The sequence below is a fragment of the Stenotrophomonas sp. FW305-3-2-15-E-LB1 genome, assembly GCF_058787375.1.
The window spans coordinates 29973-260658 of sequence record NZ_JBYSZR010000002.1 but is presented as its reverse complement, the minus strand read 5'-3'; the positions used below and the strand labels follow the sequence as shown (position 1 = coordinate 260658).

Here is a 230686-nt window from a genome sequence, read left to right as displayed (position 1 = left end):
CAGTCCGCGCGCCGCTTTCCAGGCGCGCCGCGGGCTGGCGCATCTACCGCATGTGCAGGTGCATTGCGCGCAGCATCCGCAGCAGTGGCCGGCCGGTCGATTCGATCTCATCGTCTGCGGCGAGATGGGTTACTACCTCGGCCCAGATGCGCTGGTCGAACTGCGCGATGGGCTGCACGCCGCGATGAAGGACGACGGCCTGCTGGTAGCCTGCCATTGGCTGCCGTCGTTCCCGGGCCGGGCCACCCGCAGCGCGCTGGTGCATGAGCGATTGGGGCATGGCCTGCAGGAGGCCTTCTGCTACCGCGACAGCGACTTCATCCTGCAGGGCTGGACCCGAGCACCGCTTTCGCTGGCCAGCAACGAGGGGCTGAGATGATCGGCGTGCTGGTGCCGGCACACAACGAAGCCGAGCACCTTCCGGCGTGCCTGCGCTCGCTGGCCATTGCCGCAGCGCATCCCGGGTTGGCTGGCGAGCCGGTGCAGATCATCGTTGCCCTGGATGCCTGCACGGATGGCAGCGCTGAGGTCTGTGCAGGGATGGCCGCGGAAATCCTCAGCCTGCAGGCACGCTGCGTCGGCGCTGCGCGCGCGGCCGCGGCGGGTGTGCTTATCGAGCGCGGCGCCACATGGCTGGCCAGCACCGATGCAGACAGCGAAGTCCCGGCCGATTGGCTGGTGGCCCAGCGCGCCGCAGGCACCGACGTGTTCTGTGGCGTCGTCGATCTTGGCGAGCTGGCGCCGCAGCAGGCGTGGTTGCGCAGCTGCTTCCAGCGCAGCGAGCGCTGGGATGAGGGGCATGGTCGCGTGCACGGGGCCAACCTCGGGGTCTCGGCCTCTGCCTACCGGCGGGCGGGCGGATTCGCGGCGAAGCGATGCTCCGAAGATGTGGACCTGGTGCGTCGATTGGAGGCGGCTGGCGCGTCGATCCGTTGGGCCAGCGCGCCTGTGGTGACCACCAGTAGCCGGTTGTCAGGCCGCGCCGTCGGTGGCTTTGCGGATCATCTGGCAAGCCTGGCTGCCGTTGAGGCGTTGCCGACTCCTCAGCTGGCCTTGGCCAGCTGAGGAGTCCTTCAGCGCAGATCTAGTGGCCGTCCACCGCAAACGCGGCATGGATCAGCGCCAGATGACTCAGGCCCTGCGGTGTGTTGCCCAGACCCTGTCCAGTGAGCGGGTCCCACATTTCCGGCATCAGCCCGACATCGTTGCGCACCCGCCCCAGTAGTGAATGGAACAGGCGCTCGGCCTCGTCCCGCTCGCCGAGCAAGCCATACGCCTCCACCATCCAGAACGCGCAGCTGATGAAGGTGCCTTCGCAATCCTGCATGCCGCTGTAGCGCCACAACAGATCGCCGCTGGCATCGCACAGCTCGCGTCGCATGGCGTCACGGGTAGCGATGAAGCGCTCCCGCCGTACCTCGGCGAGGCCGAATCGCGAGGCCAGCATCAGGCTGGCATCCAGCCGGTCACTGCCGGCGTGCATCACGTATGCCTGCTTGCTCTCATCCCAGCAGTGCGTATCGATCCAGTCCAGGATGCGCTCTTTCTCGCGCTGCCAGCGTGGCAGACGCGCGCGGGTGATGTGGCCCTTTTCAGCGAGATCGCAAGCGCGTCGAAGGGCCATCCAGCATTCCACTTTGGACATGGTGTAGTGCTGCAGCTCCTCCAGTTCCCAGAATCCGCAGTCCTTGCGCATCCATTGGTCGGCGCATTCGTCTGCCAGCTCGAACAGCAGGCGCGCGGTGGCGGGATCCAGGATGTGTCCGGCCTCGATCATCCGGCTGGCCATCTCCAGCACATCGCCGTAGACACAGGTCTGCAGCTGGTCGGTTGCGGTGTTGCCGACCCGCACCGGTTGGCTGCCCTGGTAGCCCGGGATGTCGATGTAACGCTCCTGCTCCACACGCTCTCCGCGCAGGGTGTAGCACGGTGGAATGCCTGGACGGTGGCGGCCGATGGTGGTCATCAGCCAGCTGAAACCCGCCTTCGCGTCGGGCAGGGCGCCTACGCGCAGGAACGCCTTGATCACATAGGCGGCATCGCGCACCCAGGCATATCGGTAGTCCCAGTTCTTGTCGCCCCCCAGGCGTTCGGGCAGAGAGGCACTCACCGCTGCGGCGATCGCCCCGGTGGGAGCAAACCAGAGGAACTTCAGCGCCAGCGCCGAACACAAGACCTCGCTGCGCTGGCGGCTCTCACAATGCAGATCGGCAACCCATTGCCGCCATTCACGGTCGGAACGGTCGATGCGGGTATCGATGTCCTGCAAGGGCGGTACCGGCAGCACTTCGTCCTGCGAGGCCAGCAGGGCAATGATCGCCCGCTCGCCCGGTGCAACCTGGATGCTGCCCCTCACCTCGCGGTCATCACACTGCTCGATGCGGGTCTGCTCGGGATAGCGCAGCATGGTCATCACCGGGCCGACATGGTGCACGCAGCCGTTGGGCGTGTCGCTCATCCAGGGCGTGCAGCTGCCGGCGCGGGTACCCGGAAGATAGTGCAGATCGAAGGTCACCTCTCCGTCGAGTCCTTCGATGCGGCGCGCCAGTTCTGACCACGGCAGGCGTCCGGCCGGCCCGCTGTTCAGCGATTCGGTCACCAGGGCACGGCCCGACACGGTGCGCACCTCGGTTTCCAGTACATTGCTGTCCGGCCGGTAGCGGCGGGAGACGTTCTCGATGTTGCGCGCCTGCAGCACGAAACGCCCGCCGTCAGCCGCATCCAGCAAGCGATCAAACAGGGGCGGCGCATCCAGGCAGGGTGCGCACCACCAGTCGATGCTGCCATCGGGCGCGATCAGTGCGGCAGACCGCCCGTCACCGATGGCCGCGTAGGCGTTGATCAGCGCGTGACCTTGAGGGTCACGCGCGATGCTCACTCCTTCCACTGCGTCCTGGCTCACGGCAGCAGCATGCCGCCAGTGGCGCCGATCACCTCACCGGTGATGTAGCTGGATTCCTGGGTGGCCAGCAGAACGTAGGCGGATGCCATCTCTACCGGCTGGCCCGCGCGCTTCAACGGTGTCTGCGAACCGAAATCGGGGATCGCCTCCGGCGGCTGGCCACCTGCGGGCTGCAGCGGTGTCCAGATCGGGCCCGGCGCAACCGCATTGACGCGGATGCCACGCTCGGCCACCTGCCGCGCCAGCGACTTGGTGAAGTTGACGATGGCGGCCTTGGTGGGCGCGTAGTCGAGCAGGTTCGGCGAGGGCTGGTAGGCCTGGATGGAAGCGGTGTTGATGATCGTCGCGCCGGCGGGTAAATGGGGCAGGGCGGCCTTGCACACCCAGAACAGCGCGTGCACGTTGGTGCGGAATGTCGCCTCGAACTGCTCGGTGTCCAGATCCTCTATCTTCTCGACGGCCAGCTGCTTGCCAGCGATGTTCGCCAGCACATCCAGTCCGCCCAGCCCGTCCACGGCCTGCTTCACCAGGTCCCGGCAGAACGCCTCGTCCTGCAGATCGCCGGGCAGGGCAATGGCCTTGAGGCCTTCCGCGTTGATCAGGGCGACGACTTCCGCCGCGTCCTTCTCTTCCTCGGGCAGATAGTTGAGCGCGACATCCGCACCTTCCCGCGCGAAGGCGATGGCCACCGCGCGGCCGATCCCGGAGTCAGCGCCGGTGATCAGCGCTTTGCGCCCTTTCATCCGCCCCAGGCCGACGTAGCTCTTCTCGCCGTGATCTGCCTTGGGATTCAATTCGTGCACCGTACCCGGTGGCGTCTGCACCTGGGCCGGGTAGGTCGGTTGCGGGAATTGGGTGAGGGGGTTCTGCATGTCGTACTGGTTGCGGGTCATGGGGTTTCCTTGGGGGAGGTAGATAGCGGGTTACAGGGTGACGGCGCCACCGGAGATGGTGAGCAGCGCGCCCGACGTATAGCTGGCACTGTCCGCGGCCAGCATCACGTAGGCGGACGCAAGCTCGGCGGGCTGGCCAGGGCGACCGAACGGGGTCTGGCTGCCGAAGTTTTCGACCTTGTCCGCGGCCATGCCGGCGGGAATGAACGGCGTCCAGATCGGGCCCGGCAGGACCGCGTTGACCCGGATGCCCTTCTCGGCCAGCAGTCCTGCCAAGCCGATGGTGAGGTTGGCGACCGCACCCTTGGTGGTGGAGTACGGCAGGATGTTCGGCGTCGGCTTCTTCGAGTTCACCGATGCGGTGTTGATGACCGAGCCGCCGCCCTTCAGGTGCGGAACGCTGAGGCGGGTCAGGTTGAACAGCGCATGGACATTGGTATCGAACGTCTTGCGCCAGTCGTCCATGGTGATCTCGTCAAACGACTCGTAGTAGCGCTGGTAGGCGGCGTTGTTGACCAGGATGTCCAGGCCGCCCAGCTCATGCACGACGCGCTGGATCAACTGTTCGGCCTGCGCCTCGTCGCTGATATCGCAGGGGATCAGTACCGCCTTCTGGCCGGCCTCCTGGATGAGCTTGCCGATGGCGGCAGCATCGTCCTTTTCGCTTTCCAGGAAGGCGATCGCCACATCCGCACCTTCGCGTGCATAGGCAATGGCCACGGCTGCGCCGATGCCGCTGTCGCCACCGGTGATGAGTGCCTTCTTGCCCTCAAGCTGGCGGTGACCCTTGTAGCTCTGTTCACCGTGGTCCGGTTTCGGGTCAAGTTTGCTGGTCTTGCCAGGGAAGGACTGTTGCTGCGCCTTGAATGGCGGCTTCGGGTAGTTGGGGACTGGCATGCGTGCGTCGTCTATGGAGGAAGGGAGCGGCCAGTGTGGGCACCCCGCAGTAAACGCCGTGGCCCAGCAATGTCGGCACGGCGTGCACGGCGTGGGTCACAGCGGGTGCGCGATGGTGGTCATGATGCTGTTCGCGGCCTGGCGCGAATCCAGGCGCGTTCGCAAGGGGCTGTCGTTGGGCCAATGGGCCCTGCACCCGCTATAGCAGGTCGCGTAGACAGAGTCACGCAGCGTGGACGACCTGTTCTGTATCCCTCCGGGCAGGCCATGCAGGGAGAAGACCGTGACCGATCTGTTCGAGCTGGGCATGCCGTGGTTTGAGTTCGTACTACGGGCCACCGCCGTTTACGTGGTGGTGCTGCTGTTGACGCGGCTCAGTGGCAAACGATCGATCGGGCAGTCCGCACCGTTCGATATGCTGGTGATCGTCCTGCTGGGTACGGCGGTGCAGAACTCGCTGATCGGTGAGGACACCTCGCTGCTTGGCGGACTCATCCTTGCCGCCACGTTGCTGGGTCTGAACTGGCTGGTCGGTTTCGTGACCGCGCGCAGCCGGCGCCTGCATCGCTGGGTCGAGGGCGCGCCGGTGGTGCTGGTGCGCAACGGCAAGGTGTTCTGGGAGCAATTGCGCCGTTGCAATGTGGCGCCGGAGGACCTGGACGTGGCCATGCGCAAGGCAGGCTGCGATGGCCATCACCAGATCGAACTGGCCATGCTGGAAACCTCGGGAGAGATCACCGTGGATGCCGAAGGCCGATGAAGCTGCAACAGTGGAATCCACACGCCGCACACGACAAGGTCACCGTGGGCACAGCCGTGCCCATGCAACCCTGCAGTCCCCAACGGCAGGAGAACGACGATGCAGGCGCTGACCTATCACGGCCGTAAGGATGTCCGCGTTGAGACCGTCCCCGACCCGGTACTTGCCGCAGAAGACGACATCATCCTGCGTGTCACCGCCACCGCCATCTGTGGCTCGGACCTGCACCTGTACCGGGGGAAGATCCCGGATCTGCACACCGGCGATGTGCTGGGCCACGAGTTCATGGGCATTGTGGAAGAGGTTGGCAGGGGCGTAACCCAGGTGCGCCCCGGCGACCGGGTGGTCATACCGTTCGTGATTGCCTGTGGCGAGTGTTTCCACTGCCAGTTGGCGGAGTATGCCGCGTGCGAAACCACCAACCCAGGCAAAGGCGCGGCGCTCAATGCGAAGGGATTGATGCCACCAGCCGCATTGTTCGGATACAGCCACCTCTACGGCGGGGTCGCTGGCGGCCAGGCAGAATTCGTGCGTGTGCCCAAGGCCAATGTCGGTCCCCTGCGGATTCCGGATGGGGTGGCCGACGAGCAGGTGCTGTTCCTGTCCGATATTCTGCCGACGGGCTATCAGGCCGCGCTGAATGCAGGGGTGAAGGCGGGCTCGACGGTTGCGATCTTCGGTGCCGGACCGGTCGGTTTGATGAGCGCCGCGTGCTGCCGCCTGCTGGGTGCGGAAACCATCTTCATGGTGGACCATCTGCCGTATCGCCTGGACTTCGCGCAACGCACCTATGGCGTCACGCCCATCGATTTCGGCAAGGTGGACGATCCGGCGGATTACATCATCAGCCAGACCAGCGGCCGGGGCGTGGATGCCTGCATTGAAGCCGTCGGCTTTGAGGCCGAGGGTAGTTCGCTTGAGACCGCACTGACAGCGGTCAAGCTCGAAGGCAGCAGTGGCGTGGCGATCCGCCAATGCATCGCCGCCGCCCGGCGCGGCGGGGTGGTCAGCATTCCCGGGGTCTACGCCGGTTTCATCCATGGCTTCCTGCTGGGGGATGCATTCGACAAGGGGCTGACCTTCAAGATGGGGCAGACCCATGTGCAGGGCCTCATGCCCGAGCTGCTGACCGCCATCCTGGAGGGCAAGCTGGACCCCGGCAACATCATTTCGCACCGGATGAGCTTGGCCGAAGCCGCGCAGGGCTATGCCATGTTCGATGCGAAGGACGATGACTGCCGGAAGATCGTGCTGACCCCGTGACAAGCGACCCAGCGAGCGGTACGCCGCTGACCCCTGACAGGCGCTACATCGTGGTGCGCGGGCGGCTCTGGCGCGCGACCAATCCGAATCTCACCGCCATCGAACGTGCGCGGTGGGTGGCGGCGCTCATGGACGCGCGGCGCGCGGTGCAGGCCGCGATGAGGAGCGGAGAAGCGGCGGCGCTGCGGAATGCACGCCGTGCGGTGGATGCGGCTAAACGAGGTCTCGGCGAGCGTGGCCCGGTGTGGTGGACAGATGGTGGCAAGGACTACAACCGCTACCTGGTAAAGAATACGCCGTACGCGAGCTGGTTCGACGGTCTTTGAAGGGGAGGGAGGCAGCTCAGTCTTTCGACCCTCGACGACCTCCCGTCGGATCGACCTCAGGTCGCTCGTAGTCGTCGGGATGTGCCGTCTCGTTCTGTTCCGGCATGTCCTTGCCTTTCTTCCAGCTCTGGTCGGTACGGACCTTGTCCGGCGTATGCGCCTTGTCCTGGTCGCTGGCGTCGCCCGTGGGGTTGAACGGTAGCTTGCTCATCGGAGGAATTCCTTGCGGTGGGTGCAGTTTCAGCGCTGTAACGGTTGTCTGCCACGGCTCTGGGCCAGCGTCTGGTTCACTGCTTCCTGAAGTTGCGGGATGTGGAACGGCTTGGCGACGAAGCGTGCTTTCTGGTGTCGGGCTGGCACGACCTGATCGTAGACGGCGGAGGCGAACAGGAAGGGCACGCCCAGCTCCGCCAGCCGGTCAGCGACCGGGAACACCACGCCGTCGCCGAGCTCGATATCAAGGATGGCGGCATCGAACTGCTCGTTGCGCAGCAGGCTGAGTGCCTCGAATACGCTTTCAGCGTGCGTGATGGTGTTCCCCTCGTTGGACAGCGCATCCTCAACCAGTTCAGCCAGATCCAGCTGATCCTCTACCAATAACAGGCAGTGCTCCTGCGTCTGTTCATTTTCATACTTCTGCATACGCAGGTCGTGCTCGTATTGTCATGTTGCCCCTATGTTCCGCTTCCGGGCATCAAGCCAGCGGCTGGCTGCCGTGTGCGCGGCGCGAAGGTCGCATGACCCGATGGATGCGGGTCGCAGTCGGCGGGCGGACGTGAACCGCCCTGGTAGATGCCCACCTTGGTGGGCCGTAGGGCCAGGGCGCCAGTCAAGGTTGGCACCTACCGAAGCGCGTCCAGCCACCGGGAGCCGCCTTGGTAGATGCGCACCTTGGTGGGCCGTAGGGCCGGGGGCCAACCAAGGTTGGCATCTACCGAAGCCCGTCCAGTCACCGGAAACCGCCTTGGTAGATGCCCACCTTGGTGGGCCGTAGGGCCAGGGGCCAACCAAGGTTGGCATCTACCGGAGCCATCGCGGGCGATCACGCTGTGTTGGTTTTCTGCGCGCCACACTGGACCACCCCCTTCACAGGATCCAGCATGAGCCAGGTATTCATCGTCGGCGCAGCCGGCAAGGTCGGCCGTTCCCTTGTCGAGCAGGCCAGCGCACGTGGCCATCGCGTACTGGCCCTGCATCGCGGTCAGGACCAGGCCGCCGAACTCACCGCCCTCGGCGCCGGCCCGGTGCAGGGCGATCTGCTGCAGCTGGATGTCGCCGCGCTGGCGGCGCTGATGAAAGGCTGCGACGTGGTGGTGTTCTCGGCCGGTGCCGGTGGCAAGGGCGGCGCGTCGATGACCGACGCCATCGATGGGCGCGGACTGGAACTGGCCGTGGCCGCGGCACAGGCCGCGGCCGTGCCGCGCTTCCTGCTGGTGTCGGCCTTCCCGGAAGCCGGTCGTGGCAAGCACCTGTCGGATACGTTCGAGAACTACATGGTGGTGAAGAAGCGTGCCGACGTGCACCTGGCCGAAAGCCCGCTGGACTGGGTGATCCTGCGCCCGGGCACGCTCACCGACGAACCGGGCACGGGCCGGGTGCGTGCCGGCCTCGCCATTCCCTACGGCAACATCGCCCGCGCCGACGTCGCTGCCACGCTATTGGCATTGATCGAACACCCGCAGCTGCGCCGCTGCATCATCGAACTCACCGAGGGCGAAACCCCGGTGTTCGATGCACTGCAGGCGCTGTCGCCGGCATGAGGGCTTGACCACGACAACGCGCTGACGCAGCATCGGGCGCATGGTCCTCCGCGCCGCCGCCGTCACTACCACCACGACTGCCCCTGGCAGGTCGTGAGGTCGTTACGTGACGTGATGTAGCGCCGCCCCTCAGGACCCCGCCAGTCATGGACGGGGTCTTCTGTTTCTCCGTCCGTGCCCACCCCACAGGAGAAACACCATGAGCCCATCCCGAATCCCCCGCCGCGGCCTGCTGGTCATCGACATGCAGCACGGCCTGTTCAACGGCGCGCATCGCCCTTACCGCGCTGACGAAGTCCTGGTCAACATCAATGCGCTGATCGACCGCGCACATGCCGCCGATGCCCCGGTGTTTGCCGCACGCCACGTCGGCCCCGCAGGCTCGCCGCTTGCCAGCGACAGCCCGCTGTCGCAGCTGCTGGCTGGCCTCGCCATCGATCCGGCGCGCGACACCGTGTTCGAGAAGACGCGGCCCAGCTGCTTCTTCGAGACCGGCCTGGTCGAGCGACTGGCCGCGGCCGGCGTCGAAGAACTGGTCATCGTCGGCATGAAGACCGACTACTGCGTGGATACCACCTGCCGCGCCGCGCGTGACCTCGGCGTTGCGGCCGTGCTGGTGGCCGACGCGCACACCACCACCGATTCGGCCGTGCTTGAGGCGCAGACCATCGTCGAGCATCACAACGCCACGCTGCGCGGGGCGTTTGTCAGCCTCGTCGCCAGCGCAGACTGCACGTTCGCGGCAGGGTAAGCTCCAGTCAACGAAGTCAGCCAGGAGGGCAGATGGGACCGATGACCCAGACACGGACACTCCGCAACAGCCTTGTGCTGATGCTGCTGTCCGCAGTGGCAGGCTGCAGCACAACGGGGGGCGGTGATCGCCATCCTGCGCCACAGCTGCGGGCGGTAACGCTGACGCCTGAAGCGTCGACGGTCTGGTTGACCGCTGCTTCCATCGGCACCATCGAGCCCATCGGCTCGTGCGTCTACTTCGTTACTGGATCGGGTCAGCGCCTTCTGGCGCTGTGGCCGGACGGCTTCGAGCTGGAAAGAAAGGACGGCGTGGCCGTGGGCGTGCGCTACACCCGAACCGGCAAGGGTGTGGCCTTCGGCACGACGCATACTTTTGGCAGCGGCGCACTGTCCGCATTGCCGGGCAGCCTGGCCGACCCCCTGCCTGCAGACTGCAGCGGGCCGGCCACGATGCTCTGGTTCGACTGAGACCTGCGCAGCCTCAGCGCTGCTCGTCCTTGCGCGCGCTCAGCTCACGGTCGGCGCGCAGGAACACCGCACTGGTGCTTTCCTCGCCGGTGCCACCGGCGGCGCCCAGCAGCAGCGGCCGGGCCAGCCGCGAGGAGGCATCGTCGGCCACCGCCTGCAGCGCCGCGAGGGTGTCGCTGGCCTGGTCGCTGCCCAGCACTGCGATGAACTCGCCGCTGCCGGTGACCCGGTTGATGCTGTCGCCGCGCGTGGCATCCAGGCACTGTTCCAGCGCCACGTCCAGCTGCTGCAGCTGGCGCTCCAGGCTGCGCTCGCCCATCTGCTCGGCCAGGGCCGCCAGGTCCTGCAGCTCGAGGATGACCACGGTGCAGGCGGTGCCGGTGGTGGCGTGCGCGGCGTCCACCAGCGGGCTCTGTTCGAGGATGGTCGCCACTTCCTGCTCGCGTTCGCGGCTGCGCGCTTCCATCAGGGTCATGGTCAGCCGGGCCAGGGCCTGCAGGGCGTCGCGCTGCTCGGCGCTGAGCGAACGCGGCGTCAGGTCCACCACGCAGACGCTGCCCACCGCCGCGCCCTCGCGGGTGACCAGCGGCATGCCCGCATAGAAGCGCGCGCCCATCTCGTTCAGCACCGGGTTGTCGACGAAGCGGCTGTCCTGCTTCAGGTCGCCCACTTCCAGCAACTGATCGGGCTGGCGGATCGCGTGGTCGCAGACCGCCACGTCGCGGTCGGTTTCGCTGCCCTCCACGCCGATGCGCGCCTTGAACCATTGGCGGTCACGATCGATCAGGGTCACCAGCGCCATCGGCGTGCCGCAGACGGCGGCTGCCACCTTCACGATGTCATCGTAGGCCGGCTCGGGCAGGCTGCCGACCACGTGCAGCGCATCCAGCGCGTGCTGGCGTTCGGTTTCAGTGAATGCGGCAGAAGAATGATCCGTCATGGTGATCCTGGGCAGTCAAAGGACGTGGTCCATGCTAGAACAGGCCGGCGTGCAATGGATGAACCACCCCCGCAGCGGCCCGGGTTTCGGGCAGAATCGTCGGCATGGACCGGCCGGAAGCGTGATGCGTCACGCCGCAGGGCCTTCGCACTGCCCACTCATGGAACGAGGACACGCCATGGTTGTTCGCACCTTGCTGCTGTCGGGTTGGCTGCTGGCTGCAGCGTTGCCTGCGGCTGCACAGCAGATCCGCTCGGCCACAGGGCCTGCGCCCAGGCCGCTGCCCGCGGCACCCCGGCCGGCGCACAACTCGATGGCCAAGAGCACGACGCCGTTCAACTGCGAGCAGTACGCCTGGCCGAACCACCCGCATCCCGGCATGAAGGCGTACTGCGCCAGCGTTGAAGCCGGCATCCTGCAGAACGAAGCGCGCCAGGCCGGTCGTCCCGGTCCGTCCGCCGAGGTGGGTGTGCTGCCTGCGCTCGGTTCGGCCGAGTCCAAGCGCACCGGCACGGCCTGCATTGGCGGGCAGGCCTTCCGCCGGCTGCCCAACGGGTGGGAACAGATCTCGGCCCCTGCGGGCGGCTGGCTGCGCTGCCGCGAGCGCTAGCCGCTCTTTGCCGCGGGCGGCGGCAGCGACAGCGATTGCAGGTCCACGCCGCTGCGCAGGATCTGCAGCGCCCCCAGCGCCAACGCATGCATGCCCTGGGCGAACTCGCGGTCGACCTCGCTGGCGTCGCGCGCGCGCGTTCCTTCGGGCACCGCGTCCTTGCCCGCGCCGGCATACAGCGTGTCGGCCACGGCGATGCAATGGAACGCCACGGTCGACATCAGCCAGCGTGCCTGCTCCACCGGCAGGGCATACGCCGCTGCAACTTCGCTCTGGTGCCCGGCGATGCGCGCACTCATCGTGGGTGACGCCACCGAGCGGCGCAGCAGGTAAGGGGTCAGCCCGGGGTGTGCGATCACCAGATCGCGCAGCGAAGCGATGAAGGCGATCAGGTAGTCCGGCAGCGCCTGCCCATCGCCCCGCTCGACAGGTGGCATCTGCCAGCGCTCGAAGATGGCTTCGGCCACCGCGACTTTCAGCGCCTCCAGGCTGGCGATGTGGTTGTAGAGCGTCATGTGGGTCACCCCGAGTGCCCCCGCAAGCCCGACGAAGGTCAGGTCGCGCAGCCCCATGGCCATGCCGGCCTCGACGATGCGTGCATGACTGAGCTTCTTCGGGCGTCCGCGCGTCGGCGCCTGTTCGCTGTCTTTCATAGGCCGCTTGACCATTTATTTTATAGTAATGATAATTAATCGCACCACGCCGCGCACCACCTGCGCGCGGCGTGATCGTAGCAATTGCGCCTCACCGCTCCCAGCCAGGCATCGGCCCAGCCAGCAACCCCGCCTGCACCCGCCCATCCCGCATCCGCCGGGCCCATTGCCAGGGCGCAGGCCTCGTCATACCCAGGTACACCCATGACGTCCGATGTCCGTTGCCATGCTCCCTTGTCCTGCCTGCGTGCAGGCCGAGCCACCCCGCTGCTGCTTGCGCTGGGCGGCGTTCTCATCCTTCCCGCGCCTTCGGCGCTGGCCCAGGCCCTCACCGCCGCTACCGACCGCGCGCCGCAGGTGTCCACCCTCGATTCAGTGAACGTGCACGAGCGCCGCACCGTCACCGCCCCCTATGCCGGCGGGCAAGTGGCGTCGGGCGGGCGCGTGGGCCTGCTCGGCAACCGCGATTTCATGGATACGCCGTTCAATACCATCAGCTACACCGAGGCCTACATCGCCGATCGGCAGGCACGTGACATCACCTCGGTCATCGCGGCGGCAGATCCGACGGTGTTCACCAACAATGCCTCCGGCGCGTGGAGCGAGAACTACGCCATCCGCGGGTTTGCTTCCAGCACCACCGACATGACCGTGGACGGCCTGTTCGGCATGGCACCGTTCTATCGCACGTCGCCGGAAATGTTCGAGCGGATCGACGTGCTGAAGGGACCGTCGGCGCTGCTCAACGGCATGCCACCGGGCGGCTCGGTAGGCGGCACCATCAACCTGATTCCCAAGCGTGCGGCAGACGCGCCGCTGACCCGGCTGAGCGTGGACCATGGCGCCGACGCGCAGTTCGGCGGCCATGTGGATGTCGGCCGCCGCTTCGGCAACCGCAATCAGTGGGGCGTGCGCGTCAACGCCGTGCACCGCGAAGGCGAGGGCGCCATCCGCCACCAGGACAAGGCCTACCAGCTGGGCTCGCTGGCCCTGGACTGGCGCGGCGAGCGCAGCCGCGCATCGCTGGACCTCTACACTGCCGAGGATCTCATCCATGGCCCAACCCGCGGCGTCAGCCTGGATGTTGGCGTGGCGGTACCAAAGCCGCCGCGCGCCGATGTGCTCATCAACCCCGAATGGGGCAGGGTGGAGAGCCGTGACAAGGGCGCGATCCTGCGCGGTGAAGTCGACTTCAACGATCACCTGATGGGCTACGCGGCCTTCGGTGCCAGCGAGACCAACTACAGTTACAACGGCGCCATCAGTGCGTTGGTGCTCAACAACGCCGGTGACTTCCGCACAACGGTGGCCCAGCTGGCCTTCCACACCCGCAAGCAGTCGGCTGATGTGGGCGTGCGTGGCAGCTTCCGCACTGGGCCGGTCAGCCACCAGCTGGCCGCCAATGCCACGGCCTACCAGCACAAACAGGATGACTACGGCCGCCGCAGCGTGCCCGAGGCCAGCTGGGTGACCAACCTCTACGCGCCCACCTGGAACGAAGCGCCCGCGTTCATCACCCCGCACATCATGCATACCGAGGTGAAGCTGCGCAGCGTGGGCGTGGCCGATACCCTGGGGTTTGCCGACGATCGCGTGCAGGTCACGCTGGGCGTGCGTCGCCAGCAGGTGCAGAGTGATGCGTTCGACATCAACACCGGTGCACTGTCTTCGCGCTACAAGCAGAGCGCCACGACCCCCGCCGCCGCGGTGCTGTTCAAGCTGGGCGGCAAGGTATCGCTGTATGCCAACAGCATCGAGGGCCTCAGCCAGGGCGCGACCGCGCCGACCACGGCCGCCAATGCCGGCGAAGTGTTCCCGCCGTTCAAGACCCGGCAGAAAGAAGTCGGCCTGAAGCTCGATGCGGGCCGCTTCGCGCATTCCTTCAGCCTGTTCGAGATCAAGCGGCCCAGCGGCTACACCGATCCGGTCTCGAACATCTATTCGTTCGGCGGCGAACAGCGCAACCGCGGCGCGGACTGGAGCTTCTTCGGTTCACCGCTGGACGGTGTCCGCCTGATGGGCGGCGTGGCCTACGTGCAGCCCAAGCTCACGCGCACCCAGAGTGGCATCAACGAAGGAAAGCTGGCCACCGGGCTGCCGAAGGTGCAGGGCAAGATCACCGGTGAATGGGATCTGCCGATGCTGGAAGGCTTCAGCCTCAATGCGGGCATCACCTCCATGTCCCGGCAGTTCATCAGTGCCGACAACACGCAGTGGGTGGCCGGGCACACCGTGTACGACCTGGGGGCGCGCTACGCGACCCGTCTCTCCGGCCGCCCGCTGACCCTGCGCGGCACGATCAACAACCTGGCCAACACGGCCTACTGGGGCCAGCCCTTGCTGTCCAGCCTGGCGCTGGGTGCACCGCGGACCTTCACGCTGTCGGCCACCGTCGATTTCTGATGGGAGGGAGCGCAGGCTTCAGAGCCTGCCTTCGGCCATGTAACGCGCGGCGCCCTGGTCGACCAGCGCCTGCAGCTGTTGCAGCAACGGGGCGTCCCAGTGCTCGAAGTTGAAGCAGGATTTGCCCTGCATGTGTTGCTTCAGCGCGGGGCTGATGCCTGCCAGCAGCTCGGGAAAGTCGTAGACGGGCATCAGGTGGAAGGCGTGCCTGCGCCCGGACACCTTCACTGCAGCGAAGAACTGTGCCTTGCCGTTGGCGCCCGGCCTGCGGCAATTGGCGTAGAAATGCTGGTCTGTATCGTGGACGACGAGCAGGCCGTCGCCATGGCGCAGCAGCATCTGCCGCAGGGCGCCGAAAAGGTCGGGCGGGACCGTGCCGGTGGCCGCCGTGGGTGTCGCCTGGGTGCGCGTCATGGGAACCTCCCGGCCTGGGACTCTGCGGGTTGCCGTTGCGCGCACCGTAGCATGGGGGAGGGATGCGATCCGGACAGGCCTGCCGGATCGCCCCTTCGTGGGGTTCAGGCCTTGGCCACAGCCTGGATCAGCACTGCAGCCGCTTCGGCCGACGAGCCCGGGTTCTGGCCGGTGACCAGCAGGCCATCGCGCAGCACATACGAGCCCCAGTCAGGGCCCTTGCTGTAGTCACCGCCCAGGTCCTTCAGCATGTCCTCCACCAGGAAGGGCACGACGTTGGTCAGGCCGACGGCGTCCTCTTCGGTGTTGGCGAAGCCGGTGACGTGCTTGCCGGCGACCAGCGGCGTGCCATCGGGTGCCTTGACCTGGCGCAGCACGCCCGGCGCATGGCAGACCAGGCCGACCGGCTTGCCGCTGGCAACGAACGCTTCGATCAGTGCGATGGAATGGGTGTCGTTGGCCAGATCCCACAGCGGACCGTGGCCGCCCGGGTAGAACACCGTGTCGAAGTCGGCGGCATTGACGCTGTCCAGGCGGACGGTGGCGGCCAGCTGCGCCTTGGCGGCGGCGTCGGCTTCAAAGCGATGGGTCAGCTCGGTCTGGAACGCCGGCTCGTTGCTCTTCGGGTCCAGCGGCGGCTGGCCACCCTTGGGCGAGGCCAGCACGATCTCCGCACCCGCATCCTTGAAGGCGTAGTAGGGCGCAGCCAGTTCTTCCAGCCAGAACCCGGTCTTGTGCCCGTTATCACCCAGCTGGTCGTGCGAGGTCAGAACGATGAGGACTTTCATGGTGGTGCTCCTGTTGGGAGAGTGGTGCAGTAGACCGGTCGTCTAGTATCCGGTCGCAAAAAAACACTTCGTTGGAAGTGTGGCGTACGCACCCCTCGCTCAGCGTGAGGGATGCAGGATCTGTCGGGTGGCGCGCTGCGCGTTGTCGAAGGGCTGCGGCCCGCGCACGATCTTGACCATGATGCTGGCGCCCAGCCACAGCTGGTAGAGGCTCTGCGCCAGCGCGGACGCATCGCCGCTGCAGGCCAGCGAGCCATCGGCCTGGCCGCCCTCGATCGCCCGTGCCAGCCGCTGGATGATGCCGGCGGTGCCGCTGCGCAGCGCCGCACGCATCGCCGGCGACAGGTCCGCAACTTCCGCACCCAGCTTCACCGCAAGGCACTTGCCCTGGCAGTCCTCGAAGGACTGGCTGGCCATCCACGCGGCGAAGTAGCTGTCCAGCTGCTGGGCCCTGGTCTGGCCACCGGCGCGGAAGATCTGGTCCATTTCGGCCAGGTACTCGTCGAAGTAGTCCTGCAGCAGGGCCTCGCCGAAGGCTTCCTTGGAGCCGAAGTAGTGGTAGAACGAGCCCTTGGGCACGCCGGCAGCGGTCAGCACCTCGTTCAGGCCGACCGCCGAGAAGCCCTTGCCGCCCATGGTGCGGCGGCCGCTGGCCAGGATCTTCCGGCGGACGTCGGTGCCTGCGGTGTCGGTGGCGGAGTTCATGGGAGCGACGATACGCGCGATTAGACCGGTCGTCTAGTGAGTTGTGCGGTACGCGCATTTTCCGTTCAGCATCGCCAGACCCTACTTTCGCGGCATGGCCCGGGCACCGGTGCCGGTGCTAGGTTCCAGCAACGCAGGCAGCCGCTACGGAACACGATGACCCTCGCTGGAAGTGCGCCCCATGACACGCCGCACCGGGTGATATTTGCTGGCATCTGCGCACTCGTCCTCACCGTGGGCCTCGCCCGTTTCGCCTATACGCCCATGCTGCCGATCATGAAGGCGCAGGCGGGGCTGGGGTATGTCGCCGCGGGTTGGCTGGCCGCCATCAACTACGCCGGCTACATGTCCGGCACCGTGCTGGCCGCGATGGCCCACACGCCTTATCTGGTGCCCAGCAGTTTCGCGCCACGGGCGGGGCAGACGATTGCCATGGACGCCTCGTTTGCCGAGACCTTCTTCATTCCGGAAACTGCGTTCGATGACAGCCAGTTCACGGTGACCGGCCCGGACGGCACGCAGGCGCCGCTGGCCTCGCAGGTGATGAAAACCCGCACCGTGGCCGAGTACACGCTGCCGGCGGGCACGGGCACCTACCGCCTCAGTACCGGCCCGCGCCTGGGTGCGCTGTTCCGTACCTGGGAACACAACGGCAAGCGCGAGAGCTCGCGCGACCCGGCAGTGAAGATTCCGGCCGGGGCGAAGGTGATCTCCGATTTCCAGTCGCTTACCCAGGCCGACAGCTACATCACCGTGGGCAACCCGGACCGCGCCGCGCTGGCGCCGCGCAACAAGGGCGTGGAGCTGGTGCCGGTCACCCATCCCAGCGATCTGTACGTGGGCGAAGCCTTCGAGTTCGTCGTGCAATACGACGGCACGCCCCTGGCCAACCAGGCCGTGGAAATCACCGAGGCGGTGTGGAGTTCGGATCGCACGCCGCAGGTGGTCAACCTGAAAAGCGATGCTGCCGGGCACGTGCGCTTCCCGCTGTCCGCCGCCGGCACCTGGGTCGCGCTGACCCGCCACCGCACGGCTGCCCCGGCCGGTGCGCCGGTGGCTGAGTACAGCAACAGCGTGACGCTCACGTTCCGCGTGCTCAATCCCTGATTTCCCCGTAACACCGCCTTCGAGGTCGACATGAAAACCACCGTGCTTGCCAGTGCGTGCGTTGCCGCGCTGTTGCTTTCTTCTGCTGTATCCGCACAGACCGCGCCCGGCCCGCGCCCGCTGGTGGGCGGCCACGGCAACAACGTGCTGGCCTTCATCGCCGAGCATGACGACAACGCCGATGGCCGCGTGACCTGGCAGGAGTTCGAGACGTTCCGCCGCACCCGCTTCGACGCCACCGATACCGACCGCAACGGCACCGTGGAGGAGGCCGAGTACGTGGCTGAGTTCGACGCCCGCGTGGCGGCCGAGATCGAGCGCGAGCGTGCCGCCCAGGTTGAACAGACCAAGGCCCGCTTTGCCGCGCTGGACACCGACAAGAGTGGGCAGGTGTCGCGCGCCGAGTTCGATGCTGCCGGCGAAAAGACCTGGCAGGGCGGCCAGAAGGCGCTGGCCAGCAGAACGAGTGAAAGCAAGGCCGCACCGGAGCGGGAAGCAAAGACCGCCGCCGGTGCCCAGCGCTTCGACAACCAGCGCCGCAGCCGCATCGGCATGCCCACCAGCCATACCGCGGCCGGCTTCCTGGAGCTGTACGACGAGAACGGCGACGGCAAGGTCGAGCGTGCCGAGTACGAGCGCGTACGCGATGCACAGTTCGCCCGTACCGACAGCAACGGCGATGGCCAGTTGGCCCTGGATGAGTACCTGGCCGAGTTCGAGACGCGCGTGGATCGTCGCATCGATGCACTGGGCCAGGGCGGCGATCGCCAGGTCCACGTGCGTTTTGGCGTGCTCGACGCAGACAAGGATGGCCATATGACCTTCGCCGAGTACCAGGTGTCGGGCAAGCGCCTGTTCGAAACCGCGGATCGCAACAAGGACGGCGTGGTCGACGCTGTCGACGCCCGGCTGCCCGCGCCCGAACCGCGCCGCTGATGGTCCGGGCCACCCGAACGGGGTGGCCCGCTGTCTTCCCCTTCGTTGCGTTCATCCACCGGTCCGCCCTGGACCGGCTGGGCAACGCTGTGCCTGATCGAGCCTTCGATGAAGCGATGTTCCCTCTTTCTGCTGGCGATCTGCATGGCGCTCGGCGGCCTGCCTTCCGTCGCCGCAGGTGCGGCCGAGCCGCATCGTGATGATGTGCTCGGCACCTCGCTCGACCTGCGCATCGACGCGCCTGCAGCCCAGGCGGCGGCCGCCGGCCGTGCGGCGCTGGCCGAGATCGAGCGGCTGGACGCGCTGCTCAGCCGCTGGCGTGCGGACAGCGAGCTGAGTCGCTTCAATGCCACGACCGCGCCGCAGGATCTGTCCCACGACATGCGCGCCGTGCTGCGCCTGTGCGAGGAATGGCGGGCGCGCACCGAAGGACTCTTCAGCTGTCGCCTGGGTGGGCTTGCCCAGCGTTGGCAGCAGGCCCAGGAAAGCGGCGTCCTGCCGACGCGCGAAGCACTGCGGGCCCTGGCCTCGGACGCGAACGCCGCTGAGGTCCGCCTGGACGATCGACATCCGGTGGCGCGCCCACCGGCGGTGATCTTCGACGTGGACGCGCTGGCCAAGGGCTACATCATCGATCGCGCCCTGGCCGCGGCCCGCGCTGCCGCACCTGCGGCCACCGCCATCGGGCTGGATATCGGCGGCGATGCCCGCTACTGGCAGGCCGATGGGGCAGGGCAGGCCTGGCCGGTGGGCGTGGCCGATGCGCGTGAGCCACGTGACAATAGCGCCGCACTGGCCACCGTGGGCCTGCGCTCGCAGGCCATCGCCGCCAGCGGCCATGCCACCCGCGGCTATACGGTGGGCCGCCGGCACTACAGCCACATCCTTGATCCCTGGTCGGGCTGGCCGATGCAGTTCGCACCGTCTGCGACCGTCGTGGCGCCCGATGCCAGCAGTGCCGATGCGCTGGCCACCGCACTGTCGGTGATGCCGATCCGCTCCGGCCTGGAGCTGGCCGATGCGCTGCCGGATGTCGCCGCGCTGATCCTCAGCGATACCGGCACGGCCTTCGCCTCGCAGCGCTGGCCCGGCCTGCTGTTGCCGGCAAGCGGCACGACCATCGCTCCCGAATGGCTGGTCATTGATTACCAGGTGCCCTCGCTGGCCAGCGAGCGCTACCACGCACCGTACCTGGCACTGTGGATCGCCCGCGACGACGGCAGCCCGGTGCGCCAGTTGCTGGTCCTCGGCGAGCGCTCGCGTTACCTGCAGGACCTGCCGCAATGGTGGCGCCGCTATGGCCGCGACGATCTACCGGCGATCCAGGGCATCGCGCGGCCCACGCGCCTGCCGGGCCACTACTCGGTGGCGTGGGATGGGCGCGATGACCGCGGCCAGGCCATGCCGCCGGGCGCGTACCGCCTGCAGGTCGAGGCGGCGCGCCAAGGCGGTGGCCACGAATTCCTCTCCGTGCCCATCGATACCGGCCAGGGCAGAGACCTGCCCACGCAGGCGCACGGCAGCAGCGAGATCGGCACCGTGCAGGTCTCAAGGCCCTAGCCACCGTTCTTTCCCGATTACTCCCAGCAACGCAGACCGCGCCGCACTCTGGCGCTCCGCAGCCAGGAACGCCTGGGCGCCACCCGCCCGCGGCACCACTACCTTCCACAACTGCGGAGTCTTTGATGAACATGAATCCCTCGCTGCTGGCCCTGGCCGTCGCCACCAGCCTTGCCATGCCCACGCTCACCCGCGCGGCCGCGCTTGAAGCCGACAGCACCCTCGACACCATCCAGGTGACCGAGACGCGCAAGAAGTCCGACAACCAGAACGTCACCACGCTTTCGGCGAAAAACCTGCGGCAGCAGGGCGCGCAAAGCATGGAAGATGCCATCCGCTACGTGCCCGGCGTGGAAATGGTCGACCTGGGGCGCGCCGGTTTCAACGGCTTCAACATCCGGGGCCTGGAAGCCGACCGCGTGTCGATCACGCTGGATGGCCTCAGCTTCCCGCAGAGCATGGATCCGGGCAGCTACCAGCCGTACGAATTCTTCCGTTCCGGTCGCGGCAGCGTCGATCTGGAGGCCGTCAAGACGGTAGAGATCATCAAGGGGGCCGACGCCATCACCGCTGGCAGCGGCGCACTCAGCGGCGCGGTGATGTTCACCACCAAGGATCCGGCCGACTTCCTCAAGGCCAATGGCAACGACAGCTTCGGCTCGGTGAAGTATGGCTACACCGGGTCCAGCGACGAGAACATGGGCTCGCTGACCCTGGCCAACCGCACCGGCAGGTTCGAATCGCTGCTGGTCTACACCAAGCGTGATGGCCACGAAACTGAATCCTGGTACGACACCACCCTCGACCGGCTGGGCCCGGGGCGCCGCACGCCGGATCCGGTGGACCGCGAAAGCGACAACCTGCTGTTCAAGGTCAACTTCCTGGCCACCGACACCCAGACCCTGGGCGTGGTGTATGAGCGGGCCCGCGCCACCAATGATGTCGACAACTGGACCCGCAGCGACGGCACCGGCTCGTACTTCTTCCGCAGCGCTGAAGACCGCAGCGACCGTGACCGCTATGGCCTGAAGTACACCTGGCGGGCAGGCAACGCGCTGTTTGACAGCATGGAAGCCACCGCCGACCACCAGAAGAACTACATCCAGGGCCAGACCAACGTGCTGGTCGCCAACGGCACCGCCGCGACCTATGGCACCCGCTGCTCGATCACCGACCCGTGCTCGCGCCAGGAAGACCGCTGGGATACCCAGAAGCGCAACCGGGTCGCCCTGGATTTCGACAAGAGCGTGGAGGCTGGCGGCCTGCGCCATGACATCGTGTACGGCGCAGCCTGGCAGCAGGCGAAGATCCACTGGAACTCGGTGGATTCGCGCTGGGGCAACGATGGCAGCCTGTTCACCCGTGACACCGATCCGTCGCTGTGGCCGGACACCCGCGAGACCGACCTGACCGCCTATGTGCGTGATCGCGTGCGCCTGCTCGACGACCGCCTCAGCCTGACCGGCGGCCTGCGCTACGACAGTTACAAGTACACCCCGGAAACCTCGGCCGGCGGCAACGGCCAGTCCGGCTACGAAGATGGCGGCGGCAGTGTCGGCGTCTCGAAGTTCTCCTCGCCCACCTGGAACCTCGGCGCCGAGTTCAAGTTCACCGACACCCAGTCGCTGTGGGTGCAGGGCGGCCGTGGCTTCCGCGCGCCGGGCGTGAATGACATGTACGGCACCTCGTCCACCACCGAAGTGACCCGCGTGTCCGACGGCGCGACCGTCACCGTGCCCGATGGCAAGAGCAACCCGGACCTGGATGCCGAGCGCAGCCTGAACCTGGAACTGGGCTGGCGCTACCAGAGCGACCGCCTGCGCCTGGGCGTCTCGGTGTTCCGTGACAAGTACAGCAACTTCATCGACACCGCGCAGTTCGTCGCCGATGCGGGCACCCAGTACAGCACCACCACCCGTGGCGTCACCACGGTCACCAACGGCTACACCTACACCATGCCGATCAACCGCGGCAACGTGGAAGTGAAGGGCGTGGAAGCAGAGGGCATGTGGCTGCTGGCCGATGACTGGCTGGCCCGCGTGGCCTATTCGTACAACGAAGGCACCGACAACGACGGCGAACCGCTGGCCAGCATCATCCCGGCCAAGGCGGTGGGTGGCCTGACCTACAACGCACCGTCGCGGCGCTGGAGCGTCACCGCCAACGTCACCCACCAGCAGCGCAAGGATCCCTCGGATTACGGCAGAAGCATCACCAACGGCAGTTACGGCGTGGAAGTGGTGCCGGTCTACGCCTACAAGGCCCGCGAGTACACGCTGCTGGATGTGTTCGGCAGCTACGCGATCACCCCGAAGATCAACCTGACCGCCGGTGTCTACAACGTCTTCAACAAGGAGTACTACCTGTGGAACCGCGTGCGTACCGCCGGCGCCGGCACGGCCATCTTCCAGGGGGCAACCAGCCCTGATGGCATCGGCCGCTGGTCGCAGCCGGGCCGCAACGTGCGCTTCACCCTCAGCTACGACTTCCTGTAAGCCGAGCAGGGGTCGGAAGCCATCCACGCACGGCGTGGATCTACTTGGCATGGCACCTTGGTAGATCCACGCCACGCGTGGATGAGCCGCCGGAGACCATCCACGCACGGCGTGGATCTACAGCTGCCGCTCGTACTGCAGCTTGATTCCCATCGCGGTGTCGCTGCCGTAGTAGCGCGACACCGCGCCATCAGCATCCCGATACAACGTGCGCGAGCCCTGCCGCTGCTGCAGCACATTGGACAGCGACAGATTCAACCGGCTGGCGTCGTCCAGCCTCCAGTCGGCAGCAACATCCAGCGTGCGCTCGGGCGTCGATGCCCGCGTCCACTCGGCGCTGAGACGGTTCGTGCCGCCGCCACTGTAGCTGTAGTCCACGTTGCGCAGGGTGGGGTCGTCGCGGCGCAGGTCCGCCGCAGAGGGGCCGGTGACCTTGACCGCCTGCAGGTCGGTCGCGCGGGGATCCCGTGCAGGCGGTGCAGCAGGCTGGGTTTGCACGCTTCCATTCCTTCAAGGGTCGAGGGGCGTCCTGCCCGAGCAACTCTATCGACCCCGGCCCGCGCGCAGCAGCGGAATGTTGTTGCAGCAGCCATGAGCAGGATTCATGGCGGGATCACCTGTGCTTGCCAACCAGGGTTGGCGCCTACCACAGCATCAAACGATGCTCGGGTCATGCATGCCCCGCAGCTTTTTCTTGTTGATCTTGCCCACGCTGGTACGCTCCAGCGAATCCACGAACGCGACCCGTTCGGGAATCGCATAGCGCGACAGGTCCCCGGCACGGCTGCGCGCAGCGATCAGCTCGATGATCTCCGCTTCGTTCACTTCACTGCCTGCATGGCGCACCACCAGTGGCAGGGGACGCTCGCCCCATTTCGTGTCGGCGATCCCGATCACCGCCACCTCGTTCACTGCCGGGTGCAGGGCGATGATGTCTTCCAGCGCGAGCGAAGAGATCCATTCACCGCCGGTCTTGATCACATCCTTGATGCGGTCGGTCACCCGCAGGTAACCGCCCGCATCGATGTTGCCGATGTCGCCGGTGTGCAGGTAGCCGCCCGCCCACAGTGCCGCCGATGCATCGGGGTTGTGCAGGTAGCCCTGGGTCAGCCAGGGCGCACGCACCACCACCTCGCCGGTGGCGACGCCGTCGTGGGCCACGTCCTGCAGGTCCGGATCGACGATGCGCAGGTCGACCAGTGGCACCGGAATGCCCGCCTTGGTGCGCAGCGACAGCGCCTCGCCAGCATCGTCCAGCGCGTCAACGTTGATCTGCGCCAGGGTCAACAACGGGCAGGTCTCGGACATGCCGTAACCGCCGAAGATATCGACGCCCAGCGCCAGCGCACGCTGTGCCAGTGCCCGCGGCAGTGCCGCGCCACCGATGATGACTTTCCAGTGGCTGAGATCGGTCTGCGCCGCGCTGGGATGTTCCAGCAGCATGTGCAGGATGGTCGGCACGCAGTGCGAGAAGGTGACCTTCTCGCGGGCGATCAGTGCCAGCAGGTTGCCGGGCAGGTAGCGGCCGGGATAGACCTGCTTGATGCCCATCAGCGTCGCCACGTAGGGCACGCCCCAGGCATGCACATGGAACATCGGGGTGATCGGCATGTAGACATCGCCCCGGTGCATCCGTCCCTGGCTGGCGGCACTGCCCAGCGCGGCCATCGCGGCCAGCGAGTGCAGCACCAGCTGGCGGTGGCTGAAGTACACGCCCTTGGGCAGGCCGGTGGTGCCGGTGGTGTAGAACATCGTCGCACGCGTGTTTTCGTCGAAATCCGGGAACGCGGTGACAGCAGTGGCGTCGCGCAGGCCAGCCTCGTACTCGGTCACGAAACCCGCCGGCAGCTCGCCGCCGGCATCATCCAGCAGGATGCGCGTGCGCAGGTCGGGCAGGTGTTCCTCGATGCCGTCCAGCACCGGCAGGAACTCGCGGTTGGCCAGGATCACCCGCGCACCGCTGTGGTTGAGGGTATAGGCGATCTGCTCCGGCGCCAGGCGGATGTTCACCATCATCAGCACCGCGCCGATCATCGGCACCGCGAAGTAGGCCTCCAGGTAGCGGTTGCTGTCCCAGTCCATCACCGCCACGGTGTCACCGGGCTTCACTCCGAGCGAAGTCAACAGACCCGCCAGCTGGCCGATGCGCGACTGCAGGGTGCGGTAGTCGAAGCGCACGTTGTCGCCGTAGACGATTTCCTGCCCCGGGTTCACCGCCAAGGGGGTGAGCAGCAGCTGCTTGATCAACAGCGGGTAGGCATGGGCTTCGGGTGCGGCGGTGGCGGAGGGCATGGACGGTCCTTGTGGGCGGCGCATCGGCGGCCGCTCTTCATGCAGCCACACTAGCAACCCGGCACGCACGCACCAGCGTACCTAGGTACCCGTGCCCGGCTGCGGATGTTTTGCTAATCTCGCTTGAACATGCCAACCCTGCTGATCGCCGACGACCATCCCTTGTTCCGCGCCGCACTGCATCGCGCGGCGGAAGAGGCCGTCGCCGATCTGCAGATCAGCGAGGCAGACTCGCTGGACAGCGTGCTGGAGACCCTCGAACGCCAGTCGATCGACCTGATGCTGCTGGACCTGCACATGCCGGGCAACCACGGCCTGGCCGGGCTGGCCACCATCCGCGCCCTGCAACCGGGGCTGGCCATCATCATCGTCTCGGCCAACGAAGAACCGCAGGTGATCCGCCGTGCCATCGATCTGGGTGCGGCCGGTTACCTGCCCAAGAGTTCGGGGTTGAGCGAGCTGCAGCTGGCCCTGCAATCCGTGCTGGAAGGCGAACGCTGGATCCCCGCGATCCTGCGCGAGCCGGTCTCGCGGGTCGCGCCCTTCAGCAAGGATGCGGACCTGGCCGCGCGCCTGGCCAGCCTGTCCGCGCACCAGTACAAGGTGCTGGGGCTGGTGGCGGAGGGGCTGCTCAACAAGCAGATCGCCGACCGGCTGGGCGTGCAGCTGCGCACGGTGAAGGCGCACATGACCCGCATCATGGAACGGCTGGGCGTGCGCAACCGCGCCCAGGCCATCCGTGTACTCCACGAGATGGGCCTGAGCGACCCCTCACGGCAGATCGAAGGCGCGCAGGACGCCTGATTCCTCAGGCGGGCAGGGTGCCCGGAGCTGCCAGCAGGTGGTTGATCGCCCAGCGCAGCGCCAATGGCTTGAACGGCTTGTTCAACAGCGATAGCCCGGCGCCGCGCACGGCGTCGCGCGTGTCGCCGCCGGTGTCGGCACTGAGAATCACCGTCGGTCGTGGCCCATGACGCGCCACCAGACGGTGCCAGAGCGCTACGCCGGTGTCGCCGTCATCGAGGTGGTAGTCGAACAGCCACAGCGCAGCGTCCTCCGCAGATGTACCCACCGAACCGGCGTCGGCCACCGCAACCACGTCACAGCCCCAGGCCAGCAGCATCTGCCGCATCGCTTCCAGCGCGTCGGCATCGTTGTCGACCACCAGCACGCGCAGGCCCTTGATGGTGCTGCTGCCGCCGGCCGCCGGCAGGGTGCGTGGCGCCACCGGCGGCGCTGCCCGCACCACGCTGATCGAGAACGCCGAGCCTCGTCCCGGCACGCTGCGCAACTGCAGTGGCGCATGCAGCAGGCCGGCAATGCGATGGGCGATGGTCAGGCCCAGGCCGAGGCCTTGGCCGTTGCTGCGGTCGAGGCGGTGGAATTCTTCGAACACCACGGCCTGCTGCTCGGGCGCGATGCCTGGGCCACTGTCGTGCACGCCGATCAACAGCCGGTCGCCCTGACGGCGCACGCCCAGCAGCACGCCGCCATTGCGCGTGTAGCGGATGGCATTGGCCAGGAAATTCTGCAGCACCCGGCGCAGCAGCAGCGGATCGCTGTGCACCCAGGCACGGGTGCCGACGTAACCGAAGTGCAGGCCGCGCGCCGCCGCCAGTACCGCAAACTCCTGCGCCAGCGGATCGAGCACGCTGGACAGCGCGAAGGGCCGCGGGTCGGCCACCAGGCCGCCGGCTTCCAGCCGCGAAATATCCAGCAGCCCCGAGAGCAGGTCGTCGGTGGAATCCAGCGCGCCACGGATCTGGCGCAGGAAGCTGTCGAGGAACTCCGATTCGATGTGCTGTGACATCGCATCGGTCAGCAGCTGGGCCGCATGCAGTGGTTGGATCAGGTCGTGGCCGACCGCTGTCAGGAAGCGGGTCTTGGCCACGTTGGCCCGCTCGGCCTGGTGTACCGCCTGTTCCAGGCGCGCGGTGCGGTCCTGCACGCGCCGCTCCAGCGTTTCATTGCTGCGCTTCAGTGCATCTTCGGCGCGGCGGAACGCGGTGACATCGGTGAAGGTGGCCACGTAGCCACCGCCGGGCATCGGGTTGCCACGGATTTCGACGATGGTGTTGTCCGGGAAAATGCGTTCGGACAGATGCGGGGTGCCTCGGCGCATATGCACCACGCGGCGCTGCAGGGCCTTGTCCGGGCTGTCGCCGGGTACATGGCCGATGCGCAGCTGGCCCAGCGCCCACGCAGTGAGGTTGGCCACCGGCTGGCCAACCTGCAGCAGCTCGGGCGGGAACTTGAAGAGCGCGGCGTAACGGCTGTTCCAGGCCACCAGCTGCAGCTGTGCATCCACCACGCTGATGCCCTGGCTCATGTTCTCCAGCGCCGCTTCCAGCAGGCGCTGGTTGAAGCGCAGCACCTGGGTGGCTTCGCCCACGGCGCGGGTAACCGCATCCAGCGGGGCCGCGCCGCCGTCACGTGCGGCCTCCACCAGCAGGCGCGCCATGCCCGCACCGACCACGGCCGTCAGTTCACGCTCGATGGCGGTGACCCGTTCGTCATCCAGCACCTGCCCGGCGTGGCCATCCATCAGCTGCCGTGCGCGCTCCGGGCCGAGGAAGCGCACCGCGGTCTTGCGCAGGGAGACGGCGGCCACCGCATCGCGCTGGCGTGGCAGCGGCGGGCGCACCGCGCGTGCCACCAGCAGCACCGCCAGCAGGTTGGCCGCCAGGCTGGCACCCATGCTGATTGCGATATGCCCCGGCTGCAGCCGCATCGACAGCAATGCCAGCCAATGCACGCCGTCCGTGCCCGCACCGTGCGGCACGGCCGGGACGATCATCGGCAACAGCACCAGCCACAGCCACACCAGCGAACCCACCACGATGCCGGCAATGATCGCCGGTGAAGGCGTGCGTGGCCGGTACACCGCCAGCAGCACCGCCGGTGCCAGCTGCGAGAGCGCAGTGAAGGACATCAGGCCGAAGTCGCTGAGCGCCTCGGTATCGCTCATCGCGCGGCTGTACAGCCAGGCCATCAGGAATACTGCGATGATGCCGGCGCGACGGAAGGCCAGCACGCGGGGGCGCAGGTCACCCGCGGACAGGCCACCATCGATGCCGCCCAGCAGGCGCGTACCCACGCCATGGTTGCCCAGCATGATTGACAGGGTCAGGCCGGACAGGATCATCATGCCGGTGGCCGCGCTCAGGCTGCCCAGGTAGGCCACCAGGCCCAGCAGGTGGTGGCCGCCGGCCAGCGGCAGGGCCAGCACGTACAGGTCCGGCGACACGGAAGCCGGCAGCTGCGAGGCACCGTACAGCGCCATCGGCACCGACGGCAGGCCGATCAGCAGCAGGTACACCGGGAACAGCCAGCGCGCTGTCTTCAGGTCCGATGGCTGGCGCAGCTCGACCACGCCCACATGGAACTGATGGGGCAGGGTGAAGGCGGAAATCGCGCCCAGCGCCACCATGGTCAGGTAGTCAGGCACCACCGCCGGCGGTGGCAGCGTGGCCATCTCTTCCAACAGCGGCGCGCCGGCCTGCTGCACCGACAGCCCGGCATACAGGCCGATGGCCAGCAGGGCCACCAGCTTCAACACCGATTCCAGGCCCAGCGCCACCACGATGCCGCGATTGTGTTCGGTGGCCGATGCCTTGCGCGCACCGAACAGCAGGGTGAACGCTGCCATCGTCAGTGCGAACCAGAACGACATGTCCAGCTGCCAGCCGGCCGGGGTGAAGCGGTCGCCGAGCAGCGCGCCCAGGCCTTGGCTGACGGCCTTCAACTGCAGGGCGATGTAGGGAATGATGCCGAACAGCGCAACCACGGTAATGGTGATGCCCAGGCCCTGGTCGGCCCGCAGGCGTGCCACCACAAGGTCGGCAATGGTGGCGCTGTTGTGCTGCTTGGCCAGGCGCCCCAGCCGGCCCAGGAAAGGCAGGCCGAAGGCGAAGATCAGTGCCATGCCCACCAGCGTCGGTGGAATCGGGAAGCCCCATTGCACGCCCTGCGAGGCCGCACCGTAATAGGTCCAGGCCGTGCAGTGCACCGCCAGCGACAGCGCGTAGATGGCCGGCCACACGCGCGCAAGCCGGTGCCCCTGGCGTTCGCCCCAGAGGGCCACGCCAAACAGCAGAACGGTCCACGCAATACAGGCGAACAGGACGATGGAAGGCGTCAACATCGCTCCAGTGTAGAGAGAACCGCCGTCAGCGTGCAGCGGGGCAGGGTCCGGTCAGCCGGCCAGCACCACCAGCGCGAGCTGCTCGGCCACCAGTGCCACCTCGCCATCGGGCAGTCGTTCAACGGTCTTGCGCTGGGTCAGCAGCCACTGCCCGGGTCCGCGCGGTTCCAGCGTAACGAGCTGCGATCGCACCCGCACCTCGCTGCCACTGGGCACCGGCGCCAGGAAGCGCACCTTGTTCAAGCCGTAATTCAGCACGTGGGCGATGCCTGCAAAGCCGGTCAGCGCGGCCACATCGTCGTCCACGGTCATCGATAACAGCAGGAAGCCGTGGGCGATGGTCTGCCCGCCCGGTAACTGCGCCTGTGCCCGCGCCGGATCGACATGGATCCAGTTGTGGTCGCCCGTGGCCTCAGCGAAGGCATCGATGCGTGCCTGCGAGATGCGCGTGGGCGCACCCAGTCGCTCGCCGGCCGCCCAGTGCTGGAGAGGGCGCAGGGCGGCCGGCAGCGCTTCAGCGGCGTCCGTCATGCTCACCGCACGGCCGCCAGCAGGCCGAGGATCGCGCCGCGCGCCTCCGGCTCGGACAGCATGGGTGCGTGGCCCACATCGGGCACTTCCACCAGGCGGGCGCTGGGCGAGGTCGCAGCCATCTGCCGCGCCACGTCGGCCGGCAGGATGTCCGAAAGCGCACCACGCACCACCAGCACAGGTGCCCGTGCGGTCAGCTTGCGCACCGCACGCCACAGCACCGGGCGCAGCAGCCACAGCACCCACGGCCGCGTGGTGCGGATGATCGCCGGGTCGTAGTCCAGCTCCATCAGTCCATCGCTGCGGTGGCGGAAAGTGCGCAGCGCCATCGCCCGCCAGTCTTCCTGGGTGTAGCGCGGGAATGCGGCCTGGCCGATGCTGCCCATATAGGCCGCCGCCTGCTGCAGGTCCATCGGCGGCACCGGCTTGCCCGCGTACTTGCCGATGCGCGCCAGCGCTTCGCGCGGTACCCGCGGGCCGGCATCGTTGAGGACCGCGGCGGCCACCAGATCCGGCGCGCGCGAGGCTACGGTAAGGGTGACCAGCACGCCCAGCGACGTGCCCACGAACACCGCCCTGGCGATGCTCTGCGAGCGCAGCAGCGCGACCATGTCATCGGCGTAGGTGCGAGCGTTGTAGCTGGTCGGGTCATGCGCGCGTTCCGAACCGGCACGTCCACGCAGGTCGACCGCGATCACCCGCCAGCCCTCATCGGTCAGCGTCTGGGCGAGGGCATCGAAATCGGCGGCATTGCGGGTCAGGCCCGGGATGCAGACCACCGTACCGCGAGGCGCGAGTCCCACGGCCGGTGCATGGTCGCGCGCGTGCAGGCGCAGGCCGTCATCGCTGTTCCAGTAGAGATCGTCGTAAGACTGCGTCATGCAGAAGCTTCCTAGAAATCGTAACGGGCGCTGAGACTATACTGGCGTGGCGCACCGTAGAACCCGATCAGCGTGCCCACCGCTGGGATGTTGTAGCCGGTGGTGCGGTATTCCTTGTCGGCCAGGTTGGTGCCCTGCAGCGAGAGCGTCCAGGTGTCATCCACGCGCCAGACCACGCCGGCATTCACCAGCCCGTAGCCGCCCTGGCGGATCACCGGGCTCAGGTCGGTGGTCGGCCACACTTCGCTCTGGTAGCTGTAGCTCACCCGCGCGGACAGGTTGCCGCCGTTGGCCAGGTCGGTGCGGTACTCCACGTTCAATGCACCCGAATATTCCGGCGCATTGGTGAACTTCATCTGTTTGGCCACGTTGACGCCGCGGTCCATGTACTCGTCGTACTTCGCGTCCAGCCAGGCCAGGTTGCCCGAGATCAGCCAGTGCTGGGTCGGCAGGTACTGGTACTCGATCTCCAGGCCGTTCACCGTGCCCTTGCCGGCATTGGTGAAGTCACCGAAGAAGGAATCGTCGATGCCGTCGCCGTTGGTGTCGATGCCGGTGAACACCGAGAGCTGGATGTCCTTGTATTTGTTGTGGAACGCCGACAGGTTCAGGAACAGGCGCTGGTCGAGGAAGGCCATCTTGCTGCCGATTTCGAAGCTGTCGACGGTCTCGTCATCGAACGGTTCGGCCGAGCGCGGCACCGCCACCGCATTGGCGCGGATGTTGTAGCCGCCCGATTTGAAGCCGCGCGTGGCCAGCCCGTACACCATGATGTCCGGGGTGATCTGGTAATCCAGCGAGACCTTGGGCGAGACGTTGCTGAAATTGGTCTTCTTGTCGAAGTCCGCAGTCACCGCCACCGGCCGGACAAAGCCGGGATCGGCGTACAGGCGGTTCAGCACGATCGCGCGCTTGTCCTCATCGGTGTAGCGGGCGCCGACGTCCAGCTTCAGCTTGCTGGTGAGGTCGAAGGTCCAATCCGCATAGAGCGCGATGCTGTCGGTGAGCACCTTGCCCTGGTTGTCGGCGAACTGCGCACTGAAGTAGTTGTTCTGGATCTGGCCGCCGGCCTCGCCCTTGAACTGGTACAGGCCCACCACGCCACGCACGCGGCCGCCGGCATCGTAGTTCAGTTGCAGCTCGTTGCTCACCTGGTTGTCGTCGTAGGTGCCACTGACGTCGGCCAGCTTCACCGGGGTGGTATCGAAATCGACGTTGCCCTGGCTGTCCGATTCGCGCTTTGCGATCACGTACTTCAGCGCGACGTCCTCGTTCGGCCGCCAGTTCACCGTGGCCGAAGCGCCCTTGCTCTCCACGTTGTTGAGATTGCGCATGCCCGAGCGGATGTCATAGCGGCTGCCCATCGGCGGGTAACCGGGCAGGAACGGGTTCGGCGCCAGCATCTTCGAACCACGCATGCCCGAGGTATCGTCGGTGTAGTCCAGCGCGAACTGCACGTCGAAGTCATCACCGGCATAGGCGCCCAGGTTGAAGCGCGCCGCCTTGATCTGCTTGTCGCTTACCGGCTGGCCGTTGAGCGTGTTCTCGCCGAAGCCATCGTTGTTCAGGCTGGCCACCGCCACGCGGGCGCGCAGGCCGCTGTCGGCGCCACCGATCGGGCCGCCGATGGCGGCCTTGGCATCCAGCTGGCTGTAGTTGCCCACTGTGATCTGCGCAAAGCCCTCGGTTTCGGTAGGCAGGCCGCGCGAGATGTACTTGATGGCACCGCCGATGGTGTTCTTGCCGTACAGCGTGCCCTGCGGGCCGCGCAGCACTTCGATGCGGGAGACATCGAACACGTCCAGCAGGGCACCCTGCGGTCGCGCGATGTAGACGTCATCCAGGTAGATGCCCACGCCCGGGTCGGAACCCCAGGTGGGATCGGACTGGCCGACGCCGCGGATATACGCGGTGACCGTGCTGCTGGCGCCGCGCGCCGCATAGATCGTCATGTTCGGCACCTGGGGGCCGAGCGCGCTGATGTCCTGCACGTTCAACTTGTCCAGCGCCTCGGAGGTGAACGCCGTGACGGCCACCGGCACTTCCTGCAGGGTTTCCTCACGCTTGCGCGCGGTCACCATGATGCTGTCCAGGTTGGTGGCCGAGGCGGCCTTGCCGGCCGTCGATGCGGGCTGCGGCGCGTCCTGTGCCAGCACCGGCCCGGAGGCCAGCAGCACGCCGATCATCAGGCTCAAGCAATTCCGTTTCATTCATTCCCCCCCAGAGGGCATGTCCATTGCAGATGGCCCATTGCCACCCATGGCCCCAAGGCTAGCCGCGCCCCGGTGCCGGGCGCGAGTGGACCTAGGTCCAGTCGGCACGGCCGTGCAGATGCGGATACTGGCCCCATCCCCACACGACGGTGCCGTATGGCACCGCCTCCCGGTACCACTTCATCCACGACTCACGCATGAGGATCTGGGCATGAACTCTGGAATCGATTCGATCAGGACGTTGCTGCTGGGGGTGTGCACCTGGCTGGCGATGAGCGCCACGGCGTCCGCGGCAGACACCCCGGGGCATTGGGATTTCGGCCTGTACGGCAACGCGTATGGTGCCCGCGAGTACCAGGTCTGGGTGCCCGCCAACTACCAGCCCAGCCAGCCGTTGCCCTTGCTGCTGGTGCTGCACGGCTGCGTGACCGGCCCGAACCTGATGGGTGAGGCGTCCGGCTTCAACGATGTGGCCGACACCGAGGGTTTCATCGTGGTGTACCCGCGGCAGAACGTCACCGCCAACCCCACGCGTTGCTGGAACTGGCAGCTGCCGGTGAACCAGGCGCGCGGCAGCGGTGAAGCCTCCATCCTGGCCGGCATCGTGGATGAAGTGAAAGCGGACTATGCGGTCGATCCGCACCGGGTCTACGTCACCGGCATTTCTGCCGGCGGGGCGATGACCTCGATCATGCTGGCGTGCTACTCGGATGTGTTCGCCGCCGGCGCCATCCATTCCGGGGGCATGTACAAGGGCGCCACCACGATTTCCGGCAGTGCGTATGCGCTGCTGGCCGGCAGCATCTATTCGCCGGACAGCAACGGCCGACTGGCGTGGCAGTGCTCGGGTTCGGCGAAGCCCCGGCCGCTGCCGGTGCTGGTGTTCCATGGCACGGCCGATTCCACGGTCAACCCGATCAATGGCCAGCAGGCCGTGCGCCAGTTCCTGCAGACCAACGACCTGGCCGACGACGGCGTGGACAACGACTCGGTGAAGTACGTGCCGACCAGCACCTACCACGGCCAGGTGCCGGGCGGCCGCGCGTACACGGTGGACACCTACGCCTACAACGGCAGGATCCTGGCCCAGCATTACGTGGTGCAGGGCATGGGCCACGCCTGGAGCGGCAGCCAATCCGGCCTGCCGTTCACCGACCCGCAGGGGCCGGACGCCACCCTGATCACCTGGCTGTTCCTCAAGGACAACCAGCGCTGACCAGTCGGCTTGGGGGACCATCGCCAGTGCGGCGGCAACATGTTTCCGCACTGGCGCATGGTTTTGGTAGCGGTCGAGCTTGCTCGACCAGGGCCTCCGAACCGGCATCTCCGTGCTAGCCTCCGCGTCGGGAACGCACGCCTGACAGGGGGAGGGCATGGATATCCGTACCGCGCATCTGGCAGTCGCGCTCATCGCCTTGGCGGTCCCGCTGACATCCTCCGCCCACAGCGGCGGACTGGACAAGAACGGCTGCCACACCAATCGCAAGACCGGTGACTACCACTGCCATCGCGGCGCACCCATCGCGCCGCGCAGCATCGAGCCACCCCGCAACAATCTGGCCCCTGGGCCTGCAGGCACAAACCGCCCGTTTGCCAACTGTGCCGAAGCGCGCGCCGCAGGCGCCGCCCCCGTGCGCCGGGGCGAACCGGGCTACGGCCCACACCTGGACCGCGACAACGATGGGGTAGGGTGCGAGCCCTATCGGGGCCGCAGATAGGGCCCGCTCAGCGCGCCCGCTCCAGTTCCTTCATCCTCGCCTTGCTGCGGTCCAGCCACAGCGCGTTGTGGCTGCGGGCATGGCGCGACCAGTGCCGGGCATCGTCCAGGATGCTGGCGAACAGGCCGTGGCTCCGCTCGCGGTCCGCAGCATCAGGCTGGGTCAGCAGCCACTCCGCGTACACACAGCGTGCTTCGGCATCGTTGCCGCACTCCACGGCGCGCTCGAAGGCGGCCCGGGCGCCAGGCGAACGGGCACCAGCCAGCGCCTGCGCATACAGCAGGGTCTGCTCGGGCTTGCGGCGAACGTCCGGATGGCGGGCAAACAGACCTTCCAGCGTCTCCACCGCAAGCGCGGCCTGCCCGGATTCAAAACGCGCGCGGGCAAGGCCCGTCAGGATGTACGGGTCATCCCCCAGCGGCGAGCTGGCGGCCAGTTCAAGCAGTTCCCGGGCCTCCTCGGCCTGGCCCGCGCCCAGCAGCTGCATGCCCAGGCGCACGCGATTCTGCACAGTCGGCGTGCGGGAGAGTTCGGCCCGCGCATTGCGCAGGTCCTTGCCTGGGTCGATGAACTGCTTCGCAGAACTGACCACCTGGCGCGCGCCGCGCGAATGGCGGATTTCCGGCAGGTAGATCGCCAGGCCGTAGACCACGCTGCCCAGCAGCGGGAAGGAGAACAGCAGCAGGAGCCAGTACAGGCTCTGGCCTGAGCGGATGGCGTGTACCGCGAAATAGATCGCGGCGATGAAGTGGAGTCCTATTCCAAGGTAGGGCATGGTGCGCCAGCAGTTCCGTCTGAGGGAGGGAACTATACGGGATCGCACCGTCCGCCTTCTCTCGATGACATGGATCAGGCTATCCCTACATTACGGCAAGCGCTTTTCCTATGCCGCGGCACGTAGCGATCTGCTCAACAGGGCGGCAGCACAGTCACTCATCAACCCCCAGAAAAACACTCTCCTCCAGCGGTATACGCACCTCCACGCACGCCCCACCCTCCGGCGCCTCCCCCAGCACCAGCACGCCCCGCAGCAACCGCGTCCGCTCCTCCATCGTGATCACCCCCAGGCCGGGCCCGCGCGAGCGCCGTGCCTGCCGGGGCAACCCAACGCCGTCATCGCAGATGCGCAGTACCGCCAGATGCGCGTCGGTGCTGAATGAAATCGTGGCCGACTCCGCCTGGGCATGACGCACCACGTTATGCAGCGCTTCCTGGGCGATGCGGAACAGATTGATCTTCTGCTCCCGCGTCAGGTCGTCCTCGGTTTCGGCACAGCCGACAAAGGTCACCCGTGGCGGCCCGGAGTGCGATTGGCACAGGCTCTCCAATGCAGAGGCGAGGGTGCTGAAATGCAGGATGCTGGGATGCAGATCGTGCGAGATCTGCCGCACGCGCTCGGAAACATCGGTCAGTTTCCACTGCAACACCGAAAGGCTGTCCTGGTACGGCCCCGGCAACTGCCGCCTGACGCTGCTCAGCTGGATGGACACGGCAGCGATGGACTGGTTGATGTCATCGTGCAGATCGCGGGCAATGCGCGTGCGTTCTTCCTCCTGCACCTTGATGAGTTGCCCGGCCATCACCGCCATGCGCGCATCGGCCTCTTCCAGCGTGGCGCGCAGATGCCGCCATTGCTCGGAAATCACCACCATCATCAGCAGGCCCATCACCGCCACCAGTGCGCCGATCTGGATGACGGTCACTGCCGTGCTGCCTTCCCATGGCGTGGTGGTCTCACCTTCTGCGAAATTCACCTGCAGGCAGCCCAGCGTGAGCATCAGCAGCGACAGGAACGCGGTGCCCGCACCGCACAGGAACAGCACCACCAGCAAGGTGCACAGCAGGCTGACCACCAGCAGCGTGTGCGCAAGGGCGGCACTGGAACTGAGATTGGCCCACGCGGTGGCCGCCAGCGCGATGAAGATGGCCAGCGGCGCAACCTGGCTCAGCGACAGCCGGGGGCCGGCACCCGCGCCGCGATGCGTGAGGCCGACGTGGATTGGAACGAACAGCAGGAAGCCCAGCGCCTGCGCGAGGAAGTTGGAATGCCAGTAGGTCTGCCATGGCGGCAGGCCCAGCGCGCCGCCCACCATCCAGTACAGCGTGGCGATCAGCAGCGGCAGCACCAGCCCGCAACACACCACGAAGCGCAGCACCCATGCCGAGCTCTGCAGTGGGTTGGCGCCGCGTGCGGGCAGGGCAAGGTAGCGGGCAGCGGGGAGCAGCAGCAGGCAGTAGGCGATGTGCAGCGGCAGGTACGCGGGAAACGCGACGTCCGTCGCAATCTGCGCCGATATGCCACCGACCCAGACGGCACTGGACCAGACGATGGCGCGCGTGCCATGGGTGGACAGCAGGACGCACAGGAACATTGCACCCAGCAGGCAGAGGCCTTGCGGGCTGGAGGAGGCATGCCAGACGTCCATCGTGGCCAGCTGCCCAAGCGCGGCGGACACGGCAATCAGCACGGCCGGCAGCAGCACGGCCGACCCGGGGTCTGCCTTGCCTTGGGTCAGCGCACCAGCGTCCAGGCGTGGGGGAGCGGGGGAGGCCGGACGCACAGGGTCGATGAACTCGCTCATGGAGTCCGGTTGTGTTGGACCGCCGATGATGTTAAGACACCATTCAAGCTGCGCTATCCATTTCCCGACATCTACAGGTGTTGCAGATGGAAACCTGTGCCTCAGTCTCACGTTTCAGCGCCTTTACGCTGAGTGGTTTTGATCCAGAGATATTGCGGGGCGTGGTCCAGCACAGCTGTTTCGACCAGCGCCTGCTGGCCGGCGGCGGTTTCACCGCGCGGGTGGAGCGGTTGAGCCTGCAGCGGTGCAGCCTGGATTGCGGCGTGTACTCGCTGCCGGTCCTTGCGCGTGGGGAATTCGATCGCGATGTGATGACGATCGCGATGGCCGTCAGTTGCGATCAGCCACTCTGGGCCAGCGGCCACGTGGTCGAGCGCGGCCGCCTGATGGTGTTTGCCGAGCAGTACGCCGTGGATGTCTCCATTCCTGCGCACTGGCGCTGGTGCGTGCTGCGCATCGAGCGCGAACTGCTGATGCGCACGGCCCAGCAACGCCTGGGCGTCGAACCACGGTTGCCACGGATCGGCTGGCAGTTGCTGGCACCGCCAACCCAGCGCTGCCTGATGCTGTGCGAGCGCATTCTTTCCGTCCTCGACAGTGCATCCCGCTGGGACGAAACGGCGCAGCAGTCCGCCTTTGCCACGGTCGAACAGTACCTGATCGATGCCTTCGTCGACGCCGTGGTGGAGTGCACGGCCGAGCCCTTCCACGTCAACGAGCTGTTGCAGCGCCGCCTGCGTGCGCTGGCCCAGGCCGAGCGGATGATGGAGGAGGGCCTGGCCGAGGGCATGAAACTGGAGGCGCTGTGCAGTGGACTGGATACACAACCCCGGCAGCTTGAGCGGCTGTTCAAGCAGGTCCATGGCATGGGCCCGTGCCGCTGGTACAAGCTGGCGCGGTTGAATGAAGCGCGCCGCCGGCTGGCCACTGGCGCGCCTGCCGACGGTGTCACCGGCGTGGCCATGGAGCTGGGCTTCAGCCACCTGGGGCGCTTCTCCGCTGACTACCGGCATCTGTTCGAGGAGTCGCCCGTGGAGACGCTGGCCGCGGCCAGGGCACGCCGGGCAGGGGCTAAGTAAATCTACCGAAGCAGGCGCCTGCAGCCGGCGAACTGACACCTCCTTCACGAGTTGGCACCAATGATCGAGCACGAATGGCGCGCCCGCGTAACGCGGAACGGAAGCTCTGTGCGGAGCCACGATGTCCAGCCCCCAAGCGCAAACGCGGATACTTGTTGCGGACGACCACGTGCTCGTCGCCGAAGGAGTGGAGAGCCTGTTGCGTACAGCAGGCCACCCGGTGGTGCGCGTCGATTCCGCTGAGCGGTTGCTGCAGCAGGTGCAGTCCGGCAGCTTCGCACTGGTCATCTCCGATATCAGCATGCAGCACGCGAACGGCCTGGATGCGATGCGCCAGTTGTACGCCACGGGCCTGCAGGTGCCTTTCATCTTCCTCACCATGCACGCCGATCCGTGGCTGGCCAGGGATGCGCTGCGCGCAGGTGCGATGGGCTACGTGCTGAAATCCGCGGCCGGCGAAGAACTGCTGCGCGCGGTGGAGGACGTGATCAACGGCCGCCATTACGTGAGCCCGGCGCTGGCGGCACCGGTGATCGCAGGCGGGTCGTGCCGCACGCCACCGCTCACCGACAAGCAGCGGCAGATTCTCGGCCAGGTCGCGCTGGGCCTGCGCTCAAAGCAGATCGCCTATTCGCTGGGCATCTCGGTGCGCACGGTGGAATCGCACAAGTATGCGTTGATGCAGGCCTTCGGCGTGCACGGCACCATCGAGCTGGTGCGCCGCGCACACGAGCTTGGGCTGGTGGAAAGCGCGACGCGTCACTTTTAGTGATGGCCAGCGCAGAAGACGCGGCATAACCGGTAGAAGTACTGAGGCGCAGCGAAGGGGAATGGGCCACTATGCGCCCACTGACCTTGCCAGCCGGTGGAGCGTTTGCCATGTCTTCCTCCCACCTGATCAAGATGACACGCACCCAGCTCACCGCCATGGTGGTCGGCGGAATGATCGGTGCGGGCATCTTCTCCCTTCCACGCACGTTTGCCGGCGCCACCGGGCCACTGGGTGCGGTGGTGGCCTGGCTTATCGCCGGCCTCGGCATGTACACGCTGGCGCGCGTGTTCCAGCTGCTGGCCGAACGCAAGCCCGACCTCGATGCGGGCGTGTTTGCCTACGCCAAGGAAGGGTTCGGCGACTATCCCGGCTTCCTCTCGGCGTTTGGCTACTGGATCGGCAGCTGCATCGGCAACGTGTCCTACTGGGTGCTGATCAAGTCCACGCTCGGTGCCTTCTTCCCGGTGTTCGGCGATGGCAATACCGTGGTGGCCATCCTGGTCGCGTCGATCGGCATCTGGCTGTTCCATTTCATGATCCTGCGCGGCGTGCAGCAGGCAGCGGCCATCAACAAGATCGTGACCATTGCCAAGGTCATTCCTATCCTGGTCTTCCTGGCCATCATGGTCTTCGCGTTCCGTACGGAGATGTTCACTCTCAACTTCTACGGCGGTGACCTGGAGGGCGGCATCTTCGCCCAGGTCCGCGCGACCATGCTGGTGACCGTGTTCGTGTTCCTCGGCATCGAGGGGGCCAGCGTCTATTCGCGCTATGCCAAGGACCGACGCGATGTCGGCTCGGCGACCATCACGGGCTTCCTGGTGGTGACCACGCTGATGGTGCTGGTGACCCTGCTGCCGTATGCGGTGGTGCCCCGTGCAGACATCGCCGCGATGCGCCAGCCGTCGATGGCCGCGCTGCTGGAGGCGGTGGTCGGGCAATGGGGCGCGATCTTCGTCAGCGTCGGCCTGCTGGTATCGGTACTGGGCGCCTATCTCACCTGGTCACTGATCTGCGCCGAAGTGCTGTCCGCGGCCGCGCGCACCCGGGACATGCCCAAGGTGTTCGCCCGCGAGAACGCCAACGGCGTGCCCTCGGCGGCCCTGTGGGCCACCAACATCATCATCCAGCTGATCGTCATCAGCACCTACTGGTCGCGCGATGCCTTCAGCCTGATGCTGAACCTGACCAGCGCGATGTCGCTGATTCCGTTCTTCCTGGTGGCCGCCTACGGGCTGCAGCTGACGCGCAAAGGGGAAACCTATGACGTCTGGCCGCAGGACAGGGGGCGCGACCTGTTCCTCTGCGTGGCTGCCACCATCTACACCGCCTTCCTGCTCTGGGCCGGCGGCATCAAGTACATCGTGCTTTCGGCCGTGCTGTATGCGCCGGGCAGCCTGCTGTATCTGTGGGCGCGGCGCGAGCAGGGGCAGAAATTCATCGCCCGGCCCTCCGACGCCGCGATCCTGGTGCTTGCCATCATCGCCGCCCTCGTGGGCGTCTACTGGATCGCGACCGGGTACATCGAGATCTGAGCGCAGCCGGAGAGGGGTGCACGATGAACCCGGCGCAGACACGGCAGCTTTCCCGGCTGGAGCTGACCGCCCTGGTGGTCGGCTCGATGATCGGCTCAGGCATGTTCGCGCTGCCTGCGGCCTTTGCGCTGCGCACCGGCGGCCAGGGGGCGATGATCGCCTGGGCCATCGCCGGCAGCGGCATGCTGATGCTCGCGCTGGTGTTCCAATCGCTGTCGCGGCTGAAGCCGGAGCTGGATTCGGGCATCTACGCCTATGCGCGGGCCGGCTTCGGGCCCTATGCCGGCTTTCTCTCGGCGGTGGGCTACTGGCTGGGCTGCTGCCTGGCCGACGTGGCCTGCCTCATCCTCATCAAGGCCACCCTCGGTCACTTCTTTCCGGCGTTTGGGGATGGCACCACCGTGCTGGCGATTGCGTCCGCCTCGCTGCTGCTGTGGGGTTTCCACTTCCTCATCCTGCGCGGCATCAAGGAAGCGGCGCTGATCAATACCGTCGCCACCGTGGCCAAGCTGGTGCCGCTGGGGGTGTTCGTCTTCTTCCTGCTGCTGCACTTCCAGCCGGATGTCTTCATCGCCAACCTGGCCGGCGGCAGTGACGGTGCTCCCGAGCCGCTGTGGCAGCAGGTGCGCGGCACGCTGCTGGTGACCGTGTTCGTGTTCGTTGGCATCGAAGGGGCAAGTGTCTATTCGCGCCATGCGCGCCGCCGCGAGGACGTGGGCATTGCCACGGTCGCTGGGTTCCTGGGTGTGCTGAGCCTGCTGGTGATGGTCACGTTGCTGTCCTACGGCATCCTGCCGCGTGCCGAACTGGCGGCGCTGCGCACCCCGTCCGTTGCCGGCGTGATGGAAGCCATGGTCGGGCGCTGGGGCGTGCTGTTCATCAGCGTGGGGCTGCTGGTGTCGGTGCTGGGCAACTACCTGTCGTGGTCGCTGCTGGCGGCCGAGGTGCTGCATTCGGCCGCGAGCCACGATGCGATGCCGGGGCAGCTGGCGGGCGAGAACGCACGCGGCGTGCCCTCCGCCGCCCTGTGGCTGACCAATGGCGTGATCCAGCTGTTCCTGCTGGTCAGCTGGTTCGCCGAGTACGCCTTTACCCTGGCCCTGATGATGACCAGCGCCATGACCCTGGTGCCGTACCTGCTGGTGGGCGCCTACCAGTTGAAGCTGTCGCTGGGCGGCGAGGGTGCCTCCATGCGCTGGGTGGCGGCGCTGGCCACGCTGTACGCCGCGGCGATGCTGCTGGCCGGTGGCACCCGCTACCTGCTGCTGTCCAGCCTGCTGTACGTGCCCGGCTCGCTGATGTACTGGGCGTGGCAGCGTGGCCGCGGCGCAAGGCTGCAGCGCGGCGAACGGTTCACCCTGGCCCTGCTCACGGTGATGGCGCTGATCGGCCTGGCCGCGCTGGCAAGCGGGCACCTGCGGCTGTGAAGGCACGTTCCCTGAAAAAGGGAGCCGTCCGGCACGCGGGGAGGGGAGGTCCGGGCCGGACGGCCTGATCGATTGCCACACCAAAGCAGACCCTAGGGGGGAGGGGCCTTCGAAGTACGCGCCAGGCGCTCGGTGATGGCCAGCACCAGGGCAGACACCAGCAGCAGGCCGTGGATGACCGCCATCATCCGCAGCAGTTCCGGCTCGACGTGCTTGCCTTCTTCCAGCTTCATGAAGGTACGCAGCAGGGCAATGGCCGAAATCGCGATGATCGAGCCCATCAGCTTCATCTTCATCGCCGCGAAATCGACCGTGCCCATCCACGACGGGCGCCGCTCCTCGCCCGAATCGATGCGCGCGACGAAGTTCTCGTAGCCGGCCAGGGTGACGATCAGCAGCAGGTTTGCCACCAGTGACAGGTCGATCAGGCTGAGGGTGAGCAGCACCGCGTCAACCGGCGAGAGCTGGGGCAGGGCCAGCAGACCCTCCGCCAGCTCGCGCAGGAACACCACCAGCAGCAGCACCAGGGCCACCACCAGGCCGAAGTAGAACGGCGCCATGATCCAGCGCGCATCGAACAGGCTGCGCGATACGCCGCGGGCCAGCAGGCTGCGCAGGCGGGACATCAGCTGGCCGGCTCGCCGATGTAGTCCGCCGGCCGATCACTGACGTCCGGCCCGTTGTCCTGGCTCACATCGGTCGCACGATCACTGCGGGTGGTACTGCGCATCTCGCGCCGCGCGTCACGCAGGCCGGTGGCATCCAGCGGGCGGATGCGCATGATGCGGCACTGCTGCGCCATGGGCATGCTGGCCGTGCGTGGGATGACGCTGTCCCAGCGGGCGCTGACGATGCCGAACGAGTTGGTCATCTGCACGGTGTGGGCAAAGGACAGGCCCGTACAGCGCCCGCGCAGCTGCAGCAGGTAGCCGCGGCTCTGTGTGGTCCACACTGCAAGCGCGCGGTCACCGAGCGGCGTCCACTGGGTCTGGCGCACGAAGCGGGTGAGCCGGAACGAGGGCACTGGGTCGCCCGCATGCTCGAAGTAGAGCGCGATGCGCTCGTTGGTGGTCATCGTGGGGGTGGTGCTGCAGCTGGATGCCAGCGCCAGAGCTAGGGCGGACAACAGGACGGTACGCATGGCGACCTCTCCTTTCAGGCGGGCTTATCGGCTGACGCGGGTGGTTACGCCATCGCTGGAGACGCGGACGCGATCACCGACCCGGTAGTCGGCGGCATTGCCATCCTGCGCGACGGCAACGGTGCGACCGTTTTCCAGCTGTACGGTGATTTCCACGCCATTGCGCGCGCCGCGCGCCAGTGCATTGCCGGCCGCACCGCCCGCAGCGGCACCGACGATCGCACCGACGGCATTCGCGCGCCGGCCACCGCCGATGGTGCTGCCGGCAATGCCGCCCACGGCGGCGCCGGTGACGGTCGCCACACCACGTGAATCGTTCTGGATCTGCACGTCACGGATGGACTGGATCGTGCCCCATTCGACGGTCTGCGCGCGGCCCACCTCGGACCGGTTGAACGTGCTGGGGGTGGTGTGGGTGGCACAGGCGCCAATCAGCAGGGACGACGCCAGCAGCGCCGATGCGGCGCTCACGTTTCGCAAGCTCATGATGCTTCTCCAGCAGGGAGTGAGGGAACTATCGATTGCCAGCCGAGCATCCCTGGCATGCAGGGAGCCTTCCTCGCTGCGTGCGATTGGCGCAGCGCTACCTCAGGTCCAACGATACTGAAATACGCGCACGAACGCGCCGCCAGCGGGGTAGGTATTTCTACTGTTTTCTACCTAAAACAAGCCATTTCCCGCATTCCGGCGACTAGGATGCGATCACCCCTTTCGTTGATGCGGAGTCTTCCATGTCCAGCGCACCGGTGTATGGCGTCCACTCTGAAGTGGGTGTTCTCAGGAAGGTGATGGTGTGTTCACCGGGCCTGGCACACATGCGGCTGACGCCGCGCAACAAAGACGACCTGTTGTTCGATGACGTGATCTGGGTGGACAACGCCAAGCGCGACCATTTCGATTTCATGTCCAAGATGCGCGACCGCGGCGTGGACGTGGTCGAGATGCACAACCTGCTGGCCGAGACCCTGGAGATCGACGAGGCACGCAACTGGATCCTCGACCACCAGATCAATGCCAACGAGGTGGGCCTGGAGTTCATGGCCGAGGTGCGCGCCTACCTGCAGGAGCTGCCGCCACGGCGCCTGGCCGAGACGCTGATCGGCGGCCTGAGCGTGCTCGACCTGCCCGAGGACTTCGCCGGCCCGACCCTGCAGGCCATGCGCGCCATGCCCGAGCTGGTGGGCTACCTGCTGCCACCATTGCCCAACACCCTGTACACCCGGGATACCACCTGCTGGATCTACCAGGGCGTGACCCTCAATCCGCTGTACTGGCCGGCACGCCACGAGGAAACCATCCTGACCACGGCGATCTACCGGTTCCATCCGGATTTCGCCAAGGCGGACTTCCCCATATGGTTCGGCGACCCCACCGTCGACCATGGCAATGCCACCCTGGAAGGGGGCGACGTACTCATCGCCGGCAACGGCATCGTCCTGATCGGCATGAGCGAGCGAACCTCGCGCACCGCCATCACCCAGCTGGCACAGTCGCTGTTCCGCAACGGCGCGGCCACCCGGATCATCGTCGCAGTGATGCCCAAGCTGCGCTCGGCCATGCACCTGGATACGGTGTTCACCTTCGCCGACCGCGACGTGGTGACCGTGTTCCCCGGCATCGTCGACCAGATCCATCCGGTTTCGCTGTACCCCAGCGACAAGGAACCCGGCTTCGAGATCGTGTTCGAGAAGCGCCACTTCAATGACGTGGTGGCCGAGGCGCTGGGCTTCCAGAAGCTGCGGATCGTCGAGTCCGGCGGCGACCGCTACGCCGCCGAACGCTCGCAGTGGGACAGCGGCAACAACCTGGTGGCGGTCTCGCCCGGCGTGGTGGTGGCCTACGACCGCAGCACCGCTACCAATACGGGCCTGCGCAAGGAAGGCATCGAGGTGATCAGCATCGTCGGCGCCGAGCTCGGCCGTGGCCGCGGTGGTGGGCACTGCATGACCTGCCCGCTGATCCGCGACCCGGTGCAGTTCTAGGCCGGCCGGGCCCTGCCTGGCTTTCCTGCGCGGCCGGGCAGCCCGGCGCGCCACGGTGCGGAGGTCACGATGATGCCTACCCTGCGATGTGTGGCCTGGCTGGTGCTGACCGCGCCGCTGCTGGCTGCGTGCGACCGCAGCGGCAACGCCCCCGGTGGCGCGCGGCCGCCGACGCTGGTGGATGTGGAAGTCGTGCAGGCGCAGGTGGTACCGAACCTGGTGGAGCTGCCGGGCCGGGTCGAGGCAGGGCGCTCGGTCGAGGTGCGCGCACGCGCCGACGGCATCATCGAGCAGCAGTTGTACGTGGATGGCACCACGGTTGCCGCGAATGCGCCCCTGTTCCAGATCGACCCCCGCGATCTGCGCGCGCGGCTGCAGCAGGCCAACGCCTCGCTGGCCTCGGCCCAGGCTGCACGCGCACAGACCTCCGCACTGCGGGCCCGGCTGGCCCAGCTGGTGCAGCGCAAGGCCGTGAGCGTGCAGGAGTTCGAGTCCGCGCAGGCCGGCTTCCGCCAGGCCGATGCCGCGCTGCAGGAGGCGCAGGCCGCCGTTGCGCGGGCCAGGTTGCAGCTCGACCATGCACTGGTGCGCGCGCCGATTGCCGGCCGCGCCGGGCGCGCCCAGCTCAGTGAGGGCGCGTTGGCCAGCGCCGCCACGGCAACGCTGCTCACCCGCATCGACCAGCTCGACCCCGCGTTCGTGATCTTCAATCCCTCGCACGTGGCGATGGACGCGATGGAGCGCGATGTCAGCGAGGGCAGGGTGGTGCTCGGGCCAAACCAGCGGGTGGACGTCACCCTGCTGCTGGAGGGCGATGCCCGCCCGCCCATGGTCGGCACGCTGGACTTCAGCGAAACCGCCATCGATCCCTCCACCGGCAGCCGGGTGCTGCGGGCCCGGCTGAAGAACCCGGAGGGCCGGCTGCTGCCCGGCCAGTTCGTGCGCGGCCAGCTGGCGGTCGGCACCCTGCGCAATGGCATGAGCGTGCCCGAGCGCGCCGTGCAGATCGGCGAGGACGAATCCTCGGTGATGGTGGTGACGGCGGAGGGCATTGCGCAGCGTCGGCCGGTCACGCTGGCCGGCCAGGCCGGTGGCCGCTGGATCGTCAGTGCCGGGCTGGAAGCGGGTGACCGCGTGGTCGTGGACGGCTGGCACAAGGTGCAACCCGGCCAACCGGTGGCCATCAACACGGCGCCGCCGGGCAAAGGCACGGCGCCGTGAACAGCGTCTTCGTCTACCGGCCGGTGCTGGCATGGGTGATCGCCCTGTTCGCGATCCTGTTTGGCGGCATTGCCTTCCAGCAGCTGGCGGTGGAGCAGTACCCGGACGTAGCTCCCCCTTCGCTGAGCATTTCGGCCACGTTCGTGGGTGCCGATGCACAGACGCTCGACCGCACGGTGACTTCGGTGATCGAGAACGAGCTGAGCGGGGTCGATGACTTCCTGTTCATGAGCTCGACCAGCCGTGCCAATGGCACCGCGCAGATCCGCGTCACCTTCCGCAGTGGCACCGACCTGGATATCGCCCGGTCGCAGATCCAGGACCGGCTGGCGCGGGTCGAGCCCCGCCTGCCCGATGAAGTGCGGCAGATGGGCGTGCGGGTGACCCAGGCCAACAGCGGTTTCCTGATGCTGGTCGCGCTCACCTCGGACCAGAACCGCTTTTCGGCGCTGGAGCTGGGCGACTTTGCCGCCAACAACGTGGCCGACGAACTGCGGCGCGTGCCTGGCGTCGGTGATGTCTCCCTGTTTGGCTCCAGCTACGCCATGCGCATCTGGCTGGACCGCGAGAAGCTGCTGAGCTATGGGCTGGCCCCGGGCGAAGTGATTGCCGCCATCCGCGAACAGAACGCGCAGACCGCCGGCGGTGGCCTGGGCCTGCAGCCCATCGCGCCAGGCACCGAAACCACCGCACAGATCGTGCTGCGTGGGCGCTTCAGCACGCCCGAGCAGTTCCGCCAGATCATCCTGCGGGCCACCCCCGGCGCTGCCACGGTGCGCCTGTCCGATGTCGCCAGGGTCGAGCTGGGGCGCGACAACTATGCCTTCTCGCTCAGCCTCAATGGCCGCGAAACGGCCGGCCTGGCGGTCTCGCTCGCCAGCGGTGCCAACGCACTGGCCACCGCCAACGCCGTGCGTGCGCGCATGAACGACCTGCAGGCCAGCTTCCCCGGTGGCATGTCCTGGGTGACCCCGTTCGACACCACGCCGTTCATCACCGAATCGGTGCGTGGGGTGACCACGACCATGGTGCAGGCACTGGTGCTGGTGTCGGTGGTCGTGCTGCTGTTCCTGCAGAGCTGGCGCGCGGTGTTCCTGCCCACCATCGTGGTGCCGGTCTCGCTGCTGGGTGCCTGCATGGGGCTGCTGGCCTTCGGCGTCTCCATCAACCTGCTGTCCCTGTTCGCCATGGTGGTGGCCATCGGCATCCTCAACGACGACGCGATCGTGATCGTGGAGAACGTCGAGCGCATCATGCGCGAGGAAGATCTGCCGCCGCATGAGGCAACCGTCAAGGCAATGGGCCAGCTGACCGGCGCGATCATCGCCACCACGCTGGTGCTGCTGGCGGTGTTCATTCCGATGGGCTTCTTTCCCGGATCGGCAGGCGGCATCTACCGGCAGTTCGCGGTGACGCTGAGCATCTCGCTGGTGGTTTCGACCATCCTCTCGCTCACCCTGGCCCCAGCCATCTGCGCGGCGGTGCTGCGCCCCAGGGACGAAACAAAAGGCCGTGGCGGCCCGCTGCGCCGCCTGTACACGGCGGTCAACAGCGGCCTGGAGCGGAGCAGCCGGACCTATACCGACTGGGTGGGCCGCATGCTGGTGCGACCCTGGCTGTGGATCGGCATCTTCCTGGGCGTGGTGCTGCTGACGGCGGCGATGTACGTCCGCCTGCCCAGCGGCTTCCTGCCCACCGAAGACCAGGGTTACCTGTTCGTGGCCTACAACGCGGCACCGGGCTCGACGATGGAGCGCACCCGCGCGGCAGCGGCGCAGGCCGAGGCGATCCTGCACCAGCAGCCCGAGGTGCGGAACGTGGTGACCGTGGTGGGCTTCAGCTTCTTTGGCCAGGGGCAGTCGGTGGGCATGTCCTTCGTCGATCTGCATCCGTGGGCGGAGCGGCGTGGCGCGGCACACAGCGCGATGACGCTGGCCAACCGCATGAACATGGCGTTCTCGCGCACTCCGCAGGCACAGGTGTTTGCGATCAATCCACCAGCCATCCAGGCGCTGGGCAACGCCTCCGGCTTCACCATGAAGATCGAGGACCGTGGCGGCGCCGGTGCACAGGCGCTTGCGGCGGCGGCGATGGGCATCACCGCCCGCGCCGCCGCCAGCCCCAGACTGACCGGCGTGCGCCCGGAAGGCATGCCACGCGCGCCCCAACTGTTCGTGGACATCGACCGTACGCAGGCGCGTTCGCTGGGCGTGCCGCTGTCGCAGGCCAACCAGGCGCTGGGCATCCTGTTCGGCTCGGCCTACGTGAATGATTTCGTGCGCCAGGGAAACGTGCTGCGGGTGTTCGTGCAGGCCGATGCTGAGCAGCGCATGCGTGCCGAGGATGTGAGCGATCTGCGCGTGGTCGGCAGTGGCGGGCAGTCGGTACCGCTTTCGGCATTCGCACGCACGCGCTGGACCACCGGCGAGCAGCAGGTGGAACGGTACAACGGCTTCCTTTCGGCAACGGTCTCCGGCGAAGGCGCGGCGGGCGTCTCCAGTGGTGCAGCCCTGGAGGAGATGGAACGTATCGCCGCCGAGGTGCTGCCCTCGGGCATGCGCTTTGAATGGACCGGGACGGCGCGCGAGGAGCGCGAGGCAGCCGGGCAGGTGGGCCTGCTGCTCGGCCTGGCGTTCGTGGTCGCCTTCCTGCTGCTGGCCGCGTTGTACGAAAGCTGGCTGACCCCGGTGATCGTGCTGCTGGTGGTGCCGCTGGGCATTCTCGGCGCGGTGCTGTTCACCGCCCTGCGCGGCATGTCCGCCGATGTGTACTTCACCGTGGGCCTGGTGACGATCATCGGCCTGGCTGCCAAGAACGCGATCCTGATCGTGCAGTTTGGTCTGGACGAGGAGGCGCGCGGGGTTCCCGTGCGCGAGGCGATCCTGCAGGCCGCGTACCAGCGCCTGCGGCCGATCCTGATGACCAGCCTGACCTTCATCGTCGGCATGGTGCCGCTGGTGATCGCCAGCGGCGCCGGTGCGGCCAGCCGCCAGGCGGTGGGCACCGGCGTGCTGGGCAGCATGCTCAGCGCCACCGTGCTCGGCATCTTCTTCACCCCGTTGTTCTACTACCTGCTGCGCCGTTGGCGCGGGCAGCGCCGGCGGGGGCAGGAGCAGGGAGCCGACGATGCGGCCTGACCGTCTCTTCGTGCTGGCGATCAGCGCGACACTCGTGGTGCTGCTGGGCGCCTGCAACCTCGCCCCGGCCTACCTGCGCCCTGACGGCAGCGTGCCGGAGCACTATCCGCAGGCCGACGCGGCCGCCACGGCCGTGGCTCCGCCCCCGTGGCAGGCGTACTTCAAGGATCCCGTACTGGTCGGGCTGATCGGCCAGGCGCTGCAGCAGAACCGCGACCTGGGCGCTGCCGCGGCCCGCATCGAACAAGCCCGCGCGCAGTACCGCATCCAGGACAGCCAACGCCTGCCATCACTGGATGCGCAGGGCTCGGCCCAGCGCGTGCGCACCCCGCTCAGTGCGGCGGACGACGCGCCGCGGGTAACCGTGGACAGCTACGCGGTGCAGGTGGCCGTGCCCAGCTTCGAACTGGATTTCTGGGGCCGTGTCGCCAACCTCAGTGAGGCTGCCCGGCGCCAGTACCTGGCCACGGTGGAAGCGCGCAACATCGGCGAACTGAGCCTGGTGGCGAACGTGGCCGCCAGCTACTACGCGCTGCGGGCAAGCGAGCAGGGCATCGACCTGGCCGAACGCTCGCTGGACAGCCGCCGGCAGACGCTGGAACTGGCCCAGCTGCGCATGGACGCGGGACTGACCTCGTCCATCGATTTCAACCAGTCGCAGGCCCTGGTGCTGCAGGCTGAACTGCAGTTGGCACAGTTGCGCCGCAGTCGTGCGCTGGCCGAACAGCTGCTGCAGTTCCTGGTGGGTGCGCCGCTGCCATCGCCGCTGCCCGAGGGCCTGCCATTGCAACCCGACGCCCAGTTGGCCCGGCTGGCCGCGGGAACGCCCTCGGCACTGCTGGAGGCGCGGCCGGACATCCGCATGGCCGAACAGCAGCTGCGTGCGGCCAATGCCAACATCGGCGCGGCGCGTGCGCTGTACTTCCCCACGATTGCTCTGACCGGCGCAGGCGGCTATGCCTCCAATGAGCTGTCCGGCCTGGTGTCCGACAGCAATCGGGTCTGGTCCTTCGGCGCGGGTGCACTGCTGCCCTTGTTTGACTGGGGCGCGCGCCGTGCGCGTGTCGACGCCGCGCACGCAGCACGAAAAGAACGCGAACTGAGCTACCAGTCGACGGTGCAGAACGCATTCCGTGAAGTGGCGGGTGGCCTGCAGGCCACCGAGCAGAACGATGTGCAGATTGCCGCCCAGGTGCAGGCCGTAGCCGTGCAGGCCGCGCTGGTGGCCACCGCGCAGGACCGCTATGGCGTCGGCCTGACGCCGTACCTGGAGGTGCTTGATGCCGAGCGCAACCACTTCAGTGCCGAACAGAACCTGCTGCAGCTGCGGGCCAATGCCCTGCAGGACGCGGTGAACCTGTACGCCGCCCTCGGAGGCGGCCAGGCCAGCCCAACCGATGCGCCACGCTGACCGATCGACCTTCCATCCCCCGGAGGCTGCTGCCATGCACGTGCTTCTTCGCGCCATCTGCCTTGCTTCTTCGCTGACACCCGCATACGCACTGGCCCAGAGCCGCGATGCCGGCCAGGACGCGGAGCTGAAACAGCTGCGCGAAACCGTCGAGGTTCTTACCGCACGCATCCAGGCGCTGGAAGCCAGCCAGGCCGCCACGCCACCGGGCGCGGCAACGCCTGCACTGGCTGGCGCCACCGCCCAGGCGGCCGGCACTTCCGCTGCGCCCGCGCTGACGATGCCGACGGCACTGAAGCTGATCATCTCCCCGTTGCCGGCGCGGGAATCGTTCGACGAGGACGATCAGGCCTCGGCCCGTGCCGACAACGAAGTGCCGGCGGGCTCGGACCTGGACGGCTTCTTCCAGGTGCCCGGCACGGCGACGTGGATCCGCCTGGGGGGCTACGCCAAGCTGGATGCGATGTGGGACAACGGCGATGCCGGCGACAGCGACCAGTTCATCACCTCGGACATTCCCGTCGATGGCGGCCGCGACAGCAGTCGCTTCAACATGCATGCACGGCAGACCCGCTTCACCTTCGAGGCGCGCCGCGATACCGACCGCGGCCAGCTGCGCATGCTGCTGCAGAACGATTTCTTCGGTTCCGGGGGAAGTTACGGCTACCGCCTGCGCCACGCCTGGGGCCAGCTCGGCAATACCTATGCGGGCTTCGGCTGGTCGGCCTTCATGGACCTCGATTCGGGCCCGGACCTGATTGATTTCGCCGGCCCGGGCGCCTCGCCATCGGCGCGCGTGGCCAGCATCCGCCAGTACTTCCCGCTGGGCAAGGGCAACCAGTTGCTGGTGGCGGCCGAGCACCGCTCGCCCGAACTGCAGCTGCCCGGCGCGACCCAGCAATCACGCAATGCCGCGCCCAGCCTCGTCGCCGCTGCAAGGCATGAGGCCGACTGGGGCCACCTGCAGCTGTCCGGGGTGATGCGCTACCTCGCCTACGATTCGGCCCGCGACAGTGGCGAGGGCAGGGATGGCGCCTATGCCGGCGGCCTGGCCCTGAGTGGCTCGTGGAATATCGACAGCGGCGACTACTTCGTGTTTGGCGCCGTGGGCGGCGAGGGCATTGCCTCCTACCTGGGTGATCTGGGAGGCCTGGACCTGGATGGCGTGGTCGATGCACGCGGTGACCTGCAGACCCTGCAGCAGTACGGTGGCTGGGTCGGCTACACGCACCTGTGGTCCGGCCGCTTGCGTTCGACCCTGACCTACAGCCAGCTGCGCCTGGAGCGCGACAGCCTGCTTGCACCGAGCATCTTCCGGCGCAGCGACTACGCGGCCGTCAACCTGATCTGGCAACCGGCCCCGAGCTGGAGCTGGGGTGCCGAAGTGCTGTATGGAAAGCTGGAGCAGCAGGATGGTGCGAGCGGCGATGTGTTCCGCGTGCAGACCGCGCTGAAGTACGACTTCATCCGGTGACCGACCATGAATCCGGTGCTCCGTCCGTGCTTTCTGCGCCCTGGCCTGCTGGCTGCGGCGATATGCGCTTCGCCGCTGGCAGCGGCCCAGAACGCGACCCTCGGCTCGCTGCTCGAGCAGCCGCAGAGCGCGGGACTGGGTGGGCTGATGCGGATCGAAGCATCGCCCTACAAAGGCGCCGATGACCGTGTCGACCTGTTGCCGCTGTATCTGTACGAAGGCGATCGTTTCTTCCTGCGCTCCAACACGGCCGGCATCAAGCTGACCCAGCGCGAGGACCAGGGCATCGAGCTGTTCGTCGAGCGCCGCCTGGAGGGCTATCCGGAGGATGAGACACCGCCGATCCTGGAGGGCCTGCGCACCCGCAACAGCGAGGCTGACCTGGGCGTGCGCGTCTACTGGAAGCGCGATGCACACCTGCTGGACCTGACTGTCCGCCAGGATGTTTCGCGCACCTCCAAGGGCAGTGAGGTGCGCTCGTCCTACGGCTACACCTGGCGCGGCGAACGCTGGGCCCTGCAACCGATGCTGAGCCTGCAGTGGCGCAGCGCCCGCCTCAACGACTACTACTTCGGCGTGGAACAGGATGAGGCCGACGACCTGCGGCCGGCGTACGCCGCAGGCTCCGGGCTGGATGTCACCGCCGGCCTCTACGGTCGCCGTCGCGTGCTGCAGAACTGGAGCGTGCTCGGTGGCGCCTATCTGACCCGGCATGCCAGCGCCATCGGTAACAGCCCGCTCGCGCGCGATGACCTGCAATGGGGCGCCATGCTCGGCGCGGCCTACGACTTCGGCAACGGCAACGTCGCCTGGAACAAGCCGCAGACGCCGACCTGGGTGAAAGTGTTCTACGGGCGCGACTCGGCCGAGGGCTGCCACATGATCAAGATCATGACCCTCAGCTGCACCCGCCTCAATTCCGACGACCCCACCGACATCTGGGGCGTGCACATCGGACGGCCCTTCGTCTCGCGACTCAACGGCTGGCCGCTGGACCTGGTGGGGTATGTCGGCATCCTGCGCCACGAAGAGCGCGGCATCCAGCCCGATGCCTGGCAGATCGATGCCTACATGAAAGCCTTCTATTACGGCTTCCCATGGTCGCACCGGGTGAATACCCGCATCGGCTTCGGCTTCGGCCTGTCGTATGCCGAGCGCGTGCCGCACACCGAGGTGCAATCGCAGGCGCGCCGCGAGCGCAATACCTCCAAACTGCTCAACTACCTGGATCCCAGCCTCGATGTCAGCGTAGGCGACATCATTGGCAACCCGCGCCTGCACGATCTCTACTTCGGCGTGGGCATCTCGCACCGCTCGGGCATCTTCGGTTCTGCGCGCATGCTGGGCACCGTCGATGGCGGGTCCAACTACATCTATGCCTACCTGGAAGGCGCGTTCTGACCCCCCGGGCCGCCGCGCCCGCGCGCACGGTCACGCCGCAACAGCAGGGCGATGCCGATATAGGCCAGGCCCATCGACAGCAGCGCGAGGCCTACGCCCCAGGACGCCGACGCGCGCCCGGCCCACGCCACCCCAGCCACCGAGAGGAAGGCCGCCACCAGTGCCGCCAGGCCGGATACCAGCGGCACCCAGCGCTTGCCGCCTGCTTCAAAGCGCAGCGCCAGCCCGATCAGGGCCAGTGCCTGCACCGCCAGTACCACCGTGACCGTCAGCGCGATCGCATAGGCCGCCCACTCGGGATGGGTGTAGATCGCCACGCCGGCAATCACCTGGGCCGCACCCAGCGCGATGGTGATGGCGAAGCTGAGCATGCCGCGCAGCAGGAACGCCTGCGACAGCTGCAACGCACCGGCGATGACCAGCAATGCCGCCACCAGCAGGGTCATGGCATGCGCCACCAGCGAGGATGCGTACAGGCCAAGGATGCCCAGCACCACCAGTACGGCGCCGAGTACCAGCATGAGCCGCCACCGGGCCTGCATGGCCACGCCGATGGAAGTGGGATCGTTGCCGAGGCGAGAGAGCACAGTCATGAGCGCGTCCCCAGGATGAGAGCCGGATCCAGTGCCAGCCGTACCCGGCTACTATGCCGCCAACGGCCGGCATGCGCGCTCAGGAAAAGTACGCAGGAACCGGCCCGATCCCTTCACGCCGGGCGGTGCTAGAGCAGCCCGCTGGTCGCCTTCAGGCTCAGCACCAGCTGGGCAACACGCAGCGTGATGAACACGTACGCCGCGCAGAGCAGGAGCTGCAGCGTCAGGTGCGATTTCAGCTTGCCCAGCCGCCACAATCCGTCCGAGAGATTGAGCAGCAACAGGCCCGCACCGATCGCGGTCACGAAATAGCCAACGATGGTGGGATTGGCCAGATCGAGCTCGCCAGGGCTGGAGCGCACGACCTCCAGGCCCGCTGCGGTGATGAGCGAGGCCACGGCCAGGTTGCGCGCGTTCTCGAAGACCTGCTGCAGCACGCCGCGCTCGAACAACAGGATGGCAAAGCGTCGAACAGTGGCAGGCAACATGGCAGCGCACCGGGTCGGGATGACCTGCAGCAGCCTTGCGCGGCAGCCATGAATGCGGCGTGGAGGCATGCGCCTGCGGCGTCAGTAAATCTACCCAGGCACGTCAGTGCGGATCCAGGCCGTCCTCGCCCAGGCTGAGGATCCCGCGCTGCAGTGACAACGTCACGGCATGCGTCCGATCACGCGCGCCCAGCTTGCCCATCGAATTCTTCATGTGCGCCTTCACCGTCTGCTCGGAAATGCCCAGCTGGTCGCCAATGCGCTTGTTGGAACAGCCGGCGGCAACCAGCACCAGGATCTCGATCTCCCGGGGCGACAGCGCGTCGTGGGTGACATGTGCAGCGATGTTGGTGGCCACCTCGGCCGGCAACGGCACACGCCTGCCGGAATACACCAGGCGGATGGTCGACAGCAGGTCGTGGCGCAGCATGTCCTTCAGCAGGTAGGCGCTTGCACCGGCGTGCAGTGCCTTCACCGCCTTCGCATCACCGCTGTAGGTGGTCAGCACGATGATGCGCGCTTCCGGCGCGGTGGCACGTATCCGTGCAATCGCCTCGATGCCATCCATGCGCGGCATCTGCAGGTCCATCAGCACCACGTCCGGGCGATGTTCGAAGTAGGCGCTGACGGCCTGCACGCCATCGCCGGCCTCGGCCACCAGCTCCATGTCGGGGCTGCTCTGCAGCAGGGCCAGCAGGCCCTCGCGCAGCAGGGGATGATCGTCCACGATCAGGATGCGGATCGGAAGGTTCATGTCAGCTCCTCAGCCGTTTCAGCAGGCGCGACCACGGCGCCGCCGCCCGGGAATGGTTCAATCGGTGCGTGGAAATGGACAGCGCAACCTCGGTACCCAGCCCGGGGCGCGACCAGATCTTCAGCTCCGCGCCCAGGCGCAAGGCACGTTCGCGCATGCCCTGCAGGCCCCAGTGGCCTTCCCGCACCCGGTCCGGCGCCATGCCCTGGCCATCGTCACGCACATGCAGGCGGAACGTCGTGCCGTAGGCAATCTCCACCTCGATGGCCGAGGCGCCCGAGTGCTCGATGGCGTTGCGGATGGCCTCGCGGCCGATCAGGTAGATCTCTTCCAGTGCCTCGGTACGGATCCGGGTCGGCTCTCCCTCCACGGTCACGCGCAGCCGGCGGTCATCGGGCTGCGTGTCCTGGCGGAACACGTCCGACAGGGCAGCAGCAAGATCGGCGCGGTGGTCCGCTTCCTGGCGCAGCGCGGTGACGCGGTTGCGGCCCTCGCGCAGGCTGTCTTCGGCGGCCCGCATGGCCGATTCCAGGCGCTCCTGTGCACCGGGGGGCAGGGCAGGCATCACGCTGATCGCATGCAGCCGCAGCAACAACCCCTGGCTGCCCTGCAGCAGGGTGTCATGCAGGTCGCGCGCGATGCGTTCGCGCTCGTGCAGGCGCTCCTCGTAGCGCGCCTTCACCAGCGCGGTGATGTTTCTCGCGCGCATGCGTGCGGCCGCTGCAATCAGCAGGATGATGGCAATGGCCACCAGGCTGCGGAACCAGAACGTCTGCGTCAGCAGCGGCTCGATGGTGAAGCTCGCCGTGGTTGGTGCAGTACCCCAGACGCCATCCTCGCTGGCCGCGATGACCTCGAAGGTGTAGGTGCCGGGCCCAAGGTTGGTGTAGTACGCGGTGGTGGCACTGCCGGCATCGCGCCACCCGGCATCGACGCGGGACAGGCGGTAGCGGTAGCGATTGCGTTCCGGCCGGGCGAGGGACTGGGCGATGAAATCGATCTGCAGCTGGGTGATGCCAGCCGGAATGGTCGCACCGTCCGCCAGCGGCTCCTGCTCATCGCCATAGTGGATGTTGCCGATGCTGGTGACCGGTGCGGATCGGCTGCGGTTGGGCTTCAGGGTGTCCAGCCACGCCAGGCCCTGGTTGGTGCCCAGCCACAGCAGGCCATCCGGCGAGAGCTGCGCGGTGGGCAGCGGCCCGCTCTGCAGTGCGACGCCCGGCATGCCATCGACATCATCGAACAGGCGCGGGGAGACCACGATGCCCTGGGTCGCGCTCTCAAGGGCGGTGGAAAGATCGAGCCGCACCAGGCCGCGGCCGCCGTTGAGCCAGAGCTGCCGTGAGCGATCGACCACGATGCCGGTGATGCCTTCCAGCACGCCGGCGATATCGGCCCTGACCTCGCCGAACGCCTTCGTGCCACGGCGAATGGCCAGGCCCTTCTCACCGGCAACCAGCAGCAGGTCGCCCGCCGCCAGGATCGAAGTGATCGGCCCGACGTCCAGCCCATCGGCCTTTCCCAGCGTGTGCAGCCGCTTGCCGTCGTAGAGCGCAACGGCGCCATCGGCGAACCCGGCGATCAGGCCGCCCCGACCATCCGCGGCCAGCGCGCTGCAGCTGTTGCGCTGCAGGTCCACCGGGCTGCGCCACGCACCATGGTCGTAATGGCTGAGGAAGGTTCCCTGCACGCAGGCCCAGGCTTCGTGGGCATTGGGAAAATACAGCGCCTGCGGCTGCAGGCCTTCAGCCGAGCCGGGAAACTGGATGCGCTGCAGTTCGCGCCCGCGCCGCATGACCAGGTTGGTCCATTCAAACTGCCAGAACGGCGTGCTGTTGCGCAGGGCCGCCGCCTGCAGGCCGGCACGCGGCAGGCCGAGCGTCTGCCGCTGCAGGGCGTAGGGGACGGGATCCTCGCCATAACCGAGCAGTTCGCCCGCAGTATTGCGCCCGACCACGCGGTACGGATCGGTTGGCCCCTCGCTGAGCGTGCGTACGCTCTGCGCGCGGAAGCGGCTGAGGCCAAGATTGGTTCCGATCCAGATGTTGCCTTCGCGATCCTCGAACACGGGTACCGCCGCCGGGGAAGTCAGGCCCTGGGCGACGTTGAAGGTTTCCATCGACACCGCCGTCTTGCCGTCGAAGATCACCCGCGCCGCGCCGCCGACTCCATCGACGCCCCGCATCGGCGCCCACATGACTCCATCGGCGGTGAAATGCAGACGGCTGGCGATGATGCCGGGCAGGCGACGCGCCTCGCGCTCGGCCTCGGGCAGCATGCCGTGCGCATCGGCGATCGGCATCGTGCCGCGACCGCGGTCGGCCAGCCAGATTTCGCCCGAAGGGCTCTCGGCCAGTGTGGACATCTGTGCGACGCCGATGCCGGTCGCAATGAACGTCGCGCCGCCCTTGGGGATGTACCGGACCTGCTGGCCGACCAGCGCCCAGAAGGTGCCGCGCGAATCCTTCAGCAGCCAGTGGCCGCGCCGTTCGGGCACGCCCATCGAGGCCGGCAGCTTCTCCCAGCGCCCGTTCCTGAAGCGCCGAAGACCTTGCTCCACGGCCGCCCACAGCACGCCCTGGTCGTCATAGGCAAAGCTGGACACGACGCCGGGCGGCACGCCTTCGCCGCGCTGGTAGCTCTTCAGCGTGCGGCCCTCGGTCAGGTGCCCGATGCCTGCGTGGTAGTAGCCGATCCACATGCTGCCGGGGCGATCGGCAAACAACGTGATCATGTTCAGCGAGGGCGCGCCGGCACCGGCCACGCTTTCCTGGCGCTCGAAGCGCTGGCCATCGAAGGTATAGAGCCCCGAACCCGTGGCCAGCCACAGCCGGCCGATTTCGTCCTGCTGGATATCCCAGATATCACCGGGTGCGCCCTGGCCCGCCCGCCATGCCGTGTGGTTGTAACCACTGAAACCGACGTGCACCGGAGGGTTCTGCGTGGCCCAGGCAACCGGACACACCGCCAGCAACGCGCTCAGCAGGAGCCCGCGGAGCGAGCGGCGGGGAAAGGCGCGGCGGAGGATCATGCGGGAAATACGGCGGGGATACTGCGGGGTAGGGGATGGCCCCGAGGGCGCGGACAGTGGCCAGCCAGCAGGGAGCGGGCCGAGCTTAACACCCGTTCACGCCGCGCAGCCATAACGAAATGGCAGTAGTCGCCCGCGCTGCGCAGGGGCCCGACATACCCCGTTCGGGGCAGGTGGAAACCGATTGCATCGGCTACTAATGCGCTTCATGGCCCAGGGGGAGCGATCTTGCAGCGGCTCTACGTAATGTTCCCTGACAGGGCGCCCGGCATCGGGCTGCTCTGGATGCGCCTGTGCCTGGCCGCATCGCTGTGCCTGTCGATCGGCGATGACCCATGGCACACCGCGGCATCGCTGCTGGTCTCGGCCCTCGTCGCGGCCGGATGGCTGACGTTGTTCGCGGTGCTGCTGGCGACCGGCGTGATGCTCTGGACCGGACCACTGACCGCACTGGTGCTGCTCCCACTGGGCTTGCTGCTGCTCGGGCCAGGCGCGTATTCGCTTGATGCCTGCTCCTTCGGCCGCCGCGTGATCGATCTGGTAGGCGTGGGTCGTAACCCGAAAGAGTAACCAACGCGGCCAACCAACAGGGCTACGCCGTTGGGCGGGGCACCGGCAAGCTGTGCTGCCCCCACGAATCCCTGCGGTCGATGGCCCACACCGTCCCCTCCGATGCCGCGCGGCCAGCGAAGGCGCACAGCCAGAGTGCGGCACTGGATCGCGCCCTGCGCTACATCGCGTGCCACCTGGACACGCCACTGCGCATCGAGGACGTGGCGGCCGCCGCCTGCGTGAGCCGCTTCCACCTTTCGCACCTGTTCCGCACCGGGCTGGGAACCACGCCATCCCGGTACGTTCGCCGCACGCGCGTCCAGCAGGCCAGCCTGGCGCTGCGCCGGCGCCGCCAGCCCATCGTCCAGATCGCAGCCCAGTTCGGCTTCTTCGACCAGAGCCATTTCGTGCGGTGTTTCCGCGAAGAAATGGGCTGCACCCCCACGCTCTATTCCGCACGAAGCACCTGACCCCCCAAAGGACATCGACATGACCACTGCTACCGCCACGCCTGCCAAGGGCCTGCTTTCCCCGACCGACCACGCCCTGGTGCTGATCGACTTCCAGTCGCAGATGGCGTTCGCCACCCACACCATCGACATCTCCGCGCTGCGCAACAACGTGTCGCTGATCAGCAAGGGCGCCAAGGGCTTCAACGTGCCGGTGGTGCTGACCACGGTTGCCGAGCAGTCGTTCTCCGGCCCGATGTTCCCGGAACTGCCGCAGATCTTCCCCGGCCAGGCTGTGTTCGACCGCACCTCGATGAACACCTGGGAAGACCAGCCGGTGATCGATGAGATCAACCGCATCGGCAAGCAGCGCCTGGTGCTGGCGGGCCTGTGGACCAGCGTGTGCATCGTCGGCCCGACCCTGTCGGCGCTGGAACAGGGCTTCGAGGTCTACGTGATCACCGATGCCTGCGGCGATGTCAGCGACGAAGCGCACGAGCGTGCCATCACCCGCATGGTGCAGGCCGGCGCGCGCCCGATCACCAGCGTGCAGTACCTGCTGGAACTGCAGCGCGACTGGGCACGCGGCGAGACCTATGGCCTGACCACCGGCATCGCCCGCGACCACGCCGGCGGTTACGGCATCGGCATCCAGTACGCCAAGACCATGTTCGGCGCGCAGGAAGGCGGCCACTGATGGAAAAGGCCGCAGAAGTGAACCTTCAACGTGATGCTGCCGTGCTCCTTCTGCGGCTCAGTGCGGGCGGCTTCCTGCTGCCGCACGGCCTGGGCAAGCTGTTCGGCTGGTTCGGCGGCCCGGGCCTGGGCGGCTTCGTGCAGGAGCTGGCCCAGTTCGGCCTGCCGGCCACGCCGGCCGTCGCCCTGGTGCTGGCCGTGGTGCAGAGCCTGTTCGGCCTGACCGTGCTGCTTGGCGCCTGGACCCGCATCTCCGCGATCGTTGCCGCCGGCTTCATCGCCACCACGGTGTGGATCGCGCTGCCGCACGGCTGGTTCTGGATGGGCACGGGCGTGGAATACCCGCTGATGTGGCTGGCGGCACTGCTCTCGGTCGCGCTTCTCGGCGGCGGTCGTTTCTCCATTGATGGCCTGCGGGCCGCGAACCTGGATGCCAGATCATGAGTGACGAACCGATTCTGCCGTCGCGCCGCAACGTCATCGTCGGTGCAGGCGCCGCCCTGGCCATGGGCTTCGTCGGCCGCAGCTTCGCCAAGGTGTTCTCGCCCGAGCAGAGCAAGCGGATGAGCACCCTGGTCATCCGCAACGCCCGCATCACCACCCTCGACCCGGCCATGCCGCATGCAGAGGCGCTGGCCGTGCAGGATGGCCGGATCGTGGCCGTGGGCACCAACGAAGAGGTCATGCGGGGCTGGGCCGCCGAGGCGACCATCCTCGACGGCCAGGGGCGCCGGCTCATCCCCGGGCTCAACGACAGCCACACCCACCTGATCCGCGGTGGCCTGAACTACAACCTGGAACTGCGCTGGGACGGCCTGCGCTCGCTGGCCGATGCCATGGCCATGCTGAAGGCCCAGGTCGACCGCACCCCGGCACCGCAATGGGTGCGCGTGGTCGGCGGTTTCACCGCCACCCAGTTCCAGGAAAAGCGCCTGCCGACGCTGCAGGAACTCAACGACATCGCACCGGACACGCCGGTGTTCCTGCTGCACCTGTACGACCGCGCACTGCTCAATCGCGCGGCGCTGCGCGCGGCGGGCTACACCAAGGATACGAAGGATCCGCCGGGTGGCCAGATCGTGCGTGACTCGCTGGGCAACCCGACCGGCCTGCTGCTGGCCAAGCCCAACGCGCTGATTCTGTACGCGACGCTGGCCAAGGGCCCGCGCCTGCCGATCGAGTACCAGGCCAACTCCACCCGCCACTTCATGCGCGAGCTGAACCGCCTGGGCATCACCTCGGTGATCGACGCCGGCGGCGGCTTCCAGAATTACCCCGAGGACTACCAGGTCATCGAGCAGCTGCACCGCGATGACCAGCTGACCGTGCGCATCGCCTACAACCTGTTCACCCAGAAGCAGGGCCAGGAGATGGCCGACTTCGAGCGCTGGACGGACATGCTCACGCCGCGCCAGGGTGATGACCTGCTGCGCCACAACGGGGCCGGCGAAATGCTGGTGTTCTCGGCAGCCGATTTCGAGCTGTTCAACGAACCGCGCCCGGAACTGCCGCCGGAGCTGGAGCCCGAACTGCACGACGTGGTCAAGCTGCTGGTGCAGAAACGCTGGCCATTCCGCATCCACGCTACGTATGACGAGAGCATCACCCGCATCCTCGACGTCTACGAGCAGGTGAACCGCGAAATCCCGTTCGACGGGCTGCGCTGGTTCATCGACCACGCCGAAACCATCACCCCGCGCAACATCGAGCGCATCCGTGCGCTGGGCGGCGGCATCGCCGTGCAGCACCGCATGGCCTACCAGGGTGAGGCGTTCGTCGAGCGCTATGGCGTGCAGGCCGCGCGGCACACGCCGCCGGTCAAGCGCATGCTGGCCGAAGGCGTGCCGGTGGGTGCCGGTACCGATGCCACCCGCGTGGCCAGCTACAACCCGTGGGTGGCGCTGTCGTGGCTGGTGACCGGACGCACCGTGGGTGGGTTGGCGCTGTATGGCGAAGAGAACCTGCTCGAGCGCGAACAGGCGCTGCGGCTGTGGACGCAGGGCAGCGCATGGTTCTCGGGTGACGAGGACACCAAGGGCACCCTGAAGGTCGGCCAGCTGGCGGACTTCAGCATCCTGTCCTCGGACTTCTTCCGCGTCGACGACAGCCAGATTGCCGATATCACCAGCCTGCTGACCGTGGTCGGCGGAAAGATCGTGCACTCCGATGGCGATTTCGAAGGCCTCGCTGCACCGCTGCCGCCGGCGATGCCGGACTGGTCACCGGTCAACACGTTCGGTGGCTACCACGTCGGCGGCACCGCTACCGGCCTGGCCATGGCCCATCACCACCACCACGGCGCGCCCTGCGGTGCCCACGGCGCACACGGCCATGCGGCACTGCACGCCGCGCCGAACAATGAACTGACCTCGTTCTGGGGTGCAATGGGATGCTCATGCTTCGCGTTCTGACCCTGGCCCTGCTGGCCACGCCGTCGCTGGCCCTGGCCTGCGGCGGTGGCGCCTGTACCGACGTGGGCGATGGCCAGCTGCAGCTGGATGCCTCGCTGCGCCTGCGCGGCATGTACTACGACCCGACCCGGTTCGGCATCGGCGAAAGCGAGGATGGCTATGGGCTGCTGCGCGCCCTGGCATCGGCGCGGTACCGCCAGGACAACTGGCAGGCCATGCTGCAGCTGGGCGCCCATGCCGAGGAAGGCAAGGCCGGCGGCCCGGGCAGGACCGATCGTGGCGCGCTCGACATCCAGCAGGCGTACTGGCGCTGGGAGAACAACGGCATGCACGTGCAGCTGGGTCGGCAGGAAGCCGGCTACGGCAGCTCGCGGCTGCTGTCCGTGCGTGACGGGCCGAACATCCGCCTGGCGTTCGACGGTGCACGTGTCGGCTGGACCGGTCGCCTGGGCACGCTGGACCTGATGGCATTGCGCGCGGTCGAGAACCGCCCGGGCGCGTTTGATGACCGTGGCGAACGGGGCGCGCACCTGTGGGGTGCCTATGCCACCACCGCCCGCGGCCACGGGCCCGGCCAGTGGGACCTGTACCTGCTCGACTACCGCAGGGAGGCGGGCCGCTTTGCCGCCGGCAGCGGCATCGAGCGCCGCCAGACCCTGGGTGCGCGCTGGTTCGGCCGCGCGGGCGGCCTGGACTGGAACACCGAGCTGGTCGCCCAGGGCGGCGAACTGCGCACGGCGGCGGCCGACCTGGACATCCGTGCCTGGACGGTCGCCACCGATACCGGCTGGCAGTGGCAGAACGTGCCCCTGCAGCCGCGGCTGGGCGTCAAGGCGGACATCGCCAGTGGCGATGGCAACCTGCACGATGGTCGCCTGGGCACGTTCAATGCGTTGTACCCGAAGTCGGCCTACTTCAGTGAAGCCAGCCTGCTGGCGCCGGCCAACCTGATGGACATCCAGCCCACGCTGGCCCTGCGCCTGCATGAAAAGGTGACCACCGAACTGGGCGTGCAGCTGGCCTGGAAGCACCGCCGCGCCGATGCGGTCTACACCACGCCGGCGCCGCTGGTGGCCCTGCCAGGTACGGCAGGCGGCCCCCGCCGCATCGGCAATCAATACAAATCCGAAACACGCTGGCAGGCCAGCGAACACTGGCAATGGCAGCTGCAGCTGGCCTGGATGGATGCGGGTCCTGCACTGAAGCAGGCCGGCGGCCAGGACACGCTGTTCGCCTCGATCGTTGGAGCATGGCAATGGTGAATGCAGCCCCATCACAGAACGCTTCCCAGGCCGGTGCCTGGTACCCGTTGAAGATCGGCATGTTCCGGTCGCTGTGGCTGGCCATCCTGGCCAGCAACATCGGCACCTGGGTCAATGACGTGGCCGCGGCCTGGGTCATGGCCGAGCGCACCGGCTCGCCGCTGATGGTGGCCCTGGTGCAGTCGGCCACCACGGTGCCGATCGTGCTGCTGGCGCTGGCCGCCGGCACGCTGGCCGACATCGTCGACCGCCGCAGGTACCTGGTGTTCACCCAGGGCTGGATGCTGCTGGTGGCGCTGGTGATGGCCGTGCTGACCCACCTGCAGATGCTCACCCCGGAACTGCTGGTGCTGCTGACGTTCTGCATGGGCTGTGGCGCGGCCATGGCGATGCCGGCACAGGCCGCGATCGTGTCCGAACTGGTGCCGCAGCCGATGCTGGCTTCGGCGGTTGCACTCAACTCGATCGGCATCAACATCGCGCGCTCGATTGGTCCGGCCATCGGTGGCGTCATCGTGTCCCAGCTCGGCGCGATGTACGCGTTTGCCTTCAACGCCATCACCTTTGCCGCCATGCTGGTGGTGGTGTGGGCGTGGAAGCGCGATGCAACCGCTTCGAGCCTGCCGCCGGAAGGCTTCGGCGCCGGCCTCAAGGCCGGTATCCGCTACGCCACGAAGGCAGGCAAGCTGCAGGCGGTGCTGATCAAGTCGGTCGGCTTCTTCTTCTTTGCTGCCGCCGCCAACGCGCTGCTGCCGGTGGTCGTCCGTGGCCAGATGCACGGCGGGGCAGGGCAGTACGGCATGTTGCTGGGCTGCATCGGCATCGGTGCCGTCGGTGGCGCACTGCTGCTGCCCAAGCTGCGCGCGAAGCTCGACCGCGACCTGCTGGTGCTGCTGGCCACGCTCTCGCTGGCCGCCAGCCTGGTGGGCCTGGCACTGCTGCGCAGCTGGTACCTGCTGCCGCCGGTGATGATGATCAATGGTTTTGCCTGGATCACCGTGCTGTCCTCGCTGCAGATCGCAGCGCAGACCGCGGTGCCGGCGTGGGTGCGTGCGCGTGCCCTGGCGCTGTACATCATGATCTTCTCGGCCGGCATGGCCGCCGGTGGCCTGAGTTGGGGCGCGCTGGCGCAGCGGACGTCGCCGGAGCTGGCCCTGCTGGTGGCCGCCATCGGCGCGTTGGTCGGTGGCCTGCTGGTCTGGCGCGTGCGTATTGCCGGTACCGAAGAACTGAACCTGCGCCCGGCAGGACATTGGCCTGCACCGGAACTGTCGGTGGCCGTTTCGCACGACCGCGGGCCGGTGCTGGTCACCCTCGAGTACCGCATCGACGAAGCGGATCGCGCGGCATTCCACGCACACATGCATCAGCTGGGCATCATCCGGCGCCGCGACGGTGCCGTGGTCTGGGGGGTTGTCGAGGATGTGGCCAGCCCGGGCATCCACCTTGAGTACTTCGTCACCGCGTCCTGGCTGGAACACCTGCGCCAGCACGAACGCATCACCGCCGACGACAAGCAGATCCAGGAAGCGCTGCGGGCGCTGCACAGGGGTGAGCGCGCCCCGGTGGTCCGCCATTTCGTGGGCGGCGGCGATGCGCCGGTGGCTCCGCCTGCACGCCACCACCAGGACATCTGACAACGCCGTTGTCTGCCGCACGTGGCTACACCGCAGGGCGTCCTACACGGCGCCCTGCGCACATCAGGCCTTTCCGGAAACCCCAATGCAGTACCTGGCAACACAGATATCCGCAGGCCTCATGGGCCTGGTCGACGAGGCGCTGCGCTCGAAGTCACTGCGCGAGCTTCATCGCTGGGGACTGCACCGGGGGCTGACCTGCAGCGGATCGGTACACCACGAGGCGGCGGGCACCATCCGCGGCCGCATCGGCGAGGGCTACTTCGAGCTGCTCTGGGAAAAGCAGAAGCAACCTGCGCGCTGTGACTGCATCGCCATGTCCTGCGCGCTGTGGGCCGCCAACCGGATCCTGGTGCTGGAGAAGGGCCGCATCGCTGCCGGCGGCTGCGACGCCATTGGCTGCGTGCGGCCGTGATCCGCACAACGGTGCAAGACGATCCATCAAGTATTCCGGACCATACATCACCGATGCGCCCGAAATCGGGCGCACAGTACGTCCCACACCACCCACCCAAGCGAGTTCATCCATGAACACCTTCACCCGTACCCTGGCCGCCGCCGCGCTGGCCCTGTCTGTCCAGGCTGGCCTGTCCGCACAGGCCGCCGAACCGGCCACGCCGGCGGCCGTCACCAGCATCGCGCGCACCGCCAGCTACATCACCACCGCCGATGGCGTGCAGCTGTACTACAAGGACTGGGGCCCGAAGGACGGCCCGGTCGTCACCTTCAGCCACGGCTGGCCGCTGAACTCGGACAGCTGGGAATCGCAGATGATCTTCCTGGCCAACCACGGCTACCGGGTGATCGCGCATGACCGTCGTGGCCACGGCCGTTCCAGCCAGCCCTGGGATGGCAACGACATGGACCACTACGCCGATGACCTGGCCACGGTCATCAACACCCTGGACCTGCACGACGTGACCCTGGTGGGCTTCTCCACCGGTGGCGGTGAAGTGGCGCGCTACATCGGCCGCCATGGCACCGGCCGGGTCAAGAAGGCCGTGCTGATCAGCTCGGTGCCGCCGTTCATGCTGAAGACCGCCGACAACCCCAACGGCCTGCCGATCGAAGTGTTCGATGGCATCCGCAAGGCGCAGATGGACAACCGCGCGCAGCTGTACAAGGACATTCCGTCCGGCCCGTTCTACGGCTTCAACCGCCCGGGCGCAAAGGTCTCGCAGGGCCTGATCGACGCCTGGTGGGCGCAGGGCATGCAGGGTGGCCACAAGAACACCTACGATTCGATCGCCGTGTTCTCGGCGACTGACTTCCGCGCCGACCTGAAAAAGTTCGACGTGCCGACCCTGGTCATCCACGGTGATGACGACCAGATCGTGCCGATCGACATCTCCGGCCGCCAGTCGGCCAAGCTCATCAAGGGCGCAAGGCTGATCGTGTACCCGGGTGCACCGCACGGCCTGACCGACACCCACAAGGACAAGGTCAACCAGGACCTGCTGACCTTCCTGCAGGAAAAGTGAGTGACGGGGGCCCTGGCATGTGCCGGGGCCCTGTTCCGGAGGTCATCCGGCCTGGATGCGCAGCGCCTCGATGACCAGCGCGAAGGCAGGGGAGTGCTGTTTCCTGCTCGGGTAGTACAGGTGGTAGCCGGAGAACGGCGGGCACCAGTCCTGCAGCGTGCGGACCAGCCGCCCTTCCTGCAGGTGCGGCGCGAACTCCTCTTCGGGCAGGAAGGCGATGCCGAGGCCTTGCAGCGCTGCCAGCACGATGTGCGGCGAACTGTTGAAGGTCGCCTGTCCATCCACCCGCACATTCACCTGCCGGCCGCGTCGCTCGAATTCCCAGACGTACAGGCCGCCGGTGGTGGGAAAGCGCATGTTGATGCAGTTGTGCGTGGTCAGATCGGCCGGCACCTTCGGTGCCGGGTGCCGGCTGAAGTAGTCCGGTGTTGCCACGGCGGCCATCCGCAGCCGGGGTCCAATCGGCAGCGCGACCATGTCGCCGTCGATGCTCTCGCCCAGGCGAACCCCGGCATCAAAGCGGTCGGCGACGATGTCGCGCAGGCCATAGTTCACGTCAAACTCGATGTTCACGTCGGGGTAGCGCTGCATCACAGGCAACAACCGCGGCAGCAGCACGGTTCGCAGTACGTGATCGCCGCAGGTCAGGCGCACCGTACCCGCAGGCTTCTCGCGCAGTTCGGTCAATGCATCGAGTTCGGCCTCGATTTCATCAAAGCGATTTCCGATCGCCTCCAGCAGGCGCTCGCCAGCCGGCGTGGCCGAGACGCTGCGCGTGGTGCGGGTCAGCAGACGGATCTGCAGCCGCTCTTCCAGCGCCTTGATGGCCTGGCTCAGCGCCGACTGGGAGACGCCCAGCACGGCGCCCGCGCGGGTGAAACTGCCTTCCCGGGCGACCGTGACGAAGGCAAGGAGATCGTTGAGGTTGCGTCTGGCCATGGGGCGAAGTGTGGCACGGCAGATTGATTAGCAGGGCTAATAGACCCTAAAAGGTTCAATTGGCTAATCAAGCCAATAGGGGCTCGGCACAATGGCCGCCACCTCCCACCCCAGGATGCATCGGCCATGTCCCTGACCGTCAAAGCCTACGGCGCCCATGCCGGCGACCGCCCCCTTGAAGCCATCGACATCACCCGCCGCGCGCCCGGCGCGGACGACGTGCAGATCGCCATTGCCTTCTGCGGCATCTGCCATTCAGACCTGCACCAGGCCCGCGCGGAATGGGCCGGCACCCTGTTTCCCTGCGTGCCCGGGCACGAGATCGTCGGCCGCGTAGTCGCCGTGGGCGCCCAGGTGCAGGGCTTCAACGCCGGCGACCTGGTGGGTGTCGGCTGCATCGTCGACAGCTGCCGTCACTGCCAGGACTGCGGCGATGGCCTGGAAAACTACTGCGACGGCATGGTGGGTACCTACAACGGCCCCACCAGCGATGCGCCGGGCCATACCCTCGGCGGCTACGCCGAGCAGATCGTCGTGCACCAGCGCTACGTGCTGCACGTCCGCCACCCGGAAGACCAGCTGGCCGCCGTCGCGCCCCTGCTGTGCGCCGGCATCACCACCTGGTCGCCGCTGAAGCACTGGAACGCCGGCCCGGGCAGCAAGGTCGGCATCGTCGGCATCGGCGGCCTGGGCCACATGGGCGTGAAGCTGGCCCATGCGCTGGGCGCACACGTGGTGGCATTCACCACCTCGGAAAGCAAGCGCGAAGCGGCTCTGGCGCTGGGTGCCAATGAAGTGGTCGTGTCCCGTTCGGCGGACGAAATGGCCGCGCATGCGAAATCGTTCGATCTGATCATCAACACCGTGGCGGCCCCGCACGATCTCGACGCCTACCTGGTCCTGCTCAAGCGCGATGGCGGCATGGTGCTGGTCGGTGCACCGGCAACGCCGCATCCGTCGCCGGCGGTGTTCAACCTCATCATGAAGCGCCGCACGCTGGCCGGGTCGATGATCGGCGGCATCGCCGAAACACAGGAAATGCTCGACTTCTGCGCCGCGCACAGCGTGGTGGCCGACATCGAGCTGATCCGCGCCGATGAGATCAACGACGCCTACGAACGCATGCTCAAGGGCGATGTGAAGTACCGCTTCGTGATGGACACCGCCACGCTTTCGGCCTGAAGAGACCCCCGACCATGAAGCACTTCCTCCTCCTTGCCGGCCTGCTGGCCGGTTCGACGACGGCGTCCGCGCAGGACCTCTCCCGCGGAGCCGACAATTTCTACCGCAGCGAGCGCGTCACCTCGCAGAAGGTGACGTTCCGCAACCAGTACCAGATGAAGGTGGCCGGCGACCTGTTCCTGCCCAAGGACCGCACACCCGGCACGAAGTACCCGGCCATCGTGGTCGGGCACCCGATGGGGGCGGTGAAGGAGCAGAGTTCCAATCTCCATGCGCAGAAACTGGCCGAGCAGGGTTTCGTCACCCTCGCCATCGATCTTTCCTTCTGGGGCGAGAGTGAAGGGACGCCTGGCCACATGGTCGCACCGGAGATCTACGCCGACGACATCAGTGCCGCCGTGGATTTCCTGGCGACCCAGTCGATCGTCGATGGCAGCCGCATCGGCGCGCTCGGCATCTGCGGCAGCGGCAGCTTCGTGATCAGCGCGGCGAAGATCGACCCGCGCATCAAGGCCATCGCCACCGTCAGCATGTACGACATGGGGGCAGCCATGCGCAACGGCCTCAATGCCTCGCAGAGCCTGGCCCAACGCCAGGCGATGATCCAGTCCGCCATCGAGCAGCGCCAGGCGGAATTCAATGGTGCCGCACCACGCTATGTGCCGGGCACGGTCACCGAACTCAGCGCGGACACGCCCGAAGTGCAGCGCGAGTTCTTCGATTTCTACCGGACCCCGCGCGGCGCCTACACCCCATCCGGGCAGCAGGCGGACCAGACCACCATGCCGCTGTTCAGCAGCCTGGTGAAGTTCCTCAACTTCCATCCGTTCAACGACATCGAGACCATCGCGCCGCGCCCGATGCTGTTCATCAGTGGCGACCACGCCCATTCGCGCGCGTTCAGTGAAGATGCCTATCGCCGCGCCGGCCAGCCGAAGGAACTGTACTGGGTGAAAGGGGCGGGGCATGTGGATCTCTACGATCGCACCCAGCTGATTCCCTTCAGCCGGCTGGCGGCGTTCTTCCAGAAGGGACTGGCGGCGCCGTGATGACCGACGACCAGAACGCACCGGCGCGCGCACATTGGGGCGGCGTCTTCGCCATGACCCTGTGCGTGTTTGCGCTGATTGCCTCGGAGTTCATGCCGGTCAGCCTGCTTACCCCGCTCGCTGCCGACCTGCAGGTGAGCGAGGGATTGGCGGGCTACGGCATCGCCATCTCCGGTGCGTTTGCCGTGCTCACCAGCCTGTCCATTGCGCGCCTGGCAGGGCGGCTGGACAGGCGAACGGTCCTGTTGCTGCTCACCGCGCTGATGGCGGTGTCCGGCGTGGTCGTGGCCACCGCGCACAGCTACGCGGTGTACATGGCCGGGCGCGCCCTCATCGGCGTGGTCGTCGGCGGCTTCTGGTCACTGTCGGCGGCAACCGCCATGCGCCTGGTGCCACCCTCGCAGGTCCCGCGTGCCCTGGCCATCTTCAACGGCGGCAATGCGCTGGCCACGGTGGTCGCGGCGCCGCTGGGCAGCTATCTCGGAGGGATCATCGGCTGGCGCGGTGCGTTCCTGTGCCTGCTTCCGGTCGCGGCGCTGGCGTTCGCCTGGCAGTGGGCCAGCCTGCCACGCATGCCTGCGCGCGCCACCGCCGCGCCAGGCAACGTGCTGGCCCTGCTGCGACGGCGGCCGGTGCGATGGGGCATGGCTGCCTGCGGTGCCTTCTTCATGGGCCAGTTCGCACTGTTTACCTATGTCCGCCCGTTCCTCGAAAGCGTGACACACGCGGGTGCCACCGCGCTTTCCATGGTGCTGCTGGCGATCGGGGTTTCCGGTTTCATCGGCACCGTACTGGTCGGCCGCGCACTCGCGCACGGGCTGTACCGCACGCTGGTGGGCATCCCGATGCTGATGGCAGCCATTGCCCTGCTGCTGGTGCCGTTCGGCACCCAGCTCTGGCCGGTCGCGGTGCTGCTCTCGGTGTGGGGCCTGCTCGCCACCGCCGCCCCCGTGGGCTGGTGGAGCTGGCTGGCGGACACCTTCAAGGACGACGCCGAGGCCGGCGGCGGCCTGATGGTGGCGGTCGTGCAGTGCTCCATTGCCGTGGGCTCCACCCTGGGCGGCGCACTGTACGACCACGGTGGCCACGGCAGCACCTTCGCGGCCAGCGCAGGCGTACTAGGCGTGGCCGCCGTCCTGGCCTGGCGCACCGCGGCGGGCCAACGCCCGCTGTCACCCCGTGTAATCCGCAGCCAATCCGAACCCACCTGGACACATCAGCCCGAACCCTCCACGCAGGAGCCAACACCATGAACACTTCCTTCCTCATGCTCGCCCTTGGCGCCACCGCGCTGCCTACCGCGACTGCTGCCGCAGCCGACACAGGCCAGCAGACCATCGCCCGCGCTGGCGAGCAGGCATCGCAGCCCGGGCCGGAGGCGTACTTCACCGGGCGCGTGCGGATCGACCCGGTCTGGCCGGCCGAGGGCGGCATTCCAGCCTCCGGCGGCCTGGTCACCTTCGAACCGGGCGCGCGCTCGGCCTGGCACTCCCATCCGGCCGGTCAGCGCCTGCTGGTCACCAGTGGGGTGGGGCTGGTGCAGGAATGGGGCAAGCCAGTCCAGGTCATCCGCCCGGGCGACGTGGTCTGGTGCCCACCGGGCGTAAAGCACTGGCACGGCGCCGCCCCCGAGACCGCCATGACCCACCTTGCCGTGACCGGGACGATCGATGGCCGCAACGTGGAGTGGATGGAGAAGGTGGACGATGCGCAGTACCACGCCCGCTAGAACGAGGTCGTGGCTGCTGCTGGCCACACTCATCCTGGCGGGACTGCCCGCCACGAACGCACGGGAAACCTTGCCCATGAATACTTCACCCCGTAACGAAATGCCGGCCCTCGCGTCGCTGAGCCAACGGCAGCAGGCGCTGGTTCCGATTGCGGCGTTCGCGGCCTCAGGCAACCTCGAGCGCCTGAAGCCGGCGCTGGAAGCAGGACTGGATGCGGGCCTCAGCATCAGCGACGTGCGCGAGGTCCTGCTGCAGCTCTACGCCTATGCCGGCTTTCCGCGCAGCCTCAACGCGCTGGGCCAGTTGATGGATGTCGTGCAGGCGCGCGCGGCGCGGGGCCTGCATGACGACCCCGGGCGCCAACCCAGCACGCCTGCTCCGCAGGGCGAGGCTCTGTTGAAAGTCGGCACGGACAACCAGACGGTGCTGGCTGGCGCCCCGGTGGCGGGTCCACTGTTTGATTTCGCACCCGTGGCCAACACGTACCTGCGCACCCATCTTTTCGGTGACATCTTCGCGCGCGACAACCTGGATTGGCAGAGCCGCGAACTGGCCACGCTCAGCATGTTGTCCATGATCGAGGGGGCGGATGCACAGGTAATCGCCCACATCGGGATGAGCATGAACATCGGCGTAGGGAAGGACGCGCTGGCCGAGCTGGCCGATACCCTGGAGACCTGCGTGGATGCCGTTCCGGCGCAGCGGGTCCGAAAGGCACTGCAGCGGAAAGCGCAGCCATAACCCCAACGTCGCAGGCCGTGAGACCGCCCTCCGTATCCTCTGGGCCATGCTTACGCCCTCCGCACATCAAGACGTCAATCGCGCACGCATCGTCTCCGGCTGGGTGCAGACCGGTGAGCGCTGGGCGCTGTGGTGGAACGCACGCGAAATCGCCGCGGTCGCCCCGGACGGGCGGCCGGGCGTTCGTCTCTGGATGAAGGGGCAGAAGATGTGGCAGACCAAGGATGTGCGTGCTGCCAGCATCCGCCAGGGCAAACGCTTTGCCGAGCGCTGGTGCGCAGCACGTCTCTACCCGGAACTGCGGCTGCGCGATGCCGTGGCACGGCTGGTCAGTGCAACACCGCCTCCCCAGGCAGCGCCACCACCGCCGCCGCTGCCGCCCCTCGAGCGACAGCAGGTGCGGCGGCTGGCCGACGCGGGCGGCCGCGATATTGCACGCATCAAGGAAGCGCTGGATGCGCGCCGCCAGCCGCAGGTGCACTGAGCGAGCGCAGCAGCGCGGAACCCATGGCTGACCACGGGTTCCGCCAGCAGCCATTACTTCGGCATCAGCACACTGTCCACCACATGCACCACGCCGTTGGACTGCATCACATCGGCAGTCGTCACCGACGCCTTGCCGCCCTTGGCATCGATCACCCAGACCTTGCCGTCCTGCAGCTTCACCGTCAGCGGCTCACCCTGCACGGTCTTCAGGGTACTGGTGCCACCATGGCTGCGGGCGGCCGCCGTCAGCTGGGTGGAGGTGTAGGTGCCTGATACCACGTGGTACGTCAGCAGCTTGCTCAGTTTGGCCTTGTTTTCAGGCTTCAGCAGGGTGTCCACCGTACCGGCGGGCAGTTTCTCGAAGGCCTGGTTGGTGGGCGCGAATACCGTGAACGGGCCCTTGCCGCTCAACGTGTCCACCAGGCCGGCGGCCTTTACCGCAGCCACCAGGGTGCTGAGGTCCTTGGCCGTCGAGGCATTTTCCACGATGGTCTTGTTGGCATACATCGGCACGCCGCCCACCATCGGGTTATCGGCGGCAAACGCTGCGGGTGCGGCACAAGCAACCGCGATGCCCGCGGCAATGGCAAGACGCTGGATCTGGCTACGCATGTTCGTGTCCTCGCTGGACGAGACCCTTCGGCCTCTTCATGAATGCAGGAATGCCTGCGGATAACGCGCCCATGGGAACCTTGCCAGCGCGTTGTGCCTATCTCTACGAGTGATGCAGGGCGCTTGGATGCGGCCGATTGCAACCGTCTTTTGAATGGTTCAACGACGTTGACGAGGCGTGACGAAGGGCAGGCGCCGTAGACCCGGCACGCGCCAGAAAAACGGCACTATTTGGCCCGCGCGCGGGCTTTGCTACCCTTCGTCCGGGGCGCGACCACGCGCGTCCCGGACGCCAAGAGGACGCTTCGGCAGATGCCCAACAGAGCAGCACGGAAATGGCAGGGCCTGCCGAAATTCCAGGAGGCACCACGCCGCAGGAAAATCGGCACCATCCTGTCACTGGCAGGCATTTCCTCGATCCTGCTGGGCCTGGGCTGGACGGCATGCTACCTGTACGTCGACCGTGCCGAGCTGGCCGCGCCTTTCCTCGGGGTGATGGCGGTGGGCGTGCTGGCCGTTGTCCGCAGCCGCCGCGCCGATGGCACGTCCCTGTTGATCGTTGCCCATGGCGTTTTCCTCTCGGTGGTGGGCGTGGCCATCATCGACGCTCCCATCGCCTGGGTACCGCGTTCGGGGCACCTGTTCCTGCTGCCGCTGGCCGCCGGTGCCGCCTTTACCTTCGATGCGCGCGAACGCTACGGATCCCTGGTCTTCCCGCTGGTCTGCCTGGCCACGTTCGCCGCGTTTGCCATCGGCGCGCTGGATTTCCTCGCGCCCGGCACGTCGCCGCCCATCGAAGTACGCGTGTGGGGCGCGCGTTCCAATACGGTCATCTCGATGATCCTGCTGGCCGCGATCTTTGCGATCTACCGCAAGGACATCGGCAACCGCCTGCGGCTTGAGCGCGAGCTCGGCCGTGCGGTGCGCAATGGTGAGATCGAAGTGCACTACCAGCCGCAGGTACACGGCAGTGGCGTGGTCACCGGGGTGGAAGCGCTGGCGCGCTGGCGGCGACCCTCCGGCGATCTGCTGCCGCCGGGCGCGTTCATCGCGCAGGCGGAGGAGAGTGGCGCCATCCGGGACATCGGCCTGGAAGTCCTGCGGCAGGCCTGCGAAACACTCAAGCAATGGTCCAGCACAGCGCATGCTCGCCACCTGCGCGTGGCGGTCAACATCAGCCCGGTGCAGGTGCTCGACGAGGCGTTCGTGCCCTCGGTGGCTGCAGTCATCGCCCAGGCCGAGGTCGATCCGGCGCTGATCGAATTGGAACTGACCGAATCCGCGCTGTCGCACGATGCTGGCATCGTGATCGAGAAGATGAAGGCGCTCGAGTCCCTGGGGCTGACATGGGCGCTGGATGATTTCGGCACCGGCTACTCTTCGCTGGCCACCCTGCGCACGCTGCCGGTGCGCAAGCTGAAGATCGACCGGCAGTTTGTCGTCGAAGCCGTGAGCCAGGAGAACGCGCAGCACCTGCTCGGCAAGATCCTGGAAATTTCGCAGGTGATGGGCATGAGCGCCCTGGCCGAGGGCGTGGAAACAACCGCGCAGTGGGAGCTGCTGGTGGGCCTGGGCTGCGATCACTTCCAGGGCTATCTGTTCGCCCCGCCGATGCCGAAAGACGCCCTGGAGCAGTGGCTCGCCGCCCGGGTAGCGTCGAGCTTGCTCGACTGATCATCTGTAGCGTCGAGCTTGCTCGACTGATCAGCGGGTAGAGCCGAGCCCGTGCTCGGCTGTATTTGGCGGAGAGCAGCCGAGCGTTGGCTCGGCGCTACACCTGCGCGCTGGACGACTTCGGCACCCGCTTTTTCCGGGCCCAGCCGCCGCATGCCGCAAGGTGGGCCGCCACGGTGGCTGCTTTCGCACGCCCGCCAGACTGACCATACTGGTGCCCATGAACCCGTTTCGCCGCATCCAGGCCGCTCTGGCCGGCCACCTGCGCAGCGAGGCCTGGCGTCGCCGCGCCGCGCTGTGGATCGGCGCAGTGGCCGTCGCGCTGGTCGCCATCCTGTTCGCCAAGGCCAGCGACGCAGCGTTCGGCCTGTTCCAGCGCGCCATCAACCACTCGCCGTGGTGGGCGCTGCTGCTCACGCCGGGTATCTTCGCCTTGCTCGCCTGGCTGACCAGCGGCGCCCTGCGCCCGACCCGGGGCAGCGGCATTCCCCAGGTCATCGCCGCGCTGGAAAAGCCCGATGAAACCTTCCGCCAGGTCAATCTCTCGCCCGGGGTTTCTGCCGGCAAACTCCTGTTGACTTCGCTCTCGCTGCTCGGTGGCGCATCAGTCGGCCGCGAGGGCCCCACCGTCCACGTCGGCGCCAGCCTGATGTATCTGTTCGGGCGCTGGTTCGGCTTCAAGGATCCCAAAGAGCTGTCGCACTTCCTGCTGGCAGGCGGTGCAGCCGGTATCGCGGCGGCGTTCAACACGCCCCTGGCCGGCATCGTGTTCGCCATTGAGGAGTTGAGCGGGCGCTTCGAGCATCGGTTCTCGGGCACGCTGTTGACCGCGGTCATCGTGGGCGGCGTAGTCTCGCTGGGCCTGCTCGGCAACTACACCTACTTCGGCCACGTGACCGCGCGCATGCCGCTCGGCCAGGCCTGGCTGGCCATCCTGATGTGCGGGGTGGTCGCCGGCCTGCTGGGCGGGGTATTCGCACGCATGGTGCTGGCCAGTGTTGCCGGCCGGCCGCGCTGGTTGGGCACGCTGCGGCAACGGCACCCGGTGCTGCTCGCCGCAGGGTGCGGCCTGGTGGTGGTCGGCCTGGCCGCCGCATTCGGGGATGGGGCGTACGGCACCGGTTATGAGCAGGCACGCAGCCTGGTGCAGGGCCACGCCCAGGTGGGGCACGAGTTCGGCTTGATGAAACTGCTCGCCAACCTGGCCTCGTACATTGCAGGCATTCCCGGCGGCCTGTTCTCGCCGGCACTGGCCGTGGGCGCTGGCATCGGCCACAACCTTGCCGCATTGATGCCCGCCGTCGACCCGCGCGCCTTCGTGCTGCTGGGCATGTGCGCCTACCTCACCGGCGTGACCCAGGCGCCGCTGACATCGGCAGTCATCTCGCTTGAGCTGACCGACAGCGGCGACCTGCTGCTGCCCATCCTGGCGACGGTGTTGATCGCCCGCGCGGTGTCCGGGCTGGTCTGCCCGGTGCCGATCTATCGCGGCCTGGCCGAGCAGCTGCTTGTGAAGTGAAGCCCCGCTGCCGGATCTGCGTCGGCGTTCTTTCCGGCTGATGCTCGGTAGTGCCGGCCGCTGGCCGGCAGACCATCAACACACGTTCGGCCAGAAGCACGCGATTGCGCGGTTTGTTCAATCCCACCCCGGGGCGGAACGCGAAACTACAGCGCTGCTCAAACCGATTGCTCTGATGAACGAGCCAGACCGCACTCCCATCCACCCAACGACCGCCTGCCGCCGCTGCATCATCGGCGGCGAACGGGAAGGGCGCTCCGCGCCGCCGCAGCATCATCAGCAGCCAGATACGATCACCTTCGCATCGTTGTCTTCGTTGGCTGCGGTGTTGAGCGATGAGAACCGTCGCCTCCTGCACACGCTGCACCAGCGCGAGCCGCAATCCCTGACCGAACTTGCCGGGTTGACCGGACGGAAGGTGCCAAGTCTCTCGCGCACCCTGAAGATGATGGAACGCTACGGCCTGGTGGAATTGAAGCGGCGAGGGGTGGCCGTAGTACCGTCAGCGCTGGCCATCCGGTTCACCGTGGTCCTGGACTGAGGCCTTGGCCCCGCTTCTCAGGTGGCGCTGCCTCGGGCCAGGCGCTCAGGCAACGCGATGTCCGACGCAGGTATGTCAACCACATACCGGGTGCTACGGCCGCCACCTGGCAGGCGACGCATGCAGCCCTTTTCCAGCAGGTCCACCAAGTGGCGGGTAGCTGTGGTCTTGGAAACTTTGGCCGCTGATTGGTATTGAGCCGCACTGATGCCGTGCTCGAAGCCTCGCTCGCCGCCGTCGAGCATGCGGCTGAGCACCTTGACCTGCTCGCCCGTAGCAGCCCCAGCCATGCCGAGCAGCTGGTCCTGGACCTGCTGACGCTCGCGCAGCCGTCCCGCAACTGCTGTTGCGTCCCATGTGAAGGCAGGCCAGCCGGGGCGGTGCCAGATCCAATGAGGTGCAGACCTATGCCCTTTTCTGCACCGAGCCACGAAAGGCGGCTATTCGGCTCATTGAGTGAGCCGAATAGACCAGCTATTCGGCTCATCGGTCCGATGCACCGAGCGCTTTGTGCGCCTTTTACCGGCTACGCGTCTGGTCGCTCCAACAATCGGCGAAGGAGAACCACCCCACCGGCAGGCGTGCCGGCATCATCAAGCGCGTGATCCACGCGTCCCCAGCGAGCGACGAACAACCGGTCCAGCACGGTATTGGGCTGCATGAGGCAGCTCATGTCCCACGCGGGAAATCGACGCGCATCGATCACGGCGTCGCCCAGCATGTGCAACCGATCATGGTCGGAACTGGCGCGGATGCGCCCGATCGCCCCCTCGATGCCGTCCGCTGGCCCCTCGACGTACTGCAGGAAGCGTGCCCCATCGAACAGCATGGCACCGGTCACGCCCGCCATCCGGTTGAAGCGCTGGGCGCCCTCCACGATGCGCTCGAGGCGTAGCGCATCAATTCCCTGCACGGCAACACTTCGGTAGGCGACAGCACGCAGCATGGAGGGGTCCGGTCATGGGTTGCAGACAAGGTACTCCTTCCAGCCGTGGTCCGCTTGACCATTTCCGCCCAGTGGATTTCCCGACTTTCACCCGTCTTCACGCGGGGATCAGGGGCGCAGCACGCCATGTTCCCCGGCAAAGCAGGATGCTGCACCAAACGCCACGGCTGGAAACCATATGTGCGAGCGAGAGGAACACCACAGCTGCGGTGCCGCCGGCGAAACCGGCCGCTTTCGACTGGACCAGGTTGAATGCCTGGACGTCGCTCGACCGGACGGGCCGAGCATCGTCAAGGTGCACGCGCACTGCCACACCTGCGACAGCGACTTCGTCGCGCGCGAGCCGGTAGGACTGACAGCGATTTCCGGCGGCGCCGTATTGAGCTGCACCCATTGCAGCAATCGCCAGGCGATCGGCCAAGGAGTCTTTGACAGCCTGCCAAGCTCCGGCCGCCGCAATTCTGTGTGATGCCGCCGCCACGCGGCTTCTACAGCACGAAAGGGATGCTCTGCGCTCCCCGGTTGCAAGCCCGCAGCCGGCATACAGAGCCTCCCCCATGCGCGACCAGGTCAAATCCTCCCGCTACGCCACCCCGTCCCGCATCCGCGAAGGCCGCCCGTTCCCGCAGGGCGCCTCATTCGATGGGCAAGGTACGAACTTCGCGCTCTTCAGTGCACACGCCACCAAGGTTGAACTCTGCCTGTTCGACGAGGACGGCAACGAGCAGCGCATCGAGTTGCCCGAGTACACCAACGAGATCTGGCATGGCTACCTGCCCGATGTGAAGCCCGGTCAGCGCTACGGCTACCGGGTGCATGGCCCCTATGCGCCAGCGGAAGGGCACCGCTTCAACCACAACAAGCTGCTGCTCGACCCTTACGCACGTGAAATCGATGGTGACTTGACCTGGGCCGATGAACTTTACGGCTACACCATCGGCCACCCCGATGGCGATCTCAGTTTTGATGAACGCGACAGCGCACCGTTCATGCCCAAAGCCGTGGTGGTGGAAGATACCTATGACTGGGAAGGCGATGAGCGCCTGCTCACGCCCTGGAACCGCACCGTCGTATACGAAACCCACGTGCGCGGCTTTACCCAGCGCCACCCCGAGGTCAGCGACGACGTGCGCGGAACCTGTGCCGGCCTTGCCCAGCCTGCCGTGCTGGACTATATCCGCGGCCTCGGCGTCACCGCAGTAGAGCTGCTCCCGGTCCATGCCTATCTGGATGACAACTATCTGCTGGACAAGGGCCTGCGCAATTACTGGGGCTACAACACGCTGGCGTTCTTTGCGCCCAAGCGCCGCTACCTGGCCAGCGGGCACCGCGACGAGTTCCGCGACATGGTCAAGGCCATGCACGCGAAAGGGCTCGAGGTCTTCATGGACGTGGTCTACAACCACACCGCCGAAGGCAACGAACTGGGGCCGACGCTGTCGTTCAAGGGCATCGACAACGCCAGCTACTACCGCCTGGCCGAAGACAAGCGGTACTACATCAACGATACCGGCACCGGCAACACCTTCAATCTGAGCAACCTGCAGGCCATCCGCTTCGTCTGCGATTCCCTGCGGTACTGGGTACATGACATGCACGTGGATGGCTTCCGCTTCGATCTGGCCACCATCCTGGGCCGGGAACCGACCGGTTTCGATCAGCGAGGTGGCTTCCTCGATGCGGTTGGCCAGGATCCGGTGCTCAGCCAGGTCAAGCTGATTGCAGAGCCCTGGGACTGTGGCCCCGGCGGCTATCAGGTCGGGCATTTCCCGCCGGGCTGGGCAGAGTGGAACGATAAGTTCCGCGATACCGCGCGCGGCTTCTGGAAAGGCGATGAAGGCAAGCTGGCTGAGTTTGCTACCCGATTGACCGGCTCGGCGGACCTGTTCGACCGACGCGGCCGCCGCCCGTGGGCATCGGTCAACTTCATCACCGCGCACGACGGCTTCACCCTCAACGACCTGGTCAGCTACAACGAGAAGCACAACGACGCCAATGGCGAAGGGAACCAGGACGGCTCCAACAACGATTCGTCCTGCAACCATGGTGCCGAGGGTCCGACCGACGACGCGGGCATCAACGCGCTGCGCGAGCAGCAGATGCGCAATCTGCTGGCTAGCCTGCTGCTTTCGCAGGGCACGCCGATGATGCTGGCCGGTGACGAGCGGGCGCAGACGCAGGGCGGCAACAACAATACTTATTGCCAGGACAACGAAACGGCCTGGATCGACTGGGGACGCGATACCACCGGAGGCAGGCTGGCGCAGTTCGTGCGTGACCTTCTGACGCTGCGCCAGAGCCATCCGATCCTGACCCGCGGCCGCTTCCTCAACGGCCAGTACAACGAGCAGGCCGACGTGCGCGATCTGACCTGGCTCAACCCGGCCGGCCGGGAAATGACCGATGACGATTGGAATGACGCCGGCGCGCGTTCGGTCGGGCTGCTGTTGGAGGGCAGGGCACAGGCATCCGGTGTGCGTGAACATGCGAGCGATGCCAGCCTGCTGATCGTCATCAACGCCTATCATGAGGGCGTCGAGTTTGCGCTGCCGGACGACGAAGGTGCGGCGCTGGACTGGTCGATGCTGCTGACCACCGATGCGGGTCTCACCGGCGAACAGGCCGTGAAGGGCGCTGGCCACTTCCTGGCCCCGCCACGCAGCCTGACTGTTTTCCGGTGCGGGGCAGCGGCTGCAGGCTGAGCAATACAAAGAAGCCCCGCTCATGCGGGGCTTCATCTACTTACGCAATATCCCACTTGTGCGTGGCTGCGGGCTTCTGCTTGTAAATGGTCCCGCCGAAATCAACGTGCAGTTCCATCCAGTCGCCGCCCTTCTGCCGGGCCAGTACTTCGAAGTGCTTGGGGTGACGCTGCGGCTCACCGGCAGGTGTCCACCCCGCCTGCTTCACGGCGTCCAGTGCTGCGGCGGGATCTGCGTCTGCGTGCTTCCCCGCATGATGCGCCTTCCCATGGTGCGGCTTCTTGTGCTCGATCTCCACCCGCGTGCCGCCAGTGCGGGCAATGCTCAGCACCTTGATCTCCGACGGACGTCGTTCACCCTCCAGGCTGACTGCAAGACCCGGCTCGATGGAAAAGGCGTCGGCACCTTTGGGCCCCAGATCGGCCAAATAGGGCTGGCCATCTGCCAGCAGCGTGAAGCGGTGGGCAAACACGTGTTCAACGACGCCGGACAAGGCGATTTTTTCATGGTGCGGCATGTATTTCTCCTGAGAGCGCCCATGCGTGGGCGCAGAGATCAGGTGGGAGCTGCGCGCCGCGCGTGCAATGCAATGCCATGACGGGATTCAGCCCAGGTTGCCCGCCGCAGGGCAGCGCAACGCTCAGCCAACGCCCGTGGGCCCCTCCAGCACCAGCCGCACCTTGCGCAGCAGCTGCTGCCGGTTGAACGGCTTGTTCAGCACCTCGTACTCCGAGCCGCCCGCATCGGTGCGCTCGAGTCCGGCTTCGGCGTAGCCCGTGGTCAGCAGCACCTTCATTCTCGGCAACCGGCGCTTCGCTTCGCGCGCCAGAAGCACGCCATTCATGCCGCCCGGCATGATCAGATCGGTGAACAGCAGATCGAACACCTCGCCCTGTTCCAGCAGCGACAGCGCCGATGCCCCATCGTTGGCAACGCGGGTCTGGTAGCCGCCGGCCTCCAGCAGCATCTGCGCCAGTTCAGCGACGTCATCGCGGTCCTCGACAATCAGGATCCGCTCGCTGCCACCGCGGTCCATGGCCATGTTGGAGGGCGCAACATCCTTGGTCAGCGCATCGGTCGTCGCAGGGAAATACAGGCTGACGGTCGTGCCCACGCCTGGCTCGGAGGCGATGCGCACGGTGCCGCCGGACTGCTTGACGAAGCCATACACCATGGACAGTCCCAGCCCGGTACCTTCACCTTCGTCCTTGGTGGTGAAGAACGGATCCATCACCCGGCGCACGATATCCGGCGACATGCCACTGCCGTTGTCCTGCACTGAAATGCAGACCAGGCGCCCGGAAGGCAGATGGTCGAGGTCACCGGAGGCGGCACCCTTGGAAACCTCCACGTTGCGCGTGGCGAGCAGCACCCGCTGATCGGGACGTCCCTTCAACGCGTCACGCGCATTGATGACCAGGTTGAGGATGGCGACTTCGGCCTGGGTGGTGTCTATCCTGCAGTTCCACAGGCCCGGCGCCAGATCCATCTCCAGTTCCACCTCGGCGCCCACGCGTTGGGCGGCCAGTTCCACCGTGGAGGACACCAGGGAGTTCAGGTTGACCGTGCGGCCTTCCAGCTTCTGCCGCCGCGAGAACGCCAGCAACTGCTGGGTCAGCACCGCCGCCTTGTTGGCCGCCGACTGCGCCTGCGTCGCCGCGCGCCTGACAAAGCTGTCCGGCCCAAGCTCCTGCTCGGAGGTGCCGGTGATCATTTCCAGGTAGCCGGACATCACCTGCAGGAGGTTGTTGAAATCGTGCGCGATGCCGCCGGTCAGCTGGCCAAGCGCTTCCATCTTCTGCGCCTGGCGCAGCGAATCCTCCGCATCGCGTCGCCGCGACACGTCCAGCTGGGAACCGAAGAAGTACACCAACGTGCCGTCATCGTCGAAGACCGGCGACACGAAAAGGGCGTTCCAGAAGGTCGAACCGTCCTTGCGGTAGTTCAGCACCTCGGTGGCCGCCTCGCGGGTCTCGGCAATGGCCTCACGGATCTCGGCAATCGCATCAGGGTCGGTGTCCGGACCCTGCAGGAAGCGGCAGTTGCGGCCAACCAACTCCTCGCGCTCGTAGCCGGTCATTTCCACGAAGGCCCGGTTGGCGAAGATGATGGGGTTATCGGGCTGGTGCGGGTCGGTGATGATCATCGGCATCCGCGTGGTTTCCACCGCGCTAAAGAAGATATCCGACCGTTTGTCACCCACGCCGGCTTGCTGGTGGCTTCTGACAGCGGGTGAGGGGAATCCCTTGAATTGATCGTTCGACACGCCATTCCCTGCTTGGATGCGACGGGTGCCAGCGTAAACACCGGGCTCGTCAAAGCCCGGCACCTTGCCACAACGCGCGTGAAAATGACCGCGTTCAGCCTGAATAATTCAGATTCAGCGTACGCAGGCTCAAGCGATGCCCGCGCCACCGGTGACGCCGAACACTTCACCGGTCAAATAGCTGCCTTCCTGGCTGGCCAGCAGCACGTAGATCGGCGCGATCTCCACCGGCTGGCCCGGGCGCTTCATCGGTACCTGTGTCCCAAACTTGGTCACCGCCTCGGTCGGCTGGCCACCGGAGGACTGCAGCGCGGTCCAGAACGGGCCGGGCGCCACCACGTTGGCGCGGATTCCCTTTTCGACCAGCTGTGCCGACAACGCCTTGGTGTAGGCAACGATGCCCGCCTTGGTGGTGGCGTAATCCAAGAGGATCGCCGAAGGGTCATACGCCTGCACCGACGCAGTGGTGATGACAGACGCGCCTGCCGGCAGATGCGGAACCGCCGCCTGGCAGATCCAATGCATCGCGTACAGGTTGGTCTTCATTGTCTTGTCGAAGTCTTCCGCGCTCAGCTCGGCAATGTTTTCGCGGTATTGCTGGCGGGCCGCATTGACTACCAGGATGTCAAGGCCACCGAAGGCTTTCACGGTGCGCTCCACCATCGTCTTGCACCATTCCGGGTCGGTGATGTCACCCGGCAGCGCCAGGGCCTTGCGGCCTTCGGCCTCGATCAGCGCGAACACTTCTTCGGCATCTGAGGCTTCGGAGGGCAGGTAGGACAGGGCGACATCGGCACCCTCGCGTGCATAGGCAATTGCCGCAGCGCGGCCGATACCACTGTCGGCGCCCGTGATCAGCGCACGGCGTCCGCTCAGCTTGCCCGAGCCCTGGTAGCTGGTTTCACCGTGGTCCGGCACCGGGTCCATGGCTGCCGCCTTGCCCGGCACAGGCTGCGGCTGGGCGGGGAAGGGCGGCTGCGGATACTGGCTGCGCGGGTCCTGCATTTTCAGACGATCATTCATGGTCGATCCTTATCGTGGGGCGGGGGAGAGTGGGCGGCTCAAGGGCAGCCCTGGGTATCTGCAATCGTGGCCATGGCCATCACCTGCGCCAGGTGACTCAAGCCTTGCGGGATATTTCCGAGGTAATCGCCCGTGGCCGGGTCCACCATTTCGCTCAGCACGCCCTGGCAGCGGCCCAGTGCGCCGTTCAGCGCATCCACGCGCGCCCGGGCGTCCTCGACGAGGCCGAGCCGCGCATAGGCTTCGGCCATCCAGTAGGAGCAGGCAATGAAGCAGCCTTCTTCTTCGGGCATGCCCGAATAACGGTAGTGGAAGCCGGACTGGCCCAGTTCGCGGTCGAGGGCGCGCAGGGTGGCCAGCAGGCGGTCCCTGCCGTCGAAGCGGAAGCGCACCGCCAGCGCCACGGACGCGTCCAGCTTGCCGCTGCCGGGGTACATCTCGAACGCCTGCAGGGCGTCGGACCAGCAATGGGTCTCGATCCAGTCACTGATACGGTCGCGTTCGCGCTGCCAGCGGTCGCGGCAGGTCGTCGGCAGCTGCCCCTGGTCGGCCAGCTCGACCGCCCGCGCCAGCGCCTGCCAGCAGCTGATCTTGGACATCGTGTAATGCTCCAGCTCCGGCAGCTCCCAGATGCCCGAGTCCTTTGCGCGCCAGTGGTCCGCACAGAGGTCGGCAATGCGGGAAAGCAGCTCCGCGCTGGCACCATCCAGGATGTTGCCAGCCGCCACAAAACAGAACGCGGTCTCGAAGATGTCGCCATAGATGCCGTGCTGGTGCTGGTCACCGGCCAGGTTGCCCTTCACCACCGGCTGCGTATCGCGGTAGCCGCGCATGGGCAGTTCCTGCACCGGCTCCACCTTTTCGCCATCCAGGGTGAAGACCACCTTCGGCCCATGGCGCCGCAGCTGTCGCAGCAGCCAGGTGAACGCCGCTTTGGATTCCGCTTCCAGACCGGCGGCCAGGAAGGCCTGGATGGTGTACCCGGCGTCGCGGACCCAGGCATAACGGTAATCGAAATTCTTGTCACCGCCGATACGCTCGGGCAGCGACGTGGTGGCGGCCGCTGCGATGGCACCCGAGGGCGAGTACAGCAGCAGCTTCAACGCCAGCGTACTGCGCACGAACGTCGCGCGATCCCAGCCGTCGTAGGACACATTGCGCGCCCAGGCTTTCCATTCACGGTCGGTCAGGTCGATGCGGCCATCCACTTCTTCCACCGACGGCGCAACCAGCGGCTCATCCTCACCCACCACCAGCGCAACGGTCACCCGCTCGCCGGCAGCGACCGTGCATTCACCGCGTGCACCTTCATCGGTCCAGCGCAGCTGCAATGCCGGATGATGGATGGCCACGCCCAGCAACCGCTGCACATGGAAGACCGTGTGTTCGCCAATGGACGAGCAGTAGGGGCTGGCGGACTGCGCACGGGTGCTGGGGCAGATGTGCACAGCAAAACGCACTTCGCCTTCCAGGCCCTCGATGCGCCGCGCCAGCTCGCACCAGGGCAGGCGGCCCGCGTTGCCGCTGTTCAGCGATTCCGTCAGCGACGCACGGCCGGATGCCGTGGTGAAGACCGTCTCCAGCACGTTGCTGTCCGCGCGGTAATGGCGTTCGACGGTGCAGGGCTCGGTAGGCGCGATGCTGAAGTAGCCGCCACTGCTGCCGTCCAGCAGCCGATCAAACAACGGCGGGCTGTCCATGTTGGGTGCACACCACCAATCGATGGAACCATCGCAGCCGGTCAAGGCAACGGAGCGGCCTTCGCCCAGCGCCGAGTATTGTTCAATGGGCAGCGCACCGTCCTTCCTGCGCTCGATGGACACCGGGGCATCGCTCACCGGAGACGCATCGGGGGAAGCAGCTTCGGGCAACGTCGACATCAACGCACCCTCCGGCGAGCATGCAAGGCTGCCGGAACAGCGGTGGGGGTGCACATGATGGATGTCCAGACGTGGGGTGGATTGAACCTAGAGAGGCACATGCGCAGGCAGGGTGAGGCAGTGCTCAACGCCACGTGATCGTTGCACCTCGTTGACGCGTGCTTGCACGCCACGTGGACAGACCGACGCCCATGCTCGCGCCGCTACATCCCGAGGTCACCATGCAACGTCCCGTTCTTTTCCTTCTGCACAGCCTGGGCGCCAGCCATCGGGAATGGAGTGCTGTGCAACGCTCCCTGGGCGACGCGTTCGAATGTGTCGCGCTGGATATTCCCGGCTTCGGCGGCACCACCGCAGACGGCGCGACCGACATCGATGCCCTGGTGGACTGGTTTCAACACGAAGTCGCGACCCGTGCACCCGCGTGCTGGCTTGCCGTCGGCCATAGCATGGGTGGCAAGATCGCCACGCTGCTCGCAGCCCGCGCCCGCGACGGCGCGCAGGGCCTGGCAGGCCTGGCAGGGGTGGTACTGGTCGCGGCATCTCCGCCGTGCCCCGAGCCCATGGACGAGGCACGCCGCGAAAAGATGCTCGGCTGGTTCGCCAACGGCGCACCCGCGCGCGTCCATGCTGAAGCATTCATCGACGCCAATACACATCGGCCCCTGCTGGGTGCGACCCGCGAAGTCGCCATCCTCGATGTGCTGCGCGCCGACCCGGTAGCCTGGCGTGCCTGGCTGCAGCAGGGCAGCCGCGAGCATCGCCAGGAAGAGGCCGCGCATCTGCACATCCCCGCGCTGATACTGGCCGGCGCCGAGGACGGTGACCTGGGCGAAGCGGCACAACGCGTACTGAACGCACCGCACTATCTGCATGCATCCGTCGAGGTCGCGCCGGCCGCCGCGCACCTGATCCCGGTGGAACAGCCCGAATGGCTTGCCCAGCACATCGCCGCGTGGGCCCTCCCGCTGGCCGCAATCGCACTGCCACCGGCATTCATTCAGCTGCTCAACGCCGAACGCGTGGCACCGCGCATGCGCGCCCGCCTGCTGGCGCGGCATGCGAGACCGCTACCGCTGCCGACGTCGGCAATGCCGGCAGGGCACCTGAAACTGCTGGCTGCCCTGGCGACATGCCTCGTACCCGGCGCAGACCACAACGATCTGGCGTTGCGCGTCGCTCACTCGCTTGTGAACCACGAAAGCGATGGCTGGCGCTTTGCCGATCTGCCTGCCGACGCCGAGGCGTGGGCGCAGGCCTTGGATCAACTGGATGCGGCCGCCAACGGATTCGCCACGCTTGCCCCGGCTGAACAGCACGCACTGCTTGATCGGGTGCAACAGCAGAGCGCGCCCACAACAGACAACGCCATGCTGGACCCCGTCCAACTGGCGCACTGGTTTGAGGATGCGAGAGCGCTGTTTGCCAGAACCTGGACGAGTCTTCCCTCGACCTGGGCCGCCATCGGCTATGACGGTTTCGCTGTCGGCGGCAAAGGTGCGCGGAGCCCCGGTTACGAGCACACAGAGGCGGACATGATCGACGCGTGGCAGCTGCCATGCTGAGTCACGCCATGCCAGATCACAGCGCAGATCAGTCGTTCGACGCCGTCATCATCGGCAGCGGTGCAGGCGGCGCGCCGCTGGCAGCCCGTCTGGCCGAAGCCGGCGTATCGGTGCTGGTGCTGGAAGCGGGTCGAACGTTCACGCCCGATGACCACCTCGCAGACGAACTGGCCACCGACATCTACTGGATGGAAGAGCGGCTCAGTGGCGGCCAGACCCCCACCGCCTTCGGGGCCAACAATTCCGGCCAGGGGGTGGGTGGCTCCACCCTCCATTGGGGTGCATTCTGCCCACGGCCGGACCCGCGCGATCTGCGCCTGCGCTCGCTGACAGGGCAGGGGGCCGATTGGCCCATCGCAGCGGCAGAGCTGCAGGCGTACGTGCAGCGCGTCGAGGCGTTCATTGGTGTATCCGGCCCTGCCCACTATCCGTGGGACGCCTCCCGCCAATACGGCTATCCACCCGTGCTGCGCAACGCTTCCGCCCAGGCCATGCAGCGTGGCTGTGATGCACTGGGCGTGCGCGCCACGGATGCGCCTGCCGCGCTGGTCAGCCAGGCACGGCAGCAGCCGCACTGGGGTCTGCGCCAGCCCTGCAACCACTGCGGCGCATGCCACCAGGGCTGCAGCAACGGCGCGAAGGCCACCATGGATACCTCCTGGCTGCCGTGGGCCGTGGCACACGGTGCCGCGATTCGCGATCAGAGCCGGGTGGTGGATCTGGAGCGCGATGCCCACGGCCGCATCACTGCAGTCGTCTATCAACGCGAGCATCGCCTGCACCGGGTGAAATGCTCCGCTGCCTTCCTGTGCGCCGGCGGCGTGGAAACACCGCGCCTTCTGCTCAACCTGGGGCTGGCCAACAGCAGCGGCCAGGTCGGCCGCAACTTCATGGCCCACGTGGCCACCCAGGTGTGGGGGTTCTTCGCAGCTGACATGTGCATGAACCGCGGCTACCCGTCTTCGCTCATCACAGAAGATTTCGTGCGGCCGCACGACGCCTCGTTCGCTGGGGGCTACCTGGTACAGAGCCTGGGCGTGCAGCCAGCCACACTGGCCAATACACTGGCCCGGGGCGCCGGCCTGTGGGGCCAGCCACTGGTGGATGCGTTCTCTTCCTACCGGCATCTGGCCGGCATCGGCATCAACGGCGAATGCCTGCCACAGGACGGCAACCAGCTGACCCTCAGCGACGAGCGTGATGCCTTTGGCATGCGGCGCGCGCGGGTCGATTTCAGCTACGGCGCGAACGAAAGGGCACTGGACGCGCACGCGCAGGTCCAGCTCACCCGCATCTGGCAGGCCGCAGGTGCTACCGGCATCTTCGCCGCCGCGCGCTCGGCCCACACCCTCGGTACCTGCCGCATGGGCGATTCGGCTGAAACCGCGGTCGTGGATGGCGACGGCCGCAGCTTCGACATCCCCAATCTCTTCATCTGCGACAACTCCACCTTCCCCAGCGCGCTGGCCGCCAACCCGGCATTGACCCAGATGGCGCTGGGCCTGCGCACCGCCGAGCGCTTCCTGCAGACGCTGCCACCGCGCCGCACCACACTCTCCCCCAAGAAGGACACATCATGGATCTCGGAATAGAAGGGCGCATCGCGCTGGTCAGCGGCGCTGATTCGGGCATGGGCAAACAGACCGCACGCGAACTGCTGCAGGCCGGCGCGCGCGTTGCCATCACCGACGTGCCCGACGGCACGCTGGATGAGGCCCTGCAGGAGCTGACGCCGCTGGGCGAGGTGATGGCCGTCGCCGGTGACGTGACCGAAGCCAAGGACGTCGAGCGCATCTGGGCCACCGTACGCGGCGCGCTGGGCGACCCGGATATCTACGTCAACGCGGCCGGCGTCACCGGGGCCACCGGCGATTTTCTTGAGGTGGGCGACGAGGGCTGGCTGCGCACCCTGGACATCAACCTGATGGGCGCTGTACGCATGTGCCGCCAGGCCATCCCTGCGATGCGTGCCAAGGGCTGGGGTCGCATCGTGCTGTTTGCTTCGGAAGATGCCGTGCAGCCGTATACCGACGAACTTCCGTACTGCGCGTCCAAGGCGGGCGTGCTGAGCCTGGCCAAGGGCCTGTCCAAGCAGTACGGCAAGGACAACATCATGATCAACACCGTGTCGCCGGCCTTCATCCATACACCCATGACCGACGCCATGATGCACAAGCGTGCCAAGGAAAAGGGCATGTCGTTCGACGAGGCCATCCGCACCTTCCTGGATGAAGAGCGCCCCGGTATGGTGCTCAAGCGTCGTGGGCGACCGGAAGAGGTTGCCGCCGCCGTGCTGCTGCTGTGCTCCGAGCGCGCCAGCTTCATCAATGGCGCCAACATCCGCGTTGACTCAGGCTCAGTCTTCACCCTGGCCGGGTAACGGAGAGCTAGCTCGCCTGCGCTCCCTACGGGGAGCGCTCGATTGCCAGCCCACGCCGTGTCTCCGGCACCTTCAACGCCAGCAGCAATGCCGCCGTGGCGATCACCGCCAGCACCAGGAAGGCGGCATCATAACCCTCGCGCTGCACGATGAAGCCCGCCAGGGCGGGGCTCAGCGCACCGCCCACCCCGAATACCGTGGTGACCGCACCCAAGGTGATGTTGAAGCGCCCGGTCCCCTCGCTCAGGTCACTCACCATGATGGGGATGAGCGCACCAAAGATGCCCGCGCCGACGCCATCCAGCAGCTGCACGCCCAGCAGCCACGCCGGGGCATCGGACAAGGGGTAGAGGGCGGCACGCACCGGCAGGATCAGAAAGCCCGCCAGCAGCAGCGGTCGCCGGCCCCAGCGATCTGCACGCGCGCCCACCAGCCACGCCACCGGGATCATCACCAGCTGCGCGGCAACAATGCAGCCGGCAGTCAGTGTGGTTGCCAAGGCAGGGCTGCTCACCGAAAGCTTCTGCCCCACCAGGGGCAGCATCGCCGCGTTGGCAAGGTGGAACAGGCAGCTGCACGCGGCCAGCAGCAACAACCGGCGGTCCCGCAACAGCAGGCGCCCGGGGGAGGGTGGATTTGCCCCCTGCGGCTGGGCAGCCAGGCCACGCGCTTGCGCATCATTGATGGCCGCCCCCGGGATCGCGCCCGCGGCGGCTACGCTGGCCAGTGTCATCACGGCCATCAGGTAGAACACCACCGTCGGCCCCCACAGGTAGGCCAGGCCACCGGCCAGCAGGGCCGCCACCACGTTGCCGGCATGGTTGAAGGTCTCGTTGCGGCCCATCCGACGCGCGAACGCGCGCGGCCCGCTGACACCCAGCGAAATGGCCGCAATGGCCGGGGCGATCACCGAGGCCGCTACGGCACTCAACGCCTGGGTCGAGGCCACCACCGCAAAGCCCTGCGTCCACGGCAGCAGCAGGCAGCTGGTGGTCACCAGCAGGGCAGCGATGGCCAGGGTCATCCGCTTGGCATGGATGCGGTCCATCAGTGCACCGGCGGGCGTCTGGGTCAGCAACCCGATGATGGCCGACACCGTCATGACCGCACCAATGCTGGCCGGTTGCCAGTGGTGTACCGACAGCAGATAGATGGCCAGGTAGGGGCCCAGCCCATCACGCACGTCTGCCAGGAAGAAATTCAGGCCATCCAGGCCGCGCTCGGCGCGCCGGCGCCCGGGCGCATCGGGGGTGGGGTCGATCACAGGGCGGCTGCCAGGGCACGGAAGGGGAGGCCGGCAGTGTTATGCGCGCCAGCCCGTGATGGCGGCGTGGCGTCGGCACGCGTCAGGATGCCCTGGAAGAACGCTGCTCTATCGCACTGGCGTGCGGCAGCCTCCGTTCCGCGATCTCCAGCAATGCCCGCAGCCGATCCATATGGCGCAGGTCCTGGTGGTAGCCCACCCAGACATCACGCCCCGGCGGTTGCCCGAATGCGTCGATGCGATGCAGCCCGTCCACCTGCTCACCCAACGGACGCGGAAGGACGGCAACGCCCACGCCGCGCGCGCACATCTGCGCCTGGACGCTGCGACTGGTGCTGCTGAAGGCCGGCTTCGACTCCGGGAAGGTCTCGATCAGCCAGGTCACGTCGGGAAAGTGCGCCTGCGCCGCGTTCATCAGGATGAGCCTGGCCGAGCGCGGATCATCCGCTACCGCGCGTACCGTCGCCTCCGATCCATACAGCCCGTACGGCATGGCCATCAGGCGGCGCTGCACGATATCCGGCTCGCTGAAGGGAACGATGCGGAACGCTACATCCGCCTCGCGCCGGGCCAGATCGAGCAGGCGGTAGCTGGCAATGATTTCCGGTACCACCCCTGGATGCTGCCGGCCGAGCTCGGCCAGGCTGGGTGCCAGCACGTGGGCAGCAAACCAGTCCGCCGAGGAAATCCGCAGGATGCCTTCCAATCGATCCTGGCTGCCCGCCAGGCGCCGTTCCATGGCGAGTGCGGATGCCTCCATCGATTCTGCCAGCGACAACACTGCATCGCCGGCATCGGTCAGTACCAGGCCGTCCTTCGTTCTGCGGAACAGCGGCTGCTCGGCCTCATCCTCCAAGGCCTTCACCCGCCGCCCGACCGTGGGATGGCTCACGCCAAGGCTGCGGGCGGCTTCCCCGAGGGAGCGGCTGCGGACCACCGCCAGAAAAACGCGGATGTCACTCCATTCCACGGCAAGGCCCACCCGTTCAAAATTGAACGTGAACTATGCAGTAGTGTCAGTGCCCAAACAATCCTGCAAGGCCCACCATGCACTTCCCGCCCCACACCGGGGCAGCCAGAACCGGAATTGCACGCAATGGGCTCACTGAATGGAAAAGTCGCGCTGGTCACCGGCGCTTCAAAGGGCATCGGCGCAGGCATTGCCCGCCGCCTCGCCCGCGATGGCGCACGCGTCGTGGTCAACTACGCCTCCGCTGAAGATGCGGCCGCGGCCCTTGTCGCGGATATCGAGGCCAACGGCGGAACGGCAGTGGCGGTACGCGCCGACGTCCGCAGCAAGACCGACGTGGATGCGCTGGTCGCGGCGGCGCTGGACCACTTCGGCAGGCTGGACATCGTGGTCAACAACGCCGGCATGTACCAGTTTGCGAAAATCGAGGACACCACCGAGGAACTGTATCGCCAACAGTTCGACCTCAACGTCCTGGGCACGCTGCTGGTCACCGGCGCCGCCGCGCCGCTGCTTGGCGAAGGCAGCAGCATCGTCAATGTCAGCTCCTTCGTCACCCGCGTGCTGCCTGCCGAGAGCGCCATCTACACCGGCACCAAGGGCGCCATCGACGCGATCACCGGCGTGTTGTCCCGTGAACTGGGCCCGCGCGGCATCCGCGTCAACTCGGTCAACCCCGGCCTGATCGAGACCGAAGGCACACACGCCAATGGTGTCATGGGCTCGGACTTCCAGGCCTGGAATGAGCAGCAGACACCGCTGGGCCGCATCGGCCAAGCGGCTGACATCGCCTCGGTCGTGGCCTTCCTTGTCTCTGCGGATGCAGGCTGGGTGACCGGCGAGAACATGCTCGGCTCGGGCGGTATGCGCTGAGACCCGCTTGCGACCCGAATGAATGCTCCAGGAGAGGCCGATGAATCACGATCAGAACCCGGGCGGGCATGATGCGCGCCGCTGGCCGGCACTGGCGGTGCTGCTGACCGGCACGCTGTTGCCACCCCTGGACTTCTTCATCGTGAACGTCGCGCTGCCCGCCATCCGCAGCGATCTGCAGGCATCGGCAGACGTCACCCAGCTGGTCGTGTCGGTCTATGCCATGGCCTACGCGGTAACGCTCATCCTCGGCGGCCGCCTGGGCGACATCCATGGGCGGCGGCGCGCCTTTGTCGGCGGCATGCTGGGGTTTGGCCTGGCATCGGCCATCTGCGGGCTGGCGGGTTCTGCCGGCACGCTGGTGGCCGGCAGGCTGCTGCAGGGCGTGTCTGCCGCCGTCATGGCACCGCAGTCCCTGGCGTCCATCCATGCGCTGTTTCCGCCGGCCGAGAAAGGGCGCGCATTGGGCCTGTATGGGGCCACCTTCGGCATCGCCGCCGTGGGCGGGCAGTTGCTGGGCGGGTGGCTGGTCTCGGTGAACGTGCTGGACCTGGGCTGGCGCAGCGTCTTCCTCATCAACCTGCCCGTCATTGCGCTTGCGCTTCCCGCTGCCTTGCTGCTGGTTCGTGAGACGCGGGCAGCGCAGGCGAGGGCGATGGACTACCGGGGTGCCGCACTGCTGGCAGCGGGTGCGCTTGCGCTGGTGGTGCCACTCATTGAAGGTCGCGAGCGTGGCTGGCCCTGGTGGAGCCTGGCACTGATGGTGGCGAGCCCCGTGCTGCTCACGGCCTTCTGGCGCTACCAGAGGCATCTGGAGGACTCGGGCCGGTCACCCTTGGTGCCGCCGTCGGCGCTCACGCTTTCGTCGGGCCTGCCCCGCGGCCTTCTGGCCGCTGTGTGCTTCTACGCCCTGGCCGCCTTCTTCCTGGTCTTTGCCGTGTATCAGCAGGCAGGCCTGCAGCACGACGCACTTGCCGCAGGGCTGGCCATCCTTCCGTTGGGCGTTGGCCAACTGCTTGGCCCCAGCTGCGGGCTGTACCTGTCGCGCTGGCTGGGCGAACGCCTTGCAGCCTTCGGCATGGGCCTGGAAGCACTTGCACTCCTTTCAGCCGCTGGCCTCGCTGCAGCCGGCAAACCCGGCGGGCTGGCTGTGCCGTTGCTGTTGCTCGGCATCGGGCAGGGCATTGCCTTGCCCGCGCTGGTACGCCTCAACGTTGATCGGGTGGCGCCACACTGGGCAGGGCTCGCCGCCGGCATGGTCACCGCAGCCATGCAGATGGGTGCTGCGCTTTCGGTCGCACTGGTGGGCGGGGTGTTCTTTGCGCTTGCACCGGATGGGGCAGGGCCCCAGCAGGTCAGCACGGCCTTCGCGGTGGCATGCGTGATGATCGCCATCGCGATGGCAGCCGCCGCGCTTCTGAGCGCCCCACGCCCGGCGCTGGCATCAAACGCGCTTGAATGAGTGCCGCAGCGCCGTCACGGCGCGCCCAGCAAACGCCTCATTCATCGCAGCAACGGCACACTAGCGCGCTTTCCCCGCAGAACAGGGAGGCGTGCGGCGCCCTCGTGAGACCCATTTCCTTTGTTGTTGCCACGGTATTGGCAGGCATCACGCTCCAGGCCAGCGCATCAGAACGCGCCCAAAATGCAGCACCTTACTTCGAGCCCGGCGGCGCCGTGCGATTCAACTACGGCTGGCTGGACTACGCGCCTACCAGCCGCCTGCAGCTGGAACTGCTGCAGGCAGACCTGGATGCCGGGGCAGGGCCCTTCTCCTTTTCCGCGCAGTACCGCTGGTACGACGGCTTCCACGCCGTGCATCACGCCTACGCAGGCTGGCAGTTCACTGACCAGACGCAGCTGAAGGCCGGCATCCAGCAGGTGCCCTTCGGGCTTCTGCCTACCGCCTCGCAGAGCTTCTGGTTCGGCTCCGGCTATTACCTGGGCATCGAGGATGACTACGATCCTGGCCTGGTGCTGATCCACAACAGGGGCGATACCACGTGGCACTTTGGCTGGTTCTCCGGCGACGAGTACGGCTCCGGTGCCCGCTATGACCGCTACTCGTTCGATGTGGCGCAGACCGACGCGCTGCCATATCGCGAGCGGCAGCGGTTGCATGCACGGGTAGAGCAGGCGCATGCCTGGGCAGGGGGCAAGCTGCTGCTGGGCGCATCCGCCTTCGCGGGCAAGGTGCAGAACACGCAGACGCGTCGCCATCATGGCCACCAGGGCGCCGCAGTGCATGCACAGTGGAAGCGCGATGGCTGGACGACGCAGCTGCAGTGGGCGCGTTACCGCTACGACATCCCCGGTGAGCGCATCGCCATGTCGGCCTTCCAGGCGCCGTTCGAGATTGCGGCGCAGGCCGATGTGCCGAGTGCCAACATCGCCTATTCGTTTGCGCGGAAGGGCCGGCTCGATGACCTGACCTGCTACAACAACCTCAGCATGACGCGCCCGGTGGGGCACAGCGCCGGCACACGCAACTCATGGCAGAACGTCACCGGCTGCAGCCTGCAGAAGGGCATCATGACCACGTACGTCGACTGGATTGCCGGGCGTGACATGTGGTTTTCAGGTGGCGAAGGCATCGGCATCAACGGCGGTGGCCCCTCGCGTTGGCATTCCCGGTTGAACGTCAACATCGGCTTCTACTTCTGAGGCGCGCCGGGGCTGATCCCGGCGCGCCACACCTCTGGCGCGCTGCTTACTTGGCAGGCGCCTCATCGTCAGAAGCATCGGTCGGGTCGTGCGCTGCCGCTGCGTGTGTCTGCTCCTTCTGCAACTGCGCCCGGACCTTCCTGGCCTGGCCCGCATCCACTGCAGACGCCGTGTTGCCAAACTCCTGGCGGATGAACGTTGCCAGCTGGGCGATCTCTTCATCGCTCAGGCGCTCCGCAAAACCCGGCATGCCCAGATTGGAGGGGCGCTTGTCCGTGGAGGGCAACGCACTGCCGTGCAGCAGCAGGCGCACCACCGAGGTCGGGTCGTCCGCCAGCACGGTCGGGTTGCCCGCGATGGCCGGGAATACGTCCTTGTAACCGTGGGCATCGGTGCGGTGGCAGGCCGCGCAGTTGTCCACGAACAGCTCGGCACCGCGGCTGTCGTTGATACCCGCCTGCAGCTTGCGCGCGGTGGCATCGCTGGCAGCAAACGAAGAGGGGTCATGACCGCTGCCCGGCAACTGCTTCAGGTACACGGCCATGGCCCGCAGATCTTCCTCGGTCAGCTTCTGCGTGCTGTGCACCACCACGTCGGCCATCGGCGTACCCACAACGGTGCTGTGCGCGTTGCGGCCGGTCTGCAGCGTGTCCACGATGTCCTGCTCGCTCCAGCGGCCCAGGCCATCGGCCGGGTTGCCACGCAGGTTCACCGCGTTCCAGCCATCGATGATCTGGCCACCACTGAGGTATGCAGCGCCGGATTCGTCCAGTGCCTTTTCCTGCAGTGCAAACCCGCGCGGCGTGTGGCAGCTGCCGCAATGGCCAAGGCCCTGCACCAGGTAGGCGCCCCGTGCCAGCTGCGCATCGCTGTAGCGGCTGGCATCGAAGGCCACCGCATCGGCCTGTGGCGCGAAGGTCTTGCGCCAGATGGCCAACGGCCAGCGCATCGACAGCGGCCAGGTGATCTCCACCGGCTTGTTCGCTTCCTTCACCGGGGCGATATCACCGTGCAGGAAGTAGGCATGCAGCGCCCGCACATCCTCATCGGTGATGCGCGCATACGAGGGGTAGGGCATGGCCGGGTACAAGGTGCGGCCATCGGGTGCGATGCCATGCCGCACCGCGCGATCAAAATCATCCAGCGAATAGCCACCAATGCCGGTGTCCTTGTCCGGGGTGATGTTGGTGCTGTAGATGTTGCCCAGCGGCGAGGCCACCGGCAGCCCGCCGGCAAACGGTTTTCCGCCCGGCCGCGTGTGGCAGGCGGTGCAGTCGCCCGCCGCCGCGAGGTAGCGGCCGCGTTCGATCAGGGCCGCATCGGGCGCAGGGCCATCGGCCAGTACACGGGTCTTGGTTGGCACAAACGCGTAGGCGAGGGCCGCCAGCAGCACGACCAGGCCAACCGCCACCATCCAGAGGAACAGCTTCTTCATCGTCGCGTCCTCAGGCCTGCACCAGCGGGCCCGGGTCGGGCAGGTACTTTTCACGGATGGCTGTGGCCGCCCAGTACGCCAGTCCGCCCACCAGGCCGGTGGGGTTGTAGCCGTTGTTCTGCGGGAAGGCGTTGGCGCCAATCACGAAAACGTTGGAGACATCCCAGCTCTGCAGGTAGCGGTTGAGCGCGGAGGTCTTCGGGTCCGCGCCCATGATCGCGCCGCCACAGGTGTGCGTGCTCTGGTACTTGGTGATGTTGTAGCGCTCGCCGTCCTTCTTGGCATCGCCGCTCATCGAAAGTGGGTCCAGCACCTTGCTCATCTGCATGGCCTTGTCCACGAAGAACTGCGAGGCCTTGATCTCGTTGGGGCGCCAATCGAAGGTCATGCGCAGCAGCGGCCGGCCGAAAGCATCCTTGTAGGTCGGGTCAAGGCTCAGGTAGTGCTGCCGGTAGGACATGCACGCGCCCTGCACCTCGTAATAGAAGTTGTGGCGGAAGTTGTCCGCCGCCGCCTTCTTCCACTTCGCGCCCCAGGCGGGCGTACCGCTGGGCACGTTGATGCCACGCACCGGGCCCGCACCGGGCTGCCGCGCCCACACCAGACCGCCGCCCACAAAGCCCGCCTTGGCGTTGTCCAGCTGGTTGCCGTTGAGGTCGTCCATGGTGGTGCCCGCACCGCCAATGCCGATGAAACCGTTGGCCTGCACCGTCTCGTCAAAGAACAGCACCACCCGGTTGAGGTTCTGGTAGGAATAGTTGCGGCCCACCGTCCCGGTGTTGCTTTCCGGGTCGTAGGGCTGGCCGATACCAGACAGCAGCATCAGGTGCACGTTGTAGAGCTGGAACGCGCACAGCAGCACCAGGTCCGCCGGCTGCTCCACCTCGCGGCCCTGCGCATCCAGATAGGTCACGCCCGTGGCCTTGCTGCGGCTGCCATCCAGATTCACCTTCAGCACCTGCGAATGGGTGCGCAGCTCGAACTTCGGGCGCTGGCGCAGCACCGGCAGGATGCAGGCATTCGGACTGGCCTTGGAATAGTTCAGGCAGCCGTAATCACTGCAGAAACCGCACGCGTTGCACGGCCCCAGCTGGCAGCCATACGGGTTCACGTACGGGCCTGAAGCGTTGGAGGCCGGGATGGGGTAGGGGTGCCAGCCCATTTCCTTGGCCGCCTTGTAGAACAGCTCGCCGCCCAGGTAGTTGGGATTGGGGCCCAGCGGATATTCGGCCGAGCGCGAGCCCTCGAACGGGTTGCCACCCTGCTGCACCACACCGTTGATGACACCGGCCTTGCCGGAGGTGCCGCACACCAGCTCGAACATATGCAGGTGCGGCTCCAGCTCGGCGTAGGTCACCGGGAAATCCTGGATGGTCATGTCGGCCGGAATGAAGGCCTTGCCATAGCGCTCCTCCACGTTGCTGCGCAGCTTCATGTCTTCCGGCAGCGGCCGGAAATGCGCGCCCGACCAATGGCTGCCTGCACCGCCCACACCGGTACCCGGCTTGAACGAGCCCATCTGCCGGTAGGGCACAGCCGCATCGGAAGTCTTGTGGCGGATGGTCACCGTTTCCTGTGACAGGCTCTGCAGATAACGCCGGTGTACCGAACCTTCCAGCTCATCCACCACGTTGGGGTAGGCAAAATCGGGCTGGGTATCGCGGTCGCCGCCGCGCTCCAGTGCCACCACATGCAGGCCCGCATCAGTCAGTTCCTTGGCCAGGATCGCGCCCGTCCAGCCCATGCCGACGATGACCGCGTCGACCTTCGGTTTCACAAGTGCCATCTGCTTCAGCCTCTCCGTCCAGCCAGATCCACGGGCGGCAAGGGGTAGGCCTTGTCCCGTACACCAATCCAATCCAGGTAATCAGCGCGCATGCCGGGGTAGCCGATCATCTTCCAGGCCCCCATATCCTTGTTCGCGCCGTACTTGGGATCGGCGAAGTAACCGTTCTTCACCTCACCCAGCAGGTTGGAGAAGAACAATTTGCTGGAAATGCCCTCCAGCTCGAGCTTGCCGCCCTCGGCCGCCTTCAGCAGCGTTTCCTGCTCGGCGTGGTCCAGCTGCGCAAAGGTCTTGCCCTGGTGCTGCTGTCGGCACTGCGCATCAAATGCAGCAATGCCCACGCGCAGGATGTCGCGCAGCGCCAGCTTGCCCTGGTAGCCAAACTCGCTGGGCGCTTCCAGGAAGGGGCCCTGCATGTACCAGATATCCCCGGCGGCGTAGGGTGTCTGCATGTGGCGGTCGAGGAACTCGGGCACGCCCGATTCCACCGCGCCTGGCCCCACCTCATCCGAGGGAATCAGCCGGTCGCAGGCCGCCACCACGAAGGCCCACTCTGCCGTCGTGAAGAACTGCGGGGCATACGGCGTGCCCGCATCGGCGCTGGGCGCAGCCTGGCCGGGGGCGTCACCCGGGGCGCAGCCCGGCAGCGCTGCGGCAACGGGGATAAGGGTGAGGCCCTGGAAAAAGCGACGGCGCGTGAGCGCCGGCAAGGTATTGTCGGGATCGTCTTTCATTGTCTGGCTACCTGCAGGGTGGCTGTTGTGAAGCATCGCGCGCTTGCTGTCGCGACCGCGTGCGCATTCACAGAGCGGGGCCAGGCAGAACCCGACACCGTTGATGAACCCATTGTGTGGATGCAGCACACTTTCCGTAATGGCAATATGGGAAAGGAACTATTGCCCCAACGGAAAGAAGTGCTGTGATCGATGACCTCCACGAGTTGCGCACCTTCGAGCGCATCGTCCACGGCGGCAGCCTGTCTGCCGCTGCGCGCGACCTGGGGGTGTCCCTGGCGGTGGTCAGCAAGCGGCTGACCTCGCTGGAGCGCAGGCTGAAAGTGCGGCTGCTCAACCGCAGTACGCGGCGCGCCTCACTCACCGATGAGGGGCAGCTGTTCCGGGTGCATTGCCAGAACGTGCTGGATGCCGTGGAGGCCGCAGAAGCTGCCCTGGAGCAGCGCCAGGATGTGGTGGCCGGCGTGCTGCGGTTGACCGCGCCCAACGGGTTTGGCCGCCGCCACGTGGTGCCGGCGGTGCGCAGCTTCCAGAAGGCCCATCCGGGTGTGCGGGTACATCTCTCACTGCGCGATGAAGTGGTGGACCTGGTGGGGGAGGGCATCGAACTGGCCCTGCGCTATGGCACGCTGGACGATTCGCGCCTGGTTGCGCGGCAACTGGCCCCGAACCGGCGGGTGCTGTGCGCGTCGCCCGAGTATCTGCAGCGGCGGGGCGTGCCGGGCCGCATTGCTGATCTGCAGGGCCACGACTGCATCGCCAGCGGCAACCCGCCTGTCAGCCATTGGCGCTTCCTGGAAGGCAGCCGGACCATTGCCGTACCGGTCAACGCCACGACCCTGTGCGATGACGGCGAAGTGGCGCAGTTGATGGCCGTGCAGGGCGCCGGCATTGCGCGGAAATCCATCTGGGATGTGGCCGAGGATCTGCAGGCCGGCCGGCTGGTGGAGGTGCTGCCCGACCACGCACTGGCCACCTCACCCCTGAGTGCCGTGCATGGCCCCGGCAAGCAGTTGGCGCCCCGGGTGCGCGTGTTCCTCGACCACCTGCAGCGCCACCTGCGTAGCACCATTGCCTGGCGCTACGCAACCGGCCCGCATGCATCACCCGATTAATCCCCTATCGCCCGCAAACTGTAGAGTCGAGCTTGCTCGCCTGCTTTTCTCCAGCAGGCCAATGCCCGCATGCTGGCATTGGCTTGGCCCGTAATGTATACGGTGGCAGGAGCAGAATCCCTCAAGAAGGCCACGGATAGCCATGAGTCGATTTACTCCCCTGAGCGCAGCAGCCGCCTTGGCAGTGGCGCTCGCTGCACCGCTGGCAACCAGGTCAGCTGAACCTTCGGCGGGCTGGAAAGCGGTCAGCATTGAAGACCTCAAGAAGCAGGACGAATGGCGACGAACGTCGCCCACCGCCTACGCCAAAGTAAGCCTCGACATGAACGGCGACGGGTTGAAGGACGAGGCGACGCTGGTCGTTGACCGCGCCAGGCACCACTCAGGGCTGAGAGTCTGCTTTGGGACGAAGGGACCGGAGTTGCCGTCCCGGTGCCACATTCTCGTCGATGACAATCTGGAAGACGGCTACGACATCATGGGGCTGGACGTGCGCGCTCCAGGCTGCCACCTCTATAACACCGTGAATGACCTTGTTGACGCCAGCGGAAGGGTCTGCAGCCGCGCACAGGCACTTGAGTATTTCCGTGTCGGCAGCGCTTCCTCGTTCTATCTCTACGATCAGAAGACAGGGCGGTTCAATCGCTACTGGGATTCCGACTGAGTAGAGTCGAGCTTGCTCGACTGCCGTTCGCCTACAACCGCTTGCTCATGAAAACTCTCGCATGCCCACGCGGGTAATCCTGCAACCGGCCAAAGCACACATACCCGTGCCGCGCGTAAAACCCCTCTGCCTGCCAATCAAACGTATCCAGCCGCGCACCATGCGCACCCAGCGCGCACGCCCGGCGTTCGCATGCCGTCAGCAGGGTAGCCCCCACACCACTCGATCTCTCACCGGGCTCGACCCACAGCACCTGAATCTCCAGCCAGCCCAACGCCACTTCGGCAAGAATGCCGCCCAGCAGAGCACCGTCACGATTCCGCACCACCAAACGGATGTGAGTCTCCGCAGCGTCACCCATGAAAGGCTGATTGAACGTCTGCAGCGAGTCGCACAGTCGCTCAACCTCCGCCGGGGCGGCCTGCGCCAGCGCATAACCACGCTTACCAATACCGCCAGCATCCATGCAACATCCTTCGCTGTTGATCTTCCTGATCCGTAAGCTACAACCCGACACGGGCTGAACGCCAGCCCGTAAACGCTAAGATGGCTTGGTAAGAGCTACTTACCGGGACGGGAACGAGACAGGCAATGGATATGCAGATGAGCAGCGGCACTCCGCAGCCAAAGCGGGCACGCGATGATGCCCTGACGTTCCACGGGCTCCATACCCGGATACAGGAACTGTCGGGCCAATCGATCTACGCCAAGGCGGGCCAGGCTGAGAAATGGTCATTCCGCGTCGGCATTGCCGCGGCGGCGGTGGGGCTCATCTGCGGCCTATTTCTTGACCGCTGGATACCTGAGCGTGTGTTGCTGCTCGTGGCGCTTGCCTGTCTCGTTGTCGAGATTGGCGGCTTCCTGCTCGGCGGCTTCCTGACGCTGCGCCGGGAGTACCGCCAGTACTTCCAGCCCAGGCTCTCCCACGCATTGGAAATGGACAGCGAGTTTCTGCAGTGGCAGGACGTCATTGCCGAACTCCGAGCGTATCCGCGCGCCGATCGCGAGCAGCGCCTCCGGTACGTCAGCATCCGACAAGCCCGCATGGTCGACCGTATGGGCCTCATGTACGGGGGGCTGCAGCGCCTTGGCCCGTTCCCGCTGCTGGTCGCACTGTACCTGCAGTTCCGCAACTGGCACTGGGGCGACTGGACAGGGGTCTTCGACATCGGCTGGGCAGGCGTCATCCTGATCTTCGCCATGGTGATGCTGTACCTGGTCGGGTGGATCCTGATCGCCCAACGAACCCGCCTGGACACCTACGTCTCGCTGCTGGAAGCCTCCCTGCAGGAGCCGACCAAGTAGCGTCGAGCTTGCTCGACTGCTCCACCAGCCGGGCCCGCGCGAGCGTAGGCCCAGCCAGATCGAGTACCCCGGTCAGGTCGCGGGCCGTACCCGTTCCTGGATGAAGACCGTCAGGGCAAGGCAGGCCATCGCAAGGCCCTCCATCACCCGATCGCCCACGTACTGGTCCGGATCGCCGTTCTGGCGAGCGCGCTCGGCCGCCAGCAGGATTTCCTGTATGACGCGCTGGCCAGCCAACGCGCAATCCGCATCGGCAAGGGCAATCCTGCGCCAGGGCAGGGGATGGCGTTCAGGCCAGGGCTGGCCATCGGACGCACCACCGGCGCCGATGCTGTGGAGGAGAGCGATAAGGCTGTTGGGATCCTGCGCCGGCTCTGAAGCGGGAGCTTCCGGAGTCGGCTTGGGGGCAGGGGAGTAGGACTTGGTCATGGCATAGCTCCTTGCGTGCAGACAGAAGCCGCCACCGATAAAGGTTGCGGACGATGCGTGGTTCGAAATCCGGAACACGACTAAGCCCGGGCGGGCACAAGGCCCCCACGCACCGCCCGCCATAACCGGCCGACGGATTGCCAGCCGGTACCACAAAGAGTGGTGCCGGCTGGCAAGCGCTAACTACAGTCGTGTTCCCGGGATTTCGAGCCCCGACCACCCTTTTTCGGTGGCCCGGCTAGGATTACGCCCGGTTACGCGACATGCCAAGGGGTAGGGGTCAAATCCGCCAACTACCCTGACGCTTTTGGCATTGTTGCACAGTAGCTAACAACGCGGAGGCCTTGTGGTGCAGGCCATTTGTGGCCGTTGTCCACACGGACCCATTGCCACGCAATGAGGCGAGAGAGTCTTGAGAGAGGGCCAAAACCGACACACAAAGCGCCCTCGGGTACATTGTATTGGCATGCGCCAGATGCACTACGCACAGGGCCGGGTTGATAGCCCGAGCTCGGCAACCTAAGATCACCCAAAATTATGTAGGCATATCGCCGTTTGTCGTGGATGATTCGCGCCGTCCATCATTGGCGTCCAATTGATCGCGCGCACGAGAACTCTATGACTTATCGAGCACCAGCCATCACGCTTCTCGCACTAGTCGCCGCATCCTCCTGTAGCGACAATGAAACACCGTCGGGCACACTTATTTCGCAGCTATCTATCGGGCATGCGGTGACTTGCAGCGACCGATCGGATGTCTTGGTTGATGGAAAACCTTGGGAGTATCCACCTGGCACAATCGCACCGATTTCAAAAGGTGACCACACCATTTCCTGCAGAGGCGGCCCGAGCAAGAAGATAAGCGTACAGGCCGGAGCAACTTATACGCTCGACAGATGGAATTGAAGGGAAAAAACGCTGATTCAAAGCCAACTCGCCTGCCGCCAGGCTCCGACTCGCCTAATTAATGACTGTGAAGCAGTAGGGCGGGCCAAATGACTGAGGACACCCATCGTTCCGGCGAGGAAGCAAATTCATCATGGTAGGGATCTATGGAATTCGAGGTTTTCCTAGGCGTTGTGACCGGCGTTCTGACTAGCGGGCTGCTGTGGGCAGCTAATTCCTTGTGGACAAAGTCCATAGAGCCATATTGGAGCAAGGTCCGCTATAGGGGATTGGACGTCTCTGGCCCATGGACAGCCATCGACCTGAATGAAACCGCAGCAATCAGATTTAGCATGGATTTGAAACAGTCTGCGCATACATTGAAAGGCACATGCATGATGGAGCTTTACTCTGAGGAGAACGAGTTCAAAGTCATGCTTGATGTGACTGGAGACCTGTGGGAAGGCTACATCAGCCTCACATTCAAACCAGAAGACCGAAAGATCTCGTCCTACTCTGTAGCATTACTTAAGGTTGCAGGTGGCGGCACAGGCCTGACAGGCGGCCATCTCTTCCGGAACGTCAACGATGAAAAGGTGGACGAAATGACAGTGAGCTTTGTTAGAGGCTCTGGAAACAGACTTCACGTAATCGCGTTCAACGAGTCCGCGGCGAAGTTGCAGACTACCTATGCAAACGGTCCCACCAGGCACTTTCAGCAGGCGGAGTGAAATTGCTCACATTGGTCTGGAAAGCGGCGAAGTGATACGACCAACACCCCAGCCCCAACCCCCAATGATTTCGCATAATGTATATTATGTTCTAGAGAACTTCGCCCCAGCCAGGATCTACAACCTCCTGATCCCCTCCACATAGATGATGCTCTCCGAGCATCCGAACCCCTCGACCTTCCGGTCCTTGATGTCGAACCACATCATCCCTTCGATGAGGCCCTGTGGCCGGTACATCAGCGGACCGCGAACACCGACGCGCTTTCCGTCCCAACGTCGCGGCTGCTTCAACACGTCCCCAGGCAACGCCAGATCAAAGCAGCGTCCGTCATCCAGCCGGATGGATCCCAACGTTCGGCCACCCAGGATGATCTCCATGACGCCGGCTGCCTCGATCTGATCTTCAGCCGGCGCCTCCTGGGCACGCCCGGGCACACCCCAGCCATTCGCAAGCACCAGCACGCACGCCGCCATGCACCAACGGATTGGAACAGACATGCTGCCTCCTCGTGAGCCTTCCAGTCGCTCGACCGTGATGCGTCACGTTAATAGGCAAAAATCTCTTGAAATCTGAGCGCCCAACCAGCGCCTTGGCCCTCAGAATTCAACGCCCACGCCGCATCGCAAACGCCAGCGCGCTTGGCGATGATCGCAAAATCCGTACAGATCCGTTCGCCGCTATGCCAGACGTCGCCCAGCACGCTGCCGGCCCGGGAATCGCAGCCGATGCGTACTTGCTTGAATGGCCAGGCGGCACGACACACGCCCTGCGCCATCAGGATCGCCGCGCACCACGTGGATGCGCGACGGTGCCGAAGCACTATCCGGCGCGGCAGGCGGGCCGCCGCGCCAGAGGACCAACTCAGGCGGCGTCGCGCTCGGCCTGGCGGCGGGTCAGATCGTTGAAGCGACCCAGCGACATCAGGTGCTGGTGGATCAGCGCCAGCCAGCCGCTGCGGTGCCATTCAACCACCGTGGCTTCCGGCAGTGCGACGAACTTCTCCACGTCCACCACGAAGAAGCCGTTGAGGTTGAACTCACGGCCATCGGGCAGGCGGATGGTGGCGTTGCGCTCGACCAGCAGGTCGGCGTCCAGCAGTGCCTTGGAGAAGGTCTGGGTCTGCGCGTGCTCGCGGGTGTACTGGCCGCAGAAATCCAGGGCCTGCTGGACGATGTCGGCAGCCTTGCCGTCCACGAACAGCGGCTGGCCTTCATCGCCACCACGCGCAATGCGCGGGCTGTCTTCGTCGATGCCCAGCAGGAAATCGTTGCCCTCGCCCGTATCGATGAAGATGAAGGGATGGCGACGCAGGTAGGCCGGGATGTAGGTGTCGTCCGCCCACAGGCCATCGGTGATGAACAGGTTGTCGGTGGTCACGCCCACGGCTGCCATCGGCACGGCGGTCGGGCCAGCGAACAGAATCGGGAAATGGTGCAGTGCCAGCGAGAATTCGCCGAGCACCAGCGGGATCGAGTTGCTGCTGGCAGCGAACTCCAGCTTGCCCGGCAGGATGCGCACGTCAGCGTGCCGGTCGGCCTGCAGCGGCACCGGACGGGTGTAGAACAGGGGTGCGCCGCTCGGTGCAGCTTCGGTGGTGGTGTCGCTGGTGGTGGTCATCGTCAAAGCCATGTCGAACATGCACGCCTGCCATCCCGGGCGCGCCAGCGGGAACAACCTGAACCCCGCATTATCAACAAGCCGGGTGACAAGAGCCACCCCGACGAAGATTTATTTCAGCTGCAGCGGATAGCGCTGCCACAGCACATGGACCAGGAAGCCGGCCAGTTCAGTGTCGCGGGCGCTGACCGCCGCGCGGATCTTGTCCAGCAGCACCATGTCGCTGCACGAGCGGACGTCGGCGTGGTTGGCCTGCCCTGCCCTGCGCGCACGGTAGCGCGCAGCCCGCTGCGCATCGCTCATCGCGTACCCGAACTTGGGCGGCCGACCGCGCTTGCGCGGCAGGGTCAGCTCCAGGGTTCCGGGGTCATTGTCATCACGCATGGCGGGTGCGGTCGGCGGCAAATCAACTGGGGGTGCGCAATTTATCGTGAGGCATCACTTTAATCCAGCTTTTTCTGCAGTTTTGTTGCAGTGCGGCGCGAGCCGACGCGCGTAATGACGGACACATGCGATCCACGCATGGCGTGGATCTACCACCTCATTGTAGGTCTATGCCATGTATGGATACGCATCGCACCTGCAGATACCAGTAGATCCACGCCATGCGTGGATGCGCACGACACTTCCAAACAAAAAAAGGGAGCCCGCGAACGGGCTCCCTGCTCCACTCATCATGCAGCGCGCACGGGCTCGTAGCCGTGCAGGTGTGCTTCGCTGCTGGCGCGGCCCTGGCTGAGCGAGCGCAGCGAGGTGGTGTAACCCACCAGGTTGGCCAGCGGTGCAAAACCACTCACTTCGGCGCGACCGTCCTGGTCGTCGATGCGTGCGATGCGGCCATGGCGGCGGTTGAGGTCGCCCACCACATCACCCACCGAGGCCGACGGCGAATGCACCGTCACTGCCATCACCGGTTCCAGCAGCTGCGTACCGCCCGCCGCCAGCGCCGCCTTGATCGCCTCACCACCGGCGCGGTGGAAGGCCATTTCCGACGAATCCTTGGCGTGGGTTTCCCCATCCACCAGGCTTACCTCGATGCCCACCACCGGATGTCCCTGCGGCCCGGTCGTCAGCGCCGCACGCACACCCTTTTCCACCGCAGCGATGAAGCTGCGCGGCACCACACCGCCGACGATGCGGTCGTTGAACACGACCTGGTCGTCCTCGCGCGGCACCACGTCCAGCACCACATGGGCAAACTGGCCCTGGCCGCCGTTCTGCTTGGACACCCGGCCAACCGCACCGGACACCGCGCGCAACGGCGTTTCCTGGTAGGCCACGCGCGGCGCGCCAACGCCGACGTCGACCTTCCACTCGCTGCGCAGGCGCTCGACCATCACCTCCAGGTGCAGCTCACCCATGCCCCAGACCAGGGTTTCACCACTGTCGCGCTCGGTTTCCACCTTGAACGACGGGTCTTCCTGGGCCAGGCTGGCAAGGCCCTGCGCCATGCGGATCAGGTCGGTCGCGCGTGCCGGCTCCAGCCGCCAGGCCAGCACCGGCGCCTGCGACTGGATGCTTTCCAGGCGCAACGGCTGCCCTCGCCCGCTCAGCGTTTCACCGCTGACGGCATCCTTCCAGCCCAGCACCGCGACAATGTCACCGGCCACAGCCTGTTCGATGTCGTGGGTCTGGTCGGCCTGCACGCGCACCAGGCGGCTGACGCGACGCCCTTGCGGGTGCTGCGAACTGGCAATGGCATCACCTACCTTCAAGGTGCCCGAGTACAACCGCACGAAGCTCAGCGCACCGTGCTGCTGGTGGGTGATCTTGAACAGCAGGCCCGCCAGCGGACCTTCAGGATCCGGCGGCAGCGACACCTCGCCCTGTTCCGTTTCGGCAGTGACGGCCGGGCGGTCCAGCGGCGACGGCAGGTAATCGACCACTGCGTCCAGCAGCGTTTCGATGCCCTTGTCCTTGAACGCTGCGCCCGCCAGCACCGGCACGCCGGCGCCGGCCAGCGTGGCCCGGCGGATGGCCCCGCGCAGCATCGTCGCATCGATCACGGCGCCTTCCAGCCACGCCGTGGCCAGCACGTCGTCATGGTCGGCCACCGCCTCGATGAGCGCCTGCCGCTGTGCCTGCCATTGCCCGCGCTCGTCCTCACCCCAGGGGGTGATGGACGCCGCAGCGCCGTCCTGCCAACGCAGCACGCGTTCGTCGACCAGATCGACCCAGCCATGGAAGTCGCTTTCGCTGCCCAGCGGCACGCCCAGCGCCCACGGGCGCGCCTGCAGCTTGTCCTGCAGCTGCTCCAGCACGCGCTCGAACGATGCGCCGACGCGGTCCATCTTGTTGACGAAGGCGATGAGCGGCACGCGATGCCGGCGCGCCTGGCGCCACACGGTTTCCGACTGCGGCTGCACGCCATCCACGGCCGAGAACACGGCTACGGCACCGTCGAGCACGCGCAGCGAACGCTCGACTTCAATGGCGAAGTCGATGTGGCCAGGGGTGTCGATCAGGGTCAGTCGATGCGGCGGCAGGTCGCGCGGCGCCCACTGCGCCTGCACGGCCGCAGCGCCGATGGTGATGCCACGTTCGCGCTCGATCGCCGAGAAATCGGTGGTCGCGTTGCCGTCATGTACTTCGCCGACGCGATGGATCTCGCCGCTTTTCCACAGCAGGCGTTCGGTGAGCGTGGTTTTGCCGGCGTCGATGTGGGCAATGATGCCGAGGTTGCGACGGCGGGAAAGGACTTGGGTGTTCATGAGATAGGTTCCTGCAAAGCCAACTTCAGGGGCCGCGCACCCCGGTTGGCGACAGGGCGCGCGGCTAGCGTTCGGTCTCGGCGATCTGGTGCATGGCACGTTCTCCTTGGTGTATCTGGTGAAAACAATGGGATGGGTAGAGTCGACCGTTGGCCGACTGCCAGGGCAGGAATCAGTCGACCAACGGTCGACTCTACCGATGCCGCAAGGCCCCAAACGAAAAGAGCGCCCCGAAGGGCGCTCTGTGGATGGTCCATCGATGGCCGTATCAACGGCCCCGTGGCACTCCAGGCAGACACGCCCGTTCCGCGCTAGCGCGGGTCAGGGTGAAAAACTTCAGGAGCGGCATCCGGTTCATGGGGCGCATTCTAGACCTGTCATTCTGGCGCGCAAGTGAATATTGCGCGTACCGATGGAACGATGAAGCTTGCCGAGGCTGTTACTCGCAGCCGTTGATCCGCCGCGCCTCGCCCACCGTCGCGGCATGGTCGCCGGTCACCGACACCCAATCCTTCAGCGAGTAATCGGCATCCACCTCGCCACGCTTGGGCGTGTCGTGGATCGTGATTTCCGTCCAGCTGCCCACCGCACCCAGCTCGGCCAGGCGCGCCGCCTGGTCCTCATCGGTGCTGAAGGTGTCGCCCGGCTTGGACGGCTTGGCGTTGTTCACCGTTGCGGTCTTCAGCGCCCGCACACGCAGTGCGCCATTGGGCATGCGCTGGCTGATCACATCGTAGCGTTCAATACCGTAGGCCCAGCTGCGTTCGGCCTGGCGACGCACTTCGCGGCCATCATCGGCCACTTCAATCGAGCCATCCACCAGCCCGCCAACCGCGGCAATGCCGCCGTAGCCGGCCATCATGGCCTGGTAGCCGACCATCTGCCGCTTCTCCAGCGGCAGCTCGCTGGCTGCAGGCTTCATGCCCGGCAGCTTGAGGTACGCCGACTTCTTGCAGAGCAGCAGCACGCGCTGGTCCGCCCAGGCCATCATCATCGCGCCACCTGCGTAGTAGTGCGTGGTGAACAGGTCAGCGGCGGCACCCGGGCCTTGTGCATGACGCGTTTCGATCGACGTGGCCTGGTCGGCCGCCTTTTCGATCGACACCGTACGGGTGGATGCAGCGTGGGCGGAACACACCGCTGCAACCATGGAAACCAGCAGTGCGGTGCGCGGGAAGTGATGCTTCATGGGGGTCAGTCCGTTGAAAAAAACGAACCGCCAATGATACGTCGCCGTGCAGTGCGACGCTTTACTGCATCAGGTCACCACCACCAGTGGCACGCCGCGACGCGGGTGTTCAAGCACCACGACATCCTGCTGGTACACGCGCTGCAGGTTTGCTTCCGTCAGCACCTGCAGCGGCGTGCCATCGGCCGCCACCCTGCCCTGCTCCAGCAGCACGATGCGATCAGCATAGCCAGCCGCCAGATTGAGGTCGTGCAGCACGACGATCACGCACGCGCCCGCTTCGGCGCATGCGCGCACGCTGCGCAACGTGCGCTCCTGGTGGCGCAGATCGAGCGCGGCCGTCGGCTCATCCAGCAGCAGCAGTGGCGTGTCCTGTGCCAGCACGCGCGCGAACGTGGTGCGCGCCGATTCGCCACCGGACAGCTGCTGCACCTCGCGCAGGCGCAATGCTTGCAACTCGGCGGCGTCGATGGCCGCCTCCACCCGCGCATCGTCCGCTGCGGGGTCCGGCGGATGCGGCAGGCGCCCCATTGCCACCACTTCTTCAACGCTGAAGGCGAAACGCACGCCGTGCTCCTGCGGCATCACCGCGCGCTCGCGTGCCAAGGGACCGGCCTTGTAGCTGCGCAAGGGTGCGCCGTGGAGCTGCACCTCGCCCACGTCCGGGCGCAGGTCGCCCGCGGCCACGGCCAGCAGGGTCGACTTGCCGGCGCCATTGGGGCCGACCAGCGCCGTCACCGTACCCGGCGCGAACGCCAGGGTGATGCCATGCAGGATCTCGCGCTGCTGGCGGCGCACCACCACATCGCGCAACTGCAGGAAATCGCTCATGGCGTGTCCTTGCGGCGCTGCTGCAGCACCAGCCACAGGAAGAACGGTGCGCCCAGCGCGGCCGAGAACAGGCCCAGCGGAATCTCCGCCGGCGGATCCAGCGTGCGCGCGGCGGTATCGGCAATGACGATCAGCAAGGCGCCCAACACGCCCGACACCGGCAGCAGCCAGCGATAGCCAGGGCCAACCAGCAGGCGCGCCACGTGCGGCACCACCAGGCCCACGAAACTGATCGAGCCGGCAAACGCCACCGCCGCACCCACCAGCAGCGCGCTGAACGCCACCAGCCTGCGCCGCGTGGCCGCAACATCCAGGCCCAGGTGCTGGGCCTGACGCTCACCCAGCGCCAGCATGTCCAGCGGCGTCGCCAGCCGCAGCAGCGCGAACACGCCAATGGCGAACAGTGGCAACACCGCCGCCACATCTGACCAGTTGGCCTGCGCCAGCGAGCCCATCTGCCAGAACACCAGCGACTGCAGCTCGCTCTCGCTGGCGATGTAGGTGAGAAAGCCGATCAGCGCCGAGCAGAACGCGGCCATCGCTATGCCCACCAGCAACAACGTCGCATTGCCGCTGCCCTTCCCCGGCCGCGCCAACGCATACGTCAGGCCGATGGCCAGCGCGCCACCGGCGAAGGCAGCCACCGGCACCAGCCAGCCCGCCGCGCCTGCCGCCCCCAGGACGATCGCCGCCACGGCGCCCAGCGCCGCGCCCTGGCTGACGCCGACGATGCCGGGGTCGGCCAGCGGATTGCCGAACAATCCCTGCAGGCTCGCACCGGCCATCGCCAACGCCGCCCCCACCATGGCCCCCAGCAGGGCGCGCGGAATGCGCAGCTGCCACACCACGGCGAGGTCGCGGCGACTGACCGCCTGCGGATCGACCAGGCCCAGCTTCACCCCCAGGGCCTGCAGAACATCCAGAGGCGGCAGGCGCAGCGGCCCCATCGCGAACGACGCCAGCACCGCGCCCAGCAGGGCCAGCAGTGCCACCAGCAGCATCACCCGCCCGCGACGACGGCGCCGATCAGCCGGACTCATGCCGGCGGAAGCGCCGCCAGGGCCTTGGCCAGGGCCAGCGCCCCGGCACCGGTGCCGACGCTGGTGTACTTCAACTGCACATCCGGCATCACCCAGACCCGGTTGGCCGCGCCGGCCGGGGTCTGCTTCAGGGTCGGATAGGCCTTCCACAGGCCCTCGGCGCCGCCAAACTGCTGCAGATCATGCTCGGTCACCAGGATCACCTCCGGTGCGGCGGCGATGACGCCCTCGTTGCTCAGCTGCGAGTAGTTCTTGACGCCTGCCTCGCTGCCGATGTTGACGCCGCCTGCCAGCGCGATCATCTCGGCCGAGGCGCTGTCTGCGCCCGCCACGGTCGGTGCGCCGCCACCGCCGGTGGCCGACACATGGATCACGCGCGGCGCGTGCGCCAGGCCCTTGCCCAGCGTCGCCGCCTCATCCAGCTGGCGCTGCACCTGGGTGGCCAGGGTCTGCCCGGCATCGGCCAGGCCGACGGCCGCGGCCACCTTGCGCACTTTGTCCGGCGCCGGCTGCAGGTCATCGATGACCACGGCCGACTCGCCCACTTCGCGCAGCTTGCCGGCCAGCACGGTGTGGCGGCGCAGGCTGTTGCCCAGGAACAGCGAGCCATGCAGGCTCACCACACCCTCCACGCCGGTGGTGCGGTTGAACAGGAACTGGTGCGGCGCGGCCTGGCCAGCCTGCGTGGTGGTATTGGTCGGCGCAGCGAACACCTGCTTGCCCAGGCCGAGCGCCTCCAGCACGGCAATCACATCGTCGCCGCCGGCGATGATGCGGCTGGTGTCCGTCACCTCGGCATCAGCCCCGTCGTCGGAGCGCACCTTGGCCGGCAGCACCGGCACCTGGCCGGTCAGTGCCGGCAGGTCGGTACCCGCCACGCGCTGCCAGCCGGCAGGCAGCTCGGCGGCAGCGGCCTGGGCTTCGGTGGCGGCCGGTGCGGCATCGGTCGCTGCAGGTGGCGCGGGCGTGTCGCCACAGGCGGCGAGCGCCAACGAAACAGCCAACGGAAGCGCACACAGGCGCAGGCGGGAAGCGATGGTCATGCGGAATCTCCTTGCTGGCCGGGCGAAGGCACTGCCCCCGCCCGGCACGTGGGTTACGGCTGGCGCGGGGTGATGCGGGTGATGCGGTCGCCCTTGGCGTCGTCGGCGCCGCGCGACTTGTTCACCGCGAACACGCTGCCCTTGCCATCGGCGCGCACATGGTTGGGGAAGGTGCCGCCATCGAGGTTGCCGACCACCTTGCCAGCGCGATCGACAACAGTGACGGTGCCAGCACCGCGGTTGGTGACATAGGCCAGGCCGCTCTTGTCATCGAAGGCGACGTTCAGCGCACCGGCACCGACCGGCACGTCGTGCACGACCTTGCCACTGGCCACATCGACGATCAGCAGGTTGTCGGTGCCCTGCGAGGCGACGTACAAACGGTTCTGCTGCGCATCGAAGGCCACGCCCGACGCACTGATCGAGTTGCCCAGGTCGATGATCTTGTCGACTTCGCCGCTGGCCACGTCGATCACCGCGGCTTCGGGGGTGCCGATGCTGACGGTGAACAGCTTGCCGGCCTTTTCGTCCAGCACCAGGCTCATCGGGGTGAACTTGCCCTCGTCCACGCCCGATTCCAGGGTGATCGACGGCAGCTCCTTCAGCGTCCTGGCATCGAACACCGACAGGTGGTCTTCGCCGGTGGCCGAGGCAAACACCTTGCCGTGGGTGCCATCGACCACGACGTCGCGCGCGTGCGGCACGGTATCGACCGGGAACTGGTGGACCAGCGACAGATCCTTCTGGCGGTACACCGCGATCGAGTTCTGGCGGGTGTTGGTCACCCAGACGTTGCCGTTGGTGTCATCCACGCCCACGCCGTAGACCGCGTACACCGCGCCGTTGGTGGTGCCGGCCACCTGTGCCGGGGTGATCGCCTTGGTCACCTTCAGCGTCTTCGGGTCCAGCTTCAGCAGCTGCGACTGGGTAACCGGCGGACGGCCGACGGCCGAGGTGACGAACACGGCATTGCTGGCCGCGCTGTAGGCCGACTGGTACAGGCCCGGCACCAGCTTGTTGGACTGGGTGGCGAACTGCTGCTGGCCCGACAGCGGCAGCTGCGGCGAGACGCGCAGCTTCAGCACCGTGGCGGCCGACGGCTGGCTGGCACGCACCACCACAGGATGGGTACCCGGAACGGCGTCGGCCGGAATGGCAAGCTGGGTCTTGAAGTTGCCATCGGCATCGACCACCAGCGGCTGCGCGTTGAGCACGCTGTCACCGCGCACCAGGCTGACCTGCTGGCCCGGCACGAAGCCGCGGCCGATGACCTCGGCGGTGCTGCCCGGCACGACATTCTCGCCGCGCGAAATCACCGTGCCGTTGAAGGTGGCACTGGCGGGCTGGTCGAACACCGGCTGGGCGGTGGCGGTGACCGCCAGCAGCAGGCCGGCGGCCAGGGAGGTCAGGCGGAGGGACGGACGAAACGACATGGAAGGCTCCTTGCACACGTAGGCCGCGCCACGTGGCGCGGGATTCATCGGTTGCCTGGGCCGCTGCACATCGGCAGTCACGCCTGGGTAGTGGGGGTGCACGGCCAGGCCGTGCGGAAGATCACTCTGCAGCGTTGGCGGGCGCCGGCGCCTTGCCGTCATCCACGCTGCGGTCGGTCACGCCGTACAGCTCATGCAGGGCGGCGTGGAACGAGGCCGGCAGCATCGGGCCATGGCCGAGGCCGGGGAATTCGCGGTACTGCACGCTCAGGCCGGGCACCTTGGCCAGGCGCGAGGACAGCTGCATGGCCGCATCCGGGGTGGCGCCGCCGATGCGACGCAGGTGCGCAACCACGCGCGGGTTGGTCATGTCGCGCTTGCCGCGATCACCAACCCGTTCCGCACCGCCCAGCATCAGCCAGACCTTGGCAGACTGGCCATGCACGTTCTGCACGAACTGCTGCTCGGGGTCGCCGAGGGCGGCGCCCTGGCTCCACCACAGCGACGGGCTGGCCGACAGGTAGCGCTGGAATGCAGCCGGGCGCGTGTACAGCGCATTGAGCACGAACAGGCCACCCAGCGAGTGGCCCCACAGCGATTGCTGGTGGGTGTCGATGTTGGCGCGACGCTCCACTTCCGGCTTGATGCGGCGCTCGATCAGGTCAAGGAACAGATCCGCACCGCCACCGACAGCCTGGGTCGTGCCACCCTCGTCATCGGCGCGGTCAATCCAGGCGGTGTAGTCGCGGGTGCGCGCCGGCGAGTCGATGCGCAGCTCGTTGTCGTAGCCGATCAGCACCAGCACCGGCGGCGCCTTGCTCGCGGCCAGCTCGGCCAGCAGCGGCTGGTCCAGCACCATGGCCACGGCGTTGCCATCCAGGGCATACAGCACCGGCGACGGCGTCTTCGAGGCCTTGGCCGGGATCGCCACGTTCACCCGCCAGCGGCGCTGCTGGTCGGGGCTGCTGATCACGAAACGCTCAAAACGGTAGCTGGACGCAGGCTCGTCCAGCACGGTGCGGCCCATCAGCTGCTGCGGATTGCGCTGCTGCGCGTGGGCGTAGGGAGCAACCATCAAGACCCCCATCATCAGGGCGGCCAGACAGCCGAAGGAACGTGCGGAAAACATCATGGGTGACGGATGCGGCGGACGCGGCCGCCTCTTCATCAAGGGACCGCAGTCTACCTTAAACGCGAATGATTATCACATCGATCAAACGTCACACTGTGTATCGCGCGCGCGAACCCGGGGCCGCGCGCCAGTGGTAGCGCCGGGCCATGCCCGGCGAATGCGGCGCGCCAAGGACTCAGCCGAATTCCGGCGGTACCGGGCCGTAGCGATTTTCCTCAGGCGTGCCCGGCAACAGCGCGAACACCAGGATGACCAGGCCACCACCGGGCACCAGGGCCAACAGGTACAGCCAACCCGACTGGTTGCAGTCGTGCAGGCGGCGCACGGTCACGGCGATCAGCGGCAGCAGCGTGGCAAGCCACACCAGGCCCAGCAGGCCCATGAAACCCATGACGATCGCGGCCAGCGCGTCCTCATTGCCGCGCATGATGATGGCCAGCACGCCCCCCAGCAGCGAGATCGCCACGGCGACCAGCATCAGGAACAACTGGAACATCCAGTACTCGCGGCGATTGGCGCGGCCCTCGAACTGGGCATAGCGCTTCAACGGCAGAATCAACTGATCCACGGCATCAATCCTTGATGGAGAAGCCGCGCAGTGTGCCAAATGCCGGCAGGCGCGACAAATGCGGCGGCCTTTGTAGAGTCGAGCCATGCTCGACTGGGGTGCGAAAGCAGTCGAGCGTGGCTCGACTCTACTGAAGCGGATTCAGCGCAATTTGACCAACTCAGCAACACCACTACGCTGACGGGATGAAGAGCCTTCTGATTGCTTTGGTCCTGACGTCCACGCCGCCCTCCACGGACCCCGGCCATATTGAGCCCGGCTACATCATGGGCAGCCTCAAGAAGAACCCGCCCCCCATGCCTGGCGCACTCAAAGCGATGGGTGCGCAATGGGAGATGGACTACAGAACACTACGCAGCGCGCTGATAAAGGCGGGATGGAACGCATTGCCGCGCGAGTACTCACACTCCACCGTACTGGGTTTCCCCGAGGTCAACTGTGGCCAAGGGTGGCAAGCAGTCTGCTCATCCGGCTTCCGCAAGGACGAGCGGGAGTTGTTTCTGTGGCTTCATCCCACAGGAGCCAAGCTCATACTGATCGGCGCAGAATGACGCAATCGGCACTCTTCGTCATGCACCGCGCAATGAACACCGACTTTTTTTGTGAGTCGAGCATGGCTCGACTCTACAGAAGCGGAGTCAGCGGCCCTTGGCCGCCCGCGCCGCTTCGCGCTCGGCCCGCAGCCGGTCCAGCTTTTCCTTCAGCTTGATCTCCAGCCCGCGCGGCACCGGGTTGTAGTACACGCGTTCGCCCATCGCATCCGGGAAGCCGGTCTGGTCCAGCGCAATGCCACCTTCGGCATCGTGGTCGTACTGGTACTCCGCGCCGTAGCCGAGCTCCTTCATCAGCTTGGTCGGCGCGTTGCGCAGGTGCAGCGGCACCTCTTCGGTGCCACTTTCGCGCACATCCGCCTTGGCCTGGTTGAAGGCGGCATAGCCGGCGTTCGACTTGGCGGTGCTGGCCAGATAGAGCACCAGCTGGGCGAAGGCGAGCTCGCCTTCCGGGCTGCCCAGGCGCTCGTAGATGTCCCACGCTTCCAGCGCCATGCTCTGCGCGCGCGGGTCGGCCAGGCCGATGTCTTCGATGGCCATGCGGGTCAACCGGCGCGCCAGGTAGGACGGATCGCAACCCCCATCGAGCATGCGGGTCAGCCAATACAACGCGGCATCGGGGTTGGAGCTGCGCACGGATTTGTGCAGCGCCGAGATCTGGTCATAGAACTGTTCGCCGCCCTTGTCGAAGCGACGGGTGCGGTCGGCCAGCACCTGGGTCAGGGTCTGCGGGGTGATACGCCCGCCCTCCCCGCCCGCCAGCTCGGCGGCGATCTCCAGCAGGGTCAGCGCACGGCGCACATCGCCATCGGCAGCGGTGGCGATCTCCAGCAGCAGCTCGGGGGCGACCTCGATGTGTTCTTCGCCGAGGCCGCGTTCGCGATCCCCCAGCGCACGCTCAAGCGCCTCCACGATGTCGGTGGGCGAAACGCCTTCCAGCACGTGCACGCGGCAGCGCGACAACAGCGCCGAGTTCAGCTCGAACGACGGATTTTCGGTAGTGGCACCGACGAACAGGATGGTGCCGCGCTCGATGTGCGGCAGGAACGCATCCTGCTGGGCCTTGTTGAAGCGGTGCACTTCGTCAACGAACAGCACGGTGCGCCGGCCTTCGGCGAAACGCTGCGCGGCCTCGGCCAGCACCTGCCGTACTTCCGGCAGGCCGGAGAGCACGGCCGAGATGGCGCGGAACTCGGCGTCGGAATACTCGGCCAGCAGCAGCGCCAGCGTGGTCTTGCCGCAGCCCGGCGGCCCCCACAGGATCATCGAATGCACGCGACCCGATTCGACCGCACGGCGCAGCGCGCTTTCGGGCGCCAGCAGGCGCTTCTGCCCGACCATTTCGTCGAGGGTGCGCGGGCGCATGCGCTCGGCCAGCGGGCGCAGATGTTCCCGATCGACGCTCAGCAGATCGGGGCCGGGGAATGAAGTGGAACGATGTCTTGGCACGCGCGCATTGTACCGCGCTGCCCAACGGTAGCGCCGGGCCCTGCCCGGCGAACCATGTCGGTAGTACCGGCCGCTGGCCGGCAGATCAAAAGCGTGCCAACCAACAGTTGGCACCCACCAGAACGGTGGGTCGGTAGTGCCGGCCGCTGGCCGGCAGATCAAAAGCGTGCCAACCAACGGTTGGCACCCACCAGAGCGGTGGGTCGGTAGTGCCGGCCGCTGGCCGGCAGGTCAAAAGCGTGCCAACCAACGGTTGGCACCCACCAGGTCGGCTACCTTGATCAGTTACCGATGACGTCGGTGCCCTTCGGCGGGGTGAAGCTGAAGGTGCCGGCGGCGAAGCCCGGGTTGCGCTTCCAGCCACTGAAGGTGATGACGGTGCGCTGGCCGACCGCATCGGTGATTTCCATCTTGGCCAGGCCCTGCGCGTTGAAGCCCAGCGCGGCGTACTGGAAGCTGGCTTCGGTGTCGCGCTTCGGCGACAGCGACAGCCACTGCAGGCCGTCACGCTTGGCGGCCTCTTCGCTCAGGTCGTACTGCTGCTCCAGCAGCGCCGGATTGATCAGCGCGGTCAGCGGGCTGTTCTGCTCTTCCTTGCCCTGTTCGCGCACGGTGGCCTGCTCCAGGTCCGGCTCATACATCCAGACCTTCTTGCCGTCAGCCACGATCAGCTGCTCATGCGGGCGCACGTATTCCCAGCGGAACAGGCGCGGCGCCGACAGGGCCACGCGGCCGCTGGTCGATTCCTTCACCTTGCCACGACTGTCGAACACCTGCTGGCTGAACTGGCCATCCAGACCCTTCAGGCCATTGGTGAAGGCCTTCAGGTCATCGCGGGCGCCAGCCCAGGCGCTGCCGGCAGCGGCGCAGGCCACGGCCAGGGTGGTGGTGGCAAGGAAACGACGGAAGCGGATGTTCATGCAGGAATCCTGTGGGCGCATGCGCCAGGAAAGTTGGGAGCCAGTGTGCCCGGATGAAGATGAATGGGCGATCAGGGCGACATTATGCCGCCCCGCGCGTGCATCGGCGATTCAGCCGGCCGCGCCCGGCAATCTGCCGTACAGCACCTGCCCGCGGAACCCGCGGCGCACCTCGCGGTACAGCGCGCGGAAGGCCGGGTAATCCTGCGGCTGGCACAGCGCATCGGCACCCCGCACGGCGTTCTGCTGCAGGCGGTGATGGACGACCACCTCCTGCCCTTGCCGCGTCCAGTCCACCCGGTAATCACCGGCAGCATTGCTGAAATGCTGGCTCTGCGGGATGGCGATGATCGGCACGCTGCCCGGGAACTGCAGGCGGTAGGTCTCTTCGCGTAGGCTGGCGTTGCAGTAGAACGGTGTTTCGTTGGCCGGGGCCGACGCCGTGGCGTACAGCCCGCGCACCGACTCGCCGCCCGGCGGGTCCGGCACGGCCATGCCGCCGGCCACGCTGAAGTCCACGTAGTCTTCGGCCTGGAACGCCATGCGGTAGCCGAACGGATGGGTCAGGTCGACCGGCACGCCCAGCAGCTGCAGCTGGCCGCGCCCATCGAAACCGGAGGCGGCCATGATCGACTCTTCGGCACGTGCCCGGTTCTGCGCGTTGAGCTGGGCGAACTGCGCGCGCATGCCGATTTCGGCGTTGTCGCTCAGCTGCGGCAACGTCTCGCCGCGCAGGTTGCCCTGCGCATCGAAGGTGAAGCGCACGTCCATCGCCGTGGCATTGCGCTGCGGATCGTTGTCCGGCGTGCGCGCCAGGGTGGCGTCACGGGTGCGCAGCACCGGCGCCCCCAGGTCGCCATCGGGCAGCTGGCCGAAGCGCGCCCAGGCACTGGTCGAATCCAGGTACAGATCGAACTCGGGCACATAGGTGATGGCGTGGTTGAAACGGCCCAGCACCGGAATCTTCGGCAGCGTCGGGCCACCCCCGGCACCGATCAGCACCGGCGAACTGGCGATGCCCTTGGCTGCCAGCAGCGCTTCGAGGATCACCACGTGGTCCTTGCAGTCGCCGTAGTGGTTGTCGAGGATGCTCTGCGCGCTGTTCGGCTCCAGCCCGCCGTTGCCCAGGTACACCGCCACGTAGCGGATGTTCTGCGCCACCCAGCGATAGAGCGCGCCGGCCTGCGCCTTGCGGTCGACCAGGCCGGCGGTCACTTCATCGGCCAGCGCCTGGATCTGCGGGGTCACCTGCGCGGCCTGGCCGGCCTTGACCTGGTAGGCGCGCCCGACCTGGGCCCAGTCACGGTACGTGCTGGCCATGATGTTCGGGCCGAATTCCCATACCGCCGCCGCCCAGTTCTGCGCCTGCATCGGTTCGCGGCGCTGGTAGCGCCAGCGCCACTGCGCCTGGCCGTTCTTCACCGTCGGCGTGTCGCTGCCCTGCACGCCCCGGCTGTCCACATGCATGGGCAGGCTGGCCGGCGCGCTCAGGGTCACTTCGGCATCGTCGTACTGGGTGAACACGTTGAAGGTTTCCCACAGGCCGAAGTAGCCGGGGAAATACGGGGTCTGCTGGGTGCGTCGCACCTGGTAGACCAGGCGCGTACCCGGCGCCAGGTTCGGGAACACGATCACCCGCACCTTGCGGTCGGCATACATGGCCGCGGCTGCGCTGGAATAGCTTTCCTGGGTGTAGATGCGGTCGGCCGGCACGTCGCGGCGCTGGCCGTCGGCGGTCAGCGTATAGGCGCTGACCACGTCCAGGGTCTCCATCTTCTCGCTGTAGCTCAGCCGCACCTGGCTGAACTGTTCCACCGCCGCCTTGGTCTTGAGCAGGATCTCGTAGGTTTCGGTCTGCACGTTGCCGGCATCGGGCCGCACCACGTAATCCGCACGGTAGCGGACAAAGCTGAAATTGTTGCTGGCCTCGGCATCACTGCCGACCGACGGCGGCGCGGGTGTCGGCGCCGCGGCCGACGCCCCGGCCAGGGCCGGGCTGGCGGCAAGCAGACAGGCCAGCGCCAGCGCGCAGGGAACGGGTCGGAACATGCGTCGGATCCTTGGACGTCGTAGGCGTGGCAGGGCTTACTTCGGCGGCGGCGGTGCCAACACCGTGCGGTCGCCATTGTGTTCGGGGGCACTGACCACGCCGGCCGCTTCCATGGCCTCGATCAGTCGTGCCGCACGGTTGTAGCCGATCTTCAGGCGGCGCTGCACGCCGGAAATGGACGCGCGGCGGGTCTCGGTAACCACCCGCAGCGCCTCGTCGTACAGCGGATCGGACTCGTCGCCTGCAGCGCTGGTTTCCGGCAGGCCGGTCGCACCGACCACCACGCCATCGCCCATCGTCTGCACTTCGTCCAGCACGCCATCGATGTAATCGGCCGGGCCCATCGCCTTGAGGTGCTCGACCACGCGGTGCACTTCATCGTCGGAGACGAAGGCGCCGTGCACGCGCTCGGGCATGGCCGTGCCGGGCGGCAGGTACAGCATGTCGCCGTGGCCCAGCAGCGTTTCGGCGCCGGACTGGTCCAGGATGGTGCGCGAATCGATCTTCGAGCTGACCTGGAAGGCGATGCGGGTCGGGATGTTGGCCTTGATCAGGCCGGTGATCACATCCACCGACGGGCGCTGGGTCGCCAGGATAAGGTGGATGCCGGCCGCACGCGCCTTCTGCGCGAGGCGGGCGATCAGCTCTTCCACCTTCTTGCCGACGATCATCATCATGTCGGCGAATTCGTCGATGAAGATGACCACGAACGGCAGCGTCTCCAGCGGACGCGGGGCCTCGCCCAGTTCCGGGTTCGGCTTGAACAGCGGGTCCATCAGCGGCTGGCCGGCGTCCTGGGCGTCCTTCACCTTCTTGTTGAAGCCGGCCAGGTTGCGCACGCCCACCGCGCTCATCAGCTTGTAGCGGCGCTCCATCTCAGCCACGCACCAGCGCAGGCCGTTGGCGGCCTCCTTCATGTCGGTGACCACCGGCGCCAGCAGGTGCGGAATGCCCTGGTAGACGCTCAGCTCGAGCATCTTCGGGTCGATCATCAGCATGCGCAGGTCTTTCGGCGAGGCCTTGAACAGCAGGCTGAGCACCATGGCGTTGACCGCCACCGACTTGCCCGAACCGGTCGTACCCGCCACCAGCAGGTGCGGCATGCGTGCCAGGTCCGCCACGGTGGAGCGGCCGGCGATGTCCTTGCCCAGCGCCAGGGTCAGCACGCTGGCCGACTTGTCGTACTCCTTCGAACGCAGCAGTTCGGAGAGGTAGATCATCTCGCGGGTGACGTTCGGGATTTCCAGGCCGATCACCGACTTGCCCGGAATGACGTCGACCACGCGCACCGACTTCACCGACAGGCCGCGGGCGATATCCTTGTCCAGCGAGCTGATCTGGCTGACCTTGATGCCCGGCGCGGGTTCGATCTCGAAGCGGGTGATGACCGGGCCGGGATTGGCACCGACCACCTGCGCGTCGATGCGGAAGTCCTTGAGCTTGAACTCGATCTGCCGCGACAGCGCGTCCAGGGTGTCCTTGTCGTAACCCACCGGCTGCGGCTTGGGATCATCCAGCAGCGCCAGCGGCGGCAGGTCCGAGCCGTCGCCATTGACGCCACGGAACATCGGGATCTGCGTGTCGCGCTTGGCCCGGTCGCTCTTCTCGATCACCGGCTCCGGGCGCGGCTCGATCTTCACCGGCTCACGCTTGGCGCGCACTTCGGCGTCGGCCTTGCGCACTTCCTGGCGCTCCTCACGCATGGCGCGGGTCTGCTGCCATTCGGTGGCCTGCTCCTTCTTGCGTTCCAGCAGCGGCGCCAGCGACATGACGCCACGGCCGATCTTCTCCATCACCGCGAACCACGACAGGCCGGTCGCCAGGGTGATCGAGGCCAGCAGCAGCACCAGCACGAACAGGTTGGCGCCCAGCGCGCCGAAGCCCACCGTGAGCGAATTGCCGACCAGTTTGCCGAGGATGCCGCCCGCACTGGACACGTCGCCACTGAACAGGCGCACATGCAGGAAGCCCGTACCGGCGATCAGGAAGCCGACCAGCCCGACCAGGCGCAGGGCCGGATCGAGATCGTTCTCGCCCTTGCTCTCGCGCTTCAGGCCGAACATGGCGATCCACGCCAGCGCGCCAAGCACTACCGGCAACAGGAACGCGATGTAGCCGAACAGCTGCAGCAGCACGTCGGCGATCCACGCGCCGGCACGGCCGCCCATGTTGTGCACAGGCGCAACCACGCTGCCGGTGTGCGACCAACCCGGGTCACTGGCTGAATAGGTGAAAAGGCTGGCTGCCAGGTACAGCAGCGCCGGCGCAATGGCGATCAGCCCCAGGTCGCGCCACAGGCGCTGACGACGGGGATTGTCGGTTGTGGCCGCTGCCGCCGAGCGACGCGACGCCTTTTTGTCGTCGGACTTGGAGCGTTCGGGCACCTGCTTCGCCACCTTAGACCATACCTTTGGAATGCGCTGTTAGTGTTTGATAATAAACGACACGGCGTCAGTTTTCAGTCACGGGTGACATCAAAGGTGCCGACAGGCGCCAAAACCACCCGTGGGTGACGGCGTTCTGTTCATCGGCTTGAATCACCCCGCCCCAGCCGCCACTCTATGACCTGCCGAGGATGCTGCGCAAACATCGCCAGCGCCTTGTCCCATCTACCTTTTCGCGAGTTTACATGAGCACCAGCCTGCCCTCCCGCCACCAGCGCCTCGTCATCCTCGGTTCCGGCCCGGCCGGTTGGACCGCCGCCGTCTACGCCGCCCGCGCCAACCTGAAGCCGGTCGTCATCACCGGCCTGCAGCAGGGCGGCCAGCTGATGACCACCACCGAGGTGGACAACTGGCCGGGTGATGCCCATGGCCTGATGGGTCCGGATCTGATGGCGCGCATGCAGGCCCACGCCGAGCGCTTCGAGACCGAGGTCATCTTCGACCACATCCATACGGCCGACCTGTCCCAGCGTCCGTTCAAGCTGATCGGCGACAGCCACGAGTACACCTGCGATGCCCTGATCATCTCCACCGGCGCGACGGCCAAGTACCTGGGCATCCCGACCGAAGAGACCTTCAAGGGCCGCGGCGTCTCGGCGTGCGCCACCTGCGACGGCTTCTTCTACCGTGACCAGGACGTGGTCGTGGTCGGCGGCGGCAACACTGCCGTCGAAGAAGCCCTGTACCTGTCCAACATCGCCCGCAAGGTCTACCTGGTCCACCGCCGCGACACCCTGAAGGCGGAAAAGATCATGCAGGACAAGCTGTTCGCCAAGGTGGCCGCCGGCAAGATCGAGACCGTCTGGCACCATCAGGTGGAAGAAGTGCTGGGCAACGACGCCGGCGTCACTGGCGTCCGCGTGAAGTCGACCCTCGACGGCAGCACCCGCGACATCGACGCCCACGGCTTCTTCGTGGCCATCGGCCACCACCCGAACACCCAGCTGTTCGACGGCCAGCTGGCCATGAACAACGGCTACCTGGAAATCCGCTCGGGCCTGGGCGGCAACGCCACCCAGACATCGGTGGAAGGCGTGTTCGCCGCCGGCGACGTGGCCGACCAGCATTACCGCCAGGCGATCACCTCGGCCGGCTTCGGCTGCATGGCCGCACTGGATGCCGAGCGCTACCTGGACGCACAGGGCAAGGCCAGCTGAGGCTTCAACTGCCTTTGCTGTAGCGCCGAGCCATGCTCGACGGAAGAAAACGGGCGCGCAGGCGCCCGTTTTTTCAACCCGCCGTCGCTGCCTCAATCCCGGCTGTGACGCCCGGACCTGAGACCGCACCTCCGGGCCTGCGCGTGCACTGCACCCAATGACGCACCGGCGGAGACTTCACGCCGTCGTCGTCTATCACCTGGGTGCCCCAGAAGATGGGTGCGCTTCCAGCGTTCTCGCAACGCAGCGTGATCTGGCTCGGCTTGGCATCCGGGGTTTCGATGCGTACCCGCCCATCCGTGCAGGTCCAGCCCGGCGGGCAAGCAACGTTGGTGGTGATCAGCTGGATTGGATACTGGGGATAGCCCTCGAATGCAACGTCCACCTGTTGCGAGTCCCCCTGGGAGAGATTGATGCCGCCGATGGGCTCCGCCTTGAGCGGCAGGCAGTCCTTGCCCTCGCGGAAGAGCCGATAACCCTTCTCGACGCCCTTCATCGAGACTGTACGGAAGACGGGATCCTGGAGGGCTGCGGCATCTGCGGGATTTGTATGGAAGCCCATCTCCACAATCACTGATGGCATTTCCGACAAACGATTCTCCCCTTTGTCCACCTGGAACGGCTCCCCACCCACAGGGAATTCGCCATACCCCTCGGCGCTCTGTATCAGCTCCTTCATGTAACAAAGGATGCTACGCCCCAGCACAAGATCGTCCGGTCGACCGGGCTGAACGACAGCACGTGTTCCTGAGGCAGAAGCATCGTCAGCGCCATTCGTATGAAGGTGCAATGCCACGCCTGCGCCTACATGATTTGCCATGAGCGGACGGCTGTTGATGTCCTCATCGTAGTCTCTGGTGGGATAGATTCGATCACCCTTTGAGTTCCATATCTTCGGACTCTCCGGAAACCTCTCCTTCAGTGCATATCTCGCAGCCATCTGCCACCAGGGCTGCATGGCTTCTGGATGCGGAATCTCGATGAGAAGCGATCGTGGCCGCGTCGTCACCACGCTTGGCCCGCGTCGAGCAAGCCACACTTGAAGCTCATCGGCATACTCCGGCGTAATGAAGTCCTCTTGAACCCCGTGATACGGATCGCGCTGCAACACCCACTTCTTCCAGCCATGATGGTAGTAGTACCCATGGGACGCCGATACAAAGGCATGGCCACCCTGAGACCTCCTTTCGCGCGCCCTCTGAGCATCCTCCGCCTCCTTTCTGACCTCCGGAAAGTACGCTTCGATCTCTCGACCGTCGTAGCGGAATATGATCTCCTTTACTGGCGCAACCTTCTGCGCAATGTGCGTCAAGCTGTGACGAAAGTCGTCATGCTGATCTTCAAAGCTGGCGCCGTAGTCATCCGGCAGTATTCCAGGGTCAAAGTAAACTCGAAGCGCGCCCGCCCCGAGGTCGAAAACCACCTGCACGCGGATGTCCTTCGACTGGCCCTCAAGGCGCTTCATCCGGTCCAGAATCTCCTGCGCCCTGACGGTCAGGATCGCATCAAGCTGTGCATCGCTGTGCTGAACGCTGGCCGCGGCCGAGCCAGCATCCGCCAGTGATGGCAGGGGAGCGAAAAGCGATGCGATTGCAAAGCAAGTGCCCGGTGCGCAGCGAAGCAGGCGGGTCAATGTCATGTGTTGGTCGTCCGGTTCGAGTCTTTGCAGCCGATGCGCTGCTTCATCAACGTGACTTCCAACCGGGATGAGCAACGGGACGAACTTCACGCATCCATGAAATTGCAAGAATCCTCAAGGCATTCACGACACCCGGCAAATCGAACCCCACCTGCCCTATCCTTCCCCCATGCTCTCCGCCCGCTTCCTCGACTCCTTGCAGGCCATTCCCGACACCGACTGGGATGCCCTGCACGACGGCCATAACCCCTTCGTCAGCCACGCCTTCCTGTCCGGGCTGGAGGCCCACGGCTGCCTGCGCGAGGACTGGGGCTGGCAGCCACGGCACCTCACCCTGTGGGATGACGACACCCTGGTCGGCGCCATCCCGGGCTACCTGAAAACCAACTCCCACGGCGAGTTCGTGTTCGACCATGCCTGGGCGAACGCCTATGCGCTGCACGGTCGCGACTACTACCCGAAGTGGCTGGGCGCGGTGCCGTATTCGCCGGTGACGGGACCCCGCCTGCTGGCCCGCGATGGCGTGGACCGGGCCGCACTACTGTCGGCGCTTCGCGAGCAGCTGCACGGGCTGGAGGTGTCTTCGGCACACATCAATTTCCACACCGCCAGCGACGACGACGCCTTCAATGACGACTGGCTGCTGCGCGAAGACGTGCAGTTCCAGTGGCAGAACCCGGGCGACTGGACCACGTTCGAGCAGTTCCTCACTGCGATGGACCATAAGCACCGCAAGAACATCCGCCAGGAGCGCGCCAAGGTCACCCGCCAGGGAATCACCTTCCGGGTGGTGCATGGCAATGACGCCAGTCGCGCCGACCTGCAGGCGATGTACCGCTTCTATCTGCAGACCTTCCTCGAATACGGCAATGCGCCGGCGCTGACCGAGGCGTTCCTGCGCCACCTGGCGATTTCGCTGGGCCGCGGGCTGGTGCTGTTCCTGGCCGAGCAGGACGGCGAGCCGATTGCCGGCGCGCTGTGCCTGCGCGGGGGCGACACGCTCTATGGCCGCTACTGGGGTGGCGCCACCCTGCCCGGCCTGCATTTCGAAGCGTGCTACTACCAGGGCATCGAGTACTGCCTGCGCGAAGGCCTGACGCGATTCGAACCCGGCGCGCAGGGCGAGCACAAACTGGCACGCGGTTTCCTGCCAACGCTGGTGCGCAGCCGGCATTGGGTGGCCGATGCGGATTTTGCCGAGGCGCTGCAGGAGTGGTGCCAGCAGGAGCGGCGCGATGTGCGCCGGTACCGGCAGGAGCTGATGGGGCACAGCCCATTCCGCGCGGGCGGGTAGCGTCGAGCCTGCTCGACTGAAGCGGCTCTGCCGGCCAGCGGCCGGCACTACCAGAGTCAACGCGCATCCACCATCGCGTTCCGGCGGGTTCGCGACGAATACAATCACCCGCATGACCCGCCCGCTGCCCTGGCGCCTGTCCGATGCGCCGGACTCGCCCTTCCCTCCGGCCGAAACCGCGCTGCGCAAGCCCGACGGGCTGCTGGCGGTGGGCGGCGATCTGCATCCGCTGCGCCTGCTCAACGCCTACGCGGGCGGCATCTTCCCGTGGTTCAGCGAGGGCGAGCCGATCCTGTGGTGGTCGCCCGATCCGCGCATGGTCTTCCACACCGACGGGGTGCACCTGTCCAGCCGATTCCGCCGCCAGCTGCGCGCCAGCACCTGGGAGGTCACCGCCGATACCGCCTTCAGCCAGGTGATGCGGGCCTGCGCGGCCGCGCCGCGCCCGGGCCAGGACGGCACCTGGATCAGCCCGGACATGGTGGACGCCTACAGCCATCTGCATGACCTTGGCTTCGCCCATTCGTTCGAGGTCTGGGACCGGCAGACCCTGGTGGGCGGCATCTACGGGGTGGCCATCGGCACGATGTTCTTCGGCGAAAGCATGTTCAGCGGCGCCAGCGGCGGCTCCAAGATCGCACTGGCGGCGCTGGCCGCCACCCTGCATGGCTGGAACTGGCGCCTGATCGACGCCCAGGTGGAGAACCCGCACCTGCTGCGGATGGGGGCCGTTCACCTGCCGCGGGAAGAATTCCTGCAGCATGTCCGCCTGGCGGTACGCGAAGAAGGCCGTGAAGGCCCATGGACCCGCGCCGTGGGGCGCCTGCCGGCCCGTGATCTGGCGGAAAATTAACCGGATCTTTGCAAGCTGGGCGAAGGACGCGTAAAATACCGCGCCTTAGGCCCAGCGTGGCCGTTTTCTGAACCGCACAGGACTACATGTCGAAAGACGATTCCATCGAGTTCGAGGGCACCGTCAGCGAGACGCTGCCGAACACCACTTTCCGCGTTCGTCTGGAAAATGGGCACGAAATCATCGCCCACATCTCCGGCCGCATGCGCAAGAACTACATCCGCATCCTCACCGGTGACCGGGTCAAGGTTGAAATGACCCCGTACGATCTGACCAAGGGTCGTATCACCTACCGCATGAAGTAAGCGGTCGGCGCCCTGCGCCACCCTGACAAGGCCGGCCCTGCTGCCGGCCTTTTGTCGTGCCCGCTCTCCGGGCCATCAGATGACTGCGATTTTTCGTATTAGTCCGAAAGATGTTGCGGGAACGGATCGCTAGACTTGGCGTGATGTCCGCCCACCCTCTGGATGCATGAGCTATTTGATCGTATTGGACCCGCAGTCCGTGACCGCCCGCTGTTATGCCAGCAAGGGGCCTGACGGCACCTGGTTTGGGCAGCCCTGCCTCATCTGCGTCCAGATGGACGCATCCCATCCGCTGTACCTGGCCGCCGAGCGCGAGATCAGCCATGCCGGCACACGCCAGCGCCAGCGCCTGCACATCCCGCACGAGGCCGTAGCGTTCGTGATCGAGGGGCCCATGGGCCAGGGCCGGCAACTGGGCTTCCGCGCCATCAGCTCCTGAGCCTGGCCGCCCTACGTGCCGGAGGTCATCGTGACCGAACGCACCATGGCGTCGGTCAGGCCTGCTTGCGGCAGATTCGCACCCGCGGCGCCAGCGGCATTGTGGGATCCGATCCAATCCGGATCGCATCCCCACCCTCGCCATGAACGCCCTGCTCACACGCGCCCTGTTGCCCGTCGTTCTACTGGCAAGCTCGCTTGCAGCACACGCCGCCGCCCCTGCCCAGCCCGCTCCGCAGGCTGAGTGCATTGTTCTGGGCGGCAACCGTGACATCCGCCCTTCCAGCACGGAGCGGGAAGTGCTGCTGCGCGACGGCGATGCGCACTATCGGGTCCACCTGCAGAAGCGCTGCCTGGGCGCCGCTGCCTCGGCCAGCTACACGTTCTTCACGCGAAGTACGCCCGAACAAATCTGCGGCAATGCCCGCACCCTGCTGCGGACCGACAGCAACCACTGCAGGGTGACCCGGATCGAGCCGATCGATCCGGCGACCTTCAAGCGGTTGGCGCAGCAGGGGCGCTGAACGGTCGCGGGAATGAAAAGGGCGGCCGAAGCCGCCCTTGCCAATCACATCGTGACCAGCCCGTGCCCGGCCGCCCTTATTCCACCGTTGCCGGCAGCAGGCGCTCCGGTTCGGCGTGGGTCTCGACCACCAGCTCGTCGTCGCGCACGTCGATGCTGACGCGGCCGCCGTTGACCAGTTTGCCGAACAGCAGTTCGTCGGCCAGCGGGCGCTTGATCTTGTCCTGTATCATGCGCGCCATCGGACGGGCGCCCATCAGTGGGTCGAAGCCGTGGTGGGCCAGCCAGTCGCGTGCGGTCGGGGTGGCCGACAGGCTGACGTGCTTTTCCTGCAGCAGCATTTCCAGCTCGATCAGGAACTTGTCGACCACGCGCAGGATGTGCTCGAAGCCCAGCGGCTGGAACTGCACGACCGCGTCGAGGCGGTTGCGGAACTCCGGCGTGAAGCTGCGGCGGATGGTTTCCATCGCGTCGGTGGCATGGTCCTGCTTGGTGAAGCCGATCGACCGCCGCGAAGCCTGCGCCGCGCCGGCATTGGTGGTCATCACCAGCACCACGTTCTTGAAGTTGGCTTCGCGGCCGTTGGTGTCGGTCAGCACGCCGCGGTCCATCACCTGCAACAGGATGTTGAAGATGTCCGGGTGCGCCTTCTCGATTTCGTCCAGCAGCAGCACGCAGTGCGGGGTCTTGACGATCTTCTCGGTCAGCAGGCCGCCCTGGTCGAAGCCGACGTAGCCCGGGGGCGCACCGATCAGGCGGCTGATCGAATGCGGCTCCATGTACTCGGACATGTCGAAGCGGACCAGCTCGATGCCCAGCTGCAGCGCCAGCTGCTTGGTCACCTCGGTCTTGCCCACGCCGGTGGGGCCGGCGAACAGGAAGTTGCCGATCGGCTTTTCCGGATTGCCCAGCCCCGAGCGCGCCAGCTTGATGGCCGACGCCAGGGTGCCGATGGCCGGATCCTGGCCGAAGATCACCATCTTCAGGTTCCGCTCCAGGTGCTGCAGCACGTCCTTGTCGGTCGCGCTGACCTGCTTGGCCGGGATGCGCGCCATCTTGGCGATGATCGCCTCGACTTCCTCGACGTCGATCAGCTCCTTGCGCTGCCCTTCCGGCAGCAGGCGCTGGCGGGCACCCGCCTCGTCGATGACGTCGATGGCCTTGTCCGGCAGCAGGCGGTCGCCAATGTGCTTGACCGACAGATCCACCGCTGCCTGCAGCGCCTCGTCGGAGTAGGTGACCCCGTGGTGGGCCTCGTACTTGCTCTTCAGGCCCTGCAGGATCTCGTAGGTTTCGCCCACGGTCGGCTCGACGATGTCGATCTTCTGGAAGCGCCGGGCCAGGGCACGGTCCTTCTCGAAGATGCCGCGGTATTCCTGGAAGGTGGTCGAGCCGATGCAGCGCAGCTCGCCCGACGCCAGGGCCGGCTTGATCAGGTTGGAGGCGTCCATGGTGCCGCCCGACGCCGAACCGGCACCGATGATGGTGTGGATCTCGTCGATGAACAGCACCGCGTTGGGCACCTTCTTCAGCGCGGTCAGCACGCCCTTCAGGCGCTTTTCGAAATCGCCGCGGTACTTGGTGCCGGCCACCAGCGCGCCCAGATCGAGCGAGTAGATGACAGCGTCGGCCAGCACGTCCGGCACCGAGCCTTCGACGATGCGACGGGCCAGGCCCTCGGCGATCGCGGTCTTGCCCACGCCGGCCTCACCCACGTACAGCGGGTTGTTCTTGCGGCGGCGGCACAGGACCTGGATGGTGCGCTCGATCTCGTCCGCACGGCCCACCAGCGGGTCGATGCGGCCGGCTCGGGCCTGTTCGTTGAGGTTGCTGGCGAATTCGGTCAGGGCATCGCCCTTGGGCTCGCCGTCCCCGCCTTCCATGCGGCTCTCGCCTTCCGGGGAAGACGGCTGCTCGCCCTCCTCGCCCAGCTTGGCGATGCCATGGGACAGGTAATTGACCACGTCCAGCCGGGTGACATCCTGCTGGTTGAGGTAATAGACGGCGTGGGAGTCCTTCTCGCCGAAGATGGCGACCAGCACGTTGGCGCCGGTGACCTCCTTCTTGCCCGAGGACTGCACGTGGTACACGGCCCGCTGCAGCACGCGCTGGAAGCCCAGGGTCGGCTGGGTATCGCGGCCGTCGTCTTCGGCCAGGCGGGACACCGAGGCCTCGATGGCCTGCTCCAGCTCCTGGCGCAGGCGTTCGGCGTCGGCCCCACAGGCCTTGAGGACGGCCTGGGCGGACGGGTTGTCGAGCAGTGCCAGCAGCAGGTGTTCGACCGTCATGAATTCATGCCGGGCCTCACGGGCGCGCTTGTAGCACTGGCCGATGGTGTGTTCGAGGTCTTTGCTGAACATGGATTACTCCGGCGGCAGATGGGGACAATATGCGGCCTGACTACGCGATTTCCATCACCCTAGCGGATTGCTGCGTTCAGATGGCGTTAGCAGTGCGGATTGCTTGATCATCGTTCACGCCCGGGCAGCCCGCCGACGCTTCGGCGAACCCTACCCGATCGGCTGTCCATTGCCACGTGATGACCCGCAACACGCCTCGCCCCGGCGGTCAGCAGGCAAGGCAGGCGGATTGAACGTGAGCACGCAGGCGGGGCCAGAGAACGGCCATGGCTGGAACGGTGCGGACTGCTGGCGTTGACCCTCGGTAGAGTCGAGCTTGCTCGACTGCATTGAAGATCAGTCGAGCAAGCTCGACTCTACGCACTACCGGGGGTCAGGCCTTTTCCATCGTGCACAGCAGCGGATGCTGGTTCATGCGCGAGTACTCGTTGACCTGGGCAACCTTGGTTTCGGCCACTTCACGGGTGAAGACCCCGCAGACACCGCGGCCGCGGGTATGCACGTGCAGCATCACCTGCGTGGCCTTGTCCAGGTCCATGCTGAAGAACTGCTGCAGGACATCCACCACGAAATCCATCGGGGTGTAGTCGTCGTTGAGGATCATCACCTGGTAGAACGGCGGCGGCGCCACTTCGGGGCGCGCGGGCTCCACGGCGATACCGTGGTCGTGATGGGATTCGGGGGAAGACTCGCGGGGCATCCGCACATTATAAGGGGTGCGGCGGCGCTGCGTCGGCCTGGCGCGGAATGGACGGCACGCACGGCCGCCGTCACAATTACCGCCTGTCCCCCACGTTTCACAGGATTTTCATGAAAAGGACCCTTCTGCCTGCCCTGCTGCTCGCCCTGGCCGCCGCCGGTACCGCCGGTGCCGCGACCACCGCTGACAGCAGCAAGGCCGATGCCGCCGTCGCCCGCCACCTGGAGAAGCTGGGCTACACCTTCGAGGTGGACGAGGACGGCGACTACCAGATGGTGTTCGACGTGGAAGGCGACCGCACGCAGATGGTCTACGTGCGCTCGGCCGTGGAGGACTTCGGCAGCCACAACATCCGCGAGGTGTGGTCGCCGGGCTATGTATCCAAGGACAAGCAGTTCCCCGAAGCGGTGGCCAACCGCCTGCTGGAAGACTCCCAGGACGCCAAGATGGGCGGCTGGGTGAAGCAGGACAAGACCGCCATGTTCGTGGTGAAGATCGACGCCGATGCCACCACCGACCAGCTCAGCGACGCCATCGATGCGGCCATCCGGACCGCCGATGCGATGGAGCTGGAGCTGACCAAGAAGGACGACCTCTGAGTTGAACGCTGTGCAGGACCCGCGCTGGGCACCGCATGCCACCGTGGCCACCGTGGTGGTCGACGGCGACCGCGTGTTGCTGGTGGAAGAGACCATTGACGGCCGGCAGGTGCTGAACCAGCCCGCCGGCCACCTGGAACCGGGCGAGAGCCTCGCCGCCGCGGCCCTGCGCGAGACCCGCGAGGAAACCGGCTGGACGGTGGAACTGAGCGCCTTCATCGGCTGCTACCAGTGGACCGCGCCTGATGGCACGGCGTTCCTGCGCTTCTGCTACGCCGCCCGCCCGGTCTCGCACGACCCGGCGCAGCCGCTGGATACCGGCATCGACCGCGCCCTGTGGCTGGACCCGGCCGAGCTGAAGGCCGCCGGCCCGCGCCTGCGCAGCCCGCTGGTCTGGCAGGTGGTGGCCGACTACCTGGCCGGCCAGCGCCATCCGCTTTCCCTGGTCCAGGAGGTCGCATGAGCAGCCCTCGGGTAATGGTGGGCGTGTCCGGCGGCGTCGATTCCTCCGTGGCCGCCTGGCGCCTGGTGCAGCAGGGCGAGGCCGTGGCCGGCCTGTTCATGCAGAACTGGGCCGACGATGGCAGCGGCGACTGCCGCGCCGAGGATGACCGCCGCGATGCGGTGGCTGTCTGCGGCCTGCTCGGCATCCCGTTCCACTTCCGCGATTTTTCCAACGAGTACTGGCAGGGCGTGTTCGAACACTTCCTGGCCGAGTACGCCGCCGGCCGTACGCCCAACCCGGACGTGCTGTGCAACCGCGAAGTGAAGTTCAAGCACTTCCTGGATGCCGCCCGCGAGCTGGGGGCCGAGCGCATCGCCACCGGCCACTACGCGCGCATCGCCCAGCGCGGCCAGCAATGGCTGCTGCTGCGCGGCGCCGACCGTTCCAAGGACCAGAGCTACTTCCTGCACCAGCTGGGGCAGGAACAACTGGCCGCCACCCTGTTCCCGATCGGCGACCTGGAAAAGAGCGACCTGCGCCGGATCGCCCGCGACGTCAGCCTGCCGACCCATGCCAAGAAGGATTCGACCGGCATCTGCTTCATCGGCGAACGCGATTTCCGTGAGTTCCTCGGCCGCTACCTGCCCGCCAAGGCCGGCCAGATCCTCGACCCGGCCGACGGCAGCGTCATCGCCGAGCACCCGGGCGTGTTCTATTTCACCCTGGGCCAGCGCGAAGGCCTGAACATCGGCGGCGTGCGCGGCCGCCCTGCCGCGCCGTGGTACGTGGTCGGCAAGGATGTGGCCAGCAACGTGCTGTACGTGGACCAGGACCGTGACAGCCGATGGATGCTGTCCGACCGGCTGCGCTCGGAGACCGCCCACTGGATTGCCGGTGCGCCGCCGGCCCGCCGCTTCGAGTGCACCGCCCAGACCCGCTACCGGCAGCCGGACGAGCCGTGTACGGTCGAGGTGCTGGACGATGGCAGCGTGCTGGTGGCCTTTGCCCGTCCGCAGCGCGCCGTGACCCCTGGCCAGTCGCTGGTGCTGTATGACGGTGATGTCTGCCTGGGCGGCGCGGTGATCGCCGCAACCGATGCGCCGCTGGAACAGCGCCTGCGCACCACCCCTTCTCCTTTTGAGGTAATCGCTGCATGAGTTTCACTGTCGACGACCGCGTCCTGGCCCTGGCCGGCATTGCCCAGGCCCTGCAGCAGGTGCGCCGTATCGCCGATACCGGCCATTCCGACGCCGCGGCGGTACGTACCGCGGTGGACAGCGTGTTCCGCATCGATGCCGCCTCCCCGCAGGAGGTGTTTGGCGACCGCGACGCGCTGAAGTCCGGCCTGCGCCTGCTGCACAACTACTTCCGCAACCAGGGCCAGGACCCGATCCTGCCCAAGCTGGCCCTGTCGGTGCTGCAGCTGGAGCGGCGGTTCGTGCAGGACGGCGCCACCGTGAACAAGGTCGCCTCGGGCATCGAGCGTGCCCAGCGCCAGGCCCTCGAGCTGGGCGACAGCGGCCATCCGGACGTGCTGGCCAGCCTGGGCGGCCTGTATGCGGACACCATCAGCCACCTCAAGCCGCGCGTCATGGTGCAGGGCAACCCGCACTACCTGGGCCAGGCCGGGGTGGTGGCCGAGATCCGCGCGCTGCTGCTGGCCGCCGTGCGTGCGGCCGTGCTGTGGCGGCAGCTGGGGGGCAGCTACTGGGACTTCCTGCTCAGCCGCAAGGCGATGACCGAGGCCGTGGACCGCCAGCTGGCCTGAGGCCCGGGGTCGGATCCCTTTCCGGTACGGAAAGGGCTCTGACCCCTGATGCACCGGAGGCGTCGGAAATCCGGCGCATCCAGAAGGCACATCGACGTTAAAGAGAAAGGGGGTACGGCCGATACATCCTCCGTGCACCTCCCGAGAACGTCCATGTACTCACGCATTTTCATCCGTCTGGCCGCCCCCCTGGCCCTGACCCTGCTGCTCCCCTTCGCCATCGGTTTCGAATGGCCGGCCGCCCTGCGTTGGGCGATCCTGACCACGATGACGCTGAGCTGGCTGGGCTTTGCGTGGTGGACCACCCGCGCCCAGGCGCATCGTTCCCCGGAACATGCCCGTGTCCTGCGTGAGCAGGACCAGCTGCTGACCGAGCTGCGCAACTTCGTCGGCAACGAGATCGACGGTTCGCGTGGCGAAGTGGAACGCGCCCGTGACCTGATCCGCCAGGCCGTGTCCAGCCTGGGCGGCAGCTTCGATGCGATGAACCGCAAGTCCCGCCAGCAGAGCCAGGCCCTGTCGCGCATCGTCGACCGCGCCGGTGACGAAGGCAGCGCCGGCCTCGACGTCGCCCGCTTCGCCCAGCACGCCAGCCACCGCATGGAACAGCTGGTGGAAGCGCTGGAACAGGTGAGCGGCCAGAGCACCACCACCGTGCAGCACATCGACCAGATGGCCCAGCACCTGGACGGCATCTTCGCCCTGCTGGAAGACGTCAAGTCGATTGCCGACCAGACCAACCTGCTGGCACTGAACGCGGCCATCGAAGCAGCCCGAGCCGGTGAAGCCGGTCGCGGCTTCGCTGTGGTGGCCGACGAAGTGCGCAACCTGTCCGAGCGCTCGACCACCTTCAACGAGCAGATCCGCAAGCTGGCCCACAGCTCCAAGGACGCCATTGCCAAGGTGCGCGAGACGGTCTCGCACATGGCCTCGCGTGACATGGACCGCTCCCGCGAAGCGCGCCAGGAAGCGGCGGCGATGCTGGACAACGTGGCCCAGATCAACGCCTCGCTGGGCGATGGCATGCGCGAAGTGTCCGAGTGCGCCCGCTCGATCGACGGCAGCGTGGCCGAGGCCGTGCGCGCCCTGCAGTTCGAAGACATCGCCACCCAGGCACTGGGCGGCGTACACACCCACCTGGACCGCCTGACCGCGATCAACCGCGAAGCGGTGGCCCTGCAGGAACTGCTGCACCGTAACGGCGGCGTGTTCGACGAAGAGATCGCCACCGCCCTGCAGCGCACCGGCAGCCGCCTGCGCGAACTGCGCAGCGAGTGGGAGCGCCCGCCGCACAAGCCGGTTGCCCAGCAGAACATGGGCGCCGGTACGGTCGAGCTGTTCTGATCCAGATGTCCACTGCCTGCTCCGGCAGCCCGCAAGGCCCCGGTCATTCCGGGGCCTTTGCCTGTAACCTGCCGTTGGAAGCTCCTGACCCGCGCACCATGACCCTGATCCGTGCCCTGCCCCCGATCGACCCCAACCAGCGCCCGCGCAACCCGGGTGTCCGTGAGCAGTTGCAGGCGCTGGAGACGGTGGCACGCGAAGAGATCGAGGAACTGCAGCAGCTGGCCGATGCCCGCCCCGCCCCACCGGCGCCTGCCGGCGAACTGCTGGGGATGGCCTGGGATCTTGGGCTGGACGGGGATGCGTTGAAACACCCCTGACGGGCACCCCGGTCCGCCGACTGCGGTGAGTCAACCGCGCTAGAATCGTCCTTGATCGATTGAATCCGCCACCGGAATGTGGGGATCTCGCACAAGGAGCTGCAACCGGGTCATGAGCACACGGCCTTTCTTCAATGTCAGCACGCAGGAGCTGGAGCTTCTGTTTGAGGCTGCGGCCAGCAAGCAGGACCGGCGCATGCTGGAAGGCCTTGCTGCCGAACTCGCACATCGGGAGATGCCCCGGGCTGTGCAACTCCGAACCAGGATCAATGATCTACTGAAGTCTCCGCGCCGCACGCGTGACGCGTCCGATCCGGATGGTGACGACCCTGCCCCGTCGCCAGGCCGCGATGTGCCTGCTGAACCTCCGCAGGCACATGACCTTCATTCGCCTACCGAACAGACCCGACAGACAATGACCGAACCTCACATTCTTGAGCGCCTGAAGGGACTGCTGGAATACGTAAGGCAGACGGCCAGCCTGCGCGGGCGGCCTTCCCGGCAAGTTGAGCAGCACAATGGTTTCAAGGCGCATGAGTACGAGTTGCAGGGCCTGCCGGGTGTCCAGTTCGATGTAGGAACGGACGACGATGACGTCTGGCTGCGGGTGGACCGTCTGCAGGAAAGCGTACCGCCTGCACCACCGACTCGACTGCTCTCTGCATTGATTGCCCAATCCAACCAGCCGGCTCGCGAACCCGGCCTGGTCAGCCATGCCACGCGTGATGCGCTGGGCCGGCTGGGCGCTGAACTGCCCCCTCTCGTCGAAGGCGCTGATCTCGAAAGCCCTGTGCCGATCGATGCACTCCCTTTGATGGGTCAGCTGCAAGAGGAACTGAAGGTCTACATCCTTCAACTGTGGCAACCGTGGGCAGCCAAAGAGCGGGAAGTTCGCAGGACGATTGCCAAGTATGCCGAGCTCTTTGCCAGCTATCAGATGCTGCGAGGCAACGTAGTCGACTCCCCTCTGGAACTGGTGATGGGTGTAGGGGTCTCCGTATGGGATCTGCCTGGGGGAAAGCTGACATACCCCTTGATCACCAAGCTGGTGGAGCTCTCCATTGATGAGCGCACCCATGCCATTGAGGTCCGGCCGCGGTCGCCAGATCCACGGCTGGAGCTTGATGTATACACCGCGCTCGACAATCCAGGCGTCGCGGAAGTTGCCCGTGCAGGCAAGGAGCATTTTGCCCGGACTGAATGGCAGATCAGCCCATTCACACCAAGCACGTTCGAGCCGGTCTTGAAGGTGGCTGCATCGCTGCTGGACAGCAAGGGGACGTACTGGCCCTCGCAGACGACGCCCAATGACCGCCAAGTGCCCAAGGCAGACGAACACCTAAGGGTGACTGATACCTGGGTGCTCTTCGCTCGCCCGCGCACGTCCAGCCTGTTCATTCAGGACCTTGAGCGCTTTGAGAGCCTGATCGACTCTGGTGTGAACCTGGAGGGATTGTCACCGGCGACGTGGGCGCTCTTGAACGACCCCTCTCAGCTGCTGCATGAGCCTCCGCCGATGAACTATCGCGGCCTGTCGCACATCGACAGAAAGGCCGGTACGGCGGCGAAGGCAAAAGACCTGTTTTTCCCGATGCCCTACAACGATGAGCAGGTGCAGATTGTCCACATGCTCGACCATCAGGACGGCGTCGTCGTCCAGGGGCCTCCGGGGACTGGCAAGACCCACACCATCGCGAATGTGATCTCGCACTACCTCGCCTTGGGCAAGCGGGTTCTGGTTACGTCGATGAAAGACCCGGCCCTGGCCGTGCTGCAGGAGAAGTTGCCTGAAGATATCCGACCGCTTGCCATCAGCCTGCTGAGCAGTGAAGCCGACGGCATGAAACAGTTCGAGCATGCCATCCGCCACATCGCCGGAGAAATCACGCGACTGAGCAAGAGCGACATGCGCGAGCAGGTCCGCCAGCTTGAGCAACGCATCGACACGCTCCATGGGCAGGTTGCATCGACCGAGGGCCGAATCGCGCATTGGGCGCGGATGAACCTGGAACCGGTGGTTGTCGATGGCGCGGCCCTCCAGCCGATGGACATCGCCAAGGAAGTCGCAGCGAACACCGAGGACGCCGAACTCATTCGTGACATGCTGACGGTGGCAGAGATCCATTCGCCCCAGTTCGGTGAAGCCGACGTCTCCTCACTCCGGGGCGCCCGAATGGCGCTTGGCGAGGACTTGGCGCTGTTGAATCAACGCCTGCCTTCCGTAGACGCATTCCCAGAAGCTGGGAAGCTCCGGCAGGCACACCTGGACCTGGGCAGGCTTTCTGAACTCAACGAGCAGATCGCGGCAGCCACACTGCCCGCGCTGCGAGACCTGAAGCCGGAGACCGTCGACGAGGCTGTTCGGTCTCACACGCGCATAGGCGCACTGAGGCGCGTTAGAACAAGCCTTGACACGTCAGGGCTTGCTTGGCTGCCTGCTCTGGAGCAGCGAATCCGCCTCGCCGGGCCGCAGGATACCGTCAGCAAGCTACTGGCGGAGCTGCGAAAGGAGATCGGCGAGTTGCTGGCTTATCGCTCCCGTTTCCTGTCCAGGCCGGTGACGCTACCCGACGGGATGCGCAACGACTCTGCCATGACCGACGCCTTGGACAACCTGTCACAAGGTCGAAAGCCATTTGGCCTGGCAGGTGTCTTTGGCAAGACCCAAGAGAAGAAGCAACTCGATCAAGTGCGCGTACTCGCCTCACCACCGGCATCAGCCGATGACTGGGCGCACGTACTTGAGTACCAGCGCTTTCAGCAGAAGTGCAATGAAGCCGTCGTCCGGTGGAACGCTCTCTCGCCGGAGATGTCCCTTCCTGGTCTCGAGTCAGCGTCGGCGCTCGTGGAGCGGGGGCCAGGCCACCTGGCCATTCTTGACAATATTCAGCTTGTCCTCCGGGAAGAGAAGGCACTTCTGGCTGAACTGTCAGAGCTCCTTCCCACCTGGAAGGAAGGGGCGCATACCCCCTACTCTGCGCAACGGCTTGACCAGGCTCTGGAAATCCTGGATCACAACCTCACACGCAATCGGCTCGCGGCGACCTGGGAAACCAAGTCTGCTTTCCAGCGAGCGCTGATCGATGCAAGGGGGACCATCAGCGATTCCATCGCAGCGTTCCTGAATCGCGCACTGGGCGATGCTGGAGTTTCAGACAGCGCACTCATGGTGGAGTGGAGCGAACTCATGACCGAACTCAGACGCCAGCATTCGATGCGGCCGCAGCTGCAGATCGTTCGAGATGTAACCGACTTGATCGAACAGTCCGGAGCGCCCCATTGGGCGCAATCGCTGCGTTCAGAGGCCGCGTCGGAAGCGTTCGACCCGCAGCTGCCTGACAACTGGAAGGAACGCTGGAGGCGGCGTCGCCTGCTGACGCTTGTCGAATCAATGGACGGCCGTGAAGAACTGGCTCGTTTGTCGCGCCAGCGCAGCGAACTGGAATCGGACCTGTCCTCACTGTACCAACAGGCCGTAACCACCCGAACCTGGCTGCAAATGGCTGAGAAGGCAACGCCGGCCGTACGTTCTGCGCTCGAGGCATACCGGGTAGCTGTCTCCCGCATTGGCAAGGGAACCGGCGTGCGCGCTCCGCGATTCCGCCGGGATGCAAGAGATGCCGCGGAACAGGCAAGTCCTGCCATCCCCTGCTGGATCATGCCGCACTACCGCGTGAGTGAATCGTTGCCCGTTTCACTTGGCGAGTTCGATCTGGTCATCATCGACGAGGCATCGCAGTCTGATCTAACGGCATTGCCGGCCCTGCTTCGCGCAAAGAAGGTACTGATCGTGGGCGATGACCAGCAGGTGTCGCCGGAAGGTGTCGGCCTGGAGGAGGAGAAGATCCGCAGCCTGATGGGGCAGTTCCTGGGGAATCAAGTAGGCCTGTATCGCCCACAGATGTCGCCGGACAAGTCGGTCTACGACCTTTTCAAGGTGGTTTTCGCACAGGGGCAGATCATGCTCCGCGAACATTTCCGCTGTGTTGGGCCGATCATCGAGTACTCCAAGCGGGAGTTCTACAACCATCAGCTCCGCCCATTGCGCATGCCACGGACGTCCGAACGACTCGACCCACCCTTGATCGATGTCCACGTGCTGGATGGACAGCGCGGCAACGGAAAGACGAACGAAGGCGAAGCGCGTTTCATCCTTGAGGAAGTTCAACGAATCGTCTCCGATCCGAAGATGAGCCGCCGCAGCATCGGCGTTGTGTCCCTGGTCGGAAGCGAGCAGGCTCAACTCGTGTGGGACAAGATTTCACGAACACTCGGCGAGGACGTCATTCAACGCCACCAGATAGCCTTCGGTGATGCTCGCACGTTCCAGGGCAAGGAGCGCGACATCATGTTCCTCTCCATGGTCGTCTCGGGCCGTGCCCAAGCGTCTTCGCAGGAGATGTTCCGCCAGCGTTACAACGTTGCTGCATCACGCGCCCGCGACCGCATGTATCTGGTCCGCAGCATCAGAGCGGAGGAGCTGAGCCCAGCAGACAAACTGCGGGCAGGCCTGCTCCAGCACTTCCAGGCACCCTATTCACAGGACGAAGCTGCATCCGCAGATCTGCGGACGCTGTGTGAGTCACCCTTCGAACGTGAGATGTTCGACGCGCTGGTCGAACGTGGCTACCGTGTCCAGCCGCAGGTCAAGGTTGGCAGCTACCGGATCGACATGGTGGTCGAGGGCGACAGGGATGCCCGACTTGCCATCGAATGTGATGGGGATCGTTACCATGGTCCCGATCAATGGGAGCAGGACATGCGCCGCCAACGCGTCCTCGAGCGAGCGGGCTGGAACTTCTGGCGCTGCTTCGCATCGAACTTCGTCCTGCACCGAAATGCACTGCTCGCGGATCTGGTTAACGCCCTGAAAGAAAAGGGAATTGAACCCGTGGGCGCTCAAGGCACAAGCGCGAGCAGTCATTGCCTGCATCGCACCTATGAGGCATTTCCTCCAGCCACGCCGCATCCGGCTCACGAAGAGGATGCGGCTGCCGAAAGCGCATAGGTCAACCTGTGGAGTTTTTGGCGGTTCACTGAACACATGAATCGCCGCAAGAAACGAGTGCCGCGGTTGGCGTGGCATGATCCCCCAGTCCCGTTCATGGAAGACCGATGGCCCTCGCCCTGATCGCCCTGCTGCTGGTCGAAGTCCTGCTGCTTGTCAGGTGGGCGCCGTTCTTCTTCGGCACCGGCATTGCCCTGTTCAACCAGCGCATTGCTGCATCTCCGGCCGAGCTGGCCCAGCTCTCGCTGGGTGGGCTTGAGCATGACCTTCCGGACGAGAAGTGGATGCGCCTGGTGTTTCATGCGCTGCCTGATGGCAGCGTCGCGTTCCGCGAGAGCTACGCCCCGCATTTTTGGGGCCGCTACTTCCCGCTGCTGCGCGGCCAGCTGGTGGTCGACAAGCGGCGCCGCGAAGTGCGGGTGATTGGCCGATGCAGCTGGTTCGCGCTGGTGTTTACCGCGATGCTGCTGCCGATCGTTCTGGTGCGCCCGATGGCGTGGCCGATCGTGGTGTTCCTGCTGGTGTTCTACATGGGGTATTACATCCAGCGGCGGCGGTATGCCGGCGTTGTTGACGCGGTGCGCGCGCGGCTGCGGTAGATCCATGTGGTGCGGGCGTCGGTGCCGACCAACGGTCGGCACCCACCAGGGCACAGATCAGTGCCGCCGGGCGTGGCCCGGCGCTACCGGGCCAGGGCGACTTCCGGGGCGGCGTGCTGCTGGCGCAGCCACAGCGCCAGGTCGCGCGGGCTGAGCGGGCGTGAGTACAGGTAGCCCTGGATTTCGTCGCACCCCTGCCGTCGCAGCATGTCTTCTTCCTGGTGTGTCTCCACGCCTTCGGCCACCACCTTCATGCCCAGCGCATGGCCCAGATGGACGATGGCCTGGGTCACTTCGGCCGTGCCCGTGTCATGCAGCATGCCCTGCACGAAGCTGCGGTCGATCTTCAGGCGGCCTACCGGGAAGCGGTTGAGATAGTGCAGGTTGGAGAAGCCGGTGCCGAAGTCATCCACCGCCAGCGGGACGCCGTGCCGCTCCAGCACGTCGAAACAGTGGCGCAGGATATCGGTGTCACGGATCAGCGCCGATTCGGTCAGTTCCAGCTCCAAGCGCTGCGGCGGCCAGCCGTGGGCGTGGCAGATCTCGATCACGCGCTCGGCAAAGCCACGGTCGCGCAGCTGCACGGCCGATACGTTCACCGCGATGCGCTCGAAGCGCAGGCCGGCGCGGTCCCATGCCGATGCCTGGCGGCAGGCTTCGGACAGCACCCAGTCGCCGATGCGGACGATCTCGCCACACTTTTCGGCAATGGGGATGAACTCGGCCGGGCTGCAGTAGCCGATGCCCGGGCGGTGCCAGCGCAGCAGCGCTTCGATGGCCGGCGGCTCACCGTGGTGGGCATGCAGCAACGGCTGGTAGGCCAGGCTGAACTCCTCGCGCTCGATCGCGCCATGCAGGCCGTGTTCGATCTCCAGGCGGCGCTGAATGCGCGCCAGGGCATCCTGGCTGTAATACTGGTAAGTGTTGCGCCCCGCTTCCTTGGCCGCGTACATCGCGGCGTCCGCGGCGCGCAGCAGCGAATCGAAATCGGTCTGGGTATCGCCCAGCATCGCGATGCCCACGCTGGCGCCCACCTTCAGGGTGGTATCGCCCCGGCGCAGCGGTTCGGCCAGCGAGCCGATCAGCTTGCGCGCCACGTGGCCGGCATCTTCCGGCTCGGCCAGGTCACGCAGCACCACGATGAATTCGTCGCCACTGAAGCGGCCGAACAGATCGTTGTTGCGCAGGTTCTGGTGCAGGCGGGTGGCGGCGGCCTTCAGAAGCGCATCGCCGGTGGCGTGGCCGAAGCTGTCGTTGATGGTCTTGAAGCCGTCCAGATCGATGAACAGCATCGCCAGCGAGGTGCCGCGGTCGCGGGCCTCTTCGATGGCCTCGGCGGTCTGCTCGCCCAGCAGGACGCGGTTGGGCAGGCCGGTCAGCAGATCGTAATGGGCCAGAAGTTCGATGCGCTCATTGGCTTCGCGCTCGCGGGTGATGTCACGGAACAGGACGACGAAGCGCGGCGGCAGGCCATCGCGACGGTCCAGCTCGATCAGCACCTGCACCCACACCCGCAGGCCCGACTGGCGGTAGAAGCATAGATCGAGCTGCTCGGGCAGGCCACCACCGGCAATGCGCTGCAGCGCAGCCTCGAAATGGGCGCGCGAATCTTCGGTGTACAGCGCCAGCGCCTGGTCCAGGGTGATCGGTTCCTTGCGCAGGCCGTGGATGCGGTAGCACTCCTCGGTCCACTGCATGTGCCGGGTGCTGACCTCGATCTCGCAGCCACCGATGCGGCCCAGCGCGGACACGCGGTTGAGCAGTTCGGTGCGCCAGCGGATGAGCGCGTCGGTCTGGTGCTGTTCGGTGATGTTCTGCACCTGGCCCAGCAGGCGCTTGGGGTGGCCATCCATATCCAGCAATGGCTGCATCCACAGGCGCAGGTGCTGCGAGGGCTCGCTGCCGCGGGTCAGTTCAAGTTCCAGGTTGGCGGCGCGGCCGTCACGCCACAGCCGGCGCCACGCAGCGCGCAGCGCGCCGCGCGAACGCGGGTGCAGCTGCTTCAGCCAGCGGCGCTGGCCGGGCACTTCGCCGGGCTCCAGGGCCAGCAGCGAGCGCAGCTCGGGCGACCACCAGAACCGGTGGTTGGTCGGATCGAACGACCAGCTGCCCATGCTGGCGATGCGCTGGGCCTCGCTCAGGTGCAGCTGCTGTTCCTGCAGCAGCGCTTCCAGCTGCTTCTGCTGCTCGATATCGGTATGCGTGCCGACCATGCGCAGCGGCTGGCCATCGGCGGTGCGGGCGACCACGCGGCCGCGATCCAGCACCCAGCGCCACTGGCCATCTTCCTGGCGGAAGCGGAACTGGGCGCTGTACTGCTCACTGTGGCCGCGCAGGTGCTCGTCCAGCGCGGCGCGCATGTCACCCAGGTCGTCGCTGTACACGCGGGCGATGATGGCGTTGGCCGTCTCGTCCACCAGCGCCGGGGTGCGTACCACCCGGTCGCTGGGAATGTCCCAGTCCCACAGGCTGTGGCCGGCACTTTCCAGGGCCAGCTCCCAGCGCCCGCCCGCATCCACCGGCACCGGCTCGGGCACGCTGAGGGTGAAGGCCAGCAGGTTGCCGCTGCCATCGTGTACCGCGCGCAGGTAGCCATCGTAGTGACCGCGGGGGCCGCCCGGCAGGGTGCAGGCAACGATGCCACCGTCGGCCGCAAGCAGGCGCAGGTCCTCCAGCATCGGCGCGTAGGCCGCCACCGTCGACGGCAGGCCGTGCTCGCGCGCGGCCGCATTGGCTGCAAGCGGGCGCCCGCCACGGTCGACGATGACCAGCGCCGAGGCAAGCGGGTGCTGCAGCAGGCTGGCGATGATCCCTTGGTCCACGCGATGTTGCTCCGGAATGGCGCGCCCGACAGCGGGGCACGCAGTGGTTAACGGCGCGTCCAGCGGATAATTGAGTGCCTGGGCGCACCTGCGCGGTAATATGGCCGGCGCCCCCTCTTCCTGCCCTGTCCATGCCCGCAGAACCGACCGGCACCGCCCCCGCTCCCGACCCGCAGATGGCGAAGGCGCTGGGTCGTGACCGTCGCCGGGTGGTGCTGAGCTACCTGGTGCTGGCGCTGGCGTGGATGATCGCCACCGATGGCGCGATGGCGGCCCTGGTGCCGGACCCGCAGCAGCTGGCGTTGTGGCAGACCGTGAAGGACGCCTTCTTCGCCTTTGCCAGCGCTGGCCTGCTGTACCTGCTGCTGCGGCCACTGGCCGAGCACGTGCTGCGCACCCATACCCGCCTGCAGGGCTCGGAGCTGCGCCTGCGGCAGCTGTTCGAGGGCAACCCCGGGCCGATCCTGGTCTACGACCTGGACAGCCTGGCCATCCTCGATGCCAACCCCGCCGCCTGCCTCGCCTTCGGCTGGGAGCGCGACGAACTGCTGCAGCAGGCCATCGACGTGCTCTGGGCGCCTGGCGACCGGCTGGTGCTGCAGGCCAAGCTGGAGGCGATCCGCGAGGCACCCGAGCAGATCTGCATCCTGCGCACCCCGCTGCAGCTGCGCGATGGCAGCGTCCGGCAGATGGAACTGCGCTCGAACGCGATCGACTATGACGGGCGCAACGCCCGCCTGCTGATCGCCATCGACCGCACGGCCGAAGACCTGGCCCAGCTGCGCCGCGACCAGGCCCTGGCGCGGGTGGAAGAGGCTCACGAGCTGGCCCGCATCGGCGCCTGGGAGCTGGACCCGGCCAGCGGCCTCGGCCGCTATTCCAACCAGGTGTACCGCCTGCTTGGCCGGCGCCCGCCCGAGGCCCGGCGCTGGCACCGCTTCGATGAACTGCTGGTACCGGCCGACCCGACCACCGCGGCCCAGACCGAGCAGCTGCTGGCCGAGCTGTGCACCAGCCCCACGGCACAGGTGGACGTACTGCTGCCGGTGCTGTCGATGGACGGCCGCGCGCTGATGGTGCACCTGCGCGCAGCGAGTGGCCTGGATGAGGCGGGCCGCGAGCGGGTGCTGGGCACCCTGCAGGACGTGACCGAACGCGAGCAGTCGCGCCGCCTGCTGCGTGAGCGCGAGGAGCAGTTCCGCGAGCTGGTGCGGGTGCTGCCCGACGGCGTGGTGATCCTGTCCGACGAGCACGTGCTGTACGCCAACGCCTGGGCCGCGGCCCTGTTTGGCTATGGCAGCCATACCCTGCTGGGCGAACCGCTGGATGCGCTGGTGGACCCGGCCGAACTGGACCGCGTGCGCGTGCAGCTGCGCGCCGGCCAGCCGCAGCACAGCCCTGGCCACAACAGCGTGGTGGTAATGCAGCGTGCCGATGGCCGCCGCTTCCATGCGGGGCTGGCCGTGGGCGAAGTGCGCTACGGCGGCCGCGACTGCAAGCTGCTGATCGTGCGCGACCTGAGCGAATCCGAGCGCACGCGCACCGCACTGGAAACCAGCAACCGCGAACTACAGGCCATGGCTGGCCGCCTGTTCTCGCTGCAGGAAGACGAGCGACGCGCCATCTCGCGCGACCTGCACGATGACATCGGCCAGGCGATCACCGCCATCAAGCTTTCCGCATATGCAGCGCAGGATGAAGAGGACGCGCAGCGCCGCAGCGAGGACCTGGCGCAGATCGTCAGCCTGGCCGACACCACGGTGGCCAAGCTGCGCGACATCTCCACCCTGCTGCGCCCGCCACAGCTGGATGCACTGGGCCTGGAGGCGGCATTGAGCTGGCAGGCGCGCGTGCTGTTCCGTTCTTCGCCGGTGGAGCTGCTGGCCGAAATCGATACCCTGCCCTCGCGCCCGGACAACAGCATCGAGCAGGCCTGCTTCCGCATCGCCCAGGAAAGCCTGACCAATGTGCTGCGCCACGCCCGTGCCAGCCAGGTGCAGCTGCAGCTGCGCGATGTCGACCAGCGCGGCCTGCACCTGCAGATCCGCGATGACGGCGAGGGCTTCGACCCGGACGGGCCGCGCGGGCTGGGCCTGATCGTGATGCGCGAACGTGCGCAGAGCGTCGGCGGCCACGTCCATATCGAGTCGGCGCATGGCGCCGGCACCCTCGTCGACGTCCACCTTCCCTACCAGGCGGCCACTGCAGCCGCCGCTGATTCCCCGGAATACTGAGCCATGTGGAACCCCAACATGCCCCTAGTCAGCATCGACGACGCCCCCGATCGGTTGGGCGCCGGCAACCCCGAGCTGCAGGTCATGGTCACCGAAGCCGCCTCCGGCGGCACCCCCTTGATGCTGATGCACGTGGATATCGACCACTTCGCATCGGTCAACGAAAACATGAGTGCCGACGTCGGCGACCAGGCCCTGGTGCTGGTTGCCCAGCGCCTGCAGTCCTACCTGCGCGGCCGCGGCAAGCTGTGGCGCCATGGTAGCGATGAGTTCCTGCTGGCGGTGCCGCGCACTGCCGACCTGCCGCTGCCGGAGGACTTCGCCGAAGAGATCCGCCAGCAGATGGAACTGCCGCTGTCGGTGCTGCCGTACACCCTGTTCATGACCGGCAAGCTGGGCGTAAGCCTGTGCCCGGAGCACGCCAGCAGTGCCTCGCGCCTGCTCGACCACGCCGAAGATGCGCTGTACCAGGCTGCGCGCGAGGGTGGCAATGCGGTGCGCATCCACGCGGTGGATACCCCGCCCAGCGCGCATAGTGAAAGCATCATCGCCCGCCAGATCGTCGACGCGATTCCCAATGGCGAACTGAAGCTGCGCTACCAGCCGCTGGTCAGCGCCCGCGACGGCCACGTGGTGGGCATGGAGGCGCTGCTGCGCTGGCAGTCGCCGACGCTGGGCATGCTGGTGCCGGAGCGCTTCATGCGCACGGCCGAGCGCCTGGGCATCATCGTGCAGATCGGCACCTGGGTGCTGGAAGGCGCACTGAAGCAGGCACGGTTGTGGCGCGACCAGGGCTTCGATGACTTCACCATCGCCGTGAATGTGTCGACGCTGCAGCTGCTGCGGCCGAACTTCTTTGCCGAGGTGATGGGCCTGATCCAGGCCGCGGGCGTGCCGGCGCAGATGCTGACGCTGGAGATCAACGAGAGCGCGCTGACCAACAACGTCAACTTCGTCCACGAAACGCTGGCCAACCTGCGCAACGAAGGCATCAGCCTGAGCTTGGACAACTTCGGCACCGGCGATTCCAGCCTGAGTGCGCTGGTGCGCTACCCGGTGGACAAGCTGAAGATCGACCGCAGCTTCATCAAGAGCGCGCCGGCCGGCAACCGCGAGGCCGCCATCGCCCGCGCCATCATCGCCATGGGCCACCAGCTGGGCATGACAGTGATCGCCAATGGCGTGGAATCGCAGGCGCAACTGGGCTTCCTGCGGCGCAACGACTGCGATGTATTCCAGGGCTATCTGTTCGGCGAACCGATGTCGGCCGATGCCGCCGGCATGACCCTGCGCCGCCGCTATCTGCGCCCGGAAGCGTTTGCCGAAACCCGCCCGGACCGCACCCTGCTGCTGCTGGATGACGAAGAGAACGTGCTGCGTTCGCTGGTGCGCCTGTTCCGTCGCGATGGCTACCGCATCCTGGCCGCCGGCAACGTGCGCGATGCGTTCGACCTGCTGGCGATCAACGACGTGCAGGTGATCCTGTCCGACCAGCGCATGAGCGACATGAGCGGTACCGAGTTCCTGGGCCGGGTGAAGATGCTCTACCCGGACACGATCCGCCTGGTGCTGTCCGGCTACACCGATCTGAACACGGTGACCGATGCGATCAACCGCGGTGCGATCTACCGCTTCCTGACCAAGCCCTGGAACGATGATGAGCTGCGCAAGCACATCCACCAGGCATTCCGCACGTACGAGGAACAACGGCGCAGCAATGCCGGGCCGACGCCGGTGGAAGCGGGAGACGCCGGCGAGGATCGCACGCCGCTGCGTTGAGGTTCAGGCCCCGGTAGTGCCGGCCGCTGGCCGGCTGCCCAGGGTGCCCGATTCCATGGGGTTGCCGGCCAGCGGCCGGCACTACCCGATGCCGTCAGCGCGGCTGCTTCACCGGCAGCACCACGCGGAAGCGCGAGCCGACGCCAGGCGTGCTGTCCAGGTCGATGCGGCCGTGGTGCTTGTTGATGATGCTGTAGGAGATCGACAGGCCCAGGCCGGTGCCGCTGCCGACCGGCTTGGTGGTGAAGAACGGATCGAAGATGCGCTGGCGCAGTTCCGGCGAGATGCCGCCGCCGGTGTCCTCGAACTCGACCCAGACCGTGTCGCCGTCCACGCCGGTGCGCACGGTGATGGTGCCGCGCTCGGCGATGGCGTGGCCGGCGTTGAGCAGCAGGTTCATGTAGACCTGGTTCAACTCCGACGGCAGGCATTCCACCAGCGGCAGCTGGCCGAACTCACGGTGCAGGGTGACCTTGTACTTGAGCTCGTTCCAGATGATGTTGATGGTCGATTCCAGGCCGGAATGCAGGTCCACCAGCTTCCACGACTCGTCGCGGCCGGAATAGGAGAAATCCTTCAGATCGCGCACGATGCGGGTCACCCGCTCGATGCCCTCGCGCGATTCGGCCATCAGCTGCGGCAGGTCGCGGCTGATGAAATCGATGTCGAGGCGGTCACGGATATCGTCGATTTCCGGGATCAGCGCCTTCGGGTCCGGCGCGCGCAGGGCCCGCTCGTACGCTTCAATGACGGTGAACAGGCTGCGCAGGTATTCCTGCAGGCTGCCGAGGTTGGAGTGCACGTAGCCGATCGGGTTGTTGATCTCGTGCGCCACGCCGGCGGCCAGCTGGCCGATGGAGGCCATCTTTTCCGACTGCAGCAGCTTTTCCTGGGTGCCGTTGAGGCGCAGGTAGGCCTGGCGCAGTTCGGCATGGCGCTGCTGCAGTTCGCGCTCGTAGTCTTCCTGCCCTTCGATGGGGCGGAACAGGGCCAGATAGTGGCCACTGCCGGGTTGGCCGTGGTGGTACAGGTGGGCGATGACTACCCCCTCGCCTACCGGCAGGCTGCCGTTCCACTGCCCGTGCAGGCGCGCCTGCTCCAGCGCGTCCGGCGGCAGCAGCTCGCGCAGGCGCTGCGGGGCCGCTGCGGCGGCTTCTTCACTGCCCAGCAGGTTCTGCGCGGCCGGGTTGGCCAGGGCCACCTGGCCGTCTTCGGTGAACAGCAGCAGCCCTTCGCGCAGGCGCTCAAGAAGGGCCTGCAGCACCGGCTGCGGGGGAAGGGGGGCGGTAACCAGGGCGTTGGCGGCAGACACGGCGACTCGGGGGCTTGCGAACAGGCGCCCAATATACGCGCTGCCGCGCAGCGCAGCAGCCTGACCGCATCCACGCATGGCGTGGATCTACTGCCGGGGCGCCCCTCGCGCCGGTCAGGCGACGGCGAGTGGCCGGCGTGCGTTGACCGTGTGCGCCTGGCCCTTGGCGTCGTACGAGGACGATGCCTCGGTGCGACCGAGCTGGCGCAGCGCCCAATCCACCTCGCGGCGGCGGCGCGACAGCAGCACGCCATTGGCGCGGTTGCGCTCGGCCAGCGCCTGCAGCTGCTCAGCCTCGCCCAGCGGCGGGGTCGAATCCAGGGCACGCAACGCCTCCAGCTTGGCGCCGGTAGCGCGGATCAGCGCGTGCACATCGTGCTCGACCAGGGCTTGGTGTTCGACATCCAGGGCCTGGGCAAGTCGCTGAAGATGTTCACTCATCGCCGCGGTCATCCCTGCAGCTGCTGGTCCAGTTCAAGCATGCGCGATGCAATCGCGTCCGGATTGATCTTGTAGCTGCCGTTCTGCAGCGACTCGCGCACGGCGGCGACACGCTGGGTGTCGATGGCCGGGGCGGTGCTCAGCTCACGCTCGAGCGCCTGCAGGTTGGTCGCCTCGCCGGTCAGGCGCAGGCTGTCAGCGGCCTCCACCGGGCGAGCCGGTGCATCACCGCTGACGCCCGGCTTGGTGGCCGGGGTCGTCACGCTGCGCAGTGCCTGGGGGACCTGCAGGTTGCCGTCGATTTTCTGGCTCATGGGGTGTCCTGGAGTTGCCGTTCACAAGGGATAACGACCGCAGGGCCGTGATCTTTAGGGAAATCTCTTACTTTTTCAACGCGCCACGATTACGTCACCATGGGCGTCCACTGTCCCCTGCACGATGCGGCGGGAGGACAGGTTTTCAACGGAAACGCGCTCGTTCTCGCCTGCATCGCCCATCGCCCGGCCCGCGATGCGCACCTCGACCGAGCCGCGCCGGGACACCAGGGCCACGCTGTCTCCTCGCTTGATGAGACGCTCGGTGACCAGATCGTTGGCCGACAGCAGGCTTCCGGCCTGCAGCGGCCTGCGGGCGATACGACCGACAGCGCTTGCGGGATCGGACAATACGGCGCCGGCGATCCGGGCCGCGTCACGCTGGGCAGTACTGATATCGGCCGCCGCCAGGGTTTCTCCAGTGGCAATGCCACGGGTCAGCACCAGCACCGCCTGGTTGTGGCGCACCTTCACCGGCACGAACAGGCGCCAGCCCCCGGCGTCGGGGCAGCTGACCTCCACCGTGGTGTTGGCGGTGGGCTGCACCTGCAGGGCGGCCCCGCAGCGCGGCAAGCGCAGCGCGTCGGCCACCACGGCCTCGCCCTCGCTGCCGGCCGCCAGGGTCGACAGCGCCGCCGCGCGGATGCTGGCCACCGGCTGCCAATCGGCAGCGGCCGCCCACGGCGAGGCGAGCGCCAGTGCAATGCCCAATAGAGATGTGATCCGGCGCATGGCGCCTCCTGCTCGGAAAGACCTGGCCGGGTGCGTGCAAGCGGCGTGCCAGAGCCTTGGCCTTGTAAAGCGGTCGACTAACAGTCGACCCTACCAATCGGGCGGTCGACTAACAGTCGACCCTACCAATCGAGCGGTCGACTAACAGTCGACCCTACCAATCGGGCGGTCGACCAACGGTCGACCCTGCAAGATGCATCGCAAGCGACACGGGGCCCTCAAGTTCGGCCGCCCCTGCGCCGATACAGCAGCCATGTCCCATGACCTGCTCAACCGGATCGACCAGCGGACCCGACTGGCCGGCCACAATCGCCTGGCGCTGCTGCTGTTCCGTCTCGGCGGACGTCAGCTTTTTGGCGTCAATGTCTTCAAGGTGCAGGAAGTCCTGCGCCGCCCGGAGCTGTTCCAGGTACCCGGGCTGCCCGGCCAGTTCGCCGGCGTGGCCGATGTGCGTGGCCGTTCGGTGCCGGTGCTGGACCTGGGCCTGGCCATCGGCCACCCCGAGCGTGAGCCGGACGCGGACACCGCCCCCGGCTACCTGGTGGTGACCGAGTTCAACCGCTCCATCCAGGGGTTCCTGGTGAGCGGGGTCGAGCGCATCGTCAATATCGCGGTGGAAGACATCCACCCGCCGCCGGAGCTGGGCGCCGAATCGAGCTACCTGACCGCGGTGACCCGCTTCCAGGGCGAGCTGATCCAGGTGATCGACGTGGAAAGCGTGCTGGCCGACATCGCCCAGATCCGTGGCGAGGCCGTGCTGGACCCGACCATGGCCATGCCGGCCGACGCCCCGCAGCTGCAGGTGCTGGTGGTGGACGACTCCCGCGTCGCCCGCCAGCAGATCCGCAGCGTACTGGACCAGCTGGGGGTCGGCGCGACCCTGCTTTCCGATGGCAAACAGGCGCTGGACCACCTGCTGCAGATCCACGCCTCGGGTGAAAACCCGGCCGACCGCTACGCCATGGTGATCTCGGACATCGAGATGCCGGCGATGGACGGCTACACGCTGACGACGGAAATCCGGCGCCACGCCGGCCTGTCCGGGCTGTATGTGCTGCTGCACACCTCCCTGTCGGGCGTATTCAACAATGCGATGGTGGAGCGCGTCGGCGCCAACGCCTTCGTGGCCAAGTACTCGCCGCACGAGCTGGCCGACTTCGTGCTGGACCGCCTGCGCAAGGTGGCGATGGCGGCGTAAGGCCGCCCCACGCGACTCCGCCGGGCATGGCCCGGCGCTACCGGGACCTCCCGCACCCCATGGGTAGCGCCGGGCCATGCCCGGCGGCGCGCACGCTTTGGCACACCGCTTGCAGCTTCCCGGGCATCGTTCCCGTGGGAGTGCACCGTGCGCAACCTGATTACCGACTACCTGGGCGTACATGCCCAGGCCATGCCGTTGCGCGAACAGCGGATGAAGCTGATCGCCAGCAACCTTGGCAACGCCGATACCCCCGGCTACAAGGCCCAGGACCTGGACTTCGACGCCGCCCTGCGCAACGCGCAGGGCCTGGATGCCAACGGCCTGATGACCACCACGAGCGAACGGCACTACGAGATCAGTAGTGGCCTGAACCCGTTCCAGGTGGCCCGCGAAGGCGTACAGCCCAGCCTTGATGGCAACACCGTCGACCCCGATGCCGAGCGCGCCGCCTATGGCCGCGCCGCGCTGGAATACCGTGCCTCGCTCAGCTTCGTCGAGAGCAAGGTCCGTTCCATGCTCACCGCGATCACGGGGCAGTAAGCCATGAGCAACCTGCCGATCTTCGACATCGCCGGCTCCGCACTGCAGGCGCAGTCGGTGCGCATGAGCACCATCGCCTCCAATCTGTCCAACGCCGACAGCATCGCCGGCTCGGCCGACGCGGTCTACAAGCCGCTGGAGCCGATCTTCCAGGCCGTGACCAGCAAGACCGATCCGAACATCACCTCGGTCAAGGTCAAGGAAATCACCCAGAGCGATGCCGCGCCGATCAAGCGCTACGAGCCCGGCCATCCGCTGGCCGACGCCGATGGCTACATCTACCAGCCCGACGTCGATCCGGTGGCGCAGATGGTCAACCTGATCTCGACCTCGCGCAATTACCAGGCCGGCGTGGAGATGTTGACCACCGCCAAGGAACTGGCCCTGGCCACCCTGACCATGGGCCGCTGAGGCGCGCCCGCGAGGATTACCGCATGACCACCGTCACCACCCAGACCAACCAGGACGTCTACGCCGCCCTCGGCCTGAACGCCCCCAACAGCAACAGCACCAAGAAGAAGAACACGCTCGACCAGGCTGACTTCCTGCGCCTGATGACCGAGCAGCTGCAGCACCAGGATCCGTTGAAGCCGATGGACAACACGCAGATGGTCGCGCAGATGGCGCAGATGTCCACCGTGCAGGGCATCACCGACCTCAACACCTCGGTGAAGGGCTTCCAGGAATCGATGGCCAGCGACCAGGTGCTGCGTGGCGCGGCACTGGTCGGCCACGAAGTGCTGGTGCCCTCGGAAAAGCTGGTGCTCGAAGCGGAAGGTGATGTCAGCGGCACCGTGGCAGCACCCGCCGCCGGCATCGTCACCGTCGATGTCACCGATTCCAACGGCAGCAAGGTCACCTCGATCAGTGTCGAAGCCGCTGCCGCCGGCGAAGTGGCGTTCAAGTGGGACGGCAAGGATGCCAACGGCAACCGCATGGCGCCGGGCAAGTACTCCATCGTCGCCAACCACGTCGACACCGCAGGCACCAGCACCAAGCTGTCCACCTACGTGCAGGCGCCGGTGGAAAGCGTGACCGTCGGTTCCGACGGCCTGTACCTGAACCTCAAGGGCCTGGGCACGGCCCCGATCGATTACGTGCTCCGCGTCAGCTGAGCCGCACCCCCGCATCTACCAGGAGCAATCCCATGGGCTTCAACGTCTCGCTGTCCGGCATCAACGCCGCCAATACCGACCTGAGCGTAACCGCCAACAACGTTGCCAACGTCAACACGGTCGGCTTCAAACAGTCGCGCGCCGAATTCGCCGACCTGTTCGCCGCCACCAGCTATGGCCTGTCCAACAACCAGACCGGCTCGGGTGCGCGCGTCACCAACGTGGCCCAGCAGTTCATCCAGGGCAACAACGACCAGACCGGCCGCAGCCTGGACATGGCCATTTCCGGTGAGGGCTTCTTCACCATGAACATGAACGGCGCACGCGTCTATTCGCGCGCCGGCAACTTCCAGACCGACTCGGCCGGTTACGTGGTCAACCCGCAGGGCGCACGCCTGCAGGTCTTCGCACCCAATGCCGATGGCACCAGCTTCGACGCCGGCCGCCTGGTCGACCTGCAGCTGCTGACCACCGACAGCCCGCCCAAGCAGACCAGCGAAGTGAAGGTGGGCTTCACCCTGCCCGCCAACGCCAAGCAGCCGACGGTCGCCGATTTCGATCCGACCGATTCCAACAGCTACAACCAGTCCAGCGGCGGCATCACCGTCTATGACTCGCTGGGCGTGAGCCACATCCAGGTGTCCTACTTCGTCAAGGACGCCGCGACCAACGGCTGGACCGTACACAACTACGTCGATGGCGAACCGGCCGGTACTCCGACCGCGATCGCGTTCGACAACAGCGGCAAGCTCACCACCCCGGCCGATGCCAAGATCAGCCTCGGCACGTTCACCCCCACCACCGGTGCGGGCGAACTGAACATGACGCTGGATATCAGCGGTTCGACCCAGTACGGCGAGAAGTTCGCCCTGCGCAACACGCAGCAGGACGGCTATGCGGCCGGCAAGCTCAACGAGATCACCGTGTCCGACAGCGGCGTGGTCTACGCACGCTACTCCAATGGCGATGACAAGCCGCTGGGCCAGGTGGCACTGACCAGCTTCAACAACACCCAGGGCCTGGCGCAGAAGGGCAACAACCTGTGGGTGGAAACCTTCGAGTCGGGTACCCCGCGCACCGCCGCGCCTGACAGCTCCAACCTCGGCAAGATCCAGGCCGGCGCGCTGGAAGCATCGACCGTGGACCTGACCGAGCAGCTGGTGAACATGATCACCGCGCAGCGCAACTTCCAGGCCAACGCGCAGATGATCACCACGCAGGACCAGATCACCCAGACCGTCATCAACATCCGTTGATGACCTGCTGAACCTGTCACGGAACGCCCCCCATGGATAAAGCCCTTTACGTTGCGATGACCGGCGCCCGCGCCTCCCTGCAGGCGCAGGGAACGCTCAGCCACAACCTCGCCAACTCGGACACCCCCGGCTTCAAGGAAGCGCTGGCCAACACCGAAGCCTTCCCGATCCGTGGCCAGGGCTTTGCCTCGCGGGTGGATGCGCTGCACGTCGACGCCGGTTTCAACCGCACCGCCGGCGCGCAGCACATCACCGGCAAGCCGCTGGACCTGTCGCTGCAGACCGGCACCTGGCTGGCCGTGCAGGCCACCGACGGCAGCGAGGCCTACACCCGTGGCGCCGCGCTGTCGGTCACCCCGAACGGCCAGCTGGTGACCTCCAGCGGCCATCCGGTGCTGGACGACAACAACAACCCGATCGCCATCCCGCCCTACCAGGCGATGGAAGTGGGCCACGACGGCACGATCTCGATCATCCCGCAGGGCGAAGGCCCGCAGACGATGGCGATGATCGGCCGCATCAAGATCGTGCAGGCCGCCGACGAACGCCTGGAGCGCCGCCTTGACGGCCTGTTCGCCAACACCGACCCGCAGCAGCCGTTCGCACAGGCACAGGGACCGACGGTGCACAGCGGACAGCTGGAAGGCAGCAACGTCGATGCAGCCGGTGCGCTGGTGCAGATGATCCAGCTGCAGCGCCAGTACGAAATGCAGGTACAGGTGATCAAGCACGGCGACGAGAACGCACGCAGCGCCAACAGTCTGCTGCGCTTGGGCGGCTGACGGAATTCCGGCACCGGCACGCGCCGTTGCTGGCACGCCGCTTGCACTACTTCACCCAAGGGCCGCACCGCGCGGCCGGCTTCACCCAGACAGGACTTCGAAGATGAACCAGGCACTGTGGATCGCGAAAACCGGACTGGATGCGCAGCAGATGCGCATGTCGGTGGTTTCCAACAACCTCGCCAACACCAACACCACCGGCTTCAAGCAGGACCGCGCCAGTTTCGAGGATCTGCTGTACCAGCAGGTGCGCCAGCCTGGCGGCGCATCGTCGGCGCAGACGCAGCTGCCGACCGGCCTGCAGATCGGCACCGGCGTGCGCGTGGTGGCCACCGCCAAGAATTTCGAACAGGGCAGCCAGCAGCAGACCGGCCGCGCACTGGACGTGATGGTCAACGGCCGCGGCTTCTTCGAAGTGCAGATGCCCGATGGCAGCTCGGCGTATACCCGTGACGGCTCGTTCAAGATCAACCAGGACAGCGAGCTGGTCACCAACAGCGGCTACCCGGTGCAGCCGGGCATCCAGATTCCCGAAGGCGCGCAGTCGGTGACCATCGGCAGCGACGGCACCATCAGCGTGAAGATGGCCGACGACGCCGCCACCGTGGAAATCGGCGCGCTGACCCTGACCGACTTCGTCAATCCGGCCGGCCTGCAGGCCCGCGGCGAAAACCTGTTCCTGGAAACCACCGCCTCCGGCCCGGCGCAGAACGGCAACCCCGGCCTGAACGGCCTGGGCAACGTGGTGCAGGGTGCGCTGGAAGGCAGCAACGTCAACGTGGTGGAGGAGCTGGTTTCGATGATCGAAACGCAGCGCGCCTACGAAATGAACGCCAAGGCCATTTCGACCACCGACGCGATGCTCGGCTACCTGAACCAGAACGTCTGACCGTCGCCAACGGGATACCGCCATGTCGTCCTTCTCCACCCTTGCCCGAATCGCCCTGCCCTGCGCCGTGGCCGCCCTGCTTGGCGGCTGCGTGATCGCCGGCGACGTGCGCCCCTACCCCGCCATGGCGCCGATCCAGCCGATCATGCCGCCGCAGGCCGCACCGACCGCGGGCGCGATCTATGCCGCCGGCCCCACGCTGCAGCTGTACTCGGACCGCCGCGCACGCGATGTCGGCGACCTGCTGACCATCACGCTGCTTGAGAACACCACCGCCACGACCAGCGCCAACACCGCCACCAACAAGGAATCGAACCTGAGCATCGGCACGCCGTCGATCTTCGGTGCGCCGGTAACCCTGGGTGGCAAGGACGTGCTCAGCGCCAATGCTTCGGGCAAGCGTGATTTCACCGGCAAGGGCAACAGCGCGCAGAGCAACCGCCTGCAGGGCAGCGTGACGGTGACCGTGGTGCAGCGCCTGCCCAACGGCAACCTGGTGGTGCAGGGGCAGAAGAACCTGCGCCTGAACCAGGGCGACGAACTGGTGCAGGTGCAGGGCATCGTGCGCCCGGGCGACATCGCGCCGGACAACAGCATTCCCTCCAGCCGCGTGGCGGAAGCCCGCATCGTCTACGGCGGCCGCGGCCCGGTCGCGCAGTCCAACGCGATGGGCTGGCTGAGCCGCTTCTTCAATTCCGGCCTGACGCCGTTCTGAGTATGGCCATGAAGATTTCATTCCGATATTTCCTGCAGCGACGCGCGGCGTCGCTCTACGGATCGCTGTTCCTGGTGCTCGCCGTTGCTTTCCCGGCCAGCGCCGAGCGCATCAAGGACCTCGCCCAGGTGGGCGGCGTGCGTGGCAATGCACTGGTGGGCTACGGCCTGGTGGTGGGCCTGGATGGCAGCGGTGACCGCACCAGCCAGGCGCCCTTCACCGTGCAGAGCCTGAAGAACCTGCTCGGCGAGCTGGGCGTGAACGTGCCGGCCAACGTCAACCCGCAGCTGAAGAACGTGGCCGCCGTGGCGATCCACGCCGAGCTGCCGCCGTTTGCCAAGCCGGGCCAGCCGATCGACATCACCGTGTCCTCCATCGGCAACGCGGTGTCGCTGCGCGGTGGTTCGCTGCTGATGGCCCCGCTGCGCGGCGCCGATGGGCAGATCTATGCCATCGCCCAGGGCAACCTGATCGTCGGCGGCTTCGGCGCGCAGGGCAAGGATGGTTCGCGCGTCTCGGTGAACGTGCCCAGCGTGGGCCGCATTCCCAACGGCGCCACCGTCGAACGCGCCCTGCCCGATCCGCTGGCCAACGGCGGCGACATCACCCTGAACCTGCACCAGAACGATTTCACCACGGTCTCGCGCATGGTCGCTGCGCTCAACAACGCCTTCGGCGAGGGCGCTGCGCGTGCCGTCGATGGCGTGACCGTCGCCGTGGCCGCACCGACCGACCCGGGTGCGCGCATCGGCCTGCTGGCCCGCATCGAGAACCTGGAACTGACCCCGGGCAGCGCCCCGGCCAAGGTGGTGGTCAACTCGCGTACCGGCACCGTGGTCATCGGCCAGCAGGTGCGCGTCGGCCCGGCCGCGATCTCGCATGGCTCGCTGACGGTGACCATTCAGGAGAACGCCAACGTCAGCCAGCCCAATGCCTTCGGTGGCGGGCAGACCGTGGTCACCCCGCAGTCGACGGTGACGGCCACCAACGATGGCAGCCGCATGTTCAAGTTCAACGGCGGTACCACGCTGGATGAAATCGTACATGCCGTGAACGCCGTGGGCGCTGCCCCGGGCGACCTGATCGCGATCCTGGAAGCGCTGAAGCAGGCCGGTGCGCTGAGCGCCGAACTCGAGGTGATCTGACATGCGCATCAATCCCACCTTCGACCTGAATCCTGCACAGCAGACCGACCCTGCCAAGATCGACAAGGTCGCGCGCCAGCTGGAAGGCCAGTTCGCGCAGATGCTGGTCAAGAGCATGCGTGATGCCAGCTTCGGTGATTCGCTGTTCCCCGGTGAGAACAAGATGTTCCGGGAGATGTACGACCAGAAAATCGCCGAGGCGATGACCCGGGGCAAAGGCCTGGGCCTGTCGTCCATCATCAGCCGCCAGCTGTCCGGCCAGCAGGCCGACGGCCCGGCGCTGGATACCCGCGTGGACCCGGCCAAGGCCAGCCGCGCCTACCAGCTCAATGCACCGGCCAAGGCGGCGCCCTCGCTGTCGCTGGACGATGCCAGCCAGGCCGTGCGCATGCTGCAGCAGATGGCGGCAGGCGCCCAGGAGGGCGCGCAGGCCGCGGCCAGCCCCGCACTGGCACCGATGGAGCAGGCACTGGACCTGATTGCCGGCCGCGACAGCAGCAGCATGCACCGTTCGCTGGGCACCAGCGATCCGTATGCCAGCAGCATCGACGGCGACGATTGGGCGGCCAGCAACGACCAGTGGGCGGCCACCGCCAGCAACCGCGGCAGCATGGGCACGCCGGCCGATGCCCTGGCCACCCGCACCGCCGTGGCCCAGCTGGGCGCGAACACGCCCGAAGGATTCGTGGCCAGCATCTGGGGCCACGCACAGAGCGCGGCCAAGGAGCTGGGCGTCGATGCCCGCGCCCTGGTGGCCCAGGCCGCGCTGGAAACCGGCTGGGGCAAGCGCCAGATCAAGCACGCCGATGGCAGCACCTCGCACAACCTGTTCGGCATCAAGGCCACCGGCTGGAAGGGCCAGAGCGCCGTCGCCGGTACCCACGAGTATGTCGATGGCGTGCGCCGTAACGAAACGGCCAGCTTCCGCGCCTACAGCACGCCCGCCGAGAGCTTCGCCGACTACGTGCGCCTGCTGAAGACCAGCCCGCGCTACCAGCAGGCACTGCAGGCCGGCACCGACGTGCAGGGCTTCGCCCGTGGCCTGCAGCGCGCCGGCTACGCCACCGATCCGCGCTACGCGGCCAAGATCGCCGCGATCGCCGGTGGCCCGACCATCGAGCGCGCCGTGGCCGCCGTGACCGACGCCGGCACGCGCCTTGGCCAGACCTTCGCCAGCACCGCGACAGCGGCGCTGGGTATCACCCGTCGTTGAGGAACCCCATGTCCAGCGTCCTTTCCACCGGTACCAGTGCCCTGCTCGCCTTCCAGCGTGCGTTGGCGACCACCAGCCATAACGTCGCCAACATCAACACGCCCGGCTACAGCCGGCAGAAGGTCGACTTCGCCACCGCCGATCCGCAGAACTACGGGTTTGGCGAGGTGGGCAGCGGCACCCGGATCACCGACATCCGCCGCGCTGCTGACCAGCTGGCGATCTCGCGGCTGCTCGACAGCAGCGGCGAACTCGCGCGCCTGAAGCAGCTGTCGACCATGGCCGACCGGGTCAACGCCCTGTTCTCCGATTCGGCCACGAACGTCGCCGGCTCCTGGTCCAACTTCTTCGATGCCGTCAGCGGCCTGTCGTCCAATGCCGCAGGCACGGCCGACCGGCAGAGCCTGCTCGATGGCGGCAAGGCCCTGGCCAGCCGCTTCGGCCAGCTCAACACGCAGATGAACAACCTCAGCAGCGAGGTCAACAACGGGCTCATCGCCGGTGCCACCGAAATCAACCGGCTGGCCCAGGAAATCGCCCAGATCAACGGTGCCATCGGCAGCAACGTGACCGACGCCGCGCCGGACCTGCTGGACCGCCGCGACCAGCTGATCTCGCAGCTGGTCGGCTACACCGGCGGCACCGCGGTCGTGCAGGATGGCGGCGTGATGAACGTCTACACCGCCGGCGGCAATGCGCTGGTGGTGGGCACGACGGCCTCCAAGGTCACCACGGTGACCGACCCCTACCAGCCCGAGCGCCTGCAGCTCGCCCTGCAGACCCAGGGCGGCACGATCACCCTGGACCCGAAGGCCGTGGGCGGGAAGATCGGCGGCATGCTCGAGTTCCGCGACACCGTGCTGACCCCGGCCCAGGCCGAACTGGGCAAGCTCGCGGTCGGCCTGGCCGAGAGCTTCAACCAGGCCCACCGCCAGGGCGTGGACCTGTATGGCCAGATGGGTGGCGACTTCTTCAACATCGGCAACCCGCGCGTCACCCCCAATACCAGCAACGCCGGCACCGGCAGCATCACGGCGACCTATGGCGACCTGTCCAAGCTGGATGCACAGAACATCGTGCTCAAGTTCGACGGCACGCAGTGGCAGGCCAGCCGCGCCGACACCGGCGCCAGCGTTGCCCTGACCGGCACTGGCAGCGCCACCGATCCGCTGGTGATCAACGGCGTCGAACTAGTGGTGAGCGGCACCCCGGCCACCAACGACCGGTTCCTGCTGCAGCCGACCGCCGGCGTGGCCGGCAGCCTGGAAACGGCCATCACCGATCCCTCGCGCATCGCGGCCGCCGCCGCCGTGAAGGGCACGGCAGCACTGGCCAACACCGGTACCGGCAAGCTGACCGGCGTTGCGGTGACCGACGTCGGCAACGCCAACCTGCGCGACCCTGCCGCGATCGTGTTCACCTCGGCCACGACCTACACCATCAATGGCGGGGCGCCGCAGACCTATACGCCCGGCCAGACCATCAGCGCCAACGGCTGGAGCTTCGTGCTGGATGGCGCGCCCAAGACCGGCGACACCTTCAACATCACCCCTACCCCGGCAGGCTCGTCCGACAACAGCAACGCCGCGCTGCTGGCCAAGGTCGAGGATGCCAAGGCATTCAACGCTGGCACGGTCACCCTCAACGGCGCGCTCGGTGGCCTGACCACCCAGGTCGGCGCCGCCGCACGCTCGGCCGAGTATTCGCTCGATGCGCAGCAGGTCATCTCGGACAAGGCGCAGTCCGCCCGCGACGAGATTTCCGGCGTGAACCTGGATGAAGAAGCCGCCGACATGCTGCGCCTGCAACAGGCCTACCAGGCCGCCTCGCAGCTGATCTCCACCGCCGACAACATGTTCCAGACCATCCTGGGAGCAATCCGCCGATGAGCAGCCGCATTTCCACCGGGATGATGTTCAACCAGTCGGTATCGCTGATGCTGGCCAAGCAGTCCAAGATCAGCCACCTCGAGCAGCAGATCGCCACCGGCAGCAAGATCAGCTCGGCCAAGGACGATCCGGTCGGTGCCGGCACCGCCGTTGGACTGGACCGCGTCGTGGCCGGCCTCGAGCAGCTCGGCAAGAACGCCAACAGCGTGCAGAACCGTCTTGGCCTGCAGGAAAACGCGCTGGCGCAGGTCAATGAACTGATGTCGCGCGCCGTTGAACTGAGCATCCAGGCCAACAGCCCGGTACCCAAGTCCAGTGACCTCAAGGCCATCGTCAGCGAACTGAAGACCATCCAGGACAGCCTGCTGTCGCTGGCCAACTCCCGCGATGGCAGCGGCCGCTACCTGTTCGGCGGCAGCAACGACGCCGATGCGCCGTTCAAGCTGTCCGGCGGCACGGTCACCTACAACGGCGACCAGAACCAGCGCCAGGTGGAGGTTGCGCCCGGCCAGCTGGTGTCCGATGCCCTGCCCGGCAGCGAGATCTTCATGCGCATCCCCACCGGCGATGGCCGCGTGGATGCCAGCGCTGCCGCCGGCAACAGTGGCAGCGGCCTGCTCACCTCCATCAGCCGCGATGGCAGCGGTAGTTGGGCCGGCGGCACGCTCAACGTGCGCTTCACCGGCACCGCCGAAGGGGCCTACGAGGTCGTGGACGGCAGCGGCACGGTGGTGGGCAGCGGCACCCACAAGCCCGGCGAAGACATCGTCGTGGCCGGCGTCAGCATGCGCATCGAAGGCGCGCCGGCGGCCGGGGACGAATTCAACATCAGCGACGCGGGTACCCGCGACATCTTCTCCACCCTGGACAACCTGGTCGCGGCACTGGAAACCGACCCGTCCACTGAAAGCCAGCGCACGGCACTGCAGAACACCCTGCAGTCGAGTATCCGCGACCTCAACCGGGCCTCGGAAACGATGATCGATGCCCGTGCCAAGGGCGGTGCGCAGCTGGCCGCCATCGATACCGCGGCCAGCGCCCGCGAAGCCACTGCCGTCACCGTCAAGAGCACGCTCTCGACGATGCGCGATCTCGACTACGCCGATGCGATCGGCCAATACAAGCTGGAGAACGCTGCCCTTCAAGCCGCCCAGACCATCTTCAGCCAGATGCAGGCGATGTCCCTGTTCAACAAGATCGGCTGACCCCTTCCCGTTCCACCTGACTTCCAGCACGGCGCGTCCCGCGCCTTTCCTCACCGAAACGAACCGAGCAACCACGGAGAAGCACCATGGCACAGATCATCAACACCAACACCATGTCGCTGAACGCTCAGCGCAACCTGACCACCAGCAGCAGCTCGCTGGCCACCTCGATCCAGCGCCTGTCCTCGGGCCTGCGCATCAACAGCGCCAAGGACGATGCCGCCGGCCTGGCCATTTCCGAGCGTTTCACCACGCAGATCCGTGGCATCAACCAGGCCGCGCGCAACGCCAACGACGGCATCTCGCTGGCCCAGACCGCCGAAGGCGCACTGGGTGAAGTGGGCAACAACCTGCAGCGCATCCGCGAACTGGCCGTCCAGGCCCGCAGCGCCACCAACTCCGCTTCCGACCGCCAGGCGCTGAACGCCGAAGTGCAGCTGCTGAAGCAGGAAATCCAGCGCGTCGCCGAACAGACCAACTTCAACGGCACCAGCCTGCTGGACGGCAGCTTCACCAACCAGGCCTTCCAGATCGGCGCCGACCAGGGCCAGACCATCAACATTTCGCAGATCGCCAATGCGAACGTGCACAAGCTGGGCGACTGGACCAGCGCCTCGACCCCGGCCAGCGTGACCGGCCAGGCCGCAACCGGCGGTGCGGCAGCTGCAACGCCGACCACCTCCGGCGTGTCGGGCAACTTCACTCCGGTTGCCTCTGCCGCTGCGGGTGGGTTCGCCTTCTCGGTGGGCGGCGTTGAAATCCATACCGCTGCTGCGGGTGATGCGGTCAGCGTGGCCGACCTCACCACCGCCCTGGCCAACAAGTCCGACGCGCTCGCTGCCGCCGGCATCACCATGACCGGCACCGTGGCCGCAGGCACGCTGGCGTTCTCGCGTGCCGATGGCAACGACATGGCGATCACCGTTACCGGTACCGGTGCCGGTGAAGGCTTCGCAACCGCAGCTTTCGCCACCAACCACCAGGACGGCACGCCTGCCGTCGCCGCTGATTACCCGGCCGTCACCGCCGGCCAGCTGACGCTGACCAAAGCCGATGGCAGCGGCGTGGTCGACATCACCGTCGGCGCCGCCAAGACCGCAACGGAGCGCAACACCCTGCTGGTGAATGCCATCAACGCCAAGACCCACGAAACCGGCGTGGCCGCATCGCTGATCGACGGCAAGGTGCAGCTGGAAAACAAGGAAGGCAACTTCACCATCGGCGGCACCCTGAGCGCGACCGAGCTGGCCAATGCCACCGGCCTGACCGCCGGCAGCAGCGCCACCACCGGTACCTCGTTCGCCGCAGGCACCACGCAGACCGGCTTTGCCGAGCTGGACATCTCCAACCAGGCCAACGCTGACAACGCCATCCTGGCCATGGATGCCGCGCTGCAGTCGATCAACTCGGCGCGTGCCGACCTGGGTGCGATCCAGAACCGCTTCACCTCGACCATCGCCAACCTGAACACCAACTCGGAAAACCTGTCCGCCGCCCGCAGCCGCATCCGCGACGTGGATTACGCGCAGGAAACCGCCGAGCTGACCCGTGGCCAGATCCTGCAGCAGGCCGGCACGGCCATGCTGGCCCAGGCCAACCAGGTGCCGCAGAACGTGCTGCGTCTGCTGCAGTCGTAACCGACGCCGCACCCTGAGCTGTACCGAGGCCCCGCCATGCAGATGGCGGGGCCTTTTCGTTTGCCCCGGGAAAAAAGCACCGAAACTTTCCTAAAGGCCGGAGGGGTAGTGCCGTTATTGATTTCAGCAGCGGTAGCACACCCCTTGGGGGGAAGCCAGCCACTGCCCCCCGAAACCGGTCAGGCTGCTCTGCCGGACACACTGCCAACAAGGAAACCGCACCATGGCACAAGTCATCAACACCAACACCATGTCGCTGAACGCCCAGCGCAACCTGAGCACCAGCGGCACCAACCTGGCCACCACCATTCAGCGCCTGTCCTCGGGCCTGCGCATCAACAGCGCCAAGGACGATGCCGCCGGCCTGGCCATCTCCGAGCGCTTCAGCACCCAGATCCGCGGCGCCAACCAGGCCGCCCGCAACGCCAACGACGGTATTTCGCTGGCCCAGACCGCTGAAGGCGCCCTGGGTGAAATCGGCAACAACCTGCAGCGCGTCCGTGAACTGGCCGTGCAGTCCCGCAGCGCCACCAACTCCGCTTCCGACCGCCAGGCGCTGAACGCCGAAGTGCAGCTGCTGAAGCAGGAAATCCAGCGCGTCGCCGAGCAGACCAACTTCAACGGCACCAGCCTGCTGGACGGCAGCTTCACCAACCAGGCCTTCCAGATCGGCGCCAACCAGGGCGAGACGATCAACATCTCGCAGGTTGCCAACGCCAACATCAGCAAGCTCGGCAACTGGACCAGCGCCACCACCTCGGCAACCGCCACCGGCGTTGTGCCGAACGGTGATGCCGTCGCCGCTGTCCCGGCTGTTGCCGCCACCAAGGCCATGGGTGCATTCACCGCGTCCGCCGGCGGCGATGCGACCAGCAGCGTTACCCAGACCTTCACTGCAGGCAGCGCCACCCTGGCTGTCACCGTGACGGGCGCTTCGGATGCAGCAAGCAACGCCGCTGCCTTCGTCACCGCCGGCTTCGGCGCCGACGGTACCGGCACCGTCAACGGCTTCAGCCTGGACCTGGGTGCGGCCACCACCATCGCTGGCGCCATCACCGCGGGCAGCCTGACGGTCTCCCGCGCTGACGGCACCAACTTCACCCGCGCCCAGACCGTCGCCGGCACTGCCTACGGCACCGCCCCGGGCTTCGCTGGCCCGACCGCCGCCAGCACCAACGGTGTGGCTGGCGAAGCAGCGATCCCGTCGAAGTTCGGCGCCGCCAGCTTCACCATCACCGGCACGCTGGATGGCGCTGCCACCTCGGCGGTGCAGATCGACCTGACCGCGGTCGGCTCGGCTGGCGATCGCGCCACCCAGCTGGTCAACGCCGTGAACGCCAAGACGCACGAAACCGGCGTCAGCGCAGCGCTGGTCGAGGGCAAGGTGCAGCTGACCGGCAAGGAAGGCGACTTCACCGTGGGCGTTGCTGGCTCGACCGACGCTGCCGACCTGCTGGAGCAGACCGGCCTGACCGCCGCTGCCACCACCAACTACGCCGCTGGCGGTGCCAAGACCGGCTTCGCCGATTTGGACATCTCCTCGGTCGGCGGTGCAGACAACGCCATCCTGGCGATGGACGCAGCCCTGAACTCGATCAACTCGGCCCGTGCCGACCTGGGCGCCATCCAGAACCGCTTCACCTCGGTGGTTGCCAACCTGAACACCTCGTCGGAGAACATGTCCGCAGCCCGCAGCCGCATCCGCGACGTGGACTACGCTTCGGAAACCGCCGAGCTGACCCGCAACCAGATCCTGCAGCAGGCCGGTACCGCCATGCTGGCCCAGGCCAACCAGTCCAGCCAGAACGTGCTGAGCCTGCTGCGCTGATCCAGCGGTAGTACCTTGCAGTAACGGGAAGGGGGCGAAAGCCCCCTTCTTCGTGCCCGGCGGCCGGTTGGCACGCGCCTTGCACCGGGTGGGGAAGCGTTTCAACGCTCAAGCTCGCCCATCCCCGGCCGATAGCAGGTGCAGGACACCTGAACGGCCCGTCCAAGAACAAGGATTCCCCGCATGGCCATCGGCACGATTGGTACAGGTCTCGACATTCCCTCGCTGGTTGCCCAGCTGACCGCCAAGGAACGCGAGCCCCGCGAAAACCAGATCAACTCGGCCGGCGTTGCGGCCAGCGCCAAACTGTCGGCGCTGGGCACCATCAAGAGCGGCATGACCACCCTGCAGACGGCGCTGAAGACGCTGGTGACGGGCATGGCCAAGCCCGGCATGAAGCTGACCACGCCCACCGAGTCGAACTTCACCGCCGCGCTGGATACCAGCACCACGGCCGGCAAGGCCGCGGCGGGTACCCACCAGGTGGAAGTCAAATCACTGGCGCAGAACCAGAAGCTGAGCTCGCAGGCCTACACCAAGGATGCCGTCGTGGGTGACGGTACGCTGTCGATTGCCTACGGCGACAAGACCATCAACGTGGAGATCGAAGCCGGCGCGACGCTGGAGAAGATCGCTGCGGAAATCAACTCGGCCGCGCAGAGCAAGGGCGTCACCGCTGCGGTGGTCACCGCCGACGATGGCCAGCACCTGGTGCTCACCGCCGTCGATTCGGGCACCAAGGGCGCGCTGAAGGTCAGCGCCAGCGGCGGCAATGGCGGGCTGTCCAGCCTGGTCTATGACGGCACCGACGCCTCGAAAATGAGCGAAATGGTGCCGGCCAAGGATGCCGTGGTCGTGGTCGATGGCTTCACCCGTACCAGCAGCTCCAACACCATCACCGACCTGGTGCCCGGTGTCAGCCTGACCTTGACCAAGGCCAAGGAAGGCGAGCCGCAGACGCTGACCATCGCCCCCGACAACAGCACGCTGAAAACCAACCTCAACGCGTTCATCACCGCCTACAACTCGATCCAGTCGACGCTGAAGAGCTCCAGCGCCTACAACGCCGAAACCAACACCGCCTCGACGATGACCGGCGATGCCATGGTGCGCGGCCTGCAGCAGCAGCTGCGTACGCAGCTGAGCAGCAACGTCAACGATCTGAAGGACCTGGGCCTGACCATCGCCGCCGATGGCACCCTGAGCCTGGATGCGGCCAAGCTGGACACCGCGCTGTCGAAGAACCCGGAAGCGGCCAACAAGCTGTTCGGTGCCGAAGGTGCGCTGGCCAAGCCGATGACCGAGCTGATGAAGAGCACCCTGGATACCACCAGCGGCACGATTACCCAGCGCCAGGCCACCTTGAACAAGCAGATCAAGGCGCTGGAAAAGCAGCTGGACGATCTCGACAAGAGCATGGAAAAAGTGTCCGACCGCTACACCAAGCAGTTCACCGCGATGGAGAAGATGGTCTCGCAGATGCAGTCCGCCAGCGGCTCGCTGATCGACCAGCTCGGCTGATCCACGCGCTTTTCCCGTGCAGGTGGCACTCAAGTAGCACGCCACCTGCGCCGATAACAGGTTAGACCCCGTGCCGAACCCATGCCCCTACCCGCGCGGATGGGCAGGCATTCCAGGAGATTCCATATATGTACGGTTCCAATCGGCAGTTCGCCGAGCAGTACCGCAAGGTCGGTGTGACCACCTCGGTCGTGGACGCAGATCCGCACAAGCTGGTGGCCCTGCTGCTGGCCGGTGCATGCGAGCGCATCCGCACCGCTGAAGCCTCGCTGCAGCAGAATGACCAGGCGCGCAAGGGCAAGGCCATCGGCGAAGCCTGTGCGATCGTCGGCCACCTGCATGGTTCGCTCGACCATGAGGCCGGCGGCGAGATCGCCGGCAACCTGTCGGCGCTGTACGACTTCGTCATCATGCGCCTGACCGAAGGCAACCTGCACAACGATTCCACCGCGCTGCAGGAAGCGCTGGGCCTGATGGTCGAAATCGACTCGGCCTGGAACGCCATTCCGGCCGACCAGCGCCACATCAAGGCGGTGGCACCGTGAACCTGCAATCACTGCACGATTCGCTGGACACGCTCGACGCCAGCCTGCCGGGCGATGACTACGACACCAGCGAGCGCCTGATGGCCGAGCACCTGCAGGCCGTGGCCGCACTGTCGATGGTGGTCGAGCGCCCCAGCAACGAGGCCATCCTTGCCCTGCGCGACCACCAGCAGCGCGTGCTGGCCCGCATGATCGGCCTGCGCGACGAAGCCGCCGCACACCTCAAGCACACGGGCCGCTCCCTTCGCGCCGCCCATGCGTACCTGAAGGCAGAATCGCTGGCATGACCCTGCTGCCGACCACGTCGCTGCACCACCCTGCCGAGAGCGAGCTGTTCGATGAAACGCTCAGCTGCGAACTGGCCCTGCCGGCCGAGTTCCAGGCCGGCAGTGCGGCGGGCCGCACCAGCAGTGCCGAAGGCCTGCTGCGCAGCCTGGCGCTGGTGGAGGACAGCCGCGGGGACGAGCACGACGAACGCAGCGAAGCCAGCCTGCAGATCCAGCGCCTGGAAGCCAAGCTGGACCTGACCATGGTGCTGCTGGGCCGCCTGGTGCGCCAGCAGGGCCAGGACCTGCCCCTGCGCCCGGTGCGCTGGTCGCGCCGCGGCATCCGCCTGCAGCTGGGCCCGCGCAGCGGCGCCCTGCCCGGCCAGGCCGGGGTGGTACGCCTGCAGCCCAGCGACTGGCTGCCCGACAACATCGACCTGCCGGTGGACGTGATCGCCGAAGCGGCCGATGGCAGCGGCGGCCACTTCCTGTGGCTGCGCTTCAACCGCCTTGGCGATGGCCTGGAAATGGCCATGGAACGGCACTTGTTCCGTTTGCATCGGCGTCAGGTTGCCGAAGCGCGGCGAGCGCGCTGAAACCTGGCACCCGGCAGCGGGACGGACGGCCCTTGGCGTGCCCGTTCAGCTAAGTTAAGGTGGTCTCCCCTCACGGACCAGCAACGTGCCTGTGCGAGTTCTCATCGTCGACGATCACACCCTGGTTCGGGCCGGCCTGGCGCGACTGCTGCAGGGGTTTGCCGATGTGCAGCTGGTGGCCGAGGCGAGCAACGCCGAGCAGGCCCTGCAGATGGCCCTGCAGCACGCACCCGACGTGGTCCTGATGGATCTGTCCCTGCCCGGCCGTACCGGCCTGGAAGCGCTGAGCGACATCCGCCTGCGCTCGCCCGGTACGCGCATCGTGATGATGACCATGCACGACGACGCCGCCCATGTGCGCGATGCACTGGACCGTGGCGCCGTGGGTTTCGTGGTGAAGGATGCCGCCCCGCAGGAGCTGGAACTGGCGCTGCGCGCCGCGCACGCCGGCCAGGTGTTCCTCAGCCCGCAGATCTCGGCCAAGATGCTGGCACCGATGCTGGGCCGTGAGAAGCCCACGGGCATCGCCGCCCTGTCGCCGCGCCAGCGCGAGATCCTGCGCCGCATCGGCAAAGGTGAGAGCAATAAGGAAATCGCCGCCGACCTCGGTATCAGCGTGAAAACGGTGGAGACCCACCGCGCCCGCATGATGGAGTCGCTCGGCTGCCGCCGCGCCAACGACCTGCTGCTGCTGGCAGCACGGCACCAGCACGAGCTCGAGTAGAGTCGACCGTTGGTCGACTGTGCTCTGCCTCGTCGGTAGAGTCGACCGTTGGTCGACTGCACTTTGCGCGGGAGTCGACTGACAGTCGACTCTACCCCCCGTCCCGGCCCGCGCGGCGACGACAGGATTCCGTCACCCCGACACGCCCTGACGGAATTCCGTACACACAGGCGCCCCGGACGCGCAGCCCGGCCACCACAAATCAACAACTTGGCGCGGAACATCGTCAACTTCCCGCGACGCTGTAGGGAATACCCCTACAACCTGTCGGGAATACCACCAGCGCACTCAGGAACCCCCCGATTCCGCCTGCCCGGGATCAAAAGCAAGATGTGTTCCACAAGGCGTCGGGGAGCGGCGCCGGGGAACTGAAATGAAGGCTGCACTTTCGACCCAGCTGGGCCAGACGCTTCACCTCACGCCGCAGCTGCTGCAGTCGATCCGACTGCTGCAACTGGACGGCCTGCACCTGGAACAGGAAATCCAGCGCCTGCTGGATTCCAACCCGCTGCTGGAAATCGAGGACGCTGAAGCACCGGCGGCCGACGCCACCGACGCCAGCACCACCACCCTGGAAACGGCAGCCTTCGATGAGCTGCCCGAGTCGTCCATGTGGGACGTGGCCGGCAGCAGCTGGCAGGATGGCGACGACGACCGCATGGCGCGCATCGCTGCGGGCGAGTCCAGCGACCCGCAGCTGCGCGTGCTGCAGCGCCTGGCCCTGGACCTGGACGAGCGCGAGCTGGCCGTGGCGGCCTTCTGGCTGGAGCACTGCGACGAAGCCGGCTACCTGCAGGCCCCGCTGGACCAACTGCAGCTGCTGGCCAGTGCGCAGTTCGATATCGATGGCGCTGGCGTGGAAGCCATCCGCCAGCAGCTGCTGCACGGCGAACCGGCCGGCATGGCCGCGCAGGACCTGCGCGAAGGCCTTCTGGCGCAGCTGTACAGCCTGCACGGCGTGGTACCGGCCCGGCACCTGGCCGCACGCATTCTGGAAGGCGCGCTGGAAGCCCTGGCCGCGCACGACTACCCTGCCCTGGCCCGCCAGCACGACGCCGAAGTGGACGACGTCCGCGAGGCCGTGCGCCTGATCCTGTCACTGCAGCCGCGCCCGGGCGACAGCCTGCTGCCCGAGCGAAATGCGGTGGTGGTGCCCGACGTGGTCGCCTGGCACGCCGATGAGCAGTGGAAGGTGGCCCTGAACCCGGCCACCAGCCGCCGTGTGTCGATCAACAGCCAGTACGAACAGGCGCTGGCCGAAACCAGCGACGCCGCCCCGGCCCTGCGCGAAATGCTGCAGGAAGCACGCTGGTTCAGCCGCGGCCTGTCGATGCGCTACGACACCCTGCTGCGCACCGCGCGGGTGATCGTCGAGCGCCAGGCCGCGTTCCTGGTGCGTGGCGAGGAAGCCATGGCACCGCTGACCCTGAAGGAAGTGGCCGAAGCGATCGGCATGCACGAATCCACGGTGTCCCGCATCACCACCGGCAAGTTCCTGCAGACCCCCCGCGGCACCTTCGAACTGAAGCACTTCTTCGCCGTGCGCCTGGAAGGCGCCAGCGTCTCCGGCCAGGCCGTCAAGGCAATGGTGCGCCGCCTGATCGACGCCGAACCGGCCGGTCGCCCGCTGGCTGACGAGGCCATCGCCGGCCTGCTGTCGCGCCAGGGGGTGAACATTGCCCGCCGAACCGTCGCAAAATACCGCGAACAACTGGATATCGCCCCGGCCCGCGAACGGCGCCGGCTCAGCGCCAGGCAACCACAGCTGGCCCGCGTGGGCTGAAAAGGATGTTGGACATGAACAAGCTCACAGTTCTGCTGGTCGATGACCATGAGGGATTCATCAACGCGGCGATGCGCCACTTCCGCAAGATCGACTGGCTGCAGATCGTCGGCAGCGCCGGCAACGGCCTGGAAGCGATCGAGCGTTCCGAGTCGCTGCGCCCGCAGGTGGTGCTGATGGACCTGGCAATGCCGGAAATGGGTGGCCTGCAGGCCACCCGGCTGATCAAGTCGCAGGACGATGCCCCGTACATCGTGATCGCCAGCCACTTCGACGACGTCGAGCACCGCGAGCACGCGCTGCGCGCCGGCGCCGACAATTTCGTCAGCAAGTTGTCGTACATCCAGGAAGTCATGCCGATCCTGGAAGGCCTCAGGGAGGATCGATCGTGAGTGAATCGCGCATCCTTGTGCTGGACAACGACGCCGTGCGTGCCGAGCGCACCGTTGCCCTGCTGGAATTCATGGACTTCAATCCGCGCTGGGTCTCCGACGCGGCCGACTTCGACCTGGGCCGCCAGCGCCAGAACGACTGGATGGCGGTGATCGTCGGCAGCCTGGACGACAGCGCTGCCAGTACCGCGCTGTACGCCTGGCTGGGCGGCAGCAGCCTGCCGCCGCCGGTGCTGCTGGCCGACGGTGAAGCTGCGGCGTTTGCCCAGCAGCACGGCCTGCACGAAGCCAACATCTGGCCGCTGGAAGCCCCGCTGCGCCATGCGCAGATGGAAGCCCTGCTGCGCCGCGCCAGCCTCAAGCGCCTGGATGCCGAGCACCAGGCCGGTGCCGTGCAGGACCAGGGCCCGACCGGCAACGGCCCGGCCGTGACCGGACTGCGCACGATGATCGAGCAGGTGGCCGCCTTCGACACCACCGTGCTGGTGCTGGGCGAATCGGGCACGGGCAAGGAAGTCGTCTCGCGTTCGATCCACCAGCGCTCGCCGCGCCGGGATGGCCCGTTCGTGGCGATCAACTGCGGCGCCATTCCCGCCGACCTGCTGGAAAGCGAGCTGTTCGGCCACGAAAAGGGTGCCTTCACCGGCGCGCTGACCGCCCGCAAGGGCCGTTTTGAAATGGCCGAAGGTGGCACCCTGCTGCTGGACGAGATCGGCGACATGAGCCTGCCGATGCAGGTGAAGCTGCTGCGCGTGCTGCAGGAGCGCAGCTTCGAGCGCGTCGGTGGCAACCAGACCATCCGCTGCAACGTGCGCGTGGTCGCCGCGACCCACCGCGACCTGGAAACGCGCATCGCCGAAGGCAAGTTCCGCGAGGATCTGTTCTACCGCCTCAACGTCTTCCCGATCGAAGTGCCGGCGCTGCGCGAGCGTCGCGAAGACCTGCCGGCGCTGGTGGAAACCATCGCCATGCAGCTCGGCCGCACCGGCCGCGGCGAAGTGCGCTTCACCCCCGAAGCGCTGCAGGCCTTGGCCAGCTACGAGTGGCCCGGCAACGTGCGCGAACTGACCAACCTGGTCGAGCGCCTGGCCGTGCTGCATCCGGGTGGCTCGGTGCGCGTGCAGGACCTGCCGGCCCGCTACCGTGGCGATGCCGCGCTGGCACCGGTAGCGCCCCCCGCGCCGGCGCCGGTCGCCGCCAGCGAGGAACGCCTGGACCTGCGCAGCTTCTCCTTCCACACCCCCGGCAGCGGCGGCCAGCCGGCGCTGGAACACGGCATCGCCGTGAACCGTGGCACCGCGCCTGCAGCCCTGCCGGACGACGGCCTGGACCTGCGCAACCACATGGCAACGATTGAACTGGGCCTGATCAACGAAGCCCTGGAACGCACCCAGGGCGTGGTCGCCCACGCCGCCCAGTTGCTTGGCCTGCGCCGCACCACCCTGGTGGAAAAGCTGCGCAAGTACGGCATCGAACGCGAGCAGGCCGAACTGGCTGGCTGAGCAGCCTGACCCGCATGAAAGGAACACGAACGCCCGGGCTTGCCCGGGCGTTCTTTTTTCTGGCGCCGCTGCATGCGTAGATCCACGCCGCGCGTGGATGAGGGATTCGGCTACACGACTGCGTTTACAACTTCTCCTAAAGGCACCGGTGAAATATGCCGGTAGCTTTGCCAAGATGGAAAATTCAACCAGATCGCCAACGCTTGACTTGACGCCAATCAGTCAGGAAGAGATCGATCACTCCGCCCTGCTGCTCGAAGCACAGCGGCTGTCGTACCGTCTTGCGCCGTATGCCAACAACAACACGATGTTCCATCCGCGCCTGCAGCGACACGAGACTCATGATCGCACCCTGGCGATCTTCGGACGCGTGTTGGGCGGACTGTTCTTCGTGGACCTGAAAGATGGTTCAGTAGGACTGCTTCCAATCAGCTCCGAAGCAGCGCCCCAATACTGCAATTCAGATCTGCGTAGCTTCGCAGCATTCCACAGCGCGTTCATGGCAGCAATCCGGCCTCTGCTGAACTCCAGTGGTGGCTTGGCGGAATCCACGCTCACGGAACTAGAGGCCACGTTCCGGATCTGCGATGCGGCTTCAATGGCGGACGAGAGCAGCTTCTGGCCCACATGCCTTTACGAGCTGTCAGAAGGGTTCTTTCCTCTTTCATCCGAGAAGGTGGAACTACACCGGTCGCTCGGAATCGATCTCGGCTATCCCTGGTAGTAATCGGCTCAATCAAGCTCTGCGGCCCCGGACCCGGGTTGGGTCGGAGCCCTTTCGTCTGTAGAGGGGTCCGGCCTGCATTGCGCTTACACGTTTTCCTAAAGACAACCGACCCCGAACTGCGGTGCATTGCAGGGACACCCCAAGGAAGTCCCACCATGCGTCGAAGCACCCTGCTCGCCACCCTGCTCTGCCCGGCCCTCGCTACCGCCGCCGACTGCACCCTGCCCACCACGCTGGACCAACGCCGGGCGCATGGTGCAGGTCAGCTTTGCCGGTAACCAGTACGTGCTGGACATCCTCGGCACCGGCCTGAGCATCGGCGGCAGCTACCGCTACCAGCGGCTGGCCCCGCACATCGCTGAGATCCGGATGACTGAAAACCACCCGGCCGGCCCCGCCCACTACACCCTGCTGCTGACCTGCCTGAGCGACCAGCAGGGCCGGTTCATCTACACCCAGCACGACGGCCCCATCGCACCGCGCCAGCGCCAGATTTCCGGCCACCCGGCCCTGCAGCCCCAGGCCAAAAAACCGACGCCGGTGAAATGACGCATCCGCCGGGGTCAGGCTTCGTGCCGACCAACGGTCAGCACCCACCAACAGCAACAGGCCGACCAACAGTCGGCACCCACCCTCATCAGAAGCACCACCATCGGCAGCAGGTTCCAACAGATCGCGGAAATCTGTCGAAGGCGGGGTGGGTCCGGTTGAGGGGGCGTGAGCCGCATGGATGCGGCGACCGAGCTTACATGGACGTACTTGCAGCGTCCCCCTCAACCGGACCCACCCCGCCAACCCACGGATAGCCAGCTCTTGCCGTTGCTCCTGCTGTTGCCGACCAACGGTCGGCACCCACCAACAACAGCGCAGCCCTGCCAACACCCCAACCCCCACCCTCACCTCACTGAATCGAAAACCGGTTTCGGCACGCCGCTTGCAACTGCTCCAGCGAACACCCCCATCCCTGTTTCTGGAACCGTTGCAGATGTCCCACTCCGTCACTTCGATCCTCTCCCAGATCCGCTCCTATCAGACCCAGATGGGACAGCCGGCGGCGCTCAATCCGCTGGCCGAAGCGCCGCGTAGCAATGCCCTGCCGGGCACGGTGCTGGATGCACCGCAGGTCCAGCCCGCCAGCTTCACCGAGACCCTGCGCGGCGCCATCGCCGGCGTCAACGACGCCCAGCAGAAGTCCGGCGCCCTGGCCAAGGCCTTCGAACTGGGCGAACCCGGCGCCGACCTGGCCAAGGTGATGGTCGCCTCGCAGCAGTCCCAGATCGCCTTCCGCGCCACCGTGGAAGTCCGCAACCGTCTCGTCCAGGCTTACCAGGACGTGATGAACATGCCGCTGTAAGGAACATTGACGCATGGCACTGACGCTCTCCAAGGAAACCCTGAACGCCGAAAAGGCCGGGCAGTGGTTCGACCGCCTGCAGAGTCTGCAGATCACCCGCCGCCTGGGCCTGATGGCGATGATCGCAGTGGCGGTGGCGGCAGGCCTGTTCGTGTTCTTCTGGTCGCAGAAGCCCGGCATGGTCCCGCTGTACACCGGCCTGGACCAGAAGGCGACCGCAGAAGCGACCGACCTGCTGCGCGCGGCACAGATTCCGTTCGAGCTGGACCCGGCCACCGGTGGCATCACCGTGCCGGAAAAGAACCTGCACGACGCCCGCCTGAAGCTGGCCGGCTCCGGACTGACCGACAGCGGCAAGCTCGGCTTCGAGCTGATGGAACGTGATCCCGGCTTCGGCGTCAGCCAGTTCGTCGAAAGCGCACGCTACCAGCACGCGCTGGAAACCGAGCTGTCGCGCACCATCAACACGCTGCGCCCGGTGCGCGATTCGCGCGTGCATCTGGCCATTCCCAAGCCCAGCGCCTTCACCCGCCAGCGTGACGTGGCCAGTGCCTCGGTCACCCTGGAACTGCGCGGCGGCCAGCAGCTGGAGCGCAGCCAGGTCGACGCCATCGTGCACATGGTGGCCGCCAGCATTCCCGACCTGGCCCCGGAACGGGTGACCATCGTCGACCAGAGCGGGCGCATGCTCAGCGTCAGCGACCCCAACAGCGAAGCGGCCGTCAACGCCGCCCAGTTCGAGCAGGTGCGCCGCCAGGAAACCTCGTTCAACCAGCGCATCCGCGAACTGCTGGAACCGATGACCGGCCCCGGCCGCGTCAACCCGGAAGTGAGCGTGGACATGGATTTCTCGGTGACCGAGGAAGCCCGCGAACTCTACAACGGTGAACCGCAGAAGCTGCGCAGCGAGCAGATGAGCGAGAACACCACCAGCACCCCGGGCCCGCAGGGCGTGCCGGGCGCGACCAGCAACAGCCCGCCGGGCCAGCAGGCCGCACCGCCCACCGCGCAGGCGCCGACCGAAAGCAGCAAGAACGCCACCCGCAACTACGAGCTGGACCGCACCCTGCAGCACACCCGCCAGCCGGCCGGCCGCATCAAGCGCGTCTCGGTGGCGGTGCTGGTGGACAACGTGCCGCGTGCCGGTGCCAACGGCAAGGTCACCCCGCAGCCGCTGGCCGCTGCCGAGCTGACCCGCGTCGAAGCGCTGGTGAAGCAGGCGGTGGGCTTCAACGCCGAACGTGGCGACACCGTGTCGGTGATGAACGCGCCGTTCGTGCGCGACACCACCCCGGTTGAAGGCCCGGCCTGGTGGGAACTGCCGTGGGTGTTCGATGCCGGCCGCATGCTGCTGGGCGCGGTGGTGGTGCTGGCCCTGCTGTTCGGCGTGCTGCGCCCTGCCCTGCGCGGCATCACCGGGCAGAACAAGAAGGATGAAAACACCGAGCTGGAGCCGCACACCGCGGACGTACAGCTGGTGGATGACGATGGCACTCCGTTGCCCGCGCTGGGCGCTGACCGCGTCAGCCTAGCCGGGGCGGACCCACTGGCCCTGCCGGTGGATTCTTATGAGGAACGACTGCGGATGGCCCGTGAAGCCGTGAAGACCGACTCCAAGCGCGTGGCCCAGGTGGTCAAGGGCTGGGTGGCCAATGACTGACGTACAACTGACGGGCGTGCAGCGCGCTGCCGTGCTGCTGCTGTCGCTGGGTGAACTGGACGCGGCCGAAGTGCTGCGCCACATGGAACCCAAGGAAGTGCAGAAGATCGGCATCGCCATGGCGACCATGACCGACATCACCCGCGACCAGGTGGGCCGGGTGATGGACCAGTTCAACCAGGAACTGGGCTCGAAGACCTCGCTGGGCGTGGGCTCGGACGACTACATCCGCAACATGCTGATCCAGGCGCTGGGCAGCGAGAAGGCCAGCGGCCTGATCGACCGCATCCTGCTGGGCCGCAACACCACCGGCCTGGACGCGCTGAAGTGGATGGACCCGCGTGCGGTGGCCGACCTGGTGCGCAACGAGCACCCGCAGATCATCGCCATCGTGATGGCCCACCTGGAAACCGACCAGGCCGCCGATGCGCTGAAGCTGCTGCCCGACCGCACCCGCGTCGACGTGCTGCTGCGCATCGCCACCTTGGACGGCATTCCGCCGAACGCGCTGAACGAACTCAACGAGATCATGGAGCGCCAGTTTGCCGGCAACCAGAACCTGAAGTCGTCCAACATCGGCGGCGTGCAGTGCGCGGCCAACATCCTCAACTTCATGGAAAGCGGCCAGGACCAGGCGATCCTGGGCGAGATCGCGCGCATCGATGCGCCGCTCAGTGGCCGCATCCAGGACCTGATGTTCGTGTTCGACGATCTGGTGGACCTGGACGACCGCGAGATGCAGCTGGTGCTGCGCGAAGTCAGCGGCGAGCGCCTGGGCCTGGCCCTGCGCGGCGCCGACATCAAGGTGCGCGACAAGATCACCCGCAACATGTCCCAGCGTGCGGCCGAAATCCTGCTGGAAGACATGGAAGCCCGTGGCCCGGTGCGCCTGTCCGACGTGGAAGGCGCGCAGCGCGAGATCCTGGCCATCGTCAAGCGCATGGCCGATGAGGGCACCGTCACCATCGGTGGCAGCGCGGAGGCCATGCTGTGAGCAACGTCGTGCGCTGGCTTGCCCCCGACCTGCTGGCCCAGCCGCAAGCGCAGCTGGAGCAGGAGGACATCTTCGAGCTCACCGAGCCGGACCCCGAGCACGAGCCGGAACCGGTCCTGCAGCTGCCGACGCTGGAGGAAATCCAGGCGATCCAGGACAGCGCCGAGAAGGAAGGTTTCCAGCACGGCCACGCCGAGGGCTACGGCCAGGGCCAGGCCGAAGTGCGCCGCCTGGTCGCGCAGATGGAAGGCATCCTCGACAACTTCAGCCGGCCGCTGGTGCGGCTGGAAAACGAAGTAATCGGCGCCCTGGGCGAACTGGCGGTGCGCATCGCCGGTGCGCTGGTCGGCCGCGCCTACGAAGAGGACCCGGCGCTGCTGGTGCAGCTGGTGGGCGAAGCGGTGGACGCGGTGGGCGGCAGCACGCGTGAAGTGGAAGTGCGCCTGCACCCGGATGACATCGCCGCGCTTGCGCCGCTGATGACCCTGACGCCCACCCAGCGCCTGGTGCCCGATACCAGCCTGAGCCGCGGCGACCTGCGCGTGCACGCCGAAGCGGTGCGCATCGACGGCACGCTGGAAGCGCGCCTGCGCGGTGCGCTGGACGCGGTGATCCGCCAGACCGGAGCCACCCCATGACCCCCGAGACGAACCTGCCCCCGCCGCCGGCCGACTGGGCCGTGGCCCGCAACCTGCGCCTGGCCCGCCGCCTGGATGGCCTGCGCGTGGACACCGCGCATGGCCGCGGCCTGATCCGCGAGGGCGTGCTGCGCCGCGCGGTGGGCCTGACCCTGGAAGCCGTGGGCTGCGAGGCACCGCTGGGTGCCAGCTGCAAGGTGGAAGTAGTCGACGGTGGCTGGGTCGATGCCGAAGTGGTCGGTTTTGCCGGCGAGCGCACCTACCTGATGCCCAGCGCCGAACTGCACGGCCTGCTGCCCAACGCACGCGTCGTGCCCTCGGCGCGCCGTGGCGGCGTGGAAGTGGGCGAAGGCCTGCTGGGCCGCGTGATCGACAGTGACGGCGTGCCGCTGGACGGCAAGGGCCCGATCCGCGCCGAAGGCCACGTCGGCATGGCCGGCGTTTCGATCAACCCGCTCGCGCGCGAGCCGATCACCCAGCCGCTGGACGTGGGCGTGCGCGCCATCAATGCCCTGCTGCCGATCGGTCGCGGGCAGCGCGTGGGCCTGTTCGCAGGTTCCGGCGTCGGCAAGTCGACACTGCTGGGCATGATGACCCGCTACACCGCTGCCGATGTCATCGTGGTCGGCCTGATTGGTGAACGTGGCCGCGAAGTCCGCGATTTCGTCGAAACCACGCTGGGCGAGGAAGGCCTGCGCCGCGCCGTGGTGGTGGCCAGCCCGGCCGACCGGCCGCCGCTGGCACGCCTGCACGGCGCCTACCGTGCCACGGCCATCGCCGAGTGGTTCCGCGACCAGGGCCTGAACGTGCTGCTGCTGATGGATTCGCTGACCCGTTTTGCCCAGGCCCAGCGCGAGATCGGCCTGTCGGTGGGTGAGCCGCCGACCACCCGCGGCTACCCGCCCTCGGTGTTCGCCAAGCTGCCAGCGCTGGTGGAACGCGCCGGTAATGGCGCCAAGGGCCGTGGCTCGATCACCGCCTTCTACACCGTGCTGACCGAAGGCGATGACCCGCAGGATCCGATCGCCGACGCGGCGCGCGCCATCCTCGACGGCCACATCCTGCTGTCGCGGCGGGTGGCCGACAGCGGCCTGTACCCGGCCATCGACGTCGAATCGTCGGTCAGCCGCGTGGTCACGGAAATCGCCGACGAACCGTGGCGCCTGCGCATCCGCAAGCTGAAGCGCCTGGTCTCGGCCTACTCGTCCAACCGCGACCTGATCGCGATCGGTGCCTACCAGCGCGGCAACGACGCCGCCACCGACGAAGCCCTGGAACGCTGGCCGGAAATCATGGAGTTCCTCGGCCAGGACGTGGCCAAGGCCGCCGATCTTCCGCACAGCCAGGCGGCGCTGCAGCGCCTGGTGGATTAAGAGAGCCGAACCATGAAACAGTCCAAGCGCATCGATCCCCTGCTGAAGCGGGCCCAGGAACACGAAGACGCCGTGGCCCGCGACCTGGCCGAGCGCCAGCGCGTGCTCGACACCCACCTGTCGCGCCTGGACGAGCTTCGCCGCTATGCGGAGGAGTACGCGAACGCGCAGATGGCCGCGACCAGTCCCGCGCAGCTGCTGAACCGGCGCGCGTTCCTCGACCGCCTCGACAGCGCCGTGGAGCAGCAGCAGGCCACGGTGAACGGCAACCGCGAAAAGGTGGAAGCCGAACGCGCGCGCCTGATCTTGGCCAGCCGTGACAAGGCCGTGCTGGAACAGCTGGCCGCCAGCTACCGTGCCCAGGAAAAGGTGGTGACCGACCGCCGCGACCAGCGCGAGATGGATGACATCGGCGCCCGTCGTGCGCGGCTGGCGCAGACGGCGGAACCGGACGGCGGCGAGCAGGGAGGCCGCACGTGATGCCCTCCGCGCTTTCCAGCAGCACCAGCACCAGCAGCACCAGCAGCACCCCCAGCACCGGCTCCAGCAGCGCGCGCAGCACCGGCAGTGGCAAGGACTTCGGGCAGATGCTGCAGGGCTCGCCCGAAACCGCCGCGAAGGCACCGCCGGCCAACAAGACCCAGCCAGGCAAAGCGGGCGCGCCGTCCCATGGCGCGCCTGCCAACCCGGACGGCAGCGCAGACAAGCCGTCCAGCGCCGCCACCGACAGTGACACCACGCCGACTGAAGCGGCGACGGCCTCCTCGCCCCCCACGTCACCCGCTGCGGACGACAAGGACACGGCGAGCGAGGGCGACGATGCGCCGTGGCCGCCGCTCGGCCTGGCCGGCCTGGTGCTGGCGGTACCGGTGCCCACCGACGGGGTTGCCCCCACGCCCGCGGCCAGCGCCACTGGCGTTGATGCCGGCCTGCCCGCAGCCGCCTCGACGCTGCCGGCCGCCGCACCGTTGGCGGCCGGCGCGCCCGCATCCCCAGCAGTGACCGCTGCAACGGCGGACAGCGACGGCGAGATCGCGACCCAGCAACTGCCGGACATGATCCTCGGCCAGCAGGCGCTGGACGGTGCTGACGACGCCGACAGCCTGCTGATCGGCGATCGCACGCCGCCCGCCCCGCTGCAGGCCCCGCTGCCTGCCGCCCTGCAGGATCTGAAAACAGCGCTGGCCAGCACTGCAGCGTTCAACGGCGAACCAACGCCGACCCCGACCCTGGGTGACGACGGCTTCGACCAGGCCATTGGCGCGCGCCTCGGCTGGCTGGCGGACCAGAAGATCGGCCACGCCCATATCCGCCTGGACCCGGAGGACCTGGGCCCGGTGGACGTCCGCCTGCAGATGAACGGCGACAAGGTCCACGCCAGTTTCAGCAGCCCGCACGTGGACGTGCGCCAGGCCCTGGAAAGCAGCCTGCCACGCCTGCGCGAACTGCTGGGCGAACAAGGCTTCCAGCTCGCCCATGCCGACGTCGGCCACCAGAACAGTGGCGACGGCAGTCCGTCGTCGTCGCCGGGCGGCGGCACGGGCCTGGGCGGTGGCGACGGAGAACCGTCGCGGGGCGAGGCCACGATGTCGGCTGCACAGCTGATCCGCCAGCGCGGCCTGCTGGACGCCTACGCCTGACGGCAACGCCGGGCCTGGCCCGGCGTGCCGACGGAATTCCGTCGCCCCCTGCCCGTCGCGTTGCGGCACGCCCCTTGCATATCCCGGTGAAGCAACCCTCAGGAGCTTCACCTCGTGGCCGCAGCCGCTGACAAAACCAAGAAGACCGCCGACAAGGACAAGACCGCCAAGCCGCGTAGTCCGCTGTTGATCACCGCCCTGGTGGCCGTGCTGGCCGCAGGTGCCGCCGGCGGCAGCGTCTGGTTCTTCACCCAGTCCAAGCACGAAGACAAGACCGCCGAAGCCCCGAAGAAGGGCGCGACCCCGGCCCCGGCCCAGTACTTCGCGCTGGATCCGGCCTTCGTGGTCAACCTCAACGGCTCGATGGACGGCCCGCGCTACCTGCAGGTGGAAGTGCAGCTGATGACCCGCGATCCGGCCGCGCTGGAAGCGATCAAGACGCACGCCCCGGCCATCCGCGCACGCCTGCTGATGCTGTTCTCGCAGGTCACCTCCGACCAGATCGCCGATATCGCCGGCAAGCAGAAGCTGCAGGCCAATGCGCTGGCCGAAGTGCAGAAAGTGCTCAAGGCCGAGACCGGCAACAACGGTGCCGACGATCTGCTGTTCACCAGCTTCGTGACCCAGTAAGGGCTGCCCCCGATGAATGACCTGCTGTCCCAGGATGAGATCGATGCCCTGCTCCATGGCGTGGACAGTGGCGCGGTCGAAACCGAGCCGGAGGCGCCCAGTGGCGAAGCCCGTTCGTACGATTTCGCCAGCCAGGACCGCATCATCCGCGGTCGCATGCCGACCCTGGAAATGGTCCACGAGCGTTTCGCGCGCCTGTGGCGGATCGGCCTGTTCAACCTGATCCGCCGCTCGGCCGAACTCTCGGTGCGCGGCATCGAGCTGATCAAGTTCAACGACTACATGCACTCGCTGTATGTGCCGACCAACCTGAACCTGATCCGCTTCAAGCCGCTGCGTGGCACCGGCCTGATCGTGTTCGAGCCGACCCTGGTGTTCGCCATCGTCGACAACTTCTTCGGCGGTGACGGGCGCTACCCCACCCGCATCGAAGGCCGCGAATTCACCGCCACCGAAATGCGGGTGATCCAGCTGCTGCTGAAGCAGACCTTCGCCGACCTGCGCGAGGCGTGGGCGCCGGTGATGGAGGTGGATTTCGAATACATCAATTCGGAAATCAACCCGCACTTCGCCAACATCGTGACGCCGCGCGAGTACGTGGTGGTGTGCCGCCTGCACGTCGAACTCGATGGCGGTGGCGGCGACATCCACGTCACCCTGCCCTACTCGATGCTCGAGCCGATCCGCGAACTGCTCGACGCCGGCATCCAGAGCGACCGCAACGACCGCGACGCCAGCTGGGGCGTGATGCTGCGCGAGCAGCTCAACATCGCCGAAGTGACCCTGTCCAGCGTGCTGGCCAGCAAGCGCATGACCCTGCGCGACCTGACCCGGCTGAAGGTGGGCGACATCCTGCCGATCGAGCTGAACCCGCAGGTGCCGCTGTGCGTGGAGAACATCCCCGTGTTCACCGGCGAATTCGGCATCGCCAACGGCATGAACGCCGTGAAGATCACCGCTACCCATCCGCCGGGCACCCGCCCGCGCGTACCCGTCATCCAGGAAGACCCGCAATGAACGATATCGACGCCCTCGAACCGACCCCGGCCCAGTTCAGCAGCCTGCAGGCCGACGAGTCGATCGGTCCGGACCTGAACCTTGACGTGATCCTCGACGTGCCGGTGACCCTGTCGCTGGAAGTCGGCCGCGCCCGCCTGCCGATCCGCAACCTGCTGCAGCTCAACCAGGGCTCGGTGGTGGAACTGGAACGCGGTGCCGGTGAATCGCTGGATGTATTCGTCAACGGCACCCTGATCGCCCATGGCGAAGTGGTGGTGATCAACGACCGCTTCGGCGTGCGCCTGACCGACGTGGTCAGCCCGAGCGAGCGGATCCGGAGACTGCGTTGAGCCTGCTGCTCGCCACTGCCCAGGCCGCTGCGAAGACCACCCCGCAGATCGGCCAGCATGCCGCCGGCGCACCGAGCCTGTTCGGCGCGGTGCTGGCGCTGCTGGCCGTGCTGGCGCTGGTGGTCGGCCTCGGCTGGCTGCTCAAGCGCATGCCGGGCAGCGGCTTCCGCCCGCCGGAAGGCATGAAGCTGGTGGCCACACTGACCGTGGGCGCCAAGGAACGCGTGGTGGTGGTGGAGGTCAATGGCCAGCAGCTGCTGCTGGGCGTCACCGCCGGCAGCATCAACGCCCTGCACACCCTTTCCGAGCCGCTGCCGCCACCGACCCCGGTGCGCGTGCCGGACCTGAAGAACCTGCCGAATTTCGCCCAGCTGCTGCAACAGCGGCTGCGCAAGGATCCCTGACATGCGTGTCGCCCGTACCCGCCCTGCCACCGCGCTGTCGTGGCTGCTGTTGATCGCCCTGTGCCTGCTGCCTGCGCTCGCGTTTGCAGCGCCCGGCGCGCCGGTTGCACTGCCCGACGTCAACGTCGGCAAGATCGGCGGTGCGCCGGTCAGCCTGCCGTTGCAGACCCTGCTGCTGATGACGGCGATCACCCTGATCCCGTCGATGCTGCTGGTGCTGACCTCGTTCACCCGCATCATCATCGTGCTGGGCCTGCTGCGGCAGGCGCTGGGTACGGGGCAGACGCCGTCCAACCAGGTGCTGATGGGCCTGGCCCTGTTCCTGACCGCGATGATCATGATGCCCACCTGGGACAAGGCGTGGAGCACGGGCATGGCGCCCTACCTCAACGGCGAGATCGACTTCCAGACCGCCTGGACCATGACCACCCAGCCGCTGCGCGGCTTCATGCTGGCGCAGATCCGCGAGACCGACCTGATGACCTTCGCCGGCATCGCCGGGCACGGCACCTACGCCAGCCCCGACGCGATCCCGTTCCCGGTGCTGGTTGCCTCGTTCGTCACCAGTGAACTGAAGACCGCCTTCGAGATCGGCTTCCTGATCTTCATCCCGTTCGTGATCATCGACCTTGTCGTGGCCAGCGTGCTGATGTCGATGGGCATGATGATGCTGTCGCCGATGCTGGTCTCGGCCCCGTTCAAGATCCTGCTGTTCGTACTGGTCGATGGCTGGGTGCTGACCGTGGGAACGCTGGCGGCCAGCTTCAACCCGGCGTGAATCAATCCCGCGTGAATCGAACACGCGCCGCCGGGCATGGCCCGGCGCTACCGATGGAACAACGATGTCTCCCGAACTTGCCCTGACCGAACTGCGTGGCGGCCTGATCACCGTGTTGTGGGTGGCCGGCCCGCTGCTGCTCACCGTGCTGGTGGTGGGCGTGGTGGTGGGCGTGGTCCAGGCCGCCACCCAGTTGAACGAACCGACCATCGCCTTCGTCGCCAAGGCCGCCGCGCTGACGGCGGTGCTGTTTGCGCTGGGCAGCCTGCTGATCGGCCACCTGGTCGAATTCACCACGCTGCTGTTCCAGCGCATTCCACACCTGATCGGCTAGGGCCTGCGCGCTGATGGATGCCGCCACCCAGATGGCTGCCGACGGCCTGCAGGCCTTCGGCATGATCGCCACGGTGCTGTGGACGATGCTGCGCATCGGTGCCGTGGCCATGGCCATGCCCATGATCGGCACCCGCGCGGTGCCGGGACGTGTGCGCGTGATCCTGGCCGGCACCCTGTCCATCGCCCTCGCGCCGCTGCTGCCGCCGGTACCGGACTGGACCGGCTTCGACGCCGCCACGGTGCTGACCATCGCCCGCGAGCTGGCCATCGGCGTGTCCATCGGCTTCATGCTGCGATTGATCTTCGAGGCCGGTGCGCTGGCCGGCGAACTGGTCGCGCAGGGCACCGGCCTGGCCTTCGCGCAGATGAGCGACCCCCTGCGCGGCGGCACCTCGGGCGTCATCGGCCAGTGGTTCTACCTGCTGTTCGGCTTGCTGTTCTTTACCGCCAATGGCCATCTAGCGCTGATTTCGCTGGTGGTGGACAGCTATCGCGCGCTGCCCATCGGCGCGCCCCTGCCCGATCCGAACGCCTTCTTCACCATCGCCCCGACCCTGTTGCTGACCGCGCTGCGCGGCGCCCTCACCCTGGCCATCCCGCTGACGGTAGCGATGCTGGCGGTGAACCTGGCATTTGGCGTGCTCGCCCGCGCCGCGCCCGCGATGAATCCGATCCAGCTCGGCCTGCCGGTGTCGCTGCTGCTGGGCCTGTTCCTGCTGGCCCTGCTGGTGGGTGAAATGGGCCCGCCGGTGCAGCGCCTGTTCGATGCAGCCTTCGAAGCGGCGGGCGCCGTCACACAATGACCCGCATTTGTAGAGCCGAGCGTAGGCTCGGCTCTACCCGTCCCCACTGGTTCGCGGTAGAGTGAATAGGCGGCGACCGGGGGGCGCCGCATCCGGCTGTCCGTGCGGACTGCCTGCCTCATCCATGCCCCAACGTAGTTTTTCCGTCGACAGGAAGGTCCGGGAGAAAGACGAATGCTGGTAGGCACGTACAACCCGTGGCTGGTAGCGGTGTCGCTGCTGGTCGCCGTGATGGCGTCATACACCGCGCTGGCCATGGCCGGCCGCACGGTCACCGCGCCCGGCAAAGGCGCTACCTGGTGGTGGCGGCTGGGGGGTGGTTTCGCCATGGGCCTGGGCATCTGGTCCATGCATTTCATCGGCATGCTCGCCTTCGACCTGCCCATTCCGCTGGGCTACGACCTGCCGATCACCCTGCTTTCCCTGGGCATGTCCATCGCAGCCTCGGTGTTCGCGCTGTGGCTGGTGTCGCTGCGCACGCTGCCCCATCCGCGCCTGGCCGGTGGCGCGATACTGATGGGCATCGGCATCGCCGGCATGCATTACGTCGGCATAGCCGCCCTCCGCATGAACCCGGGCATCGACTACGACCCGGCCTGGCTGGCACTGTCGCTGCTGGTGGCCGTGGCTGCCTCGTGGGTGGCGCTGTACGTGGCCTTCCGCCTGCGCGCGCAGCACACCCGCAGCGTCGACCGGCTGGCGGCCGCCGGCCTGCTCGGCCTGGCCATCGTCGGCATGCACTACACCGGCATGGCCGCCGCCCGCTTCCCCGAAGGCAGCGTCTGCGGCGCGGCGGTGGGCGATGGCCTGCAGAACACCTGGCTGGCGATGCTGGTGGTGGTGCTCACCGTGGCCATCCTCGCCGTGGTGCTGGTGGTGTCCTGGATGGACCAGCGGGTGGAGGCACAACTGCTGCGCCTGCGCAATTCGATGCTGAGCACCTCGTTGACCGATGCCCAGCAGGAACTGACCCAGGCCGCACTGCATGATCCGCTGACCCGCCTGCCGAACCGGCTGCTGCTGCAGCGGGGCATCGTGCAGGCGCTGGCCGAGGCCGAACAGGGCGGCAGCCGGTTCGCGGTGATGTTCATGGACCTCGATGGCTTCAAGCAGGTCAACGATGCCTATGGCCACCAGGCCGGCGATGCGCTGCTGGTGGCCGTGGCCGAACGCACCCGCCAGCTGCTGCGGCCCAACGACCTGCTGGCCCGGCTGGGCGGTGATGAATTCGTGCTGGTGGTCCGCATCGAGCACGACGAGGACCTGCCCACTCTGGCCCGGCGCATCCTGCAGGCGGTAGGCAGCGCCCCGCTCCTGCCCGACAGCGAGCTGCAGGTGACCGCCAGCATCGGCGTGGCGATCTGTCCCGACCATGCCGCCAGCGAGCGGCAGCTGATGGCCTTTGCTGATGCGGCGATGTACCAGGCCAAGGAATCGGGCCGCAACGCCTTCGTGATGTTCGCCGACTGGATGAACGACAGCGCCGAGCAGCAGTTCCGCCTGCTGGCCGACCTGCGCCGGGCGATCAGCAGCGACCAGCTGTTCCTGCACTACCAGCCGAAGATCCAGGTGGCCACGCAGAGGGTGGCCGGCGCCGAAGCGCTGATCCGCTGGCGCCATCCGGAGCACGGCCTCATCCCGCCGGACCGCTTCATCCGCCTGGCCGAGCGCAGCGGCGCCATCAACGAGATCGGCCGCTGGGCACTGGACCAGGCCTGCGCGCAGCTGCGCCGCTGGCACGACGCCGGCCACGACGGCTGGTCTATGTCGGTCAACCTGTCGCCGGTGCAGTTCGGCTCGCCGCACCTGCTGCAGGACGTGACCGAAGTACTCGAGCGCCATCGCATCACGCCCCGCCAGCTGGTGCTGGAGATCACCGAAAGCGCGGTGATGCGCGATACCGATACCAGCCTGCGCCTGCTGCAGGCGCTGTCGGCACTGGGCGTGGGCATCTCCATCGATGATTTCGGCACCGGTTATTCAAGCCTGCTGTACCTGAAGCGGCTGCCGGCCACCGAGATCAAGATCGACCACGCCTTCGTGCGCGACCTGGAACACAGCGCCGAGGACGTGGTGATCGTGTCGGCTATCGTGGCGCTGGGCCACGCGCTGGACATGGACATCGTGGCCGAGGGCGTGGAAACCGCTGCCCAGCGTGCCTACCTGGAGCGGCTGGGCTGCGACTACCTGCAGGGCTTCCTGCTGGGCCGGCCAGTGGATGCGGCGCGCTTCATGCAGCTGCACGACCTGCCGCGGCCGCGCATCGAGCTGGCGCAGAGCCCGCCGCCCAACGGCAATGCGCCCTTGTAGAGCCGAGCCTGTGCTCGGCTGGGCCAGGCCACGCGCGAAGGGCAGCCGAGCATCGGCTCGGCTCTACAAAAGAATGCGCCCCTGTAGAGCCGAGCCTGCGCTCGGCTGGGTCAGGCCACCCGCGAAGGGCAGCCGAGCATCGGCTCGGCTCTACAGGGGACTGGTTGCCAGCGCCATCACGGAACACTTCTTGCACGCACCCCGGCAACCCCAGCCGCAGTGCCCGTGATGTCCGAGAACGAAGACGCAGGCGAAAAAACCGAACAGCCAACAGAAAAGCGCCTGCGTGAAGCCCGCGAACAGGGCAACATCCCGCGCTCGAAGGAACTGGCGACCGTGGCCGTGTTCGGTGCCGGCATCATCGCCATCATGGCCAGCGCCGCCTCGCTGGGGGCCGGCGGCCGTGCCTGGATGCGTGCCGCGCTCAGCCCCGAACCCGCCCTGTGGCAGAACCCGCAGCTGCTGTTCGGCCACTTCGGCATGCTGTTCCTGCGCCTGATGATGGCCTGCTGGCCGCTGCTGCTGGTCTGCCTGCTGGCCAGCTTCCTGGCGCCGGTGGCGATGGGCGGCCTGCGCTGGTCGAACAAGTCGCTGGTCCCCGACGCGAACCGGCTCAACCCGCTGTCCGGGCTGAAGCGCATGTGGGGTGCCGAAGCCCTGGCCGAACTCACCAAGTCACTGCTGCGCATGGGCTTCGTCGGCGCCTCGGCCATGCTGGTCTTCGCCGCCAGCTTCGACAGCCTGCGCGGCCTGCTGAACCAGCCGCTGGAATCGGCCATCGGCCACGGCCTGGGCTTCACCCTGAAGCTGCTGCTGGCCGCGGCCGGGGCCATGCTGGTGCTGGCCGCCATCGATGCCCCGTACCAGCGCTGGAACTGGATGCGCAAGCTGAAGATGACCCGTGAAGAGCTGCGTCGGGAAATGAAGGAAAGCGAAGGCAGCCCCGAGGTGAAGGGCCGCATCCGCCACATGCAGCAGCAGCTGGCCAACCGCCGGATGATGGAAGCGGTGCCCACCGCCGACGTGGTGGTGGTCAACCCCACCCACTACGCGGTGGCCCTGAAATACGAGGGCGGCAGCATGGGCGCCCCCACCGTGGTCGCCCTGGGCGTGGATGAAACCGCCCTGCGCATCCGTGAAGTGGCCGACGGCAACAAGGTCGCCATTGTCTCTGCCCCGCCTTTGGCACGCGCCTTGTATCGGGAGGGGCAACTCGGAAAGGAAATTCCCGTGAGACTGTACTCCGCCGTCGCCCAGGTGCTGTCCTACGTCTACCAGCTGCGCAGCTGGCGGACCGGCCCGATGCCGTCCGCCCCGCATGTGGATGTGGATGAATTCGGCAAGGGAGGCCGCCCGTGAGCGCACAGGCATCCAGCTTCAACACCCGCCGCGCCCTGGAGATGATCCGCCAGGGCCTTGGCGCGCCGCTGATCGTGCTGGCCCTGCTGGCCATGGTCGTGGTGCCGCTGGCCGCACCGGTGCTCGATGCACTGTTCACCTTCAACATCGCCATCTCGCTGATGGTGCTGCTGGCGGTGGTCTACGTGAAGCGCCCGCTGGACTTCACCATCTTCCCGATCGTGCTGCTGGTCACCACCATGCTGCGGCTCGCGCTGAACGTGGCCTCCACCCGCGTCATCCTGCTGCACGGCCAGAACGGCCACGAGGCGGCCGGCAAGGTCATCGCCGCCTTCGGTGAATTCGTCATCGGCGGCAACTACGCCGTGGGCATCGTGGTCTTCGCCATCCTGACCATCATCAACTTCGTGGTCATCACCAAGGGCGCCGGGCGCGTCTCGGAAGTGACCGCGCGCTTCATCCTTGACGCCATGCCCGGCAAGCAGATGGCCATCGACGCCGATCTGAACGCCGGTTTGCTGACGCGTGAAGAAGCCAAGGCCCGTCGTGAAGAGGTCCGCGAGGAAGCCGACTTCTACGGTGCGATGGACGGTGCCAGCAAGTTCATCCGCGGCGACGCCATCGCCGGCATCCTGATCCTGTTCATCAACATGCTGGGCGGCCTGGCCGTGGGCGTGCTGCAGCATGGCATGCCGTTCGGCGATGCCGCCGCCACCTACACCCTGCTGTCCATCGGTGACGGCCTGGTGGCGCAGCTGCCGGCCCTGCTGATCTCCAGCGCCGTGGCAATGCTGGTCACCCGCGCCTCGCGCTCGCAGGACATGGCCCAGGCCATGACCGGCCAGGTGTTCGGCCAGTACCGCGCACTGGCGATCACCGCCGGCATCCTCGGCCTGGTCGGCCTGGTCCCCGGCATGCCCAACGTCGCTTTCCTGACGCTGGCCGCCCTCCTCGGCTTCATCGCCTGGAAGCTGTACCGCAAGAGCCAGGCACCGGCCGCCGAAGATGCCGCCGGGTCAGGCGATGCCGCCGCGCTGGCCGCCCTGGGCCGCCAGCCCAGCCCCGCGCCCACGGCCGAACTGAGCTGGGACGAGCTGCGCCCGGTCGATCCGCTGGGCCTGGAAGTGGGCTACCGGCTGATCCCGTTGGTGGACGCCAACCAGGGCGGCGAGCTGATGGCGCGCATCAAGGGCGTGCGCCGCAAGCTGACCCAGGACGTGGGCTTCCTGATCCCCTCCGTGCATATCCGCGACAACCTGGAACTGCCGGCCAACGGCTACCGCGTGCTGGTGCATGGCGTGCCGGTGGCCACCGCCGACATCCACCCCGACCGCGAACTGGCGCTGGACCCCGGCAGTGCGCTGGGCCCGCTGGAAGGCATCGCCGGCAAGGACCCCGCGTTCGGCCTGGATGCCACCTGGATCCAGCCGCACCAGCGCGCCCAGGCCGAGACCATGGGCTACACCGTGGTCGACCCGGCCACCGTGGTCGCCACGCACCTGTCCCACCTGATCCGCGAACACGCGCCGGAACTGCTGGGCCACGAGGAAGTGCAGCACCTGCTGGCCAACCTCGGCAAGAGCGCGCCCAAGCTCGTCGAAGATCTGACGCCCAAGGCGCTGCCGCTGTCGGCGGTGGTGCGCGTGCTGCAGAACCTGCTGGTCGAGCGCATTCCGATCCGCCAGCTGCGCAAGATCGCCGAAGCCCTGGTCGAGCACGCCCCCATCAGCCAGGACCCGGCCACGCTGACCGCGGCCGTGCGTACCGCGCTGGGCCGCTTCATCGTGCAGGAGATCGCCGGAATGTCGGCGGAGCTGCCGGTGTTCACCCTCAACCCGCAATTGGAACGTGTCTTGCAGGAGTCCACGCAGGGCAACGGCGCCGCGCTGGAACCCGGACTCGCAGAGCGACTGCACCAGAGCCTGGCCGAATGTGTCAGCAAGCAGGAAGCGCGAAACGAGCCGGCAGTAGTGCTGGTACCGGGCCCGGTGCGCGCCGCGCTGGCCCGCCTGGTCCGCCACAGCGTTCCGTCGCTGTCGGTCCTGGCCTACAGCGAGGTGCCGGAAGACAAGCGCCTGAAGCTGGTCGGAACGATCAGCTGACGCCGGCCTTCCAAGCGCCAGAAAACAGACACCACTTTCAAACCGCACCACACGACAGATTCCAAGGGGAACCCGAACCGTGCAGACCACCGACCACCCGCGTTCCTCGACCGCCACTCCGCCGACTTCGTCCCGTGACCACAGCATGAAAATCAAACGATTCGTCGCCGCCGACATGCGCTCGGCCATGAACCTGGTGCGCAAGGAACATGGCCCCGACGCCGTGATCCTGTCCAACCGCCGGATCGAGGAAGGCATCGAGATCGTCGCCGCCGCCCACTACGACGAGAGTGCCGTGCAGCGTGCGCTGGAAGCCTCGCGCCGCGAGATCGCACCGCCGCCGCCGCCGAGGCCGCGCAGCGCCGCCGATGCCGTGATCGCCGCCGTGACCCGCCGCCGCAGCGCGACCCCGGCCGCCGAGCCGGTGGCCGCCACCACCTCGGCGGTGGCCGCCCTGGCCCGCGCCGCCGTCGGTGCCACCGGCCGCACCCTGGACAGCGCCGACGAGATCGTGCCGACCCGTGGCAGCACCGGTTTCGCCTCCACCCTGGCCCGCGCCAGCGTCAACGAATCGGCACTGCCGGAACAGATCTTCGCCCCGTATGCCGACGCCATCGTCGCGCCGCCGGCCAGTGCCGCAGCGGTTGCCGCCGCGCCGATCAACCGCGCCCGCTTCCTGATCGATCCGTCACTGGAAGATGACAGCGCCGCCCTGCTGCCGCCGCCGCTGCCGCTGCCGGCCCCTGCGGTCGCCGCTGCCCCGGTGGAAGCGCCGGTGGAGATGGCCCCGGCCGTTGCCACCGCTGCCATCGTGGAAGCCCCGGCCGCCGCAGCGCCCGCCAACGACGCAGCGCCGCTTGCCGAAGCCGCGCCGACGCCGGCACCGGCCCCGCAGCTGGCCCCGGCCCCGGCCCTGACCATGGTGGCCGCCGATGACGGCGAGATCCGCCAGCTTCGCCAGGAAGTGGCCGGCATGCGCCAGGTCATCGAGCGTGAGATGAACCGCTTCACCGACGAGCGCCTGCGTGGCAGCGCGGTGCGCGCCACCGCGCTGGACCTGATGGACGAGTACGGCTTCGATGCCGGCCTCGCCCGCGACGTGGCCATGCAGATCCCGCTGGAGACCGAGGCCCACCGCGGCCGCGGCCTGATGCTGGGTCTGATCTCGCGCAAGCTGCCGATCGCCCCGGTCGATCCGCTGGAAGAAGGCGGCGTGATCGCCCTGGTCGGCCCGACCGGCGCCGGCAAGACCACCACCATCGCCAAGCTGGCCTCGCGCTTCGCCGAGAAGCACGCCCCGCGCGATGTGGCCCTGGTGACCACCGACACCCTGCGCGTCGGCGCCCGCGAGCAGCTGTACGGCTACGGCCGCCAGCTCGGCATCGCGGTGCACGAAGCCAACAGCGGCACCGACCTGGACCAGCTGCTGGAGCGCCTGCAGGACTACAAGCTGGTGCTGATCGACACCGCCGGCCTGGGCCCGCGTGACCGCGCCCTTGCCGCCCAGCTGCAGTGGCTGCGGGCCGCCCGCCAGGTGCGCACCCTGCTGGTGCTGCCGGCCAATACCAGCTTCGGCGACATGGACGAGGTCGTCCGCCGCTTCGGCGCGGCCAACCTGCAGGGCCTGGTGCTGAGCAAGCTGGACGAGACCGGCCGCTTCGGCAACGCCCTGTCGGTGGCCGTCGACCATGCCCTGCCGATCACCTGGGTGACCGATGGCCAGGACGTCCCGGAGGACCTGCACCGGGCCAGTGCAGCCAATCTCGTACTTCGCCTTGAAGATTTGCGCCGAGCGGCCGATATGCCCTGCAACCCGGAGTTGAACCATGCCGTCGCGTGAGTACGCCAAGCTGACCAATACCTTCCCGCTGTCGGCCACCCGCAGCGAGCCGCTCGGCCCTGTCCGCACCATCGCGGTGACCGGCGGCAAGGGCGGCGTGGGCAAGACCAACGTGTCGGCCAACCTGGCCGTGGCGCTGGCCGGCATGGGCAAACGCACCCTGCTGCTGGACGCCGACCTCGGCCTGGCCAACATCGACGTCATCCTCGGCCTGAACCCCAGGTTCACCCTGGCCGACCTGGTGGCCGGCCGCTGCAGCCTGGAAGACGTGATCATCGAGGGCCCCAACGGCGTGCTGGTGGTCCCGGCCGCGTCGGGCCGCCGGCACATGGCCGAACTGGCCCCGGCCGAGCATGTCGGCCTGGTCAACGTGTTCTCCGAGCTGGAACGCGAGCTGGACATCATGGTGGTGGACACCGCCGCCGGCATCAACGACGGCGTGCTGACCTTCTGCCAGGCCGCGCAGGACACCGTGGTGGTGGTCTGCGATGAGCCGGCCTCGATCACCGACGCCTACGCGCTCATCAAGGTGCTGTCGCGCGAACGTGGCGTGGACCGCATCCAGGTCGTAGCCAACATGGTGCGCGATCCCAACGAAGGCCGCGTGCTGTACGAAAAGCTGACCCGCGTCTGCGAGAAGTTCCTCGCCGATGTCTCGCTGAACTACCTCGGCTGCGTGCCGCAGGATGACTGGCTGCGCCTGTCGGTGCAGCGCCAGCAGCCGGTGGTCAAGGCCTACCCGTCCAGCCCGGCCGCGCTGGCGATCACCGAGATCGCCCGCCGTACCGCGCGCTGGCAGGCGCCGACCGAACCGCGTGGTGGCGTCGAATTCTTCCTCGAACGCATCCTCAAGCAGCGTGGGGTGACCGTATGAAAGGTGCAGCCCAGTACAAGGAAGTCCAGCGCTCGAGCGCGACCGACGTCATCGCCCAGCACTCGGACCTGGTGCGGCGCATCGCCCACCACCTGGCGGCGCGCCTGCCGGCCAGCGTCGAGGTGGACGACCTGATCCAGGCCGGCATGATGGGCCTGATCGAAGCCTCGCGAAGCTACGACGCCGACCAGGGCGCCTCGTTCGAGACCTACGCCTCGATCCGCATCCGTGGCTCGATGATCGACGAGATCCGCCGTGGCGACTGGGTGCCGCGTTCGGTGCACCGCCGTGCCCGCGACGCGGCCGCCACCATCCGCCGGCTGGAACAGAGCAGCGGCCGTGCCGCCAGCGCCACCGAAGTGGCCGCGGCGATGGACATGCCCCTGCCCGAGTACCTGCGCCTGATGGAAGACGCCTCGCGCGGCCAGGTGTTGAGCCTGGAGTCGCGCATCGAGGACCAGGGCGAGCTGGATACGGTCGCCCAGGGTGGCCCGACCCCGCAGCAGGTGCTGGAGCGTGGCGAGTTCGGCCGCGAGCTGGGCAAGGCCATCGGCCACCTGCCCGAGCGCGAACAGCTGGTGCTCTCGCTGTACTACGAGCAGGAGCTGAACCTGAAGGAGATCGGCGCGGTGCTCGGCGTGAGCGAATCGCGGGTCTGCCAGATCCACGGCCAGGCCGTGCTGCGCCTGCGCGGCCGGCTCAAGGTGTTCGAGGCGGTCGACGCCGGCCTCGAACAATGAACATGCGCGAGGCGGCTGCCCCCGGCCGCCCGCAGTGAACAACAAAGGAACTCTGCTTTGAACAAGAACATGCGCATCCTGATCGTCGACGACTTCTCGACCATGCGTCGCATCGTCAAGAACCTGCTGGGCGATCTGGGCTTCACCAACACCGCCGAAGCCGAGGACGGGCATGCCGCGCTGTCGATGCTGCAGAGCCAGCCGTTCGATTTCGTGGTCACCGACTGGAACATGCCGGTGATGACCGGCATCGAGCTGCTGAAGGCGATCCGTGCCGATGCCAAGCTGAAGACCCTGCCGGTGCTGATGGTCACCGCCGAAGCAAAGCGCGAGCAGATCATTGAAGCGGCCCAGAGCGGCGTCAACGGCTACATCATCAAGCCGTTCACCGCGCAGACCCTGGAAGAAAAGCTGGGCAAGATCTTCGAACGCCTGGCGGCGAGCGCCTGATGGACGCACAGGTCGACAGAAGCGCCCTTGCCCTGCGCCTGCAGGAAGCCCTGGATGCATTGGAATCCGGTGACGAGGCCGCCTGGCGCCAGCGCATCGACAGCCTGGTGGCCGCGCGCACCCAGCCGATGATGAGCGGCCTTTCGCGGCTGGCCCGCGAACTCGGCCAGGCCCTGGGCGAGCTGCCGACCGTGCCCGACGAGGCCGGCGAGCTGGACGATGCCTGCGCACGCCTGGACCACGTGGTGGCGATGACCGAACAGGCCACCCACCGCACCCTGGACCTGGCCGAAGAGTGCCGCGCCCTGACCGAACAGCTGCGTGCCGATGGCCTGCAGCCGGGCCAGGACGCGCAGCTGGAGCGCATCCGCCACAACCTGACCGAGATCGCCCTGACCCAGAGCTACCAGGACCTGACCGGTCAGATCATCCGTCGCGTGGTGGGCATCGTCCGCCGCGTGCACGAAGGCTTTGGCGCGCTCGGCCTGCCGCCGGAACAGCATCGCACCGACCCGGAACTGGCCGGGCCGGCACTGAAGGGACTGGACCGCCACGCGGTCTCGCAGAACGACGCCGACGACCTGTTGTCGGACCTGGGGCTGTAAGCATGAGCGCTGTTGCCGACGACATCACTGCCGATTTCATCATCGAGGCGCAGGAAATCCTGGATCGCCTGGGCGAACAGCTGGTGTCGCTGGAACAGGCACCGAAGGACAACGACCAGCTCAACGCGGTCTTCCGCGGCTACCACACGCTGAAGGGCGGCGCCGGCTTCCTCGGCATCACCGCCATGGTCGAGCTGTGCCATGCCGCCGAAGAAGCGCTGGGCGCGGCGCGTGCCGGCCAGGCCGTGCTGCAGGCCCATCATTTCGATGCCGCCCAGCAGTCGCTGGATTACCTGCAGTCGATGCTCGATGCGGTGTCCGCCGGCACTGAACCCGGGTACGCCCCGCCGGAACTGATCGCCCAGTTCGACGTGCATGGCGGAGCGGGCCCCGCATCGAGCGCCGCCGCAGCCGCCACCCCGGCCGCTGCCGGCAGCGACCTGATCACCGACGATGAGTTCGAGGCCCTGCTCGACCAGCTGCATGGCGGCAGCGCACCGACTGCCGTCGCGCCGCCGAAGAAGGCCGATGATGGCCTGATCAGCGAAGACGAGTTCGAAGCCCTGCTCGACCAGCTGCATGGTGGCGCCGTCCCGGGCGCCAAGCCCGTGGCCGCCGCACCGGTGGCCGCCGCACCGGCCCCGGCACCCGCCCCGCGCGCGGCCGCCAAGCCGGCCGCGAACAAGCCGGTGGCCGAAGCCGAACACACCGTGCGCGTGGACACCAAGCGCCTGGATGCGATCGTCAACCTGATCGGCGAACTGGTGCTGTCACGGAACCGGCTGAAGACCCTGCGCACCCGCCTGCGCGACGAAGAGCTGGATCGCGCGGTGTCGACGCTGGACATCGCCACCGCCCGCCTGCAGTCGGCGGTCATGCGCACCCGCATGCAGCCGGTCGGCAAGGTGTTCTCGCGCTTCCCGAAGGTGGCCCGCGACGTCGCCCGCTCGCTGCAGAAGGAAGTGGACCTGGAGTTGATCGGCGCCGAGACCGAGCTGGACCGCAACCTGGTCGAAGCGCTGGCCGATCCGCTGGTGCACCTGGTGCGCAACGCCATCGACCACGGCGTGGAAATGCCGGACCTGCGCGAAGCGCAGGGCAAGCCGCGGATGGGCCACGTGCGCCTGTCGGCGCAGCAGGAAGGCGACTACGTCAGCATCGAAGTGCAGGACGACGGCGCCGGCATCGACCCGGAAAAGCTGCGCGCCAAGGCCCGCGAGAAGGGCCTGATCGACCCGGAAGCCGCCGCCCGCCTCAGCAGCGAGGAGTGCCTGCACCTGGTGTTCCTGCCCGGCTTCTCGACCAAGCAGCAGGTCACCGATATTTCCGGCCGCGGCGTGGGCATGGACGTGGTGCAGTCGCGCATCCGCGAGCTGAGTGGCCAGATCCAGATCCAGTCGGAACTGGGCCGTGGCAGCCGCTTCCTGATCCGCGTGCCGCTCACCCTGGCCATCCTGCCGACGCTGCTGGTGCAGGCCGGCGAAGACGTCTATGCGCTGCCGCTGGCGCGCGTGATGGAGGTGCTGCACGCCCCGCGCACCTCGCTGGGCTGGTTCGATGGCCGCGCCGTGCTGGACCGCCGCTCGCACACCCTGCCGCTGGTCGATCTGCGCCAGTGGCTGGATGTGACGCCTGCAGCGTCCCCCCTGCTGACCATCGTGGTGCTGCAGGCCGGTGAAGCGCGCTTCGGCCTGGTCGTGGACCAGGTGCGCGGCCGCGAGGAAGTGGTCATCAAGCCGCTGCCCAAGGCGCTGCGTGGCCTGCGCGGCTACGCCGGTGCAACCTTGATCGGCGACGGTCGCATGGCCCTGATCCTGGACGTGGACGGCCTGCGCTGAACCCCCGCCGGGCATGGCCTGGCGCTACCCGAGATGGCCCTGCGCGGTAGCGCCGGGCCATGCCCGGCGACCCAAAAACTGTGACTACCGTCTGTACACGATCTACCGGTGTCTCAAGTCCCATTCACACAAGCCGATACCGGACCCATGGATAGACTCAGCCTCATTGGACTCTTTCTCGCCCTGGCCTCGCTGGTCGGCGGCAGCATCCTGAAGGGCGCCGGCCTGGCTTCGCTGTGGTCGCCTGCCGCCTTCGTGATCGTCATCGTCGGCACCGTGGCATCGATCCTGCTGCACACCGCCCCGGCGGTGTTCAAGCACGCCTTCAAGATCGTGCGCTGGGTCGTGCGCCCGCCGCACAGCGACCGCCACGAACTGATCAAGCAGATCGTCGAGTGGAGCAACATCGCCCGCCGCCAGGGCCTGCTGGGCCTGGAATCGCAGGTGGAAGCGCAGCGCGACCCGTTCCTGCGCAAGGGCCTGCAGCTGCTGGTCGATGGCGTGGAGCCCGAATCGATCCGGCACATGCTGGAAATCGAACTGAGCAGCCAGGAACACCAGGACCAGGCCGGCGCCAAGGTCTTCGAGGCCATGGGCATCTACGCCCCCACCCTGGGCATCATCGGTGCCGTGCTGGGCCTGATCGCGGTGATGAAGAACCTGGCCGACCCCAGCAAGCTGGGCCACGGCATCGCCGCCGCGTTCACCGCCACCATCTACGGTATCGCCTCGGCCAACCTGCTGTTCCTGCCCATCGCCGCCAAGCTGAAGGGCGTGATCGCGCACAACACCCGCGACCGCGAAATGGTCATCGAAGGTCTGATCTCGATCGCCCAGGGCGAAAACCCGCGCAACATCGAAACCAACCTCACCGGCTTCCTGCACTGACATGGCCCGCCGCAAGCACCACGAAGAGCACGCCAACCACGAGGCATGGGCCATTCCCTATGCCGACCTGATGACGTTGCTGCTCGCCTTCTTCGTGGTCATGTATGCCATTTCCTCGGTCAACGAGGGCAAGTACCGGATCATGGCCGACGCCCTGACCGATGCTTTCGGTGGCGCACCGCGCACCATCAATCCGGTGCAGGTGGGCAACAAGCAGGTGCAGGGCGGCGGCTGGGACAGCCCCTCGGTCATCAAGTCGGGCACCCGGATCGGCCCGTCCGCACCGGCGCCCACCCACGACCCCACCCTGCTGCCGGCGATGGCCTCGCAGATGCGCATGCCGGTGTCGGTGCACAACCAGGACCAGATCGCCCGCGCCGAGCGCCAGCTCAGCAGCATCGCCGACCGCCTGACCGCCGCGCTGTCGCCGCTGATCGACCGCGGCATGATCAGCGTGCGCCGCACCGAGCTGTGGATCGAAGTGGAGATCAACAGCGACATCCTGTTCCCGACCGGATCGGCCGCGCTGGACGTGCATGCGCGGCAGACCCTGGCCAGCCTGGCCGACGTGCTGCGCGACGTCCCCAACAGCGTGCGCGTGGAAGGCCACACCGACAACGTACCGATCGCCACCGCCACCTTCCCCTCCAACTGGGAACTGTCAGCCGGCCGCGCCGCCAGCGTGGTGCATCTGTTCGCCGACCAGGGCGTGCAGCCCTCGCGGCTGGCCATGGTCGGCTACGGCCAGTTCCGCCCGCGCGAAGAGAATGACAGCGCGCAGGGCCGCAACCGCAACCGGCGGGTGATGGTCATCATCCTGGCCGACACCAGCCATGCGGTCGACCCGCTGGGCGAACGCCTGAACGCCGCCGCCGGTGGCAGCGCGGCCACCGACACGGCCGCCGCTGCACCGCGCAGCACCCCCGTTTCCCCCAACGCACCGGTGCAGTTGCCGCCGGTGCCGGCTGGCAGCCGCGTCGGCGCCGCCGTTCCCCCGGCAATGAAGGAGTAACCCGATGCGCATCTGGGCAGTCGCCAACCAGAAGGGTGGAGTCGGCAAGACCACCACCACCCTCGCCCTCGGTCGCGGCCTGGCCGCACAGGGCCACCGCGTGCTGTTGATCGACCTGGATCCGCACGCCTCGCTTACCCGCGCCTTCGGCGTGCCGGTGGAACCGGCGCCAGTCGGCGTGCTGGAACTGTTCGGCGCACCGCCGGCCGAGCTGTCCGCACTGAGCCACCCCAGCAGCATCGGCGGCCTGGACTACGTGTGCGCGCAGGCTTCGCTGGCCACGCTGGAACGGCGCAGCGCCAACCAGCCCGGCCTGGGCCTGGCCCTGCAGAACGCACTTGCCCGCCACCAGGGCCAGCATGACTACATCCTGCTGGACTGCGCGCCCACCCTGGGCCTGCTGATGATCAACGCACTGGCTGCGGCCGACCGCCTGATCATTCCCACCCAGGCCGAGCCGCTGGCCCTGCACGGACTGGACGGCATGGTCCGCACTGGCGAGATGGTCGAGCGCTCGCGCCGCCGTCCGCTGCCGATCTCGATCCTGCCGACCCTGTTCGACCGCCGCACCCGCGCCGGCAACGAATCGCTGCGCACCATGCAGGACCGCCACGGCGCCCGCGTGTGGGAAGACGCGATCCCGATCGACACCCGCATCAGCAACGCCGCCGGCCTGACCCTGCCCAGCGTGGGCGAGGACTACCCGGGCCGCGGCCTGGCCGCCTATCGCCGCGCTCTGAACTGGATCCTCGGCGAAGACGCGCGTGCACTGGAGCAGGCGGCATGAACACCCCCGGCGTGCTGGACGACTACCTGGACGAGCTGCTGGGCGAAGCCATCGCCCTGGCCGCACCGCCACCCCCGGTCGCCGCCGCGCCCGAGCGCGAGCCGACGTGGGACGACCTGCCGGCCGAAGTCGTTTACGAAACCGGCGACACCACCGTTGCCGCATCCGTGGATGACGCCTCGCTCGAAGCCGCATTCGAAGCAGCGGCCGTCGCCGTTGCCGCACCCGAGCGCGAACCCACCTGGGACGACCTGCCGGCCGAGGTGATCTACGAAACCGGCAACACCGATGCTGCCGCATCCGTGGACGACGCCTCGCTCGAAGCCGCATTCGAAGCAGCGGCCGTCGCCGTCGCCGTTGCCGCACCCGAACGCGAACCCACCTGGGACGACCTGCCCGCTGAGGTGATCTACGAAACGGGCGATGCCACCGGTAGCGCCGGGCCAGGCCCGGCGAGCGCAGCGGCACCCGACCCCGCCACCGACCCGGCAGCCCCCAAGCCCACCTGGGACGACCTGCCCGACGAAGTCATCTACGAAACCGACGGCGCCGACAGCCATCGCCTCGCGCACACCGACAGCCCTGCCCTGCAGGCCGCCTTCGAAGCGGCGGCCGTAGGCGAGGCGGTACCGGCACCGGCCGTGGCCGCACCGATCACGCCGGTAGCGCCGCGCCCTGCGCCCGCCCCGGCCGCACGGGCGGCGGTCGCACCGCCCCCGCGCATCGCCCTCGACGCGCCGCCCGGCAGCCGCCCCGGCAGCTGGCAGGAACTGCAGGCGCAGGCCCACCAGCCGCCGCACGGCGCGAACCCGCACAACCGCCGCGCCGCCGAGCGCACCTCGCGCTGGCTGCGGCTGCGCTGTGGCACCCAGGCCTATGCGCTGGAACTGCTGAAGGTGCAGGAAGTGGTCCTGCCCGTGCCGCTGCTGCCGCTGCGCGGCACCGCCCCGGCCATGCTCGGCATCATGAACCTGCGTGGCCAGGTGGTGCCGGTGATGGACCTGGGCATCCACCTGGGCGCGGTCACCGCCGAAGACGACGCGCAGACGCGCATCGTGGTGCTGGAAGAGAACGGCGAGACCCTGGGCCTGCGTGTATCGGCGGTCGAAGACGTGGCCAACCTCACCGATTCGCAGATCGAGCCTCCCGACACCGCGCGCATCTGCCAGATCTCCAATGAGCTGTTCCGCGGCGTGGCCCGCATCAGCCAGCGGCCGATGATCCTGCTCGACGCGACCCGGTTGTTGGGGTAATCGCCATCCACGCATGGCGTGGATCTACTAATCGATTCAACCCTAAAGAACCCCTGCCGGGTGCCGTTATGGATCTCGGAACCGTTTGTCCGGAGCAACGATGAGCACTGTCGAACTGGGTGACGATCTCGGCATCGAGAACAGCACCGAGCTCAAGAACCGCCTTTCGCCCCTCGTGGCGGAAGCAGGCGAACTGACCCTGGACGCAAGCCAGGTCGGTCGCATCCACACGGCAAGCGTGCAGGTGCTGTGTGCGTTCGTGCAGGCACGCCGCGAGGCGGGCCTGGGCACCGGCTTCCACGGTTGCACTGCAACCTTCCGTGACGCCGCCCGCCTGCTGGGCGTCACCCAGGCCCTGGGCCTGGACGTACCCCATGACAACCTGAAATCTGTGGAGAACGCTGCATGAGCGCACGTATCTTGGTGGTGGACGATTCGGCGTCGATGCGCCAGATGGTTTCCTTCGCCCTCACCTCGGCCGGTTTTGCCGTCGAAGAAGCCGAAGACGGCGCGGTCGCGCTCGGTCGCGCCAAGGGCCAGCGTTTCAACGCGGTGGTCACCGACGTCAACATGCCGAACATGGATGGCATCAGCCTGATCCGTGAACTGCGCCAGCTGCCGGACTACAAGTTCACCCCGATGCTGATGCTGACCACCGAGTCGGCAGCGGACAAGAAGTCCGAAGGCAAGGCCGCCGGTGCCACCGGCTGGCTGGTCAAGCCGTTCAACCCCGAACAGCTGGTCGCCACCGTGCAGAAGGTGCTGGGCTGATCGCCCCGCACCCCTGAACCGCCCCTTCCCCACGTTTCCGGATTGCCTCTGCCATGAGCATGGACCTGCAACGCTTCCACGCCACCTTCTTCGAGGAGAGCCGCGAAGGCCTCGACGCGATGGAGGCCGGCCTGCTGGCCCTGGAATCGGGGCAACAGGACGCGGAGATCATCAATTCGGTGTTCCGCGCCGCCCACTCCATCAAGGGGGGCGCCGGCACCTTCGGCTTCGATGCGATCGCCGGCCTGACCCACGTGCTGGAAACGCTGCTCGATGAGCTGCGGGCCGGTAAGCGCGCACTGGAACCGGTCGCCGTCGACGCCATGCTGTCCTCGGTGGACGTGCTGCGCGCCCTGCTGCGCGAAGCCGAACATGGCCAGGCCGCCGATCCGGCCGCCGTTGCTGCGGTGAAGGCGCGCCTGGAAGCGGTGCTGTCCGGCCAGGCCGCCGCCAGCGCCCCGGTTGCCGCCGAAGCCAAGGTCGACGACACGCCCGAAGCCTGGCAGATCGGCTTCACCCCTGCGCCGTCGCTGTTCATGAGCGGCAACGATCCGCTGCGCATCATCCGCGAACTGGAACACCTCGGTTCGCTGCAGGTGGCTGCGCGCATGGAGCGCCTGCCCGGCTTTGCCCAGCTCGACCCGCTGGAGGCCCACCTGGCGTGGGACCTGGGCCTGGTCGGCAAGGTGCCGCGCAGCAAGATCGAAGATACGTTTGCCTGGGTGCTGGATGACTGCGAACTGGACATCCGTCCGGCCGCGCCGCCGAGCCTCGCTACCCAGGCCCCTGCTGCACCCGTTGTTGCCCCTTCCACCCCCGCTGCACCGGTGGCCGCTGCCACCTCCGCCGCGCCGGCCGCCAATGGCGGTGGCGGTGGCGCCCAGGAAGCCGAAACCTCGATCCGCGTCAGCGTTGACAAGGTGGACGCCCTCATCAACCTGGTCGGCGAACTGGTCATCACCCAGGCCATGCTCAAGCAGGTCTCGCACGCACTGGACCCGGTGCATGCTGAAAGCCTGTTCGCCGGCCTGGACCAGCTTGAACGCAACACCCGCGACCTGCAGGAAGCGGTGATCGGCGTGCGCATGCTGCCGGTCGATGCGGTGTTCCGCCGCTTCCCGCGCCTGGTCCGCGACCTTTCCACCCGCCTCGGCAAGCAGGTTCGCCTGCGCACCGTCGGCGAAGGCACCGAACTGGACAAGGGCCTGATCGAGAAGATCGCCGATCCGCTGGTCCACCTGGTCCGCAACTCCATCGACCACGGCCTGGAAATGCCAGACGTGCGTCGTGGCGCGGGCAAGGACGAGACCGGCACGATCACCCTGGCGGCCTCGCACCAGGGCGGCCACATCGTCATCGAAGTCAGCGACGATGGTCGCGGCCTGGACCGCACCAAGATCCTGGCCAAGGCCCACGAGCGCGGCCTGGCCGTGCCGGACAATCCGACCGATTCGCAGGTCTGGGACCTGATCTTCCAGCCTGGCTTCTCCACCGCCGATGCCGTGACCGATCTGTCCGGCCGGGGCGTGGGCATGGACGTGGTCCGCCGCAACATCCAGGCGCTGGGTGGCGAGGTGCAGATCGAGAGCAGCCTGGGCAGTGGTACGCGCACGCTGATCCGCCTGCCGCTGACCCTGGCCATCCTCGACGGCATGACCGTGGCGGTGGCCGGCGAAACCCTGATCCTGCCGCTGGCCTACGTGCTCGAAGCCCTGCAGCCGCAGGCCGAGGACATCCGCAGCATGGCCGGCGAAGGCCGCGTGCTGCGCGTGCGCGGCGAGTACCTGCCGATCCTCTCGCTCAGCGAGTACTACGGCTATGGTGCGCGCGGCGCCAACAGCGAATCGCTGGTGGTGGTGGTCGAGGGCGATGGCCAGAAGATCGCACTGGAAGTGGACGAACTGGTCGGCCAGCAGCAGGTGGTGGTGAAGAACATCGAGAACAATTACCGCCGCATCGGCGGCGTGTCCGGTGCCACCATCCTTGGCGACGGCCGCGTCGCCCTGATCGTCGACATCGGTGGCCTGGTGCGCTCGCTGCGCGTGCCGCAGGCCGCCTGACCTACCGCACCGCGCTGTACTCCGGACCGCCGCCCCCAGGGGCGGCGGTTTTCGTTTGCACGGTGTGTGGGGTCACGCAATGTGATCTCCGTCGCGCAGGCAGTTTCCCGTGCAACCACCCCGCCAAGTGCAAGCGCCCGCCCTGCAAGGCTTTCGCGCGGTTTCACCCTACGCACACGAATGTGACATCCATCCATAAAGTCCGTGCAGGCCACGCCGCTATCTGGCTTTGACGGCAATCACCGAACCCCCACCGGCACGACCGTTTCCCTCTGCCCACCTGGAGCACCCTGCATGAAGTGGTTCCACGATCTGCCCATCGCCCGCAAGCTGGCCGTGGGGTTCACCCTGACAACGCTGATGACCCTGGTCCTGGGGCTGTTCGCCCTCGTCCGCCTCAGCGAAGCCAACACCCAGCTGGGCAGCATGGCCAGCAACGACATTCCCTCGGTGCAGCATCTGGGCGAAGTGCGTTCGCAGCTCGGCGAGTTCCGCACCTACGAGATGGCCCTGCTGACCATGCTGGACCAGCCGGAAAAGGTGGCCGACTACAACAAGCGCATGGACGACACCGCCGTCATCGTGCACAAGGAGCTGGCCGCCTACGCCGCCCTGCCGACCGGCGAGAAGGAACGCGCGCTGTACCAGCCGGTGAAGGCCGGCGTGGACGCCTACTTCGCCGCCAACGCCAAGCTGCGCGAAGCCGCCAACGCCGGCGACGGCGTGCTGGCCCAGCAGGTCTCCGACGAACAGTCCCGCCCCGCGCGGCGAAAGGCCTTCGAGGAACTGAAGGCACTGAGCGCCTTCCTCGGCACGCAGATGCAGGGCAAGATCGACGCCGCCAATGCCACCCACCGCAACAGCATCATCGCTGTCGTCAGCTGCATCGCGCTGCTGTCGCTGGTCGCCGCTGCGCTGGCCGTGGTCATTTCGCGCGCGGTCACCGTTCCGCTCGGCAAGGCACTGACTGCCATCCAGGCCGTCGCCCGCGGCGACCTGAGCGTCAGCACCCAGGCGAGCAGCAAGGACGAGGCCGGTCGCATGCTGACCGCCACCAGCGACATGACCGCCATGCTGCGCCGCTTCTCCGAGCAGACCCAGCTGATGGCGCAGATGCATGCCGGCCCGGACATCAGCCATCGCATCCCCGAGGATTTCCCCGGCGTCTACGGCCAGCTGGCCGGCGGCATCAACACCGTCATCTTCGAACACCTCGATTCGATCCGCGCTGCCATCGACGTACTGAACCAGTACGCCGCCGGCAACCTGACCCAGGATGCACAGCGCCTGCCGGGCACCCGTGCCTTCCTGCACGAGGCGATGGATGCCGCCAAGGCCAGCCTGCTGGCCATCAACACGCAGATCCAGCACCTGGCCAGCGCCGCTGCCGCCGGTGACTTCAGCCAGCGCGGCGACGCCGATCGCTTCGACCATGACTTCAAGGTGATGATCGAACAGCTGAACTCGATGATGCAGGTGGCCGATGGCAACCTGGGCCAGCTCTCGCAGCTGCTGCAGGCCATTGCCGAAGGCGACCTGACCGCGCGCATGGACGGCCAGTTCCACGGTGTCTTCGCCCGCATGCGCGACGATGCCAACACCACCGTCGCCCAGCTGACCCAGATCGTCGGCCAGATCCAGGCCAGCGCCGGCAGCATCACCCTGGCCGCGGGCGAGATCGCCTCGGGCAACAGCGACCTGTCGCGCCGCACCGAACAGCAGGCCGCCAACCTGGAAGAAACCGCAGCGTCGATGGAGGAACTGACCTCCACCGTGAAGCAGAACGCCGAACATGCGCGGCAGGCCAACCAGCTGGCCATCGGCGCGCACGGCGTTGCCTCGCAGGGTGGCGCCGTGGTCAACCAGGTGGTCACCACCATGTCGGCCATCGAAGCCTCGTCGAAGAAGATCGCCGAGATCATCAGCGTCATCGACGGCATCGCCTTCCAGACCAACATCCTGGCGCTGAATGCCGCCGTGGAAGCCGCGCGTGCCGGTGAGCAGGGCCGTGGTTTCGCCGTGGTCGCCAGCGAAGTTCGCACCCTCGCCCAGCGCTCCGCAGCTGCCGCAAAGGAAATCAAGGGCCTGATCGACGATTCGGTCGGCAAGGTCGCCGAAGGCTCCAGCCTGGTGCATCAGGCCGGCAGCACGATGGGCGAAATCGTCGCCTCGGTGCAGCGCGTCACCGACATCATGGCCGAGATTTCCGCCGCCTCGCAGGAGCAGAGCGCGGGCATCGAGCAGGTCAACCAGACGGTCGTGCAGATGGACGAAACCACCCAGCAGAACGCCGCGCTGGTGGAAGAAGCCACCGCCGCCGCGCGTGCCATGGAAGACCAGGCCGCGCAGCTGGGCGAGGCCGTGGCCCGCTTCCGCCTGGCCACCCCGGGCCTGAGCCCCGTCGCGCCGCGCCCCGTCGCCGCAATGCCTGCCGCACGCAAGCCGGCTCCGGTGGCCAGCCCGGCCCCGTCGCGGGTCCGCAAGCCGGTGGCGCAGCCGGCACTGGCCGGTGAAGGTGACTGGCAGGAGTTCTGAGCCAGGGCCACCCTTGATGTAGGTCCACGCCGTGCGTGGATGGGTTCATCCAACGAACCCATCCACGCATGACGCATTAATTTATTTTCTCTTCAGCTTCACGCCATCGCGCCGCTATCGGAGAACGCCCCCCCGAGCAGGCCCGATGATGCCCGCCAGCGCCGACTCCCCTCCGAGCCCAGCCCCGCGCTGGTCGGCCCTGGCCGGCATGCTGCTGTTGGCCGCATGGCTGGGCTGGACCCTGCCCGTGCTGTGGCTGCAGGGCGCCCGCACCGCCATGCCCGTGGCCAGCGATTGGAATCCCGCGCAGCTGCTGGCGCAGGTCCCGCCCTCCCTGCTCGCCGCCAGCCGCGACCATCCCCTGCTGCTGCGCCAGCCCGGCCATTGCCCGTGCGCTGCCAGTACAGCCCCGCCGCTGGGCGTGGCCACGCGCAACAGTACCCTCGCCCTGCCCTTCGACTGGCTGGTCCTGCACGACCAGCGCCTGGTCTACGCCGGCCCGGCCCTGCTCGGGCCAGGCTGCAGCCGCGGCCCGCTGGCTGCCACCGCACTGGTCGGCCAGCTCCTGCGCGGACCGCAGGCGCCGCTCATCCTTTCCAACCCATGCCCATGCCTCAAGGAGTAGTGCATGCACGCATCGACCCCGCGCCCCACGCCACCGGGCGGTCACGAAACCCCGCCGTTCCTGCGCGCCATGTCGGCCAGCGCCGATCGCCTGTTCCTGGCAGTCACCGCCGCACTGGTGCTGGTTTCGCTGGGCCTGGCCCTGCGCAGTGGGCAGTGGACCCCGTGGCTGGCGGTGTCGCTGCCGACGCTGCTGGTCACCGCGCTGCAGGTGCACGGCCTGCCGGGCACCCGCCTCAGCCGCTGCACCGTTGCGCTGGCCTGGATGGTGTTGTCGGCCACGCTCATCCACCAGACCCACGGGCAGCTGGAAACCCACTTTACGGTCATCGTGCTGATCGCCCTGCTGCTGTACTACCGCGACTGGCTGCCGATCGTGGTGGCCGCCGCCGCCATCGCCGTGCACCACGTGCTGTTCTACGCGCTGCAGGTGCGTGGCCTGCCCTACCCGGTGTTTGCCACCGGCAGCGGCCTGGGCGTGCTGGCGCTGCATGCGCTGTACGTGGTGGTGGAAGCAGGCCTGCTGTCGGCGATGGCGGTACAGATGCGCCGGCAGCTGCTGCTGCTCGGCCACGACCCGCAGCAGCTGGCCCAGCTGGCACACGGCCTGGCCGAAGACCGGCCGCTGCCCGACAGCCTGCAGTCCGCGCAGTTCCCGCGTGATTCGCTGGCCGCCGCGCTGGTGCAGACCGGCAACCAGCTGCTGCAGCGGCGCGCCCGCGAACAGGCCGCCAGCAGTGAATCGCTGCGCATCCGCACCGCGCTCGACGATGTCACCACCAACGTCATGATTGCCGACCGCGAGCGCACCATCGTCTTCGTCAACCGGCCCCTGCAGAAAATGCTGGCCGCCGCCGAAGCCGACCTGCGCCGCGACCTGCCGCAGTTCAGTGCCGCCGACCTGCTCGGCCGCAGCATCGACATCTTCCACCGCAACCCCGCCCACCAGGCCCAGCTGCTCGACGGCCTCACCGGCACGTACCGGGCACAGATCCGGGTCGGCGGCCGCAGCATGCGCCTGATCGTCAACCCGATCATCGATGGCGCCGGCCAGCGCCACGGCTTCGTGGTGGAATGGGCCGACCGCACCGTCGAACTGCAGGTGGAAGAAGAACTGGGCGAGATCGTCGAGGCCGCCTCTCTGGGCGACTTCAGCGGCCGCGTCGTCACCGCCGGCAAGGAAGGCTTCTTCCTGCAGCTGGCCGAGCGCCTCAACAGCCTGCTCGATGCCAGCGCATCCAGCCTCGATCAGATCTCCCAGCTGCTGTCATCGCTGTCACGCGGCGACCTGACCGCGCACATGCAGGGTGATTTCCAGGGCGTATACGCCCGCATCCGCGACGATGCCAACACCACCGTCGCCCAGCTCACCGCCATCGTGGGCAGCATCCAGTCCGCCTCGACCACGCTCACCGCCAGCGCCGATGGCCTGTCGCGCGGCAATGGCCACCTGGCCGACCGCACCGAACAGCAGGCCGCCAGCCTGGAAGAAACCGCCGCGACCATGGAAGAACTGACTGCCACCGTGCGCCAGAACGCCGAACATGCGCGCCAGGCCAACCAGCTGGCCAGCGGTGCGGCCGACGTGGCTGGCGAAGGCGGCGCCGTGGTCGGCCAGGTGGTCACCACCATGTCGGCCATCCAGGCATCGTCGAAGAAGATTGCCGAGATCATCAGCGTCATCGACGGCATCGCCTTCCAGACCAACATCCTGGCGCTGAACGCCGCCGTCGAGGCCGCACGTGCCGGCGAGCAGGGCCGCGGTTTCGCCGTGGTTGCCAGCGAAGTGCGCACGCTGGCGCAACGTTCGGCGGCCGCGGCCAAGGAGATCAAGGGCCTGATCGACGATTCGGTCGGCAAGGTCACCGAGGGCGCCCGCCTGGTCGACCGGGCGGGCGGCACGATGGGGCAGATCGTGCAGGCCGTGCAGCAGGTCAACCAGATCATGGGCGAGATTTCCGCTGCCTCGCAGGAACAGAGCGCCGGCATCGAGCAGGTCAACCAGAGCATCGCGCAGATGGATGCCGCCACCCGGCAGAACGCCGCGCTGGTGGAGGATTCGACCCATGCCACGCACGGCATGGCCCAACAGGCCGGGCTGCTGGCCGAGGCCGTGGCGCGTTTCCACCTGGGCGACGGCCACGGCGATCCCGCCGTGATGCGGCGCGTGCGCGAGATCGCCAAGGGGTCAGAGCCCTTTCCTGACCGGAAAGGGATCTGACCCCACCCGTGTAGAGTGATGAACTTCACACTTCATAATTGCCGCCCCCGGCCGATACCTCTTTCAAGCCACGCGCCAGCGCGTGTCGGCCCCCGCCCCAGAACCAAGATTCCATGTCCGACGGCCACGACACCGACCTGCACGATGCCCACGCGGCCGACGCCGCCGACGAACGCTTCCTGGTGCGCAATCCCCGCCAGCTGCGCCAGCTGCTGCGTTCGCTGATCGACCAGCGCTCGCTGATCAACGCCCATGTCGACGGTCGCGATCGATCCTTCCCCACCGCCCTGCTCGAGCTGGACGAGGACGACGACTTCCTGCTGCTGGATGGCAGCCCCCAGGAGGCGTCCAACCGCGCCGCCGAACAGGCCGACCACCTGCTGTGCTTCGCCCAGCTGGAGCGGGTACTGGTGCGCTTCCGCCTGCACGACCTGCAGCGCGTGGACAACGATGGCCACGTGGCCTTCCGCGCCCCGCTGCCCGAAGAGCTGGTGCACCTGCAGCGGCGCGAGCTGTACCGGCTGGAAACCCCCATCACCGACTCGCCGCAGCTGAGCCTGCCTGCCGGTGAAGTGGGCAGCGATGCGCTGTCCATGCGCGTGGTGGACATCAGCGGCGGCGGCCTGGCGGTCACCGTGCCCAACGACTGCGCGGTATTCAGCCTGCAGAAGCGCTACAACGCCGTGCTCTCGATGCCCGACGGCCCGGACCTGCAGATCACCCTGGTGGTCTGCAACATGCTGCCGCAGCGGCAGCCCAACGGCATCGAGGTCAAGCGCATCGGCATGCGTTTCGACGATCTGCCACGCGGCGGCGACAGCGCCATCCAGCGCTACATCTTCCGCGTCGACCGCCAGCGCAAGGCACGCCAGAACGGCGAGATGTAAGGGCGCACCGTCCGGTGGTGCCGGCCGCTGGCCGGTAACGGGCCGCCATTGCCGGCCAGCGGCCGGCACTACCGAACTGTCCACGTCATGCGTGACGCAACCGGTAGATCCACGCCATGCGTGGATGGCCCACCCCAGTAGATCCACGCCATGCGTGGAGGGTCCACCTAAAGTCCCTCGCCAAAGGGCCGATATCGAGCCTGACACCGGGACTTCCGGCAGACCAGGACCCTCGATGAACGACAAGACCAGCTCCGCCGCCAGCGCCGGTGGCGAATTTCTCAGCTTCACCCTCGGCGCCGAGCACTACGGCGTGGACATCCTCAAGGTGCAGGAAATCCGTGGCTACGACGCGGTCACCCGCGTGCCGGACGCACCGGACTACATCAAGGGCGTCATCAACCTGCGCGGCACCATCGTCCCGGTCATCGACCTGCGCCTCAAGCTGCGCCTGGAAAACGCGACCTACGACGCCTTCACCGTGATGATCGTGCTGAACGTGGAAGACCGCGTGGTCGGCATCGTCGTGGACAGCGTCTCGGACGTGATCCCGCTGTCGGGCGAACAGATCCGCCCCACCCCGGAATTCGGCGCCGCCGTCGATACCCGCTTCATTTCCGGCATCGGCACCCACGACGACCGCATGCTGATCCTGCTGGACATCGAAACCCTGCTGGACAGCGCCGACATGGGCCAGGCCAGCCTGGTCGAAGACGCTGCGGCCTGAGCAGGCGGACTTCCCTCACGTTTCTGTAACCGAGCCCTTCAGTTCCCCGCGGCGATGCCGATAGGGGGACAGGAACCCGGTCGCGCAGGAGCGCGCAGGACCGGATCGACCATCACAATCCCCGGAGAAACACCCCGATGAAGTCCCTGCTTGCGTTCGTTTCGGCCGCCGTCCTGGCCACCACCGCGTCTTCCGCTTTCGCACAGTCGGCCGACATGATCCCGCCGGAAATGGCCCCGCGCTCGGTCGGCAAGGACGGCATGGTCTGCGGCAAGGTCGAAAAGGCGCGCTTCGCCGAAGGTTCCGAAGGCCAGCCGACCTTCCTGTACATGGGCGGCGCCTTCCCGCGCCACACCTTCTCGGCCCGCATCGCCGGCGAGAACCGCAGCAAGTTCAACTTCCCGCTGGAAAGCCTGGAAGGCAAGACCGTGTGCGTGCTGGGCAAGATCCAGCGCGACGCCTCGCGCGCTGAAATCGAAGTCAGCTCGCCGGCAAGCCTGAAGCTGGCCAACATCAAGTAATCCGCTGTCCATCACCACGCCGGCCACTCGCCGGCGTGGTCTGCTGCAACCGGGCAAGACGCCCGGGCGCGTCTGCCTTAGGAGATCGCAACGCCCATGCCGTGGATCAACAACCTCAAACTGATGCCGAAACTGCTGTTGACGTTCGGCGTCATCCTGCTGGTGATGCTGCTGCAGGGCATCGTCGCCTATCGTGGCCTGCATTCGCTGAACAACGTGACCACCGAGCTGGCGGGCTCGCGGATGGAAAGCATCCGCATGGCCGGCGAGATGCGCGGCATGATCGGCGAGATCCGCAACTCCGAGTACCAGCAGCTGGTCCGCGCCAGCGCCGAGGTCAAGGCTGATGCCCATGCCCGCGTCGCTGAACTGCGCACCAACCTGGACAAGGCGATCAAGGAGTATCCGACCCTGATCGACAACCCGCAGCAGAAGAAGCTGTTCGACACCTTCGCCAAGGACTGGAAGGACGCCGTTGCCTCCTACGACAGCGTCAACGAGATGCTGGAGCTGGAGCTGCCCGACGACGCCATCGATACCTTCGTCGGCGAGACCCGCACCAAGCACCGCAAGGCCACCGCCTCGCTCGAGTCGCTGATCGCCGAAGACAACCGCCTGTCCCGCGCCGCGCGTGACGAGGCCTCCTCCACCTATTCCGCATCGGCCACGCTGATGGTGATCGCCCTGTTCGGCGGCGCCGCGCTGGGCCTGGTGCTGGTGTGGCTGTTCGCCCGTGCCCTGGTCGGCAGCGTGCGTGGCGCCGTCTCGGTCGCCAACGACGTCGCCGGTGGCAAGCTGGACGGCCACATCGATGTCAGCCGCCAGGACGAAGTGGGCGAGCTGATGCAGGCCATGCAGCGCATGCAGCGCGACCTGCGCGAGCGCATCGAGACCGACGCCGCCATCGCCCGCGAGAACCTGCGCATCCGTACCGCCCTGGACTACAGCTCCACCGGCGTGTACCTGACCGACCCGAACAACACCATCGTCTACAGCAACCGCGCGCTGCAGCAGACCCTGGCCCAGTACCAGGACGACGTGCGCCGCGACCTGCCGGACTTCGACGTCCAGGCGTCGCTGGTCGGCAAGCCGGTGACCGTGCTGGAACACCGCGGCGAAATGGATGCCACCCTGGTGGCCAACCTGAAGGCCCATGGCGTCGCCCGCCGCCCGATTCAGTACGGCGATGCGCAGTTCGCCCAGGTGGCATCGACCATCCGCAATGAAGCCGGTGACACCGTCGGCTACGTGGTGGAGTGGCGCGACCGCACCCAGGAAGCGCAGGTCGAAGCCGAAGTGGCCCGCGTGATTGCCCAGGCCGCCGCTGGCGACCTGTCCGGCCGCATCGACGCCACCGGCAAGGAAGGCTTCTTCCTGCAGCTGGCCCAGCAGATCAACGGCCTGCTGGACGCCAACGCCGGCAGCATCGAGCAGATCTCCGGCCTGCTGGCCGCCCTGTCGCAGGGTGACCTCACCGTGCGCATGCACGGCGACTACCAGGGCGTGTTCGCCCGCATGCGTGACGATGCCAACGCCACCGCCGCGCAGCTCAGCGAGATCGTTACCCGCATCAAGCAGTCCAGCCGCGCGATCAGCTCGGCCGCCGGCGAAATCGCCTCGGGCAACAGCGACCTGTCGCGCCGCACCGAACAGCAGGCCGCCAACCTGGAAGAAACCGCAGCCTCGATGGAAGAGCTGACCTCGACCGTTCGCCAGAACGCCGAGCACGCCCGCCAGGCCAACCAGCTGGCCATCGGTGCACACGGCGTCGCCTCGCAGGGCGGCGACGTGGTCGGCCAGGTGGTCACCACCATGTCGGCCATCGAAGCCTCCTCGAAGAAGATCGCCGAGATCATCAGCGTCATCGACGGCATCGCCTTCCAGACCAACATCCTGGCGCTGAATGCCGCGGTGGAAGCCGCGCGTGCGGGTGAACAGGGCCGCGGTTTCGCCGTGGTCGCCAGCGAGGTCCGCACCCTCGCCCAGCGCTCCGCCGCTGCCGCGAAGGAGATCAAGGGCCTCATCGACGACTCCGTCGGCAAGGTCAATGACGGCTCGGCACTGGTGCACAAGGCTGGCGCGACCATGGGCGAGATCGTCGCCTCGGTGCAGCGTGTCACCGACATCATGGCCGAGATTTCCGCCGCTTCGCAGGAACAGTCGGCCGGCATCGAGCAGGTCAACCAGACCGTGGTGCAGATGGACGAAACCACCCAGCAGAATGCTGCGCTGGTGGAAGAAGCCACCGCTGCCGCCCGCGCGATGGAAGAACAGGCCGGCCACCTGAGCGAGGCCGTGTCGATCTTCGTGGTGGACGAAGCCGAGACCGTGGTCGCCCCGCGCGCCCCGGCCCCGCGCGCTGCCGCACCGGCCCCGGCACCGGCCGCACCGCCGGCACGCCGCAGCACCGGCGGCCGCCCGATGGCAGCCGAACTGGCGGACGGAGACTGGCAGGAGTTCTGATTCCTGCTGCCGCTGGCTTCGAAGACGCCCTGGCCTCGTGCCGGGGCGTTTTCGTTTCCGGGGGTTCCGGGGTCAACAGCCAACGGCGAAGCCCCTCGGGGAGGATGCGCTTTGTGCTGGGATTTTGTGGGTTGGCCGGGCGGGTGGATTGCGCAGGGGACGCCGTAAACCCATCCATGGGGGCTTGTCCGCGGCATCCATGCCGCGGACACCCCCTGCGCAACCCACCCGCCCGGCCACGGACAGTTTCCCGCGCGTCCACCCCGGATTGAAGAAAGAAGAGCAAGAGCAACAGCTGCACCGTTCCCGGGGTCAGATCCGTTTTCCGCAGGAAAACGGATCTGACCCCCAATTCCACCCCGACAACAACACCGCTCCTGCCGTCCGCCGACGCAATGCACGAAGAGGCGGGCCGGGGTGGGCAGGCAGGACCGTTGGCGCCATGGATGGCGCCATCGAGCCCCCATGGAAGGGTTTACGGCGTGTCCTGCCTGCCCACCCCGACCCGCCTCCCTCGATGTAACGAAACGCCGACAGACCGCTGTTGCTGTTGCTGTTGCTGTTGCTGTTGCCTTGGCTCAAAAGCCTGCCGCAGGCAGCGCCGCAGCCGCCGCTGCAAGGAACCCTGAATACGCACAGCGCGTGACCCTCAAATCTCCCCGCCCCCGGCCGATAACCGTTCTGTCACGGCCTGTCGCGCCCTGACCGGTACTGGCGCCGCCCGCCCGTCTCGACCTGGTCCGCTTCATGAACCTCCTGCATCGCTGGCAACACTACTTCAGCAACCTCTCCGTCCGGCGCAAGCTCAACCTGCTGACGCTGCTCATCGCGATCGGCGTGATCGCGCTGTCGGTGATCGCCGCCCGCATGCAGTACCTGGACCTGACCAAGACCCGCAAGGACGCCCTGAAGACCCAGGTCGAACTCACCTACGGCGTCCTCGACCACTACAAGCGCCTGGCCGCCAGCGGCGAACTCAGCGAAGACGCCGCCAAGGCCTCCGCCCTGCAGGCGCTGGAAGTGATGCGCGCCAACAACGATGCCGATTACTACAACGTGCTGGACACCCAGTACCGCGTGCTGATGCACCCCTTCGCACCCAAGCGCGTCGGCACCGTGCAGAAGGAATACACCTCCGATGACGGCGTGCCGATCTACTACCTGCAGGTCGGCATGGCACGCATCGGCGGCGGCTTCACCTACTACAGAACCGGCAAGCCCGGCAGCGAAGGCCTGATCGACAAGGTCACCTACGCCGGCATGTACGCACCGTGGCAGTGGGTGGTCACCACCGGCGTCTACATGGACGACGTGCAGCATGAAGCCTGGGCCTTCACCGGCGTGATGACCCTGGCCGGCGGCGCGCTGGTGCTGATCGTGCTCGGCCTGAGCTGGATCATCGGCAACCGCATCGCCGGCCCGCTGAAGCAGGCCACCGCCGTTGCCGAGGGCATCGCCAAGGGCAAGCTCGACAGCCACATCGGCCCCCAGCCGCATGACGAAACCGGTCGCCTGCTGGACGCCATGTCAGGCATGCAGCAGCAGCTGCATGCGGTCATCAGCGGCCAGCGTGAAATGGCCCGCCGCCACGATGCCGGTGAACTGAGCTACCGCATCGATGCCAGCGCCTTCCCGGGCGAGTACGGCCTGATGGTGCAGGAAACCAACACCCTGGTCGGCAGCCACGTGCAGACCCTGCACGACGTGCTGGACGTGGTGAAGCAGTACGCCGTCGGCGACCTCAGCCGCGACGTCGCCCGTTACCCGGGCGAGAAGGCCGCCATGACCACCGCCGTGGATACGGTCAAGGCCAACCTTGGCCGCATCAACGCCGAGATCAAGCAGCTGGCCAGCGCCGCTGCCGCCGGCGATTTCAGCCGCCGCGGCGACGCGCAGCGCTTCGATCACGATTTCCGCCTGATGCTGGAAAACCTCAACGCCATGATGGCGGTCAGCGATGACAACCTCGGCAAGCTCTCGCAGCTGCTCTCGGCCATCGCCGAAGGCGACCTGACCACGCGCATGCAGGGCGACTACCAGGGCGTGTTCGCGCGCATGCGTGACGATGCCAACAGCACCGTCAGCCAGCTGACCCAGATCGTCGGCCAGATCCAGGCCAGCGCCTCCAGCATCACCCTGGCAGCCGGCGAGATCGCCTCGGGCAACAGCGACCTGTCGCGCCGTACCGAGCAGCAGGCCGCCAACCTGGAAGAAACCGCCGCCTCGATGGAGGAATTGACCTCCACCGTGCGCCAGAACGCCGAACACGCCCGCCAGGCCAACCAGCTGGCCATCGGCGCGCAGGGCGTCGCCTCGCAGGGTGGCGAAGTGGTCGGCCAGGTGGTGACCACCATGTCCGCCATCGAAGCCTCGTCGAAGAAGATCGCCGAGATCATCAGCGTCATCGACGGCATCGCCTTCCAGACCAACATCCTGGCATTGAATGCCGCGGTAGAAGCCGCGCGTGCCGGTGAGCAGGGCCGTGGCTTCGCCGTGGTCGCCAGCGAGGTCCGCACCCTCGCCCAGCGCTCGGCGGCTGCCGCAAAGGAAATCAAGGGCCTGATCGACGACTCGGTCGGCAAGGTCGCCGAAGGCTCCAGCCTGGTGCACCAGGCGGGCAGCACCATGGGCGAGATCGTCGCCTCGGTGCAGCGCGTCACCGACATCATGGCCGAGATTTCCGCCGCCTCGCAGGAACAGAGCGCGGGCATCGAGCAGGTCAACCAGACCGTCGTGCAGATGGACGAAACCACCCAGCAGAACGCTGCGCTGGTGGAGGAAGCCACCGCTGCCGCCCGTGCGATGGAAGACCAGGCCGCGCAGCTGGGCGAGGCCGTGGCGATCTTCCGCCTCGACAACCAGGTGGCTGCCGCAGTGAAGGCCGTCACCGCCCGCATCGAGCCGGCACCCGCCGTGGCCGCGCGCCGTGCGCAGCCGGTGGCGTCGCCGTCGCCGGCCCGACGCCCCGGTTCCAGTCCGTCCTCCAGCTCCAGCTTCGTCGCCCCCAGCGACGGCGACTGGCAGGAATTCTGATCCCGGTGGCGGCTGCGGCCGCCACCCTCGCCGATGGACACGTCCCCCGTGCAAAGTACTACCCCCATCGTCACCGGCCCCCGCGAATTCGAGTTCGCCGACCGTGATTTCCGCCGTGTCTGCGACCTGATCTACCAGCGCGTGGGCATCGCCCTTGCGCCGGCAAAGCGCGACATGGTGTACGGCCGCCTGTCGCGCCGCCTGCGCACGCTGGGCATGCGCAGCTTCCAGCAGTATCTGGACCATCTGGAGCAGGACGGTGGCGATGAGTGGCAGGCGTTCACCAACGCGCTGACGACCAACCTCACCTCGTTCTTCCGCGAACCGCACCACTTCGACAAGCTGCGCGAGGAACTGCAGCAGCGCTCCACCCGCAGCCCGCTGCTGCTGTGGTCGTGCGCCGCCTCCACCGGTGAGGAGCCCTACTCCATGGCCATCACGGCCTGCGAGGCGTTCGGTACCCTGAAGCCGCCGGTGCGCATCGTCGCCACCGACGTGGATACCCAGGTCCTGGCCACCGCCAGCCGCGGTGTCTACAACATCGACCGCGTCACCAACCTCGACCCGGACCTGCGCCGTCGCTACTTCCAGCGGGGCAGCGGCCCCAACGAAGGCCAGTGCCGGGTGCTGCCCGCGCTGCGCGAGCTGATCGACTTCCGCCCGCTCAACCTGCTGGCCCCGCGCTACGACGTCGGCGGTCCGTTCGACGCGCTGTTCTGCCGCAACGTCATGATCTACTTCGACAAGCCGACCCAGCGCGCCATCCTCGGCCGCCTCGTGCAGCACCTCAACGAAGACGGCCTGCTCTACACCGGCCATTCGGAAAACTACCTGCACGCGGCCGACCTGATCCAGCCCTGCGGCCGTACCCTGTACCGCCGCGCACAGGGGGCCGGCGCATGAATGCCTCGCTGCGTACCGACGATGTGATGCGCTACCAGGACGCGCGCTTCAAGACCGTCGCTGCCAAGCTGCTGCCGACCCAGTATCTGGTGGTCGATGACACCACCGCGCTGACCACCACGCTGGGCTCCTGCGTGGCGGCCTGCCTGCGCGACCCGGTGCTGAAGATCGGCGGCATGAACCACTTCCTGCTGCCCGAAGGCAATGCCGGCGACGGCGCACCTGCGCGCTATGGCAGCTATGCGATGGAACTGCTGATCAACGACATGCTCAAGCGCGGTGCACACCGCAAGCGCATCGAAGCGAAGGTGTTCGGCGGCGCCAACGTGCTCAAGGGCTTCACCAGCAACCCGGTGGGCACCCGCAACGCCGAGTTCGTGCGCCAGTACCTGCAGGCCGAGCACATCCCGATCATCGCCGAGGACCTGTGCGGCATCCACCCGCGCAAGATCTGGTTCTTCGCCGATACCGGCCGCGTGGTGGTGCAGCGCCTGCCGCATGCCCATGAAGCCGAAGTGGCCGCGACCGAATCGGCCGTGCGTGCACGCCTGTCCAAGGCCCCGGTTACCGGTGGCGTGGAGCTGTTCGAATGACCCTGCCCGGCAACGCCCCCTGCCGGGTCCTGATCGTCGACGACTCCGCCGTCGTACGGCAGATGCTCACCGAGATCCTGTCCAGCGACCCGGGCATCGATGTGGTCGGCACCGCCGCCGACCCGCTGCTGGCGCGCGAGAAAATCAAGCGCCTGGCGCCGGACGTGATCACCCTGGACGTGGAAATGCCGCGCATGGACGGCCTCGCGTTCCTGGAAAACCTGATGCGCCTGCATCCGCTGCCGGTGGTGATGATTTCCTCGCTGACCGAGCGCGGCGCCGACACCACCCTGCAGGCGCTGGCCCTGGGCGCGGTCGACTTCGTCTCCAAGCCCAAGCTCGACGTGGCCCGTGGGCTGCAGGGCTACGCCGATGAAATCATCGCCAAGGTGAAGATGGCCGCGCGCTCGCGCGTGCGCCCGCTGATGCGCGCCGCCACGCCCAAGCTCATCCTCGATACCGCGCCCGCGGTGCGCCCGGCTGCGCCGCAGTTCCGCACCACCGACCGGCTGATTGCCATCGGCTCGTCGGCCGGCGGCACCGAAGCGCTGCGCGTGGTGCTGGAAGGCCTGCCTGCCGATGCCCCGGCCGTGGTGATGACCCAGCACCTGCCGGCCAGCTTCAGCACGGCCTTCGCAGAACGCCTGGACCGCCACTCGGCCATGGCGGTACGCGAAGCCAGCGATGGCGAAGCCGTGCTGCCCGGCCATGCCTACCTGCCCCCGGGCGGCAAGCACCTGCGCATCATCCGCGACGGTGCGCGCTGGCGTTGCCGTGTCGACGACGGCCCGGCGGTGAACCGGCACAAGCCGGCGGTGGACGTGCTGTTCCGCTCAGTGGCGCAGGCCGCCGGTGGCAATGCCATCGGCGCCATCCTCACCGGCATGGGTGACGACGGCGCACGCGGCCTGCTGGAGATGCGCCAGGCCGGCGCACCGACCCTGGTGCAGGACGAAGCGACCAGCGTGGTCTGGGGCATGCCCGGTTCCGCGTTCAAGCTGGGCGCGGCCGAAGAGCAGGTACCGCTGGAACGGATTGCCGAGCGACTGCTGGCACTGGCACGCGGCTGATTGCATCGGGGTTTGCCGGCCAGCGGCCGGCACTACCAACCTGTCTGCAGCAAAGGGGAGTGCCGGCCGCTGGCCGGCACCCACAGCGCCTCACGAACCCCAATACAACCGCATCGGGTTTTCCACGAGCAGCTTCTGCTGCAGCTCCAATGTCGGCGCAATGTGCGGAATCACATCCACCAGGTGCCCATCATCAGGCATGTGTTCCTTCATGTTCGGGTGCGGCCAATCGGTGCCCCACAGCACACGGTCCGGGAAGCGTTCCACCAGATGCCGCGCGAACGGCACCACATCGGCATACCCCGGCGGCCCCACCCGCGACAGCCGCTCCGGGCAGCTGACCTTGCTCCACACGTTGCCGTGCTCGGCCATCAGCTGCACGAAACGCTGGAATTCCGGCCCATCCACCGGCTGGCTCACGTCCGGCCGGCCCATGTGGTCGACCACCACCGTGGTCGGCAGTGAAGTAAAGAACGTCCAGCGCTCGGCCAGATCGGCGGCCTCGAAGTACACCACCACGTGCCAGCCCAACGGCCCAATGCGGTCGATGATCGCGTGGTAGTAGGCATCCGGCTTGGGATCGGCCAGCCGGCGCACGAAATTGAAACGCACACCACGCACGCCCGCTGCATGCAGCTGCTGCAGCTCCTCGTCGCTGACCGTATCGCGCACTGTGGCCACGCCACGGGCCAGGCCACCGCTGGCCTGCAGCGCGTCAACCAGGGCACGGTTGTCCGCACCGTGGCACGTCGCCTGCACGATCACGTTGCGGCTGAACCCGAGAGAGTCGCGCAGCGCGAACAGCTGCGCCTTGCCCGCGTCGCAGGGCGTGTACTTGCGCTCGGGTGCGTACGGGAACACATCGCCCGGACCGAACACATGGCAGTGCGCGTCCACCGCGCCCGGCGGCGGCACGAACGTCGGGCGGCTGGGGTTCGCGCAGTAGTCCAGCCAGTCGGCATCCTTCTGGAACGCGACCATCACAGCCCCCTCGCCTTCAGCTGTGCATCCAGCCGCGGGTAGACCCGCCGCGCATTGCCTTCGAATACCTTGTAGCGGTCGCCCTCGGACAATGCCAGCGCATCCACGTAGCGACGGGTGTCATCGAAGAAGTGGCCGGTCTGCGGGTCGATGCCACGCACCGCGCCCACCATTTCCGAACCGAACAGGATGTTGTCGATGTCGATCACCTCGAACAGCAGGTCGATGCCGGGCTGGTGGTACACGCAGGTATCGAAGTAGACGTTCTTCATCACATGCTCGGCCAGCGGCGGCTTGCCCAGCATGTCCGCCAGGCCCCGGAAGCGCCCCCAATGGTAAGGCACCGCGCCACCGCCATGCGGGATGATGAAGCGCAGCTCGGGGAAGTCACGGAACAGATCGCCCTGCAGGAACTGCATGAAAGCGGTGGTATCGGCGTTCAGGTAGTGCGCGCCGGTGGCGTGGAAGTTGGCATTGCAGCTGCCCGATACGTGCACCATGGCCGGCACGTCCAGTTCCACCATCTTCTCGAAGAACGGGTACCAGGAACGATCGGTCAACGGCAGGCCATCCCAGTGGCCGCCGGACGGATCGGGGTTGAGGTTGCAGCCGACGACGCCAAGCTCGTTCACGCAGCGCTCCAGCTCGGCCACGGAATGCGCAATCGGCACGCCTGGCGACTGCGGCAGCTGGCACACGCCAATGAACTGATCCGGGTACAGCTGCACCACGCGCGCGATCAGGTCGTTGCAATGGCGCGTCCATTCGGCGCTCACCTGCTCGTCGCCGATATGGTGGGCCATGGTGCTGGCACGCGGCGAGAAGATGGTCATGTCCGCGCCACGCTCACGCAGCAGGCGCAGCTGGTTGGCCTCCACGCTGTCGCGCAGTTCGTCGTCGCTGATCGCGGGATAGACCGCCGCTGGCAGCGAGCGGTCGTTGAAGTGGGCCACCTGCGCCTTGCGGAACGCATCGTGGCCGGCGGGGGCCGTGGTGTAGTGGCCGTGGCAGTCGATGATCATGGGGGATCTCCTGGAACGATGGATCACCAGCCGAACAGCTGGGCGAAATGCACATCCACGCGCAGGCCGACAATCAGCGCGTCGGGGATGTTGGTGGTGCGGGTGGGCGCATAGATCGGGTCGGGGTTGATGACGTACTGCAGGTTCGGCATCAGGCGGACACCCTTCTTCAGCGCCCAGCCGTAGCTGAGCTCGGTGATGATCTCGTCGGCATGCGGCGCGCCGGTGCCGCCGTAACGGCTGCGGCGGTCCCGCAGGAAACCGATCTGTTCGTCGCTGAAATGCGTGTTGGAGACGAACATCGCCAGGGTGTCCTGGTCGCGGCTGGCGAAGGTGCCGGTCTTGACGAAACCCACCGACACGAAATGATCGACCGGCGCCTCGTTGCCGGTGTTGACGTAGACACGGCCGAACGCGGCCAGGTTGCGCTTGCCCTCGCCGCGCCAGACGGTCTGGTCGCCCATCGCGTACACACCCAGGCGCGCGCCGTCCTGCACGGCCGTCGGCTTGCCGGTCAGCGCTGCCGAGTTGCCGTTGGCATCGAAGTACGAACTCTTGCCACCATCGCTGTTGCGGTACATGCCGACGCGGTAGGTGCGCGGCAGGCGGTCGTTGGCAAAGCTGGTCTGGTACCCCACTTCGTAGGCGCTGATGGTGCCGGTGCCCTCACCCACCGAAAAGTCCAGGCCGTTCTTGCCGGCTTTGTTCAGCTCGTTGTTGTAGTCGAACACGCCCGCCTGCGCGTACCAGCGGTCATCGACGTCGTAGCGTACGATGCCGGCCCAGGACGAATTCGGGTAGGCGGTGATGCCCAGGTCAGTGATCGCACCGTAGGGCGTCAGGCACATCGCGTTGCTCATGAACACGCAGTTGAGCGGCGAGTTGTTGAAGTAGCTGTTCACCGGCGCACGACCGGCAGTGATGCTCAGGCCGTTGTCAAAGCGGTGACGAAGGGTCAGCCGGGTCAGGCGGCCGCCAGCCACCGGTCGCCAGGTCTGCTGCGCACTGATCGAGTTGCCGATCTTCTCGCGCGCCAGGTTGCGCCCGGCGAACCACGCCCACTGCGCATCCACGTCAGTGCCGTGCACGCCGAAGAGTTTGTCCAGGTCGAACTTCGACTGGGCCATCACCCAGTACGAGCCTTCGGTGCCCTGTTCGACACCGCCCACCGGGTTGTGGGCCACGTTGTCGACCAGGTCCAGGGTCAGGTCGATGCCCTCGGGGATGCTGCGCTCAGCGGCGAAAGCAGGCGTTGCCAGAACGCTGGCAAGCAGCAGGTACAGCGGGGTACGCAGGAACTGCGACATGTTCTCTCCCTTCCCGGCGCCACCGGCGCCAGGGTGATGCATTCAATGGAGGCCACCGCAGTGGCCGTCAGGACTCAGCCCATTGCCTCAGGCGGGCTGCACGCCGAGCAGGCGTTGCCGGGTTCGACGAGTGCCGATCTGCGCGGCCATGGTCTTTTCATCCAGCTTGCCTTCCCACTTGGCGATCACCAGCACGGCGATGGCATTGCCGATCAGGTTTACGAAGGTCAGGCCTTCAGCCAGGATGCGGTGGATACCGAGGATCAAGGCGATGCTGGCCACCGGGATGGTGCCGGTGGTGCCGAGGGTCGCCGCCAGCACCACGAACGCCGCACCGGCCACGCCCGCAGCACCCTTGGATGTCAGCAGCAGCACGGCGATCAGGCCCAGCTGGTGCCACACGGTCAGTTCGGTATTGGTCGCCTGGGCCAGGAAGATCGCCACCGTGGTCAGGTACAGGCAGGTGCCATCCAGGTTGAACGAGTAGCCGGCGGGAATCACGAAGCCGACGACGCCCTCTTCGCAGCCCAGCTTCTTCATCTTCTCGATCAGGCGCGGCAGCACCGTTTCGGTGGAGGTGGTGGCCGCAACGATGATGATCTCGTCGCGCAGGTAGCCCAGCAGGCGCCAAAGGCTGGCACCGGTCCACCAGCACACGGTGCCCAGCACCAGCACGGTGAACAGCCCGCAGACCACAAAGAACTCGATGATCAGCTCGCCCAGCGACAGCAGCGAGGCGGCACCGAACTGGCCCACGGTGAAGGCGATGGCACCAAACGCACCAATCGGCGCCACGTACATGATGTAGCCGATGATCTTGAACAGCGCACCGGAGGCGCTCTCGATGACGTCCATCACCGGCTTGCCGCGCTCGCCGACGGCGGCCAGGGCCACGCCGAACAGCACGGCCACGAACAGCACCTGCAGCACGTGCGCCTCGGTGAAGGCACTGACCAGGGTGTTGGGGATGATGGCCATGATGTAGGCCACGATCGACTGGTCATGGGCGGTGTGCACATAGCCCTGGATGCTGGCCATGTCGATGGTCGCCGCATCGATGTTCATGCCGGCGCCAGGCTTCCACAGATCCACCGCCACCAGGCCGACGATCAACGCGAGGATGGTGATCACCTCGAAGTAGATCAGCGACTTCAGCGCCAACCGGCCCACGCTGCGCATGTCGCGCATGCCGGCGATGCCGTGCACCACGGTGACGAAGATGATCGGCCCGATCATCATCCGGATCAGCTTGATGAAGCCATCACCCAGCGGCTTCATGGCCGAACCCAGGTCCGGCTGCAGCCAGCCCAGCAGCACACCGATCACGGTGCCGGCCAGCACCTGGAACCACAACTGGCCAAAGATTCCAAAGCGGCCCGGCCGCTTCCCTACCACGGTCATAACAACCCTCCCAGGTCGCAGAGAATAGAAAGGCGCTGCCTGTTCAGTCGAACAGTTCGCCGTCGAACAGCTTCCGTGCGGTGCGCAGCATCGCCGCGCGGGCCACCTGGCCGTCCTCGTCCAGTTCGATCACGCAGGTGGTGGCCCCGCTGGGGTGCTCCACCGCCAGGGTCTGTACCTGCCCGCCCGGCAACCGGGCCAGTGCATGGGCCGGCGAGCCCGGCAGCAGGCAGGCCGTGGCCACCGTCACCGCACCCAGCACGCCGATGGAGGCATGGCAGCGATGCGGGATGAACGAGCGCACGCAGATCGCGCCGCCGTCGGCCGGTGCGGCCACCAGCATCATCTTGGGCACCGACTTCTCCGCCACATCGCCCAGGTTCATCTTCGGCCCCGCCTGCAGGCGGATCGCCTCCAGGCGTGCCTTCAAGGCCTCGTCGGCATCCAGCGTGGCGCGGTCCTCGTACCCGCTGATGCCCAGGTCATACGCGCCCAGCACCACGCAGGGCATGCCGTTGTCGATCAGGGTGGCCCGCACGCCTTCAATCACGTCCACCGCGTTGCCCGTCGGCAGCAGCGCGCCGCAGCTGGAACCGGCGGTGTCCTCGAAGGCCAGCGGTACCGGCGCGGCGCTGCCCGGCACCCCGTCGATGCGCGCGTCACCGGCATAGCTCACCACGCCACCCGGTGTCTGCACGCTGGCCGTGGCCAAGGTGCCGGTGTTGGCCATGAAAATGCGGACCTCGGTCACTCCATCGCGCGCCGCCACCAGACCGCGCTCGATCGCGAACGGACCCACACCGGCCAGCATGTTGCCGCAGTTCTGCGCATCACTGACCAGCGCCTGGTCGACGAACACCTGCAGGAACAGGTACTCGACGTCGGCATCCTCGCGCTGCGAGGGCGCGACCACGGCGACCTTTGAGGTCAGCGGGTCGCCGCCGCCCATGCCGTCGATCTGCCGCACGTCCGGCGAACCATAGGCGCGCAGCAGGAAGGCATCACGCGCGGCTGCGTCGGCCGGCAGCTCCTGGGCGAGGAAGAACCCGCCCTTGGACGTGCCTCCGCGCATCCACATCGCGCGCACGCCCTTATTCATAGCGCAGGCCCTTGGCGGCAAGGCGCTCGCGCATGGCGTAGATGTCCAGGCCGAGCTCGCCACGGGCCAGGCGCTCGCGCTTGTCAGCCTCGCGTGCCTCGCGTGCCTGCGCTTCTGCGGCCACCCGTGCCGCATCGGCGCGTGGCACGATGCAGACGCCGTCATCGTCGGCGATCACCACGTCGCCCGCATTCACCAAGGCGCCACCGCAGACCAGCGGCACATTCACCGAACCCAGGGTTTCCTTCACCGTGCCCTGCGCGTGCACCGCCCGGCTCCACACCGGGAAGCCCATCGCGGTCAGCTCGCGCACATCGCGCACGGCCGCATCGATGACCAGGCCACGGCAGCCACGGGCCTGCGCCGAGGTCGCCAGCAGGTCGCCGAAGTAGCCATCGGTGCAGTCGCTGGTCGGTGCCACCACCAGGATGTCGCCCTCGCCGAGCTGCTCGATGGCCACATGCATCATCCAGTTGTCGCCCGGCGGCACTGACACAGTGACCGCACTGCCGGCGATACGCGCGCCGCTGTAGATCGGCCGCAGCCGCGGGTGCAGCAGGCCGCTGCGACCCTGGGCCTCATGCACGGTGGCCACGCCGGCCTCGGCCAGTGACTGGATCAGCGCCGGTTCGGCGTGCTCGATGCGGGTGATGACGCGGGACATCCATCCATCCTTCGTTGGCGATGGCGCAGTCTGTTCCGCCCCATGCAGACCCCTCAAGATCGTTTTTCGTCCCACCCATTCAATCTGGTTATAGTTGTGCCATGAATGGACTGCCCGAGCTGAACCTGAAACACCTGCACGCGATGGTGGCGGTGCACGCGCACGGCGGCATCAGCGCGGCCGCACCGCATCTCAACCTGTCCCAGCCCGCACTCACCCAGGCCATCGCACGGCTGGAGCGTCAGCTTGATGCGCCGCTGTTCGACCGCCAGCCCGGCGGCATGGTCGCCACCGAAGCGACGCGCCTGCTTGCACCGCGCATCGAACGCGCCCTCGCTTACCTCGCCCGTGGCGTACGCGCGGCCCGGCGTGCGGCGCGCCTGCCTGCACTGGCAACCATCGAACGGCGGCTGACACTCAGCCAGCTGCGCGCCCTCAACGCGGTGGACAGCGCGGGCAGCTTCACGCTCGCGGCAGCACGCGCCGGGGTTTCGCAGCCGGCCATGCACCGCGCGGTGCGCGAACTGGAAGCGGTGATCGAAGTGCCGCTGCTGCAGCGGCGTGGCAAGGCCCTGCTGGCCACGCCCGCCGCCACCCGCCTGCTGCGCTGGGTACGACTGGCGCTTTCCGAGCTGGCCACCGGCCTGGACGAACTGGCCGCCACCCGCGACCAGCACGGCGGTCGCCTGGCCATCGGGGTGATGCCGCTGGCGCGCGCATTGCTGCTGCCGCAGGCACTGGCCCGGTTCGCACGCGCCTGGCCGGGCGCCACGGTGAACGTGGTGGAAGGCCCGTTTTCGGAGCTGCTGTCCGATCTGCGCGAAGGCAGCTTGGACCTGCTGGTCGGCGCCATGCGCGACCTCAGCGCGGTGCCCGACGTGGTGCAGGAAGGCCTGTTCGACGATGACCCGGTCATTGTCGGCCGCGCGGACCATCCCCTCGCCGCGCAGCTGCCGTGGCGTTTCGAGCAACTGCTGGACTATCCGTGGGTGATCCCGGCCACCGGCGCGCCGGTGCGTGCACGCTGGGAGCGGATGTTCCGCGACAACGGCCACGAGCCACCGGTGCTGCGCATCGAGTGCGGCTCGCTGGTGATCACCCGCGGCCTGCTGCTGGAGGATGACTGGCTGACCCTGATGTCACGCGACCAGTTCCTGATCGAACGCCAGGCCGGCCTGCTGGCCGAACTGGGCCTGGCCGGCCGCGCCCTGCGCCGCCGCATCGGCCTGACCACCCGCGCCGACTGGCACCCTACACGACCGCAGCAGGCCTTCCTGCAGACCTTCCGCGAGGTCTGCGCCGAGCGCAGCAACGACGGCCCGGACGCCTGGCC

At 67.0% G+C, this 230686-nt stretch carries 209 protein-coding genes and 2 pseudogenes (1 of these 211 running past the window's edge); 140 read left to right on the top strand and 71 right to left on the bottom strand.

What is annotated here, in order from left to right:
- Together AC3WL7_RS02890 and AC3WL7_RS02885 are read left to right on the top strand one after the other, a co-directional pair.
- A protein-coding gene (locus tag AC3WL7_RS02890; RefSeq protein ID WP_200731693.1) for a class I SAM-dependent DNA methyltransferase crosses the window boundary here: on the top strand, nt 1-379 show its 3' portion. It extends 209 nt beyond the left edge of the window; 379 of the gene's 588 nt are visible here — the last part of the coding sequence; the start codon falls outside the window, past its left edge; the stop codon is at nt 377-379.
- Entirely contained in the window at nt 376-1065 is a 690-nt protein-coding gene (locus tag AC3WL7_RS02885; RefSeq protein ID WP_492749243.1) for a glycosyltransferase family 2 protein, read from the top strand. Before AC3WL7_RS02890 ends, AC3WL7_RS02885 begins: the two co-directional genes overlap by 4 nt.
- A 19-nt stretch (nt 1066-1084) precedes the next feature.
- On the opposite strand, the gene AC3WL7_RS02880 is transcribed toward AC3WL7_RS02885, so the two are convergent.
- Genes AC3WL7_RS02880 through AC3WL7_RS02870 form a run of 3 tightly spaced genes read right to left on the bottom strand, consistent with a single transcriptional unit; the run spans nt 1085 to nt 4692 of the window.
- Entirely contained in the window at nt 1085-2902 is a 1818-nt protein-coding gene (locus AC3WL7_RS02880) for a glycoside hydrolase family 15 protein (RefSeq protein ID WP_492749242.1), read from the bottom strand.
- Nucleotides 2899-3795: an SDR family oxidoreductase gene (locus AC3WL7_RS02875; protein WP_492749241.1), complete on the bottom strand. Its 897-nt coding sequence runs from the start codon at nt 3793-3795 to the stop codon at nt 2899-2901. The genes AC3WL7_RS02880 and AC3WL7_RS02875 overlap by 4 nt, the downstream gene beginning before the upstream one ends.
- Nucleotides 3796-3825: 30 nt before the next feature.
- Nucleotides 3826-4692, bottom strand: coding sequence for an SDR family oxidoreductase (locus AC3WL7_RS02870; RefSeq protein ID WP_492749240.1), 867 nt, complete (start codon nt 4690-4692; stop codon nt 3826-3828).
- Nucleotides 4693-4999: 307 nt separating this feature from the next.
- On the opposite strand from AC3WL7_RS02870, the gene AC3WL7_RS02865 reads away from it, so the two are divergent.
- From AC3WL7_RS02865 to AC3WL7_RS02855, 3 genes are all read left to right on the top strand, one after another.
- Entirely contained in the window at nt 5000-5452 is a 453-nt protein-coding gene (locus AC3WL7_RS02865) for a DUF421 domain-containing protein (RefSeq protein ID WP_428992535.1), read from the top strand.
- Between the two features lie 99 nt (nt 5453-5551).
- The gene (locus tag AC3WL7_RS02860) at nt 5552-6715 is read left to right on the top strand and encodes a zinc-dependent alcohol dehydrogenase (RefSeq protein WP_492749239.1); all 1164 of its coding nucleotides are present in this window, start codon (nt 5552-5554) and stop codon (nt 6713-6715) included.
- Nucleotides 6712-7041, top strand: a complete 330-nt coding sequence (locus tag AC3WL7_RS02855) for a hypothetical protein (protein WP_200731686.1) — start codon at nt 6712-6714, stop codon at nt 7039-7041. The genes AC3WL7_RS02860 and AC3WL7_RS02855 overlap by 4 nt, the downstream gene beginning before the upstream one ends.
- A gap of 16 nt (nt 7042-7057) precedes the next feature.
- Here the strand turns inward: AC3WL7_RS02855 and AC3WL7_RS02850 are convergent, their stop codons facing one another.
- Both AC3WL7_RS02850 and AC3WL7_RS02845 read right to left on the bottom strand, forming a co-directional pair.
- Nucleotides 7058-7252: a hypothetical protein gene (locus tag AC3WL7_RS02850; protein ID WP_079221965.1), complete on the bottom strand. Its 195-nt coding sequence runs from the start codon at nt 7250-7252 to the stop codon at nt 7058-7060.
- A 29-nt stretch (nt 7253-7281) separates the two neighbouring features.
- Complete coding sequence (locus AC3WL7_RS02845; protein ID WP_492749238.1) at nt 7282-7683, bottom strand: response regulator; 402 nt, start codon at nt 7681-7683, stop codon at nt 7282-7284.
- A 458-nt stretch (nt 7684-8141) separates the two neighbouring features.
- Between AC3WL7_RS02845 and AC3WL7_RS02840 the strand changes: the two genes are divergently transcribed.
- The 3 genes from AC3WL7_RS02840 (at nt 8142) to AC3WL7_RS02830 (ending at nt 10022) form a co-directional block, all read left to right on the top strand.
- Nucleotides 8142-8801, top strand: a complete 660-nt coding sequence (locus AC3WL7_RS02840) for an NAD(P)H-binding protein (protein WP_079221963.1) — start codon at nt 8142-8144, stop codon at nt 8799-8801.
- Nucleotides 8802-9000: 199 nt separating this feature from the next.
- Complete coding sequence (locus AC3WL7_RS02835) at nt 9001-9552, top strand: cysteine hydrolase family protein (RefSeq protein WP_079221962.1); 552 nt, start codon at nt 9001-9003, stop codon at nt 9550-9552.
- Nucleotides 9553-9584: 32 nt separating this feature from the next.
- Complete coding sequence (locus AC3WL7_RS02830; RefSeq protein WP_159095353.1) at nt 9585-10022, top strand: hypothetical protein; 438 nt, start codon at nt 9585-9587, stop codon at nt 10020-10022.
- 13 nt (nt 10023-10035) lie between these two features.
- Here AC3WL7_RS02830 and AC3WL7_RS02825 read toward each other — a convergent pair whose 3' ends face one another.
- Nucleotides 10036-10962 (bottom strand): GAF domain-containing protein, encoded by a 927-nt coding sequence (locus AC3WL7_RS02825; protein WP_492749237.1) that lies wholly within the window; start codon nt 10960-10962, stop codon nt 10036-10038.
- A 178-nt stretch (nt 10963-11140) separates the two neighbouring features.
- Between AC3WL7_RS02825 and AC3WL7_RS02820 the strand changes: the two genes are divergently transcribed.
- On the top strand, nt 11141-11572 hold the full coding sequence (locus AC3WL7_RS02820; RefSeq protein ID WP_492749236.1) for a hypothetical protein: 432 nt from the start codon (nt 11141-11143) through the stop codon (nt 11570-11572).
- On the opposite strand, the gene AC3WL7_RS02815 is transcribed toward AC3WL7_RS02820, so the two are convergent.
- Entirely contained in the window at nt 11569-12225 is a 657-nt protein-coding gene (locus AC3WL7_RS02815) for a TetR/AcrR family transcriptional regulator (protein WP_492749235.1), read from the bottom strand. The two genes, AC3WL7_RS02820 and AC3WL7_RS02815, sit on opposite strands and share 4 nt — an antisense overlap.
- 204 nt (nt 12226-12429) lie before the next feature.
- Between AC3WL7_RS02815 and AC3WL7_RS02810 the strand changes: the two genes are divergently transcribed.
- Nucleotides 12430-14628 (top strand): TonB-dependent receptor, encoded by a 2199-nt coding sequence (locus tag AC3WL7_RS02810; RefSeq protein ID WP_492749234.1) that lies wholly within the window; start codon nt 12430-12432, stop codon nt 14626-14628.
- Nucleotides 14629-14646: 18 nt separating this feature from the next.
- Here the strand turns inward: AC3WL7_RS02810 and AC3WL7_RS02805 are convergent, their stop codons facing one another.
- From AC3WL7_RS02805 to AC3WL7_RS02795, 3 genes are all read right to left on the bottom strand, one after another.
- Nucleotides 14647-15042: a hypothetical protein gene (locus AC3WL7_RS02805; protein WP_200731680.1), complete on the bottom strand. Its 396-nt coding sequence runs from the start codon at nt 15040-15042 to the stop codon at nt 14647-14649.
- A gap of 104 nt (nt 15043-15146) precedes the next feature.
- A complete protein-coding gene (locus AC3WL7_RS02800; protein ID WP_492749233.1) occupies nt 15147-15830 on the bottom strand; it encodes a type 1 glutamine amidotransferase domain-containing protein in 684 nt (227 codons plus the stop codon).
- A 99-nt stretch (nt 15831-15929) separates the two neighbouring features.
- The gene (locus AC3WL7_RS02795; RefSeq protein ID WP_200731678.1) at nt 15930-16535 is read right to left on the bottom strand and encodes a TetR/AcrR family transcriptional regulator; all 606 of its coding nucleotides are present in this window, start codon (nt 16533-16535) and stop codon (nt 15930-15932) included.
- 156 nt (nt 16536-16691) lie between these two features.
- Here AC3WL7_RS02795 and AC3WL7_RS02790 point away from each other — a divergent pair, with 156 nt between their 5' ends.
- The 4 genes from AC3WL7_RS02790 to AC3WL7_RS02775 all read left to right on the top strand — a co-directional run bounded on the left by AC3WL7_RS02790 (nt 16692) and on the right by AC3WL7_RS02775 (nt 22633).
- On the top strand, nt 16692-17642 hold the full coding sequence (locus tag AC3WL7_RS02790; protein WP_492749232.1) for a DUF4198 domain-containing protein: 951 nt from the start codon (nt 16692-16694) through the stop codon (nt 17640-17642).
- Nucleotides 17643-17672: 30 nt separating this feature from the next.
- Entirely contained in the window at nt 17673-18578 is a 906-nt protein-coding gene (locus AC3WL7_RS02785; protein ID WP_492749231.1) for an EF-hand domain-containing protein, read from the top strand.
- 108 nt (nt 18579-18686) lie between these two features.
- The gene (locus AC3WL7_RS02780) at nt 18687-20138 is read left to right on the top strand and encodes a DUF2271 domain-containing protein (protein WP_492749230.1); all 1452 of its coding nucleotides are present in this window, start codon (nt 18687-18689) and stop codon (nt 20136-20138) included.
- 125 nt (nt 20139-20263) lie between these two features.
- Nucleotides 20264-22633 carry a TonB-dependent hemoglobin/transferrin/lactoferrin family receptor gene (locus AC3WL7_RS02775; RefSeq protein ID WP_492749229.1) on the top strand — a complete coding sequence of 790 codons (2370 nt, stop codon included), beginning with the start codon at nt 20264-20266 and terminating at the stop codon, nt 22631-22633.
- A 117-nt stretch (nt 22634-22750) separates the two neighbouring features.
- On the opposite strand, the gene AC3WL7_RS02770 is transcribed toward AC3WL7_RS02775, so the two are convergent.
- Together AC3WL7_RS02770 and AC3WL7_RS02765 are read right to left on the bottom strand one after the other, a co-directional pair.
- Complete coding sequence (locus tag AC3WL7_RS02770) at nt 22751-23131, bottom strand: hypothetical protein (protein ID WP_492749228.1); 381 nt, start codon at nt 23129-23131, stop codon at nt 22751-22753.
- A 156-nt stretch (nt 23132-23287) separates the two neighbouring features.
- Nucleotides 23288-24925, bottom strand: a complete 1638-nt coding sequence (locus AC3WL7_RS02765; RefSeq protein WP_492749227.1) for a fatty acid--CoA ligase — start codon at nt 24923-24925, stop codon at nt 23288-23290.
- A gap of 129 nt (nt 24926-25054) precedes the next feature.
- Here AC3WL7_RS02765 and AC3WL7_RS02760 point away from each other — a divergent pair, with 129 nt between their 5' ends.
- The gene (locus AC3WL7_RS02760) at nt 25055-25729 is read left to right on the top strand and encodes a response regulator transcription factor (protein ID WP_108746730.1); all 675 of its coding nucleotides are present in this window, start codon (nt 25055-25057) and stop codon (nt 25727-25729) included.
- Nucleotides 25730-25733: 4 nt separating this feature from the next.
- Here the strand turns inward: AC3WL7_RS02760 and AC3WL7_RS02755 are convergent, their stop codons facing one another.
- Genes AC3WL7_RS02755 through AC3WL7_RS02740 form a run of 4 tightly spaced genes read right to left on the bottom strand, consistent with a single transcriptional unit; the run spans nt 25734 to nt 32667 of the window.
- On the bottom strand, nt 25734-29069 hold the full coding sequence (locus AC3WL7_RS02755) for a hybrid sensor histidine kinase/response regulator (protein ID WP_492749226.1): 3336 nt from the start codon (nt 29067-29069) through the stop codon (nt 25734-25736).
- Nucleotides 29070-29120: 51 nt separating this feature from the next.
- On the bottom strand, nt 29121-29600 hold the full coding sequence (locus AC3WL7_RS02750; RefSeq protein ID WP_492749225.1) for a MaoC family dehydratase: 480 nt from the start codon (nt 29598-29600) through the stop codon (nt 29121-29123).
- 2 nt (nt 29601-29602) lie between these two features.
- A complete protein-coding gene (locus AC3WL7_RS02745; protein WP_108759916.1) occupies nt 29603-30481 on the bottom strand; it encodes an alpha/beta fold hydrolase in 879 nt (292 codons plus the stop codon).
- Between the two features lie 11 nt (nt 30482-30492).
- Nucleotides 30493-32667, bottom strand: coding sequence for a TonB-dependent receptor (locus AC3WL7_RS02740; RefSeq protein WP_492749315.1), 2175 nt, complete (start codon nt 32665-32667; stop codon nt 30493-30495).
- Between the two features lie 238 nt (nt 32668-32905).
- Between AC3WL7_RS02740 and AC3WL7_RS02735 the strand changes: the two genes are divergently transcribed.
- Nucleotides 32906-33910 carry an extracellular catalytic domain type 1 short-chain-length polyhydroxyalkanoate depolymerase gene (locus tag AC3WL7_RS02735; protein WP_492749224.1) on the top strand — a complete coding sequence of 335 codons (1005 nt, stop codon included), beginning with the start codon at nt 32906-32908 and terminating at the stop codon, nt 33908-33910.
- 157 nt (nt 33911-34067) lie between these two features.
- Nucleotides 34068-34412, top strand: coding sequence for an excalibur calcium-binding domain-containing protein (locus AC3WL7_RS02730; protein WP_492749223.1), 345 nt, complete (start codon nt 34068-34070; stop codon nt 34410-34412).
- 7 nt (nt 34413-34419) lie between these two features.
- On the opposite strand, the gene AC3WL7_RS02725 is transcribed toward AC3WL7_RS02730, so the two are convergent.
- Nucleotides 34420-35187 carry a hypothetical protein gene (locus tag AC3WL7_RS02725; RefSeq protein WP_492749222.1) on the bottom strand — a complete coding sequence of 256 codons (768 nt, stop codon included), beginning with the start codon at nt 35185-35187 and terminating at the stop codon, nt 34420-34422.
- Nucleotides 35188-35341: 154 nt separating this feature from the next.
- Nucleotides 35342-36994 carry a sensor histidine kinase gene (locus AC3WL7_RS02720; RefSeq protein WP_492749221.1) on the bottom strand — a complete coding sequence of 551 codons (1653 nt, stop codon included), beginning with the start codon at nt 36992-36994 and terminating at the stop codon, nt 35342-35344.
- Between the two features lie 161 nt (nt 36995-37155).
- Here AC3WL7_RS02720 and AC3WL7_RS02715 point away from each other — a divergent pair, with 161 nt between their 5' ends.
- From AC3WL7_RS02715 to AC3WL7_RS02700, 4 genes are all read left to right on the top strand, one after another.
- Entirely contained in the window at nt 37156-38073 is a 918-nt protein-coding gene (locus AC3WL7_RS02715; protein ID WP_492749220.1) for an AraC family transcriptional regulator, read from the top strand.
- A 121-nt stretch (nt 38074-38194) separates the two neighbouring features.
- Nucleotides 38195-38842, top strand: coding sequence for a response regulator transcription factor (locus AC3WL7_RS02710; protein WP_200731669.1), 648 nt, complete (start codon nt 38195-38197; stop codon nt 38840-38842).
- A 110-nt stretch (nt 38843-38952) separates the two neighbouring features.
- On the top strand, nt 38953-40380 hold the full coding sequence (locus AC3WL7_RS02705) for a basic amino acid/polyamine antiporter (protein ID WP_200731668.1): 1428 nt from the start codon (nt 38953-38955) through the stop codon (nt 40378-40380).
- Between the two features lie 23 nt (nt 40381-40403).
- Entirely contained in the window at nt 40404-41807 is a 1404-nt protein-coding gene (locus AC3WL7_RS02700; protein ID WP_492749219.1) for a basic amino acid/polyamine antiporter, read from the top strand.
- Between the two features lie 92 nt (nt 41808-41899).
- Here the strand turns inward: AC3WL7_RS02700 and AC3WL7_RS02695 are convergent, their stop codons facing one another.
- From AC3WL7_RS02695 to AC3WL7_RS02685, 3 genes are read right to left on the bottom strand one after another with little or no spacing between them, the layout of a single operon-like run.
- Nucleotides 41900-42433: a YqhA family protein gene (locus tag AC3WL7_RS02695; RefSeq protein ID WP_079221934.1), complete on the bottom strand. Its 534-nt coding sequence runs from the start codon at nt 42431-42433 to the stop codon at nt 41900-41902.
- A complete protein-coding gene (locus tag AC3WL7_RS02690; protein WP_079221933.1) occupies nt 42433-42948 on the bottom strand; it encodes a DUF6491 family protein in 516 nt (171 codons plus the stop codon). Before AC3WL7_RS02690 ends, AC3WL7_RS02695 begins: the two co-directional genes overlap by 1 nt.
- Before the next feature lie 24 nt (nt 42949-42972).
- A complete protein-coding gene (locus AC3WL7_RS02685) occupies nt 42973-43434 on the bottom strand; it encodes an outer membrane lipoprotein (protein ID WP_492749218.1) in 462 nt (153 codons plus the stop codon).
- Nucleotides 43435-43679: 245 nt separating this feature from the next.
- Here AC3WL7_RS02685 and arcA point away from each other — a divergent pair, with 245 nt between their 5' ends.
- The 6 genes from arcA (at nt 43680) to AC3WL7_RS02655 (ending at nt 53574) form a co-directional block, all read left to right on the top strand.
- Nucleotides 43680-44930, top strand: coding sequence for an arginine deiminase (arcA, locus tag AC3WL7_RS02680; protein WP_492749217.1), 1251 nt, complete (start codon nt 43680-43682; stop codon nt 44928-44930).
- A gap of 72 nt (nt 44931-45002) precedes the next feature.
- On the top strand, nt 45003-46151 hold the full coding sequence (locus AC3WL7_RS02675) for an efflux RND transporter periplasmic adaptor subunit (RefSeq protein ID WP_492749216.1): 1149 nt from the start codon (nt 45003-45005) through the stop codon (nt 46149-46151).
- A complete protein-coding gene (locus tag AC3WL7_RS02670) occupies nt 46148-49288 on the top strand; it encodes a multidrug efflux RND transporter permease subunit (RefSeq protein ID WP_492749215.1) in 3141 nt (1046 codons plus the stop codon). Before AC3WL7_RS02675 ends, AC3WL7_RS02670 begins: the two co-directional genes overlap by 4 nt.
- Nucleotides 49278-50699: an efflux transporter outer membrane subunit gene (locus AC3WL7_RS02665; protein ID WP_492749214.1), complete on the top strand. Its 1422-nt coding sequence runs from the start codon at nt 49278-49280 to the stop codon at nt 50697-50699. The genes AC3WL7_RS02670 and AC3WL7_RS02665 overlap by 11 nt, the downstream gene beginning before the upstream one ends.
- A gap of 34 nt (nt 50700-50733) precedes the next feature.
- Nucleotides 50734-52173 (top strand): DcaP family trimeric outer membrane transporter, encoded by a 1440-nt coding sequence (locus AC3WL7_RS02660; RefSeq protein ID WP_492749213.1) that lies wholly within the window; start codon nt 50734-50736, stop codon nt 52171-52173.
- A gap of 6 nt (nt 52174-52179) precedes the next feature.
- Nucleotides 52180-53574: a MipA/OmpV family protein gene (locus tag AC3WL7_RS02655; protein WP_492749212.1), complete on the top strand. Its 1395-nt coding sequence runs from the start codon at nt 52180-52182 to the stop codon at nt 53572-53574.
- Here AC3WL7_RS02655 and AC3WL7_RS02650 read toward each other — a convergent pair.
- From AC3WL7_RS02650 to AC3WL7_RS02635, 4 genes are all read right to left on the bottom strand, one after another.
- Nucleotides 53553-54167, bottom strand: a complete 615-nt coding sequence (locus tag AC3WL7_RS02650) for a DUF308 domain-containing protein (protein ID WP_079221925.1) — start codon at nt 54165-54167, stop codon at nt 53553-53555. The two genes, AC3WL7_RS02655 and AC3WL7_RS02650, sit on opposite strands and share 22 nt — an antisense overlap.
- 128 nt (nt 54168-54295) lie before the next feature.
- Complete coding sequence (locus AC3WL7_RS02645; protein ID WP_108746715.1) at nt 54296-54655, bottom strand: hypothetical protein; 360 nt, start codon at nt 54653-54655, stop codon at nt 54296-54298.
- A gap of 103 nt (nt 54656-54758) precedes the next feature.
- On the bottom strand, nt 54759-55409 hold the full coding sequence (locus AC3WL7_RS02640) for a response regulator (protein ID WP_492749211.1): 651 nt from the start codon (nt 55407-55409) through the stop codon (nt 54759-54761).
- Nucleotide 55410: 1 nt separating this feature from the next.
- Nucleotides 55411-58338 carry a sensor histidine kinase gene (locus AC3WL7_RS02635; RefSeq protein WP_492749210.1) on the bottom strand — a complete coding sequence of 976 codons (2928 nt, stop codon included), beginning with the start codon at nt 58336-58338 and terminating at the stop codon, nt 55411-55413.
- A gap of 330 nt (nt 58339-58668) precedes the next feature.
- On the opposite strand from AC3WL7_RS02635, the gene AC3WL7_RS02630 reads away from it, so the two are divergent.
- From AC3WL7_RS02630 to AC3WL7_RS02590, 9 genes are all read left to right on the top strand, one after another.
- Nucleotides 58669-59010, top strand: a complete 342-nt coding sequence (locus AC3WL7_RS02630) for a hypothetical protein (RefSeq protein WP_079221921.1) — start codon at nt 58669-58671, stop codon at nt 59008-59010.
- 80 nt (nt 59011-59090) lie between these two features.
- Complete coding sequence (locus AC3WL7_RS02625; protein ID WP_492749209.1) at nt 59091-59462, top strand: helix-turn-helix transcriptional regulator; 372 nt, start codon at nt 59091-59093, stop codon at nt 59460-59462.
- Nucleotides 59463-59481: 19 nt separating this feature from the next.
- A complete protein-coding gene (locus tag AC3WL7_RS02620; RefSeq protein ID WP_079222173.1) occupies nt 59482-60138 on the top strand; it encodes a hydrolase in 657 nt (218 codons plus the stop codon).
- On the top strand, nt 60138-60581 hold the full coding sequence (locus AC3WL7_RS02615; RefSeq protein WP_200731654.1) for a DoxX family protein: 444 nt from the start codon (nt 60138-60140) through the stop codon (nt 60579-60581). Before AC3WL7_RS02620 ends, AC3WL7_RS02615 begins: the two co-directional genes overlap by 1 nt.
- A 119-nt stretch (nt 60582-60700) precedes the next feature.
- Nucleotides 60701-62548 carry an amidohydrolase gene (locus tag AC3WL7_RS02610; protein WP_492749314.1) on the top strand — a complete coding sequence of 616 codons (1848 nt, stop codon included), beginning with the start codon at nt 60701-60703 and terminating at the stop codon, nt 62546-62548.
- Entirely contained in the window at nt 62527-63810 is a 1284-nt protein-coding gene (locus tag AC3WL7_RS02605) for an alginate export family protein (protein WP_492749208.1), read from the top strand. The genes AC3WL7_RS02610 and AC3WL7_RS02605 overlap by 22 nt, the downstream gene beginning before the upstream one ends.
- Entirely contained in the window at nt 63804-65447 is a 1644-nt protein-coding gene (locus AC3WL7_RS02600; RefSeq protein WP_492749207.1) for an MFS transporter, read from the top strand. The genes AC3WL7_RS02605 and AC3WL7_RS02600 overlap by 7 nt, the downstream gene beginning before the upstream one ends.
- A gap of 85 nt (nt 65448-65532) precedes the next feature.
- Nucleotides 65533-65862, top strand: coding sequence for a hypothetical protein (locus AC3WL7_RS02595; RefSeq protein ID WP_492749206.1), 330 nt, complete (start codon nt 65533-65535; stop codon nt 65860-65862).
- 112 nt (nt 65863-65974) lie between these two features.
- The gene (locus tag AC3WL7_RS02590; RefSeq protein ID WP_492749205.1) at nt 65975-66928 is read left to right on the top strand and encodes an alpha/beta fold hydrolase; all 954 of its coding nucleotides are present in this window, start codon (nt 65975-65977) and stop codon (nt 66926-66928) included.
- A gap of 42 nt (nt 66929-66970) precedes the next feature.
- Here the strand turns inward: AC3WL7_RS02590 and AC3WL7_RS02585 are convergent, their stop codons facing one another.
- Nucleotides 66971-67867 (bottom strand): LysR family transcriptional regulator, encoded by an 897-nt coding sequence (locus AC3WL7_RS02585; protein ID WP_079221912.1) that lies wholly within the window; start codon nt 67865-67867, stop codon nt 66971-66973.
- A gap of 126 nt (nt 67868-67993) precedes the next feature.
- On the opposite strand from AC3WL7_RS02585, the gene AC3WL7_RS02580 reads away from it, so the two are divergent.
- Genes AC3WL7_RS02580 through AC3WL7_RS02555 form a run of 6 tightly spaced genes read left to right on the top strand, consistent with a single transcriptional unit; the run spans nt 67994 to nt 73053 of the window.
- Nucleotides 67994-69049 (top strand): NAD(P)-dependent alcohol dehydrogenase, encoded by a 1056-nt coding sequence (locus tag AC3WL7_RS02580; protein ID WP_492749204.1) that lies wholly within the window; start codon nt 67994-67996, stop codon nt 69047-69049.
- Nucleotides 69050-69063: 14 nt separating this feature from the next.
- Nucleotides 69064-70098 carry an alpha/beta hydrolase gene (locus tag AC3WL7_RS02575; RefSeq protein ID WP_492749203.1) on the top strand — a complete coding sequence of 345 codons (1035 nt, stop codon included), beginning with the start codon at nt 69064-69066 and terminating at the stop codon, nt 70096-70098.
- A complete protein-coding gene (locus AC3WL7_RS02570) occupies nt 70098-71351 on the top strand; it encodes an MFS transporter (protein ID WP_492749202.1) in 1254 nt (417 codons plus the stop codon). Before AC3WL7_RS02575 ends, AC3WL7_RS02570 begins: the two co-directional genes overlap by 1 nt.
- On the top strand, nt 71348-71827 hold the full coding sequence (locus AC3WL7_RS02565; protein ID WP_492749201.1) for a (R)-mandelonitrile lyase: 480 nt from the start codon (nt 71348-71350) through the stop codon (nt 71825-71827). The genes AC3WL7_RS02570 and AC3WL7_RS02565 overlap by 4 nt, the downstream gene beginning before the upstream one ends.
- Nucleotides 71805-72569, top strand: a complete 765-nt coding sequence (locus AC3WL7_RS02560; RefSeq protein WP_492749200.1) for a carboxymuconolactone decarboxylase family protein — start codon at nt 71805-71807, stop codon at nt 72567-72569. Before AC3WL7_RS02565 ends, AC3WL7_RS02560 begins: the two co-directional genes overlap by 23 nt.
- A 46-nt stretch (nt 72570-72615) precedes the next feature.
- Complete coding sequence (locus AC3WL7_RS02555) at nt 72616-73053, top strand: hypothetical protein (protein WP_492749199.1); 438 nt, start codon at nt 72616-72618, stop codon at nt 73051-73053.
- 53 nt (nt 73054-73106) lie between these two features.
- Here the strand turns inward: AC3WL7_RS02555 and AC3WL7_RS02550 are convergent, their stop codons facing one another.
- The gene (locus AC3WL7_RS02550; RefSeq protein WP_079221906.1) at nt 73107-73667 is read right to left on the bottom strand and encodes a fasciclin domain-containing protein; all 561 of its coding nucleotides are present in this window, start codon (nt 73665-73667) and stop codon (nt 73107-73109) included.
- A gap of 312 nt (nt 73668-73979) precedes the next feature.
- Here AC3WL7_RS02550 and AC3WL7_RS02545 point away from each other — a divergent pair, with 312 nt between their 5' ends.
- The 3 genes from AC3WL7_RS02545 to AC3WL7_RS02535 all read left to right on the top strand — a co-directional run bounded on the left by AC3WL7_RS02545 (nt 73980) and on the right by AC3WL7_RS02535 (nt 77401).
- On the top strand, nt 73980-75341 hold the full coding sequence (locus tag AC3WL7_RS02545) for a putative bifunctional diguanylate cyclase/phosphodiesterase (protein WP_492749198.1): 1362 nt from the start codon (nt 73980-73982) through the stop codon (nt 75339-75341).
- A 220-nt stretch (nt 75342-75561) separates the two neighbouring features.
- On the top strand, nt 75562-76860 hold the full coding sequence (locus AC3WL7_RS02540) for a chloride channel protein (RefSeq protein WP_492749197.1): 1299 nt from the start codon (nt 75562-75564) through the stop codon (nt 76858-76860).
- Nucleotides 76861-77035: 175 nt separating this feature from the next.
- Nucleotides 77036-77401, top strand: a complete 366-nt coding sequence (locus AC3WL7_RS02535; RefSeq protein ID WP_492749196.1) for an HVO_A0114 family putative DNA-binding protein — start codon at nt 77036-77038, stop codon at nt 77399-77401.
- A 17-nt stretch (nt 77402-77418) separates the two neighbouring features.
- Here the strand turns inward: AC3WL7_RS02535 and AC3WL7_RS02530 are convergent, their stop codons facing one another.
- The 3 genes from AC3WL7_RS02530 to AC3WL7_RS02520 form a co-directional block, all read right to left on the bottom strand.
- On the bottom strand, nt 77419-77832 hold the full coding sequence (locus tag AC3WL7_RS02530) for a DUF4172 domain-containing protein (protein ID WP_492749195.1): 414 nt from the start codon (nt 77830-77832) through the stop codon (nt 77419-77421).
- Between the two features lie 95 nt (nt 77833-77927).
- On the bottom strand, nt 77928-78347 hold the full coding sequence (locus AC3WL7_RS02525) for a BLUF domain-containing protein (RefSeq protein WP_492749194.1): 420 nt from the start codon (nt 78345-78347) through the stop codon (nt 77928-77930).
- 97 nt (nt 78348-78444) lie between these two features.
- On the bottom strand, nt 78445-78768 hold the full coding sequence (locus AC3WL7_RS02520) for a hypothetical protein (protein ID WP_492749193.1): 324 nt from the start codon (nt 78766-78768) through the stop codon (nt 78445-78447).
- Between the two features lie 136 nt (nt 78769-78904).
- Between AC3WL7_RS02520 and glgX the strand changes: the two genes are divergently transcribed.
- Nucleotides 78905-81049 (top strand): glycogen debranching protein GlgX, encoded by a 2145-nt coding sequence (gene glgX, locus AC3WL7_RS02515; RefSeq protein WP_492749192.1) that lies wholly within the window; start codon nt 78905-78907, stop codon nt 81047-81049.
- Between the two features lie 40 nt (nt 81050-81089).
- Here the strand turns inward: glgX and AC3WL7_RS02510 are convergent, their stop codons facing one another.
- From AC3WL7_RS02510 to AC3WL7_RS02495, 4 genes are all read right to left on the bottom strand, one after another.
- A complete protein-coding gene (locus AC3WL7_RS02510) occupies nt 81090-81566 on the bottom strand; it encodes a hypothetical protein (protein ID WP_492749191.1) in 477 nt (158 codons plus the stop codon).
- Nucleotides 81567-81689: 123 nt separating this feature from the next.
- The gene (locus tag AC3WL7_RS02505; RefSeq protein ID WP_200731640.1) at nt 81690-83315 is read right to left on the bottom strand and encodes a histidine kinase famiy protein; all 1626 of its coding nucleotides are present in this window, start codon (nt 83313-83315) and stop codon (nt 81690-81692) included.
- A 129-nt stretch (nt 83316-83444) separates the two neighbouring features.
- Nucleotides 83445-84338 carry an SDR family oxidoreductase gene (locus tag AC3WL7_RS02500; protein WP_492749190.1) on the bottom strand — a complete coding sequence of 298 codons (894 nt, stop codon included), beginning with the start codon at nt 84336-84338 and terminating at the stop codon, nt 83445-83447.
- A gap of 38 nt (nt 84339-84376) precedes the next feature.
- Nucleotides 84377-86176, bottom strand: coding sequence for a glycoside hydrolase family 15 protein (locus AC3WL7_RS02495; RefSeq protein WP_492749313.1), 1800 nt, complete (start codon nt 86174-86176; stop codon nt 84377-84379).
- A 263-nt stretch (nt 86177-86439) separates the two neighbouring features.
- Here AC3WL7_RS02495 and AC3WL7_RS02490 point away from each other — a divergent pair, with 263 nt between their 5' ends.
- The 3 genes and pseudogenes from AC3WL7_RS02490 to AC3WL7_RS02480 all read left to right on the top strand — a co-directional run bounded on the left by AC3WL7_RS02490 (nt 86440) and on the right by AC3WL7_RS02480 (nt 90163).
- Nucleotides 86440-87783, top strand: coding sequence for an alpha/beta hydrolase (locus AC3WL7_RS02490; protein ID WP_492749189.1), 1344 nt, complete (start codon nt 86440-86442; stop codon nt 87781-87783).
- A gap of 8 nt (nt 87784-87791) precedes the next feature.
- A pseudogene (locus AC3WL7_RS02485) lies at nt 87792-89309 on the top strand (GMC family oxidoreductase); the annotation flags it as partial.
- Between the two features lie 50 nt (nt 89310-89359).
- Entirely contained in the window at nt 89360-90163 is an 804-nt protein-coding gene (locus AC3WL7_RS02480; protein WP_492749188.1) for an SDR family NAD(P)-dependent oxidoreductase, read from the top strand.
- Nucleotides 90164-90188: 25 nt separating this feature from the next.
- On the opposite strand, the gene AC3WL7_RS02475 is transcribed toward AC3WL7_RS02480, so the two are convergent.
- On the bottom strand, nt 90189-91427 hold the full coding sequence (locus tag AC3WL7_RS02475; protein WP_492749187.1) for an MFS transporter: 1239 nt from the start codon (nt 91425-91427) through the stop codon (nt 90189-90191).
- A gap of 82 nt (nt 91428-91509) precedes the next feature.
- Nucleotides 91510-92397 (bottom strand): LysR family transcriptional regulator, encoded by an 888-nt coding sequence (locus AC3WL7_RS02470; protein ID WP_492749186.1) that lies wholly within the window; start codon nt 92395-92397, stop codon nt 91510-91512.
- Nucleotides 92398-92523: 126 nt separating this feature from the next.
- Here AC3WL7_RS02470 and AC3WL7_RS02465 point away from each other — a divergent pair, with 126 nt between their 5' ends.
- The 3 genes from AC3WL7_RS02465 to AC3WL7_RS02455 all read left to right on the top strand — a co-directional run bounded on the left by AC3WL7_RS02465 (nt 92524) and on the right by AC3WL7_RS02455 (nt 95934).
- Nucleotides 92524-93270: an SDR family NAD(P)-dependent oxidoreductase gene (locus tag AC3WL7_RS02465; RefSeq protein ID WP_492749185.1), complete on the top strand. Its 747-nt coding sequence runs from the start codon at nt 92524-92526 to the stop codon at nt 93268-93270.
- Between the two features lie 40 nt (nt 93271-93310).
- Nucleotides 93311-94732 carry an MFS transporter gene (locus tag AC3WL7_RS02460; protein WP_492749184.1) on the top strand — a complete coding sequence of 474 codons (1422 nt, stop codon included), beginning with the start codon at nt 93311-93313 and terminating at the stop codon, nt 94730-94732.
- Between the two features lie 215 nt (nt 94733-94947).
- Nucleotides 94948-95934, top strand: a complete 987-nt coding sequence (locus tag AC3WL7_RS02455; RefSeq protein ID WP_492749183.1) for a hypothetical protein — start codon at nt 94948-94950, stop codon at nt 95932-95934.
- Nucleotides 95935-95980: 46 nt separating this feature from the next.
- Here the strand turns inward: AC3WL7_RS02455 and AC3WL7_RS02450 are convergent, their stop codons facing one another.
- Genes AC3WL7_RS02450 through AC3WL7_RS02440 form a run of 3 tightly spaced genes read right to left on the bottom strand, consistent with a single transcriptional unit; the run spans nt 95981 to nt 99925 of the window.
- Nucleotides 95981-97369 (bottom strand): cytochrome c, encoded by a 1389-nt coding sequence (locus AC3WL7_RS02450; RefSeq protein WP_492749182.1) that lies wholly within the window; start codon nt 97367-97369, stop codon nt 95981-95983.
- A 10-nt stretch (nt 97370-97379) separates the two neighbouring features.
- Nucleotides 97380-99155 carry a GMC family oxidoreductase gene (locus AC3WL7_RS02445; RefSeq protein WP_492749181.1) on the bottom strand — a complete coding sequence of 592 codons (1776 nt, stop codon included), beginning with the start codon at nt 99153-99155 and terminating at the stop codon, nt 97380-97382.
- Nucleotides 99156-99160: 5 nt separating this feature from the next.
- On the bottom strand, nt 99161-99925 hold the full coding sequence (locus AC3WL7_RS02440; RefSeq protein WP_492749180.1) for a gluconate 2-dehydrogenase subunit 3 family protein: 765 nt from the start codon (nt 99923-99925) through the stop codon (nt 99161-99163).
- Between the two features lie 149 nt (nt 99926-100074).
- Here AC3WL7_RS02440 and AC3WL7_RS02435 point away from each other — a divergent pair, with 149 nt between their 5' ends.
- The gene (locus AC3WL7_RS02435; RefSeq protein WP_492749179.1) at nt 100075-101004 is read left to right on the top strand and encodes a LysR family transcriptional regulator; all 930 of its coding nucleotides are present in this window, start codon (nt 100075-100077) and stop codon (nt 101002-101004) included.
- Nucleotides 101005-101146: 142 nt separating this feature from the next.
- Nucleotides 101147-101668: a hypothetical protein gene (locus AC3WL7_RS02430; protein WP_492749178.1), complete on the top strand. Its 522-nt coding sequence runs from the start codon at nt 101147-101149 to the stop codon at nt 101666-101668.
- 31 nt (nt 101669-101699) lie between these two features.
- Here the strand turns inward: AC3WL7_RS02430 and AC3WL7_RS02425 are convergent, their stop codons facing one another.
- Nucleotides 101700-102134, bottom strand: coding sequence for a GNAT family N-acetyltransferase (locus AC3WL7_RS02425; RefSeq protein ID WP_492749177.1), 435 nt, complete (start codon nt 102132-102134; stop codon nt 101700-101702).
- A gap of 137 nt (nt 102135-102271) precedes the next feature.
- On the opposite strand from AC3WL7_RS02425, the gene AC3WL7_RS02420 reads away from it, so the two are divergent.
- Nucleotides 102272-102973 (top strand): hypothetical protein, encoded by a 702-nt coding sequence (locus AC3WL7_RS02420; RefSeq protein ID WP_492749176.1) that lies wholly within the window; start codon nt 102272-102274, stop codon nt 102971-102973.
- 72 nt (nt 102974-103045) lie between these two features.
- On the opposite strand, the gene AC3WL7_RS02415 is transcribed toward AC3WL7_RS02420, so the two are convergent.
- Entirely contained in the window at nt 103046-103402 is a 357-nt protein-coding gene (locus AC3WL7_RS02415; RefSeq protein ID WP_079221885.1) for a hypothetical protein, read from the bottom strand.
- A gap of 1052 nt (nt 103403-104454) precedes the next feature.
- Here AC3WL7_RS02415 and AC3WL7_RS02410 point away from each other — a divergent pair.
- The gene (locus AC3WL7_RS02410; protein ID WP_492749175.1) at nt 104455-105018 is read left to right on the top strand and encodes a hypothetical protein; all 564 of its coding nucleotides are present in this window, start codon (nt 104455-104457) and stop codon (nt 105016-105018) included.
- Between the two features lie 117 nt (nt 105019-105135).
- Here AC3WL7_RS02410 and AC3WL7_RS02405 read toward each other — a convergent pair whose 3' ends face one another.
- The 12 genes from AC3WL7_RS02405 to AC3WL7_RS02350 form a co-directional block, all read right to left on the bottom strand.
- Nucleotides 105136-105516, bottom strand: coding sequence for a hypothetical protein (locus AC3WL7_RS02405; protein WP_492749174.1), 381 nt, complete (start codon nt 105514-105516; stop codon nt 105136-105138).
- Nucleotides 105517-105563: 47 nt separating this feature from the next.
- Nucleotides 105564-105794 carry a hypothetical protein gene (locus AC3WL7_RS02400; protein ID WP_492749173.1) on the bottom strand — a complete coding sequence of 77 codons (231 nt, stop codon included), beginning with the start codon at nt 105792-105794 and terminating at the stop codon, nt 105564-105566.
- Nucleotides 105795-105880: 86 nt separating this feature from the next.
- Nucleotides 105881-106636 carry a SapC family protein gene (locus tag AC3WL7_RS02395; RefSeq protein ID WP_108747825.1) on the bottom strand — a complete coding sequence of 252 codons (756 nt, stop codon included), beginning with the start codon at nt 106634-106636 and terminating at the stop codon, nt 105881-105883.
- Between the two features lie 111 nt (nt 106637-106747).
- Entirely contained in the window at nt 106748-107020 is a 273-nt protein-coding gene (locus tag AC3WL7_RS02390; protein ID WP_079221882.1) for a hypothetical protein, read from the bottom strand.
- Nucleotides 107021-107310: 290 nt separating this feature from the next.
- A complete protein-coding gene (fusA, locus tag AC3WL7_RS02385) occupies nt 107311-109347 on the bottom strand; it encodes an elongation factor G (RefSeq protein WP_492749172.1) in 2037 nt (678 codons plus the stop codon).
- Between the two features lie 439 nt (nt 109348-109786).
- Nucleotides 109787-110536 carry a hypothetical protein gene (locus AC3WL7_RS02380; RefSeq protein WP_492749171.1) on the bottom strand — a complete coding sequence of 250 codons (750 nt, stop codon included), beginning with the start codon at nt 110534-110536 and terminating at the stop codon, nt 109787-109789.
- 69 nt (nt 110537-110605) lie between these two features.
- On the bottom strand, nt 110606-111367 hold the full coding sequence (locus AC3WL7_RS02375; RefSeq protein WP_108746674.1) for a heme ABC transporter ATP-binding protein: 762 nt from the start codon (nt 111365-111367) through the stop codon (nt 110606-110608).
- Entirely contained in the window at nt 111364-112407 is a 1044-nt protein-coding gene (locus tag AC3WL7_RS02370; protein ID WP_492749170.1) for a FecCD family ABC transporter permease, read from the bottom strand. Before AC3WL7_RS02370 ends, AC3WL7_RS02375 begins: the two co-directional genes overlap by 4 nt.
- On the bottom strand, nt 112404-113450 hold the full coding sequence (locus tag AC3WL7_RS02365; protein ID WP_492749169.1) for a heme/hemin ABC transporter substrate-binding protein: 1047 nt from the start codon (nt 113448-113450) through the stop codon (nt 112404-112406). The genes AC3WL7_RS02370 and AC3WL7_RS02365 overlap by 4 nt, the downstream gene beginning before the upstream one ends.
- 53 nt (nt 113451-113503) lie before the next feature.
- Nucleotides 113504-114883 carry a YncE family protein gene (locus AC3WL7_RS02360; RefSeq protein ID WP_200732987.1) on the bottom strand — a complete coding sequence of 460 codons (1380 nt, stop codon included), beginning with the start codon at nt 114881-114883 and terminating at the stop codon, nt 113504-113506.
- 121 nt (nt 114884-115004) lie between these two features.
- Nucleotides 115005-116015: an alpha/beta hydrolase gene (locus AC3WL7_RS02355; protein WP_492749168.1), complete on the bottom strand. Its 1011-nt coding sequence runs from the start codon at nt 116013-116015 to the stop codon at nt 115005-115007.
- A gap of 175 nt (nt 116016-116190) precedes the next feature.
- Nucleotides 116191-116583, bottom strand: a complete 393-nt coding sequence (locus AC3WL7_RS02350) for a DUF805 domain-containing protein (protein ID WP_295521728.1) — start codon at nt 116581-116583, stop codon at nt 116191-116193.
- A 185-nt stretch (nt 116584-116768) separates the two neighbouring features.
- Between AC3WL7_RS02350 and AC3WL7_RS02345 the strand changes: the two genes are divergently transcribed.
- On the top strand, nt 116769-117134 hold the full coding sequence (locus AC3WL7_RS02345) for a hypothetical protein (RefSeq protein ID WP_492749167.1): 366 nt from the start codon (nt 116769-116771) through the stop codon (nt 117132-117134).
- Nucleotides 117135-117221: 87 nt separating this feature from the next.
- Here the strand turns inward: AC3WL7_RS02345 and AC3WL7_RS02340 are convergent, their stop codons facing one another.
- From AC3WL7_RS02340 to AC3WL7_RS02325, 4 genes are all read right to left on the bottom strand, one after another.
- Complete coding sequence (locus AC3WL7_RS02340) at nt 117222-118499, bottom strand: replication-associated recombination protein A (RefSeq protein WP_234458414.1); 1278 nt, start codon at nt 118497-118499, stop codon at nt 117222-117224.
- Nucleotides 118500-118864: 365 nt separating this feature from the next.
- Complete coding sequence (lolA, locus tag AC3WL7_RS02335) at nt 118865-119503, bottom strand: outer membrane lipoprotein periplasmic chaperone LolA (protein WP_492749166.1); 639 nt, start codon at nt 119501-119503, stop codon at nt 118865-118867.
- A gap of 111 nt (nt 119504-119614) precedes the next feature.
- A complete protein-coding gene (locus AC3WL7_RS02330) occupies nt 119615-121552 on the bottom strand; it encodes a DUF3857 domain-containing protein (protein ID WP_492749165.1) in 1938 nt (645 codons plus the stop codon).
- Between the two features lie 36 nt (nt 121553-121588).
- The gene (locus AC3WL7_RS02325) at nt 121589-123949 is read right to left on the bottom strand and encodes a DNA translocase FtsK (RefSeq protein ID WP_079221870.1); all 2361 of its coding nucleotides are present in this window, start codon (nt 123947-123949) and stop codon (nt 121589-121591) included.
- 233 nt (nt 123950-124182) lie between these two features.
- Here AC3WL7_RS02325 and trxB point away from each other — a divergent pair, with 233 nt between their 5' ends.
- Nucleotides 124183-125154, top strand: coding sequence for a thioredoxin-disulfide reductase (gene trxB / locus AC3WL7_RS02320; protein WP_079221869.1), 972 nt, complete (start codon nt 124183-124185; stop codon nt 125152-125154).
- A 73-nt stretch (nt 125155-125227) separates the two neighbouring features.
- On the opposite strand, the gene AC3WL7_RS02315 is transcribed toward trxB, so the two are convergent.
- Entirely contained in the window at nt 125228-126883 is a 1656-nt protein-coding gene (locus tag AC3WL7_RS02315) for an N-acetylmuramoyl-L-alanine amidase family protein (RefSeq protein WP_492749164.1), read from the bottom strand.
- A 79-nt stretch (nt 126884-126962) separates the two neighbouring features.
- Here AC3WL7_RS02315 and AC3WL7_RS02310 point away from each other — a divergent pair, with 79 nt between their 5' ends.
- The 5 genes from AC3WL7_RS02310 to AC3WL7_RS02290 all read left to right on the top strand — a co-directional run bounded on the left by AC3WL7_RS02310 (nt 126963) and on the right by AC3WL7_RS02290 (nt 130207).
- Nucleotides 126963-128087 (top strand): GNAT family N-acetyltransferase, encoded by a 1125-nt coding sequence (locus tag AC3WL7_RS02310; RefSeq protein ID WP_492749163.1) that lies wholly within the window; start codon nt 126963-126965, stop codon nt 128085-128087.
- A gap of 112 nt (nt 128088-128199) precedes the next feature.
- On the top strand, nt 128200-128940 hold the full coding sequence (gene aat, locus AC3WL7_RS02305; protein ID WP_492749162.1) for a leucyl/phenylalanyl-tRNA--protein transferase: 741 nt from the start codon (nt 128200-128202) through the stop codon (nt 128938-128940).
- Between the two features lie 86 nt (nt 128941-129026).
- Entirely contained in the window at nt 129027-129245 is a 219-nt protein-coding gene (gene infA / locus AC3WL7_RS02300; protein WP_005409596.1) for a translation initiation factor IF-1, read from the top strand.
- Nucleotides 129246-129519: 274 nt separating this feature from the next.
- Nucleotides 129520-129684, top strand: a complete 165-nt coding sequence (locus tag AC3WL7_RS02295; protein WP_254051577.1) for a hypothetical protein — start codon at nt 129520-129522, stop codon at nt 129682-129684.
- 142 nt (nt 129685-129826) lie between these two features.
- On the top strand, nt 129827-130207 hold the full coding sequence (locus AC3WL7_RS02290; RefSeq protein WP_492749161.1) for a hypothetical protein: 381 nt from the start codon (nt 129827-129829) through the stop codon (nt 130205-130207).
- A 76-nt stretch (nt 130208-130283) separates the two neighbouring features.
- On the opposite strand, the gene clpA is transcribed toward AC3WL7_RS02290, so the two are convergent.
- Nucleotides 130284-132566 carry an ATP-dependent Clp protease ATP-binding subunit ClpA gene (gene clpA, locus AC3WL7_RS02285; RefSeq protein WP_492749160.1) on the bottom strand — a complete coding sequence of 761 codons (2283 nt, stop codon included), beginning with the start codon at nt 132564-132566 and terminating at the stop codon, nt 130284-130286.
- A 373-nt stretch (nt 132567-132939) separates the two neighbouring features.
- A complete protein-coding gene (gene clpS, locus AC3WL7_RS02280) occupies nt 132940-133266 on the bottom strand; it encodes an ATP-dependent Clp protease adapter ClpS (RefSeq protein WP_079221861.1) in 327 nt (108 codons plus the stop codon).
- 110 nt (nt 133267-133376) lie between these two features.
- Here clpS and AC3WL7_RS02275 point away from each other — a divergent pair, with 110 nt between their 5' ends.
- The 8 genes from AC3WL7_RS02275 (at nt 133377) to AC3WL7_RS02240 (ending at nt 143349) form a co-directional block, all read left to right on the top strand.
- Entirely contained in the window at nt 133377-133865 is a 489-nt protein-coding gene (locus AC3WL7_RS02275; protein WP_108759973.1) for a hypothetical protein, read from the top strand.
- Nucleotide 133866: 1 nt separating this feature from the next.
- Complete coding sequence (locus AC3WL7_RS02270; RefSeq protein ID WP_492749159.1) at nt 133867-134328, top strand: NUDIX hydrolase; 462 nt, start codon at nt 133867-133869, stop codon at nt 134326-134328.
- A complete protein-coding gene (gene mnmA / locus AC3WL7_RS02265) occupies nt 134325-135467 on the top strand; it encodes a tRNA 2-thiouridine(34) synthase MnmA (RefSeq protein WP_492749158.1) in 1143 nt (380 codons plus the stop codon). Before AC3WL7_RS02270 ends, mnmA begins: the two co-directional genes overlap by 4 nt.
- Entirely contained in the window at nt 135464-136078 is a 615-nt protein-coding gene (gene hflD, locus AC3WL7_RS02260) for a high frequency lysogenization protein HflD (protein WP_108759974.1), read from the top strand. Before mnmA ends, hflD begins: the two co-directional genes overlap by 4 nt.
- Before the next feature lie 153 nt (nt 136079-136231).
- On the top strand, nt 136232-137422 hold the full coding sequence (locus AC3WL7_RS02255) for a methyl-accepting chemotaxis protein (protein ID WP_200732998.1): 1191 nt from the start codon (nt 136232-136234) through the stop codon (nt 137420-137422).
- A 98-nt stretch (nt 137423-137520) separates the two neighbouring features.
- On the top strand, nt 137521-137742 hold the full coding sequence (locus AC3WL7_RS02250) for a hypothetical protein (protein WP_492749157.1): 222 nt from the start codon (nt 137521-137523) through the stop codon (nt 137740-137742).
- 112 nt (nt 137743-137854) lie between these two features.
- Nucleotides 137855-142750, top strand: a complete 4896-nt coding sequence (locus AC3WL7_RS02245; RefSeq protein WP_492749156.1) for an AAA domain-containing protein — start codon at nt 137855-137857, stop codon at nt 142748-142750.
- Between the two features lie 107 nt (nt 142751-142857).
- Nucleotides 142858-143349, top strand: a complete 492-nt coding sequence (locus tag AC3WL7_RS02240; protein WP_492749155.1) for a hypothetical protein — start codon at nt 142858-142860, stop codon at nt 143347-143349.
- 83 nt (nt 143350-143432) lie between these two features.
- On the opposite strand, the gene AC3WL7_RS02235 is transcribed toward AC3WL7_RS02240, so the two are convergent.
- Nucleotides 143433-146171, bottom strand: a complete 2739-nt coding sequence (locus tag AC3WL7_RS02235) for a bifunctional diguanylate cyclase/phosphodiesterase (RefSeq protein WP_492749154.1) — start codon at nt 146169-146171, stop codon at nt 143433-143435.
- Nucleotides 146172-146302: 131 nt separating this feature from the next.
- Between AC3WL7_RS02235 and AC3WL7_RS02230 the strand changes: the two genes are divergently transcribed.
- Nucleotides 146303-148405 carry a sensor histidine kinase gene (locus AC3WL7_RS02230; RefSeq protein WP_492749153.1) on the top strand — a complete coding sequence of 701 codons (2103 nt, stop codon included), beginning with the start codon at nt 146303-146305 and terminating at the stop codon, nt 148403-148405.
- Nucleotides 148406-148408: 3 nt separating this feature from the next.
- Nucleotides 148409-150184: an EAL domain-containing protein gene (locus tag AC3WL7_RS02225; RefSeq protein ID WP_079221850.1), complete on the top strand. Its 1776-nt coding sequence runs from the start codon at nt 148409-148411 to the stop codon at nt 150182-150184.
- A 94-nt stretch (nt 150185-150278) separates the two neighbouring features.
- Here AC3WL7_RS02225 and AC3WL7_RS02220 read toward each other — a convergent pair whose 3' ends face one another.
- From AC3WL7_RS02220 to flgA, 4 genes are all read right to left on the bottom strand, one after another.
- Complete coding sequence (locus AC3WL7_RS02220; RefSeq protein WP_079221849.1) at nt 150279-151496, bottom strand: ATP-binding protein; 1218 nt, start codon at nt 151494-151496, stop codon at nt 150279-150281.
- Between the two features lie 114 nt (nt 151497-151610).
- Nucleotides 151611-151949 (bottom strand): flagellar protein FlgN, encoded by a 339-nt coding sequence (locus AC3WL7_RS02215; protein WP_079221848.1) that lies wholly within the window; start codon nt 151947-151949, stop codon nt 151611-151613.
- Entirely contained in the window at nt 151946-152251 is a 306-nt protein-coding gene (flgM, locus tag AC3WL7_RS02210) for a flagellar biosynthesis anti-sigma factor FlgM (RefSeq protein WP_079221847.1), read from the bottom strand. Before flgM ends, AC3WL7_RS02215 begins: the two co-directional genes overlap by 4 nt.
- A gap of 75 nt (nt 152252-152326) precedes the next feature.
- Nucleotides 152327-152983, bottom strand: coding sequence for a flagellar basal body P-ring formation chaperone FlgA (gene flgA, locus AC3WL7_RS02205; protein ID WP_492749152.1), 657 nt, complete (start codon nt 152981-152983; stop codon nt 152327-152329).
- Nucleotides 152984-153236: 253 nt separating this feature from the next.
- Between flgA and AC3WL7_RS02200 the strand changes: the two genes are divergently transcribed.
- The 66 genes and pseudogenes from AC3WL7_RS02200 (at nt 153237) to AC3WL7_RS01875 (ending at nt 222879) form a co-directional block, all read left to right on the top strand.
- On the top strand, nt 153237-154181 hold the full coding sequence (locus tag AC3WL7_RS02200; protein WP_079221845.1) for a chemotaxis protein: 945 nt from the start codon (nt 153237-153239) through the stop codon (nt 154179-154181).
- A gap of 147 nt (nt 154182-154328) precedes the next feature.
- Nucleotides 154329-154724 carry a flagellar basal body rod protein FlgB gene (gene flgB / locus AC3WL7_RS02195; protein ID WP_079221844.1) on the top strand — a complete coding sequence of 132 codons (396 nt, stop codon included), beginning with the start codon at nt 154329-154331 and terminating at the stop codon, nt 154722-154724.
- 3 nt (nt 154725-154727) lie between these two features.
- Nucleotides 154728-155135, top strand: coding sequence for a flagellar basal body rod protein FlgC (gene flgC, locus AC3WL7_RS02190; protein ID WP_079221843.1), 408 nt, complete (start codon nt 154728-154730; stop codon nt 155133-155135).
- 23 nt (nt 155136-155158) lie between these two features.
- Nucleotides 155159-155839 carry a flagellar hook assembly protein FlgD gene (locus AC3WL7_RS02185; RefSeq protein WP_492749151.1) on the top strand — a complete coding sequence of 227 codons (681 nt, stop codon included), beginning with the start codon at nt 155159-155161 and terminating at the stop codon, nt 155837-155839.
- A gap of 32 nt (nt 155840-155871) precedes the next feature.
- Entirely contained in the window at nt 155872-157095 is a 1224-nt protein-coding gene (gene flgE / locus AC3WL7_RS02180; protein WP_079221841.1) for a flagellar hook protein FlgE, read from the top strand.
- Nucleotides 157096-157127: 32 nt separating this feature from the next.
- Nucleotides 157128-157877 carry a flagellar basal body rod protein FlgF gene (locus AC3WL7_RS02175; RefSeq protein ID WP_492749150.1) on the top strand — a complete coding sequence of 250 codons (750 nt, stop codon included), beginning with the start codon at nt 157128-157130 and terminating at the stop codon, nt 157875-157877.
- Nucleotides 157878-157980: 103 nt separating this feature from the next.
- Entirely contained in the window at nt 157981-158766 is a 786-nt protein-coding gene (gene flgG / locus AC3WL7_RS02170) for a flagellar basal-body rod protein FlgG (protein ID WP_079221839.1), read from the top strand.
- Nucleotides 158767-158788: 22 nt separating this feature from the next.
- Nucleotides 158789-159481, top strand: a complete 693-nt coding sequence (gene flgH, locus AC3WL7_RS02165) for a flagellar basal body L-ring protein FlgH (protein WP_492749149.1) — start codon at nt 158789-158791, stop codon at nt 159479-159481.
- Nucleotides 159482-159483: 2 nt separating this feature from the next.
- Nucleotides 159484-160626 carry a flagellar basal body P-ring protein FlgI gene (locus AC3WL7_RS02160; RefSeq protein ID WP_254051575.1) on the top strand — a complete coding sequence of 381 codons (1143 nt, stop codon included), beginning with the start codon at nt 159484-159486 and terminating at the stop codon, nt 160624-160626.
- A gap of 1 nt (nt 160627) precedes the next feature.
- On the top strand, nt 160628-161839 hold the full coding sequence (gene flgJ / locus AC3WL7_RS02155) for a flagellar assembly peptidoglycan hydrolase FlgJ (protein ID WP_492749148.1): 1212 nt from the start codon (nt 160628-160630) through the stop codon (nt 161837-161839).
- An 8-nt stretch (nt 161840-161847) separates the two neighbouring features.
- Complete coding sequence (flgK, locus tag AC3WL7_RS02150; protein ID WP_283220290.1) at nt 161848-163728, top strand: flagellar hook-associated protein FlgK; 1881 nt, start codon at nt 161848-161850, stop codon at nt 163726-163728.
- On the top strand, nt 163725-164933 hold the full coding sequence (gene flgL, locus AC3WL7_RS02145) for a flagellar hook-associated protein FlgL (protein WP_492749147.1): 1209 nt from the start codon (nt 163725-163727) through the stop codon (nt 164931-164933). The genes flgK and flgL overlap by 4 nt, the downstream gene beginning before the upstream one ends.
- Before the next feature lie 86 nt (nt 164934-165019).
- Nucleotides 165020-165763, top strand: a pseudogene (locus tag AC3WL7_RS02140) (flagellin N-terminal helical domain-containing protein); the annotation flags it as partial.
- A 24-nt stretch (nt 165764-165787) separates the two neighbouring features.
- A complete protein-coding gene (locus AC3WL7_RS02135; protein ID WP_492749312.1) occupies nt 165788-166570 on the top strand; it encodes a flagellin in 783 nt (260 codons plus the stop codon).
- Nucleotides 166571-166793: 223 nt separating this feature from the next.
- A complete protein-coding gene (locus AC3WL7_RS02130) occupies nt 166794-168398 on the top strand; it encodes a flagellin N-terminal helical domain-containing protein (protein WP_492749146.1) in 1605 nt (534 codons plus the stop codon).
- A 183-nt stretch (nt 168399-168581) separates the two neighbouring features.
- Complete coding sequence (gene fliD, locus AC3WL7_RS02125) at nt 168582-169919, top strand: flagellar filament capping protein FliD (protein ID WP_079221832.1); 1338 nt, start codon at nt 168582-168584, stop codon at nt 169917-169919.
- Between the two features lie 128 nt (nt 169920-170047).
- On the top strand, nt 170048-170464 hold the full coding sequence (gene fliS, locus AC3WL7_RS02120; RefSeq protein WP_492749145.1) for a flagellar export chaperone FliS: 417 nt from the start codon (nt 170048-170050) through the stop codon (nt 170462-170464).
- Nucleotides 170461-170751 carry a hypothetical protein gene (locus AC3WL7_RS02115; protein WP_079221830.1) on the top strand — a complete coding sequence of 97 codons (291 nt, stop codon included), beginning with the start codon at nt 170461-170463 and terminating at the stop codon, nt 170749-170751. The genes fliS and AC3WL7_RS02115 overlap by 4 nt, the downstream gene beginning before the upstream one ends.
- Nucleotides 170748-171326, top strand: a complete 579-nt coding sequence (locus tag AC3WL7_RS02110) for a PilZ domain-containing protein (protein WP_079221829.1) — start codon at nt 170748-170750, stop codon at nt 171324-171326. Before AC3WL7_RS02115 ends, AC3WL7_RS02110 begins: the two co-directional genes overlap by 4 nt.
- A gap of 91 nt (nt 171327-171417) precedes the next feature.
- Nucleotides 171418-172050: a response regulator gene (locus AC3WL7_RS02105; RefSeq protein ID WP_079221828.1), complete on the top strand. Its 633-nt coding sequence runs from the start codon at nt 171418-171420 to the stop codon at nt 172048-172050.
- A gap of 373 nt (nt 172051-172423) precedes the next feature.
- Nucleotides 172424-173833, top strand: a complete 1410-nt coding sequence (gene rpoN, locus AC3WL7_RS02100) for an RNA polymerase factor sigma-54 (RefSeq protein ID WP_079221827.1) — start codon at nt 172424-172426, stop codon at nt 173831-173833.
- Between the two features lie 14 nt (nt 173834-173847).
- On the top strand, nt 173848-174225 hold the full coding sequence (locus tag AC3WL7_RS02095; protein ID WP_049460600.1) for a response regulator: 378 nt from the start codon (nt 173848-173850) through the stop codon (nt 174223-174225).
- Nucleotides 174222-175727 (top strand): sigma-54 dependent transcriptional regulator, encoded by a 1506-nt coding sequence (locus AC3WL7_RS02090; protein ID WP_200733804.1) that lies wholly within the window; start codon nt 174222-174224, stop codon nt 175725-175727. Before AC3WL7_RS02095 ends, AC3WL7_RS02090 begins: the two co-directional genes overlap by 4 nt.
- A gap of 148 nt (nt 175728-175875) precedes the next feature.
- The gene (locus AC3WL7_RS02085) at nt 175876-176451 is read left to right on the top strand and encodes an SUKH-4 family immunity protein (RefSeq protein ID WP_492749144.1); all 576 of its coding nucleotides are present in this window, start codon (nt 175876-175878) and stop codon (nt 176449-176451) included.
- A 255-nt stretch (nt 176452-176706) separates the two neighbouring features.
- Nucleotides 176707-177003 (top strand): hypothetical protein, encoded by a 297-nt coding sequence (locus AC3WL7_RS02080; protein ID WP_492749143.1) that lies wholly within the window; start codon nt 176707-176709, stop codon nt 177001-177003.
- Nucleotides 177004-177439: 436 nt separating this feature from the next.
- Nucleotides 177440-177808 carry a flagellar hook-basal body complex protein FliE gene (gene fliE, locus AC3WL7_RS02075; RefSeq protein WP_108746650.1) on the top strand — a complete coding sequence of 123 codons (369 nt, stop codon included), beginning with the start codon at nt 177440-177442 and terminating at the stop codon, nt 177806-177808.
- Between the two features lie 13 nt (nt 177809-177821).
- Complete coding sequence (gene fliF, locus AC3WL7_RS02070) at nt 177822-179468, top strand: flagellar basal-body MS-ring/collar protein FliF (protein ID WP_079221822.1); 1647 nt, start codon at nt 177822-177824, stop codon at nt 179466-179468.
- A gap of 7 nt (nt 179469-179475) precedes the next feature.
- Complete coding sequence (fliG, locus tag AC3WL7_RS02065; protein ID WP_079225218.1) at nt 179476-180462, top strand: flagellar motor switch protein FliG; 987 nt, start codon at nt 179476-179478, stop codon at nt 180460-180462.
- Complete coding sequence (locus AC3WL7_RS02060) at nt 180459-181100, top strand: FliH/SctL family protein (RefSeq protein ID WP_492749142.1); 642 nt, start codon at nt 180459-180461, stop codon at nt 181098-181100. The genes fliG and AC3WL7_RS02060 overlap by 4 nt, the downstream gene beginning before the upstream one ends.
- Entirely contained in the window at nt 181097-182473 is a 1377-nt protein-coding gene (locus AC3WL7_RS02055) for a FliI/YscN family ATPase (RefSeq protein WP_079221820.1), read from the top strand. Before AC3WL7_RS02060 ends, AC3WL7_RS02055 begins: the two co-directional genes overlap by 4 nt.
- Before the next feature lie 12 nt (nt 182474-182485).
- Complete coding sequence (gene fliJ, locus AC3WL7_RS02050; protein ID WP_079221819.1) at nt 182486-182953, top strand: flagellar export protein FliJ; 468 nt, start codon at nt 182486-182488, stop codon at nt 182951-182953.
- Nucleotides 182953-184113 (top strand): flagellar hook-length control protein FliK, encoded by a 1161-nt coding sequence (locus AC3WL7_RS02045; protein WP_492749141.1) that lies wholly within the window; start codon nt 182953-182955, stop codon nt 184111-184113. The genes fliJ and AC3WL7_RS02045 overlap by 1 nt, the downstream gene beginning before the upstream one ends.
- Before the next feature lie 114 nt (nt 184114-184227).
- Nucleotides 184228-184743 (top strand): flagellar basal body-associated FliL family protein, encoded by a 516-nt coding sequence (locus tag AC3WL7_RS02040; protein WP_108746645.1) that lies wholly within the window; start codon nt 184228-184230, stop codon nt 184741-184743.
- 12 nt (nt 184744-184755) lie between these two features.
- Entirely contained in the window at nt 184756-185760 is a 1005-nt protein-coding gene (gene fliM / locus AC3WL7_RS02035; protein WP_079221816.1) for a flagellar motor switch protein FliM, read from the top strand.
- Complete coding sequence (gene fliN / locus AC3WL7_RS02030) at nt 185757-186092, top strand: flagellar motor switch protein FliN (protein WP_079221815.1); 336 nt, start codon at nt 185757-185759, stop codon at nt 186090-186092. Before fliM ends, fliN begins: the two co-directional genes overlap by 4 nt.
- A complete protein-coding gene (fliO, locus tag AC3WL7_RS02025) occupies nt 186089-186496 on the top strand; it encodes a flagellar biosynthetic protein FliO (RefSeq protein WP_079221814.1) in 408 nt (135 codons plus the stop codon). The genes fliN and fliO overlap by 4 nt, the downstream gene beginning before the upstream one ends.
- Nucleotide 186497: 1 nt before the next feature.
- A complete protein-coding gene (gene fliP, locus AC3WL7_RS02020; RefSeq protein ID WP_079221813.1) occupies nt 186498-187274 on the top strand; it encodes a flagellar type III secretion system pore protein FliP in 777 nt (258 codons plus the stop codon).
- Nucleotides 187275-187338: 64 nt separating this feature from the next.
- Complete coding sequence (locus AC3WL7_RS02015; protein ID WP_005413254.1) at nt 187339-187608, top strand: flagellar biosynthetic protein FliQ; 270 nt, start codon at nt 187339-187341, stop codon at nt 187606-187608.
- A gap of 13 nt (nt 187609-187621) precedes the next feature.
- On the top strand, nt 187622-188413 hold the full coding sequence (fliR, locus tag AC3WL7_RS02010) for a flagellar biosynthetic protein FliR (protein WP_079221812.1): 792 nt from the start codon (nt 187622-187624) through the stop codon (nt 188411-188413).
- Between the two features lie 174 nt (nt 188414-188587).
- Nucleotides 188588-190723, top strand: a complete 2136-nt coding sequence (locus tag AC3WL7_RS02005) for a putative bifunctional diguanylate cyclase/phosphodiesterase (protein ID WP_492749140.1) — start codon at nt 188588-188590, stop codon at nt 190721-190723.
- A 228-nt stretch (nt 190724-190951) separates the two neighbouring features.
- Entirely contained in the window at nt 190952-192082 is a 1131-nt protein-coding gene (gene flhB / locus AC3WL7_RS02000) for a flagellar biosynthesis protein FlhB (protein ID WP_079221810.1), read from the top strand.
- A gap of 41 nt (nt 192083-192123) precedes the next feature.
- The gene (gene flhA / locus AC3WL7_RS01995; protein WP_492749311.1) at nt 192124-194184 is read left to right on the top strand and encodes a flagellar biosynthesis protein FlhA; all 2061 of its coding nucleotides are present in this window, start codon (nt 192124-192126) and stop codon (nt 194182-194184) included.
- Between the two features lie 145 nt (nt 194185-194329).
- Entirely contained in the window at nt 194330-196024 is a 1695-nt protein-coding gene (flhF, locus tag AC3WL7_RS01990) for a flagellar biosynthesis GTPase FlhF (RefSeq protein ID WP_492749139.1), read from the top strand.
- Nucleotides 196011-196898, top strand: coding sequence for a MinD/ParA family ATP-binding protein (locus tag AC3WL7_RS01985; protein WP_492749138.1), 888 nt, complete (start codon nt 196011-196013; stop codon nt 196896-196898). Before flhF ends, AC3WL7_RS01985 begins: the two co-directional genes overlap by 14 nt.
- On the top strand, nt 196895-197638 hold the full coding sequence (locus tag AC3WL7_RS01980; RefSeq protein ID WP_079221806.1) for an RNA polymerase sigma factor FliA: 744 nt from the start codon (nt 196895-196897) through the stop codon (nt 197636-197638). Before AC3WL7_RS01985 ends, AC3WL7_RS01980 begins: the two co-directional genes overlap by 4 nt.
- 57 nt (nt 197639-197695) lie before the next feature.
- On the top strand, nt 197696-198088 hold the full coding sequence (gene cheY / locus AC3WL7_RS01975; RefSeq protein ID WP_053520063.1) for a chemotaxis response regulator CheY: 393 nt from the start codon (nt 197696-197698) through the stop codon (nt 198086-198088).
- The gene (locus AC3WL7_RS01970) at nt 198088-198693 is read left to right on the top strand and encodes a protein phosphatase CheZ (protein ID WP_079221805.1); all 606 of its coding nucleotides are present in this window, start codon (nt 198088-198090) and stop codon (nt 198691-198693) included. The genes cheY and AC3WL7_RS01970 overlap by 1 nt, the downstream gene beginning before the upstream one ends.
- Before the next feature lie 2 nt (nt 198694-198695).
- Nucleotides 198696-200531: a chemotaxis protein CheA gene (locus AC3WL7_RS01965; protein ID WP_492749137.1), complete on the top strand. Its 1836-nt coding sequence runs from the start codon at nt 198696-198698 to the stop codon at nt 200529-200531.
- Between the two features lie 147 nt (nt 200532-200678).
- Complete coding sequence (locus AC3WL7_RS01960; protein WP_079221803.1) at nt 200679-201419, top strand: flagellar motor protein; 741 nt, start codon at nt 200679-200681, stop codon at nt 201417-201419.
- A gap of 1 nt (nt 201420) precedes the next feature.
- Nucleotides 201421-202431, top strand: coding sequence for a flagellar motor protein MotD (gene motD / locus AC3WL7_RS01955; RefSeq protein WP_312739940.1), 1011 nt, complete (start codon nt 201421-201423; stop codon nt 202429-202431).
- Between the two features lie 4 nt (nt 202432-202435).
- Nucleotides 202436-203218, top strand: coding sequence for a ParA family protein (locus AC3WL7_RS01950; RefSeq protein WP_492749136.1), 783 nt, complete (start codon nt 202436-202438; stop codon nt 203216-203218).
- Entirely contained in the window at nt 203215-204471 is a 1257-nt protein-coding gene (locus AC3WL7_RS01945) for a chemotaxis protein CheW (RefSeq protein ID WP_492749135.1), read from the top strand. Before AC3WL7_RS01950 ends, AC3WL7_RS01945 begins: the two co-directional genes overlap by 4 nt.
- Before the next feature lie 100 nt (nt 204472-204571).
- On the top strand, nt 204572-204880 hold the full coding sequence (locus tag AC3WL7_RS01940; RefSeq protein ID WP_079221799.1) for an STAS domain-containing protein: 309 nt from the start codon (nt 204572-204574) through the stop codon (nt 204878-204880).
- Nucleotides 204877-205242 (top strand): response regulator, encoded by a 366-nt coding sequence (locus AC3WL7_RS01935; RefSeq protein WP_070207889.1) that lies wholly within the window; start codon nt 204877-204879, stop codon nt 205240-205242. Before AC3WL7_RS01940 ends, AC3WL7_RS01935 begins: the two co-directional genes overlap by 4 nt.
- 53 nt (nt 205243-205295) lie before the next feature.
- A complete protein-coding gene (locus AC3WL7_RS01930) occupies nt 205296-207302 on the top strand; it encodes a chemotaxis protein CheA (RefSeq protein WP_492749134.1) in 2007 nt (668 codons plus the stop codon).
- 294 nt (nt 207303-207596) lie between these two features.
- A complete protein-coding gene (locus AC3WL7_RS01925; RefSeq protein ID WP_492749133.1) occupies nt 207597-209837 on the top strand; it encodes a methyl-accepting chemotaxis protein in 2241 nt (746 codons plus the stop codon).
- A gap of 148 nt (nt 209838-209985) precedes the next feature.
- Nucleotides 209986-210462, top strand: a complete 477-nt coding sequence (locus AC3WL7_RS01920) for a hypothetical protein (protein WP_152027071.1) — start codon at nt 209986-209988, stop codon at nt 210460-210462.
- 3 nt (nt 210463-210465) lie between these two features.
- Nucleotides 210466-212682 (top strand): methyl-accepting chemotaxis protein, encoded by a 2217-nt coding sequence (locus tag AC3WL7_RS01915; protein ID WP_492749132.1) that lies wholly within the window; start codon nt 210466-210468, stop codon nt 212680-212682.
- Between the two features lie 113 nt (nt 212683-212795).
- Nucleotides 212796-213569, top strand: a complete 774-nt coding sequence (locus AC3WL7_RS01910; protein ID WP_200733350.1) for a flagellar brake protein — start codon at nt 212796-212798, stop codon at nt 213567-213569.
- Between the two features lie 235 nt (nt 213570-213804).
- Entirely contained in the window at nt 213805-214296 is a 492-nt protein-coding gene (locus AC3WL7_RS01905; protein WP_492749131.1) for a chemotaxis protein CheW, read from the top strand.
- Nucleotides 214297-214433: 137 nt separating this feature from the next.
- Nucleotides 214434-214817 (top strand): hypothetical protein, encoded by a 384-nt coding sequence (locus AC3WL7_RS01900; RefSeq protein WP_079221792.1) that lies wholly within the window; start codon nt 214434-214436, stop codon nt 214815-214817.
- 96 nt (nt 214818-214913) lie between these two features.
- Nucleotides 214914-217280 (top strand): methyl-accepting chemotaxis protein, encoded by a 2367-nt coding sequence (locus tag AC3WL7_RS01895; RefSeq protein ID WP_492749130.1) that lies wholly within the window; start codon nt 214914-214916, stop codon nt 217278-217280.
- A 747-nt stretch (nt 217281-218027) separates the two neighbouring features.
- On the top strand, nt 218028-220313 hold the full coding sequence (locus tag AC3WL7_RS01890) for a methyl-accepting chemotaxis protein (RefSeq protein ID WP_492749129.1): 2286 nt from the start codon (nt 218028-218030) through the stop codon (nt 220311-220313).
- Between the two features lie 48 nt (nt 220314-220361).
- Nucleotides 220362-221216 (top strand): CheR family methyltransferase, encoded by an 855-nt coding sequence (locus AC3WL7_RS01885; RefSeq protein WP_492749128.1) that lies wholly within the window; start codon nt 220362-220364, stop codon nt 221214-221216.
- The gene (gene cheD, locus AC3WL7_RS01880) at nt 221213-221809 is read left to right on the top strand and encodes a chemoreceptor glutamine deamidase CheD (RefSeq protein WP_079221788.1); all 597 of its coding nucleotides are present in this window, start codon (nt 221213-221215) and stop codon (nt 221807-221809) included. The genes AC3WL7_RS01885 and cheD overlap by 4 nt, the downstream gene beginning before the upstream one ends.
- The gene (locus AC3WL7_RS01875; RefSeq protein WP_079221787.1) at nt 221806-222879 is read left to right on the top strand and encodes a protein-glutamate methylesterase/protein-glutamine glutaminase; all 1074 of its coding nucleotides are present in this window, start codon (nt 221806-221808) and stop codon (nt 222877-222879) included. Before cheD ends, AC3WL7_RS01875 begins: the two co-directional genes overlap by 4 nt.
- A 90-nt stretch (nt 222880-222969) precedes the next feature.
- On the opposite strand, the gene AC3WL7_RS01870 is transcribed toward AC3WL7_RS01875, so the two are convergent.
- From AC3WL7_RS01870 to AC3WL7_RS01845, 6 genes are all read right to left on the bottom strand, one after another.
- Nucleotides 222970-223860 (bottom strand): amidohydrolase family protein, encoded by an 891-nt coding sequence (locus tag AC3WL7_RS01870; RefSeq protein ID WP_492749127.1) that lies wholly within the window; start codon nt 223858-223860, stop codon nt 222970-222972.
- Complete coding sequence (locus AC3WL7_RS01865; protein ID WP_492749126.1) at nt 223860-224882, bottom strand: amidohydrolase family protein; 1023 nt, start codon at nt 224880-224882, stop codon at nt 223860-223862. The genes AC3WL7_RS01870 and AC3WL7_RS01865 overlap by 1 nt, the downstream gene beginning before the upstream one ends.
- Nucleotides 224883-224905: 23 nt before the next feature.
- Entirely contained in the window at nt 224906-226189 is a 1284-nt protein-coding gene (locus AC3WL7_RS01860) for a carbohydrate porin (protein WP_492749125.1), read from the bottom strand.
- 87 nt (nt 226190-226276) lie between these two features.
- Nucleotides 226277-227590 (bottom strand): C4-dicarboxylate transporter DctA, encoded by a 1314-nt coding sequence (dctA, locus tag AC3WL7_RS01855; protein WP_108746629.1) that lies wholly within the window; start codon nt 227588-227590, stop codon nt 226277-226279.
- A gap of 43 nt (nt 227591-227633) precedes the next feature.
- A complete protein-coding gene (locus tag AC3WL7_RS01850) occupies nt 227634-228689 on the bottom strand; it encodes a 4-oxalomesaconate tautomerase (protein WP_492749124.1) in 1056 nt (351 codons plus the stop codon).
- Nucleotides 228682-229353, bottom strand: coding sequence for a 4-carboxy-4-hydroxy-2-oxoadipate aldolase/oxaloacetate decarboxylase (locus AC3WL7_RS01845; protein WP_492749123.1), 672 nt, complete (start codon nt 229351-229353; stop codon nt 228682-228684). The genes AC3WL7_RS01850 and AC3WL7_RS01845 overlap by 8 nt, the downstream gene beginning before the upstream one ends.
- Nucleotides 229354-229454: 101 nt before the next feature.
- On the opposite strand from AC3WL7_RS01845, the gene AC3WL7_RS01840 reads away from it, so the two are divergent.
- A partial coding sequence (locus AC3WL7_RS01840; RefSeq protein ID WP_492749122.1) for a LysR family transcriptional regulator occupies nt 229455-230686 on the top strand: 1232 nt, incomplete at its 3' end.

Coding starts and splice junctions, on each gene's coding strand:
- AC3WL7_RS02885 (WP_492749243.1), top strand. CDS start 376: ATGATCGGCGTGCTGGTGCCGGCACACAACGAAGCCGAGCACCTTCCG.
- AC3WL7_RS02875 (WP_492749241.1), bottom strand. CDS start 3,795: ATGACCCGCAACCAGTACGACATGCAGAACCCCCTCACCCAATTCCCG.
- AC3WL7_RS02870 (WP_492749240.1), bottom strand. CDS start 4,692: ATGCCAGTCCCCAACTACCCGAAGCCGCCATTCAAGGCGCAGCAACAG.
- AC3WL7_RS02865 (WP_428992535.1), top strand. CDS start 5,000: ATGCCGTGGTTTGAGTTCGTACTACGGGCCACCGCCGTTTACGTGGTG.
- AC3WL7_RS02860 (WP_492749239.1), top strand. CDS start 5,552: ATGCAGGCGCTGACCTATCACGGCCGTAAGGATGTCCGCGTTGAGACC.
- AC3WL7_RS02850 (WP_079221965.1), bottom strand. CDS start 7,252: ATGAGCAAGCTACCGTTCAACCCCACGGGCGACGCCAGCGACCAGGAC.
- AC3WL7_RS02845 (WP_492749238.1), bottom strand. CDS start 7,683: ATGCAGAAGTATGAAAATGAACAGACGCAGGAGCACTGCCTGTTATTG.
- AC3WL7_RS02840 (WP_079221963.1), top strand. CDS start 8,142: ATGAGCCAGGTATTCATCGTCGGCGCAGCCGGCAAGGTCGGCCGTTCC.
- AC3WL7_RS02835 (WP_079221962.1), top strand. CDS start 9,001: ATGAGCCCATCCCGAATCCCCCGCCGCGGCCTGCTGGTCATCGACATG.
- AC3WL7_RS02830 (WP_159095353.1), top strand. CDS start 9,585: ATGGGACCGATGACCCAGACACGGACACTCCGCAACAGCCTTGTGCTG.
- AC3WL7_RS02825 (WP_492749237.1), bottom strand. CDS start 10,962: ATGACGGATCATTCTTCTGCCGCATTCACTGAAACCGAACGCCAGCAC.
- AC3WL7_RS02820 (WP_492749236.1), top strand. CDS start 11,141: ATGGTTGTTCGCACCTTGCTGCTGTCGGGTTGGCTGCTGGCTGCAGCG.
- AC3WL7_RS02815 (WP_492749235.1), bottom strand. CDS start 12,225: ATGAAAGACAGCGAACAGGCGCCGACGCGCGGACGCCCGAAGAAGCTC.
- AC3WL7_RS02810 (WP_492749234.1), top strand. CDS start 12,430: ATGACGTCCGATGTCCGTTGCCATGCTCCCTTGTCCTGCCTGCGTGCA.
- AC3WL7_RS02805 (WP_200731680.1), bottom strand. CDS start 15,042: ATGACGCGCACCCAGGCGACACCCACGGCGGCCACCGGCACGGTCCCG.
- AC3WL7_RS02800 (WP_492749233.1), bottom strand. CDS start 15,830: ATGAAAGTCCTCATCGTTCTGACCTCGCACGACCAGCTGGGTGATAAC.
- AC3WL7_RS02795 (WP_200731678.1), bottom strand. CDS start 16,535: ATGAACTCCGCCACCGACACCGCAGGCACCGACGTCCGCCGGAAGATC.
- AC3WL7_RS02790 (WP_492749232.1), top strand. CDS start 16,692: ATGACCCTCGCTGGAAGTGCGCCCCATGACACGCCGCACCGGGTGATA.
- AC3WL7_RS02785 (WP_492749231.1), top strand. CDS start 17,673: ATGAAAACCACCGTGCTTGCCAGTGCGTGCGTTGCCGCGCTGTTGCTT.
- AC3WL7_RS02780 (WP_492749230.1), top strand. CDS start 18,687: ATGAAGCGATGTTCCCTCTTTCTGCTGGCGATCTGCATGGCGCTCGGC.
- AC3WL7_RS02775 (WP_492749229.1), top strand. CDS start 20,264: ATGAACATGAATCCCTCGCTGCTGGCCCTGGCCGTCGCCACCAGCCTT.
- AC3WL7_RS02765 (WP_492749227.1), bottom strand. CDS start 24,925: ATGCCCTCCGCCACCGCCGCACCCGAAGCCCATGCCTACCCGCTGTTG.
- AC3WL7_RS02760 (WP_108746730.1), top strand. CDS start 25,055: ATGCCAACCCTGCTGATCGCCGACGACCATCCCTTGTTCCGCGCCGCA.
- AC3WL7_RS02755 (WP_492749226.1), bottom strand. CDS start 29,069: ATGTTGACGCCTTCCATCGTCCTGTTCGCCTGTATTGCGTGGACCGTT.
- AC3WL7_RS02750 (WP_492749225.1), bottom strand. CDS start 29,600: ATGACGGACGCCGCTGAAGCGCTGCCGGCCGCCCTGCGCCCTCTCCAG.
- AC3WL7_RS02745 (WP_108759916.1), bottom strand. CDS start 30,481: ATGACGCAGTCTTACGACGATCTCTACTGGAACAGCGATGACGGCCTG.
- AC3WL7_RS02740 (WP_492749315.1), bottom strand. CDS start 32,667: ATGATCGGCGTGCTGCTGGCCTCCGGGCCGGTGCTGGCACAGGACGCG.
- AC3WL7_RS02735 (WP_492749224.1), top strand. CDS start 32,906: ATGAACTCTGGAATCGATTCGATCAGGACGTTGCTGCTGGGGGTGTGC.
- AC3WL7_RS02730 (WP_492749223.1), top strand. CDS start 34,068: ATGGATATCCGTACCGCGCATCTGGCAGTCGCGCTCATCGCCTTGGCG.
- AC3WL7_RS02725 (WP_492749222.1), bottom strand. CDS start 35,187: ATGCCCTACCTTGGAATAGGACTCCACTTCATCGCCGCGATCTATTTC.
- AC3WL7_RS02720 (WP_492749221.1), bottom strand. CDS start 36,994: ATGAGCGAGTTCATCGACCCTGTGCGTCCGGCCTCCCCCGCTCCCCCA.
- AC3WL7_RS02710 (WP_200731669.1), top strand. CDS start 38,195: ATGTCCAGCCCCCAAGCGCAAACGCGGATACTTGTTGCGGACGACCAC.
- AC3WL7_RS02705 (WP_200731668.1), top strand. CDS start 38,953: ATGTCTTCCTCCCACCTGATCAAGATGACACGCACCCAGCTCACCGCC.
- AC3WL7_RS02700 (WP_492749219.1), top strand. CDS start 40,404: ATGAACCCGGCGCAGACACGGCAGCTTTCCCGGCTGGAGCTGACCGCC.
- AC3WL7_RS02695 (WP_079221934.1), bottom strand. CDS start 42,433: ATGTCCCGCCTGCGCAGCCTGCTGGCCCGCGGCGTATCGCGCAGCCTG.
- AC3WL7_RS02690 (WP_079221933.1), bottom strand. CDS start 42,948: ATGCGTACCGTCCTGTTGTCCGCCCTAGCTCTGGCGCTGGCATCCAGC.
- AC3WL7_RS02685 (WP_492749218.1), bottom strand. CDS start 43,434: ATGAGCTTGCGAAACGTGAGCGCCGCATCGGCGCTGCTGGCGTCGTCC.
- arcA (WP_492749217.1), top strand. CDS start 43,680: ATGTCCAGCGCACCGGTGTATGGCGTCCACTCTGAAGTGGGTGTTCTC.
- AC3WL7_RS02675 (WP_492749216.1), top strand. CDS start 45,003: ATGCCTACCCTGCGATGTGTGGCCTGGCTGGTGCTGACCGCGCCGCTG.
- AC3WL7_RS02665 (WP_492749214.1), top strand. CDS start 49,278: ATGCGGCCTGACCGTCTCTTCGTGCTGGCGATCAGCGCGACACTCGTG.
- AC3WL7_RS02660 (WP_492749213.1), top strand. CDS start 50,734: ATGCACGTGCTTCTTCGCGCCATCTGCCTTGCTTCTTCGCTGACACCC.
- AC3WL7_RS02655 (WP_492749212.1), top strand. CDS start 52,180: ATGAATCCGGTGCTCCGTCCGTGCTTTCTGCGCCCTGGCCTGCTGGCT.
- AC3WL7_RS02650 (WP_079221925.1), bottom strand. CDS start 54,167: ATGACTGTGCTCTCTCGCCTCGGCAACGATCCCACTTCCATCGGCGTG.
- AC3WL7_RS02645 (WP_108746715.1), bottom strand. CDS start 54,655: ATGTTGCCTGCCACTGTTCGACGCTTTGCCATCCTGTTGTTCGAGCGC.
- AC3WL7_RS02640 (WP_492749211.1), bottom strand. CDS start 55,409: ATGAACCTTCCGATCCGCATCCTGATCGTGGACGATCATCCCCTGCTG.
- AC3WL7_RS02625 (WP_492749209.1), top strand. CDS start 59,091: ATGGCCCACACCGTCCCCTCCGATGCCGCGCGGCCAGCGAAGGCGCAC.
- AC3WL7_RS02620 (WP_079222173.1), top strand. CDS start 59,482: ATGACCACTGCTACCGCCACGCCTGCCAAGGGCCTGCTTTCCCCGACC.
- AC3WL7_RS02615 (WP_200731654.1), top strand. CDS start 60,138: ATGGAAAAGGCCGCAGAAGTGAACCTTCAACGTGATGCTGCCGTGCTC.
- AC3WL7_RS02610 (WP_492749314.1), top strand. CDS start 60,701: ATGAGCACCCTGGTCATCCGCAACGCCCGCATCACCACCCTCGACCCG.
- AC3WL7_RS02605 (WP_492749208.1), top strand. CDS start 62,527: ATGCTCATGCTTCGCGTTCTGACCCTGGCCCTGCTGGCCACGCCGTCG.
- AC3WL7_RS02600 (WP_492749207.1), top strand. CDS start 63,804: ATGGTGAATGCAGCCCCATCACAGAACGCTTCCCAGGCCGGTGCCTGG.
- AC3WL7_RS02595 (WP_492749206.1), top strand. CDS start 65,533: ATGCAGTACCTGGCAACACAGATATCCGCAGGCCTCATGGGCCTGGTC.
- AC3WL7_RS02590 (WP_492749205.1), top strand. CDS start 65,975: ATGAACACCTTCACCCGTACCCTGGCCGCCGCCGCGCTGGCCCTGTCT.
- AC3WL7_RS02585 (WP_079221912.1), bottom strand. CDS start 67,867: ATGGCCAGACGCAACCTCAACGATCTCCTTGCCTTCGTCACGGTCGCC.
- AC3WL7_RS02580 (WP_492749204.1), top strand. CDS start 67,994: ATGTCCCTGACCGTCAAAGCCTACGGCGCCCATGCCGGCGACCGCCCC.
- AC3WL7_RS02575 (WP_492749203.1), top strand. CDS start 69,064: ATGAAGCACTTCCTCCTCCTTGCCGGCCTGCTGGCCGGTTCGACGACG.
- AC3WL7_RS02570 (WP_492749202.1), top strand. CDS start 70,098: ATGACCGACGACCAGAACGCACCGGCGCGCGCACATTGGGGCGGCGTC.
- AC3WL7_RS02565 (WP_492749201.1), top strand. CDS start 71,348: ATGAACACTTCCTTCCTCATGCTCGCCCTTGGCGCCACCGCGCTGCCT.
- AC3WL7_RS02560 (WP_492749200.1), top strand. CDS start 71,805: ATGCGCAGTACCACGCCCGCTAGAACGAGGTCGTGGCTGCTGCTGGCC.
- AC3WL7_RS02555 (WP_492749199.1), top strand. CDS start 72,616: ATGCTTACGCCCTCCGCACATCAAGACGTCAATCGCGCACGCATCGTC.
- AC3WL7_RS02550 (WP_079221906.1), bottom strand. CDS start 73,667: ATGCGTAGCCAGATCCAGCGTCTTGCCATTGCCGCGGGCATCGCGGTT.
- AC3WL7_RS02545 (WP_492749198.1), top strand. CDS start 73,980: ATGCCCAACAGAGCAGCACGGAAATGGCAGGGCCTGCCGAAATTCCAG.
- AC3WL7_RS02540 (WP_492749197.1), top strand. CDS start 75,562: ATGAACCCGTTTCGCCGCATCCAGGCCGCTCTGGCCGGCCACCTGCGC.
- AC3WL7_RS02535 (WP_492749196.1), top strand. CDS start 77,036: ATGAACGAGCCAGACCGCACTCCCATCCACCCAACGACCGCCTGCCGC.
- AC3WL7_RS02525 (WP_492749194.1), bottom strand. CDS start 78,347: ATGCTGCGTGCTGTCGCCTACCGAAGTGTTGCCGTGCAGGGAATTGAT.
- glgX (WP_492749192.1), top strand. CDS start 78,905: ATGCGCGACCAGGTCAAATCCTCCCGCTACGCCACCCCGTCCCGCATC.
- AC3WL7_RS02510 (WP_492749191.1), bottom strand. CDS start 81,566: ATGCCGCACCATGAAAAAATCGCCTTGTCCGGCGTCGTTGAACACGTG.
- AC3WL7_RS02500 (WP_492749190.1), bottom strand. CDS start 84,338: ATGAATGATCGTCTGAAAATGCAGGACCCGCGCAGCCAGTATCCGCAG.
- AC3WL7_RS02490 (WP_492749189.1), top strand. CDS start 86,440: ATGCAACGTCCCGTTCTTTTCCTTCTGCACAGCCTGGGCGCCAGCCAT.
- AC3WL7_RS02480 (WP_492749188.1), top strand. CDS start 89,360: ATGGATCTCGGAATAGAAGGGCGCATCGCGCTGGTCAGCGGCGCTGAT.
- AC3WL7_RS02465 (WP_492749185.1), top strand. CDS start 92,524: ATGGGCTCACTGAATGGAAAAGTCGCGCTGGTCACCGGCGCTTCAAAG.
- AC3WL7_RS02460 (WP_492749184.1), top strand. CDS start 93,311: ATGAATCACGATCAGAACCCGGGCGGGCATGATGCGCGCCGCTGGCCG.
- AC3WL7_RS02450 (WP_492749182.1), bottom strand. CDS start 97,369: ATGAAGAAGCTGTTCCTCTGGATGGTGGCGGTTGGCCTGGTCGTGCTG.
- AC3WL7_RS02445 (WP_492749181.1), bottom strand. CDS start 99,155: ATGGCACTTGTGAAACCGAAGGTCGACGCGGTCATCGTCGGCATGGGC.
- AC3WL7_RS02440 (WP_492749180.1), bottom strand. CDS start 99,925: ATGCTTCACAACAGCCACCCTGCAGGTAGCCAGACAATGAAAGACGAT.
- AC3WL7_RS02430 (WP_492749178.1), top strand. CDS start 101,147: ATGAGTCGATTTACTCCCCTGAGCGCAGCAGCCGCCTTGGCAGTGGCG.
- AC3WL7_RS02425 (WP_492749177.1), bottom strand. CDS start 102,134: ATGGATGCTGGCGGTATTGGTAAGCGTGGTTATGCGCTGGCGCAGGCC.
- AC3WL7_RS02420 (WP_492749176.1), top strand. CDS start 102,272: ATGAGCAGCGGCACTCCGCAGCCAAAGCGGGCACGCGATGATGCCCTG.
- AC3WL7_RS02415 (WP_079221885.1), bottom strand. CDS start 103,402: ATGACCAAGTCCTACTCCCCTGCCCCCAAGCCGACTCCGGAAGCTCCC.
- AC3WL7_RS02410 (WP_492749175.1), top strand. CDS start 104,455: ATGGAATTCGAGGTTTTCCTAGGCGTTGTGACCGGCGTTCTGACTAGC.
- AC3WL7_RS02405 (WP_492749174.1), bottom strand. CDS start 105,516: ATGTCTGTTCCAATCCGTTGGTGCATGGCGGCGTGCGTGCTGGTGCTT.
- AC3WL7_RS02400 (WP_492749173.1), bottom strand. CDS start 105,794: ATGGCGCAGGGCGTGTGTCGTGCCGCCTGGCCATTCAAGCAAGTACGC.
- AC3WL7_RS02395 (WP_108747825.1), bottom strand. CDS start 106,636: ATGACCACCACCAGCGACACCACCACCGAAGCTGCACCGAGCGGCGCA.
- AC3WL7_RS02390 (WP_079221882.1), bottom strand. CDS start 107,020: ATGCGTGATGACAATGACCCCGGAACCCTGGAGCTGACCCTGCCGCGC.
- fusA (WP_492749172.1), bottom strand. CDS start 109,347: ATGAACACCCAAGTCCTTTCCCGCCGTCGCAACCTCGGCATCATTGCC.
- AC3WL7_RS02380 (WP_492749171.1), bottom strand. CDS start 110,536: ATGAAGCATCACTTCCCGCGCACCGCACTGCTGGTTTCCATGGTTGCA.
- AC3WL7_RS02375 (WP_108746674.1), bottom strand. CDS start 111,367: ATGAGCGATTTCCTGCAGTTGCGCGATGTGGTGGTGCGCCGCCAGCAG.
- AC3WL7_RS02370 (WP_492749170.1), bottom strand. CDS start 112,407: ATGAGTCCGGCTGATCGGCGCCGTCGTCGCGGGCGGGTGATGCTGCTG.
- AC3WL7_RS02365 (WP_492749169.1), bottom strand. CDS start 113,450: ATGACCATCGCTTCCCGCCTGCGCCTGTGTGCGCTTCCGTTGGCTGTT.
- AC3WL7_RS02360 (WP_200732987.1), bottom strand. CDS start 114,883: ATGTCGTTTCGTCCGTCCCTCCGCCTGACCTCCCTGGCCGCCGGCCTG.
- AC3WL7_RS02355 (WP_492749168.1), bottom strand. CDS start 116,015: ATGATGTTTTCCGCACGTTCCTTCGGCTGTCTGGCCGCCCTGATGATG.
- AC3WL7_RS02345 (WP_492749167.1), top strand. CDS start 116,769: ATGAAGAGCCTTCTGATTGCTTTGGTCCTGACGTCCACGCCGCCCTCC.
- AC3WL7_RS02340 (WP_234458414.1), bottom strand. CDS start 118,499: ATGCGCCCGCGCACCCTCGACGAAATGGTCGGGCAGAAGCGCCTGCTG.
- lolA (WP_492749166.1), bottom strand. CDS start 119,503: ATGAACATCCGCTTCCGTCGTTTCCTTGCCACCACCACCCTGGCCGTG.
- AC3WL7_RS02330 (WP_492749165.1), bottom strand. CDS start 121,552: ATGTTCCGACCCGTTCCCTGCGCGCTGGCGCTGGCCTGTCTGCTTGCC.
- trxB (WP_079221869.1), top strand. CDS start 124,183: ATGAGCACCAGCCTGCCCTCCCGCCACCAGCGCCTCGTCATCCTCGGT.
- AC3WL7_RS02310 (WP_492749163.1), top strand. CDS start 126,963: ATGCTCTCCGCCCGCTTCCTCGACTCCTTGCAGGCCATTCCCGACACC.
- aat (WP_492749162.1), top strand. CDS start 128,200: ATGACCCGCCCGCTGCCCTGGCGCCTGTCCGATGCGCCGGACTCGCCC.
- infA (WP_005409596.1), top strand. CDS start 129,027: ATGTCGAAAGACGATTCCATCGAGTTCGAGGGCACCGTCAGCGAGACG.
- AC3WL7_RS02295 (WP_254051577.1), top strand. CDS start 129,520: ATGGACGCATCCCATCCGCTGTACCTGGCCGCCGAGCGCGAGATCAGC.
- AC3WL7_RS02290 (WP_492749161.1), top strand. CDS start 129,827: ATGAACGCCCTGCTCACACGCGCCCTGTTGCCCGTCGTTCTACTGGCA.
- clpA (WP_492749160.1), bottom strand. CDS start 132,566: ATGTTCAGCAAAGACCTCGAACACACCATCGGCCAGTGCTACAAGCGC.
- clpS (WP_079221861.1), bottom strand. CDS start 133,266: ATGCCCCGCGAGTCTTCCCCCGAATCCCATCACGACCACGGTATCGCC.
- AC3WL7_RS02275 (WP_108759973.1), top strand. CDS start 133,377: ATGAAAAGGACCCTTCTGCCTGCCCTGCTGCTCGCCCTGGCCGCCGCC.
- mnmA (WP_492749158.1), top strand. CDS start 134,325: ATGAGCAGCCCTCGGGTAATGGTGGGCGTGTCCGGCGGCGTCGATTCC.
- hflD (WP_108759974.1), top strand. CDS start 135,464: ATGAGTTTCACTGTCGACGACCGCGTCCTGGCCCTGGCCGGCATTGCC.
- AC3WL7_RS02255 (WP_200732998.1), top strand. CDS start 136,232: ATGTACTCACGCATTTTCATCCGTCTGGCCGCCCCCCTGGCCCTGACC.
- AC3WL7_RS02250 (WP_492749157.1), top strand. CDS start 137,521: ATGACCCTGATCCGTGCCCTGCCCCCGATCGACCCCAACCAGCGCCCG.
- AC3WL7_RS02245 (WP_492749156.1), top strand. CDS start 137,855: ATGAGCACACGGCCTTTCTTCAATGTCAGCACGCAGGAGCTGGAGCTT.
- AC3WL7_RS02240 (WP_492749155.1), top strand. CDS start 142,858: ATGGCCCTCGCCCTGATCGCCCTGCTGCTGGTCGAAGTCCTGCTGCTT.
- AC3WL7_RS02230 (WP_492749153.1), top strand. CDS start 146,303: ATGCCCGCAGAACCGACCGGCACCGCCCCCGCTCCCGACCCGCAGATG.
- AC3WL7_RS02225 (WP_079221850.1), top strand. CDS start 148,409: ATGTGGAACCCCAACATGCCCCTAGTCAGCATCGACGACGCCCCCGAT.
- AC3WL7_RS02215 (WP_079221848.1), bottom strand. CDS start 151,949: ATGACCGCGGCGATGAGTGAACATCTTCAGCGACTTGCCCAGGCCCTG.
- flgM (WP_079221847.1), bottom strand. CDS start 152,251: ATGAGCCAGAAAATCGACGGCAACCTGCAGGTCCCCCAGGCACTGCGC.
- flgA (WP_492749152.1), bottom strand. CDS start 152,983: ATGCGCCGGATCACATCTCTATTGGGCATTGCACTGGCGCTCGCCTCG.
- AC3WL7_RS02200 (WP_079221845.1), top strand. CDS start 153,237: ATGTCCCATGACCTGCTCAACCGGATCGACCAGCGGACCCGACTGGCC.
- flgC (WP_079221843.1), top strand. CDS start 154,728: ATGAGCAACCTGCCGATCTTCGACATCGCCGGCTCCGCACTGCAGGCG.
- AC3WL7_RS02185 (WP_492749151.1), top strand. CDS start 155,159: ATGACCACCGTCACCACCCAGACCAACCAGGACGTCTACGCCGCCCTC.
- flgE (WP_079221841.1), top strand. CDS start 155,872: ATGGGCTTCAACGTCTCGCTGTCCGGCATCAACGCCGCCAATACCGAC.
- AC3WL7_RS02175 (WP_492749150.1), top strand. CDS start 157,128: ATGGATAAAGCCCTTTACGTTGCGATGACCGGCGCCCGCGCCTCCCTG.
- flgG (WP_079221839.1), top strand. CDS start 157,981: ATGAACCAGGCACTGTGGATCGCGAAAACCGGACTGGATGCGCAGCAG.
- flgH (WP_492749149.1), top strand. CDS start 158,789: ATGTCGTCCTTCTCCACCCTTGCCCGAATCGCCCTGCCCTGCGCCGTG.
- AC3WL7_RS02160 (WP_254051575.1), top strand. CDS start 159,484: ATGGCCATGAAGATTTCATTCCGATATTTCCTGCAGCGACGCGCGGCG.
- flgJ (WP_492749148.1), top strand. CDS start 160,628: ATGCGCATCAATCCCACCTTCGACCTGAATCCTGCACAGCAGACCGAC.
- flgK (WP_283220290.1), top strand. CDS start 161,848: ATGTCCAGCGTCCTTTCCACCGGTACCAGTGCCCTGCTCGCCTTCCAG.
- flgL (WP_492749147.1), top strand. CDS start 163,725: ATGAGCAGCCGCATTTCCACCGGGATGATGTTCAACCAGTCGGTATCG.
- AC3WL7_RS02135 (WP_492749312.1), top strand. CDS start 165,788: ATGACCGGCACCGTGGCCGCAGGCACGCTGGCGTTCTCGCGTGCCGAT.
- AC3WL7_RS02130 (WP_492749146.1), top strand. CDS start 166,794: ATGGCACAAGTCATCAACACCAACACCATGTCGCTGAACGCCCAGCGC.
- fliD (WP_079221832.1), top strand. CDS start 168,582: ATGGCCATCGGCACGATTGGTACAGGTCTCGACATTCCCTCGCTGGTT.
- fliS (WP_492749145.1), top strand. CDS start 170,048: ATGTACGGTTCCAATCGGCAGTTCGCCGAGCAGTACCGCAAGGTCGGT.
- AC3WL7_RS02110 (WP_079221829.1), top strand. CDS start 170,748: ATGACCCTGCTGCCGACCACGTCGCTGCACCACCCTGCCGAGAGCGAG.
- rpoN (WP_079221827.1), top strand. CDS start 172,424: ATGAAGGCTGCACTTTCGACCCAGCTGGGCCAGACGCTTCACCTCACG.
- AC3WL7_RS02095 (WP_049460600.1), top strand. CDS start 173,848: ATGAACAAGCTCACAGTTCTGCTGGTCGATGACCATGAGGGATTCATC.
- AC3WL7_RS02080 (WP_492749143.1), top strand. CDS start 176,707: ATGGTGCAGGTCAGCTTTGCCGGTAACCAGTACGTGCTGGACATCCTC.
- fliE (WP_108746650.1), top strand. CDS start 177,440: ATGTCCCACTCCGTCACTTCGATCCTCTCCCAGATCCGCTCCTATCAG.
- fliF (WP_079221822.1), top strand. CDS start 177,822: ATGGCACTGACGCTCTCCAAGGAAACCCTGAACGCCGAAAAGGCCGGG.
- AC3WL7_RS02055 (WP_079221820.1), top strand. CDS start 181,097: ATGACCCCCGAGACGAACCTGCCCCCGCCGCCGGCCGACTGGGCCGTG.
- fliJ (WP_079221819.1), top strand. CDS start 182,486: ATGAAACAGTCCAAGCGCATCGATCCCCTGCTGAAGCGGGCCCAGGAA.
- AC3WL7_RS02045 (WP_492749141.1), top strand. CDS start 182,953: ATGCCCTCCGCGCTTTCCAGCAGCACCAGCACCAGCAGCACCAGCAGC.
- fliM (WP_079221816.1), top strand. CDS start 184,756: ATGAATGACCTGCTGTCCCAGGATGAGATCGATGCCCTGCTCCATGGC.
- fliN (WP_079221815.1), top strand. CDS start 185,757: ATGAACGATATCGACGCCCTCGAACCGACCCCGGCCCAGTTCAGCAGC.
- fliP (WP_079221813.1), top strand. CDS start 186,498: ATGCGTGTCGCCCGTACCCGCCCTGCCACCGCGCTGTCGTGGCTGCTG.
- AC3WL7_RS02015 (WP_005413254.1), top strand. CDS start 187,339: ATGTCTCCCGAACTTGCCCTGACCGAACTGCGTGGCGGCCTGATCACC.
- fliR (WP_079221812.1), top strand. CDS start 187,622: ATGGATGCCGCCACCCAGATGGCTGCCGACGGCCTGCAGGCCTTCGGC.
- AC3WL7_RS02005 (WP_492749140.1), top strand. CDS start 188,588: ATGCTGGTAGGCACGTACAACCCGTGGCTGGTAGCGGTGTCGCTGCTG.
- flhB (WP_079221810.1), top strand. CDS start 190,952: ATGTCCGAGAACGAAGACGCAGGCGAAAAAACCGAACAGCCAACAGAA.
- flhA (WP_492749311.1), top strand. CDS start 192,124: ATGATCCGCCAGGGCCTTGGCGCGCCGCTGATCGTGCTGGCCCTGCTG.
- flhF (WP_492749139.1), top strand. CDS start 194,330: ATGAAAATCAAACGATTCGTCGCCGCCGACATGCGCTCGGCCATGAAC.
- AC3WL7_RS01985 (WP_492749138.1), top strand. CDS start 196,011: ATGCCGTCGCGTGAGTACGCCAAGCTGACCAATACCTTCCCGCTGTCG.
- AC3WL7_RS01980 (WP_079221806.1), top strand. CDS start 196,895: ATGAAAGGTGCAGCCCAGTACAAGGAAGTCCAGCGCTCGAGCGCGACC.
- AC3WL7_RS01970 (WP_079221805.1), top strand. CDS start 198,088: ATGGACGCACAGGTCGACAGAAGCGCCCTTGCCCTGCGCCTGCAGGAA.
- AC3WL7_RS01965 (WP_492749137.1), top strand. CDS start 198,696: ATGAGCGCTGTTGCCGACGACATCACTGCCGATTTCATCATCGAGGCG.
- AC3WL7_RS01960 (WP_079221803.1), top strand. CDS start 200,679: ATGGATAGACTCAGCCTCATTGGACTCTTTCTCGCCCTGGCCTCGCTG.
- motD (WP_312739940.1), top strand. CDS start 201,421: ATGGCCCGCCGCAAGCACCACGAAGAGCACGCCAACCACGAGGCATGG.
- AC3WL7_RS01950 (WP_492749136.1), top strand. CDS start 202,436: ATGCGCATCTGGGCAGTCGCCAACCAGAAGGGTGGAGTCGGCAAGACC.
- AC3WL7_RS01945 (WP_492749135.1), top strand. CDS start 203,215: ATGAACACCCCCGGCGTGCTGGACGACTACCTGGACGAGCTGCTGGGC.
- AC3WL7_RS01940 (WP_079221799.1), top strand. CDS start 204,572: ATGAGCACTGTCGAACTGGGTGACGATCTCGGCATCGAGAACAGCACC.
- AC3WL7_RS01935 (WP_070207889.1), top strand. CDS start 204,877: ATGAGCGCACGTATCTTGGTGGTGGACGATTCGGCGTCGATGCGCCAG.
- AC3WL7_RS01930 (WP_492749134.1), top strand. CDS start 205,296: ATGAGCATGGACCTGCAACGCTTCCACGCCACCTTCTTCGAGGAGAGC.
- AC3WL7_RS01925 (WP_492749133.1), top strand. CDS start 207,597: ATGAAGTGGTTCCACGATCTGCCCATCGCCCGCAAGCTGGCCGTGGGG.
- AC3WL7_RS01920 (WP_152027071.1), top strand. CDS start 209,986: ATGCCCGCCAGCGCCGACTCCCCTCCGAGCCCAGCCCCGCGCTGGTCG.
- AC3WL7_RS01915 (WP_492749132.1), top strand. CDS start 210,466: ATGCACGCATCGACCCCGCGCCCCACGCCACCGGGCGGTCACGAAACC.
- AC3WL7_RS01910 (WP_200733350.1), top strand. CDS start 212,796: ATGTCCGACGGCCACGACACCGACCTGCACGATGCCCACGCGGCCGAC.
- AC3WL7_RS01905 (WP_492749131.1), top strand. CDS start 213,805: ATGAACGACAAGACCAGCTCCGCCGCCAGCGCCGGTGGCGAATTTCTC.
- AC3WL7_RS01900 (WP_079221792.1), top strand. CDS start 214,434: ATGAAGTCCCTGCTTGCGTTCGTTTCGGCCGCCGTCCTGGCCACCACC.
- AC3WL7_RS01895 (WP_492749130.1), top strand. CDS start 214,914: ATGCCGTGGATCAACAACCTCAAACTGATGCCGAAACTGCTGTTGACG.
- AC3WL7_RS01890 (WP_492749129.1), top strand. CDS start 218,028: ATGAACCTCCTGCATCGCTGGCAACACTACTTCAGCAACCTCTCCGTC.
- cheD (WP_079221788.1), top strand. CDS start 221,213: ATGAATGCCTCGCTGCGTACCGACGATGTGATGCGCTACCAGGACGCG.
- AC3WL7_RS01875 (WP_079221787.1), top strand. CDS start 221,806: ATGACCCTGCCCGGCAACGCCCCCTGCCGGGTCCTGATCGTCGACGAC.
- AC3WL7_RS01870 (WP_492749127.1), bottom strand. CDS start 223,860: ATGGTCGCGTTCCAGAAGGATGCCGACTGGCTGGACTACTGCGCGAAC.
- AC3WL7_RS01865 (WP_492749126.1), bottom strand. CDS start 224,882: ATGATCATCGACTGCCACGGCCACTACACCACGGCCCCCGCCGGCCAC.
- AC3WL7_RS01860 (WP_492749125.1), bottom strand. CDS start 226,189: ATGTCGCAGTTCCTGCGTACCCCGCTGTACCTGCTGCTTGCCAGCGTT.
- dctA (WP_108746629.1), bottom strand. CDS start 227,590: ATGACCGTGGTAGGGAAGCGGCCGGGCCGCTTTGGAATCTTTGGCCAG.
- AC3WL7_RS01850 (WP_492749124.1), bottom strand. CDS start 228,689: ATGAATAAGGGCGTGCGCGCGATGTGGATGCGCGGAGGCACGTCCAAG.
- AC3WL7_RS01845 (WP_492749123.1), bottom strand. CDS start 229,353: ATGTCCCGCGTCATCACCCGCATCGAGCACGCCGAACCGGCGCTGATC.